This window comes from Bacillus sp. TH22 (assembly GCF_016651015.1).
Classification (GTDB): Bacteria; Bacillota; Bacilli; order Bacillales; family Bacillaceae_G; genus Bacillus_A; species Bacillus_A mycoides.
This window is the reverse complement of the sequence record NZ_JAEKER010000001.1, coordinates 1,557,132-1,787,817: the sequence shown is the minus strand read 5'-3', so window position 1 is coordinate 1,787,817 and position 230,686 is coordinate 1,557,132. Positions and strand designations below refer to the sequence as shown.

The window sequence follows — 230,686 nt, the reverse complement described above, 5'->3', positions numbered from 1 at the left end:
GAAGAAGAGATATTTCAAGCATTGAAATTAGATTTAAATAAGTCAGTTCATGAGTCGTTTACAACGGAAGTGGGGTATGTATTAAAAGAAATTTCTTTTCAATTGAAACATATGTCATCGTGGAGTAAACCGAAGCGAGTTCGAACAGCACTAACTCATTTCGGATCGAAGGGGAAGGTAGTACCAGAACCGTATGGTGTGACGCTTATTATTGCACCGTGGAACTATCCGTTTCAGTTAGCAATTGCACCTCTAGTAGGAGCGCTGGCAGCTGGGAATACAGTTGTTTTAAAGCCGTCAGAGTTAACGCCAAACGTTTCAAAAGTGCTTACGAGAATGTTAGGTGAATTATTCCCAGAAGAGCTTGTATCGGTAGTAGAAGGTGGTGCTCAGGAAAGCACTGCACTTTTAAAGGAACCGTTTGACTATATTTTCTTTACAGGTAGTGTTGGTGTCGGAAAAATTGTTATGGAAGCAGCGGCGAAAAAATTAACGCCTCTTACGTTAGAGCTTGGCGGGAAAAGCCCATGTATTGTACATAAAGATGCAAAGCTAGATGTAACCGCAAGACGGATTGTTTGGGGGAAGTTTTTGAATGCTGGGCAGACGTGTGTAGCGCCTGATTATATGTACGTTCATTCTTCAGTGAAAGAGCAGTTAATCGAGGCATTACGACATGAAATCGCAGAGCAATATGGAAAAGATGCTTTGCAAAATGACAATTATGTGCGAATTGTGAGTGAGCGTCATTTTGAACGTCTATGTACATTTTTACAAGACGGTAAACCTGTGATTGGCGGGAATTATACGAAAGAAACATTACACATCGAGCCGACAGTGTTAACGAATGTTACATGGCAAAGTGCTGTTATGGAAGATGAAATTTTTGGGCCGATTTTACCAATTATAGAATATGACAAAATAGAAGAGGTAATTGAAACGATTCAGCACCATCCAAAGCCGTTAGCACTATATGTATTTTCTGAAGATAGAAAAGTGCAAAAGAAAGTGACGAGTAATATTTCATATGGCGGAGGATGTATAAATGATGTCGTATATCATCTTGCAACGCCATATTTACCTTTTGGGGGCGTTGGAAGCAGTGGATTAGGCAGCTATCATGGTGAACAAAGTTTTCGGACTTTTTCCCATTATAAAAGCATTTTGTCCCAATCTACAGCATTCGACATGAAAATTCGTTACTCTTCTACAAAAAGTGCTTTAAAATTCATACGAAAGTTGTTAAAATGATGATGGTGTTTATCAGTAGGCTTAGCCGTATGATAAAAACCCCTTCGCAACTGAAGGGGTTTTTCTGTTCGACATATGTATCATGCGAAAATGAATCAAACATACTACATAAAGAATAGAAGAGAACGCTGCTAAACAACCATTTTTGTTTGGATCGAAACAAAAAAATAGTCTATAGAACATAAATATTTATTCATGAATATAAAAATTAAAATTTAAGGTAGATAGGACGGGAAAATGAAAAAGATTATTAAAGTTGAAGCAGTAGAAAAACATTTTGGAAATCAAGTGATTATCCCCCCTCTTTCTTTAGATATTAAAGAAGGAGAATTTTTAACAATTTTAGGACCGAGTGGTTGCGGGAAAACGACTTTACTTCGTATGATCGCAGGATTTGAAACGCCAACTAAAGGAAATCTTTTATTAGATGATGAAAAGATTAACGATTTGCCGCCATACAAGCGTCATATGAATTTAGTGTTCCAACATTACGCACTATTCCCACATATGAATGTTGAAAAAAATATTTGTTTCGGTATGAAAATGCAAAAAGTATCAGCAGCAAAGCAGAAAGAACGTGCGGAAGAGGCAATGCGTTTAACGCAGTTACTTGAGTTCCGTAATCGTAAACCTTCGAAGCTTTCTGGTGGACAGCAGCAGCGTGTAGCAATTGCAAGAGCAATTGTAAACAACCCACGTGTATTACTATTAGATGAGCCACTTGGAGCGCTTGACTTTAAGTTAAGAAAAGATTTGCAACGTGAATTGAAAAACTTACAACGTAATTTAGGAATTACGTTCATATATGTAACGCACGATCAAGAAGAAGCGATGAGTATGAGTGATCGTATTGTCGTTATGAATAAAGGGCATATCGAACAAGTCGGCACGCCTAAGGAAATTTACAATAAGCCGAAAACATTGTTTGTTGCGACGTTCATCGGTGAAAATAATATCGTGAAAAATGGGGAAAACTACGTAGCAGTTCGCCCTGAAAATGTAAAAGTTCGCTCGGTTGAAGAGCCAATTTTAAAAGAATACCATCTTGGACATATTGAAGATATTGAATTTGTTGGAAATATGGAAAAGCTATATGTACGTGAGGAGAAAACAGCGGAATTACTAATGGCATACCAAACTGCTGAAGAAGCAACGCAGTGGAGCATTGGAGATAATGTATATGTAGGCTGGGAGCAAGAGGACGAGGTGACCTTAAATTGAAGAAAGGGAAATTACTCGCATTACCTACAGTCGTATGGCTGTTACTCTTCTTCCTAATTCCACTTCTGTTCGTATTAGCATTTGCCTTCATGCAGCGCGGAGCATACGGGACAGTGGAAATGAAATTTACATTAGATAACATAGCACGTGTGTTTGACCCATTATATATGGGGACGTTATGGGAAACAGTGAAGATAGCTGTTATTACGACAGTACTATGTTTATTAATCGGTTATCCATTCGCCTATACAATTACAATTGTTGATCGTAAATATCGTTCTATCCTTCTATTATTGGCAACAATTCCGTTCTGGATTAACTTTCTTGTGCGTTCATACGCATGGATTGTTATTTTACGTTCACAAGGACTTGTAAACACATTGCTATTGAAACTAGGTATTATTAGTGAACCTTTAAATCTGCTATATAATACGCCTTCTGTAATACTCGGAATGGTATATTCTTTATTACCATTTATGATTTTACCAGTGTATGCAGCAATTGAGCAGCTTGATAAGCGTAAGCTAGAGGCGGCTTATGATTTAGGAGCAACACCAGTAAAGGCATTTTGGAATGTAACAGTACCGATGACGATGTCAGGGATTACAACTGGTTCTATTTTAGTATTCGTTTCTTCTATCGGAATGTTTGTTGTATCAGACGTTATGGGTGGATCGAAAGTAGCATTAATCGGAAACGTAATTCAAAACCAATTCTTAGGTTCACGTGACTGGCCGTTTGGTTCCGCGTTATCTATGATTGTTGTTCTATTCTCTGTTCTGTTAATTTACTTATATTATCGTGCAACGAAAGTATATAAATATGATGGAAACGGAGGGGAATAGGCAAAAATGAAGAAGTTTTTAGTTTCTTATTCTTGGTTAATCTTATTGTTTTTGTATTTTCCAATGATGGTTTTAATGGTATATTCCTTCAACGATTCTCGCATTAATGCGGAATGGGAGGGCTTTACACTCCATTGGTATACAGATTTATTTCAAAAACAAGATGTTATTGATGCGTTTGTAAATAGTATGACGATTGCTGTTATAACGACAATTGTGACGACAGTTCTTGGTGTGATTTTTGCTATTGCATTACACCGTTACAAATATCGTTTTGAAGGGGCCATTAACGGTCTTGTATATTTACCAATTTTAATTCCTGATATTTTAATGGGATTATCTTTACTTATCCTATTTAGTCAATTAGGTATGGAACTTGGAAAAACAACAATTATTATTGCACACATTACATTCAGTATTTCATTTGTTGTTGTTATTTTAGCGGCACGTCTTTCTGGTATGGGACGTGATTTAGAAGAGGCTGCAAACGATTTAGGAGCAACGCCGTGGCAAACGTTTCGTTATGTAACGTTTCCGGCAATTGCACCAGGAGTTATTTCAGCCGCATTATTAACATTCACATTATCGATTGATGATTTTGTAATTAGTTTCTTCGTATCAGGACCAGGATCAACAACATTGCCATTATACATTTATAGTATGGTTAAGCGTGGAGTATCGCCTGAAATTAATGCTCTTTCTACAATATTAATTGTTGTAATTGTAGGATTAATGGTGCTATCGGAAATCTTCCGTAATAAAGGTGCAGACGGTGAAGAAAACTCTGGAGGACACCTTCCTTTATAATACGAATGATATAGAAAGAACGAGGAGGTAATAAACCGATGAAATTAGTGAAGAGATTAGCTGGTATAGCAATTAGCTTCAGTCTTGCTGCAGGTGTACTTGCTGGTTGTGGTGAGAAAAAAGAAGAATTAAACATTTATAGCTGGGCTGACAATTTTGATGAGCAAGTTTTAAAAGATTTTGAAAAGAAATATAACGTGAAAATTAACTACGATAAATATGCAAGTAATGAAGAAATGCTTGCGAAATTACAAGCTGGTGGCGCGACATATGATTTAATTCAGCCATCTGATTACATGGTGAAAACGATGGCGAAGATGGACTTATTAGCGCCTTTAGATAAGAAGAATATCCCGAACATCGAGAACCTTGTTTCTAACTTTAAAACACCTGCGTTTGATCCAGAGAATAAGTATTCTCTAGTATATACTTGGGGTGTAACAGGAATTGCATACAATAAAAAGTATGTGAAAGAAACACCTACAAGCTGGAATGATTTATGGAACGAGAAATATAAAGGGCATGTTACTTTATTAAACGATTCTCGTGAAGTATTAGGAATGGGACTTAAGAAAAACGGTTTCTCTAATAGCACGAAAGAGGATGCACAGTTAAAGACAGCGTCTGCTGATTTACAGAAGCTACTTCCAAACTTATTAGCATTCGATACAGATAACATTAAACAAAAATTCATTACAGAAGATGCTTGGATCGGGACAGTTTGGTCTGGAGACGCAGCATTCATTGCGAAAGACAATAAAGATGTAGGATACGTTGTACCAAAAGAAGGTGGCACAATTTGGGCTGATACGTTAGCAATTCCAAAAGGTGCGAAAAATAAAGAACTTGCAGAGAAGTTTATGAACTACTTATTAGATGAAAAAGTAAGTGTGAAAAACTACGAGTCAATTGGTTACAGTAATCCAAATGAAAAAGCTCATCCTCTTCATAGTAAAGAATATCGTGATAATCACATGATCTTCTTAACAAAAGAAGAATTAGATCGTACAGAGTGGCTTGTTGATGTAGACGATAAGTTAAAAGACTACGATCGCTACTGGACAGAGCTGAAAACAAAAGGTAAATAAGTAAGAAAATGCGGTTTCTAAAGTAGAAATCGCATTTTTTCATAGTAGGAGGAAATCGATTGAAGAAAAAGTTACATCAGTATGAATTAATGTGTATCATTTTGTTATTTGTTCTATTTAGTATCATCGCTTGGAGGGTATATGTAGGTGGTGTTACAATGATGGATACATACGTACGTGATATGGTAAAAGGATTGCAAACGGAAAGCTCACTTACATTCTTCTCATACTTTACAAAGCTAGGATCTGCAATTGGAGTTATAACGACACTAATTATAAGCTTGCTCGTTTTTTGGAAAAAGCGTTATTATGCTGCTATGATTGTGTATCCAATGGCTATATTAACGACACACCTTGTTAATAAGGGAATAAAAGAAATTGCAAAAAGAGACCGCCCATCATTAAATGAGGCACTTGACGCACTTGGGTATAGCTTCCCAAGCGGACATGCAATGCTATCTATTATAACATTCGGTTTTCTTGCCTATATCATTGCTGCCAATTTGAAAAGCATAGCTGGAAAATGTGGTATTACGATTTCGATGGGCATATTAATTATATTGATTGGATTAAGTAGAGTTATTTTAAATGTTCATTACCCGACTGATATTTTAGCTGGTTACTGCGCAGGTGGCATTTTGTTAATCATCGCAATTTATTGTCATCGTTTACTTACCGAGAGATTGGGACTTAATAACGAGAGATAAAAAAACGTCTAGAAAAACTAGTATTATAGTTTTTCTAGACGTTTTTTGTTTATGGGGAGATGTGATAAAGTATAAATGACAAGTGAATTATATAAAGTAGGTGAAACTGTGTGAAGACAAATGTACATAAAATTGATAAGTGGGGGAAGTTAGGAACTTTTTTGTATCAATTTCGTTATACAGTAATTGTAGCATTACTACTACTTGCGATAGTGCTCGGAATTTTTGCTCCAAAACTTCCAGGAGTATTGGGCGGTGATGGTTTCCAAACAGAAGGGGATTATCAAAAGACGAAAGAAATTTTAGATAAAGATTTTAAGCAGTCTCAAGATACACTTTTACTCGTTTTTGAGAAGGAAAAGGATACTTCGCATGAGGATTTTCAAAAGCGTATAGAGGGGATAATAAATCAAATTGAAGAGAAAGAAAAATACGAATCTTTCCATCATCCAATGCAAAATAAAGAGATGCTACAAGATGATATCGGTTATGCGACGATTTTATTTTCCGGGAAAACAAATAAAGAACGAATGGAAAAGACATTACAATTTGCCGGAAAAATCGAGAAGGAAAGTAATAGCGTATTAAAAGTAACACCGACAGGATATCCGAAAATTAATCAAGAGATTAATGAAAGAACGCAAAATGATTTAAAAGTAGCAGAGATGATTGGATTACCTATTGCTTTTCTCGTACTATTATTCTCATTTGGTAGTCTGATTGCGTCTATTTTACCGATTGTAAATGGTGCGCTTAGTGTCATTAGTACGATGGGGATTTTATATTTTATAGGTAGTGATAAAGAGCTATCTATTTTCGTGTTAAATGTTGCACCGATGATTGGGCTCGCATTATCAATTGATTTCGCACTGTTATTTGTAAATCGTTTCCGAGAGGAAGTTGCGAAGAGAACAGTGAAAGAAGCGATAGCGATTACGTATCAAACGGCAGGGCGTGCGATCGTATTTTCAGGGTTATGTGTATTCGTCGGTTTATCAGGCTTATTTTTCTTTAAGATAGATTATATTCAGTCTGTTGCTATTAGCGGGATGATTGTCGTTATTATGAGCATTTTGTTTTCGCTAACACTTCTTCCGGCGCTATTATCTTTAATTGGTAAAAGGATATTAAAAAAGAATCAGGCGGCGCCTACGCCATCAAATGTATGGCGTAAATTTGCACAGTTTGTAATGAAACATCCAATCGTCATGATTATTGTTGTTACAACATTTATTGTTATTTGTTTATTACCGCTACGTACAGCTAACTTGCAGTTTCCTGGTGTTGAAGCGTTACCTGAAAAGAGTGATACGAGAGTTGCATTTGAGAAGTATGAAGAAGCCTTTAATAAAACTGTCCAAACACACGCTGATGTTACATTAGTAGTAGAGACGAAGAAAAATATAACAGAAAAAGAAAGTTTACAAAAGATAGAAGCTGTTGTTCAAAAGTTAAAAGGCGATAAGCAAGTATATAAGGTGAAAAGTGTATATGACGGGCTAAATGGAATGAAAGCAGATCAAGTTGCTGGAATGTTACAGTCGCCAGAGGCTGCGAAAATAGCTCCTGTATTTGAAGCGTATACGAAAGGGAATAAAACAACAATGGAAGTCTTTTTGGATACGAAGCCAAGTACAGAAACCGCAAAACAATGGGTTCGTGATTTCAAAAAGAATTATAAAGAAAATGATGTTACTTATTATTTGGGCGGTATGACGACGTTCCAGCAAGAGTTAGAAGATGAAATTAAAGATAAAGTTGCAATTGGTATGTCTGTTATATTTGGATCAACCTTTGTCATTTTATTATTCGCATTCCGCTCTATACTCATTCCAATTAAAGCTATTATTATGAACGTACTTAGTTTAAGTGCAACAATTGGAATTGTAATTTGGTTATTTGAAGGTGGTCATTTCGGATTAGAAGAGAGTTCAGTTTTATTTGTATTACCAATCTTTATTTTCGGCCTCGTATTTGGGCTTAGCATGGATTATGAAGTATTTCTTATTTCACGTATTCATGAGCTTTATGAAGAAACAGGAGATAACGATCAAGCAACGTTAGAAGGGCTTGTTTCGACAAGTAGGATTATTACGTCCGCCGCTTTAATTATGATTGTTGTTACCGGTGCGTTCGCCTTTACTGATATTTTACCAGTAAAGCAGATGGGGCTTGGGGTTGCATTAGCAATATTTCTTGATGCAACAATTATCCGTCTCATGCTCGTACCAAGTTTAATGAAATTGTTTGGGGATTGGAACTGGTGGCTACCATTTCGAAAGAAAAGAGGAAAATCATCATAAAAAAACTCATCTTATAGATGAGTTTTTTTTATGAATAGCAGGGCCTATATTTTGCGCATAGTATGTGATAAGAAGATTACATACAAGTAGGTGAAGGCAATGTTTCGTTATTTTAAGTTTAAGCTAAATGATACAGTACAGTTTGCTGAAAACGATGGGCATATGTATCGCATTGTCGGTTATCGGTTAGAAAAAGGGTTTTACCCAAAAGATGAATGGACTCATATTATTTATGAACTACTTAGAGAATTTGACGGGTATACGATGGATGCGGAAGAAGAGGAAATTGTAAAAGTTATTCAAGTAGAGGATGAGTATTACAAAATACAAGAAGTATCGGGGTATCGTTATCCAGTAAAAATGAAGCAAAAGCAGCAAGTTATGAAAGGAGAGAAAATAGACGACTTATTAGATACGTACAACGACTATAAACGATTGGCGGATTTCTTTAAAGATTTGTTGTATGAACAAAAAGCTGAAGAAGTGTTGCAGGAGATGAAAAGGCTTAGAGCGTGAGGGGACAGTCGATTATAAGACTGTCCTCTATTTTTGACGGTGCATCAAAGTATGTTTTCCGTTACAATGAGAGAATCAATAGAAATAAGGTGATTATAGTATGGAAACAAAGAAAAAGGGCGAATGGTGCGAAATTACAGTTCCAGCGACGTGGAATGGTATAAGTATTGAGTCGTTGTTAAAAATGGAATGGGAAGTACCAAAAAAGTTATTACATCAGCTTCGTATGGAAAAAGGTGTTACGGTTAACGGAGAACAAAGGAGATGGAATGAACTTTTAAAAGAAGGAGATAAGTTACAAGTTCATATGTTTATGGAGGAGGAGTACGGCGTAGAGCCGGAATATGGTGAATTAAATGTAGTGTTTGAAGACGATCACGTACTCATTGTAAATAAGCAGGGGCAAATGGATACACATCCTTCTGAAAAAAATGGGACGGGAACACTTGCCAATCTTGTTGCTTTTCATTTTCAAATGCAAGGTTTAGAGACGAAGGTTCGGCATATCCATAGATTAGATAAAGATACGACAGGTGGTGTTGTATTCGCAAAACATAGAATTGCGGGTGCAATTATGGATCGTTTATTAATGGAACGGGAAATCAAAAGAACGTATATGGCACTTGTTGAAGGAAAAGTAAAAAAGAAGCAGGGGACAATTGATGCAGCTATCGGAAGAGATCGACATCATGCTACAAGGCGTCGTGTTTCTCCAAAGGGAGACCAAGCTATAACGTATTATAAAGTAGAGAAATATTTTAAAAAACAAAATGCGACGCTCGTAACGTTACAGTTAGAAACCGGTAGAACGCATCAAATTCGCGTTCATATGAGCTATAATGGAAATCCATTAGTTGGGGATGTATTATATGGTGGGCAAACAACATATATGTCCGGGCAAGCGTTACATGCGATGAAGATTAATTTTTTGCATCCGATTACGAAAGAAGAGATCGTTGTTGACGTACCTTTCCCTACAAATTTAAACGATACAATGAAAAAATTTGAAAGAGAAAATAGGTAAAGTGTAAGTTTAAAGTTGAAAAAGGTAGATTTTTGCAGGGATTTCTCTGAAAGAGGCGAAGCCGTTAAGAGAAAAGAGAGGTGAGAATTACTTGATCAAATATAAATATATGCTAGGGATATTTTTCGCTTGTCTTTTACTTACTCTATGTATTTATCCATATTTACCAACTCGTATGGCAGTGCATTGGAACGAGAATGGTGGAGCGAACGAGTTTATGAGTAAACAAGTTGTCGTATTATTTATCCCTGTCCTTATTATTATTTTACATGGATTAGTATATGTTATTTTACATAATATATATAAGTTTAATGAAGGGGATTATTTCATTATAAATGGATTTATAAAGAGTATTACTTTATTTATGATGTTTGTCCATATACTAATTCTCTTTATTAATTTGGGAAGTATTATATCTTTTCAGACAGGACTAACGATTGGAATTAGTATGTTTCTTTTTATGTTTAGTAAAGTGTTTAAAAAGGTGAAGGATAGAGAGAAAGAACCGATCAAATTACAAAAAATCCGTTTAGTTAGTAGGCGAATCTTTCAAGTGATGGCATGCAGCATATTATTTTCGTTGCTTTTGAGCCTGAAGTGGGGATTTTACTTGTTAATTAGTGTAATAAGCTGCGGGTCTATTTTGTTTATGTTCTACATTTTATACGCATACATATTAGAAAGCTATGAAACATAAAAAAAGAGTCTTCTCCTAGAAGACTCTCTTTTTATTTACTTCGTAATAAATTGTTGTGTCCAGTAGTTGCCGCTTTCTACATAGCCAACACCGATATGAGTGAAGCCACTATTTAAGATGTTTGCACGGTGTCCAGCACTGTTCATCCAAGCTTGTACAACTTCTTCTGGAGTACGTTGTCCTTGGGCGATGTTTTCACCTGCAGATTTATAAGAAATACCAAATTTCTTCATCATGTCAAACGGAGACCCGTATGTAGGGCTGTTATGATCAAAGTAGTTGTTTTTTTGCATATCTTCAGACTTAATGCGTGCTACTTTGCTTAATTCAGTATCGATTTGTAATGCTGATAAGCCTTGTTTTGTACGCTCTGCGTTTGTTAATTCAACAACGCGTTGTTCGAATTCGCTTAAAGATTTTGCTTCTTCAGCAGGCTTTTGCTCAGCAGGTTTTTGTGTTTCGTTTTGAGTATTGTTGTTTTCAGCTGGTTTTTGAGCTTCTGGTTTAGCAACTTCTTCAGCAGGCTTTTGTTCAGCTGGTTTTTGAGTTTCCTCAGCAGGCTTTTGAGCTTCTGGCTTAGCTGTTGGTTGTTCAGTAACAACATTTTCAGTAGGCTGTTGACCAGGAATGAAGCAATCTTGTTGGAATTGACCTTGATTCCATTGTGCTAATGATTCAACTCCCATAGATTGTAAGAATGCTTGTAATTCTTGTTGGCTCATTTGCTTCATCATTATTTTTGAATGCTGAATATTTTGAACCTTTATGTTAGATGGTTGTACTGTTGCAGCTTGTGCATCTAAAGAAGATACTCCTAAAGTAAGAGCTGTTGCAGCAGCTACAGATAATAAAACACGCTTTTTCATGATGTGTGTCCCCCTATATAAAGTTTTAATTTGTTTTCACACGATTTGTTTTTGACAGCCTGTCTGACTGACCAATTCATCGTAGCATACAATTTGCGAGAAAAAAGATGGAAAAAAATTCATAGACTTAAAATTTTCCTAATTTATCCTAAGAGGAGGAAAGGGATGAAATAAGAGAAACATAGAGTATAAAAGGAATTTTTAGCATTTTTATACTTGGTTTTAAGAGGGGTTTTTTGGATAAATGTACCTATATTAAAAATGAAGAATCCTATTGTATCAATGATTTTAGCATTTTTTTGAGGAATATACTGGATGTATTTTTACAAAACTGTAATGTTTCTGTTGTTCTTTTTTATAATAAAGTAACATATTTTTAATGTTGTAGCAGACAAAAAAGCGGCTATCTCTTTACATAGACGAAGGAGATAGCCGTTTTCCTATTATTACGTATGTTACGAGTTATTACGAGTTGGTTTCAATTGCTTCTAATAATAGATCAACAATGTGAATTCCTCTCATTTTATGAGAAAGACCTTCACGTTCAATACCTAGTTTCATTTGTAATAGACATCCAGGGTTTGCAGTAACAATTGTCGCTGCATCTGTTTCATGTACACGGTCCATTTTGTAATCTAGAAATTCCATTGATAACTCCGAATGGACAATATTATAAATACCAGCAGAACCACAGCAACGGTCCGCATCTTTCATTTCGCGGTATGTTGCGCCTTGAATGGCCTCTAGTAACATACGAGGTTCCGAAGATGTTCGCATAACATTGCGTAAATGACAAGAGTCTTGATACGTAATGATTTGCGGCGTGAGTCGTAAGTCATTACGTTTATGGAAATCTAGTTCTACTAGTATAGCAGTAATATCTTTAATTTTAGAAACAAATTGCTTTGCGCGTTCAGCCCATTTGGGATCATCTTTTAACAGATAATCATAGTCTACGAGGTAAGCTCCGCAACCACCTGCATTCGTAATGATATAGTCGATTTGTAAATCTTCGAATGCTTCTATATTTCGTTTTGCTAATTCTTTTGCTCCACTCTTTTCACCAGCATGCCCATGTAATGCCCCGCAGCAACTTTGTGTTTTCGGAATAACGATATCACAACCAGCTAACTGAAGAAGTTTCATCGTTGCGTTATTTGTTTCTAAAAACATCGTATCCATTAAACAACCTGTGAAGAATGCAACTTGTTTCTTCTTTGCCACCTCAGCAGGTAAAAATTCAGGACGATCTTTCATTGCTTTCATTTTAGGGACTTTTGGCAAAACGAGGTCCATCGTTGCAAGTGTTTCAGGGAATAACTTCATAATACCTGTTTTATGTGTTAGCGTTTGTAAACCAGAACGCTGGTAAAATCCGATTAGTCCTGTTAATGTTCGCATTCGGTTTTGATGCGGGAATAGTCCTTCAAAAACAACTTTACGAACAGCTCTCACGGGCATGGAGAACTTTTTATTTTGATTAATAATATCACGAGCTTCTTCTAATAAATGTCCATAATTCACACCAGATGGACAAACAGGTTCACAAGCGCGGCAGCCAAGGCAAACATTTAATGTATCTTCAACATCTTCATCCGGCTCAATTAAACCATCAACGACGGCTTTCATTAAGGCGATACGTCCGCGTGGGGAATGTGATTCTTTATACCCAGATTGAATGTAAGTAGGGCAAGTTGGTAAACAAAAGCCGCATCGCATACAGTTTAGTAGTTCATCTTCACTTAATCGTTCTTTAAATTCCTTTTGAATGTTTTCTTTATTTAATGTGGTCATCGCTCAACCACCACTCTTTTACGAGAGTCTTTCGCGAACATCTTTCCAGGATTCATAATGTTGTTTGGGTCGAAGGCTTGTTTAATCCCTTGCATAGCAGCAATACCTTCTTTACCTAATTTCATTTCTAAATACGGAGCTTTCATTGCGCCAACACCATGTTCACCAGTAATCGTACCACCAAGCTCAATCGCTTTCGCAAATATTTCAGCAAAAGCTTGTTCGGTACGATGCATTTCTTCTTCATTACGGGCATCTGTCATACAAGTCGGATGCAAATTACCATCACCAGCATGACCAAAAGTACAAATAGGAATATTATATTTCTTTGCAATTGCATTAATTGCTTCAACCATTGGAGCGATTTGTGAACGTGGTACAGTTGCATCTTCTAATATTGTTGTCGGTTTTAGTCTTGCAAGTGCTGATAGTGCACTACGGCGTGCTGTACGAAGCGCATCTGCTTCGGCTTCATCTTTTGCAACGCGAACATCGACCGCATTCATAGCACGGCAAACGTTAGCCATTTTTTCGATATCTCGATTGACAACCTCGGGCGGGCCATCTTGTTCAATTAATAAAATTGCTTTAACGTCAGTTGGTAAACCGATTTGTGCAAACTCTTCTACAACTTCAATTGTTGGTTGGTCTAAAAACTCAAGTGTCGCCGGAATAATTTTATTTGCAATAATAGCAGAAACAGCTCGAGCAGCTTCGTTAATATCTTCATATAGCGCAAGCATCGTTTTCTTCGTTTCAGGCATAGGGACAAGTTTTAATATAGCTTCCGTAACAACACCAAGTGTTCCTTCAGAACCAATAAATAAACGAGTTAAATCATAACCAGCTACATCTTTTGCTAATTTACCACCAGTGCGAATGATATCGCCGTTCGGTAAGACAAGTTCAAGCCCCATTACATAATCACGTGTTACGCCATATTTTAAACCACGTAATCCGCCGGAGTTTTCATTAATGTTACCGCCGATTGTAGAAATTTTCATAGAGCTTGGATCTGGTGGATAAAATAAACCTTTTTCTTCTACTGCTTTAATAATATCAAGTGTAATAACACCAGCTTGTACAGTAATTGTTAAATTCTCTTCGTCAATTTCTAAAATATTGTTCATATGGCGGAAAATAAGGACGATACCACCTTCAAGTGGACACGTTCCAGCGCAAAGATTTGTTCCAGACCCGCGAACGTATACGGGGATTTTATGAGTGTTACACACTTTTAACACGTCAGCTATTTCATTTGTATTACGAGGAGCAATGACTGCATCAGGCATCGCTTGGAAGTTTGGAGTGGCATCATAACTATAAGTTAAACGCCCCATATTGGATGTATCTACATTATCTTCGCCAACAATAGATACGAATGAATCAATAATTTGCTTTTCTAACATTGGAAATCCCCCTCAAACTGTTAACGTATTTCGTCATAATAAAAAACGTTGTAACAGTGCTTTCATTATAATGATAAAAAAGTTGGAGGATTCTTTCTATGTACAATCATCTAAAGATTAATCAATTTTATCGTTATTTTTTGTATGATTATCTAATAAGAGGAGTGCGAAGTATAAAACATTTAAATCTTTGAATTGTTTCGGGTCAAGTCCTGTATGTTCTTCAATCTTTTTTAGCCTGTAATGCAATGTGTTAATGTGTATATGTAATTGCTCAGCTGTCTGCTTATAAGATTGGTTATAATCGATAAATAAACGTAAAGTGTGCATAAGCTCAGGAGATGATACTAAGTTTTCAATGGTACGCTCTAGAAACTGTTCTCGAGTTTCAGTAGAAATATCTTGTAAGCACATTTCTAAACGTAAATCTTCATTAAATACAATTTTTTTCGTTTCAAGTGATACTGAAAGGGCGCGTAATGCTTGTTCGTACGATAAGTTCATATTGCTTGGCGTAACTGCTTGTCCAATCCCGATATATAAAGTAATAGAAAATAAAGTTTCACAGTCTTGTTTTAACCGTTTTAAAAATTGAAAGGTTTGCTCTTTGGATTGGATTGTTGTAAACAAAATAAACCGATCATTTCCCCAGCGAACAAATAAATTTTCTTTTGCTAAAATGTTGCGCATATGTTGCCAAATTTTACGCTGGAGCATCGTATTATCTTGGGCGATTGATAATAAAATAAGTTGTTTCTTCTTATATAAATCAATGCCAAGCGTTTTTGCACGATCGAGAAAACTTGGAGACCAGTCTGTATTTTGAAGCCAATCAAAGACAAATGCTTCATAAGACCGGTGCTCAAGTTCTAATTGTTCTAAAAAGTAGTTTTCATGAATTAATAATTCGGTCATCTTACGTAATATTTCTCCGTATTGTGAAATGTTTTCAGGTTCTCCTGTAATTCCAATCACGCCGATTACTTCGTCATGGAATAGTAAAGGAAGGTTCATCCCAGCTTTTACACCTTGCAGTCGTCGTTCATCGTCTTTTGTAATAATGACAGTTTTCTTTTGTTTCGCACAGCGGAGTGCACCTTCATGAAATTGACCGATTCTTTCCGCATCTGTACTTGCGATAATAACGCCTTGTATATTAATAATAATAATGTTTTCAGTAATTAATCTGCGTACTTCACGTACAATTTTATTCGCTAAATCAGGAAAAAGCATAATTTACACACCTCAAATTCTATTTGTTGTACATTATAGATGTAAGTTTATCCCGCATTAATGGGCAGTAAGACCCCCACCTCAAAATTCAGCGAAAGCAAAGAAGTTAGATGGGGGATCAACTGCCCATAAAAGCCCGATTGGTTCAACTAATAATCAGTGGGGGATGAAGAAAACCCCCACTGATTAAAGTTTCACTTTATTAATAAAGGAAGATTTCACATTTTCCACACATTTATTTGTTATTTTACAATTATAACGAAATCATCCGAAGATGGAGGGAATCTTTTGAGAAAGTATGTTTTTCTTCTCTGTTTTTTATTTCTATTAGTAGGGTGTCAAGGAAGTTCGTATACACCGATTGCTAAAGATAAAAGTGTTATTATAACAACGAATATAAAGGAAGGTAGTATTAGTTTTATTGATAAAAAAACAAAGAAGCTATTAACAACATGGGAATTAAATGAGCCGATTGCGGGGGTTACGCTACTTCCAAATGGCGAGGAAATACTTGTTTATGGTAAGCAATTAGAATATATGTATGTATATTCACTAGCAGAAGGAAGACAAGTGGACAAATATAAGATTGGAAAAGGAATTGCTAATGTTATCGCATCAGATGATGGAACACAATTATTTGCTGCCGATCAAAATGAACAAAAGGTAAGGTTCTTTACGATAAAAGGAAAAGAGACAGGGAGTGTTTCAACAGGAAAAGGGCCGATAACGATGGTAGAGCATCATAACCAGTTATCTGTACTCAACTTTTATGATACGAAACTAACGACCATTGATACAAAGAAAAAAGAAGTGATACAGTCCTTTATGATTCCACCAGCATCAACAGGAGCAACGGTTAGCGCTGATGGGAAAGAAATATGGATTGGTGGACATGGTGATGGAAGTCAAGTGAATGAGAAAGTATTAGTGTATTCTTTACAGAGTGGAGAGATGATGCGTTCTTTACATGCTCCGTTTATGCCTGTGAATATAACAAAGGATGATAAGTATGTATATGCGCTAAGTCACGGTTCAAATACGCTTAGAAAGTTTGATGCAAGTACGTATCAAGAGGTAGGATTTGCAGAAGTAGGATCTAATCCATTTGCATTTTTGAAAAGCGGTACAGAAGGATATGTAGCTAGTTATGATAGCGATGAAGTATGCGTAATGGATATGAAGAATATGAAAATAAAACAAACAATTAAAGTCGGAAAAGGACCGTTTCAACTCATAGAGAGAGAAGGGGAAGGACAATGAGTAAATATAACGTGCTAGTCGTAGATGACGAAAATGATATGAGGCAACTTGTCGGAATGTACTTAGATAACTTCGGATACGAGTGGGGAGAAGCTGAAAATGGAAAAGAGGCACTTCGAAAATTAGAGACGGATCATTACGATTTCGTTGTACTAGATATTATGATGCCTGAGATGGATGGGCTTTCAGTTTGTAAAGAGATTCGAAAAACGTCGGATGTACCTATTATATTTTTAACAGCAAAAGGTGAAGAGTGGAATAGGGTGAACGGCTTACGTATGGGAGCAGATGATTATATTGTAAAGCCATTTAGTCCCGGGGAACTAATTGCTCGTATGGAAGCTGTTTTAAGACGATATACAAAGCAAGAACAGCAAGAAGAGATTCAATTTGGACCGATTCTTATTAATGAAAAAAGTAGGAGGGTCGAGACGAATGGTGAGACGATTCCTCTTACGGTAAAAGAGTTCGATTTACTATATTTTCTTTGCCAACATAATGGACAAGTATTTAGCCGGGAACAATTGCTTGAAAAGGTGTGGGGATATGATTATGCAGGAAGTACAAGAACGGTAGATACGCATGTGAAAACGATGCGTCTAAAGCTAGGAGAAAGTGGAAACTACATTCAAACCGTTTGGGGTGTAGGTTATAAATTTGAGGTGTAACGTATGTTTACGATGGTACAAAAGCTTTGGCTTACAGTAGTATGTGCAGTATGTGTAACAGTTTCCTTTCTTTATTTTGTATCTTTATACTCATATGAAAAGTTATACGTTGATAATTTAAAAGATTCATTAGTAATGGAAGGGAAACGCCTTGCCACGCAATATGATAAACGTGAAGGAGTATCCACTTTTGAAGAGAAAGTAAGGGCATATGATCAAATATCTAGTTCAGATGTCCTTTTCGTATACAATCCGCGTGATTTAAGCGCATGTTTGCCTTTTGATGTTCACCATCATTCTCTTATAAGTGAAGGGGATAGACAGGCGCTATTAGATGGGAAAACTGTGACAAAGATAGGGTATGAAGAACATTTTGATCGTAATATTATGGGTGTTGTCATCCCTGTTTTAGATAATAAAAAATTAGTTGGTATTGTATACTCTTATATTCCTTTAAAAAGTATAAAAGACTTAATATTTGATATGGGTCTTATTTTAGCGCCGTTAGCACTTGCAATGATTTTAATTACAATATGGATTGGTAGAAAAATTATTATCGCCATTACGAGACCGCTTTCGCAAATGGAACGAGTTGCAAATCATTTGGCTACTGGAGATTTCTCAGAGCGGATTACAATTTCTTCAGAAGATGAAATTGGACGATTGGGAAAAGCCTTTAATAAAATGGCAAATTCCTTAGAAACAGAAGATGTAAAGCGTAAGGAATTTTTAGCTAATGTTTCGCATGAACTTAGAACACCGCTTAGTTATATTAAAGGATATAGTGAAGCTATTTTAGACGGTGTAGCGAAGGGGCCGCAGCAGGAAAAAGTAACGCAACTTATTCATAAAGAAGCAGGTCGCATGCAGCGCCTCGTTCATGATTTATTAGATCTAGCGCAGCTAGAAGGTGAACACTTTCCCTTAAAGAAACAACCTATCGTTTTTTCACAGCTTATTGAAGATGTACTAAATACGTACGAGTTACAGTTTGTAGAAAAAAACCTTCGTATTTCAACGAATTTAAATCCTGAAATTATCGTAATGATTGATGAGGATCGTATGCAACAAGTACTTCATAATGTATTAGATAATGCGATACGTTATACAAATCAAAACGGGGATATCATAATAACATTAAAGCAAATCGATGATTATTGTGAATTGCACATAAAAGATACAGGAATAGGTATTGATAGAGAGCATTTAGAAAATCTGGGGGAACGCTTTTACCGAGTAGATAAAGCGAGAAGTCGTCAACACGGTGGAACAGGTTTAGGTCTTGCAATTGTAAGGCAAATTGTTCATATACATGACGGTGAGTGGAGAATAGAAAGTGAAAAAGGTAAGGGCACGACAGTTAGTATTAAATTAAAAGCACAAGATGAGGAGAGCATATTCTAACTTTTGGAATATGCTCTTCATATTGAAGGTAAATAGTTACGCGTAAATGTATTAATTAATATCAAACGAATATCAAAAATTTGACTATTTTATGAACAAAACATTTGTACTTCTTACTAATTCGTTCTAAAATAGTTATGGATGCTAAGTTCTTATAAAACGTTACAATTGTTGTTTGGAAGATACTGAGGTGATTTAACTGGAGTACAAATCTATTAAACCGAAAAAAATTTACGAAGAAGTATCTGAAGCTATTTTAACAATGATTAAAAATGGTACGTTAAAACCTGGTGACAAACTACTTCCTGTTCATCAATTAGCTGAGCAGTTTCAAGTTGGCAGATCTGCTGTTCGTGAAGCGCTAAGTGCGCTAAGAGCAATGGGCTTAATTGAAATGAAACAAGGAGAAGGTACATATGTAAGGAATTTCGATCCTTCTTCATTAACAAAATCACTAAATAACAAGTTATTAATGAAGAAAGAGGATATTTTGAATTTATTAGAAGTACGGAAGGTGCTCGAAGTGGGGGCAGTTCGAGCGGCAGCGGCAAAACGTACGGAAGCTAATTTGCAAAATATGAAGCAGTGGTTAGATGAAATGGCAAAGAGCATTGGAGATGAGAAGGCTGGCGAAAAAGCAGACTTTCAATTTCACATGGGAATTGCAGAATCTTCGCATAATAACATCTTGCTTGAGCTCATGAATCATGTTTCAGAGATGATTGCTGAAACGATTGGTGAATCAAGACGCATTATTTTATATGGTGAACAAACAACATCAGAACGACTTTTAGAAGAGCATCAATCTATATATGATGCGGTGTTAAAGCAAGATGTGGAATTAGCGCAACAAGCGATGCTAGATCATTTAACAAATGTAGAACATATTGTCACAGGTACGATATAAATGCGTAATTTAATCTTTTAAAAAATCTAATTTTCTGATAAAATAGAGAGATTAAGTAAGCGTTTTCTTTAGAAGGGGGAGAGGATAGGCCATGGTTGAGCCTACTTCTTCTAATCTTAGTCATCTGATGACCATATGATTTTTGGCGGAGTTGTAATGAGGGGGAATTATAGTTATGAAAGTTACTTTATTTGTTACTTGTTTAGTCGATATGTTTGAAACAAACGTCGGTAAAGCAACAGTTGAAGTATTGGAGCGTTTAGGTTGTGAAATTGAATTTCCAGAAGCACAAGTTTGTTGTGGTCAGCCTGCTTATAATAGCGGCCATGTAGAAGCAGCAAAAGAAGCGATGAAACATATGATTGAAACTTTCGAAGATGCAGAATATATCGTTACGCCATCTGGATCTTGTGCGACAATGTTTCATGAGTATCCGCATGTTTTTAAAGATGATCCGAAGTGGGCTAAACGTGCACAAAAGGTTGCTGATAAAACATATGAATTTACACAATTTATTGTAGATGTTTTAAAAGTTACAGATGTTGGTGCAAGTTTACCAGGGATAGCTACTATTCATAAATCTTGTCATATGACACGCCTGCTTGGAGTAAAAGAGGCACCAGGAATTTTATTATCAAGCGTAAAAGGATTAATTGTGAGAGAACTGCCGAACGTGCAAAATTGTTGTGGGTTTGGGGGAACGTTTTCAGTTAAGATGACTCCAATTTCTGAGCAAATGGTAGATGAAAAAGTAGATAGTGTAATGGAAACAGGTGCTGATTATTTAATCGGTGCAGATTGTGGGTGTTTGTTAAACATTGGCGGACGTATTGAGCGTTTAGGAAAAGAAGTAAAAGTAATGCATATTGCTGAGGTCTTGAATAGTCGCTCATGAAGGGGGAACATAAGCTATGTCTATGAAAATCAGTGAGAAAAAATTTAATGATCGCGTTGGCGATGGAATTCAAGATTCGTTTATGCGCGGAGCGGTATCTTCTGCACAAACGCGTTTATATACAAATCGATTAAAAGCAGCTGACGAGTTGGGAAACTGGGAAGAGTGGCGTGAACTAGGTGAACAAATTCGTCAACATACGTTAGAAAATCTTGATTATTATTTAATGCAGTTAAGTGAAAATGTATCAAAAAGAGGCGGTCACGTTTACTTTGCGAAAACGAAAGAGGATGCAGCAAAGTATATTCAAGACGTTGCAAAAAAGAAACAAGCGAAGAAAGTTGTAAAATCAAAATCAATGGTAACTGAAGAAATTAGTATGAATCATGTCCTTGAAGAGATTGGTTGTGAAGTGTTAGAGAGTGACTTAGGAGAGTATATCTTGCAAGTAGATAACGATCCACCATCACATATTATTGCGCCTGCACTTCATAAAAACAGAACGCAAATTCGTGATGTATTTAAAGAAAAACTTGGATATGAAAATTCTGATGATCCATACGAAATGACAAAGTTTGTTCGTAAACAACTTCGTGAGAAATTTATGGATGCAGAAATTGGTGTGACAGGTTGTAACTTCGCTGTTGCAAATACTGGCTCTCTTTGTTTAGTGACGAACGAAGGTAATGCCGATCTTGTCATGTCGATTCCGAAAACACAAATTGCAGTAATGGGTATGGAACGTATGGTTCCGACAATGGAAGAATTAGATGTTTTAGTTGGTTTACTATGTCGTAGTGCGGTAGGTCAAAAATTAACAAGTTATGTAACAGTAGCAGGACCAATTCAAGAGGAAGAGGTAGATGGACCAGAAGAGTTTCATTTAGTCGTTGTTGATAATGGCCGCTCTCAAATTCTTGGATCGGAATTCCGTTCAATATTGCAATGTATTCGTTGTGCCGCTTGTGTTAACGTATGTCCCGTATATCGTCACGTTGGTGGACATTCGTATGGATCTATTTATTCAGGACCAATCGGTGCGGTATTAACACCACTTTTAGGTGGGTATGACGATTACAAAGAGCTTCCTTATGCATCTAGTTTATGCGGAGCATGTACAGAAGCTTGTCCAGTAAAAATTCCATTACATGATTTATTATTAAAACATCGTCAAGTCATCGTTGAGCAAGAAGGTCGTGCCCCACTTGCAGAAAAATTAGCAATGAAAATGTTTAGTATGGGTGCTTCTTCAGCAGCTTTATATAAAATGGGATCGAAAATGGCACCGGCAGCAATGAGCCCATTTACATCTGGTAACCGTGTATCAAAAGGTGTTGGACCACTTAAAAACTGGACGGATATTCGTGAATTCCCGGCTCCAAGTAAAGAACGATTCCGTGATTGGTATAAAGATCATAAGAAAGGCGGGGACAAATAATGACAGGATTAATTCAAAACCGTGAGTCCTTTCTAGATAATATCGCAAAAGAACTTGGGCGCGCGCGTAAAACAGAAGGTGTAGAACGACCAGCATGGAAAAGTAATGTGAATGTAGAAACGTTAAAAGATTATTCACAAGAAGAATTGTTAGAAGTATTTAAAAAGCAATGTACAAACATTCATACAACTGTTGTGGAAACGACAAACGACCGCTTACGTGAAGATATTCAAAAAGTAATCGTTGAAAACGGCGGAGGACCTATTATATTATCAGCAGATGAACGTTTTGATTCCTATGGATTGACTTCTTTATTTAAAGAAGAGCTTCCAAAGCAAAATGTTGAGGTAAATGTATGGGATCCTCAGAAAAAAGAAGAGAATATGCGTATAGCGGAAAAAGCGAATATCGGTATTGCATTTAGTGATTATACTTTAGCTGAATCTGGTACGATTGTTGTACAAAGTCATAAAGGACAAGGGCGTTCTTTACACTTTTTACCGACTGTATACTTTGCTATTATTCCACGTGAAACACTTGTACCGCGTATTACACAAGCAGTTCAACATATGAACTCTCGTGTGGAAAAAGGTGAAGCAGTTGCATCTTGTATTAACTTTATTACAGGACCAAGTAACTCTGCGGATATTGAAATGAATCTTGTTGTCGGAGTACACGGGCCGTTAAAAGCAGTATATTTCATCGTATAAAATAGGGGAAAGCAGGCCGGAAAACGGCCTGCTTTTTTAATAGAATAAAGATAATATGAAGTAGAAGTTCTCTCCTTTTTTTGTTATGTTTTTTTGGAAAGGAGAGGAAGGGATGTTCACTTATTTATATGCATTGTTAATAGGTATGGTGTTTGGTTCTTTTTTTATGGTGATTGCGATGAGAGTTCCAGTAGGGGAATCTATTATTACACCGCGTTCGTACTGTCATTACTGCAAGTATACGTTACAGCCGAAAGAACTTATTCCAATCATTTCATTTTGTATACAAAAAGGGCGTTGTACGAATTGTAAGAGCAAAATCTCAAGTTTGTACATAGTATTTGAATTTGTTACAGGCAGTTTATTTTTTCTTACTGTATATGTAATTGGAATGGAAAGAGAGCTCATCATCATTTTATCGCTTTTTTCGTTACTTCTAATTATTTCAGTTACAGATTTAGTATATATGCTAATACCTAATCGTATTTTAATTTGGTTTGTGCTTTTGCTTATTTTAGAATGTATTTTTGTACCGTTAGTTACTTGGATAGATAGTTTAGCTGGTAGTGGAACTATATTCATTTTGTTATATTGCATGCAAAAGATTTATCCAGATGGTCTTGGCGGAGGTGATGTAAAATTACTTTCGTTACTCGGATGTATAGTCGGAGTGAAAGGGGTTTTTATAACTTTATTTTTAGCATCTTGCTTTAGTCTTTGTTTTTTCGGGATAGGTATAGCGCTAAAACGTATAAACATAAGAACTCCAATTCCGTTCGGACCTTTTATTAGCCTAGGAGCAATATGTTATGTGTTGGTCACATATGCAAAATAGAGAGGAGATAGAAAATGAATGTATATATGGATGATCAAAGAAGTTGCCCATACGGATATGTTTTGGCAACTACAGTAGAATCTGCCTTGCAAATTGTTAGGGATAATGAGGTGAATATTATTTCCCTCGATTATAATATGGGATGGCGACAAAAAAGTGGGTTAGATTTCGTAGAAGCTTTCTGCAACGAAGGTTTATATGTTAATGAAATTCACCTTCATACAAATGATGTCATCGGTATGCATCAGATGAAAAAGAGCATAGAGAGAGGGAAGGAAAACGGGGAAATTAATCCTTATATTGCCTTGAAATATGTAGGGAGCTAAAAACTCCAAAGTAAAACTTTGGAGTTTTTAATGTTTCATATGTGCTTGTAAAGGAATAATTTCCTCCGTTTGAGCTCCAACTAATTGAGTTTTCTCTTGTTCAACAACAGGTGTTTTCTTTGTTAAGTAATGATATACCATACCGACAAATACGGATCCGCCAATAATGTTACCGATTGTAACTGGAATTAAGTTATGAATAGCGCCCGCAAAAGAAATTGTCTCAGGATGTGGTGATACTAAAGATAAAGCAAACAGTGATAAGTTTGCAATGCTATGCTCATAACCAGATAAAAAGAAAGTGAAAACGAGCATCATCATCATTAATATTTTTGCTGTGTCACCTTTCACTTGAGAAGGTAAGAAGCAGGCAAGACATACGAGCCAGTTACATAAAATCGCTTTAAAGAATAATTGCATTGTAGGTGTATTCATCTTTCCTTCAACAACTTTATTCATTAAATGACTGTGATCAATTGCTTCGAAAATTCCAGTTGCGTAAAATAGTAAGGCAAAGAATAAAGCGCCAGCTAAGTTACCTGCATAACAAGCAACCCAGTTGCGAAGTGTATCAGAAATCGTTGTTTCTTTTCTTAAAGTTGCCACTGTGAAGTACATTGTATTGCCAGTAAATAATTCAGCGCCGCCATATATAATAAGTACGAGAGCAATTCCGAAAAACATGGAGGAAGCTAAATATGTTGCTGGTGAATCTGCAATATGAAAAAAGTTACCTAATTTAAAACATAGTACAATAATAAAACCGATATAAATGCCCGCAAGTGCAGCACGAATGAAATATTGCATTGGATTTATATCTAGCATTTGTTTTTTGCTCTTAGCCAGTTTTACAACGTAATCTAATCCTTGTTCTAGCATGAGTAATACGCTCCTTTAATACATCGTCTATAAATACTCCTTATATGAATAAGGTACATGGATTTGTTCATAGTTTCAATAAGTTTGTGCAATATTTCACAAAAAGGACATACATCTAGAAAGGAAGCGTTTACAAAAGGTAGTATAATGGAATTTTTTCTGAAAATAGAGAGGGGAATTGAAACGAGAAAAAAGAAAAAGCGCTGTAATTACAGCGCTTTTTCGTCTAAATTCTTTTCTACTTTTACTTCTACTTCTTTCGAGAAGAACCAACCGCAAACTGCGATTCCAACTAATACAATCCAGAATGTAAGCTTCCACGGAGTGGATTCTGGGAATGAATGCGGAAGGACATTTAAAGCAGGGTGTGCTAGCGTATAAACTGTTAATTTCACACCAACCCAACCTACAATTAAAAATGCTGCAGTTTCAAGTCCTGGTTTACGTTTTAATATTTGTACGAAAGCAGTTGCTGCAAATCGCATTATCACTAATCCGATAAGTCCACCTGTAAAGATAACGATAAATTGACCTGTATCAAGACTACCAACCGTACCTAATCCTGTTTTCGGTAAAGTCACTGCTAATGCAACAGCAGCTAAAATTGAATCAACTGCGAAGGCGATATCAGCAACTTCGACTTTAAATACAGTCCACCAAAAGTTCTCTTGTTTTTTCTTTGCTTCTTTTTCTTCTGTTTCTTCATGTGTATTCTTTTTAACATACGTTTTAAATAAGTGATTCCCCGCGATAAACATAAGATAAATCGCACCAATTGCTTGCACTTGCCATACATCTACTAGGAACGAAATCATAAATAGTGATCCGAAGCGGAAAACGAACGCTCCTGCTAATCCATAAAATAGTGCTTTCTTTCGTTTTTCTTCTGGTAAATGTTTTACCATAATTGCGAGAACGAGAGCGTTATCAGCCGCTAAAATCCCCTCTAGTGCAATTAGGATGAGTAATACCCAACCATACTCCAATAATAATGATACATCCATGTACATTCTCCTCTCATTTCTATAAAGACTAAACAAGTGAAGAAGTTCCCCACTGTTTAGTTTCCCCATACTCCTGCGTATCAACGGTGGAAGGAATTTGAAAACAAAAAAGACCTCTGCCGTTGATAGGCAAAGGTCTTGCTAGACATATGTAATGAAAATGCCAACAAAGCCGGAAGAACTAAGTTCTACGTAATGACGACTTTGTTTCCAAGAAATAGTTCTTGGACGCTACTCCCCTTTGGAGATATGCTATTGTACTCTCATTATATGGATAATTTATACGGTTGTCAACCTGTTAAAATATCTTCGTTTGGATATTTTATTTTTCTTTGTTTTTTACGTGCAAATGAAAAGGCTAATGTTAAAGGCTCCATCTTTCCAAAAAACATCATAAAGATAATAATTGTTTTGCCGATGATTGTTAAGTGTGGCGTCAAATTCATGCTAAGGCCGACAGTTCCAAATGCTGAAAATACTTCAAAAGCACTCATTAATAAAGGAACCTTCTCAGTGATGCTTAAAATTAAAATGGAAAGAAAAATAAAAGAAATTGAAATAATAGTAATCGTTAATGATTTGACAATGAGCGTATCTTTAATGGATTTTTTAAACACGACAATATCATCTTGTTCTTGCAAAAATTTAAATACGCCGAAAAACATAATCAAAAAAGTCGTTAACTTAATCCCACCACCAGTTGAAGCACTGCCAGCACCAATAAACATAAGAAGCATCATTAATAAAAGTGAAGGTTTTGATAATGCAGAGATATCAACAGTATTAAACCCGGCAGTACGTGTTGAAACCGCTTGAAAATAAGCAGCCATACCTTCTTCAAATGGTGTAAAACCTCTCATGGAAATTGAATTATGGAACTCAAATATAAAGATAAAAGCTGTAGCAATAATATTGACGATTAGAGTAGAAGAGAGCATAAGCTTTGAGTGCAAAGTAAGGTTTTTAAAGTTTTTCTTTCTTTTTATATCTACGATAACCGTAAAACCAATCCCACCTAAAATAATGAGGGAAGAAATAACGAGATTGACGAGAATGCTATGGGAGTGCGACATTAAATTATCGCTCCACACAGAAAACCCAGCATTGTTAAAGGCTGAGATAGAATGAAAAAAGCTATAATATATACCTTTGGCAACCCCGTATTTTGGTACCCATTCAAAAGAGAGAAGTAAAGTAGCGATACATTCTACAGTAAAAGAAAATAAAAATAATGCTTTTGCAAGACGAATGATTCCGCCGACATTTGTTTGGTTTAATGCTTGTTGTAATAAAATCCGGTTTTGAAGGCCGATTTTTCTGCCGAGCATAATTGCGATTAAAACAGCAAAGCTCATAATGCCAAGCCCGCCAACTTGTATAAGTGTTAAAATGACACATTGGCCAAATAAGGTAAATACTTTACCAGTGTCCACAACACCAAGCCCTGTAACCGTACAAGCAGAAACCGTTGTAAATAAAGCATCGAGCCATGAAATAGACGTTGTTGTAGCAATTGGCAATTTCAATAGGCATGTACCGATAATTGATAGCATAATAAAAGATACAGTAAGAACACGGGGAGGACTCATGCTAATGTTAATCCGTTTCATTTCACATATCGTTCCTTTCGATTTGCTCTTACTAGTATGTGAAGAATCACTATTATGTATGTTAAAAAGAAAGAGGCAGAGAATATCTGCCTCTAAGCCATAGGTTATATAGTTATCCGCGTAATTGTTGTTGAGCTAAAGCAACAAGACGTTTCGTTACTTCACCGCCAACTGATCCGTTAGAACGAGATGCTGTATTAGATCCTAAGCTTACACCGAATTCTTGTGCGATTTCATATTTGAATTGTTCAAGTGCTTGCTCTGCACCCGGAACTAGTAATTTGTTTGTTTTCACCATGTTGATACACATCCTTAAAGAGTAATCCAGTTTAGCTAAGTGCTATCTGGTAATGTTATTTTATGTGTAAACGACGTACTCATACACGGAAGTAAACGGTGTGATTAGAAGTTCTTGGATAGAAAAAAGAGTAGCAAATTTGCTACTCTTTTTTCAGTATTGTCGCTGTACCTTCTACGACAATATCATCAGATTGATTATATATGTTTGTTTGCAATGTGATAATTTTTTTATCGTCCCGTTTTTTAATAACTTCTGCCACAACGCGAAGTGTATCACCGATTTTGACAGGAGCACGGAATGAAACGTTTTGTGATAAATAAATCGTATTTTTGCCAGGAAGTTTCGTTCCAAGAATGGTAGAAATAAAACTTGAAACGAGCATGCCATGGGCAATACGTTCTTTGAACATTGTCGTTTTTGCAAAAGAGTCTAGAATGTGAATAGGATTTACATCTCCAGTCAATTTTGCAAAATTGATAACGTCCTCATCCGTAATTTTTTTTGTAAGTGATGCTTGATCACCGACTTGAATCTCATCGTAACGAAGCTCCGGAACAGTTTGTGCTTCTTGAAATGGATTCATTTTGTCCTCCTTCTTTTCCATATCGAAAAATGTAAGCCATCTTGATGTAGTAGGAGGAAGAAAGAGTTTTGTTTGTGCTGCAGTTAGTTGCCACATTTTTCTTACTTGATGGAAGTAAATAGATTTTTTGAGTTTTCCTCGAACTGCTTTGCGAGTTCTAGTTGTTTGGACTTGAACTCTCCCAAAAAAACTTCTAACTGTTTTTGAACCTCTTCACGTTGCGACTGTTGTTGTTCGATAAAGTGTTTTGTTGTTTCTTCAAATTGGCCGCTAGTTTGAGTAAGAATAGACAAAGATGTTTTCGTAGGCGAAACAGTAAGTTGGTGCATTTGATTAGAAAGCTCATTCCACTTTTCTTGCCACTCGTTAATTTGATCATTTAAGGAGTTTCCAGTTAATTGCTTCACATAGTCTGTATATTGGTTATTGAACTGAGCAGTGAATTGGTGTAGTTCTTTTTCTAGTTCATCTACTCCTGATGTTAATTTATGCAAAGCGTCTTGTTGTTGTTTTAACGTTTCTAAAGTAAGTTGCTCTAATTGTTTCCCAGCTGAAGAGAAGAGGGAAAGAGATTGAGACCAGTTTTTCCAAAATGCATCGACTAATTCGTATGGCTTAGTTTCCATTGTTTGACCTCCAAATGTTTTTTTGCATATTGTGAACGCAGATTACTCTGCTGTACCACCAGGTGAAGATGAAGAATCCTTTTCATCCTTTTCTGGAGAAGTAGAAAATGGAAAGAATGCATTGGTGTATAACGTGAAAAACGTCCGCAACATATTTTGATAATGTTCAAAAGAAGTCGCACATGTTGTTAAATATTGCTCTCCATATTCTGTTAAAGAATAAATTCGTTTCGCTGGCCCGCCTTCGCTTGTATCCCAAGTAGAAGAAATAAGATTTTCTTTTTCTAATTTGCGTAGTGTCCTATACACATTACCTTGGTCAACAGAAGAAAAGCCGATGTCCATTAGCATTTGAATAAGTTTGTAACCATGAAGACTCCAGTCTTTTAGACAGAGAAGTAAGAAAGGAACTAAGAAGTTTTTTGGCATGGAGTTTGGTTGTTTCGCTTGGTTTTTTTCCAAACTTTCTGGGTGTTCTGGTTCATTATGTAGCATGATTGTGCATCACCTCATGAATCAGTTAGATGGAATTTTTTGCTTATAAGTGCAATTTACACCTATCTGTTTTTAATGTCAATACATTTGTTAGAAAATAAAGAAAAATAAAATATATACTTGAAGTTTTATTCGGAATATTAGAAAATAGTGAATAGGTTGAATTGTTTCAAAAACGAAAAAGGGAGTGTAGTCGAAGTGATTGATCAAAAATTCGATCCATTGCAAGCATGGAAAAATGCTTATGAACAAACCGAAACATTTTGGGGAAAAGCGCTCAATGAAACAATTAAAACAGAAGAATATTCTGCTTGGATGGGCAGCGTTCTAGATTTGAATTTGTTTTATCAAAAAGCATTAAATGATACGACAAAAAATTATTTAGAACAGGTGAATGTGCCGACGAGAGAGGATATCGCTAGAGTAGCTACGCTTGTTATTAACTTAGAAAATAAAGTTGATAACATCGAGGAAATTCTAGAAGAGAAAGTGGATTCATTAGGACAAGCTCCTACATTAAAGCGTGATGTTACGAAAGTAAAACAAGATATGCGCACGTTAGAAACGAAAGTTGATCAAATTTTAGAATTGCTAGAAAAGCAAAATGCAGTACTAGCTAAACTACAAGTACCTGTAAAAGAAGAAGTAAAGCCTGTAAATAAGCCAGAAAATAAAAAATGATAATGGCGTTTGTTTATAACGTGTAAAAGAGAGAGGGAGAATCTCTTTTCATGTATAAACAACGAAACATAATTAATATATGGACTCAATAGTATGAGTACCAAAATGATTCATAACAATCGTTCACAAATTCATTTAAGGGGGAAAAGAAATGGTTCAATTAAATGGCAAAGTAGCAATCGTAACAGGTGGGGCAAAAGGAATTGGAAAAGCAATTACAGTAGCATTAGCAGAAGAGGGAGCAAAAGTAGTTATTAACTATAACAGCAGTAAAGAAGCAGCTGAAAACTTAGTAAGTGAATTAGGAAAAGAAGGACATGACGTTTATGCAGTTCAAGCGGATGTTTCTAAAGTAGAAGATGCAAACAGACTTGTAGAAGAAGCTGTGAATCATTTTGGTCAAGTTGATATTCTTGTTAATAATGCTGGTATTACAAGAGATCGTACATTCAAAAAATTAAATCGTGAAGATTGGGAGCGCGTAATTGACGTGAACTTAAGCAGTGTATTTAATACGACAAGCGCGGTACTTCCATACATATCGGAAGCAGAAGAAGGAAGAATCATTAGTATTTCTTCTATTATTGGCCAAGCTGGTGGATTTGGACAAACAAACTACTCAGCAGCAAAAGCAGGTATGCTAGGATTTACAAAATCATTAGCGTTAGAACTTGCAAGAACAAATGTAACTGTAAACGCAATTTGCCCAGGATTTATTGATACTGAAATGGTAGCAGAAGTACCAGAAGAAGTGCGTCAAAAAATCGTTGCGAAAATCCCGAAAAAACGTTTTGGTCAAGCTGATGAAATTGCAAAAGGTGTAGTATATCTATGCCGTGACGGTGCGTATATCACAGGTCAGCAATTAAACATTAACGGCGGATTATACATGTAATGAAGTAGGAAAAAAGTGCATATCCATAGCAGGAATGCACTTCTTTTTTTAGAAAGAAATTGACCAAAAAGGAGATAGGAAAAATGACTACATTCGTAACGGAATGGGAAAAGCAATTGGAGTTGTACCCAGAAGAATATCGTAAAGCATATCGCCGTGTGAAAAGAGCGAGCGAAGTTTTATTACGCGAACCAGAACCACAAGTTGGTTTAACACCGAAAGAGGTTATTTGGACGAAGAATAAAACGAAGCTGTATCGTTACATTCCAAAACAAGAAAAAACACAGAGAGTTCCAATCTTATTAATATACGCTCTTATTAATAAACCGTATATTATGGATTTAACTCCAGGAAATAGTTTAGTGGAATATTTAGTAGATCGTGGTTTTGATGTGTATATGCTTGATTGGGGCACATTCGGTTTAGAAGATAGTCATTTGAAGTTTGATGATTTCGTGTTCGATTATATTGCAAAAGCAGTGAAAAAAGTAATGAGAACTGCAAAATCGGACGAGATTTCTTTACTTGGTTATTGCATGGGTGGAACGTTAACATCTATTTATGCAGCGCTTCATCCGGACATGCCAATTCGAAACTTGATTTTTATGACAAGTCCTTTTGATTTCTCTGAAACAGGATTATACGGTCCTTTATTAGATGAGAAATATTTCAATTTAGATAAAGCGGTTGATACATTCGGAAATATTCCGCCAGAAATGATTGATTTCGGAAATAAGATGTTAAAACCAATTACAAACTTTGTCGGTCCATATGTTGCTTTAGTCGATCGTTCAGAAAATGAGCGCTTCGTCGAAAGTTGGAAATTAGTTCAAAAGTGGGTAGGCGATGGTATTCCGTTCCCAGGTGAATCGTATAGACAATGGATTCGTGATTTTTATCAAAATAATAAATTAGTGAAGGGTGAACTCGTTATTCGCGGACAAAAGGTAGACCTTGCAAATATTAAGGCGAATGTCTTAAATATTTCTGCGAAACGTGATCATATCGCTCTGCCATGTCAAGTAGAAGCTTTACTTGATCATATTTCTAGCACAGATAAACAGTATGTATGTTTACCGACAGGACATATGTCTATCGTGTATGGTGGAACAGCTGTAAAGCAAACATATCCGACGGTTGGAAATTGGCTTGAAGAGCGTTCTAATTAAAGAGAAGAAATCCAACTAGCTTATGTTAGTTGGATTTTTTTATGGAAAATGACGAAACATAGGAAGGAGAAAAATACATTGTAGGAGTATAATTATGAAGCTTATGACTGGTAAGTTGTTTTGGAATTCTGGAGTTTCTGTACCTTGTTATCCAACGTTAGAAAATGATATGATATGTGATGTACTAGTAATTGGAAGTGGAGAAGCGGGTGCTCATATAGCGTATTCGTTAGCTAAAATTGGAATGCGTGTTATGCTCATTGAAAAAAGAGCAATTGCATGTGGTAGCACAGCTGCAAATACAGGATTATTACAATTTGTTCATGATAAATCGTTAACCTCTCTTATTCATACATTTGGTGAAGAGAAAGGGGTACGAGCATATAGACTTTGTTATGAAGCGCTGCAAACAATGGAGAAGGTTGTGCCAACTCTCGATATTGATCCCCATTTTATTCCGCGAAATAGTTTGTATTATGCAAGTAGAGATGAGGATGTTTCATTTTTACAAGAAGAATATAATACGTTACGCCATTATGGATTTCCGGTTGAATATTTTACAGAGTCTGATATTAAGAAACGTTATTCATTTGCAAAACAAGCAGCGTTATATACAAGCGGTGATGCAGAAGTGAATCCGTATTTATTAGCGCATAGTCTTTTGCATAAAGCGAAACAAATGGACGCTACTATATACGAACATACAGAGGCATTACATATTAAACAAATCCAAAATGATTTAATTTGTTACACGAATACAGGAAATAAAATAGTAGCAAAGAATATTATTATGGCGACAGGTTATGAAGCAATTTTTGGAAAGAAAGAAAAAAATACAACAGTAGAAACGTCTTATGCCGTTGTGACAAATAAGATAGATTATTTTGAAGGCTGGCATGAGCAATCGTTAATTTGGGAAACAGCACGTCCGTATTTGTATAGTCGAACGTATCAAAACCGCATTGTTATAGGCGGATTAGATGAGGCGCTGAAAATTCAAAAAATCGGCGATACGAAATTACTGCATAAGCGTGATCTTCTTATTAACATTGTAAAAGAAATGTTCCCGCAGTATAAAAATATACGGGCAGAGTACTATTGGGCAGCAGCATTTGGTGGCAGTCATGACGGTCTTCCTATTTTAAAAGAAGATAAAAAAATACATAATTTATATTACGCACTGCCGTATGGGGGAAATGGAACTGTATACGGAATGGTATTTGCGAAACTATTTCAGCAGTTATTTACAAATGAAGAAAGTGATGATTTTTCTTTATTTAATCGATAGAAAAAAGGTAGCGAAGTGATGGAATGAGAGATATAAAAAAGTTTTTACAAAAGTTACGTCCCGTACAACTTATCGTTGTATTTTATTTACTAGCAGTAGTCGTGTCGGTAATTTTGCTTAGTTTACCATTTGTTACGAAGCCTGAAGTGAAATGGACATTTATCGATGCACTATTTACATCTGTTAGTGCGGTAAGTGTTACGGGACTGTCTGTTGTTACAATTTCAGATACGTTTACAACGGCAGGAATTATTGTTTTAGCCCTTATTTTACAATTAGGCGGATTAGGAATTATGGCGCTTGGTACATTCGTCTGGATTATAACGGGGAAAAAGATTGGTTTGCAAAGAAGAAGATTAATTATGGCAGACCATAACCAAGGGAATTTATCGGGCCTTGTAGAATTGATGCGTTCTATTTTAATTGTAATTATTTCGATAGAACTCATTGGAGCAATACTGTTAGGTACAAGGTTCTTACTATATTTCCCGACTTGGCAAGAAGCTTATTTTCACGGTTTCTTTGCCGCTGTGAGCGCAACAACGAACGGAGGATTTGATTTAACAGGACAATCACTTATTCCGTACAAAAAAGATTATATTGTTCAAATGATTCATATGTTGCTTATTATTTTAGGAGCTATTGGTTTCCCAGTGTTAATGGAAGTAAAACAATTCCTTAGTAAAAGGCGACAACAACTATTTCGCTTTTCGTTATTTACAAAATTGACGACAACGACATTTTTTGTACTCGTTATTGTTGGAACAATTATGATTTTTCTATTAGAACGAAATCATTTTTTAGTAGGAAAGTCATGGCATGAAACTGTATTTTATACATTATTCCAATCTGTGACGACGCGAAGTGGAGGACTCGCTACAATGGACATACGTGAATTATCACAACCAACGCTTTTATTTATGAGTATATTAATGTTCATTGGGGCATCTCCAAGTTCAGTTGGGGGCGGAATACGTACAACAACATTTGCAGTTAGTATATTATCGTTATATACATTTGCAAGAGGCGGGAGAACAGTCCGAGTTTTCAAACGTCAGCTACATGAAGAGGACGTGTTGAAAGCATCTGTCGTTATGACGATGGGGATTTTATTATGTGCCTCAGCGCTATTCATTTTATCTATTACGGAAAATGTACCGCTTATGAGCTTAATCGTTGAAGTTTGTTCTGCTTTCGGAACGACGGGACTATCAACAGGTGTTACTCCTGATTTAACAACTGTTGGTAAACTTGTACTTATTGTACTTATGTTTATCGGACGCGTCGGTATTTTGACATTTATTTTAGCTAGTGGTGGAAGAGAGCAACCAGCTCGCTATAAGTACCCGAAAGAGCGAATTATTATTGGATAGTATGAAACCATTCTACCTGCGTTAGGTAGAATGGTTTTTTTAGTCGTTAATTCCGAATTGGGGATGCATAAAAGCATCATTTTTATTATCAACTTCGTTTTTAAGTAATTCTTGATTCTCTTCTGCAATCCATCCGATATCATTTGTAGGATGGATCCATTCTTCCCCAGCCATAATGGCAGGATCTACCTCATCACTCCAATTATTAAGAGGACTGTTAGTGGAATCGTATTTACTATCTCCAATTACAACATCATATTGATTTATAAAAGGTTGTTGCATCTTTTTGCCTGTGCCTTTAAAAGAAGGAAAGTTCATTTGATGAGGGAGCGTCTCGTCTAAAATTGGCGATTGTATCGTTTCTTTTTCTTTCAAAGTAATCGCTCCTTTTTGTAATGGCTTGTTCGTATGTAGTATTTCCATCTATAAGCACTTATGTACTTGTTAACACTTCCCAGTAATAATTACTGTAAGTTGTTTCAAACTAGAATAGAAAGTTATTTCGTGAGAGCAGGTGAATATGTTGGTAAAAAGAAAAGTAAAACAAAATGCAGCAATTAATAATAATAAAACTCCGAAAGAAAGCTTACCAGATGCAGAATTTGCATTAGAGTATGAAGGAGAAAATAGTGCGAAGTATGCAAATCGTAATTCAAAAAAAGGTAAACAAAAATGAGGCGTTTTTTACAAACGCCTCATTTTTTTGTGGGATTATAAAGGTTTTTTAAATTATTTGTAAATTTCACGTTTGATATTAGCAGAAAAATGCGAAAAAACATAGAAGTAGCAACGTATTACACAAAAACAAACAACAAACAAAAGATTAATGTTGGTTTAATACTGCTTTTACACTAGTTGTTTATATTAGAGTTGTACATAAGATTTGTAAAAGGAGAGATAGACAGTGAAAAAAACAATCTTTAAAGCTGTAGCAACTGGAATGGTATTTTCGTTATTAATGGGGTGTGGTGCAAAGAAAGAAGAAAGTGCTGGAGCAAAAGTAAAAGATGATAAATTATCTGGATCATTAACTGTTTACACAGCGATTGAAGAAGAGCTTGTACCGATTTATCTTGATTCTTTTAAACAGAAGTACCCAGACGTGAAGTTGAACATTGTTCGTGATTCAACAGGAGTTATTACAGCGAAATTGCTAGCTGAAGGAAAAAATACACAAGCAGATGTTGTATGGGGAACTGCAGCGTCTAGTCTATTAGCTTTAGATAAAAAAGATATGTTAAAAGGATACTCTCCAAAAGGAGCAGATCGTGTCCTTCCGCAATTTAAAGACGATAAGAAACCAGAAAAATGGGTAGGAAATACTGCATTTATGACGGGGATTGCTGTAAATAAAGAAGAATTGAAGAAGAAAAATTTACCGATGCCAGAATCATATGAAGATTTAACGAAACCAGAATATAAAGGAACGCTAGTTATGCCGCATCCGGCTTCTTCTGGAACAGGATTTTTAACAGTTTCTGCATGGCTACAAATTATGGGAGAAGATAAGGGCTGGGATTACATGAAGAAACTTCATGATAATATGGCAACTTATACTCATTCAGGTTCAAAACCAGCGAAATTAGCAGGCGCAGGTGAATATCCAGTTGGTGTATCAATGGTTTATAGTGCTTTGAAAGAGAAACAAAAAGGTGCACCAGTTGAAGTTGTACTGCCGAAAGAAGGATTAGGCTGGGAAGTAGAAGCGAACGCACTTATTAAGAAAGATAATGCTAAAAATGATAAATTAGCGCAAGCATTTTTAGATTGGGCAATTACAGATGATGTAATGAAGTTATACTTCGAGAAAAATGGATTTGCGACAATTAAAAATGATTATAAACTTCCAGATGGATTCCCTAAAGATGTGACAGAAAAGTTATATAAAAAGAATGACTTTAAATGGGCAGCAGAAAATCGTGACAAAATTTTAGAAAAATGGGAAAAAGAGTTTGGCCAAAAAGCAGAACCGAAAAAGTAAGTGAGTGGGAGAGAGAAAAATGAGCGAATATTTATCAATTCAACACATTCAAAAACAGTTTGATGCATTTACAGCGTTAAAGGATATTTCTTTTACTGTGAAAAAAAATGAGTTTGTTTGTTTATTGGGCCCAAGTGGTTGTGGGAAAACGACATTGCTCCGGATTTTAGCGGGGCTAGAAGAGGCAACAACAGGTAGTATTGCTGTGAATGGAAAAGATATTACAGCATTACCACCTGGAAAGAGGAACTTCGGAATGGTTTTTCAATCGTATGCATTATTTCCGAATTTAACTGCACTTGAAAACATTGAATACGGCTTAAAAACAAAAAAATATGGAAAAGCAGAAGTAAAAGAAAAAGCGCTATCGGCGTTAGAACTTGTTGATTTGCTGAATGTAAAAGATAAATATCCTGCTCAAATGTCTGGTGGACAACAGCAGCGAGTAGCACTTGCACGTGCGCTCGCTCTGTCTCCCGATATTTTGTTACTTGATGAGCCGTTATCTGCTTTAGATGCAAAAGTGCGTGAAAAGTTGCGCAGAGAAATGCGTGATTTGCAAGAAAAAGTGGGAGTAACAACTATTATGGTAACGCATGATCAAGAAGAGGCATTAACGATGGCTGATAAAATTGTTGTAATGAATCATGCGGAAATTATGCAGATTGGAACACCAGAGGAGATTTATCAAAGACCAGCCAATCCGTTTGTGGCAGATTTTATTGGTTCTATTAATTTCTTTTCGAAAAATAACGAAGAACATGCGATTCGTCCTGAACATGTAACAGTTGTACAAAATAATGGTATTAAAACAGTTGTAGAAAGCATGGAATTTCGCGGTTCTGTATACCGGACGGAAGTGCGGGTCATAGAAGAGAAAACACACCTTTATAATGAGAAAATTGTAGTGGATATATTGGCATCAGAAGTAGAGGAAACTGCTATTAGAAAAGGAAAGCCAATTCAAATCTCTTTCTCAGAAAATCATATGTTGTCATATGGAAAGAAGGTCATTGTATAGATGGAGATGTTAGAAAACTTTAAGGCAGAAAGTACAAAAAAAAAGATTAAGAGACGTATCGGTAAAGAAGAGTGGATACAAAGACTATTAATTATTGGTATGCTTCTTTCATTTTTTATCATGCTTGTATTGCCTTTATTACAACTGTTTACACAAGCCTTTTATGATAAAGATGGAGCTTTTGTTGGTGTTGCGAATTTCAGTAAATATTTCACAACACCAACGCTAGTTCAATCACTACAAAATACGATATGGATTTCGAGCGCTACAACAATTATTTCGGTTACACTCGCTTTCGCTTACGCATATGCGATCGCTCGTACAAATGTTTTTGGAAAGCGCGTATTTCAATACATAGCATTATTACCATTATTTGCACCAACGATGATGCACGGTATTGCGCTTACATATTTATTTGGTAATCAAGGGTTAATAACAAAAGGGATGTTTGGTTTATTTGAAGGAATACAAATACCGTTATACGGACCAGTAGGAATTGTAATGGCTGAAGTTATGTATACATTTCCGCAAGCATTCCTTATTTTATTAATTGCTCTCCAAGGTTCTGATTATCGTTTATATGAAGCTTCTAATATGTTGGGTGCAAGTAAAATGAAACAGTTTCTTACGGTTACTTTACCTAGTGTGAAATACGGATTAATTAGTGCGATGTTCGTTGTATTTACACTTAGTTTCACTGATTTTGGGGCACCTAAAATTGTTGGAGGACAATATAACGTACTTGCTACTGACATATATAAGCAAGTAATTGGACAGCAAAATATGTCCATGGGCGCAACTGTCGGAATGATTTTATTGATCCCAGCTATTTTCGCATTTGCAGTTGATCGTATTACGCAAAGAAAACAGGCGAATCTCTTATCTTCAAAAGCAGTACCTTACAGAATAATAAATAATAAGAAAAGAGATGTTATTTCATTCGTATATTGTAGCGTAGTCACGTTTATGATCATTCTTTTATTTGTGGCAGTTGGTATTGCTGCAAGTGTGAAAGTATGGCCATATAATATGAGTTTTACACTTGAGCATTTTAATTTTTCAAGTTTGACAGGAGACGGAATTGAAGCATTTAAAAATAGTGTAATTGTCTCAGCTATTACGGCAGTTATCGGGGCGATTTTAACATTTGTGTTCGCTTATGCGATTGAAAAAATAGAACAGCTACGGTTTTTCAGAAAAGTAGGCTACTTTTTCTCTATTGTACCGTTAGCGATTCCTGGATTAGTACTTGGATTAGGATATGTCTTTTTCTTCAGTCAACCAACAATTCAAATTCTAGGACTTTCAGTAACAAATCCGTTTCATTCCTTATATGGCACAATTGCTGTTTTAGTATTAGTAAATATCATTCATTTTTACTCTGTAACGTTTGTTACCGCAACGACTGCTTTAAAGAAACTGGACCGAGAGTTTGAACTTGTTTCACAGTCGATGAGCGTACCGTTTTATAAAACTTTCTTTCGAGTAACAGTACCGATGTGTTTACCAGCTATTTTAGAAATGGTTATGTACTATTTCGTAAATTCAATGGTGACTGTATCGGCAGTAGTGTTCTTATATGCGGCTGATTTTAAACTAGCTGCTGTATCAATTGTAAATATGGATGATGCAGGAAATGTAGCACCAGCAGCTGCGATGAGTGTACTTATTGTTGTTACCAATATTGTAGTAAGAGTTTTATACGAATGGGGAACGAAAGCACTTCGTAACCGAACTTCACAATGGCAAAAAAGATAAGTAAGAAGGGTGATGGATAGAATGAAAATTGAAGCAGTTATTTTTGATTGGGCAGGTACGACAGTTGATTACGGATGTTTTGCACCATTAGAAGTATTCATGAAGATTTTTCATAAACGTGGTGTTGAAATTACAGTAGAAGAAGCACGTAAGCCAATGGGATTATTAAAAATAGATCATGTAAGGGCACTAACAGAAATGCCTCGTATTGCGAATGAGTGGAAGCATGTCTTCGGACAATTACCAACAGAAGCAGACATTCATGAGATGTATGAAGAATTTGAAGAAATTCTCTTTGCTATTTTACCGTACTATGCCACGCCAATTGATGGGGTAAAAGAAGTGGTTTCTTCACTACGTGAAAGAGGTATTAAAATTGGATCAACAACTGGTTATACGAGAGAAATGATGGACATTGTTGTAAAAGAAGCAGAAATACAAGGGTATAAACCTGATTTTCTTGTGACGCCAAATGATGTTCCAGCAGGTCGTCCATATCCGTGGATGTGTTATAAAAATGCGATGGAACTCTGTGTATACCCAATGAATCATATGATAAAAGTTGGAGACACCGTGTCAGATATGAAAGAGGGCAGAAATGCTGGAATGTGGACAGTTGGTGTAATCCTCGGTAGTAGTGAGCTCGGTTTAACGGAAGAGGAAGTTGAGAATATGGATCCGTTAGAGCTTCGTGAAAAAATAGAAGTAGTTCGTAATCGTTTTATTGAAAATGGGGCTCATTTTACAATTGAAACGATGCAGGAGCTCGAAAACGTAATTGAACATATCGAGAAATAAGAACTTATTATTTCATAAAGGGGGGCACACGATCATGAATGAAAATCACTATTTATTATTAACACCAGGACCATTAACGACAACAAAAACTGTAAAAGAAGTTATGTTATACGATTGGTGTACGTGGGATGTTGAATATAACACGATGGTGCAAGATGTAAGAAATAGGCTTGTATCGTTAGCGACAAAGGAAGAAGAAAAGTACACAACAGTTTTAATGCAAGGAAGCGGTACGTTTGCGGTTGAAGCAGTAATTGGTTCTGTTATTCCTAGAAACGGAAAGCTGCTAGTTTGTACAAATGGTGCGTACGGTAAGCGGATTGTACAAATGGCAGAGATGTTACATATAGATGTGATGGTCAGTCAAACAGAAGAGTGGGAGCCTACTAATATTGCAGAAGTAGAAAAGTTATTGCAACAAGATAAAGAGATTACGCATATTGTAGTTGTTCATTGTGAAACAACTACAGGTATTATTAATCCAATTGTAGACGTATGTAAATTGGGAAAACAATATGGAAAAGTTACACTGGTTGACGCAATGAGTAGTTTCGGTGGTATTGAAATAGATATCGCTGAGTTGCAAATTGACTTTCTAATTAGTAGTGTGAATAAATGTATTCAAGGTGTTCCCGGATTCGGTTTTGTCATCGCAAATCGTGATGAACTATTGAAATGTAAAGGGCAAGCTCGTTCTTTATCATTAGATTTGTATGATCAGTGGGAAACGATGGAAGAGCAAAATGGGAAATGGCGCTTTACTTCACCAACCCATATTGTACGCGCCTTCTATCAAGCATTGCTTGAATTAGAAGAAGAAGGCGGGGTAAGAGCCCGTTATAATAGATATTATAATAATCAAAAATTATTAGTGAACAAAATGAAAGAAATAGGCTTTAAGCCATTAGTAGATGAAAAATATCAATCTCCTATTATTACATCTTTCATTTATCCAGAAGCAGGATTTGAATTTTTGCAGCTGTATAACGAATTGAGGCGATATGGATTTGTTATTTATCCAGGCAAAATTTCGAAAGTAGATACGTTCCGCATTGGAAATATCGGTGATGTACATGAAGAAGATATAAAACGTTTAGTTGATAGTATTGCTAAAGGAGTTGTTATAGGATGAAAGTATTTTGTTTAGGTGGAGCAGGTAAAATTTGTCGTGAAGCAATTTTAGATTTAGTTCAATTTTCATCTTTTGAGACGATTACGGTAGCCGATTTTAACGAAGAAGAGGGCCGTAAAGTAGTAGAGTGGTTAAATGATCCTCGTGTTGATTTTGTGAAAGTCGATGTGACGAATCATGAGGATACGGTCGCAAAAATGAAAGGCTATGACATTGTAATGGATGGTACGACGATAAAGTTAAATGGATTGTCTACTCGCTGTATCGCAGATGCCGGCTGTCACGGTGTGAACTTAAATGGATTCGGTGAAGAAAATGAATCCCACTCTAAATTTGTTCAACATGGAACAACATGTTTACCTGGGTTTGGTATGACACCAGGTGTAACGCAAATGATGGCCATGCATGCAGCAAATCAGCTAGATACTGTAGAGTCAGTTCGAGTAAGTCATGGCTCGTATCGTCCAATTGCTTTTTCTGCATCAATTACAGAGACAACGACATATGAATATGATCCACATTTGCCAACGCGTACAGTGTATGAGGAAAGTGAATTTAAGCAAGTACCTCCGTTTGCGCGCCCGAGAGAAATTGAATTACCAGCGCCTTACGGAAAAACAATGCAGTATATAATCCCGCATTCAGAAACGATTACGTTAGCAAAGGCACTGGAAGATAAAGGTGTACAGCTTATTGAAACAAGAGGAACTTGGCCAGAGCAAAATATGCAGCTCGTTCGTGCTTTATATGATTATGGTATATTGCGTAATGATCAAATTGAAATAAACGGTAAAGAAATTGGTATTATGGATTGTATTTCGAAGTATCTATTAAAATCGAAAGAAGGACAAGCAACAGAGCTTTATGGTTATGCACTTCATGTAGAAGTAGTAGGTATGAAAAATAATCAAAAACAAAGGCATGTGTTATACCATACACATCCGCTATCTGACGGTTCTGTAGTAGGTTGGGAGAAATTAAGGGCCTATACAAGAAATGTTGGTATCCCATTTGGAATCGCTACAGAGTTAATTGCAAAAGGAGTAGTTAATAAGGCCGGTGTTATTACTCCTGAAGAAGCTTTCGAAAATCCACAAATTATTTTTGACGAACTAGAAAAGCGCGGTATTTATATTCATGAAGAGATTTCTACTTACAAAGAAAATTATAACTTTGTATAAGTAAGACAGTTTATGAGGTAGATATAAATGGGGTGAGGCTATGTCTGTAGTAGGTGAAGAGAGAAAGAGGACAATTCTTGAGAAGGTAGAGTTTAAAGGAAAAGTAAAAGTTTCAGAATTAGCGAGAGAGTTCGCAGTATCAACAGAGACGATTCGTCGGTATTTAGAAGAATTAGATCGTGAAAAAAAATTGAAGAAAGTTTACGGTGGAGCCGTTCAACTTCCGGGAGCTGGGATAGAGGCACCGATGTTAGAACGAGAGATGCTGCATATAGAAGAGAAGAAAAGAATTGGGTATAAAGCAGCAACGTTTGTGGAAGATGGAGATGTTATTGCGATTGATGATGGAAGTACACCACTTCAAATGGTGCCATATCTTGTTCATCGTAAAAATTTAACGATTGTAACAAGTTCATTTCCAGTAGCAACACAATTAATTTCTTCTATTAATAAAAAGATGTTTCACGGTGAAGTTTTATTTATAGGCGGGAAAGTATCTCCAAAACATTCACGTGTGTCGGGGTCTATTTCACAGCAAGTAATTCATCAATTTCATTTTCATAAAGCATTCGTTTCGATTGATGGGTTGTTGCAAGGTTTTGGGGTTTCTAGCTTTGAATTAGAAAAGGCGAAACTGTCAGAAGCGATGATGAAATTAGCTGAGAAAACGTATATTTTATGCGATCATACAAAGGTAGGCGTCAAAGGGAACTACCGAATAGCAGGATTTTCTCGTATTCAACATATTATTTGTGATAAGAAAATGCCCTATAGTTTTGAAGAAGAAGTCAAAAAGCATAATATTCAATGGACAGTTTGCTAAATGAATTGAATACGTTAAAACTCCCACCTAATTTTTAGATGGGAGTTTTACTATCAGCAAGTAAAAAAATAAAAGCTTTGTATTTATGCAAAAAGTGGACACATTTTCTCATCTCGTTCATATAATTTACCAATACAAAAAAAGTTGGTCGAAGGAAAGAAGGGAAAGTATGTCGGAACGGATATATAATAAACTTGTATTGTATGCAAACATTTTGCAAAAAATTGGTGTTATTAATGAAAAAGAAAAAAGTGAAATCCTTCATACGATAGGCAAAAAAGCCCTTTGAGTAAAGGGCTTTTTATTTTTTATCTATGGAAATATAAACTTAATGTAATATTCTTGTTGACAATGATAATGAGATTCATTATCATTTATTATGTTAGCAATTGATAGTAATTATCAATTGAAATATATATAAGATAAGGGGATATTATTTTGAAAAAAAGTTATATTAAAGCTCTAGTAGTAGCAACAACATTAGCTATTCCATTTGCTGCGTATTCTACTCCAGCGTTAGCAGCAATAAAAATTGAAGCAAACCAGTCGGTAGCAGCAGCCAGTGATCGCACGTATGATACTGAGATTAAAATATATAAGGATCAAAAAGATGAGCCATCTATGGTTTCTCAGTACATAAAAAATCCTAAAGTAGCAATTGAAGATGGGAAAAAAATCGTTACTGTAACAATACAAGATAGCGATTATTTTCAATATCTTAGAATAGAAGATAGAAATCAACCTGGTGTATTTCATGATGTGAAAGTTCTGTCAGAAGATAAAAGAAAAAATGGAACGAAAGTAGTCCAATTTGAAATTGGCGAATTTGAGCAGAAGCACAATATGCAAATGCATATACTTATTCCGGCTATTGGATATGATCACAAATATCAAGTTCAATTTGAAATTAAAGATCCAACTGTAGGTGAAAAAGAAACAGAGAAACCAGATGATAACTCTAATTCAGGCAATACGGAAACAGATAATCCAGTTGATAATCAAAATATGATAACAGATAACAAATTAAGAGAACTTGTTAATAAAAAAGTATTTAATAGAAAAGATTTAAATACACCAATTACGAAAGAAGAGTTATTACAAGTAAAGGACTTGTTTTTAAACACGAATGAGATTCTGGATTATAGTGCATTAAAATATATGCCAAATTTAAAATCTTTAACAGTTGCGAATGCGAAGATAACAGATCCGTCGTTCTTTGCGAATTTAAAGCAATTAAATCATTTAGCTTTGCGTGGTAATGAATTTTCAGATGTAACAACACTTGTTAAGATGGAAAATTTAGAATCTCTTGATTTGAGTAATAATAAAATTACAAACGTTGCACCACTAATTGAAATGAAAAATGTAAAAAGTTTATATCTATCAGGCAACCAAATAGAAGATGTAACAGCATTAGCGAAAATGGAACAACTAGATTACTTGAATTTAGCAAATAATAAAATTACGGATGTTGCTCCATTAAGCGCATTGAAAAATGTAACATACTTAACTTTAGCAGGTAATCAAATTGAAGATATTAAACCGTTATATTCATTACCTTTAAAGGACTTAGTATTAACGCGTAATAAGGTTAAAGATTTATCGGGTATTGATCAAATGAATCAATTAAATAAATTATTTATCGGGAAAAATCAAATTGAAGATGTGACACCACTTGCTAAAATGACTCAGCTTACAGAATTAGATTTACCTAATAATGAGTTAAAGGATATTACTCCATTATCAAATCTAGTAAACTTACAAAAACTTGATTTAGAAGCAAATTATATTTCAGACTTATCGCCAGTTAGTAAGTTGAATAAGTTAGTATATTTAAGTTTTGTTGCAAATGAAATCCGCGATGTTACACCAGTAATAGAACTAAGTAAGAAAGCTTATATTAATGTCCAAAACCAAAAAGTCTTTTTAGAGGATACAGAAGTAAATAAAGAAGTAAAAGTACCTATATACGAAAAAGACGGCGAGGTATCTACAAAAATCCGTCTGAAGAGTGATGGTGGTACGTATAGTAATGGTGTAGTGAAATGGAGTACACCAGGTGAGAAAGTATATGAATTTGGAGTGAAAGATCCATTTGCGGATACAGGAATCTTCTTTACAGGATCTGTAATTCAAAATGTAGTAGAAAGTAAAGGGGACAACAATTCTAAAGAAGACAATACTTCTAAAGAAGATGAGAAAGTAGAGGTAGTAGAATTTAAAGATGTACCAAAAGGACATTGGTCAGAAGAAGCAATTCATTATTTAGCGAAAGAAAATATTTTCAAGGGATATGGAAATGGCCAATTTGGATTTGGGGATAGTATTACTCGTGGACAAGTTGCGTCTTTAGTACAAAGGTACTTGAAATTAGAAAATAAAGCAGAGCAGAAAGAGATGTTTACTGATACGAAAGGGCATATGTTTGAGCAAGATATTGCTACAGTTGCACAAGCTGGAATTATGCAAGGAGATGGTACAGGTAAGTTTCGTCCAGAAGGAGTATTAACTAGGTACGAGATGTCAGTAGTATTACAAAAAGTATTTCAGTTAAATGAAACTGAAAATAATTTGGAGAACTTTACAGACGTACCAACAGGTCATTGGGCAGAAGGATATGTGAAAGCATTAGTGGATAATAATATATCAAAAGGTGACGGGAATGGGAACTTTTTAGGGGATGATTTCGTAACACGTGAGCAATATGCGCAATTTCTGTATAGGGCAATAAAAAAATAATAAATGAGAAAAATACGTTATTCTTTAATAAGAAGAATAACGTATTTTTTATATGTACAAAATCAAATGCTAAATAGACAGGAGTGTTTACATGTGATAGGCCTATTTTTCCGATAGGTGCTGAAACCATATTGACAAAAAGGCATTCTCGTGTGATAATTCAATTAAATTTTTAGAATAATCAAAAAACATTCCTTTTATATAGAAAGGATTTGAATATTATATTAATATTACGCCGGGGGTGACGAAATGTTATTTTTTCTGAAAAAATGGAACGAATTAAAAGATGTGAAAGCAGAATTGGCACTTCGCGATTGGTTTTATGGTACGAAAATTAGTTTATCTATGTGTACGTCAAAAGAGCCATTAACATTTTTAGTGAATGTAGAGGGAAGAGATAAAGGGGTATTTTCTGAAGAAGATTTTATTGTCGTAAATTGCATGTGTGAGCCAGTATTTGAAAACGAAGAAAAACCAGCTATAGAGTCATTTATGCATGCGGATATTTATAAAAAAAGTAGTGCAGAATGCATTTTACAAGTACAGACTGTAGATAGTCATTTAATGTCAGAGCTATATGGGAAAGAAGGAGAAGTAACATTCGAAAAACGTAGTGTGGAACGTGTTTTTGGAAAAGACGGTATTATAGAAATGACAATTCCAATTGTAGAAGATGAAAAGAAATTCGCTAATTTATTAGAAAATAATGTTCCGAATTTTATTGAAGGTGGAGGAGTAGTCCTTGTTCATAATTACGGAATGATCGTGTGGGGGAAAACTCCAGAAGAAGCGAAAAAATGGTTGGAAGGTATAGAGTATTTAATGAACTATCACGTAAAGCTTTTAATGATAAAAGGGGCAAAAAGTTCTGTTATATAAAGATGTATTCACAAAGATTATCATCCCTTAAAAATGAAAGCGTTTTAAAAAAGAAATTTTACTCATAAAATATAGGTCTCCTTATTATATATAGATTACATGTTGACATGTAAGGAGGAACATATTTTGCGAGTTAAATATCATTTTCTGCCAAAACAGCAGGTGACATTTTGCAAAACGAATGATTCTGGTGAAAAGGCGTTACAAATTATGAATGAAACGGGATTTCGCGCAATTCCTGTATTAGCAGAAAATGAGAAGGAATTCACGGGGATTATTTATAAAGTAGATCTTTTAGAAAAGAAGTGTAATAGCAGATTAGAGGATGTAAGTACAGAAGATGTACTGGAAAGTCCAAATTCGTTTATTTTTGAAAAGGATTCTTTTTTTAGAGCTTTTTACGTTATTCGTCGTCTCCCGTTTTTAGCGGTTTTAAATGAGTATAATGAATTTGTCGGCATTTTAACACATTCTAATGTATTTGATGTCATTGAGGATTCGTTCGGTATGCGGACGGGTGGTTATATATTAACAATTGCAACACAAGATTGTAAGGGAACAATTAAAGAGCTTGGGACATTATTAAAAGCATATAATATCGGTGGACTGTTTACGCTTGATAACGGTGATCAATATATTCGCCGTGTTATCGTAAATATATCGGATGAGTTAAATGAAAAAAAATTAAAGCAATTAATTGACAAGATAGAGAAAAAGGGATTTAGGGTGAGTCATGTAGATTATATTTAAGTTGAAAAGGAAAGGTACCTATCTGCTATGTGTAGATAGGTATCTTTTTTAGTGCGAGAAATGAATTTTATTTTGAAACAGAAGGTGGAGATAATGCTAAATCAGATAAAAAAATAAAGTCTGCATGCTCACGAATTTTAGGAATAGAAGTTTCGATAATACGTGATGTAATTTCACCTGGAGCCCCAACGTGTCCGATAGCTACCATAATGGGTTTGTCTTGGATTTTTTTTATGAGTAATTGTGCTTGTTTTGAAATGTGACTTACCGTATATACATCATCAAAAAATAATTGGTTTTCAATAATAGGAACGCCTAATTCTTTACCGATTTTTGGGACAACACTATTAGGGTTTGTTTTACTATCTAAATAAAATAAACCGTGCTTTTTACAGGCAGAAAGTATAAGACGTACAATCCTTTCATCAGCGGTTACTTTTGATCCCATATGATTGTTCATTCCTATTGCATGAGGTATTTCTTGAATTGCTTGTTCGAGTCGGTTGTTTATTTCTTCATCGCTTAAATCTGTTGTAATCGCTTTTGGTCCAAGCCACTCTTTTTTTCCTCTAATTGGTTCCATTGGCATATGTATAATAACTTCATGCCCTTTTTTATGGGCAGCTATTGCATCTTGTTTAGTAGAAGGAAGAAATGGCATAACAGCAACAGTGAGTGGAATAGGAAGTGATAACATCTTATCTGTGCCTTTCATATTATTGCCGAAATCATCGATGACAATAGCAACTTTATTCGTATGAGCGTTAGCTTGAATAGGAAAGAGGAAGAATGGTATGAACAGGGTGAAGATGAGAACTGTAATAGTATATTTGCGCATATAAATATTTCCTTTCTATTTTATCCCGCTATTTGCGGGCAGTAAGACTCCCACCTCAAAATTTGGCTGGAGTAAAGAAGTTAGGTGGAAAATCCACTGCCCGTAAACGCCCGATTGGTGAAGGCTAATAATTAGTGGGGGATGGACAAAACCCCCACTAATTAAAGTTCACTTTATCAATCATCATTATGTTTTGCGTTTTTACATAAATTAAACAAAAAATGTCGAAGAAAAGTACATTGAAAATAGAGAATCCACTGTTTACTGAGTATTTACAAAAAAGAAGATGAAAAAAATGTCTATTATTGCGAATGTATTTACAAAGATAGAATAATTTGTAATAATTCTCAAAGTGAGGGTAAAGATTTGTAATTTACAGGGGAAAAATGTTAAATTTTCTGATTCTTCAATTTTAAATAGAATTAAGTGTTTAAAGGGCTAAAGTAGAAGAGGCGTTGAGAGTATGGAAGAAAAATAAGGGGGATATGGATGTTTACTGTAAAAAGGAAGTACACATTAGAAAAGCTTTCGCATGATATTCATATGAAACGTGAAGAAATGATTCATTTAGGATTAACAAGTGGGTTAAATAGTATGGAGACAATTCAAGTTAGTCAAGAATTGGACAAGCTTATCGTACAGTATCAGCGTTACAAAGAAAAACAAACACCGAAATGGTTTTCAATTATAAAGGTTCCTATTTTTCAAATTGGGTATGAAGGGAAATCAAACAATTTTTGGAGAATGTTTGTAGCTGGTTTTATGAAATAAGTATAATTACCCTTTTAGGATAAGGATAATTATACTATGTGTAATGGAATCTCTATATGAACTGTCGTTCCTTTGTTTTCTTTACTATCAATAAATATATGCCCATTGTACATCTCTACAATTCGTTTACATATAACAAGCCCAAGACCTGTTCCAGTATCTTTATTAGTAAAGAACGGATGAAAGAGGTGTTTTTGAATATGTTTAGGAATCCCTTTTCCAGTATCAATAATTTGCAAGTGTGCGTGTTTTTCGTTGTTTGTTACTACAATGGTTAATGTATCACTAGAAGCCATAGCTTCAATTGCATTTTTTGTAATGTTTAAAACCACTTGTTTCATATGGTCTTTTGAGCAACGTATATGAACAGGATGGTCTGGCAAATGTAAATGAAATACAATGTTATGTAGATTCGCTTCAGATTGGATAATTAATGCTACCTCATTAAGAATCGTTCTTACATCATATGTTTGTTCAATGATGGCAGTTGGTTTTCCAAGAATAAGAAATTCACTTACAATTTCATTAATCCGTTCTATTTCTTGTTCGATTACGGAAAAGTAGAACTGATCCTGTTCATCTTTATATTTCTCTTTTAACAGAGCAACGAGTCCTTTAATTCCAGTAAGAGGGTTACGGATTTCATGAGCTGTACTAGCTGCAAAAGTTCCAACCAATTCAATTTTTTGTAGTTCATTTTGTTGTCTTTCTAGTTTTGTTTGACGTTTTAATAACATATATTGAGCAAGTAAAAATAAAATAGACATTAAAAATAAAGTAGCTATACACTCTATTGAAACTAACTGGTATAAAGTTTGTTGATGAATAGGTAACGGAGAAACAGAGACTTTCCAATTTAATCTTTGGAGTGGGGTAGTAAGCATGTTAGAATGCCCATCGCTTGTTTCGTTATTATCATCGGTTAGAAAAACTACATCATGTTTATCAGTCACTTCGAAATGATATTGTGGTTTAATAGCATTTAAAGAGGCTGAAATGTAGTCAAAGCGTAAACTTGCTAATAATAAGCCTGAGAGTTCCTTTTGTCTATTAAATATTGGAGACGCAATCATAATAGCTTGATGTCCAAGAACGCGATCTGTAATAACTGATGATACAGTTGTTTTCTTAGATTGCAATGCATCTTGGATGTATTGGCGGTCAGAAACGTCAATAGGCGGCGAATCGCCTTGGGATGCGAGTGTAATCATCCCATCTGTCGTAGCGTAATATAGACCGGAAAAACGTTCATCATTTCCATCGGTATCATGTACAATCTGTTTAATCCCATTGATGTTTCCAGTTTCGGTCCCTACGACTTTTGCGAGCATTTCTAAGGCAGATATAGCTTCACCAAGGTGATGGTCTAAATAGTCTCTATATAAAAAGAGAACAGTGTGAGCAGATAGTTTGTTTGCCTGTTTCATTTGATAAGTGTGATATGAAAAAAATGTGGCACCAATCCCTATCGTTGGCAGTATAACAAGCAGTATGTAAAAAACTATGCTTTGTAATTTGACTTTCAAATTTGGTACTCCTTCTTTTTTTATTATCATTATATATAAACTATGTTAAAATTGTCATGTTTTTATTCAAGAATCATTTGCATTACATTAGGGAAAGGAAAAGGAATGAGTGAATATTCATTCGGAAGTTGTAATGAAGTGCTACGTTGCTTTTCTTTTTGTTGCGGAGAATTTAAGTGAAGGGTTGAAATAGTATGACATCAAATAATGAGCGAGAAGACATTTCTCAATCTTTAAAAGTATTTATTGCATTATCCCGTGTACATCGTTCTGTTATGGATACTACAAATAAATCCATACAAAGTAACGGATTAAATCCAACTGAGTTTGCTGTATTAGAATTACTATATCATAAAGGAGGCCAACCACTTCAGCAAATCGGTGAGCGTATTTTAATAGCTAGTGGCAGCATTACATACGTTGTAGATAAGCTAGAGAAAAAAGGGCTTGTAAAACGAATTCCATGTCCAAATGATAGGCGTGTTATTTATGCACAATTAACGGAGTCTGGAGAGAGCTTTATTGCTTCTATTTTTCCAGGTCATGAGCAAGTTATATATCAGTCTTTTGAAATGTTAACGAAGGATGAGAAGGATGAATTACTCGAGCTATTGAAAAAAATTGGAAAGTATGAAAAATGATGATATGTTCCAAAGGAGCTTTGGATAAAGAAATCCAAGGCTTTTTTGTGTGCATGTATTTATGACATCATCTACCGCATTTTGCTGAAGAATAAGAGGAGATTTGTAAGTAAGAATTGAATTATAATAATGATGCATATAATGGAGAGGGGGCTCGTTCATGTCATTTAAAGACTATGAATATAAACGGCCAAATATTGAAGAATTAAAAGGAAAATTTACTGTTGCTTTAGAGAAGTTTGATAACGCAAAAACTGTAGAAGAACAAAAACAAGTTATCAATTCAATTAACGAAATTCGTAATGACTTTGGTACAATGGGTAACCTTTGTTACATTCGTCATTCTGTTGATACGACAGATGCCTTTTATAAGGATGAGCAGGATTTCTTTGATGAATTCTCTCCAGTTGTACAAGGGTATGGTACAAAGTATTATAATGCGTTAATTCATTCTCCATTCCGCGAAGAATTAGAGGCGTATTATGGAAAGCAATTATTTGCTCTAGCTGAATGTGATTTAAAAACATATTCAGATGAAGTAGTGAAAGATTTACAATTAGAGAATAAATTGTCTTCACAATATACACAGTTATTAGCATCTGCAAAAATTGACTTTGCAGGAGAAGAAAGAACGTTATCGCAACTTATTCCGTTTATGCAAGGAAAAGAAAGAAGTGAACGTAAAGCAGCAAGTGAAGCATACTACGGATTTTTAGCTGAGAACGAGGAAGAGTTAGATCGTATTTATGATGAGCTTGTTAAAGTGAGAACGAAAATCGCAAAAACACTTGGTTTTAAAAACTTTGTTGATTTAGGATATGCAAGAATGTATCGTACAGATTATAATGCTGAAATGGTAGCGAACTATCGTCAGCAAGTATTAGATTATATCGTTCCAGTTGCAACCGAGTTAAGAAATAGACAAAAAGCACGCATTGGTGTAGAAAAACTCGCTTATTATGATGAAAACTTTGAGTTTGCTACAGGTAATCCAACTCCAAAAGGCGATGCCGATTGGATTATTAATCACGGGAAAAAGATGTATAAAGAATTATCAGCTGAAACAGATGAGTTTTTTAATTTCATGCTCGATAATGATTTATTAGATTTAGTTGCGAAAAAAGGAAAAGCTGGTGGTGGATATTGTACATATATCGAGAATTATAAAGCGCCATTCATCTTCTCAAACTTTAATGGAACGTCTGGGGACATTGATGTATTAACACATGAAGCTGGTCATGCTTTCCAAGTATATGAAAGTCGTAAGTATGAAATTCCAGAATATAATTGGCCAACATATGAAGCATGTGAAATCCATTCAATGAGTATGGAATTCTTTACATGGCCATGGATGAAGTTATTCTTTGAAGAAGATGCGGATAAATATTATTTCTCACACTTAAGTTCAGCACTTCTATTTTTACCGTACGGTGTATCTGTAGATGAATATCAACATTATGTATATGAAAATCCAGAAGCATCGCCAGCAGAACGTAAGTCAGCATGGCGTAACATAGAGAAGAAGTATTTACCACATCGTGATTATGAAGATAATGATTATTTAGAGCGTGGTGGTTTCTGGCAACGTCAAGGTCATATTTATAGCTCACCTTTCTATTATATTGACTACACGTTAGCTCAAATTTGTGCACTGCAATTTTGGAAACGTGCAAGAGATAATAGACAAGAGGCTTGGGAAGATTATGTGAATCTTTGTCAACAAGGTGGAAGTAAATCATTCTTAGAATTAGTAGAAGTTGCAAATTTAACATCACCATTCGCTGAAGGGTGTGTAAAAAGTGTAATTACAGAAATTGAATCGTGGTTACGTGCTGTTGACGACACAAAATTGTAAAAAAACATGCACTTTTTTCCTATGTTTAACATCGACATAATAGAAAAATGATGAGATAATAAAAGAAAATTCAGAATTATTTTAGGGGTGTTTCTAATGGGGAGCGCCCCTTTTCACCAACAAAAGGGGGGAAAGCACTATGCTTCAATCTAATATGGATGTTAGTTTAGAAACTTTAGTCCACTCATTACAGTCTACACGAAGCACGCTGTTATCAGAAATTGAAATGTTAAATGATACGGAGGTGAATGTAAAGCCACGCCGTGATAAATGGAGTATTATTCAAATTTTGCATCATTTGCATTTAGTTGAACAGTCTGTCACATCTGCCCTTGTATACGCTTTGCAAAAAAAAGAAAGAAAACTTGCTCCATTTAAAGACCTCCAACTTACGCTTGATCGCACACATAAAAGGGAAGCTCCTCAACAAATGAAACCAACAGAAACATTAATGAAAAAACTGCAAGGAATTCAATTACTAGAACATTCACGACAAGAATTATTACATGCCCTTCATAGTGTAATAGATGAAAAAGAATTATTTGAAAATGGATTAAAACATCCTATTTTTAATGATTTGAATTTATATCAATGGGTTCAATTTCTAGATTTACACGAACAAAGACATCTTACACAGCTAAAAGAAGCGAAACATGCAATTTTACAGCGTTAAAATGAAAGAAGTGGGGAACCGCTTCTTTTCTTTTTTACTCATGCATAGTTTTCTTTCTCATTTTGGAATACTACATGGAGAAAAGAAAAGAAAAGAAAAGAAAAGAAGGAGTTGAAAAGCATGTCAAAGAAAAAGAGAGAAGAAGAGCGCGCCTGGAAAGCTCGGAAAGAAAATCAAAAGCCACATGAGAAAGTGAAAGCTTTTGCAGAATTAGTTGAAGGAACAGAAAAAACGTGATGAAGTTCATCACGTTTTTTGTATGAGTGGGAAAGTTAATAAGAAAGTTGTACCTGTACCTTTTTCGCTTATAATATCAATCTTTCCATCCATTGCTTGAATGACGCTGAAGACGACCATCATTCCGAGTCCGGTCCCTTTTTCTTTCGTTGAGTAGAAAGGTGATCCAAGGCGTTTTATTTGTTCTTGATCCATACCAACTCCTGTATCTTTTATATATAGTTGTATATGTTTATGGTCTGGAACTAATGTAAGAATAAGGTCGCCACCTGTAGGCATAGCCTCAATACAATTTTTAAAAATATTTAATAAACATTGGTTCAGTTTTTGCTTTTCGCCAGCGATAAAGAAAGATGTACTTTGTTTTATATAATTTATACGAACATTTGCTAAATTGGCGAGAGGTGTGATCAAAGACAACGCATGAAGTAATTCTTCCTCTACTTGTAATTGTTGTTCTTTTTCAATACTCGGTTTTGCAAAAGTTAAGTAGTCTGTAAGAACGTGATTTGCTTGTTCGATACCATTAATGGCTATGTCGATATATAATTTTCGTTCTTTCTCAGAACATGTATCTGACTGTAAAAGTTGTAAAAAACCTTTCGTTGCAGTTAAAGGATTACGAATTTCATGAGAGATAGAAGCTGCCATTTCACCGATTAAATGAAATTTTTCAGCATTCATAAGTTCATTTTGGAGACGAACTTGCGTTTGTAATATGTGTAGCAAATATAAAATAAGGATTGTACCAAGTATCGTACATAGTTCGTACACGATGATATGTGGTATATAATCTGCCGTATTTGTAACCTCTGAAAGGAAAAATGGTATCCAGCCAAATCCGAATATGAGACTGTAAAAGATAGCGAGTGCTATTTTTATACGATTAGAACTTCGGTTAAACAGTTTGTATGTTAATAGTAGAACAATGAATAGTAGAACCGAAGCGATAAAGGATGGGAAAACACCTATTCCTCCTAATAAGAAGCGGTATATGTTTAATACAGCTAAGATGGAAGCACCGGCAATAGGACCTCCTGTTAATGTACCGACAATTAATACGATATGACGCATATCAAATTGAAATCCATAGTTTGTTTTTGCTGCGAAAGTGATACATAGTATGGTAGCGAGGCAACATAATGCAATAAACATAGCTGAATTTAATTTAGGAGAGCGTTTCCCTTTTTGATTCCAAAATAAATGATACACAAGCATTGTAACAAGGATGGATAATATATTTAAAAAGAGATAAATAATAAAGAGTTTCAGTGGGATGCCTCCTCTCTTCTCACATTAAATTAATCATACTATAAAATGAAAGAAATGAAATATGAAATAGCGGAAAAAATCAGAAATTTTTTCTGGTAGTATACAATATGTTACAATAATCTTTGTCAATGAAAGAAGAAATTCCGTGCACTGCATGGGAGAGGTTCGCGAACTCCCTCTATAAAAAACTATGGAAACAACAATATCCTAAGGTATTGTTTTGTTTTTTTATTGTGACAGTTCAAGAACGTTCTTTCTTCTTATTCGTAGTAGAGAAGGAGAATGAGTGAAATGAAAAAAGAAAAAGCAGTTGTCGTTTTTAGTGGTGGACAAGATAGTACAACATGTTTATTTTGGGCGATACAGCAGTTTGAAGAAGTGGAAGCTGTAACATTTAACTACAATCAACGTCATAAATTAGAAATTGATTGTGCAGTGGAAATTGCGAAAGAGCTAGGAATTAAACATACGATACTAGATATGAGCCTATTAAATCAACTTGCTCCAAATGCGTTAACGAGAACGGATATGGAGATTACACATGAAGAAGGTGAATTGCCATCAACATTTGTAGATGGACGAAATTTACTATTTTTATCATTTGCGGCTGTATTAGCAAAACAAGTTGGAGCACGTCATATTGTAACGGGTGTATGTGAAACTGATTTCAGTGGTTATCCAGATTGTCGTGACGTGTTTGTGAAATCATTAAACGTTACATTAAATTTATCTATGGATTATCCGTTTGTTATTCATACACCACTTATGTGGATTGATAAAGCAGAGACATGGAAATTATCGGATGAACTTGGAGCATTTGAGTTTGTTAGAGAAAAAACATTAACATGTTATAACGGAATCATTGGTGATGGTTGCGGTGAATGTCCAGCATGTCAACTTCGTAAAGCGGGATTAGATACGTATCTACAAGAACGCGAAGGAGCGAGCAACTAATGGATAACTTTTTTGGATTTCGCATCGTAGAAAATTTGCAAAAAATGGACAAGGATATTCAGCGTGAACAACTCAAATATCATAATAAAAGAGTAATGGTCAGCAAGGAATTTACATTTGACGCAGCGCACCATTTACACTGCTATGAAGGTAAATGTAAAAATTTACATGGTCACACATATAAAGTCGTATTTGGAATTAGCGGATATGTAAATGAAATAGGCCTTGCAATTGACTTTGGAGATATAAAAGAGATTTGGAAAAATGAAATAGAAATTTATTTAGATCATCGTTATTTAAACGAAACATTGCCAGAAATGAATACGACTGCTGAAAATATGGTCGTTTGGATTTATGAAAAGATGGCAGAAGCATTAACGAAAGATAATCGTGCGAACGAATATAAGGGAGCTCGTGTTGAATTTGTTCGTCTTTTTGAGACGCCGACTAGTTATGCGGAAGTAAGACGGGAGTGGATGCTCGATGAGTAAAATCCCCGTCTTAGAAATATTTGGTCCAACCATTCAAGGAGAAGGGATGGTTGTAGGACAAAAGACAATGTTTATTCGTACAGCGGGCTGTGATTATAGCTGTGCTTGGTGTGATTCTGCTTTTACATGGGATGGATCGGCCAAAGATCAAATTAAACAAATGACACCGGAAGACATTTGGAATGAGCTTGTAGAAATTGGTGGAGAAAATTTTTCTCATGTTACGATTTCGGGTGGAAATCCTGTTTTGCTGAAAAATATGCAATTTCTTCTTTCTATATTAAAGGAGAATGGAATGCGAACAGCGGTAGAAACGCAAGGGAGTAAATGGCAAGATTGGTTGCTTCAAATTGATGAGGTAACGATTTCTCCAAAACCACCAAGTTCAACTATGAAAACAGATTTTCAGATGTTAGATTCTGTTATTCATAAACTAGCAGGGAAAGATTTTAGTTTAAAAGTAGTAGTATTCGATGATCAAGATTTCGAATATGCAGTTAAGATGCACGAGCGTTATCCGAATGTACCATTTTTCTTACAAGTAGGGAATGATGATACGAAAACAGTGGATGATGCGGTGCTTATAAAAAAACTATTAGAAAAATATGAGTGGCTTATTGAAAAAGCTGTGAATTGTAAAGAAATGAATGATGCGAAAGTACTGCCTCAGCTTCATGCGTTAGTATGGGGAAATAAACGAGGGGTATAATGAGAAGGGATGTTTAAAATGGCAGGAAGATTAGATGAAGATTTAAAAGATGTAACATTATTAGGAAATCAAAATACAAAATATTTATTGGAATATAGCCCAGAAATTTTAGAGGTATTTGATAATAACCATCCAAACCGTGATTACTTTGTAAAATTCAATTGTCCTGAATTTACAAGTTTATGTCCGAAAACAGGACAACCAGATTTTGCAACAATTTATATTAGCTACATTCCAGAACAAAGAATGGTAGAGAGTAAATCTTTAAAGCTATATTTATTTAGCTTTCGAAATCATGGTGACTTCCACGAAGATTGCATGAACGTTATTATGAATGATTTAATTAAATTAATGGATCCACGCTATATTGAGGTATGGGGGAAATTTACACCACGTGGTGGTATTTCAATCGATCCTTACTGTAACTACGGCCGCCCAGGAACTAAGTATGAGAAAATGGCAGACTACCGCATGATGAATCACGATTTATATCCAGAAAAGATCGATAATCGTTAATATAGAAAGAAAGGATCTGTATGATATACAGATCCTTTTTTTCTATTATATTATGCATGTTGATTAATGACAGTATAGTTTTTATGGCTTACAACTGTAAGAGGTTCCATATCTAGTTCTCTAAAATTCTCCATAATTGTTATATCAACAATAACGGAGTTTTGATTTACCTTTTGAACACGGCCTTGCATTCCACCTTTAAATTCAATGATATCTCCAGTTTCTGCGATCTGCATAAGCAACTCTCCTTGTTCCAGTTTTCCCAAAAAAAGAATAATTTGGGCTTTTTTATTTCTTCTTATTTTGAACTATATTTACTACTTTGTAAATGTTTCCAAAGTAAAAATTCGAAAAATATTCACTTTTTGTAAGGGAATATGTAAAAAATATTGTTTAGGAGAGGAATGATGAAAATGCATACATCTTTATACGGGAGTATAATAAAAGATACAATACCCTACTAAAGTGGGAGAAATTAGGGGCGGTAAAATGATGTTTGAAATTGTGGGGAGCTTTATAGCGATTTTATTATTTTTATTTTCATATATACAGTTGAAGAAAGTGCGTCATCATGAAACAACTACATATTTTGATGGACTGGATGGTGTGCACACTTCGATAACACATGATAGTGGTGGGGATATATAACTTTCTTTTTATGCATGGTATGATGGCAATAAGAAATAGTACGTAATATAGTTCGTAAGTGATGAATGGGGAGTGGAAAGAATGCGAATTTCTTTTATTCGTCATGGTCGTTTGGACAGTACTATAGAGCCAATGACAATTATTTCATTTCGTGAATGGATGAAGCAATATGATTTAGGGACTACAGTAAAAGAAACTCCTATACCAATTGAAACAATTGAGGCGATTGAATCAGCGAAACTGGTTGTAACGAGTGATCAAAGGCGCGCTGTACAGTCAGCGGCTGAGTTATTGGATTCCCTATCTTTTATGCAAAATCCTCTTTTTAGGGAAGCTGAAGTTCCAACGAGTTTTTATGCTCCGAAATGTTTGAAATGTAAACCGAATGTATGGATGTTTATTGGACGTACACGATGGATAGTTGGTTATAGTAAAGAGGTTGAGTCTTATAAGGAAGTACGAGAAAGAGCAAGGCAAGCCGCTAATATGTTGCACCGCTATGCGCTCGTACATGGACATATTGCCCTTGTAGGTCATAGTTATTTTAATGCGATGATTGGGACTGAACTGAGGGCAATGGGGTGGTCTGGTTCGCCTATTTTCCATAGGAAGCCATGGGGATGTACAACGTATACATTTCATGAGGCGATGGATGGAAATGTATTAAATACAAAATTAATTTAAAAGAGGCTGTCCCTTTGGCAGCCTCTTTCTCTACATAACAAGTAAAAAAGAATTGTCCTTTTAAGATATAAAAACCAATGACCGTAATGGTTTTATTAGATGGGCATACGGTTCACCGACGAGCATAACGGTTTTATCTTCTTTGTAACCAAGTTTTTCATATAGTGAAAAAGCGCGTTTGTTTTCTAAATTAACAAGTAAGGCGATTTTTTCATGCCCTTTTTCAGTTGCATGAAGTTCAGCTGCATCGATTAATTTAGAGCCAATGCCACGTCCACTGTACATATTTGAAACTGACAACGTGTCAATATAATACTCATCAAGCTCAGCTTCTTTTTCTAACGTAATGGATTCGTCTTCATGTAGTTCTCTTAAGTAGTGTATGATTGGTGCATCAAGTTGTTCAGCGTCACTACCGTGATAAACGACAATAACCCCAACTACTTTTCCATCTTGTTCAGCCACTAAACAGTTTTCATAGCTCAATCGATTATTTTCTTTTATGAACCATGTTTCAAGTCCTAGTATTACTTTTGCTTCAATTGTGCTACCTGTGATTTTTTCAGCAATTTCGTGCAGAGCGTTATACAATAAAGGTGCTACTTCTACCGCATCTGTCTTTTTTGCTTTCCGAATCATAGTATCCCTCCTAGTTCTAAATATATATTGTAGCATAAAATAAAATATCAAACAGTGATTTGGAACTTTGTTATACAGGGCATCAAAAAGTTTGATATAGAGAAGTAGCTATGTTAGTATATGATATTTAGTGCGAATATAATAAAGTGATATAGATATAAAAATAATGAAAGTGAATTACATAATAGTAACGGGATAATTTTACCGTTGTGGACCTATAGAAGATGCGATAGAATAAAATATTGCAGAGAGGTGAAATACATGGATAAACAATTAGCAAATACAATTTTGGATCAGCTGAAAAATGATGAAATAAAGGAGTATGTTGCGACGAAAGATGTATTTTATACGTTCAGAGAAGTTGTTGTAAATCGAGAAGATTTTAAACATATTATCGGGAACGCACAGCGCGGTGGACAGGTAATTTATACATATTCAGAAACACCACGTTCATAAATAGAAGATAAAGGAGAGGAGAATTATGGGAGATTTTAAACAAGGCATATTGCCACATTGGGATTATATGTGGAAAGATAGAGCTGGGAATAGGTTTATGGGAATGGTTATGTATCCAGAGAAACGAAAATGTTCAGCAAAAATGCTTCGGAAAATAAAAAGGGCGTATGAACAAGCAGTAGAAATTAAAGTAACGGTACAAGTTCAACATACATATCAGTACGTAGAAGGAATGATTGTATACTTTGATGAAGAAGCTCCTATATGTACAATGCTCGATAAAGATGAGAATCCACATCATATATTTGTAAGAGATATTTTGCGTATTGAGCACCCTGAATAATTTTTTTCATAAATAAATTGAAGTTCCATAATAATAATCTTTTTCTATAATAGTTATCTTTTAGTATGTAACGAGGAACGAAAGAATATGTATAATATTTAATAAAGTAAAATTGATAAATGTAATCGTTTGTTAGAACAGATTATCGTTTAATATCTGTTCTTTTTTGCGTGATGCTTGGAGAAATATATTACTCCAAGCATTTACTGTTTTATGACAAAAAATATTGGTAACTTTTTTAAAAATAAGGTTAAATTCGTTGACAACTTTTTTGAAAAGCACTTTATTGACATGAGTTTTAGAATGTTGTTTCATAGTCTTTGTATTGAAAAAAATCGACGGTCATGTCGAAAAGTGAAATTTAAAAAAAGAAAGAATTTATACATATATCTTGTGTCTTATTTTGAAACGTAATACAATATATAGAGAAATCAAGAAACGACATACAGAGAATATAGATTGGAGAGGGAGGGTCGGAAATGTTAGTTGCATATGATTCTATGACAGGAAACGTGAAGCGTTTCATTCACAAATTAAATATGCCGGCCGTTCAAATTGATGAAGCTCTAGTATTAGATGAAGACTTTATTCTTATTACGTATACAACAGGTTTTGGAAATGTACCGGAACGTGTTTTAGACTTTTTAGAACGCAATAATGAAAAATTAAAAGGCGTATCTGCAAGTGGCAATCGTAATTGGGGAGACATGTTTGGTGCAAGTGCTGACAAAATCTCTACTAAATATGAAGTGCCTATTGTATCAAAATTTGAGTTATCTGGAACAAATAATGATGTAGAATATTTTAAAGAAAGGGTGCGGGAGATTGCGACACATTGAACTGAATAATGAAATCACGCAAATGCAGGACGGTTTTTATCAGCTTCATAAAGATAAAGAGGCATTAGAAGTCTTTATGGAAGAAGCTAGAGAGAATACCGTTCATTTTAATAGCGTGGCAGAGCGAATGGAATATATGAAAGAACATGATTACTATTACAATGTTCTGGACGAGTATAGCTTGGAGGAAGTAGAAGGAGTTTATAACATCGCTTATGGTGAAAACTTCGAGTTCCAATCTTATATGGCAGCATCTAAGTTCTATAAAGATTATGCGTTAAAAACGAATGATCAAAAACAATACTTAGAAAGCTATGAAGATCGTGTAGCAATTGTGTCATTATACTTAGGACGCGGTGATGTTGCGAAGGCAAAACACTTCGCAAGCATGATTGTAAAACAAAACTACCAACCAGCGACACCAACCTTTTTAAATGCGGGACGAAGCAGAAGAGGAGAAATGGTGTCTTGTTTCTTGTTAGAAATGGATGATAGCTTAAATTCAATCGGCTTTAACATTAATACTGCAATGCAATTATCGAAAATCGGTGGTGGAGTAGCTTTAAACTTATCTAAGCTACGTGCACGTGGTGAGCAAATTAAAGGTATTGATAACGCCGCAAGTGGTGTAGTACCTGTTATGAAATTACTTGAAGATTCGTTTTCGTATGCGAATCAGTTGGGTTAACTTTATGGCTCAACTATAAAACCAGGTCAATTGCTGGAACGCCTGAGTATATCAAGGTAGGATACTACGAAGAAATTACGTAGCGAACCCTGAAAATCCAAGATTGCAGGAAATCAGCAGCCGAGCTCCTAAATTTATTAGATAAGGAGAAGGTTCAACGACCAAGTGGCTATGTAGGTGACTAAGTAGCTCGAACCTGGCTTCTCAAAACAACCAAATTCAAAGGGTGTATACATTTATTATAGTTTATGCCATATTCATGTGCATCAAACATATGATAAATGGTTAAATGAAGAATTTGGCGAGAAGAAGATATGGTCTGAACTCTATAGCGATATAGAGAGGATAGCAGAAATGACTATCCCCCATACGTTTTGACGATATGGAGTAACAATATGCAACGAAAAGGTGCAGGTGCAGTATACTTAAACATTTTCCATTGGGATATTATTGAATTCCTTGATACCAAAAAAATAAATGCCGATGAGAAGAGCCGTATTCAGTCTCTATCAATCGGAATTATCGTTCCAAGTAAGTTCTTTGAGCTTGCTGAGAAAAACGAACCTTTCCATGTTTTCGCGCCTTATACAGTATTTAAAGAGTACGGAAAACATTTAGATGATATAGATATCGACGAAATGTACGATGAATTAATGAGCAATCCGAAAGTGAAGAAGAAGCCACTAGATATTAGTGCGCGTGATATGCTTATTAAAATTGCTATGATTCAGCTTGAGTCTGGTTACCCATACTTAATGTTTAAATCAAATGCAAATAACCAGCATCCACTGAAGGATATTGGAACTGTGAAGATGTCGAACTTATGTACAGAAATCTTCCAGCTACAAGAAACTTCTGAAATAAATGATTACGGTACAGAAGACATTATCCGCCGTGATATTAACTGTAACTTAGGATCGTTAAATATCGTAAACGTAATGGAAAATAAAGAAATTCGTGAAGCAGTTCATGCGGGAATGGAAGCTTTAACAGCTGTTTCTGATATGACGATCATTCCGAATGCCCCAACTGTGAAAAAAGCAAATGATGAGCTTCATTCAGTTGGACTTGGAGCAATGAACTTACATGGATATTTAGCAAAAAATAAAATCGCTTATGAAAGTGCTGAAGCGAAAGAATTCGCTCGTACATTCTTTATGATGTTAAATTACTACTCGATTGAGAAAAGTATGGAGATCGCTAAAGAAAAAGGCGAAACATTTAAAGACTTCGATAAGTCTGATTATGCAAACGGCACATACTTTGAAAAGTATGAAACGACAGATTACAGTCCAGTAACTGAAAAAATTCAGCAATTATTTGAAGGAATTCATATTCCAACAAAAGAAGATTGGACAAGTTTAAAAGAGCAAGTACAGAAGAATGGTTTATACAACTCATATCGTCTTGCAATCGCTCCGACACAATCGATCAGTTACGTTCAAAATGCAACTTCAAGCGTAATGCCAATCGTAAGTCAAATTGAATCAAGAACGTATGCGAATGCGACAACATATTATCCAATGCCGTATTTATCAAAAGATACGTTCTGGTACTATAAATCTTCTTATGATATGAATCAGTTTAAATTAATTGATTTAATCGCAGAAGTTCAAGAACATATTGACCAAGGAATTAGTACAATTCTTTATGTTAATAGTGATATTTCAACACGTGAGTTAGCACGTTACTACATTTATGCACATAAAAAAGGCTTGAAGAGTCTTTATTATACGAGAACACGTAAATTAAGCGTGGAAGAGTGCGTGGCTTGTACCGTTTAATATAAAAAGTGAGACATTATGAGCAGGGTTTTTCTGAACCCTGCTCATGCTTAGTTATCAATTTTTTATGTTTATTTAGAGAAGGGGCGATTTAATGCGTGCGGTAAACTGGAACAAAAAAGAAGATGATTTTAGTTTAATGTTTTGGAAGCAAAACATCGCTCAGTTTTGGACAGAAGAAGAAATCGCAGTGTCTTCTGACAAAAATACTTGGGCACAATTATCAAAAGAAGAGCAAATTGCTTATAAGCGTGTATTAGGTGGTTTAACACTTTTAGATACGAAACAAGGTGGCGAAGGGATGCCTCTTGTACTTGTTCATCTTGAAAATTTACAAGCGAAAAGTGTATTAGCTTTCATGGGCGCTATGGAAGAAGTACATGCGAAGAGTTACAGCCATATTTTCACAACGTTAGCTACTGAAGAAGAAATTGATGATATTTTTGAATGGGTAGATAACCATCCATTACTTGAGAAAAAAGCTGGTATTGTTACTAGTTACTATCGTCGCTTATTAAAGCCTGAAGTAACGAAAAAAGAGTTATACATGGCAATGGTAGCAAGTGTGTTCTTAGAAAGTTACTTATTCTATAGTGGATTCTTCTATCCACTTTACTTAGCGGGTCAAGGTAAATTGACGGCAAGTGGTGAGATTATTAACTTAATAATTCGTGACGAGTCAATTCACGGCGTATTCGTTGGTATTTTAGCACAACAAATCTTCACAGAACTTTCTGCAGAAGAGCAACAAGAAGTACAAACGGAAACGCAAGAGTTATTAATGGAACTGTATGAAATTGAATTGGCATATACAGAAGAAATTTATACTTCTATCGGTCTTGTAGAGGATGTAAATCGTTTCGTTCGTTACAATGCGAATAAAGGACTTATGAACTTAGGACTTGAGCCGAAGTTTGAGGAAGAAGAAATTAACCCAATCGTTTTAAATGGTTTACGTACAGATACGAAAAACCATGACTTCTTCTCTGTAAAAGGAAATGGTTACGTAAAAGCAACGAATGTTGAAAAGTTAGCAGACGATGACTTCGTATTCAATTTTTAATATAGTGTTATAGAAAAAGCTGTCTTTATAGAAAAGACAGCTTTTTTGCTATGAATAGTTTACATAATGTTATTATTTCATGGAAATATTTTAATCTTGTAAAAGCCCAATTTTTGAGGAAGTGGGAATGAAAAAACAGGGATTAAAGTTTTATTTTTCATATTTAGTCGTATGAGAGATTGAATAACTTATGTCAAAATGAATAAAAAATGAGAAGAAATGAGGTCTAATTCCACCTATACGTTCTTTTTACTATTGAATTTTTAAATGCTAGAAATTTTGGCTTAAAAATTGCATGAATATTTAAAAAGTAAAGGAAAGGGAGGTAATATGCGGTGTGAAATATAGTCATTTGAAAACGCTTCCTTTTGATTGTCGATTTTTAAATGGAAATTAGATAGAGAAAGTAGGAGGAATGATAGGTGGGGAAAGTAGTTGGTTTAAAACGTTCATTAGGGCTTTGGTCAATTGTTATGCTAGGGGTCGGGTATATGACACCGATGGTTGGGTTTGACACATTTGGAATCGTTTCTGAAAAAACGGGTGGTCATGTTCCAGGAGCTTATCTTATTGCATTAGCGGGGATGTTGTTTACCGCTGCAAGCTACGGAAAAATGGTAAAGGCTTTTCCTACCGCAGGATCTGCTTATACGTATACACAGAAGACAATTAGTGCAAGGCTTGGGTTTCTTGTTGGATGGTCCGCGTTATTGGATTATTTGTTTCTACCAATGGTGAACGCACTATTAACGAGAATTTATATGTCAGCATTTTTCCCAAGTGTTCCTAGTTGGGTATGGGTCATTGGCTTTGTTCTCCTGGTTACATTAATAAATATGATTAGCGTAAATGTTACTGCTAATTTCAATACGTTCTTAGTAATATTTCAAGTGTTAGTAATGGCCGTATTTGTTTTTCTAGTTATAAAAGGCTTATTAGCGGGAGAGGGAACAGGAGAAGTTTTTTCCATTCAGCCGTTTTTTCAATCAGATATACAAATATCACCGTTAGTTGCAGGTGCAACAATTCTTTGTTTCTCATTTTTAGGTTTTGATGCAGTAACTACATTTTCAGAAGAGACACCAAACGCCAAAAAAACAATTCCTCGAGCTATTTTTCTTACTGCTTTAATCGGCGGAGTTTTATTCATTACTACAACGTATTTTACACAATCTATTTTTCCAGATACATCTGTATTTAAAAATCAAGAATCAGCATCCCCAGAAATTGCGCTATATGTTGGCGGGAAATTATTTCAAGCTTTCTTTTTAGTAGGAACCCTTATGGGGACACTTGCGTCTGGTTTAGCTTCTCATACAAGTGTATCCAGGTTATTATACGTAATGGGGCGAGATAATGTAATTCCGAAGAAAATATTCGGATACATTCATCCTCGCTGGAGAACCCCAGTATATAATATTATTTTTGTAGGAATTATTTCGCTCTTCGCTATATTCATTGATTTAGAAACAGCAGCATCTCTTATTAACTTCGGAGCGCTTATTGCATTTACATTTGTTAATTTGTCTGTAATTTCTTACTATATAATCAAGCAAAAAAGATATAAGACGATAAAAGATTTCTTAAATTACTTAGTTATGCCTATTTTGGGCGCTGCTACTGTAGCCGTACTATGGTTTAATCTCAATATCCATTCACTTATTTTGGGACTTTGCTGGGCTGCTATTGGAATTGGGTACCTTCTATATGTTACAAATATGTTCCGTTCAGCTCCTCCGCAAATGCATTTTGAAGAAGCACAGGAAATATAAAGTGAAACTATAATCAGTGGGGGGGGTTCATCCCCCTCCGATTATTAGCCCTCACCAATCGGGCGTTTACGGGCAGCGGGGCTCCCACCTAACTTCTTTGCTCCAGCCGAATTTTGAGGTGGGAGTTTTACTGCCCACAAATAGCGGGATAAAAAAGAAAAAGACATCGGGAATGGATCCGATGTTTTTTTCTTTGAAGATTGGGTAACCATGCAGTATTGCATAATTCATTCAACGGTTCATAAGGAAGAGAGGCAAGTCTAGGGAGTATGGCTGATAAATGATGATCAATACAGTATTTTCATTTGGCACAATTATTGCTTTGTACAATTAGTAAAAATATAAAAGCGGGGTGTTTTCAGTCACAAAGGTTAGAAGAACAATATTAATAGAATAAAAGAAAGGGATGATTGATTATGTATTATGATATTATTACGAGTCCGTGTTATGGAATAATTGAAAAAGTGTCTATCGATAAGGATTCTCGAATTTATGAATGGGAGCCATTATTCGCTATTAAAGATATGAATGGTAAACTGGAAGTAATTAAGATGGGATGTAGTGGAGAAGTTCAATCTTTAGAAGTAGAAGCGGGAGATAAAGTAATTCCAGGTATGGTATTAGCTTATATTCAAGAAGATCTTTTCGTTAGTGGTAGTGATTAATGATAGAACTATGAGGAAGATGGAGGCACTCATCTTCCTTTTTTTATTAAATAAAGAAAGAAATGTTTTATTTTCAGATTAATTAAAAAAATCTGTATTTAATGATACAATACAAATTAAATAGTTCAAAGGAGGAATAGCAGCATGTTTTCCATCGCTCATACAAAAATTAGACCCATAGTTTCTCTACCTATCGATCAATCTGAAAAGGAATGGAATATAGATGTTAAAAATATAAAAGAATCGTTTCTATTTTTAAAAAGAGGAGAGAGATTATTTGCATACGTTCATGTGAAGGATCTGCTATCAAATAGTAAGGAATTAACTTCTAAGCTATTACTTTCAAATGCTGTTTCACTAGATACAATATGTCATCTTAGTAAAGATATTTCTTTAACAGCTCTTTTTCAAATTATTGGAGCGCCGATTGCCATAGTAAAAAATGAAGTGGATGAGCTAACAGGATATATAAGAAGAGAGGATGTTTTTGCAGAACTATTTAAACAAGAAAATCAGAGTGTTGATATATTGAAAATTATTTTAACGTCTATTCCAATGGGGATTTTTGTAGTAGATCGAGAAAAGAAAATTGTAAATTGTAATGAATCTGGTTTGAAGATGATTAAATCGACTCCTGAAAAAGTTATGAATGTACCAGCAGAACTGATTTTTAATGGAGAACACATTAATAACGTATTTACAAAGGGAAAAACGATCTTGAATCAATTACAAATCACAAATGAGATGGGTGTATTAGTTGACTATAGTCCGATTCCAAACTTTGATCAAAGTATTGAAGGAATGGTTATTATTGTGCAAGATTTGCCGATGGTCGAGGACATGGCGATGGAAATTGAATATATAAAGGATTTAAATAAAGATTTACATGCAATTTTGTCTAGCATTTATGATGAAATATTAGTTGTTAATCATAAAGGGGAATTAATTCGTTATAGTGAAACTGTTATCAATGATTTTTGGGGGAGTAATTTGAAGGACTTGTTAGGAAAAAATCTTTTAGACCTAGAAAAGAAAGGATTATTTAGTCCATCGGTTACGCGATTAGTGTTGGAAAAACAAAAAAAGGTATCAGTTGTACAAGAAACAAAAAGCGGAAGAAAAATATTAGCAGTTGGAAACCCTGTATTTAATGAAAACGGAGAGCTTCATCGTATTATTATTGCCTCCAGGGATATTACCGAAGCAACGAGATTGAAGACGGAATTACATGAAATAAAGAAGATATCAGAGCAATATAAGAAGGAGTTAGATGACTTTAAAAATAAAGATCGTTTTCTTAAGAAGCTTATTTACTGTAGTCCGAAAATGGAGCAAATTATTAACCAAGCTAAAAAAATAGCAGATTTTTCTTCCAATGTTCTTATTTCTGGAGAATCTGGCGTCGGAAAAGAAGTAATTGCTCAGGCAATTCATCAACTTGGAAACCGATCTTCAAAGCCATTTTTAAAATTAAATTGTGGTGCAATTCCAGAAACTTTGCTAGAAAGTGAACTATTTGGTTATACGAAAGGTGCTTTTACAGGAGCCGATAAAAATGGAAAAGAAGGATATTTTAAGCGAGCTGATCAAGGTATTTTATTTTTAGATGAAATTGGAGAAATGCCTTTACATTTGCAAGTAAAATTGCTTAGAGTCCTGCAGGAACAAGAAGTAATTCCTATTGGAAGTACAACACCTATGAAAATAAATGTACAAATTATTGCTGCTACAAATAAGAGCCTTGAAAAGATGGTCGAATCTGGAACATTCCGTGAAGATTTATTTTATCGCCTCAATGTAATTCCGTTGCGAGTTCCTTCTTTACGAGAGCGAATGGAAGATGTTCCGGTACTTGCCTTTCATTTCTTACAACAGTTAAATGAAAAATATAATAAAAATTATCATTTAACTCCAGATGCGCTTAGCTTACTAGAGTTTTACTCATGGCCAGGAAATGTACGTGAATTACAAAATATGATTGAACGTTTAGTAGTATCAGCAGACGATCCAGTAATTGAAGCGGAGTTTGTTAGTAAGTTTTTAACAACTGGTTATGACTTTAAAAAATCAAAACCAGCTATTACAAGAGTATTACCATTACAAGAAGCACTACATTCTGTAGAAGAACAATTGATTTTACTTGCAATGAAGCAGTACAAAACAACGACTAAGGCTGCAAAAGCTCTTGGAATCAGCCAATCTTCAGTGAGTCGTAAATATCAAAAAATTGTTAGTGAAAAAGGGATAGCGGCTGATATCATCTCTTATTCCTAAAAAAGGAGAAGGTCACATAGACTTCTCCTTTTTGTGTGCGCTCAGCATGTATATATTCTCTAGGAGTCAAGTCCCGAGTGGTGAAGGCGGTAGCGGAAATGATTAACATTCCGTTTTATGCAAAATGGAATAGTGTATGCGAGAGTGCATAAATTGTTTATTGTTTTTAAGAAAATAGTCAGTTTATGTATGATTCCTTTGGATTTTAAAGATTGGCATGGAAATTGCTTATAAATATATAAACGATCGATAAAGGAGGATTCAATATAGTGCTAGATTTAAAAATGTATGTAAACGGTGAATGGAGAGACTCTAGTGATCAAGAAAAAAGAACGATTATTAACCCTGCGAATGGCAAGGGTATAGCATATGCACCTGAGGGAACGATTGAGGATGCAAAATACGCGATAGAAGTGGCAAGAATGGCTTTCGATAGCGGAATTTGGTCAGCGACATCCACTGCTGAAAGGGCATCATATTTATTTAAAATAGCAGATGAAATTGATAAAAATATGGAAGAATTAGTGTACCTTGAAACAATGGATAATGGAAAAACATACCGTGAGGCAGAAGGAGATATTGGAGATGCAGCGGCTTGTTTTCGCTATTATGCCGGATTGATTACAAAGCCAGATGGTCAAACATATCATGTAGCCGATCCGATGCAAGCGATGGTTGTAAGAGAGCCAGTTGGTGTTTGTGGATTAATTGTTCCATGGAATTATCCGCTATTGATGAGTGTATGGAAAATTGCACCTGCTTTAGCAGCTGGAAATACAATTGTGTTTAAACCTTCTGAAGTGACACCAATCACTGCAACAAAGCTATTCGAAATCCTTGAAAAAGTAGGGCTACCAAAAGGTGTTGCCAATATGGTAATGGGGGCTGGTCCAATAGTAGGAAATGAAATTGCAGCAAGTAATAAAGTGGATATGATTTCCTTTACAGGTGGAACAAAAACAGGTAAGCACATTATGAGAACAGCGGCTGATAATATGAAAAAGATTTCGTTAGAACTTGGAGGGAAATCTCCAAATATTATTTTTGCAGATGCAGATTTTGAGACCGCTATTGATTATGCTCTATTCGGTATTTATGCAGGTAGCGGACAAGTATGTTCAGCAGGATCAAGAATCCTTGTAGAAGAAAAGATTTATGATAAATTTGTTAATAGTTTTGTAGAGCGAGCACATCAAATTAACGTTGGACCTGGTGATAATCCAGAATCAGAAATGGGGCCACTTGTAAGTCAAGAACATATGGAAAAAGTATTACGCTATATTGAAATTGGGAAAGACGAAGGTGCAAACGTTGCTTGCGGAGGTAGACGAATAATGGAGGATGGAAAAGGTGATGGTTTCTTTATTGAACCAACAGTCTTTGTCAATGTAAAACCTGATATGCGCATTGTCCAGGAAGAAATCTTCGGTCCTGTTGTAGTAATTCAAAAGTTTAAAGACGAACAGGAAGCAATTGAGTTGGCAAACGGTACAGACTATGGTTTGGCTGGAGGAGTATTTACAGTCGATGGTGCAAAAGCAATGCGCGTAATTCGCAAACTTCGCGCAGGAATTACGTGGATTAATAGCTATCACCCAACATACAATGAGGCGCCTTGGGGCGGATATAAGCAAAGTGGTATAGGTCGTAGTCTAGGAACGTTTGGTTTAGAAGAATTTCAAGAAATTAAGCAGATTAATATAAATCTAGAAGTAGAACCTATTGGTTGGTTTGCAAATAAAAAAAATGTAGAGGTGAATTAGATGGAAACGAACGTGAAAAATAAATTGAATGAGAAAGAATCAAATGTAAATGAGTATATTACGAAAGTACTACAGTTAATTGAAAAAGAAAAGGTTACTGAAGAAGAGGCAAACTGGATTCAAAAAGAAACAGTAGATGGATTTAGAGAGCATGTAAACCCTGGTTTTCTTGCTTATAGAAAAACAGTAACAAAAGATGGACAATTTGCAGCAGTAGAATGGTCAGATGAAGGATCTTGCTTCATGGATATTAATGGAAAAAAGTATATTGACTGTTTAGGTGGATTTGGAATTTATAATGTTGGTCACCGTAATCCGAAAGTGGTAAAAGCTGTAACGGATCAATTAAAGCGTCAAGCATTGCACAGTCAGGATTTACTAGATCCACTTCGAGCAATGCTTGCAAAGATTTTAGCGGATATTACACCTGGTGATTTGAAATACGCCTTCTTCACAAATAGTGGAACAGAAAGCGTAGAGGCAGCATTAAAACTAGCAAAAATGTATAGTGAACGAACAACTTTCATTGCTACAACGCGTGCTTTCCATGGTAAGAGCCTTGGTGCTTTATCTGGGACGGCAAAAGGAATGTTCCGTAAGCCATTTTTACCATTAATTCCGGGTTTCCGTCATGTTCCGTTTGGCGATATTGATATGATGAGAAAAACATTTGAGACATGTGCATTAGTGGGAGAAGATGTTGCAGCAGTTATTTTAGAACCAATTCAAGGAGAGGGCGGTATTATTTTACCTCCAGAAAATTATTTGAAACAAGTACGAGAGCTTTGTGATGAGTTTGGATCACTCCTTATTTTTGATGAAGTACAAACTGGAATGGGACGTACAGGAAAAATGTTTGCTGCAGAATTATATGATATCGTGCCGGATATTATTTGTCTTGCGAAGGCGTTTGGTGGAGGTGTAATGCCAGCGGGAGCTATTGTTGCGAAAGAAACAGTATTCAAAAGTTGGTTTGAAAATCCATTTATGCATACAACGACATTTGGAGGAAATCCTCTTGCATGTGCTGCTGCAATTGCAACAATCCATGTATTATTGGAAGAGAAATTACCGGAACGAGCTATGGAAGTTGGGGAGTATTTCTTAAATGGATTGAAACAAGCTGCAGAAGGGCACGAAGATAAAATCTTTGAAATTCGTGGTCAAGGTTTAATGATTGGGATTGAATTCCATAAAGACGAGATTGGTTATGAAGTGTCAAAGGCGATGTTTGATCAAGGAATTCTTGTTGCGGGAACATTAATTAACTCAAAAACAATTCGTATTGAACCATCCCTTACAATTAGTTATGAAGAAGTAGATACAGTTATTAATACGTTTAAATCTGTGCTAACTCAAGTAAAAGTAAAATAAATTTTGTATAAGGTTATATGTGAATTCAAACGATTGAAACTATAATTAGAATAGATTTACCTGTATGTTATTACAGGAAGGCAGTGTAACGAAAAGTTACACTGCCTTTTTATTACATTTTTCATTGTAAGTATTTACATATAATTTGTCTTAGTGTACTATTTAACTAACACACTAAGACAGGAGGGGAGAAATGAAAATCGAGTTTTCTCCAAATACACCAATTTACATTCAGGTAATGGAATACATAAAGAAAGAAATTGTAACGGGTCATTTATTGCCTGGCGATAAAATTCCCTCCGTACGTGAATTAGCGAGTGAATTACAAGTAAATCCAAATACGATTCAACGTACATTTCAAGAGCTAGAGAGGGATGGAGTTGTTGTAACACGTAGAGGAATGGGGCGATATGTAACGAATGAAGGGGAGAAAATTATGGAGCTGCGAAAAGATATGGCGAAAGAATTACTTCATTCTTTTATAGATGGAATGGACAATTTAGGTTTTTCAGAAGAAGAAATTCTTACAATCCTTCGTTCTTCATTACATGAGAAAAGGGAGGAGAGCGAATGACAGAGTTATTAAAAATAGAAAATCTATGGAAGCGGTACGGATTAAAAGCAGTGATCCGTGAGTTAAACATAGAGATTACAGAAGGAAAAATCGTTGGGCTTGTTGGAGATAACGGAAGCGGGAAAACGACGTTATTAAAAATGATTGCAGGATTGCAGCATCCTTCTGAAGGCAGCGTAGTAATTAACGGTAAAAAAGTAGGGTTAGAGACGAAAGAAATTGTTTCATTTATGTCTGATAAGCCAGTCTTTGATGATTGGATGACGGTAAAAGATTCTTTATTTTTCTATCGAGATTTTTATAAAGACTTCGACATTCAAAAAGCGGTAGATACGATTACGGAATTTAAAATACCGTTAGAAGAAAAAATTAAAGCATTGTCAAAAGGGATGATTGAGAAGCTGCAAATCATTTTAACATTTTCTCGAAAAGCGAAGTTATACGTACTGGATGAACCGCTTGGCGGGATTGATCTCGTTTCTAGGGAGCATGTACTTGAGCTAATCCTTAAATTTTATCGTGAAGATTGTACGCTGCTTATATCAACTCATTTAATAAGAGAAATCGAAAATATATTTGATGAAGTAATCTTTTTGAAAGATGGAGAAATAATATTGCATGAAAATGTGGAAGAACTACGATTTCAAAAGGGGAAAGCAGTACATGAGCTGTTTAAGGAGGCCTATGAGAAATGAGTCAGCTTTTTCTTTATCTGTATAATTGTAATAAGAGAAAAATAGCCATTATTTACTTCGGATTTATTACAGTTTCATTAATTCTTTTATTTAATATGAAAGGAGTTTCAGGAGCTAGAATTTCAGGTAGGCAAGATATAATCATTATTATATTTTTTATCGTACTAGGTATAAATGGATTCGCAATTCTTCTAACAGGTATATCGTCTTTTCGAAAAATGCTAAAAAACTCTATGTTACGTTGTACTTCTATTTCAGCACAAAAGTATATATGTGCAAATGTTTTATTTTGTGTACTACTCTTTATGATTTTGCTAGGAATAGGAATCATTTTTCTATACTATTTTTCTTTAAATGTTTACAATGGAAAAACAGATTTAGGTGTTCAGCAAGCAATCCACAGTTTATATGATTATGGAATATTACATCATATGTTATCTATTTTCTTATGGGGACTAGATTTTGTTAATATGATAGTTTCTATTTATTTAATTATAGTAATTACGAAGCTATTCAATGTGAAATCATCGATGAGTAAGATTGTTTGCGTAATCTTATTCGTTGTTTTTATCGCATTTAATGGGGGAATAACATATATCTTTCAGCAAATAGAAAAGTATGTGTTTGCCATAAATAATATTGGATTTATAGATCAAAACGGCTTTTTAAATACATCATTTTATTCTGGTACAGATATTACAGTTTTAAATCTATGTTTTAACTGTTTATTAACAATTATATTATTAGTAGTTACAGGGCGCATCATCGACAAAAAACTAGAAGTTTAAAGGAGGAATCATCATTGGGAAATGTAGTAGTGAAATTAGAAAATATCCGAAAAAAAATCGGTAGAACAGAAATTATTCGGGGCTTATCATTTGAGGTTCGTGAAGGAGAGGTATACGGATTCCTTGGACCGAACGGTAGCGGTAAGACGACGACAATTCGTATGATGACAGGTCTTATTTCTATGACAGAAGGTGATATTACAATTTGTGGTCATAGTATTCGCACAGAGCGAGAAAAGGCGCTAGAGCAAATTGGAGCGATTGTAGAAAATCCCGAGCTATATGATTATATGACTGGAATGCAAAATTTAAAGCATTTTGCGAACATGGCGATTACCCCAATTAGTAAAGAGCGCATCGCTGAAATTGTAAAGCTTGTTGAATTAGAGCATGCGATTCATAAAAAGGTGAAAACATACTCACTTGGTATGAAACAGCGTTTGGGAATTGCGCAGGCGTTACTTCATCAGCCGAAAATCTTAATTTTAGATGAACCGACAAATGGATTAGATCCAGCTGGTATTCGCCAAATTCGTGATTATTTACAACGATTAGCGAAAGAAGAAAATATTGCAGTCATTGTATCAAGTCATTTATTAAGTGAAATTGAATTAATGTGTGATCGGGTAGTTATTATAAAGCAAGGTGAGTTTGTACAAGAGTATAACTTACATGAACAAGCGAAGCATGATGAAACAGTTGTAGTTGCATTTGAAGTAGATCAAGTTCAAAAAGCGAACGAAATTATTAAAGGTAAAGTACAAGGAAATGTAGCTGTGGCATCTGTAATGAAAGAAGAGATTGCGCAAATTGTAAAACAGTTAGTGAATGCTGATGTACTCGTATACGGTGTTACTGTTCAAAATAAAACGTTAGAGGATGAGTTCTTAGCGATTACAGGGGGAGTGAAAGCGTAATGTTTAAATTAATTCAAAATGAATTTTTAAAGTTACATGCGAAAAAAGGTATGTACATTTTAATAGGTGTAATTGCAGCATTGGAGATTTTGGGAGTTTTAGCGATGCTGAAATGGGGAGGAGGAAATGAGTTTAAAGGATCATATTTAGATTTTGTAAGTTCAGAGATTGGTTTAATTACCTTATTTGCAACAATTTTTGGAATTACGATTGCGTCTCGTACAATTACTGATGAGTTCCAAAAAGGTACAATTAAGCAGTTATTAATCCGTCCGAGAAAACGAATTACAGTTTTGTTCTCTAAATATATTACAGTGTTACTTACTATATTATTTATCATATTTGCTAGCACGTTAATCTCAATGATTATTGGCGGGATTGTAATGGATGGTAGTAAAACAGGAGTAACGTTAGGAATCGTAATGAAGTCCATTTTATATCAAGTACTTTCACCGTTCTTCTTTGCAACTCTTTCATTTTGCTTAGCTAATGTATTTAGAAATTCTGTATTACCATTAATTATTTCGTTGTTCTTATTCTTCTTACAAAGTACAATTACAATGGTGCTTATGATGTTTGCTAAAGGTGTTGCAAAGTTTGTTGTATTCTCGCATTTAAATTTAAGTGTGTACGACAGCAATAAATTAGTAAGTGGCGGAGTAGAACCACCATTTACAGAATTTACGTTTACAACTTCATTATTACTTGTAGTTGCATACTTTGCTGTATTACTTGTAGCATCAAGTGTATTATTCCAAAAACGTGACGTATTATAGTAGAAAAATCCCCGTGTTAACGGGGATTTTTATTAACCAGCTTTTTTGATTTATGTAGCTTTTAAGTGTGGCAGATACATATTTACTTAGGAACATAATTGTAACTAAGTTGAAGAACATTGATATGGTATATCAAATAGGATCGTTATTATATAATTTAATACGTATATTATTCGGAATAAAGTGAGAAAAATAGGAAGATTTTCAACTATATTCATATTATAATTTAGTTATCCGGCCATTTGTGGAGAAGGGCTACCCATAAAATACTGATTAAAGTTTCACTTTATCCCGCATTAACGGGCAGTAAAACTCCCACCCAAAAATTCGGCTGGAGCAAAGAAGTTAGGTGGGAGATCAACTGCCCGTAAAAGCCCGATTGGTTCAACTAATAATCAGTGGGGGATGAACAAAACCCCCACTGATTAAAGTTTCACTTTATATCATCTCTGGAGGTGTTCCATATGCAACATGCATTTTCACGTATAAGGCTACGTAGTTTTTTTGGATGGATGATTATAGGGATGTTCCTGACGATGATTCCATTAAGGTTATCAGGTGCTTCTGACAATACGATAGAGTTGCTGTCACAAATATCAATATTTTTTGCATTTCCACTATTGTGGCTATATTTAAAAACAAGTAAAAATAATGTTGTTTTTAAAAGTTTTTTTGATAAGTCCGGACGTTTACATTGGGGGTTAATTGTATTAGCAACGATCATGGGAATGATTTTTGCAGTCGGTATATCCCAAATTCAATTTTATATTTTAGCACATACTTTACCTAATTTCTTAGTTACCATGTTAAAAGATGGAAATGTAATTAATACGAGTAACATATACATGACGATATTTACTTTCATTTCAGCATGTGTATTAGCCCCAATAATGGAAGAGGTTATTTTTAGAGGTTTTTTCTTGCAGCGAATGGCTTACAAATGGGGGATTAAACGAGCGGTTATTATATCCTCTCTTATTTTTGGACTAGGACATTTTGATGTTATCGGTGCTTTCATGTTCGGTGTTATTATGTGTCTTCTATACATAAAGACAAAAAATATATGGACGAATATTGCTGTGCATGCTCTAAATAATTTGATTGCAACGAGTATGCAATTTGTAGGTGGAGATGGAAGTGACGCAATCTCGATTACTGAATTACAAGCACAAAGTAATTTATGGATCGGCATTGGTCTTGTGATTATCGGTTTATTATGGTTCATTCCTTTTACTTGGAATCAATGGCGTACAGTAAAAGAAGTTGGTGTGCCACCGCTTCGTTTCATAAATGAAGAGAAAGTAGTGAATACATCAGAAGAAAATGAAATATATAGCCAAGTGATAGTAACAGATAGATTGATGGCTGTAGAACTACCTGATGACGCTGTAAATAAGCTTCGGTTAGAAGAAAATGATTATGTAACAGTTTCTGTAGAAGAAGATAAAATTGTTATAAAGAAAGCGCATAATAGATAATTAAAAAGTAGCTCCTAAAGAGCTACTTTTTAATTTGTAATAATCTCTACACGAAAATTATTACCGTTCTTTACATATTTAATATCTGTAACGATCCGAACGGTTTTTAGAAGTTCAACTTTTTCACCAATTCGAGGGATGGTCGGAACATTGTCCCAAATACCAAGCAAGTCATCTAATTGTGCCGTTTTTTCATAAAACCAGATTTTCAATGTAAAGCCCCTTTCTCGAACTTTATGTATTTTAATACATAATATATTATTTTTATTCTTATTGTAAGGGGTTTTTCAATAATTTATGAATAAAAATAAATTAATTTTCTGGGAAGATATGTTCAATGTCCGGAGTAAGAGCTACTTCTGATAATACGATATGAGAAACTGTCGTTGCATATGAAGAAACATCATTGATAAATTCTTCAAGTTCAACGAGTGAGGGAACAGAGATTTTTACAATGTAGCATAAGCTTCCTGTTACTCGGTAACAAAAACTTGCAGATGGATAAGACTGAATAAACTGTTGCATACGTGTTGTATCACCATTTTTTAAAGTGATTTCTAAAATACAATCTAAAACAAGTCCTGCTTTTTTATAATTGATATCGATTGTGTATTTTTGAATAATCCCTTCACTTTCAAGTTTACGTACACGTTCTGTAGTAGACGGAGCCGATAAGTTTACTCGTTTTGCTAATTCACGCATCGAAAGGCGGCTATCATTATATAATTCATTTAAAATTTTTCGATCAACACGGTCTAATTGCATTTGTAAATATACCTCCAGTAAAATGAAAATTTTTGTAAAGAAAAATTTAAAATTAAGATTCATATGAAATGTAAAGTGAACTTTATTTATTTTACAATAAAAAAGAAGGAAATAGGAGGGGAAATGATGGAGAGAATTACATTATCAAATGTAGGAGATACAAAGTTTCAAAAATTATTAGGTCATAATCCAGATATATTAAATTCGTGGAGTACGTTAGAGAATACACTGTATAGTACAGGGGCCCTTTCCATAGAGTTAAAGGAGCAAGTAAGAAGAACATTAGCGTTTGGGAATGAATGTCCGTACTGTATGGCAAAGGGAAAGCCGGATGATATACAAAAAATAGAAGAAATTAGCGTAGCCGTTACTTTTGCACATGCATTTGTTCATGACCAAAAGGCGATAGATGATAATATATTTCATATATTAAAACAATATTGGACTGAAAAAGAAATTGTAGAGCTTTGTGCCTATATTTGTTTTATTACTGCTTCGCAGCAACTTGGTTTTCTGTTTCAATTACAGCCCAATTAATTAGGAGGATATTATGCTTAATCAAGCAGCACTTATAATCATTGATGTACAGGAAGCATTCAACTTACCATACTGGGGCGTGAGGAATAACCTTTTGGCGGAAGAAAATATGAAAAGTTTGTTAGAAGAATGGAGAAAAAGAAAACTACCAGTTTTTCATATTCAACATGTAAATAAAGAAAATGTTCAATCGATGTTTTATCAACATGCGGAAACGGTAAACTTTAAAGAAGAAGTGCAACCAATGCCAGATGAAATAATTATCCAGAAATCCGTTAATAGCGCGTTCATTGGGACAAATTTGGAAGAACAATTAAGAGAACAAAAATGTAATACGGTAGTGATTGTAGGATTAACAACAAATCATTGTGTGGAGACTACAACACGGATGGCAGGTAATTTAGGGCTTACAACGTATTTAGTGAGCGATGCGACGGCTACATTCAATCGTAAAGGTCTGGACGGGACAGAGTATAGTGCAGAGGACATTCACAATATGACACTTGTAAACTTACATGATGAATTTGCCAAAATCGTTACGACTGAAGGTGTTTTAAAATTATTTTAAGAAAATAATTGTGGAATTATGTAGAAAAAAATAAGAATATTTCGTATAATCTAAGTATAATCATTTTGAAAATAGGGGTGTCATCATATGGAGCAAATTCCAGTAAAGAAAATAGAAGAAGTACTCGTTTTAGCAGGAGATGATAAACAAAAGCAAAAGGAATTTTATGAATTGCTCTTAACAACGGAGTTTTATGTTGCTGGTTCACTTGAAGCAGAAGACGGGGCAACGGAAGGAACACTTCGTTTGCGTCATTTCCAAGGAGAGGGTAGATGGATCGTTCCGTTCTTTACACAATTGAAATTTGTAAAAGATGTGTTGCCAGAAGGTACACCCCTTATTACGATACGTGGAAAAGAATTATTGGGTAGCATCGAGAAAGATGCGACAGCTGTATTAAATGTTGGAACAGATATGAGTAAAACATTTATTCCAGAAGAAATTGCAGAGATAGCATCAGGACGAATCTTTAATTATTATAAGTAAAAGGAAAAGCTTAGCAGCTTTTCCTTTTTAATTTGAACATGGAGTGGCTATACCAGAAGAAATAGAAACAGTTTTGTTAGTTGTATTTATTGTTGCTGTAGCTCCGAGGGGAATACCGATATTTGGACTTATATGTCCAATCGGTAAACCGAATAACACAGGTATATTATATGGCGTGAAATATTCATATAATATTGTTTGCAATGATTGAGATGGCTTAGAAGGGTTGCAGTCGTGACAACTTGTAAAAATAACGCCGCTGCATTCATTAAACTGTCCAGATAAAAGTAGTTGATTTAACATCCGGTCAATGCGGTACGGTTCTTCACCAATATCTTCAAGCAATAAAAGTTTATTTGACGTATTTATCTCATAGGGCGAGCCAATTATACTTGTTAACACAGTTAAATTCCCTCCCGTCAATGTGCCTGTAACTGTACATGGAGAGGTAGGTACGATACATTCTGATGCATATAAGATAGATGAATACGGATGGAATAGTTGATTGAAAGAAGATAAGGAGAGAGAATCTATACCTTTTCCTAATTCTTCAATCATTGGACCATGAAAAGTAACCAGCTCCGCATAACGTGAAAAGGCAGTATGTAAAGCCGTAATATCGCTATATCCCCAAAAAATCTTTGGATTCCGTTGAATGATTTCATATTGAATGTAAGGGAGGAGACGAGCGCTGCCGTAACCACCTCGTGCACAAAAGACTGCTTTGACCTCAGTATTTGTAAATGCTTCATGTATATCATCAAGACGAACTTGATCACTTCCAGCTAAATATCCATATTTTTCATAAACACTCTTTCCAATTATTACGGATAATCCCATCTCTTGTAATACTTTCACACCTTTTAATATATTCTCAAGTGTTGGTGGGCCAGACGGTGCAATAACCATTACTGTATCACCTTTTTGCAAAGCATTTGGATAAATCATTGTTCTCAGCCTCCTTCTCTTTCAATATATTCGCTTGAGCGAAAGTTCAATCCTTGTAAAAGAAGGGGAAAGCATGTCATATAAAGAAGGTATAGGGAAAGTAGGAGGGAAAATGATGTTTACAAGTCGAGTAATAGATATATTACAAATTAAGTATCCGATCATTCAAGCAGGTATGGCAGGAGCGATTACAACGTCAAAACTTGTTGCAGCTGTGAGTAATAGCGGAGGATTAGGTACGCTTGGAGCAGGGTATATGAGCCCAGAACAAATCCGTGAAGCGATTTATAAAATAAGGGAACTAACAAATAAGCCTTTCGGTGTTAATTTACTTTTAACGAAAGAGATACAGATAGAAGAAGAGAAGGTAAACGAGGCGAAAGTATTACTTAGTGGAGTGAATAGAGAATTAGGTATAGAGGAAGAAAAGACTTTAAAACTTCCAAAAAGCTATAAAGAACAATTACAAGTATTATTAGAGGAAAAGGTACCAGTCGTTAGTTTTGCATTTCAAACGTTAGAAAAAGAAGAAATAGATGATTTGAAAAAGGAAGGGATAAAAGTTATCGGAACAGCTACCCATGTAGCGGAAGCGAAAGCACTTGCTAAGTTAGGGGTAGATATTATTGTCGGGCAAGGTAGCGAGGCAGGAGGGCATAGAGGAACGTTTATTGGGAAAGAACAAGATGCGATGATTGGTACATTTGCATTAATCCCGCAATTAGTAGCGGAAGTACCTCATATCCCGATTGTTGCAGCAGGTGGTGTAATGAATGGGCAAGGGCTTGTTGCGGCATTTGCGTTAGGGGCAGAGGCTGTTCAAATGGGATCAGCCTTTTTAACGAGTGAAGAAAGTATTACGCATGACGTGTATAAAGAGGCGATTTTACATAGTACAGATACGAGTACAACGGTAACCCGTGCGTTTTCCGGGAAATATGCACGGGGTATTCGTAATGAATTTATAGAGAAACATGAAGGAAGAGAAGAGAATTTACCGATGTATCCAGTGCAAAACGTATTAACTTCAAAAATACGTCAAGAAGCAGCGAAGCAAAATAAGGAAGAGTATATGTCGCTTTGGGCGGGACAAGCATCATCATTAGCACGAACGGAATCAGCTCAGCACGTAGTGAAACGTGTCATGAAAGAAGCAGAGAACGTAATTGAACAATTACAAGATGTATATAAAAAAAGACCACTTGAATAATTCAAGCGGTCTTTTCGTTAGTTTGCTTTATAAAATTGTTGGATAGCTTCGTCGATGTAAACCCAGCCTTTCCAACCTAAGTGCATATGATCTTTTAAGAAGTACTTATCATATTCATGATTTGAGAAATCAGCAATTGGATAGCCAGCTTGCTTAATTTGCTCATGAACTTTATTGTAGTATAATTCGCGTTTTTCTTTCGGGAAGCCAGCGTAATCATACCAAGGACCTTTTACAGGAACAGAAATGAAGAGCGGTTTTGCGCCAGATTGTTTTAATAAATCAAGTACAATTTGTAAATCTTCATATTCTGGTGATTGGTCATAAGCATCATTTTTTAAGTAACCTTCACGTTGTTTTAATTTCTTCTTAATTTTGCTATTGAAGTAATCATCTTCGATACCATATTCGTTGGAGCTTGATTCTACTGCACCTGTTTGATCAGCATGCTTACGAGCTTCTTCCCAGTTCATTTGTTTCAATGATGGATCAAGCTGTTCTTTATGCGGCTTAATATTAAACATAACTGTAAATAAATCTTTACGATCTAGAATGTTACGATAAATATAAGCGAAAGGTTTAGCAGCAAGTGCTTTTACTTTATACTTTGTATCATCGTAGGCGATACCTTCAAGCGAAATTTTTAATAAAGTTTCTTTTTTAACAATCTCAAAGTTTAATAAGCGTTTTGCAATTTGTTTTTTCATTTCAGGTTTTAAATCATCGTTGAAAATGAAGTGGTAACCTTGTTGTTTTGAAAAGTTAGGTGCAAAGTGTGTCTCATCAATACCTTGTGGTACAAACCATTGCGGAGAAAGAACGAATATCATTTTCTTATCTTTCAATTGATCCATTGTAGATGTGAAGTTTAATACGTGTACAAGGTCTTGTGTTCCACCGCGCCCAAGTAGGAATGGTGTGAATCCTTCAGGCTTTACTTTGAAATAATTCGATGGATGGAAAGCATCCATACGTGCGAATTCCGATGAACCGTACATCGGAAGATATTTCGGGTCTGCTAACATCTTTTGCTGTAAAATCATACTTTGAATCTTTTCTTCTTTTAAAGAAGTCGCAGCTTGTTCTACTTTCTCATCACTTAAAAGTGGGAGTAGGAAGCGCGTAGGAATAAGTAAGAATACAGCAAAAAGGGCCAATGCTAAAAGCATCGGACCAAATTTCACTTTGTTCATCGGATTTCTTCTAACTTTTTAATAACCATATTTGGTGTAGCCCACTCATCGCGGTCAAAATCAGAAATAGAAACTTCAATCTCTAAACGCTCTTGGAATTCTACTAATAAAGATACTACAGCGAAAGAATCAAGAATACCTTCTTCAAATAATTGAACATCTAAGTTTTCTTTCACAATATCGTTTTCACATACTTCTTCTAAAATATCTAATACTTGCTCTTTGAATTCTGCCATTTTTAAAATCTCCTTTATATCCGAAATATATTATATGTGCAACTTCTTAATAGTATAAGAAGGGTGCATTAAAAGTATCTGTTAAGGTGTCCAGAGAAGATCAGGAAACCGAAACATACAACGTGGAACGTAATTACAATCGCAAGGACGTGTGTAAATTTATTGTTTGGCCAAAACTTATGCTTCTTGTTTTTTCGTTCGAAAATATCGAATAAGATAAACAAGGCAGCGTGATAAAGACCATAAATAATGTATTGATACACATGCTCACCAGTAATATGCCATATTCCCATGATGAAAAAGTTTAAAAATGCACCGATATACGAAATTGTGTAACGGTTTTTAATTAACTTTTTCTTCGTTGCGAAAAAGACGAAACGCATGTAAATAAAGTCACGGAACCAGAATGATAAACTCATATGCCAGCGGTTCCAGAAGTCTTTAATGTTACGACTAATGAATGGTTTATTAAAGTTTTCTGGAGTTTTAATTCCCATCATATAACTTACACCAATTACAAATGAGCTATAACCAGCAAAGTCAAAGAATAAATATAAGCTATAGCTATACATGTAAATCATATTTGATAGGATTGTATCTTGCTGAGCGAATGCCGGATCCATAAAATATTGCTTTATTAAGTAAGCAATAATAAATTTATACAAGAAACCTTGGAAAATACGGTTTAGCCCTGTATATAGTAAATTTTGATATTCTTCTACACTAGGTGGCTTTTGAATATCTTTTTGGAATCTGCGGTAACGATCGATAGGTCCCGTTGAGATAGCTGGGAAGAATAAAACGAATTCCCAGAAATTAAAGAAGGAAAGTTCTTTAATTAAGTTATCACGAACTTCAAATACCATTTGTACTGCTCTAAATGTTACATAGGACATTCCTAAAAATACAACAAACTTTAGCTCAGGTACAAACGGTGCAATTTTTGCTAAAACAAGCGGTAAAATCGACAAAATAACAGCCATATAAAACCTAAATGTACTATTATTTTGTTTTCTTAAAATTAAATAGCCTTTAATAAGGGCATATTGCCAAATAATAAATGCGGCTAACATGATTGCTTGCTTCGGTTTATCAGAGAAGATAATAACGAGCATTACTAATGTTAAAACGGCATTATATTTACGCAACATTTTACCTTTTAATCCAGCTATGATAGTAGGTATTAATAAAATGCCTACTATAGCGAAAAAATAAAATGATCCATATGCGGTCATGCTGTAACCTCACTCAATAATTTTTTGCGATCTACCTTTCCATTTGGTGTCATTGGAATAGAAGAGTGATACATGAATTTACGTGGAATCATGTAATTTGGTAATCGCTCATTGAGTTCTTTTTTGATTGCAGATGTTAATTTGAATTCTTTTTCAAACGAATGCTCTCCAGGAACAACAACCGCTAATAAGTAATCATATTTTTCACCTTTTTTAATTGGAACAACAACTGCACCTTCTACGTAAGAACACGCGCGAAGATGATGTTCGATTTCTTCTAATTCCATTCGATAACCATGAAGCTTAATTTGGAAATCAAGACGACCATTATAGAATAGAAGACCATTTTCTACATAGCCAGCATCACCTGTTTTATAGGCACGCTCACCATCAATCATGGTAAATACTTTTTCTGTTAATTCAGGGCTTCCTAAATAGCCAACGCTTACGCTTGGACCGACAATTACGATTTCACCTTTTTCACCGTCAGGTGCAATTGTACCATCTTCTTTCATAATAAGAAGGCGACAGTCTGATTTACAGTAGCCAACTGGAAGTGATTTGTATTGATCAAGCACTTCTTCTGTAACGTGAATGCCTGTTACAGCAACAGTAGCTTCTGTTGGACCGTACGTATTCATAATTGCTGCTTTCGGGAAACGCTCAATTAATTTTCTAGCTACTTCATTTGGTAACACTTCACCGCAGAATAAGAATGTTTTCATGTTTGGTAGCATACTTTCAGAGAAAGAGGCTTCCATTAAACACATTTCTGCGAAAGATGGTGTCGAAGTCCATACTTGTATATCCGATTGCTCTAAAGAAGCAAACAAGTCTTTTGGACGTGCAATCATATCTTTATCGATTGCCCAAAGTGTACCACCTGTTACTAATGATGGGTAAATATCCATTACAGATAAATCGAATGAGAAAGGTGCTTGGTTTAAGAATACTTGCCCTGTTTGTAAGTTGAAATCTTCTACAGCCCATTTTGTAAAGCTAACAAGACAGTTATAAGTAATCTGAACCCCTTTCGGATTACCTGTACTTCCTGATGTGTAAATAATGTAGAAGTTCTCATCACCTTTTACCGCATGTTCAGGATTTGGAGTATTCCCTTTATGAGTAAAGAAAATATCTTTTAAGTTATCTTCACTTGTAATGCGAACTGGTAAGTCCGTTACCGTTACTTCTGCCCCTGATAACAGTAATTTCGCACCAGAACTTTCAGCAATACGTTGTACACGATCAGCTGGAATAGATAAATCTACAGGAATGTAAGCATGTCCAGCTTTTACACAACCTAAAAAGTTAATAATCATTTCAGGTTGCATATGGCCATAAACCATAATTGGTGAACGATCATCTGGATACTCAGAAGAAATCCAATGTGCTAACGCATCAGAATCTTCCTTTAATTGTTTGTACGTAATTTTCGCATCTCGCCAAACAAAAGCGGTTTGATCAGGCGTTTCTACAGCCCACTTTTCAATTTGTTCTAATAACTTCATAACGTTCCCACCCTAGAATTCATTGTAAATAAATGTACTTGTGTTTGTATCATGGAATCCATACAACCAAAGTAATGCAAATAAAATTGCAAGGTAATAAACCGTCTTTGCAACCCATTGTGTGAGTGGTTGAGACCATATCTCTTTTAATCTTTCCATGTCTTTCCCTCGCTTAATGAAATAATAGCTCTTTGTAGGTATCATGTCCTACATTATTGTGAAAAAAACAAAATCCCACATTTTAGGTAAAAATAAGTCAAAAGGCTCTTTTCTGATATTAGCACTAAATACTAAAAAAGAAAATCCCTAACTTAGCAATTATATTACATTCAGCATGAATTTGTAATGGGTTTGACATGTAAATAGGAAGTGGATTGTGTGAATGTATAAAAGTGGATTGTGAGAAGGCGGGAAAATATAATATTTGTTTTGTTATTCCTGAATTGGAGTGGGTTAATAATCACTGGGTACTTAGTACATTTTCAAGGTATAGAGCCTTTTAAAAGGAGGTAATTATTATGAAAAGAGAGTGGAGGAGTTTTATTTCAGAGGAAAATATCATTAAATGGAGACGGCATTTCCATAAGTATCCGGAATTATCGTTTCATGAAAAAGAAACTTCGCAATTTATATATGAAACATTATGCTCATTTTCTTCTTTTGAAGTAACGAGACCAACGCAGTACAGTGTGCTAGCAATTAAAAGAGGAAGGCAACAAGGAAAAGTAGTTGCGATTCGAGCTGATATAGATGCTTTACCAATCCAAGAGGAGACAAGGAAACCTTATACGTCTGTGCATAAAGGAATAATGCATGCATGCGGGCATGATGCTCACGCAGCTATTTTATTAAGTACAGCAGAGACGATAGCAAATATGAAGGAAGATTTTGCAGGCGAAATCCGTCTGTTCTTTCAACACGCAGAGGAAGTGTATCCCGGTGGTGGACAAGAAATGGTGGAGGCCGGTGTTATGGACGGCGTCGATTATGTAGTAGGTCTGCACGTTATGTCTGGATTAGAAAGTGGAAAGATAGGAATTGTATATGGCCCTATGATGGCAGCACCAGACGTATTTACAATTGAAATTTTAGGAAAGGGTGGTCACGCGGCACGACCAGAAGAAACGATAGATCCTATTGCTATCGGAGCACAAATTATTACAAATTTACAACATATCGTATCAAGAAATACAAGTGCTTTTATGCATAGAGTAGTGTCAGTTACACAATTTCATGGGGGGATGGCCGATAATATCATTCCTAGTGCAGCAGCTTTAATGGGAACTGTTCGATCTTTTAATCAAACATTAAGAGAGGAAGCAAAAGAGAAAATTGAGCAAATTGTAAAAGGAATTACAGAAGCACATGGGGGAGATTATACATATACGTATCGTTACGGATATGATCCAGTTGTTAATAATGAGTACATTACGAAAATAGTAGAAAAAAGTGCGATAAAATTGTTCGGAAATCAGCGTATTGTGCATCTTGAACCTTCTATGGGAGGAGAAGATTTTTCAGCGTATTTAAGAAAAGCACCTGGTTGTTTCATTAAATTAGGAACAGGGAATAAAAATATTGATACTTGTTATCCACATCATCATCCGAAATTTGATGTGGATGAATCGGCTTTAATTAATGGAGTGGAACTATTTTTAGAGACAACTATAAGACTACTAGAAACTGATAAAACATAAAAAAAGGCAACTGCACTCTATTGCAGTTGCTTTTATTTCTTCCGTCAGAGAGGGCTGAGAAAGAACTATGCTCATTTATAGTATATGAATAGCTAACGGACAAGCTTGTACATTTTAACTATTTTTAAAAAAATAGTTATTGACTTTGATAATCAATTTCAATTAATCTAATGGTATAATTGAAATTGATAATTATTATCAATGAAACAGATGAGGAACCTTAATGAGAAAAACATTTCACCTTTTACGAAGGGAATTAAAAAATAAAGATGTTGATAAGCATATTGAATGGCAACGAAATGTAATTCGTTCTGAATATGTAGGTGAGAAGAGTACACTTCAAGCAGAAAAAGAGATACAAGGTAAAAGGAGAGGTTCAGTTGAGTAAGTTAGTAATGATTTTTGCAAGTATGAGTGGAAATACAGAGGAAATGGCTGACCATATTGCGGGTGCGATTCGTGAAACAGAAAATGAGATTGAAGTAATTGATATTATGGATACACCAGAAGCTTCTATATTAGAGCAATATGACGGGATTATTTTAGGTGCTTATACTTGGGGAGACGGTGATCTTCCTGATGATTTTTTAGATTTTTATGATGCAATGGATTCTATTAACTTAACTGGTAAAAAAGCAGCTGCATTCGGTTCTTGTGATTCGGCTTATCCGAAATATGGGGTAGCGGTTGATATTTTAATAGAAAAGCTGCAGGAGCGCGGGGCAGCAGTTGTGTTAGAAGGATTGAAAGTAGAATTAACGCCAGAAGATGAAGATGTAGAAAAATGTTTACAGTTTGGAGCTGAATTCGTAAAACACCTTTCTTAATGGCAGAAGGGAGATGAAGAGCAATTGCATGAGAAAATCTCAATCAAAACGATGACAGATTACCATTTGTATGATTTTATGCGTTGTCCGCATAAATTTTATTTCCGTCATATAAAAAGAAGAGAACCTTCTTCATTTGAATGGCAACAAATAGCACAAATGATTGTGAATCAAATTATTAATGAATATTACACGCTACCTGCGGGCCAACAAACGAAAATTGTACTTTTAATATTAATAGAAAAGTATTGGAAAAAAGTAAGGATTAATATGTTTGCTTCAAAGGCGGAGTACTATATTGTTTTAGCAAAGCTAACTGATCACTTATTACAGTTTGTTGAAAGGGATGATAGTCAGGCACCGCCGTTATTTTTATATGAGAAGGTTCAAACATATATGGAAGAGTTAGGTGTCCACATGTCATTGACATTTGAAGTTGGTGAGTGGAGTACTGAATCGTTTGTAATTAAAAAGTATGTTATCGATGCGGATGAGGAAATGCTTGCTCTTTGTCAGAAGCTAATGACAGTATTCAGTTATAAAGCTTTCGGTATTCTTCCAGGGAAAATTGAAGTTATTAATTTAATAGAAGGAACTAAGTATGAGTACATTCCAAAGCAGGAAGATATTATAACTGGAATGGATGATTTATTTAGAATGAAAGAAATGTTGCAGCAACCTGAGCACTATACAGAGCGTCATTTTCGTTCTGAGTGTATGAGTTGTGCGTTTCGTAGTGAATGCCAAAGGGAAGAAGTAAAGAAAGAAGCGAAGCAGAAGAAAAATATAGTACATTAAAGGATGCAAATTTGCATCCTTTTTTGTTATTGACATGAAAAGCTTTTCATCATTTACGGTATATAAGTAGCAGATTTTAATAAGAGGAGGAATAATCAATGAAAGATGAAACGGCAGTATTTCAATGGTTAAAAGAACAGAATGCTCCTTTTGGAATTCAACTGCAAATTTTACAGGCATTTCAATTGTATAAAGTTATTGTTGAAATGGATAAAAAGTTAATGATGTATGAGGAGAGAGAGTATAGGGAGAGAATTTAATCTCGTCCCTGTAGTATTGCTTTAAGCTGTTCTTCATTCTTCTTTAATGTTATTTCGTTGTTTGTTTCAATGTTATAAATAAGGTTATGTAGTAAAGGGCTGTATTGATAAAAGGTAGTGATGCGGTGAATGAGTAATGGATCGCGGTGAGAAATACGTGCACTGTATTGTTCATATACAGATGTAGTAAACTCACGACCGAAATCATAATATAGCCCAGCAAAATCAAAAGCGGGATCGCCAATTTGAGCATCTCCAAAATCGATAACACCTGAAATGTTTTTGTGCAGGTTGTTAAATAAAATGTGATGATGTGTAAAGTCAGCATGAATGATTGCATTTTGAAAGGTAGATTTAGTTATACAGGTAAAGAAATTTTCGAATAAACGATTTAAGGCTGATTTCTGTAATGAAGTAAGACTGTTAGTAAAATATTGATTTAATTTTGTTTGTAGTTCTTTCCAGTAGGTAAGTGTTTTTTCGATAGGGAACCCTAGCGTTTCAGTACGTTTTAAAGGAATACTATGTAAAGCCGCAAGGAAAGTGGCTAATTGTGTAATGATTGCTTTCAATTCTTTTTTCTCTAGCTTGGTAACTATTTCGGTTGTTAACGGTTCACCGTGAATGAGAGGATAATAGCTACAAAATGGAACGGTATTACAATTATTCTTATACAATAGTTTATACTTAGGGACTGCAATTTCTTGTAATGAATGAGAAAGAATTGTGCACAGTTCTTTTTCTAACGGAATTCGGTTTGCATATTCAAGTTTTCGAGGGAAACGAAAGAGTAGGTCGTCATTTATAATAACCGCTATATTATCCCAACCTTCTTCATTTTGTTTATATGAATGTATAGAAAGACCGGGCAGAGCTTCTTTTATATATTGTTTGTAAGAGTCCATAATTGTTCCTCGTTTCTAAGTTAAAGGTAGGTTATTCCACTTTATGATATCAGAATTTTCTTTCTATATGTTAAAATATAACTATCATTATGGAGGAGGGTGGGGTGCATTACGAAGAAAAGAATATTAATCATTTCTCTATGTATCGCTTTTGGATTGTTTTGGCCATATAAAGAGGAGGTTTTTGCCACCTTTAAACCGATAGATCGCTACGAGTTAAATAAGGAATTAAAGAACAAAAGTATAGAAAGTTTAACTGATAAAGAAATGAAAATGATAGGAGAACACTTTGTGACAGCGCAACTATCAGTGTTTGAGTTTAATAATAAAGAAGATGTGAAACGAAAAGGTGAAGAAATATTTGTAAATAGAGGGTATGAACAGTTAATAGAAAATTATTACCCAAACCGTTTTCGGGATTTAGAGTATAAATTTACAAACGAAGAGATACGTGAAGAGACAGATGAGAGTTTTTGCTATCATACTGTAGCGTACGTTGCTGGTATTGAAAATGATAAGAGAAGTGAAATGAAATTAAATTATGACATGAAAATTGTAAAGGTTAATAATATATTTATGGTGTTAGATCAAAAACAGTACGTACAATGAAAAATCCCTCAAGGAGAAGAGGGACTTTAAAGATTTTCATTTTGTTGACCAAGTTCTTTTTGAGCAATGTATAAATTTCCTTGCTCAACTTGTTTCAGTGTATGAACAGAATCTCCTGCATATCCTTTTTCTGTTTTAACAGTTCTTTTTGAACGATTTGAATCTTGTTTCTTCATATAATAGACCACCCTTCCTTAAAAATAGACGAAAATGATGAGCACGAGTAATACAGCTGCGAAAATGGTAATGCCCATTAAAAAAGAAGTATTTTTATATTTAGGTGGCTTATGTACATCTTGCCGATATCCAGGTGAAATTTCAGGGGCGAATTCTTCATCGAATGATTGTTTCTTTTGTTTTTCGTCCATATTTATCCACCTTTCTTTTTCATTATGTTACACGTTACAAGAAAAAATATGCATGAAGAAAACAGCCGCTATATCATTAGCGGCTGCTTTGCATTGTATATTTTCTTTGTACTTGAAAGAGGCGGATAAGCAGGAAGATTGCTCCAAATGCTAGACCGATAATAAGACCGATCCAATAACCTTTTGCTGCCCAGTCAGTATAAGTTGCTAACATGTAGCCAAGAGGTAGACCTATTACCCAATAAGCTATTAATGTCATAATTAAGGCAACATTTACGTCTTTATAACCACGAAGTGCTCCTTGTACTGGAGTTGCAATCGCATCTGAAATTTGAAATAAAATCGCGAATATAAGAAATTCTTTAGCTAAATGATGGACATTTGCATTTGTCGTATAAATAGAAGCAATTTCATCATCAAAGAAATAAAGAAGGATTGAATATAAAAGAGCGAAAGCAAGGGCTAACCCAATTCCGATAAATCCATATTGTTTCGCATTATTGTATCGTTTTGCTCCAACTTCAAATCCAACGGCTATCGTCATTGCCATTGCTAAACTTAAAGGAGTCATATATAACAAGGAAGCAAAGTTCATAGCTGCTTGATGTGCTGCTATTGTTGTCGTACTAAAATTACTCATCATAAGTGTTACCGCAGCGAAAATACTCGTCTCAAAAAAGATAGCAAATCCTATAGGGACGCCAAGTTTCAGGAATTCCTTCCAGATTGTAAAGGAAGGGCGGTATAACTGTTTAAAGATATTGAAAGAAGCGAAAGGCTCTTTCGTACGAATAATAATAACCGTAATAATTAAAATACACCAATAGGTTGCTGCAGAAGCGATTGCCGCACCAACACCACCGAGTTTTGGAAAGCCAAAGTGACCAAAAATTAATAAGTAATTTAATACTACATTAATTGGTAATGATAGTAATGTAATAATCATCGTTGTTCGAGTTTTTCCTAATGCATCAATAAATCCACGTAAGACGGTGTAAGTAAATAAAGGGATAATTCCAATCGCGATAATAATTAAAAATTGTGCTGCAATACGTTCCACGGGTTCTTCTAATTGCATGCCATTTAAAATAGGTGAAACAGCGAAGAATCCGATAAGGATAACAACGAAACTAGCACAAATTGCTAAATATACTGCTTGTATGACAATGTGGGGAACGTCCTCCTTTTTCTTTGATCCAACGAGCTGTGCAACAATAGGAGTAGTAGCCATTAAAATTCCTGTTAAGCCGGTACTAACGGGAAGCCATATACTTGTTCCGATAGCAACACCCGCTAAATCAATAGGACTCGCATGTCCTGACATTGTCGTATCAAAAAAGCTCATCGCAAATAATGACATTTGCGTTACAAAAATCGGGAAAAAGAGTAATGAAAATTGCTTTAACTTTTGTGAGAATGAATTAGTTTCTTTCATAAAATCCCCTTTCAACGTAAAAAACAAACTCTTATTATCATACAATTTAATCAAAAAATAGAAAAGAAATAAGCGTATACAACAAATGAAATCAATAAAAAAAGGATGCACTTTGAAAAGGGATAAGGTATTATGATAAGGTGTGAAAAAATTACATATGCGTTATTAAGGAGGCACTAATTGTGGCTGATTGGTTAATTGGATTAATCATGGGTGCTGTTGAAGGTTTAACAGAGTTTCTACCAGTATCATCAACAGGACATATGATTTTAACAGGACACTTAATTGGATTTGAAGACGATAGAGCGAAAGTTTTCGAAGTTGTTATTCAGTTGGGATCGATTTTAGCAGTTGTTGTTATATTTTGGAAGCGTTTATGGTCATTGGTTGGAATAGGGAAAGTAACAGATGGGCCATCGTTAAATTTATTACATATTATTATCGGGATGATCCCTGCCGGAATTCTTGGTGTATTATTCCATAGTACAATTAAAGAAGTTTTATTCGGTCCAGGACCGGTTGTTATTAGCTTAGTAGTTGGTGGTATTTTAATGATTGTTGCTGAGAAGTTTTCAAAACCAAGTACAGCAAGAACGTTAGATGAAATTACATATAAGCAAGCATTTACAATTGGAATGTTCCAATGTTTAGCACTTTGGCCAGGATTTTCTCGTTCTGGATCAACAATAAGTGGTGGTTTATTAGCTCGCGTTTCGCATACAGCGGCAGCTGAATATACGTTCATTTTAGCGGTACCAATGATGGTAGCTGCAAGTGGCTTAGATTTAATTAAAAGCTGGGATATATTAAGCTCGGCTGATATAACGTTATTTGCAACTGGATTTATTACAGCATTCGTTGTTGCTTTGCTTGCAATCGTTTCATTCTTAAAATTATTAGCTCGTGTAAAACTAACACCGTTCGCTTACTATCGTTTCATTTTAGCTGCGGTATTCTATTTCTTCATTATGTAAGTATAAAATATCAGCAATACCCTATAGAATAGACACTTGAAAAAAAGTCTACACTGTAGGGTATTTTTTTATAGAGAGAGAAAAATGAAACTTTTACCTTCAATTACTTGTATTTCACCATGTGAAATATGCCATAATGATTTCGTTATAATAATTTTAAGGAAATCGATAGGGTATTTGAGAGGAGCAATTTAGTGAGTTTTGCAATAGAAATAGTAATTCCAGCACCAATTGATGTTGTATTTGATTATGTACACAATGACGAGAAAATACTAGAATGGAGTACCTTTATGGTAGAAAATAGGTATCCTTCAAATATAGATGTTGAAAACCCTCGTGAAGGTGACAAATATATATCTGTGCAAAAGATGGGGAAGAAAATATATGAATTTGAGGCGGAAATTTTAGAGTATGATGAACCGTATATCGTTTCAGTTGGATGTGAGATGAAGCAAGGTTATACAGCTGCAACTTATATGTTAGAAGAGGATGAAGAAGGTACATCGCTTACTTTAATCGTAGAATTTGAACCGAAGAATTTTTTATATAAGATTATGTACAAGTTGACTGGGTGGATGACACGTGGAATATACATGGGTGAAATGGAACGTTTAGCAGCGTGCGTAGATGCTGTATATTCTCAGAAAAAAGGATTATAATTTAGTAAAATAAAAAAACCTGCCGAAATCGGCAGGTTTTTTTATTTTACTACTTTCTCAATCATGCTTTCCATTACATGTTCCCAAAGAGAAGTATCATCAGCTAATGTAGCACGGAAATTAGCATACATTTCTTTTTGTTTCTCTTCGAATGTTGGATCTTCTTTTTCAGGTAATGTAGCGCGCATTGAAGTTACTAATTCTTGTACTTTTGGAGCGCGTGGTCCAAAGACGGCTTGTTCATTTCCGTCTTTATCAATGAAAATAAAGATTGGAATCGCACGTGCTGTTCCGTTTGTTAAGTATTGATCCATTAACTCTAAGTTTTCATCGCGAATTAATAAACGCATATCAATATTTGCAACTTCAGAAATTCGTTTCATAACAGGTACACATAAAAGAGCGTCGCCGCACCAGTCAGCTGTTAATACGATAACGCGCCAGCCATCATTTTGACGTTCTTCTAAAACTGGAAGTAATTCATTTGGAATTAAAAAGTTATTGTAAATGTGTAGTAGCTCGTATTGGTTTACTTTCATTTCATTCACATATGTATCAAAGGACATACCTTTATCAGCCCATTGTAGTAAGTTCATAAGTAACACCTCTTTAGTATGATTTATTTTTATTGTACCAATTTTTATATAGAAAAGCTTGTATTCTTACTCTTTCTTATCACTAAATAATTTATTTAGTGTGTAAAGGAATAGTGCGACACATAATTCAGCTATGTTGGGCATTTGTACACTCTCTATCCAGTCATCGGCGGTATGTATGACAAACCAATCTAACGTAATTTCAATTATAGAGAGCAGAGCAATTGAGAGCCAATTGGGCATACTTGTCATCATTGGATGTAGGAGCACTTTAAAGAAAATGAATATAAAATATGTAATACCGTCTAATAAAAGAATGAGTAAAAAAAAGAGTAGTAGAGCTGTTCTTGATGAATATTCTATACCTGTAATATGAAAGATTCCCACATATACAAAAAATATAAATGCAAAGAATATAATGAGAATAAGAATAACAACACTAATAATAATAGTCTTATCTTTTAGACTGAGATTAGAAAGTTTGTCTTCTTCACTCATTGCCCCAACTCCTTTTTCGGGAAAATCAATTTCATTGTACCATGAAATATCTATTAAAAAACTACGAATTATGGGGAAATAAGGTGACAAAAAGTAAGATTTCGTGTAAAATTATTAATAAGGTTTTTATTTAACTAAATTAAATAAAAGGGGCTGTCAAAGTTGTCTCAAAATCGAGAACAATTAATGGAAGAACTATCGACAAATGTTTTTGCAATGTTTCGCACGTTGCGTAATGATATTGGAAAAATATTTGGTGGTTACATACCGTGGAATGAGTTCATTGTCCTTAGAATATTGAACCGTACGAATAAAGAAATGGTCTCACGTGTAGCTAATGAGTTAAATGTGTCGAATAGTCATATTACAGCTGTTACAGAAAAATTAATTAATAAAGGCTTTGTAACTCGTTCACGTTCTACATCAGATCGCCGAGTTGTATATTTAGAGATTACAGAACAAGGGAAAGAGTTAGTTGCGAAAATGGAAGGTGAGAAAAAGAAATATTTACAAGAAAGATTTTCCGCACTTTCAGAAGATGAAATGGATATAATGATATCTATTTCTAAAAAACTTATTTAAATAATTACAAATAAGAAAACGCTTACTTAATGAAAAAGAAGACCTTCCTCATATGTGGAAGGTCTTCTTCTGTGTGTAATAGATGATAAAAAATAAAATGTGTATGAAAAAAGATAGAGCGCCATACTACTAATAAAGGAAGGAGGCGGAAATATGACGAATCGTAATGGTAGTCAAGGAAGTGGAAATCAAGGTTCACCAAAATCAGGGCAATTTCAGCAGGAGTTTAGTACTGAATTTGAAACGGGAAATGATAATAAAGGAAAAGAATATCGTTCGAAAAAAGGAAGTAAATCAAAAAAGGAGTGAAATGATTCACTCCTTTTTTGATTTAAGATGCTGCAGATTGATCCGTATTATATTTTTCTTCTGAGTTTGCAACAATCATTGCACAAATTGCATCACCGGAAATATTTACAGCAGTTCTAGACATATCTAGAATGCGGTCAATGCCGATAATTAAAGCAATGCCTTCTACTGGTAGATTTACTTGATTTAAAACCATCGTAAGCATTACTAGTCTAACACCTGGTACACCTGCAGTACCGATACTAGCTAGTACAGCAGTTAATACGACCATAGCTAATTGTGGTAATGTAAGTTCAACGCCGTATACTTGAGCGATAAATACAGTTGCTACCCCTTGCATAATAGCAGTACCATCCATATTAATCGTTGCACCTAGTGGTTGTACAAAAGAGCTTATCGCTTTTGGAACTCCAAGTTTTTCTTGGGCGGTTTTCATGGCAAATGGAAGGGACGCATTAGAGCTAGATGTACTAAACCCAATTGCCATTACCGGACCGAAATGTTTAAAGAAACGAATAATACTTTCTTTGGCTAGTACCTTTAATAAACCGCCGTATACGAAGACACCGTGAATAATGAGTACCAACATAACGACAATCATATACTTGAACATCGCAGCGACGCCTGCAAGACCCATTTTACCAACGGACGAAGCGAGCAACCCGAATGTTCCGATTGGAGCTAATTTCATGACGAGATTAACAAGATACATCATTAATTCGTTGCCCTGTTCAAGTAATGAATGGACACCTTGAACTCGTTTTCCTAAAACAGCTAAACCGAGTCCGATCAATGCGGCAAAGGCAATAATTTGTAGCATGTTCCCATCAGCCATCGCTTTTGCTGGATTATCTGGCACAATATTCAGCAATGTATCAACGAAAGATGTTTCAGTTTTTGCACCTTCATACTTAAGTCCGTCTGTTTTAAAGTTACCGCCAGCTCCTGGTTTTATGATAAGTGCAAATGTAACTGCAATAGAGATAGCGACAGCTGTTGTTACGAGAAAGAATGAAATTGATTTTAAACCAATTCTTCCAAGTTGTTTCGGATCTCCAAGACCAGCAGCCCCAAGTACGATAGAAATGAACACAACAGGAACAACTAGCATTTTAATAAGGCGAATAAACAGTTGACCAAGTGGATTGAACGCATATTGATTCAATGGCTCAAAAATAGATGGAGCAGCTAAATTTAAAGTGAGTCCGACAACTAGACCGAGAAATAATGCAATTAAGATTGCCTTTGTTTGTTTCAATCCCCCCCCCTTTTTGTTTTTGTAAAATTGCTTTCTAAATTAATTATACCGAAAAAATACCTATTTTGACAATATTTTCTTGATATTTAGTATAAAGCTGTCTGTTTCAATGTATATAGTCCAGTTTTGCTGAAATATGTGGAAAGAATACATTTATGTATTTGGAAAAAAAATAGACCATCACATGATGGCCTAGGGAAGGGGACAATTTATATCAATTTAATTAGGGATGGAAGCTATTCAAAGACACTGGGGAATGTCTTATAAATTAGGGAGGAACAGCTTCGATACATATACTATAAAAGATAGATGTGAACATAGAGTGAAATAGAGAGGGAGTTTTAAGTAAGAAGAAAGAGAGAATAAAAAAATAAGACCATCACATATAGGATGGCCTAGGGAAGGGGACAATTTATGTCAATTTAATTAGGGATGGAAAGCTGTTCAAGACACTGGGGAATGTCTTATAAATTAGGGAGGAACAGCTTCGATACGTATACTATAAAAGGTAGATGTGATCCTCGTGTGAACATGGAGTGAAAGAGAGAGGGAGTTTCAAATAAAAGATAGAAAGAATAAAAAATAAGACCATCACATATAGGATGGTCAAGGGAAGGGGACAATTTATGTCAATTTAATTAGGGATGGAAGCTATTCAAAGACACTGGGGAATGTCTTATAAATTAGGGAGGAACAGCTTCGATACATATATTATAAAAGGTGGATGTGATCCTCGTGTGAACATGGAGTGAAAGAGAGAGGGAGTTTCAAATAAAAGATAGAAAGAATAAAAAAATAAGACCATCACATATAGGATGGCCAAGGGAAGGGGACAATTTATGTCAATTTAATTAGGGATGGAAGCTATTCAAAGACACTGGGGAATGTCTTATAAATTAGGGAGGAACAGCTTCGATACATATACTATAAAAGGTAGATGTGACCCTCGTGTGAACTTGGAGTGAAAGATATGGGAATTTGAAAAGGGATAAAATAGTTGTTGTAAGAGTTATAGTATAAGTGGAGATATAATAGAAAATATTCTTTTGTAAAACGATAGGAGTCTGAATATAAATAAAAGTTGAAATCTATGAAAAAAAGGATTATGCTCAACTATATTATAAGAATATAAGGTTTATCCCGCTACTTGTAGGCTCTTAAAGATTCTTTATTTATGAGGGGATAAAAGCTTCACTTGATAAAGGGAGTTAGTGATATGGAAGTAGCAAAAAAACAAGGGTTGTATAATCGTTTTATACGATTGAATCCACCACAAATTTTAGCATTAGGCTTTTTTTGTTTAATTGTGGTCGGAGGATTGTTATTAAAGTTACCGTTTGCAACGAAAGTACATATTAGTTGGGTAGATGCTTTCTTTACAGCTACGTCGGCAGCGACTGTAACCGGTTTAGGTGTTGTAGATACTGCGAGTACGTTTACGATGTTTGGTGAAATTGTTATTATGTTTTTAATTCAAACGGGTGGTCTCGGTCTTATGACGATAGCCATTTTAATTGTTTGGGTATTAGGGAAAAAAATTGGTTTACGCCACCGATTATTAATTGGAGAAGCATTTAATCAAACAAATATTGGTGGTCTTGTGAAATTAGTAAAACGTGTTTTTATTTTTTCTATTTGTATTGAGCTAATTGGAGTTATCTTTTTATCGATTCGTTTTATTCCAGAGTTTGGTTTTGGAAAAGGTTTATACTATAGTATTTTTCACGTTATTGCGTCATATAATAATGCCGGCTTTGCGCTTTGGCCAGATAATTTAACAAGATATGTAGGAGATCCTATTATTAATATTGGGATTTGTTCTTTAATTGTAATAGGAGGGTTAGGGTTTACGGTATTAATTGATATATGGTATAGCCGTAGTTTTCGAAAATTATCACTGCACTCCAAAATCATGATTGTTGGAACGATAGCACTTAATGTTATTGCGATGATTGTGATTTTTGTATTGGAATATAATAATGTGAAGACTTTGGGGCACTTACCTTTAAATGAAAAATTATGGGCTTCGTTCTTCCAAGGAATTACACCTCGTACAGCTGGTTTTAACACGGTAGATTATGGGGGGATGGAAGAGTCATCGATACTATTTACAATGGTATTAATGTTTATTGGTGCGGGAAGTGTATCGACAGGCGGTGGAATTAAGTTAACGACATTCGTTATTTTAATTACATCAGTTCTTTCTTTCTTTAGAAAGAAAGAGGATTTTGTTTTGTTTCAGCGTACGATTAAAATGTCGACAGTAACGAGAGCGTTAGCAATTGTCGTTGCTAGTCAAATACTTATTTTTACAGCGGTATTTGTATTAATGCTTACAGAAGACTTCAGTTTTATTCAGTTATTATTTGAGACAATTTCAGCGTTTGGTACAGTAGGGTTAACAATGGGGATTACTGCGAAGCTATCGGCGTTTGGAAAATGTATTATTATGTTTGTTATGTTTTGTGGATTAATCGGACCGTTAACACTTGTGTTCTCTTTGGCACGACCAGCAAAACAAAAAATTAAATATCCATCAGAAGATGTATTTACAGGATAAGGTATCCCGCATAAAGCGAGATACCTTTTTCTTTTTAAAAAAGAGAGAACAATAAACCAATAAGCGCCACTCGGAATAAAATCGCAATGAGTGCAGCGATACCACCCACAATGGCAGCGGTACCGCCAGTTACAGTAGCCCCGCGATTATAAGCGTAAATACCAAGTAGAACAGACACAAGACCAAATAGTGTTGGGAATGTGAATAATGATAATATTGCTAAGGCAAGAGCAATAAAACCAGCAGTCGATCCAGCTGCAGACGATCTTACATCATCGTTATCTTTATCATCATAATCGATACGATGTGGTGCAACTTCAGCTGCGTATTCTTCTTTATAATCACTATCTATTCGATCTCTTTTTTTATATTCATCAAATTTCTCAGTCAAAGTAAGGACTCCTTTCATAACAAGGCTCAATAGTAGTATGTATCTCTTTACTGTTTTTATCCCGCTATTTGCGAGCAGTAAGACTCCCACCTCAAAATTTGGCTGGAGCCCTGCGGCTCGTGAACGCCCGATTGGTGTGGGCTAATAATCAGTGGGGGATGAACAAAACCTCCACTGATTAAAGTTTCACTTTATCCGAGCATGTACAGGGAGTAATATCCAATTGGAAAGTGGAAAATGTTTTTTCGAAATAGGAAAACTTAGTATGACTTCCTCTATTTTGGAAAGTATAAAAAAGAATAATGAGGAAAGGGTGTAGTACATAATGGAACATCCAATTGAAAATTTAATGAAAACAGCAATGACAAATTTAAAAGAGATGGTAGATGTAAATACGATTGTTGGAAGTCCGGTTTCAACAGCTGACGGAAATGTAGTATTAACAGTATCTCAAGTGGCTTTTGGTTTTGGAGCTGGTGGAAGTGACTTTAAAGGTAATTTTATTTCCGAAAAACATAACAGCGGACAAGGGCAGCATAAAGAGAACAAGCAAAGTCATCCATTCGGAGGCGGAAGCGGGGCTGGGGTTTCTATTAGCCCAGTTGCTTTTTTAGTAGTTGGTTCTAACGGTGTGCAAGTGTTGCATCTCAATAGTAGTACACATTTAATTGAAAAAGCGTTAAATACTGTGCCAAGCACTGTGGATAAATTTGTGAATGGTCGCCAAAAGTGAACTTGCATTTTTTAGGAATTATGATATATTAGAAAAAGTGCGCTTTATGACGATCGGAATAATTGAACTGTAAATATATATGATGTGTGGAATAAGGGAGAGGAATTTATGATTAATATCAAAAACTTAGTAGTTGGCTTATGTATGTTAGTAAGCGGTTTTGTTGTATATGTAATAAAAGAAAAAGCTCCATTCTAAAACAGACAAACCGTTAATGTCTGTTTTTAATTTGTAAAAAATGTTGACAAGTTATTGTATTGGTGTTAAAATTTTAATTCGTGTCTCGGTTAAAGCTAGTGTAAAGTAAATAAATCTTATGAATATAATACGAAAAGTTTGCGAAAGATCGGGTAGTCTTACCAACAACTTTTGTGAACAAACCCTATAAATTGTATATGTAAGCTTTATATGTATACTAGTGAATCAAGGAGCGGTCAGTGGAACCGTAATGATGAGAGAGAGGTAGGGCTTTCATCCAGTATATGTTACTTTCCCGTTAGGTGAATATAAAAAAGAGGGCTCCTTTTGAAAAGGAGCCCTCTTTCTATAAATAAATTGAAACTATAATCAGTGGGACCATTCCATTCCCTTTACATGTTAGCTCACAAATAATGTGATAAAAATGATTAAGTGCGGTTTTCAACTTGCTGACAAATTTCATCTGTTGTTAAACCATGTGCTTTAATTACAGATCCTTTTATCGATGTATCTGCAATGCCCATCATATTAGAATCTTGCCTGGTTACAACGCAACAATCACACCCATGTGCATCATTTTCAGAGTTAAGTGAAACGACTTCATGTCCTTGTTGCTGAAGAGCTTGTTGAACATCTGTTAAAGAGTTCTCAACACCAATTCTAGCCATAATTTTCACCTCCTACCATCTAGTTGCTAGTATGCTCAAGTCCATAGCATATATTTATGAAAAGATGGTAGGAAGAGAATATTTGTTTAGTCGTTATATACACCAGTAAGCATTTGACTAACGAATTGATCATTTAATGTATCTTGTGCTGAACTGTTATTAGACTGAATATCGATTGAAGCTGTGTAGTTGTTATGTTTCCTACTATTTGGTTCTACTTCAACGTAATTATCGAATTTACAAAATCCTTTCGTATCCATTAGATCAAATAGTTGTAGCATTTCTACTACCTCTTGTCTCGTTCCTTTAATTTGTACACACGCCATTGTTATTTCCTCCTTCAATTTGACAAATTGTTTTTTAAAAATAGGATTATGATTACTAAATGAAAAATATGAATGTTATTTTTAGACAGCGTTATTTTTGTTATTTTCCCCCTTTTTCACCAAAAGTCGTTGTATATTCCCGGATTTATAAAATCGGACGTCCGTTTATTGAATACAATAGATTCGTATCAATTGGCGAAAACCCTTCTTTTAAACAAATATTTTTTTAGTAGAATTTGACGAAAAAATTTTTTGACTTTTTTGTAAACGTTAACAATGTTATTAAATCAATATAAACAAAGATGTACGTACGATTAAAAATTAAAAATTTTCTAAAAATTAACTTGATTTATTTGAAAAGGAGAGTAGACTAGGAAACAATAAAAAACTCATAGAACATAGGGGGCGCTTTCAAGTGAACGAGCAGTGGATTTTCTTAAATGGAGAATTTGTTCCAAAAGACGAAGCAAAGGTTTCAGTATATGATCATGGCTATTTATATGGCGATGGAGTGTTCGAAGGAATTAGGGTATATAGCGGTAATGTTTTCCGTTTGAGAGAGCATCTTGTCCGGTTATATGAATCAGCGAAATCCATCATGTTAGAAATTCCATATACGTTAGAAGAAGCAACGAAAATCGTTGTTGAAACGATTCGACAAAACAAACTATCTAATGGATATATCCGCCTCGTTGTATCAAGAGGACCTGGGGACTTGGGATTAGATCCCGATTCTTGTACGAAACCAAATGTAGTAGTAATTGCAGAGCAATTATCTTTATTTCCACAAGAATATTATGAAAAAGGGATTCCGATTATAACAGTTGCAACGCGTCGCAATCGCCCGGATGTTTTATCGCCTCAAGTAAAATCTTTAAATTACTTAAATAATATTTTAGTTCGCATTGAGGCGAAATTAGCTGGAGTACAAGAAGCACTTATGTTAAATGACCAAGGATATGTAGCTGAAGGCTCTGGAGATAATGTATTTATTGTGAAGGGAAATAAATTAATTACACCACCAAGTTCTGCTGGAGCGTTAGAAGGTATTACACGAAACGCGATTTTAGAAATCGGCGAAAAACTTGGATATGACGTAAGAGAAGAATTATTTACAAGGCATGATGTATATGTAGCTGATGAAGTGTTTTTAACAGGAACAGCTGCTGAAGTAATTGCTGTTACGACAGTAGATGGAAGAACGATTGGTTTAGGTAGAACAGGGCCACATACGAATCGTTTATTAGAAGAATTCCGTAAATTAGTTGTAGAAGATGGAGAGAAAATTTACGAAGAAAATAAAGTTGGATAATAGCTCTTATGACATGATAAAGCGTTGATAGGGAGGAGTAGTTGACTGTGAAGCCTCACAGAGAGTCGGTGGTTGCTGGAAACCGATGGTTCACGTCGACGAACATCACCCTTGAGTGCTAAGCTGAAACGTTTGTTTAGGCTTAGACGGTAGCTCCGTTATTAGCTAGACTCATATCCCGAGTCACTGAGGCAAGAGTAATCTTGCAAAGAAGGGTGGTACCGCGAAATCTTTCGTCCCTTCAGCACATAGCTGGAGTGTGGACGTAGGATTTTTTTATTTTATAAATGTTTTAAAAAAGGGGGCTTATAAGAAAAATGTCTTCAAAAACGGAAGAGAAACTGGCAACTGGTGCACAGCTATTGTTAGAAGCGCTAGAAAAGGAAGGAGTAGAGGTGATTTTTGGTTATCCAGGTGGTGCGGTTTTACCTCTATATGATGCGCTTTATGATTGTGAAATTCCGCATATTTTAACGAGGCATGAGCAAGGTGCAATTCATGCTGCTGAAGGATATGCAAGAATTACAGGAAATCCAGGAGTGGTAATTGCAACAAGTGGACCGGGTGCTACAAATGTTATTACTGGTCTAGCTGACGCGATGATTGATTCATTGCCACTTGTTGTATTTACAGGGCAAGTAGCAACAACGTTAATCGGGAGTGATGCTTTCCAAGAAGCTGATATTATGGGGCTTACGATGCCGGTGACAAAACATAATTATCAAGTACGAAAAGCATCGGATTTACCCCGAATTATTAAAGAAGCATTTCATATCGCTAGAACAGGAAGACCAGGCCCAGTCGTAATTGACCTTCCGAAAGATATGGTAGTAGAGAAAGGTGAGCGATGTAGTGATGTACAAATGGATTTACCAGGATACCAGCCTAATTACGAACCGAATCTACTACAAATAAACAAATTATTACAAGCGATTGCGACTTCAAAAAAACCGTTAATTTTAGCTGGAGCAGGTGTATTGCATGCGAAAGCATCGAAAGAATTAACAAGTTTTGCTCGCAAATATCATATTCCAGTTGTTCATACATTACTTGGTCTTGGTGGGTTTCCGCCAGATGATGAACTATTTCTAGGGATGGGAGGAATGCACGGTTCATACACCGCAAATATGGCATTATACGAATGTGACTTACTTATTAATATAGGAGCAAGGTTTGATGATCGTCTTACTGGAAATTTAGCTTATTTTGCTAAAGAGGCAATTGTCGCACATATAGATATTGATCCAGCGGAAATTGGGAAAAATGTGCCGACTGAAATCCCTATTGTTGCGAGTGCGAAGCAAGCATTAGAAGCTCTACTCAACTTTAAGGAAGGGGAAGTAAATCACAATGATTGGCTCTCATTATTGAATAGTAGAAAAGAAAAATACCCTCTTTCTTACAAAGAACATGCAGAGCGTATTAAACCTCAATATGCAATTGATATGCTATACGAAATTACGAAAGGAGAAGCGATTGTAACAACAGATGTTGGGCAACATCAAATGTGGGCAGCTCAATATTATCCGCTGAAAAACCCAGATAGATGGGTAACCTCTGGGGGGTTGGGAACAATGGGCTTCGGGTTTCCAGCAGCAATAGGTGCACAAATCGCAAAGCCTGAAGAACTAGTTATTGCAATTGTCGGTGATGCTGGATTTCAAATGACCTTGCAAGAACTAAGTGTATTAAAAGAGCATTCTTTACCAGTTAAAGTTTTTATTTTAAATAATGAAGCTTTAGGGATGGTAAGACAATGGCAAGAGGAATTTTATAATGGGCGATATTCGCACTCCATACTTTCATGCCAACCAGATTTTGTTGCGCTTGCCAATGCTTATGGTATAAAAGGTGTTCGTATTGAAGACCCACTTCTTGCAAAGCAACAATTACAGTATGCAATTAAGTTAAGAGAGCCTGTTTTAATTGATTGCCGCGTACTTCAATCCGAAAAGGTAATGCCGATGGTTGCCCCAGGAAAAGGCGTTCATCAAATGGAGGGAGTGGAGAAAAGGTGAAGAGAATTGTAACAGCGACAGTTCGAAATCAAAGCGGTGTGTTAAATCGAATTACAGGTGTTATGACACGTAGACATTTTAATATTGAAAGTATTTCAGTAGGTCATACGGAATCATCGGATATTTCGAGAATGACGATTGTTGTACACGTTGAAAATGAACAGCAAGTTGAGCAGTTAATTAAACAACTGCATAAGCAAATCGATGTACTGAAAGTATCAGATATTACAGAAGAAGCGATGATCGCTAGAGAACTTGCACTTATTAAAGTAGCAACGTCTGTAGCAAGAGCAGAATTATATAGTTTAATTGAACCGTTCCGAGCCGCTGTAATAGACGTTGGGAAGGATTCCATAGTGGTGCAAGTAACAGGTACCCAGGAGAAAGTAGAAGCGTTAATTGAATTACTTCGTCCATATGGTTTGAAAGAAATTGCTAGAACAGGTGTAACAGCATTTACACGTAGTATGAAAAAACAAGATAAACAAGTTATGTTAATTCAATAATTATTTAAAAAATAGGGGGAAATGAAAATGGCGAAAGTTTATTATGAAAAAGACGTAACGGTAAATGTATTAAAGGAAAAGAAAGTAGCAATCATCGGATATGGATCGCAAGGCCATGCGCATGCGCAAAACTTACGTGATAACGGATTTGATGTGGTAGTAGGACTGAGGAAAGGGAAGTCATGGGATAAGGCGAAAGAAGACGGTTTTTCTGTATATAAAGTAGCGGAAGCAGCAGAAAAAGCAGATGTAGTAATGATTCTACTACCTGATGAATTACAGCCGGAAGTATATGAAGCTGAAATTGCACCAAACTTACAAGGTGGCAATTCTCTCGTTTTCGCGCATGGATTTAATGTTCACTTTGATCAAGTAAAACCGCCAGCTAATGTAGATGTATTTCTAGTAGCACCGAAAGGTCCAGGACATCTAGTACGTCGTACGTTTGCGGAAGGGGGAGCTGTTCCTGCATTATTTGCAGTATATCAAGATGCAACAGGAGTTGCGACTGAAAAGGCACTTTCATATGCAGATGGAATTGGGGCGACGAGAGCAGGTGTATTAGAAACAACGTTTAAAGAAGAAACAGAAACAGATTTATTTGGAGAGCAAGCTGTACTTTGCGGCGGAGTGACTGCACTAGTAAAAGCTGGGTTTGAAACGTTAGTTGATGCTGGTTATCAACCGGAAGTTGCATATTTTGAATGTTTACATGAACTAAAACTAATCGTTGACCTTATGTATGAAGGCGGACTTGAAAATATGAGATATTCAGTTTCAGATACAGCGCAGTGGGGCGACTTCGTATCAGGACCACGCGTTGTAACGGAAGATACGAAGAAAGCGATGGGTGCAGTGCTAGCAGAAATTCAAGATGGTACATTTGCAAGAGGCTGGATTGCAGAGCATAAAGCAGGAAAACCAAATTTCCATGCGACAAATGAGAAAGAGAATGAACACGAAATTGAAGTAGTTGGACGTAAATTACGTGAAATGATGCCGTTTGTACAGCCGCGAGTAAAGGCAGGGATTAAATAATATGAAGCAAATTTTGTTCATGGATACGACGCTTCGTGATGGCGAACAATCACCAGGAGTTAATTTAAATGAACAAGAGAAATTACAGATTGCGAGGCAACTAGAGAGACTTGGTATTAATGTAATGGAAGCTGGATTCGCAGCAGCTTCTGAAGGTGATTTTCAATCGGTAAAACGTATCGCAAATACCATTCAAAATGCTACGGTTATGAGTTTAGCTAGAGCGAAAGAAAGTGATATTCGAAGAGCCTATGAAGCTGTGAAAGGCGCTGTCTCTCCTCGTTTACACGTATTTTTAGCTACGAGTGACATTCATATGAAATATAAGCTTTGTATGTCAAAAGAAGATGTATTAGATAGCATACATCGCTCGGTTACGCTCGGGAAATCACTATTTCCAACAGTTCAATTTTCAGCAGAAGATGCAACAAGAACATCGAGAGCATTTTTAGCTGAAGCAGTAGAAGTCGCGATTCGCGCAGGAGCGAATGTAATCAATATTCCTGATACAGTTGGATATACGAATCCAGAAGAATATTATTCTCTTTTTAAATACTTACAAGAATCCGTTCCGTCGTATGAAAAAGCAATTTTCTCTTGTCATTGTCACGATGATCTTGGGATGGCAGTAGCGAATTCGTTAGCTGCGGTTGAAGGCGGAGCGTTACAAGTAGAAGGAACGATTAATGGAATTGGAGAAAGAGCGGGGAATGCGGCGCTAGAAGAAGTCGCGGTTGCTCTCCATATTAGAAAAGATTTCTATGAAGCAGAATCCTCTATGACATTAAAAGAAATTAAAGCGACGAGTACGTTAGTAAGTCGGTTAACGGGTATGGTTGTACCGAAAAATAAGGCGATTGTTGGAGCAAATGCTTTTGCTCACGAATCAGGTATTCATCAAGACGGTGTATTAAAAGAAGTAACGACGTATGAAATTATTGAACCATCACTGATTGGAGAGTCACAAAATTTATTTGTATTAGGAAAGCATTCCGGGCGCCATGCGTTTACTGAAAAAATGAAAGAACTTGGTTATGAGTTTACAAAAGAAGAACGAGATGTGGTGTTTGAAGCATTTAAAAACTTGGCTGACCGTAAAAAAGAAATTACAGAAGAAGATTTACGTGCGCTTATGCTTGGTGAAGCAGCATTTGCGGCCCAGCAATATAGCATTACTCAATTGCAAGTACATTTCGTATCAAATAGTACACAGTGTGCAACGGTTGTACTAAAAGATGAGGAAGGAAATATGTACGAAGATGCAGCAACTGGTTCTGGAAGTATTGAAGCGATCTATAATGCAATTCAAAGAATTTTAGGATTAGAATGTGACTTAGCGGATTATCGCATACAATCTATAACGCAAGGTCAAGATGCACTTGCACATGTTCATGTTGAATTAAAAGAAGGAACTCATCAAGTATCAGGTTTTGGTGTTGCGCAAGACGTATTAGAAGCATCGGCGAGAGCGTATGTTCATGCGGCCGGAAAATTAAAATCTTTTATTACTCTTGTGAAGTAACTGTTTGATAAGTGAGGGGATCGTCCCTTACTTATCAAAATATATTTCTGAAAATTCAGATAAAAAGGAGTGTTTTAATTGGAAAAACGTATCGTTTGTTTAGCGGGTGATGGTGTTGGTCCGGAAATTATGGAAAGCGCGAAGGAAGTATTGCGTATGGTAGAGAGGCTATATGGACATCACTTTCATTTACAAGATGAGTACTTTGGCGGAGCGGCTATCGATTTAAATGGGCAACCATTACCACAGCGAACACTTGCCGCTTGTTTAGCGAGTGATGCGGTTTTACTTGGAGCGGTTGGTGGACCGCGGTGGGATGATGCGAAAGAAAGGCCAGAGAAAGGATTATTAGCTTTAAGAAAAGGACTTGGTGTATTTGCGAATGTTCGTCCTGTAACAGTAGAAAGCGCAACTGCACATTTATCGCCATTAAAAAACGCAGATGAAATTGACTTCGTTGTCGTTCGTGAACTAACAGGCGGTATTTATTTCTCTTATCCGAAAGAAAGAACGGAAGAATCGGCAACTGATACACTTACGTACCATCGTCATGAAATTGAACGTATCGTGTCGTATGCTTTTCAATTAGCGAGTAAGAGAGAGAAAAAAGTAACCTCTATTGATAAAGCGAATGTTTTAGAATCTAGTAAATTGTGGAGAGCTGTTACGGAAGAAGTAGCTCTTCGTTATCCTAATGTTGAATTAGAGCACATTTTAGTAGATGCAGCTGCTATGGAGTTAATTCGAAACCCAAGGAGATTTGACGTTATCGTAACAGAAAATTTATTTGGTGATATTTTGAGCGACGAGGCTTCTGTATTAGCAGGGTCATTAGGAATGCTTCCATCAGCGAGCCATGCGGAAAACGGGCCGTCTTTATATGAGCCTATTCACGGATCAGCGCCAGATATTGCAGGTAAAAATAAAGCGAATCCAATTGCGATGATGCGTTCAGTAGCGATGATGCTTGGGCAATCATTTGGATTAACGAGAGAAGGGTATGCGATTGAAGAGGCAATTTCTGCAGTTCTTCAATCTGGGAAATGTACAGCTGATATTGGGGGGAATGAGACGACAACTTCATTTACGAGGGCAGTTATTCAAGAAATGGAAGAGCAGGCACTAGTAGGGAGAGGAAGATAATGGGGAAAAGGTTACTAGATAAGCTTTGGGAAAGACATGTAGTTGTAACGAATGAAAATGGATTGGATTTATTATATATCGATCTTCATCTCGTTCATGAAGTAACGTCACCGCAAGCCTTTGAAGGCTTGCGGCTTGCAAATCGAACTGTTCGGAGACCGGAATTAACGTTTGCAACGATGGATCATAATATTCCAACGAAAGATGTTTGGAATATTACCGATCGCATTGCGAAGCAGCAATTGGATACACTTCGTGACAATTGTAAACAATTTAAGGTGCGATTAGCCGATATTGGTGATGAAGAGCAAGGAATCGTTCACGTTATAGGACCAGAACTTGGGCTCACACAACCGGGGAAAACGATTGTATGCGGTGATAGCCATACAGCAACCCACGGTGCTTTCGGTGCTTTAGCGTTTGGTATTGGTACGAGTGAAGTAGAACATGTATTAGCAACTCAAACGCTGTGGCAACGAAAACCGAAAGCGATGGGGATTGAATTAAAAGGAAAGTTACCGAAAGGCGTTTATGCAAAGGATATTATTTTGCATCTTCTCTCAAAGTACGGTGTAGCGGTTGGAACGGGGCATGTAATGGAATTCTACGGAGAGACGATTCGTGATATGGGTATGGAAGAGAGAATGACACTTTGCAATATGGCAATTGAAGGGGGAGCGAAAGCTGGCATCATTGCACCAGATGAGAAAACATTTTCTTATGTAAAAGGGCGTGAATATGCACCGAAAGACTATGAAACGTTTACGGGAAAATGGTCGGAGCTTTATACAGATTCAGATGCAATTTATGATTTACATATTTCAGTAGATGTTACGGATTTAGCACCGTATGTCACTTGGGGAACAAATCCTAGTATGGGTGTTCCTATTGATGAAAAATTACCAGAGAAGCATAACGAAAATGATGAAAGAGCATTTTCATATATGGGATTGAGCCCTGGGCAAAGTACGTTTGAAATTCCTGTTAAGCATGTCTTCATTGGTTCTTGTACAAATTCACGTTTATCTGACTTAGAAATTGCTGCATCTGTTGTAAAAGGGAAAAAGGTAAAAGAAGGTGTGCGAGCACTCGTTGTACCAGGATCAAAAAGTGTGAGAGAGCGGGCGATGCAAAAAGGCTTACATCGCATATTTGAAGAAGCGGGATTTGAATGGAGAGAGCCTGGATGTTCAATGTGTCTTGGGATGAATCCAGATCAAGTACCTGAAGGAGAACATTGTGCTTCTACTTCAAATCGTAATTTTGAAGGAAGGCAAGGGAAAGGAGCACGAACACATTTAGTAAGTCCAGCTATGGCTGCAGCAGCTGCGTTATATGGTCATTTTGTTGATATTAGAAAGGAGAGTTACGATGGAACCATTTCATATTCATAAAGGTACTGCCGCAGTACTTATGAATGATAACATTGATACAGATCAAATTATTCCGAAGCAATATTTGAAGAGAATTGAAAGGACGGGATTTGGAAAATATTTATTTGATGAGTGGCGTTACGATAATGAGCGCCATGAAAATCCTAATTTCTCCCTTAATGCACAAGAACGAAAAGGAGCAAGTATATTAATTACAGGTGATAATTTTGGATGTGGTTCTTCAAGAGAACATGCTCCGTGGGCGCTTGCGGATTATGGTTTCCGCGTTATTATCGCCGGAGGATTTGCAGATATTTTTTATATGAATTGTATGAAGAATGGTATGTTACCGATTGTAATGGATAAAGAGATGCGTGAACAACTTGCCCAAACGAATGCAAGAGATCAAATGGAAGTTGATTTAGAGAATGAAGTAATTATTACGAATACGCACAGGTTTCATTTTACAATCGAGAAAATGTGGAAAGAAAAATTATTAAATGGTCTAGATGAAATCAGCATTACAATGCAATATGAACAAGAAATTGAAGAGTATGAAAGAAAAGTAGCTTCACATTAACTAAAAATAGAATATTCGAAATGTATTTACATTCAGAATTAACTGTTATATAATATGTAAAAAATCAGAGGAGAAAGGGAGTAAGTATTATGAATATCGTACAATCTATTAAAATGCTTACAAAACTACATCATCATACATGAAACCCTTGAACCTAACGTGAAAACGTGTAGGCACAAGGGTTATTCCCGTTGTACCTACACTCTACTAAAGAGCCTTGTAGGTATTTTGTCTACAAGGCTCTTTTTATTTTCGGTTTGGGTGGATGGAATGGGCATAAATTAAAGAGGGAAGGGTGTGTGAATTCAGATGACAAAGTGGAAACGGGCAAATCCGAATGGAACGAGAGATTACTTATTCGAAGAATGTACGTTAATTGAAGAAGTGGAACAAAAATTAAGACGGACCTTTTTAGAGAGAGGTTATGAAGAAATAAGGACACCTACAATTGAATTTTATGATGTTTTTGCATTTCAAAACAGGCCGATAGATGAAGAAAAGATGTATAAATTTTTCGATGAAAAAGGACGGATTATCGTTTTACGCCCAGATATGACAATTCCTTTAGCAAGAGTAATTGGAACACAGAGAGGAGATATTCCTCTTAAAGTAACTTATAGCGGGAATGTATTTCGGGCGAATGAGTCCCTTACTGGGAAATATAATGAAATAGTGCAAAGTGGTATTGAAATTATCGGGATTGAAAATGTAAGGGCTGAAATTGAATGTGTGATAAGCGTAATTCAAGCACTTCAAAAATTAAAGGTGCAATCTTTCACAATTGAGATTGGGCAAGTGCAGTTATATAAATGTATCGTAAAAAAGCTCCCCATTAATGATGAAGAAGAGAAGTTACTTAGAACGTATATTGAAAGTAAAAATTATGCCGCACTCTCACACTTTATAGAAGAAAAGAAATTAAATCGGTGTGATGAAACAGTAAGGTTACTTGAGAAACTACCAAGGTTATTCGGGAGTTTAGATGTTGTTGAGGAAGCAGAAAAACTCGCCTCAAGTAATGAAATGAAAATGGCCATTGCGAGAGTGAAAGAAATATATGAAACAATTGAACAGTTAGGATATGGCTCTTACATATCAATTGATTTAGGTATGGTTCAACATTTGGATTATTATACGGGTGTTATTTTCAAAGGGTATATATATGAAATTGGAGAAGAGATTGTTAGTGGCGGAAGATATGATGAGTTAATTGGAAATTTTGGAGAGATGATGCCAGCGGTTGGGCTCGCGGTGCAAGTAAATCAAATAGTTAAGGCACTTCAAGAGCAGCAAGAACCATATAAACGAAAGAGAATAGATATTATGATTCATTATGAGTTAAATAGATTAGCAGAAGCGGAAAGGTTACGAAATTTACTTCAAAAGGACGGGAAGAATGCCCAGTTATCTTTATTCTCTAATTTAAACGATACTTTTCAATTTGCAAACAAGAATAAAATAATGACAGTCGTTGAGGCGAAGAGTGAGTCACTAGTGGAATATGTATGGAGAGAGAAATGGATCATCCAGAAAGAAGGGGAGGCTTCATGCGTAACATTCAAATTGCGTTAACGAAAGGAAGATTAGAAAAGCATGTTATTCCACTGTTTGAAAAAATTGGAATTGATTGTTCAGAGCTCAAAGATAAAGGAAGAAAACTTGTGTTTAAAAGTAAAAACACAAACATTTCATTTATTTTAGTGAAAGCGGTAGATGTTGCTACTTATGTAGAACATGGCGTAGCTGATATTGGAGTCGTTGGAAAAGATATATTAATGGAATTTGAGAAAGATATATATGAGATGGTCGATTTAGGAGTGGGCGTGTGTAAATTTTGTGTCGCTTCTATTCCTACGTATAATCCGAAGAGTTATCGAAAAAAACGAATTGCTACGAAATATCCGCACATTACTTCTACATATTTTCATGATAAAGGGGAGGATGTAGAAATTATTAAAATAGAAGGATCTGTAGAGATTGCTCCACTTCTAGGTTTGGCAGATGCCATTGTTGATATTGTTGAAACAGGAAAAACATTACAAGAAAACGGGTTAATTGTATTTGAGGAAATGTGCTCTATATCAGCTCGAATGATTGTGAATAAGGCTGCATTGAAAACTAAAAAAGACGAAATATTCTGTATTATAAATATGATGGAACAAGAAATTTTGTCAGGGAAATAGGGGGACTTTAAATGGAGATAGTTTTTGAAGATTTCCAAGAGGCTTTATCGAAAATAAAATCGCTACGAGAAAGCGCTAATATAATAGAAGAAACTGTTCAAAGAAGTGTAAGTGAAATTGTTCAAAACGTAAGGAAGAGTAAAGATGAGGCTTTATCGTTCTATACAAAAAAGTTTGATGGTGTAGAGACAAAAGATTTTCGTGTAAGTGAGGAAGAAATAAAACAAGCAAGTAAGTTTGTAGAACAAGCTTTTTTAGAAGCGTTAAAAGAGGCGAAGAAAAATATTATCTCGTATCACGAAAAGCAAAAAAGACAATCTATGTTTGATTGCGTGAGTGAAGGGGTAATTAGAGGGCAGCTTATTCGTCCGTTAGAAAATGTAGGTGTATATGTGCCGGGCGGGACTGCTTCGTATCCTTCATCAGTATTAATGAATGTATTGCCAGCAAAACTCGCAGGAGTGAAAAAAATTGTAATGGTAACACCGCCGAAGCAAGGAGGAATTGATCCGCATATTTTAGCTGCTGCAAGTCTTGCAGGTGTAGATGAAATATATATGGCCGGTGGTGCTCAAGTAATTGCTGCTCTAGCATATGGAACGGAATCGATTCCTAAAGTAGATAAAATAGTTGGGCCAGGGAATTTATATGTCGCGCTAGCGAAGAGAGAAGTATATGGGATAGTCAATATCGATATGATTGCTGGACCATCAGAAATTGTAGTTATCGCAGATGAAACAGGAAATGCCGAATATATTGCTGCTGATTTATTATCACAGGCAGAACATGACGAGAGGGCAACAGCTATTTGTATTACAACAAATATAAAGCTTGCTAAAGAAGTAGAAAGAGAAATAGAAAGACAGCTAGAGACGTTGCCTAGAAGTGAAATCGCTCGTGAATCCATAAAAAGAAATGGAGCAATTTTTATTGTCCCTTCTTTAGAAGAGGCGTTTCATTTATCAAATGAAATCGCTCCAGAACATTTAGAGTTACACATAAAAGAGCCAATGAATGCTCTAGCTTATGTAAAGCATGCTGGATCAATTTTTCTTGGTCCATATGCACCTGAACCGCTCGGAGATTATTTGGCGGGGCCGAATCACGTATTACCGACAAGTGGAACGGCAAGATTTTTTTCTCCGTTATCCGTCGATGATTTCGTAAAAAAATCAAGCTTCGTTTCGTATACGGAAGAAGCGTTAAGAAGTGTACAGCATCATATTGTAGAACTTGCAAATAAAGAAGGTTTACATGCACACGCAAGAGCAATCCAAATTAGGTTTAAGGAGGAAGAATAATGCGCGAGTCTAGTCAAGTACGTGAGACGACGGAAACAAAAATTAAATTAAGTTTGCAACTTGATGAAAGTACGAATGTTTCTGTGCAAACAGGAGTTGGATTTTTTGATCATATGCTAACTTTATTTGCTAGACACGGAAGATTTGGTTTGCAAATTGAAGCTGAAGGTGATGTATTCGTTGATGCTCATCATACGGTTGAAGATGTTGGAATTGTACTCGGAACTTGCTTGAAAGAATCATTGCAAAATAAAGAAGGGATTAACCGTTACGGCTCAGCGTATGTACCGATGGATGAATCTTTAGGATTTGTCGCGATTGATATAAGCGGGCGCTCATATATTGTATTTCAAGGTGAATTAACAAATCCGAAGCTAGGGGATTTTGACACAGAATTAACGGAAGAATTTTTTAGAGCAGTGGCTCATGCTGCAAATATTACGTTACATGCTCGCATTTTATACGGAAGCAATACACATCACAAAATTGAAGCTTTATTTAAAGCGTTCGGTCGAGCGCTTAGAGAGGCAGTCGATAAAAATGCCAATATTAATGGTGTAAATTCAACGAAAGGGATGTTGTAATTGATTGCAATTATAGATTATGGAATGGGAAATATTCGTAGTGTGGAACAAGCATTAAAATATATTGGAACAGAGTACATCATAACGGATGATAAAAAAGAAATATTGAGAAGTGATGGAGTTATTTTACCAGGAGTAGGCACATTTCCGAAAGCGATGGGCGTTTTAGAAGAAAAAGATTTAGTATGTGTGCTAAAAGAAGTTGGGAGCTTAGGAAAACCGCTTCTGGGTATTTGCTTAGGAATGCAGCTTTTATTTGAAAAAAGTGAGGAACTACAAAATTGTAACGGATTAAATTTATTGCCAGGTGTTATTCGAAAGTTAAAAGTTCCTTATAAAATTCCACATATGGGGTGGAATGAATTAAAAAAAGAAGGAGAAATATCGCTTTGGAATGGAGTAGAGGACGGTTCTTTCGTATATTATGTCCACTCTTATTATGCAGATTGTCCGAATGAAATTGTGTATGGGGCAAGTGAATATGGAGTGAAAGTACCTGGTTTTGTAGCAAAAGGAAATATATTTGGCGCACAGTTTCATCCTGAAAAAAGTGGGGAAATTGGGATGCGAATGTTAAAAAATTTCAAAGGGGTGGTAGAAGCATGGAAATCTTCCCAGCTATCGATTTAAAAGAAGGACGATGCGTCAGGCTTTATCAAGGAGAGTTTAGTAAAGAAACGGTGATGAATGAAGATCCAGTCGCACAAGCAATCATATTTGAAAAACTTGGAGCGAAAATACTACACGTTGTTGATTTAGATGGAGCAATTGTTGGGGAGTCAGTAAATTTACCTGTCATTGAAAAAATTTGCAAGGCGGTACGTATTCCGGTGCAAATTGGAGGAGGAGTTCGGTCACTCGCGGCAGTGGAGAAGTTGTTGTCAGTAGGTGTAGAAAAAGTGATATTAGGAACGGCTGCTCTTTACGATAAATCATTTTTAGAAGAAGCGGTTCGTCTATATAAGGAGCAAATCATAGTTGGAATTGATGCGAAAAATGGTTTCGTAGCAACGAGGGGCTGGTTAGATGTGTCTGAAATTTCGTACATCGATTTAGCGAAGCAAATGGAAAGTGTAGGTGTTCAAACGATTGTGTTTACGGACATTTCAAAAGATGGGACACTTGCAGGACCAAATTTTGAGCAATTAGAGTTACTGCAAAAAAGCGTGGGTATTCGTGTGATTGCATCTGGAGGTGTCGCATCTATTCAAGATGTGAAAAGATTAAATGATATGAACATATATGGCGTCATTATTGGGAAGGCACTTTACGAGAAAACGATTGATTTAGAAAAAGTGTTACAGGTAACAAAACTATGTTAGCAAAACGAATTATTCCATGTCTAGATGTGAAAGAAGGGCGGGTAGTAAAGGGTGTGAATTTTATAGGGTTACAAGACGTCGGTAATCCTGTTGAAATAGCCGCATTATATAATGATGCGGGAGCAGATGAAATCGTATTTTTAGACATCACTGCGACGCATGAAGGGCGAAAAACGATTATAGATGTTGTAGAACAAACAGCCTCAAAGGTGTTTATTCCTCTTACAGTTGGCGGGGGGATTTCAAGTGTTAAAGATATGTACAATTTACTAAGAGCTGGAGCAGATAAAGTTTCAATAAACTCAGCGGCAGTGAGAAATCCGAAGTTAATCCAGGAAGGTGCGGAACATTTTGGCTCACAATGTATTGTCGTAGCAATTGATGCTAGAAAAGTAGAGGAAGATAAATGGAATGTATACGTGAACGGCGGAAGAGTCGATACAGGGATGGATGCAATCGAATGGGCGAAGCGCGTTGTTAAGCTCGGGGCAGGAGAAATTTTGTTGACGAGTATGGATGCAGATGGAACGAAAAACGGATATGATCTTCGTTTAACAGGAGCAATTTCAAACAGCGTTTCTGTTCCAGTAATCGCATCAGGTGGATGTGGTCATGTAGATCACATTATAGAAGTATTTCAAAAGACAACAGTTGATGCAGCATTAGCGGCATCAATCTTTCATTATGGTGAAGCGACTGTACAAGATGTAAAGAGAAAATTAAGAGAAGCAAACGTTGAGGTGCGGTTATGAAACCTAATTTTGCAAAAGGATTGATACCAGCTGTTGTTATCGAGGAAGATACGAAAGAAGTTTTAATGTTAGCTTATATGAATGAAGAAGCGTATGACAAGACGCTGGAAACGAAAAGAACATGGTTTTATTCCCGTTCGAGACAATCGTTATGGAATAAAGGAGGTACATCGGGAAATGTCCAATATGTGCAATCACTTTATTTAGACTGTGATCAAGATGCAATCGTTGTTGTCGTAAAGCAAGTAGGGCCTGCTTGCCATACGGGAGAAAAAACGTGTTTTCACTACAAAATTATATAGGGGGATACATATGGAAGATATCCTTAAGTTATTATTTGAAACAATTGAAGAACGAAAGAAAAATCCACTCTCTGAATCATATACGAATTATTTATTTTCAAAAGGTGAAGATAAAATTTTAAAGAAAATTGGTGAGGAGTGCACCGAAGTAATTATTGCGTCTAAAAATAATGATAAAGAAGAAATAGTAAAAGAAATGGTTGATGTGTTCTATCACTGTTTTGTTCTATTAGCCGAAAAAAATATTCCATTAGAAGATGTCATGCAAGAAGTGAAAGAAAGAAATGGAAAGCTTTCGCGAGTAGGGGACAGAAGAGAAATAGATACATTATAAGGGGGAATATGGATGAAAGTGGACTATCACATTCATTTAGAAGAAGGACCATATTCAATAGGGTGGCTAGCTAAAATAAATGATGCGCTACAATATTTTGAACCGCTTAAAGAAGAAAAACATTCTATGGAATGGCTTATGAAAACACAAGAACGCCTGCAAAGACGTGTGAAGGAAGGTCCATTTACAGCGAAATGGATTGATTTATATTTAGAAGAAGCTGTGCGAAAAGGTATAAAAGAAGTTGGTATTGTCGATCATTTATATCGTTTTCATGAAGCGAAAGGATATTATGAAAAGTATGTAGATATTAGTGATTCTAGGCTTGGTCGCCTGCAAAAAGAATGGTTAGATCAAGTAAGAGTAACGTCTATTTATGATTTTACAAAGGCGATTGAAGAGGCAAAAGAGCGATGGAGTAAACGAGGGATAACGCTCAAACTTGGAATTGAAGCGGATTATTTTATCGGGGGTGAACAAGAGTTAAAAGGTTTACTAGCATTAGGAGACTTTGATTATGTAATCGGTTCGGTCCATTTTATAGATGGATGGGGATTTGATAATCCAGATACGAAAGAGTATTTTGGTACGCATGAGTTACATACTTTATATCACACGTTTTTCGCTACAGTTGAAAGTGCTGTTCGTTCCGAGCTTTTTGATATTATAGCTCACCTCGATAACATAAAAGTATTTAATTACCGGTTAGATGAGAATGAACAGCTTTCTTATTATAAGGAAATTGCTCGTGCGTTAGTGGAAACAAATACAGCAACAGAAATAAATGCGGGATTGTACTATCGATATCCTGTGCGCGAAATGTGCCCAAGTCCGCTTTATTTACAAGTATTAGCTAAGCATGGAGTTCCGATTACTCTATCCTCAGATGCCCATTATCCGAATGATTTAGGAAAGTATGTGGAAGAGAATATAAAGACATTACGCAATCATGATATTTCTCACATAGCTACATTTACGAAACGAGTAAGAACGATGAGATTGCTTGAAGAAGAAGTAATAATTTCAAAATGAAACACGATTTTTTGATGAAAATCACCCTTTTTGTTCAAAATAAGAAAGAATGAAAAGGAGGATGAAAAATGGTGAAACAACAAAATAAACAAAACGTACAAGCGGCAGATCAAGCCTATACTTCTGAAACAAATAATACTGCTAACTCAGTTATTGAGGAACAAATTAGCGATACAGTTGCAGAAGGAACAATCGATGCGAAGCTTGGGAAAGAATCGCAAGAAAAAGCGTAAAAAGAGGGGAGAGTTGCATCTCCTCTTTTTTTATGGAAAAGTGTCGATTTTCAAAACTATAATCAAATTCCTTGGTTTTTATATGTAGATTTCTTACAATGAAATATAAGAGATATCATATTTTGTATAGAAGAGGTGTTAGTAGTGGCGAAAATATTAGTAGCAGGGAAAATTCCAGAAATCGGATTAAAATTATTGAAAAATCATGATGTAGAAATGTACAATAAAGAAGAATTAATTAGTGTAGAAGAGTTAGCAGAACGTGTAAAAGATAAAGATGCACTTTTAAGCTTACTTTCTACGAAGGTATCGAAAGAGGTTATTGACGCAGCACCAAACTTGAAAATTATCGCAAATTATGGTGCTGGTTACGATAATATTGATTACACATATGCAGGAGAAAAGGGTATTGCTGTTACAAATACACCGAAAGTATCAACTGAAGCGACAGCAGAATTAACATTTGCACTTCTTTTAGCAGCTGCACGTAGAATTCCTGAAGGTGATACGTTATGTCGTACAACTGGATTTAACGGATGGGCACCGTTATTCTTCTTGGGCCGCGAAGTACACGGTAAGACAATCGGAATTATTGGCCTTGGAGAAATCGGGAAGGCAGTTGCAAAGCGTGCGAGAGCATTTGGAATGAATGTTTTATATACAGGACCAAATCGAAAGCCTGAAGCTGAAAGTGAACTGGAAGCGACATACGTAACGTTGGAAGAATTATTACAAACAGCGGACTTTATTACAATTAACTGTGCTTATAATCCGAAATTACATCATATGATTGATGAAGAACAGTTTAAAATGATGAAGAAAACAGCATATATTATAAATGCTTCACGTGGACCAATTATGAATGAATCAGCACTTGCTCATGCACTAAAAACGAATGAAATTGAAGGTGCAGCTCTTGACGTATTTGAATTTGAACCGAAAATTACAGAAGAGCTAAAAGGATTAAAGAATGTAGTACTTGCTCCTCACGTAGGAAATGCAACATTCGAAACACGTGATGCAATGGCTGAAATGGCAGTAAGAAATATTTTAGCTGTATTAAATGGTGAAGAACCTGTAACACCTGTAAATCAAAAGGTATTAGTTACAAAATAAAAAAGAAACCTTCCGAAATACGGAAGGTTTTTTTATTTTTCTTTATTCGCTTTTTTAGAAGGTCTTTGTCTAATAAATTGAGATAACATATACAAAATGTATAGTGGAATGGCAATGAATAAGAAAACAGAAATGTTGCCAAAACTTGTTTGGTACATTGTGATAATAATTCCAACTAAAAATAGTGTAATAATTATGCTATATCGTGGAATTGGTACATCTTTTAAACTTGGGATACGAACACGGCTCACCATTAAAAATGCGAACGTTACAAATACGGTAATGAGAACAATTTTTGGAATGGTATGTGAAAATAATGTTAAGAAAGCAACAAGCCCTCCTGCTGCAGTAATCGGAACTCCAGTGAAATATTTCATAGAAGTAGAAGATGGTGTTACATTAAATCGTGCTAAGCGATATGCTCCGAACAGAGGGAATAATCCCGCTATGTATAGTCCAATGATTCCATAGTTGGAAAAAGATGTGTAATACATTAAAACAGCAGGTGCTGCGCCAAATGTTACAACATCCGCGAGTGAATCAAGCTCTTTTCCCATTTGTGAATCAACGCGTAATAAACGAGCGACACGACCATCAAGACTATCTAACATCATCCCGATCAGTACTAAAATAGCAGCTGATTTATAATATCCTAAAGATGCATAGCCGATTGACAAAAATCCGCTATATAAATTCCCGAGCGTAAATAAGTTTGGAATAGCTGCTCTATACAAAATCTGATCCCTTGCTTTCTGTTATAAATTCTTAATTAGTGTATGAAAGTTTACTTATTTTATCATACCATAAATTTCTTTCTCATACGAAAAAAATTCCCAATTTGTGAAAGATTGTATAGAAGAGAAATTTGAAAAATAAGTAAAAAAAGGAAGCAACTTTTGTAAAGTTGCTTCCTACACTATTCAAATTTCGTTGTCATCGTTCCGGTTTTATATCGATTGTTAGGATCAAATCTTAATAAATCTCCATAAATGAGTTTGTCGGATAATTTTAATTCTGTTTTTGCTTTTTCAATATAAGGCTGACATAGTGTTAAATCAGCTTCTTCACCTGTGCTTCTTTTATAGCACATATTTTTTGTATAAACATAATCTTCCGAAACAAAACTGCCGTCCCGCATTACCATAAGAGGGTCTTTTTCTTTCGTAAATAAGTCTGTTCCAAATTCTACGGATTGATTTGTTTTAATACCAAGTAAATGAAGTAACGTTGGTTTAATATCAATTTGACCAGATACTTTAGAGATGACTTTTCCTTCTTGGCCAGGCACATGAATAATGAGAGGGACGCGTTGTAATTGCATAGAATCAAACGGTGTAATAGCGTCTTTCCCAAGGAACTGAGCCATAGCTGCATTATGGTTTTCAGAAATGCCGTAATGATCACCATAAATGACAATAACGGAATTATCATATAGTCCTTCGTCTTTCAATTGTTTAATAAATAATTTAAGAGCTTCATCCGTGTAACGAACGGTTGGGAAGTAGCGATTTAAAACACCACTTTCGGAATTAAATTCATCAACATATTGATCTTCTGGATTTAGAAGAAATGGAAAATGGTTTGTTAACGTAATAAATTTTGTATAGAACGGTTGTGGTAAAGATTTTAACTTTGGAATAGATTGCTCAAAGAACTCTTTATCTTTTAATCCCCAACCGACAGACATTTGTTCCGTTCCTACGTAATCATTTAAATTAAAGTAACGATCATATCCAAGCGCAGGATACATTACGTCACGATTCCAAAACGTTTTATCGTTTGAATGGAAGACAGCAGAAGAATATCCGTATTTCTTTAATTGTTCTGGTGTGGCAGTGTATTCATTTGTTGCATGAGTAAAGAATACAGAACCACGGTCTAACGGATAAAGGGAATTTTCAACGATAAATTCAGCATCAGAAGTTTTACCTTGTCCCGTTTGATGATAGAAGTTATCGAAATAAAAACTATCTTTAATAAACTCATTTAAAAATGGAGTAATCTCTTTTCCATTTATTTTTTTATTAATAACAAAACTTTGTGTAGATTCCATTGAAATTAAAATTACATTTTTACCCTTTGCAGCTCCAAATAGGTTTTTATCAACTTGTTTATCTTTTGAGTCTGTATAGTTTTTAATTTCAGAGAACCCGTCTCCACTTGCAAATACACGCTCAGCTGAAGACTTAGATTGAAGTGTAATATCAAATAGATGATATGTGTATAACCCTAAATTTTTCACGACAGTTTGACGATCAAATGAGCGTGAGAACATTTGTGGTTTATATATAACTGAAACAACAATTTGTAGTGCTAATAATACTGTTACACCGCTAAAGAAAGTTCGCTTCTCAGAGCGAGAAAGGGGTGTTTTATCACCAAATGATGGGAATTTACGCGAAATAAACATTAAAATAATTGCGTCTGCAAATAAAAGTAATGTTTTATACGTAAAGAGTTCTTTTATACTCGTCCCTAAGTCAGCCATATTATTTGTTTGGAATAAAACAGGGAAAGTAACAAAATCGTTATAGAACCCGTAAAACATTGCATTTCCAAATAAAATAAATGACAGTATAAAACTAATTACAATAATAATTCGGTTTCGGTACTTAGATGCAAGTAAAGCGAAACCAAAAAATAAAAGTAACGAAGCTAGTGGGTTAATAAAAAGCATAAACTCTTCAAAGAAGTTATCAATTCTAATATCAAATGCTAGCTTGTACACAATATATGTTTTTATCCATAATAAAACGACTGCAACTAGTGCAAATCGCAGTTTTGGAAACAGATTTTGTAGCATAATATACTCCTCTCCTAAAAGCATGACGGTTCTTGTGAGCCGGTTTGATTAGCGCCTCATTTTATATATACGAACAGTCCTTTGTTATTATGTTTATTATACTATGAGTATCATTATACGAAAATAAAAGAGAGTTGTGGGCTTTTTTATAATAATTGAGTAGAAAAAGGGCAGTGGGAGACAATAAAACGGAGTTTCTATGTATGATAATTATCGTGCGCAAAAAGAATCGAGTAATAAAACGGAGGTTATAATGCGAAAATTATTATATTTTATAGTATGCAGTAGTGTTATACTTTTTGCTTCACCGAGTGTGTCGGTAGCACAATATGATGCACCCCTTATGGAAGATGCCCTTTATTCTGTTTTATTTCCAAAAATAAATAAGGCAATTGAAAAACAATATGGGAGCTTGAAGCCTTATCAATGTCCTAAAATTATTAGTTTAAAAAAAGTGTATAGTGGTACATATTTATTTCAAGCGAGTATTGAAGTAACGAAGTATGAACAGGTTGGTGGGAAAATTGTTCCACCATTTGAGAAGGTAACGATTACATTTAATAACGAAGAGGGCGAATGGGAAGTGACAAAGGTTTCAGTAAAGCGCTTACCAAATGATACAAAATTAAACTGTAAAAAAACAATATAAAAAATTGTTTGACAAATAAAATGGTCCTTTGGTATTGTTAATAGCAACAATTAGATGTTTGAAAATTAAATAGACTTACCTCATCTACTCTCAAAGGTAGAGGCCGCGATAGGAAAGAGTAAGCTATGGGAGATTTAATGGAATCTGTGATCATAGGTTGAAAGGGACTATTGCCGAAATATAAGAATAACCATCTTATTCATATATTGGGACTGCATTGAATAAATGTAGTACTGTCATAAGATTTATTTTATGAAGAGCTATTTGGAGATGTTGATGCGGTTTCTTATTTTGAGGAGATAACAACTCGTTTATTTTTTCAATATATATTTTTCCTAATAAGAAACGCGTGTGAACATTGTTCCGCGCGTTTTTTGTCTATCTAAAAGCGTGCTGCAATGAATAGAAGATTGGGGTTATGAGTTTTAGAGGAAATAAGGGAGGAATTCAAATGTATTTACACGGCACAAGCCGAATCAATGGGCAAGGACACTTAGAAATTGGTGGGTGCGATACGACGCAGCTAGCAAAACAATACGGAACACCACTTTATGTATACGATGAAGAGTCTATTCGAGGAAAGTGCCGCGCGTTTCATCGTGCTTTTAAAGAAAGTGGCTTCTCTTATCAAGTAGCATATGCAAGCAAGGCGTTCTTGTGCATGGAGATGTGCCGAGTAGCTCGTGAAGAGAATATGTCTTTAGATGTTGTTTCTGGAGGAGAATTATATACTGCGCTCCAAGCTGGTTTTCCGGCATCGCGTATTCATTTTCACGGAAATAATAAAACAGAAGAAGAAATGATTATGGCTCTTCAGGCGAATATCGGTTGTTTTGTAGTAGATAATTTCTTAGAATTAGAAATTTTACATGATTTAGCAATGCAACATGGGAAATTTGTGAACATATTAATCCGTGTAACGCCTGGAGTAGAGGCACATACACACGAATATATAACAACAGGTCAAGAGGATTCGAAATTTGGATTTGGTGTTTCAAATGGTCAAGCGATGCAAGCAATTGAGCTTGCCTTGCAAAAATCAAATTATAATGTGCTAGGAATTCACTCGCACATCGGATCACAAATATTTGAAACGGCTGGATTTGTTCGAGCAATTGAAGTACTCCGCCAATTTTTAGAAGAAGTGAGAGAGCGAACACATTATGTGATGAAAGTATTAAATGTGGGCGGAGGTTTCGGTATACGTTATACGGATTCAGATACACCGTTAACACTTGAAACGTATGTGCACGCTGTAACACGTACGATAAGAGAACAATTTACATTATGTGAATATCCGCTTCCAGAAATATGGATTGAACCAGGTCGTAGTATTGTAGGTGATGCTGGAACAACACTTTATACAGTCGGAGCGGTGAAAGAGATTCCTGGCATTCGGAAATATGTTTCAGTCGATGGTGGAATGACAGATAATTTAAGACCAGCTCTATACGGAGCCCGTTATGAGGCGATGTTGGCGAATCGAGGGAATGATGAGAATGAGGAACTCGTTTCGATTGCTGGGAAATGCTGTGAAAGTGGAGATATGCTGATTTGGGATATTAACTTACCGCAAGTTGCTTCTTCTGATTTACTAGCAATTTCTTGTACGGGGGCATATGGGTACTCGATGGCGAATAATTATAATCGTATTCGTAGACCAGCTGTCGTCTTTGCAAAAAGCGGGACGTCACAAATTGTCGTAGAACGTGAAACATATGAAAATATCATTGGGAACGATCGCATACGTATTAAAGAGCTGGTGTGAATGAGAAAGAAGGAGTTGTCTAGTAAAGGCAACTCCTTTTAAAAAAAGAAAAATAATTAAATGTATCGGAAAACTAGGATTGAAAAAAATCAGAATTGTGATAAAATACAAATACAAAGCTTATCAAGAGAAGCTGAGGGAACTGGCCCTACGAAGCTCTGCAACCTGCTTATAGAAAGCAAGGTGCTAAATCCAGCAAAATGGAATCCATTTTGAAAGATAAGGTAAAATATATTACCGAACAGTCTTTTCGAAATGGGAAAGATTTTTTTTATGAATAAAAAGGGGGGCTGTTTGCGTGAGCGTACGGGAGCATTTTGATGAAGTATCTGAGAAAATTCAAGCGATGCTTGCTGATATGAAATATGGTTCCATTACAATTGTTGTGCAAGATGGAAAAGTGATTCAATTAGAAAAAAGTGAAAAGGTTCGTTTAAAGTAAAAAGCGCTGACTAGAAAAACTAGAGGCGGTTTTAATCTATTTTTAATAGGTTAAAGCCGTCTTTTTGCTTTTACAGGGGGAAAAAACATGTTGACGTACGAAACGTGGAAAGAAAATAGTGTTTCATTTTCTGAAGAAGATGAAACGAAAGGCGCGCTATCAGTATTAAGTTGGGCTTATAACGAATATAAAGATGAAATTGTATATGCATGTAGCTTTGGGGTGGAGGGAATGGTTTTATTGCATCTTATAAACCAAGTAAATCCATCTGCTAAAGTTGTATTTTTGGATACAAATGTTCATTTTCAAGAAACGTACGAATTAATTAAGAAGGTACGCGAGAGATTTCCTTCATTAAATATTATAGAAAAACAGCCAGAACTTACACTCGATGAACAAGCGAAGCTTCATGGAGAGAAGTTATGGGAAAGTAATCCGAATCTTTGCTGTAGTATTAGAAAAATTTTACCGTTAGAAAAATCATTAGCAGCGGAAAAAGCGTGGATATCAGGCTTAAGAAGGGAACAATCAGAAACGCGTAAGCATACACAGTTTATAAATCAAGATCGTCGTTTTCAATCTATTAAAGTTTGTCCGCTCATTTATTGGACTTGGAAAGAAGTTTGGCGATATGTATATAAACATAGTTTGCCGTATAACCCATTGCATGATGTTGGCTATCCGAGTATTGGGTGTGAGAAATGTACATTACCTGTAGGTGATGGTGGCAACTCAAGAGATGGAAGATGGGCTGGGAAAATGAAGACGGAATGTGGCCTTCACTTTCAATGAGATAGATTTTGAAATAAAGCTAAGAAGGGATATAAGAAGATGAGTACAACAAATGAATTAGTAAACCGCATTGATGAAAAATATGAAATATCGAACATTGTAAAGGAAATCGAGATAGACAAAATTGCACTTAGTGATTTAGAACTTTTGGCGACAGGAGGATATAGCCCTCTTACAGGATTTTTAGGGAAGAGAGATTATGATTCAGTAGTAGAAACGCTTCGTTTAGCAAATGGTAGCGTATGGAGTATACCGATTACACTACCGGTAACAGAAGAAGTAGCCGAGAAACTGCAGGCTGGAGAGGAAGTAAAACTTGTCAACGCCGGAAATGTATATGGTGTTATTCAAATAGAAGATATTTTTGTACCAGATAAAGAAAAAGAAGCGTTACTTGTATATAAAACGACGGATGAAGCGCATCCAGGGGTGAAAAAATTATATGAACGACCAAACGTTTACATTGGAGGAGCTATTATTCTTACAAAACGCTTTGGAAATAATCCGTTTCCTTCTTATCATTTAGATCCAATTGAAACGAGAGAAGAATTTAAAAAACGCGGTTGGAAAACAGTAGTTGGATTTCAAACGAGAAACCCAGTACATCGTGCCCATGAGTATATTCAAAAATCTGCCCTTGAAATTGTAGATGGTCTCTTTTTAAATCCGCTCGTTGGGGAAACGAAGTCAGATGATATTCCTGCTGATGTAAGGATGGAAAGCTATGAAGTATTACTTCAAAACTATTATCCGAAAGACCGTGTCTTTTTAGGCGTATTTCCTGCAGCAATGCGTTACGCAGGACCAAGGGAAGCGATATTTCATGCACTAGTAAGAAAGAACTTTGGTTGTACCCACTTTATTGTAGGGCGTGATCATGCTGGGGTAGGGGATTATTACGGAACATATGAAGCGCAGGAAATCTTTACGAATTTTACAGTAGAAGAGTTAGGGATTACGCCGTTATTTTTTGAACATAGTTTTTACTGCACGAAATGTGAAGCAATGGCTTCAACGAAAACATGTCCGCATGGAAAAGAAGACCGTGTCATTTTATCGGGTACGAAAGTACGAGAAATGTTAAGGAATGGTGAGATTCCGCCAAGTACATTTAGTCGTAAAGAAGTAGTGGAAGTGCTAATTAAAGGTTTGAAAAAAGAAGTAGTAACAGAATAGGGAGAGAATGAGATGGATACGAATATTACTTGGCATACAGCTTCTGTTTCAAAAAATGAGAGAAGAGTGAAGAATGGGCATCACAGTTTTGTAGTTTGGTTTACTGGTTTATCAGCTTCGGGTAAATCTACAGTAGCGAATGCGGTTGCTCGCAAACTGTTTGAAAAGAATATCGGAAATTATGTGCTAGATGGGGATAATATTCGCCAAGGTTTAAATAAAGATTTAGGTTTTTCTGAAAGTGATCGCACGGAAAATATAAGACGTATTGGCGAAGTGGCGAAGCTATTTGTAGATCAAGGAACTGTTGTCCTTACAGCGTTTATTTCACCATTTCGAGTAGACCGAAAACAAGTTAGGGAACTATTAGCTGCAGATGAGTTTATAGAAGTGTTTGTAAAATGTCCAATTGAAGAGTGTGAGAAACGTGATCCGAAAGGACTTTATAAAAAAGCGAGACAAGGTGATATTAAAGAGTTTACTGGTGTTGATTCACCGTATGAGGAACCAAAACAAGCAGAATTAATTGTAGAAACGCACAAGTATTCTATTGAAGAATGTGCAGAGCAAATTGTGAAGTACTTGCAAGAGCGTAGTTTCATATAGGGGGATAAAAGATGAGTTATGAAAAAGTGTGGGCTAATAATGAAAAATTAAATCAAACAGAGAAAAAGAAATTAGAGAAAGACGGATTAGAAATCTTTAATGATATTCCTTACTATGCGGAGAATGGATTTGAATCTATTCCGAAAGAAGAGTGGGACTCCTTTAAATGGGCAGGATTGTATTTACAACGTCCGAAAGAAGCAGGATATTTTATGATGCGTGTTAATATTCCTTCTGGGATTATTACAAATGCACAGGCAGAAGCACTTGCTTCTATCGCTGAAGATTATGGGCGTGATGTGTTAGATATTACGACAAGACAGGCGATTCAGTTTCATTGGTTAGAAATTGGGCAAATTCCGGATATTTTTAAGAGGTTAGCTAGAGTTGGTTTATCTTCAGCGGGGGCATGCGGTGATATTACGCGTAATATTACAGGTAATCCACTTGCTGGAATTGATGCGAATGAACTATTTGATACAACATCGATTGTTAAAGAAATATACGATTACTTCCAACATAATGAAGAGTTTTCTAATCTACCACGTAAATTCAAAATGTCTATTAGTTCTAACATTTATAATTCAGCAAATGCAGAGATTAACTGTGTGGCGTTTACACCTGCTACGAAAGAAATAAATGGTGAGGAAAAGGTTGGGTTTCATATAAAAATAGGTGGAGGATTATCAGCTCGTCCATACTTAGCGGAAGAATTAGATGTATTCGTTTTACCAGAAGAAGTGAAGGCAGTGTCGATTGCAATTGCTACTATATTCCGTGATTTTGGATATCGTGAAAAACGCCACTTAGCACGTTTGAAATTTCTTGTCGCTGACTGGGGCGCTGAGAAATTTAAAGAGAAACTAGTAGAATACACAGGCCCATTGCAAAGTAAAGGGGAAAGTGCTCTCAAAGGCTGGAATGCAGGATACTTTTATGGCGTTCAAGATCAAAAACAAGCAGGATTAAAGTATGTCGGCTTTAATGTACCAGTAGGGCGTTTACACGCAGAGGAAATGTTTGAGATTGCAAGAATTGCAAAGAAATATGGAAACGGGCAAATTCGAACTTGTAACTCTCAAAACTTCATTATTCCGAATGTTCCGCCAGAAAATGTTGCAGGATTATTAAGTGAACCGTTGTTTGAAGCAATTTCAGCAAATCCGAAATCGTTTATCGGTCATGCGGTTTCATGTACTGGCATTGAGTATTGCAATCTTGCGTTAGTAGAAACGAAAGAAAGATTACGCAAAATCGCAGAGTACTTAGATACACAAATTGCACTCGATGTTCCAGTTCGAATTCATATGGTAGGATGCCCGAACTCATGTGGTCAACGTCAAATTGCTGATATTGGTTTGCAAGGGATAAAACTGAAAACGAAGGAAAAGGGAATCGTTGAGGCGTTTGAAATATATGTGGGCGGAACACTATTAGACGGAGGAGCATATAACGAAAAGTTAAAAGGGAAAATAGATGGAGAAGATTTGCCGGATGTTCTCGTGTCCTTTTTAAGTTATTTCCAAAAGAATAAATTACTAGCCGAAACGTTTTATGATTTCGTAGGACGTGTTGGAGTGGAAGAATTACAAATTGTACTAAATCGTGTATTAGAAGAAGTAATAGCATCTTAGGAGGGGGCAATATGGACTTATATCGATTTGAAGCTGTATTAGTAAATAGTATTGTTCCAATTGTTGTCGTTGCTCAGAGTGAAGAACAGGCATTTAAGCTTGCGGAAATTGAGCTTGAAAAACATTTTTTACCGTTACCAGAAGTGAAAGAGATTTCTTTGTTTGAAAAAAAGAAGATTCGAAAAGGGGCGGCATTTGTTATTCATGAGTAGAGAACATGTAATACGAAATAATAGTAACTTCCATTCGTGATTAAGAGTGGAAGTTTCATTTTATAGTAGAAATGAGGAGAGATTATGGGGAAGGTTTATATCGTCGGGGCGGGTCCTGGTGATCCGGATTTAATTACTGTTAAAGGGTTGAGATGCATCGAGAAGGCTGATGTTATATTGTACGACCGTCTCGTAAATAAAGAATTGCTTTCTCATGCAAAGCCTGAAGCGGATTTAATTTATTGCGGGAAACTCCCAAATTATCACACGATGAAGCAAGAGACAATTAACACATTTCTTATTAAATATGCGAAAAAAGGAAAAGTTGTAACGAGACTTAAGGGCGGAGATCCATTTGTATTTGGAAGAGGTGGAGAAGAAGCTGAAGCGTTAGCGAAGCAAAGTATCCCATTTGAAATTATTCCTGGTATTTCAGCTGGTATAGCTGCTCCTGCTTATGCTGGAATTCCAGTAACGCATCGCGATGCAAGTGCAAGTTTTGCTGTTGTGACAGGGCACCGGAAAGAAGGGGCTGAAGAGGAAGTGAAGTGGGAAAGTTTAGCGAAAGGTGTAGATACATTAGCGGTCTATATGGGGGTTAGTAATTTACCTTACATATGTGAACAACTAATAAAACATGGAAAAGATCAAAGTACACCTGCCGCTATCATTGAGTGGGGAACGACATCTATGCAGCGTACTGTTACAGCGACGTTAGGAACAATTGTAGATGTTGCCAAAAAAGAACGAATTCAAAATCCGAGTATGATTGTTATTGGAGAAGTTGTCCGTTTTAGAGAAAAGATACATTGGTTTGAGAAACAAACGGAAAATGCATATCAAGTAAGCGGAGTATTGTAAAATGAAGGCTGTTATATATATATGTCATGGAAGCCGTTTGAAAGCAGCAAAAGAAGAAGCGGTTGCATTTATTACGTCATGTATGAACCGTGTAGAGGCAAATATTCAAGAAATTTGTTTTTTAGAGCTAGCGAATCCTTCTATTGAAGAAGGATTTCGTACATGTGTGAAGCGTGGTGCTACAGAGATTGTCGCTATTCCTGTTTTTTTATTAGCGGCAGGACATGTAAAGAAAGATATTCCGTTTGAATTACGAAAGTTAAACGAGGAATATCCGGATATCAAAATAGTGTATGGTAATCCATTTGGTGTATCAGAAGTGCTTGTAAAAGCGGTATATAACGGAAGTGGTATTAAAGACTATAAAGAAGAAGTAACACTTTTGCTCGTTGCAAGAGGGAGTAGTGATCCGGAAACTTTACAAGACATAAAGTGGATTTCTTCTTTATTTCAAAAAGAAGAGAACATTAAAGAGGTGGAAGTTTGTTATTTAGCAGCCGCGGAGCCGAAGTTTGATGAGAGGTTGAAAGAAATTGTAGAACAAAAAGAACGGAACATTGTTGTGTTACCTTACTTATTATTTACAGGCTTACTCATGAAACATGTTGAGAAAGAAGTGCGTCAATATGAGTCGGAAGAGATAAAAATAAGTCCCTATTTAGGAAAGAATGTAGCGTTTCGAGAGATGTTAATTCAGAAAACAGAGGAAATATTGAAGGGAGATCAATATGTATCCACTTACAGTGCGAGTTGATAAGAAACGTGTTGTTGTCATTGGTGGAGGGAAAGTAGCGGGGTTTAAAATTATTCCTTTACTAAAACAAGGTGCGGATATAGTTGTGGTAAGTACAGAATTAGATGCGAATTTAGTGAAACTTGTAGAAGAAAAGCAAATTCGTTGGTATCAAAGAGAGTATGAGAAAAGTGATATTAAAGATGCTTTTTTAGTAGTTGCAGCGACTAGCGATTCGATACTAAATGAACGAATTGCTGAAGATGTCTCGGTAAATCAATTGGTAAATGTTATTACGAATCCGGAAAGTGGAAATGTTCATTTTCCGGCGGCGTTTCATCGTGGTTTGCTTAATGTAGCTGTTTCTACAGGAGGAGCAAGCCCGAAATTGGCGAAAAAAATTCGTGACGATATCGCAAATAAATATGATGAGACATATGAAGCGTATCTTAATTTTTTATATGAAGTAAGAATAAAAGTGAAAGAATTACAAGTAGATAAGCGGCAGAGAAATATACTATTACAAGAAGTATTAAAGTCAGTATATGTTCTAAATGGAGAAAAAAGAGAATTGTTTTTACAAGAATTAGAGAGAAAGGTTCATATAGGATAATGAATAAATTGTGCTTTACAACTATAAGAATATAATTTATAATCACAAGTAACTTCAATAGATGAAATCGATGAGCAAGAAGAGTACGTATATTTGATGCGTTCAGAGAGCTGGGGTAAGGTGTGAGCCCGGTACGATAAAATATACAGAATGGGCTTGCGAGAGGTATGCTGAACATTGCAGTAGGCAACCCGGGTTCCGCCGTTAAAAGGATAGAGTATCGGAATTTTCCTGTACTTGAACAAGTGGGATTTATCAATCCAATTGAGGTGGTACCACGGTATTTATATTACATATATCGTCCTCTACATGCATATTTGCGTGTAGGGGACTTTTTTATTTTCTAAAGGAGGTGTGCGAGTATGAAATGAAAGTGTATAATTGGTAAAAGTTTAAATATTCAGAAAAGGAGAAATTATAATGAAAGAAACACAGCAATGGACGTCGAAAATAGGCTTTGTACTCGCAGCAGCGGGAGCCGCAGTAGGTCTTGGGGCAATATGGAAGTTTCCATATGTTGCAGGTAATGGAGGGGGAGGCGCGTTCTTCCTTGTATTCTTACTATTAACTTTATTTATTGGTATGCCTCTTCTTGTAGCTGAATTTGTTATTGGCCGTAGTACTCAAAAAGAGGCAGTTACAGCTTATAAAGTATTAGTACCAAATAGCAAGCTATATCCTTGGATTGGTCGTATGGGGGTTGTTACTTGTTTTAGCGTACTATCTTTTTATAGTGTTGTAGGTGGATGGATTTTACTTTATTTATACTATAGTGTCACAGGTAGTTTCTGGAACGGAGTAGTCGATTATGGGCAATTGTTTGCTGAAACAATTGCAAATCCAGTAAGTGCGATTGGGGCGCAATTCATTTTTATGCTTTGTACCATTTTTGTTGTTAGTAAAGGTGTGGAAAAAGGCATAGAAAAGGCAAGTAAGTACATGATGCCGCTATTATTCATTTTATTTATTGCTATCATTATTCGTGCGTTAACACTTGATGGTGCTATGGCTGGGGTAGAGTTCTTCTTAAAACCAGATTTTTCAAAGCTTACAGCAGATACGATTTTATATGCGATGGGACAATCTTTCTTCTCACTAACGGTAGGTGCCTCGGTAATGGTAACGTATAGTTCGTATTTAAAGAAAGAAGAGCATTTAGCTAAATCAGCAACATCTATTGTAAGTTTAACTGTATTTGTTACAGTACTTGCAGGATTAGCGATTTTTCCGGCGATTTTCGCATTAGGAGTTAAACCGACAGAAGGACCAGGGCTACTGTTTATCGTTCTTCCTGCTGTCTTTGCAAAAATTCCATTTGGACAATTTTTCTTCATTATGTTTTTAGTTTTATTCTTCTTTGCGACTTTAACATCTGCGATTTCAATGCTTGAAATTGTAGTAGCATCTGTTGCGAAAGATAATGAGAAGAAGCGTCCGTCAGCTTCTTTATTAATTGGTATTCTTATTTTTGCAGTTGGTATTCCATCAGCGTTATCGTTTGGAATTATGAGTGATGTAAAAATATTTGGTAAGACATTCTTTGATTTCGTCGATTTTTCGGTAAGTAATGTATTACTGCCACTCGGAGTGCTAGCCATTTCGCTATTCGTACCAAATAAAATGAGTAAAGAGTTATTAATGAAAGAATTAGAAGTTACGGAAACGAAAGGGAAAACATTATTTAACATTTGGTTCTTCTTACTTCGTTATGTTATTCCGGTAACTGTAATTATCGTATTTTTAAATGCGATAGGCGTATTTAAAATGTTTGCATAATAAAAAGACGGAGATGTGGATTCTCCGTCTTTTTATTGTGTTGTAGCAGTATTTAATAAGCGATTATATGCTTTATAAGCTGTGACAACTGCGATAAATGATCCAATTAAAAATAACGCTGAGCCGCCGAATGTAAATAGCCGGCCAATGTATGTTTCTCTAGCTTCTTCTATTTCTTCTTGTAATTGTGTATTCATATTTATCACCCCGCAAAATATAGGCATTTAGTTGTAGTTTATGTAAAACGCCTAAAAAGTGTGAAGTAGTAAAAAAAACTCGGTATGCACCGAGTTTTTTATAATCCGATATAAGGAGACGGATCTACTGCGTTTGTCTTACCAACATTCCATTCCCCAAGGTGAAGTTCGAAGTGTAAATGTTGTCCGTATGATTGGCCAGTGTTCCCCATAAAGCCAAGTTGAGTGCCTTGTTTTACAGTTTGTCCATTAGATACAGAACGGCTACTCATATGTGCATATACAGTTGTATATGTTTTTCCGTTTATACGGTGAGATAAGTATACAACATTTCCGTAACTAGATGATAATTCTGAACGGATAACGACGCCATCTGCAGCGGCAATAATTGGCACTGTTCCTGAAGCTGCGATATCGATTCCTTTATGGTTATCTAAAGAACGTGTACCAAATCCTGAAGTTTTCGATCCCGCGGCAGGTTTAATAAATCCACCTTTGTTCGTATCTTGCGGTGTTGGTGCGGATTGTGTGCTTTCTTTAGCATTTGCGGCGGCTTGTTTTTTTGCTTCCTCAGCCTTACGTGCCTCTTCAGCTTTACGCGCTTCTTCTGCACGTTTTTCTTCTTCAATTGCTTTTTGAACAGCTTGACGCTGGTTTTCTAAAATGCCTTTTGATTCTTCTAACCCTTCAATCTCTGAATCTACTTTTGCTACTTTCGTATGTAGATCGTTAATAAAAGTTTGTTGCTGTTGTTGGTTACTTTGTAATTCTTGCTGTTTTTGTTCTAATTTTTGCTCAGATGCTTTCAGTTGTTGCTCTTTTTTCTCAACAGCCTCTTTTTCTGTCGTCACAGCATTTTGATCGCTTGTTTGTTTTTTCACAATATCTGTATCGTTATTTAAAATTAAACTTACAGAATACATATTATCAACAAGATCGGCAATATTTGCAGAACTTGTTATTACTTCTGTAATGATACTCGTACGAGGCTTTTCTTGCATAGATTGTAGTCGTTGTTTAATAACTTCCTGCCGTGTATCTATGTTCGTTTGTAATTGCTCTATATGTTTCTTTTTTTCAGTAATAACTTGCTGTGTGTTGCTAATTTCTTTTTTTGTATCGTTTAATTCAGCTTCGTTTTTATTAATAGAAGTAGTTAATTCGTCGATTTTCTTTTGTAATTCCTGGATTTCTTTTTCTATTTGTTCTTTCTCAGCTGATTTATTTTGTAAGTCATTTTGTTTGCCTTCTAATTCGGATTGAATATTAGATAATTTATTCTCATTCGTTTCAGCGTATACGGGTGAAAGTAACGGGGAAACGAAAATCGTTCCAGCTGCTAAAACACTAAATGCTGCAAATTTCTTTTTCATGGTTGTCTTGCTCCTTTCCCTATGAATGTTATATATCATAAGAAGAAGAGTGTCTATCGTTGTAATCATAATGTAAAGAAAATTTTATAATTTTGCTAAGTTTTGTCGGAATTTAGTATCTTTTCGTAGTGTTTGTCATAAAGTTAAAATTCTTGAATGTATAGAAAAAGATATCAATTTCTATATTTTTAAAAAAAACATGGGAAATGATGGAGTTTTCCATAATGAAACAGTATTTTAAAAACCTATCAATCACTAGTAAGGAATCGATTTCATGTGAGGTTTTCTGACATGGAGTTTGTTTTTGTCAAGAAAATTATTTGCATTCGTGCAAACTTATTTTGTTGTCAGATTTTAAATTTTGATTTATGATTTTCAACAGGGACAAAATGTAGTGAATTGTCGAATAATATGTAATACTCTTAATTTCAAGTTTTATAGAGATAGAATGAGAGATAGAGTGACACATCGAAGAGGGGGTTACCACAAGTATGAAAAGAATAGGACTTGCATGGCAAATTTTAATAGGACTTGCGCTTGGTATTACAGTTGGGGCGATTTTCTTTGGCAATCAGGAAGTGGTGAAGTACTTACAACCAATTGGTGATATTTTCATCCGATTAATTAAGATGATTGTTGTACCGATTGTTGTAGCGAGTATTGTTGTTGGGGTTGCTGGTGTTGGCGATATTAAAAAGTTAGGTCGACTAGGCGGAAAAACAATTATTTACTTTGAAATTATTACAACACTTGCAATTGTTGTTGGTTTATTAATAGCAAACATTTTCCAACCTGGAAAAGGCGTTGATATGGATAAGTTAACAAAAACAGATATTTCTAAATATACACATACGACAGAGCAAGTACAAAGTCATTCGTTCGCGGATACGTTTGTAAATATTGTTCCGACGAACATTATGAAATCATTAGCTGAAGGTGATATGCTTGCTATTATCTTCTTCTCAGTATTATTTGGTTTAGGTGTAGCAGCAATTGGTGAGCGTGGTAAACCAGTTCTACAATTTTTCCAAGGTGTAGCAGATGCAATGTTTTATGTAACGAACCAAGTTATGAAGTTTGCACCATTTGGTGTATTCGCATTAATTGGTGTTACAGTTTCTACATTCGGATTAGCTTCATTAATTCCATTAGGGAAATTACTCATTGTAGTATACGGAGCAATGATCTTCTTCGTTGTAGTTGTATTAGGACTTACAGCGAAAATATTTGGAATAAACATTTTCCAATTCTTTAAGATTTTAAAAGACGAGCTGATCTTAGCGTATTCTACAGCAAGTTCAGAAACGGTTTTACCGAAAATTATGGAGAAAATGGAGAAATTCGGTTGTCCGAAAGCAATTACATCTTTCGTTATTCCAACAGGTTATTCATTTAACTTAGATGGATCAACTTTATATCAAGCAATTGCGGCAATTTTCTTAGCGCAAATGTACGGTATTGAATTATCCATTACACAACAAATTACGTTATTACTTGTATTAATGGTTACATCAAAAGGTATCGCGGGTGTACCGGGCGTATCATTCGTTGTATTATTAGCAACACTTGGTACAGTAGGTATTCCAGCTGAAGGTTTAGCGTTTATTGCAGGTATTGACCGTATTCTTGATATGGCTCGTACAGCAGTTAACGTTGTAGGTAACTCTTTAGCGGCTGTAGTTATGTCTAAGTGGGAAGGTCAATATGACGCTGAAAAAGGACAAGCCTATTTAAAAGAGATATCTGAAAAGGGTCAAGCAGCTTAATTATAATATGAACAAGCTCTCACATAATATGTGGGGGCTTTTCTATATATAGAAGAGGAGCGGACGTAATGAAACGTAAATATGGTGACGGTTCTTCGTGGAAGCGACTAATAGAGAAGGATTATAGGGTTAAGCAAGTAGAGGATGGAATGTTAGGAATACTGGACATAAAAAAAGTGAGAGAACCTAGTTATAAAGAATACAATGGTAAACAGCTTTGCATTGCAGGTGATGGGTATACATGGATGCAATATTTTATAAATGGGGAAAACTTTGCAATTACAGCTATGTTAGACAATCAAAAACAATTAGTACAATATTATATCGACGTGACGAAAGAATATAAAATAGACGAGCGTGGTTTACCTTATTTTGATGATTTATATTTAGATGTAGTATTGTTACCGAACGGTGAGATCTATGTACTGGATGAAGACGAGTTAGAGGATGCCTATAAAATTGGTGATGTTACAAAAGAAGAATATGAGTTAGCATGGAATACAACAAAATGGATTATCGCGACGATAAAAAATAGAAAATTTTATTGGATCTCAATATTGGATAAAGAAATCGAAAAGTTAAAATGATTGGTTTATTCATATTTTTGTATAATTACCAAAAAAATCTATACAAAAAATAATTGACTTTTGTTTTGTAAGCGAGTAAAGTTAGGAAAGAAATTATTATTAAAAAATAAATATGAAACCTTCTTATAAAGAGAGGCGGAGGGACTGGCCCTACGATGCCTCGGCAGCGGACTCGATTTCAGAGTGCTGTGCCAAATCCAGCAAGCATGTGCTTGAAAGATGAGAAGAGTGTTTCTTATAGATGTATAAGACCTCTTCTCATCGGAAGAGGTCTTTTGTTGTTCATTAGAAAAGGTTGAAAACTAGGGAGAGATGATACTTTGAAAGAAACGAGAGGAAATGGTTTAGCGTTATTACCACTTGGAATATTTTTGGCGCTATTTATTGGTTCTGGAATTATTACAGGTGATTTCTATAAATTGCCGATACTTGTAGCAATTTCAATTGCCGTAGGAATTGCTTTAGTGATGAATCGTAAGGAAAGCTTTAATGTGAAAGTAGAACGATTTGCTAAAGGTGCAGGAAACCCTGATATTATGATTATGGTATTAATTTTTGTACTTGCAGGGGCGTTTTCTGAAACAGCAAAAGGAATGGGCGGAGTTGATTCCACTGTTAACTTAGCTTTATCTATTTTGCCACCAGGATTTATCGTTGCTGGAATTTTTGTTATAGGGGCATTTATTTCATTAGCGATGGGAACTTCAATGGGAACAATTGCAGCACTAGCACCGATTGCTGTAGGTATTAGTGGGCAAACTGATATCTCAATAGCACTTGCGATGGCTACTGTTGTGGGCGGAGCGATGTTTGGTGATAATTTATCATTTATTTCAGATACGACAATTGCTGCTGTTCGTTCACAAGGAACAGAAATGAAAGATAAGTTTAAAACGAACTTTTTAATTGTATTACCAGCCGCTATTATTACAATTGTACTATTAGTAATAATTACTTTAGGAAGTGATACACAAGTTAAAGCCCATAGTTTTGACTGGATAAAGATTTTACCGTATGCAGGAGTACTTATTACAGCACTACTTGGCTGGAATGTACTTATTGTGTTAACTGGTGGAACAATATTATCAGGTGCTATCGGCCTTATAGATGGAAGTTACACGTTAGAGAGTTTCTTTAAAAGTGTAACGACTGGAATGGGCGGTATGATGGAGCTAGTACTACTTGCTATATTAATCGGTGGTATGGTTGAACTTATCCAATATAATGGTGGCATTCAATATTTAATGAATCTTTTAACACGTAATATTCGTTCGAAAAAAGGAGCAGAGTTTGGTATTGCTGGCTTAGTGAGTATGACGAATATGTGTACAGCAAATAATACAATTTCTATCATTTTTACAGGTCCGCTTGCGAAAAATATTGCGGATCAGTATGAAATTGATCCCCGTAAATCAGCGAGTGTACTGGATCTTTTCTCTTGCTGTGTACAGGGGTTAATCCCATATGGTGCTCAAATGTTAACAGCGGCAGGATTTGCTGCGTTATCTCCGGTCGAATTGTTACCATATGCATTTTATCCAATTTTAGTTGGAGTATGTGGAATCATTTCTATATTAATTGGTTTCCCAAGATTTTCTAAAGTGGCGGAAAAAAAAGAGTATCATAAAACTGCATAACATAAAGAGACATTTATTATTAGCAGTTGAAAACGCTCGGAGAACATTCTCTGAGCGTTTTTTATTATTTATAAATCCTTTTTCAAATAGTAGTGTTTATAATCTCTTCCTACATTATCGAGGATACCATACTCTTTATAACCATATTTTTTATAGAAATCTAATGCTTGAAAGCTTAAAGTGTCAACTTTTATAAAATCACAATTTCTTTCTAAAGCGATTTTTTCTACTTCTAATAACAGTTTAGTTCCATACCCTAATGCACGTATATCTTCATCGATGATAAAAGAGTGAATCTCTAACCAATTCCAACAGACTTCACCTAATATTCCCCCGCATATTTTACCATTTTCATCTTTAAGAAATAAATGAATCTCTAAGTATCTGTCTCTTAAATCAGATGGAAAGTGCTTTAAATTATATTCATAAAGCTGATTGTTTATATAGTTTTTAGCGGCGGTATTGATTTCTTTCGTAATGTGTAAATTCATGATATATCCCCTTTAATTTAAATGTAGCCTTCTGATTTATTTTAACATAATTTTCTTAATAATATATTTAATGTAATTTAATAAACGTTTGTATGTATTGCTAATTTTTTGGACGCGCAAGTTGAGATTTTCATCCGTTATTGAATAAGAATTTTTCTGTATCTATACGCATCGCATACATGTTCGTTTTGCAAAAGGCTGAATTTAACTCAGTCTTAAGTCTGAGTTAAAAACGGTTCTTAAGCTCGTTATGAAAAAATGAAAAAATAGTTAAGATAAGAGTATCAAATCGAAGGGAGGCAAGCACAAGATGAAACAATTTCTAGCGTTTATCGCAGCCGGTATTTTGGCTTTAATTGCTCTTGGTAGTCTTGCTGGTATTGTAGGATTCGCCATTGGAGCAGGAGTTGTGTACTGGAGCTATAAATCATTTGTGCGAGCTAAATCATTCTTTGGAAAGTTAGCTTGGGGTATTGTTGGTTTAATCGGTTTGTCCATTGCACTTTCTCATTCCCCAGCATTAATCGGTATCGCAGCATTAGTAGTTTTATACTACGGATACCGTGAGTGGAAAAAAGGGAAAAATGTAGTTGTTGATTCTGCTCCAGAAAGTGCTAAACCATATAGCAACTTTGAAGATGAGTGGAACAAGTTAATGAAAAACTAATGTAAAATAAATCAAATTATAAAGTAGAAGAGAGGAAGATTATAATGAAACAATCTTTATTCGGACGTGTACGCGATGCAATTTTAGCTGATTTTCATAATGTGTTAGATGAGAAAGAAAGAAAAAATCCAATTGCTATGTTAAACCAATATTTACGCGATAGTGAGCGTGAAATAACAAAAATTGAGAAGTTAATTCAGCGTCATAAAACATTAAAATCTAACTTCGCTCGTGAGCTTGAGCAAGCACGTTATTTCGTTAATAAAAGATCAAAGCAAGCTATCATCGCACAAGAAGCAGGCGAATTGCAATTGCATGAACGTGCATTAGAAGAAGTAGCGTATTATGAAGGGCAAGTAACTCGCTTAGAAGAAATGTATGCTGGTGTTGTAGAGCAAATTGATGAGTTAGAGCGTCGTCTTTCAGAAATGAAAAATAAATTAAAAGAAATGAACGCAAAGCGTATGGAATTAATGGCACGTGAAAATATGGCGCATGCAAACCGCCGTATGAATACTGCTATGCATAAAATGGATGAAAATAATCCGTTCTTACGATTCGAAGAAATTGAAGATCACATTCGTGACATAGAGCTTCGTATAAATGAAGAGCATGAGCGTGATACATTTGATATGAAAATTGCAAAACTAGAGAGTGAAATGAAAGAGAAAAATGAAGTATCGTTAACGAAAGAAGTAACAAAATAATTGTAGTATATAATAAAACAGGCTTATGATATAGTGATAGGAGAAAAGGTGTTGGAAAGCAATGCCTTTTCTTCTATGTATATGTGACAAGGAGGGGGGAGCTGAAATGAAGAAGCAATTTTCAAAAACACAATTTATGGGGATGCTCCTCATCATATTTGGATTCGGTCTTTTTCTTGATATGATACTTGGACATTTTGAACCAGGTGGTCTAATATTTGCATTTATTATGATTATGTTTGGAAGACATTATCGAAAGAAGAACCGTTATGTAAGAGGGAATGTATTTTTATTTGTCGGTGGTATTGTCTTCTTATTCTTCTTATTTTCATCAGCGGCATTCGTACTTGTTGTGTTTGCTTGTTTAGCTTTAATTGGTTATCAACTTATTCAACAAGGACATCGGCAAAAAGCAATGAAAGTTGAAATTAAAGAAAAGGGATATATAAATGAAGAAAAACAAATATATCGTACAGAACCGTATATAAAAAATATGTTTGTAGGTAATGTACGAATGATGGATCATATTTATGAAATAGAGGATATTAACGTCCAATATGGTGCTTGTGACGTCGAGATTGATTTAACAACTGCTATGATTCCAGAGGGAGAAACGGTTATTGTGATTAGGGGCGTTATTGGTAATATTCGCTTATATGTACCATATGATATTGAATTGTCTTTAAATCATTCTGTTATTGTTGGGCGAGTGCTCCTGCCAGGACACGAAGAAACTGGATTTAACCGTAATGTTACGTTTAGAACAGAACAGTATAAAGAAGCCCCTCGTCGTATTAAAATTATTTCTTCGCTTGTCGTAGGCGATACGGAAGTGAGGAAAGTATAATGAAAAAACAAAGGAATATTTCGTGGATGTATATTCGTTATTCTATGTTGTCCTCTGTTAGTATCGCACTTATTTGTACAATTGTATATGTATGGAAAAGCGAGCAACAAGTTTATGATTTACTCTGGAAAGAATCCATTGCTTCTGTTCCAATTGGCTTGTTTATTATGAGTACGAGTCTTCTTATCGGAGGAATTGTAGGATATGCAATCGGTTATTATATAGAACAGCGTATACAAGGATTAAATACTTTTCTATTTGAAGTAGAGCGAGGGAATTTTCCGAGTGATGTTTCATTTACTGCGGACGATGAATTTCATGAAGTGGAACGAAAAGTAATTGGTCTTGCTCGTCGCTTAGAGGAGCAAGCTGGGCTATTTCAAAAAGTAACGAATGAACGAGCCCATTGGAATGAAGAGATGAGACAAGAAGCGATTTCTCAAGAAAGGCATCGATTAGCGAGAGAGCTACATGATTCTGTAAGTCAGCAGCTTTTTGCAATGTCGATGATGATGTCAGCCATTAATGAGCAAGCAGCTGAAATTCCAGACACGACGAAAAAACAGTTGCAGCTTGTTGAGAATATGGTTGTAAATGCACAATCAGAAATGAGAGCATTGCTCCTTCATTTACGCCCAGTGCAGTTAGAAGGTAAGAAACTAACAGAGGGTATAGAAGAATTATTAACAGAACTGTCTAGAAAGCAACATATGAAAATTGAATGGTTAATTGAACCGATTCAATTAAAAAAAGGTGTAGAGGATCATTTATTCCGTATTGTACAAGAGGCGCTGTCTAATACTTTACGGCATGCGAAGGCAAAGAAAACCGAAGTACGCCTTCGGAAAATTGATCAATATGCGATTTTGAAAATTATTGATGACGGTGTTGGGTTTAAAGTCGGTGTTAATAAGGCTGGTTCATACGGTTTAAGGTCAATGCAAGAGCGAGTTCATGAAATTGGTGGTACATTAAAAGTTCTTAGTTTTCCGAATAAAGGTACGCAAATAGAAGTGAAAGTACCTATTATGATTGAGAGAGGGGGAGAATCATGATAAAAGTATTACTAGTTGATGATCATGAAATGGTTCGAATGGGTGTATCAGCATATTTATCAACGCAGCCAGATATTGAAGTAGTTGGAGAAGCTGAAAATGGAAGAAAAGGTTCAGAGTTAGCTTTGCAATTAAGACCGGATATTATTTTAATGGACCTTGTTATGGATGAGATGGATGGGGTTGAAGCGACACGTGCTATTATTCAAGAATGGCCAGAAGCGAAAATTGTAGTTGTCACGAGCTTTTTAGATGATGAAAAGTTATATCCTGTTATTGAGGCGGGGGCGACAAGTTATTTATTAAAAACATCAAGAGCGAGTGATATTGCAGATGCTGTAAGAGCTACTTATGATGGGGAAACGGTATTAGAGCCGAAAGTTACTGGCAAAATGATGTCTCGTATGCGTCAGAAGAAAGAACAACCTTTGCATGAGGAGTTAACAGAAAGAGAGTCTGAAATTTTGTTATTAATTGCAGAGGGGAAAAGTAATCAAGAGATTGCAGATGAGTTGTTTATTGCCCTTAAAACAGTAAAGACACATGTGAGTAATATATTAAATAAGCTAAATGTAAGTGACCGGACACAGGCGGTTATTTATGCGTTTAGACACCAATTGACGAAATAAGAAGGAAGCTTTGACTATATATGGTCAAAGCTTTTTATTGACGGTTATTTATGTAAGCGTTATCATTAAGGTGTTAACAGTACATACAAAGGGGAGAGAGTGTATGTTAGTTCAAACGATATTTGGAATGGATGAAACGAAAAAATTAGGTAACTATGTGAATGCGTTGCAAGCACTTTGTGAACAATATGATATTGAAACAGATCGTATTGCAATTATTGAGGCGACAGAAGAATATTATTTATTTCTAGTGAAGCAAGAAGATTGCTATGATGTTGTAAAAGTAGAAACAGTGGATACGAATATTGATTACTATACGAAAGCTTATAAAGTAAGTAGCTTTAATCATACTTCTTATCAAATGTAAAAAACTCCCGAAATGGGAGTTTTTTTATGATACTTTCGATTCAGGTGAATGATCCGTTAATGGTACTGCTTTGGCGCCACTTAATTTTGCGATAGCAAAACCGATAATAGCCCCAACTAACGCTGGTACTAACCAGCCAATTCCTTCATTATATAATGGAATAAACTCAAAATAAGATGTGATAAATGAAACAGGAATATTCCCTTGTTTTAATCCGTCAAAAACGCTAACAATTGCTGTTCCGATTAAAGCACATACATAAACAGATCGATAGCCACCGAAATATTTATGAAGTAATGATAATAACACGAGTACAATTGCAACTGGATATACAACAAGTAAAATAGGAACAGAGATTGCGATAATTTTTGTTAAACCTAAGTTGGCAACTAATAATCCTAATGTGCAAATGACACTTGCTAACATTTTGTATGAAAATTTTGTCAATAATGTTGAGAAGTATTGACTGCACGCAGATACAAGTCCAACGCATGTTGTTAAGCAAGCAAGTGTAACGATAAGAGATAATAGAATTAGACCATATGGACCGAATAATTGTTGTACGATAACGGTAAGTAGCTGTCCTCCATTTTTTGCGTATCCGAGAGAGACACTAGTTGTACCGAGCCAGCCAAGTGCACCATATACAAGTACGAGACCAGTAGCGGCAATAAGTCCTGCTTTTGTTGTAGCGATGGCAATGGATTTACGATCACTCACACCTTTTGAGCGAATTGCATTTACAACGATAATCCCAAATGCAAGTGCTGAAATGGTATCCATCGTTAAGTATCCTTCCATAAAACCTTTGAAAATTGGAGAAGTTTGATACTCTTGCATGGCTGGTCCAGATTGCCCGAGGGGTGTAAATACACTCTTAACGAATAATAAAAAAATAGAGAGTAATAAAATAGGTGTTAATACACTTCCGATACGATCGACGAGCTTAGAAGGGTTTAAACTAAGCCAAAATACGATAGAAAAGAAGATGACTGTATATAAAAATAGCACTAGGCTGTTAGCGCGAATAGTTTCTGGTAAGAAAGAACTAACCCCCATTTCATAAGCGACATTAGCAACACGTGGGATGCCCATAGATGGACCGATTGCAATGTATACAACTACCGTAAAGAATATTCCGAATAATGGGTGAACATGACTTGCAAGTTGTTGCATTCCATTTCCTGATAGAGAAATAGCGATAACAGTAAGTAGTGGTAAGCCGACTCCTGTTAGTAAAAAGCCAATCATTGCTGGCCAAAAGTTTTCACCAGCATTTTGTCCAAGCATTGGAGGGAAAATTAAATTTCCTGCCCCAAAAAATAAAGAAAATAGCATAAGGCCTGTGAAAAAAACATGTTTTTTTGATACAGTGTTCATTGTTTTTCCTCCTTTTTTGTAAATTCATTGTAAGAACACAAAAAACTCGTCCCTAAAGAAAGGGACGAGTTATATTTACCCGCGATACCACCCTAATTTATACATGTAGAAATAAATCTATATGTATACGGCTTTGCAACGTACAACATGATACGTGTTCCTTGTAACGGGGGACATCCGGTAAGAACTTACTTTAGCATTCGGTTCTACTTCTCGGAGATGATTTTCGGTTAAGCACTGAACGTTGGCTTTCAGCAAATCGCCAACTCTCTGGGGAACAGTCCTATAACGTACTCGTTCTCGTCAATGAATTTTAATTCAAGTATTCTGACAGTATTTTCACATGTTTTTTTTAGAAAGTCAACATATTTTTTGGGAAATACACTTTCCTGTAGAAATATAGCTGAGAATATAAGGGTTAATACTATTTGTAAAAATGCTGTAAAACATTATAGAGAATTGTAAAGTTTATGGAGAAAATCGATATTTATAGGAGTAAGGAAGGAATTGTTTGAATTTGCAGAGAATAATACAACAATCCACTTGCTGGAAAGAACAAACCAAAAGAGGTGACTGAAATGCTTGCGATGGGAGTATTATTTGGCATTATTGCTATAATTGGTTTTATGTGGTTATATTATTCGCGTTCGTTTAAACAAGCAGAAGTTTTACTCTTTCAAAAAGGTAGTTTGTTGACAAATCAGTCTAGATATTTAGTATGTCCGAAGTGTGGAAGTGCACAGGCCAGGAGTGGAGGATATCAAGAGTGTTGCAAAATTAGATTATGAAAGAAGGAAGCCTCACATTATTTTGTGAGGCTTCCTTCCTTACAATTTTTTCGCGCTCCAAATTGTCCAACGATCTCTTTCGATGATAGGAGAGACGTTTTGTAATGCCGTTTGGATATGATGTAGAAGCTGAGAAAGTTCATTATCTGTTAGTTCATATAGAATGGATCGGCCTGTTCGAGGAGATAAATCTTGTAGCAAAGCTTCTACAGAATCATGTACTTTTCGTACTTCCCATTGTGTTTGAATGGGGAGCGCTTGAAGAGGATATGTTTGTAATAATTGCTGTATAGTAGTGGTTTTTGGTCTTCTTTGCGCTTCTGTTTCAATGAGTTTTGGAAAGACCGAGAAAAAATATCCACGAAGGTGTTCAGGACTTCCTGGGATTATACAATCTTCAATGGTCCGGTCTTGTAAAATAAGTAGACCGTCTTTTTTTAATATACGAGAAGCCTCTCGTATAAATGTGGGAATATCATGCAAATGATGAATGACTGCACGAGAAATGACAAGGTCGAATGTTTCATTAGGGAATGAGATATTATGTGCATCACCGTGAATGAATGAAATGTTTGGGAAGGCATTACAATTTTCTTTTGCAGCTTGTAATATTTCTTTTGAAAAATCAAGCCCAACAATACTTTTGGCTCCCATAAGAGCGAGTTCTTTCGTGTAAATGCCGCCACCACAACCTATATCAATTACTTGTTTATTTTGCACATCTACAATATTGTTTATTGTTTCCTGCCATGAAATATGTGCGTTACGATTTGCATACGTATACTTATTATTTGCATCATGAAAATTAATGGACATTGTAAAATCCTCCCTTCAGTTTATAGTATAGCTCATTCTATATAATGTAACGTTTTTGTTTTATGCATGAGGATTATAAGAATTTCTTATTGGAAAAGGAGAATCGATTTGAAAGGGAAATATTTAATGTTTTTATGTGTTATTTTACTCGCGTCGTGTGGTCAATCCGAGCAAAAGAAAGAACCGAAACAAGTAGAGGAGACAGTGAATGAAATGAGAGAACCATTACAAGTAACTGTTATGCAAAAAGGTAAAGAAGAAAAAAATTTAAAGAAAATGGATGCGGAGTTGGTGGTGGATATTATAAACAAAGCGGAAAAACAAGAAGTAACGGGTAGTTTTGGTGAACCGGAATATGAAATACAAATTAGTAGTGATGGAAAAAAAGAAACATATTATGCATGGTTAAGAGGAGAAGATCGCCGAGGATGGATTCAATATAAGAAAGATATGTATATGCTTAACGAAAAAGATACGGAAAAGCTTTTGGCTATCTTTCCAAAGATTCCAGAACAAAAAGAAGATGAGATGCAGGTAGGCACTTTAACGGAAGTAACAAAAAAAGACATGCAGATTACTGCGTTTCATATTAAAGCTGGTGATCAAAAAATGAATTATACAGTACGTTATACGATTTCGCAATCACTATATAATAAGTTAGCAAAGGAACAAGAATATTATTTGCAATTAATTTTCCCGGAAAAGGTTCAAAAATTAATTGGCGCAAAAGAGAGTGAAATAATTTCAGCTGAAAAAGTAAAGGAAGGGTATAAACAGTATGAGTTGAATGTTACTGTTCCGATAAAAGATGCTTCAGAATCACAATTAAAATCACTAGAAACCTATTATGATAATCACGATTTACAAATATTAAATAGTAAGAAAGAAAAAGTAGGAGCATTTCAAAACATTATTCAAATTGTTAAAGAGTATGGTGAAAAAATGAATTTACAAAGATAAAGTGAAATTTTAATCAGTGGGGGCATCCCCCGCTGATTATTAGCACGACTCCTACCTAAATTCTTTGCTCCAGCCGAATTTTGAGGTGGGATTCTTACTGCCCGTAAATAGCGGGCAGTAAGAATCATAAAGTCTATATGGCCTTTCCTAGGAAATGATAATAGAGGGGAAAGATCCCCTCTATTATTTTGCTTTTGCAGATGGCTCATTCATTGATTTTCGTGTAATTAGAAAGGAAATCATAAGAGCAGAAAGAATAATAAGGGCTATAAATAAGTGATTTGGCAACCAATCTAATAATAATACGTAGCTGACGGTATAAAAAATAAGAGTTGAAGCTAAAAACGATAGAGCGCCTATCATAAGAGATTGTAATTTCATTTGTATTTACCTCCTTTTATTTTTATTTTTGGCTAAAAATGGATGGAATAAACATTATTTCTAACAATAGAAAAAAATATGTCATAATAGAGAAAAAGAATAAGTTTTGATGAGTGTATATGGCTCAATAAAGCGAGATAAAGGAGAGGAATATGAAAAATAATAAAAAAGGATTATGGGGAGTTATCGTTGCAATAGGGTTATTTTTACTATCTAAGTTAAAATGGGTATTTGCAATTTTTAAGTTAGCAAAATTTTCAACAGTATTTAGTATGTTTTTATCGCTTGGTGCATACGCAGTCATATATGGTTGGAAGTTTGGGGTAGCACTCGTATATTTATTGTTTGTACATGAGATGGGGCATTTATGGGCAGCGAGAAAGAAAGGGATACCAACATCGCCAGCAATCTTCATACCATTTATGGGAGCTCTTATTGGGATGAAAGAGATGCCGAAAAATGCAAAAGATGAAGCTTACATTGCATATATGGGACCTCTTTTCGGATTGCTTTCATTTTTACCCGCGATCCCACTGTATATAATCACGAAAGAGCCGTTTTGGGCGCTTATTATTTTACTTGGAAGTATGATTAATTTCTTTAACTTAATTCCAGTTTCTCCAGTAGATGGTGGACGAATAATTTCAGTTGTAAGCACGAAAATTTGGGGAGCAGGGCTAGTTTTACTACTCGGCTATTCTATTTACTTCAAGAGTATTTTAGGAGGATTTATTTTTATTATCGGCTGTATGGAACTATATAGAGTAATAAAGAGAGATGAGCCGATTAAGGAATTAGGATATAAAATCGATGGAATGAAAGAATATGTTGCTAGGCTTGAAGAGGAATTAAAAGAAACTGGTGCGGTGCATCGAACGATTTATATGATTCACCATGAAATGAATGTATTAAGACAAAGAGAACGTGAAAAAGAATTAAAAACAGGAGAACTTCAAAAGATTGAAGTGCTAGAGTACCTTTTACCAAAATTTGAGCCACTTGATTATGTCCCATATGAAGATGAAAAAGAAATGCATACAATTCATATAAGAGAAGCATTTGAAATGTCAGAAAGAAAATTAAATGAATGGGAAACAGAAAAGGAACAACAAGAAAATTATTATAAAGTCGATACGAAAACGAAATGGACAGTATTTGCTTGTTATATCGGATTAATGGCTATACTCGGTTATACAGCTTATGAAGGTTATGTTGTTTTACAAGAGCATTTACCAAGGAGAAGTTTGTAGAAAAATAGTGTCGAAATGAAAAGGAGGATTTAAACAGGAATTACATTTCTACGAGAGAATGTTACAAGTGTAACAGTACATTGTAATATTCATAGTAGAAAAGGGGTTCTGTATATGAAGAAATTGTTAAGTGTATTGGTAACTATTACTGTGATGGCAATAGCGAGCTATAGTCTTATGAAAGTACTATTATATTATGCGAATAAGTCTGCTGGAGTAAATACAGTAGCACAAATAGAAGAGGTGCAAGAGAAGAAGAAGACACTCGATTTTGTTCGTACGACACATGAAAGTTATAATAATTTCTTGAATTATGGCAAGGCAGAGAAATATACAGATGGGGATTGGAAACATTTTAAACAATGGTTTCAAGAGCAAGAAGCCTCTTTAAAAAATATACATAAAGAAGTAAAAAATGAAAAAATAAAACGCGATGTGAATAGAAGTTATGAAATTGTAAAAAAAGGTGTGGAGCTTCAGAATATGGAGTATGTAATCTATGCTCATCGCGTATATCATGACTTGGATATACTTGTAAATAAATATAAAGGTGAGACGAATGTATGGGGGTATACCGAGTTTGGAGATGGGCAGAATATACAAGTAATTGAACAAGCAATACAAACGAAGTAGTAGGCTAGCTAGAATTCTAGTTAGCTTTTTTTTGAGCACTATTAATGATGGCTAATTAAAATTTACTTAATATGTGCATTGTTCATATATTTTTCACAAAAACACCATGTTAATAGTGATTAAAATCACAATATGAATTATACAATTCAGTTAAACTAAAAACAGTTAAGGAAATAGAGGAGTGGGATACAATGTTAAGTGCAAAAACAATTGAAATCGTAAAGTCAACAGTACCGTTATTACAAGAAAAAGGCGTTGAGATTACAACGAGATTTTATCAAATTTTATTTTCGGAACATCCGGAGTTATTGAATATTTTCAACCATACGAACCAGAAAAAAGGAAGACAACAACAAGCATTAGCAAATGCTGTTTATGCAGCTGCAATGTACATTGATAATTTAGAAGCTATTATTCCAGTTGTAAAACAAATTGGTCATAAGCATAGAAGTTTAGGTATTAAAGCAGAGCATTATCCAATAGTAGGTACATGCTTACTACGAGCGATTAAAGAGGTCGCAGGCGCGCCTGATGAAGTTTTAAATGCATGGGGAGAAGCGTATGGCGTCATTGCTGATGCATTCATTAGCATTGAAGCGGGTATGTATGAAGAAGCTGCACATAAAGAAGGTGGGTGGAAAGATTTCCGCAACTTTGTGATTGTTAAAAAAGTGAAGGAAAGCGACGTTATTACATCATTTTATTTAAAACCTGAAGATGGCGGGAAAGTTTCTTCATTCATCCCAGGACAATATGTAACGATTCAAATAAATATTAAAGGTGAGACATATACACATAATCGTCAATATAGCTTGTCTGATGCTCCAGGAAAAGAATATTATCGTATTAGTGTAAAGAAAGAAAAAGGTGTAGATACACCAGATGGTAAAGTATCTAATTACTTACATGATCATGTAGGGGAAGGGGATGTCTTACCAGTAAGTGCACCAGCGGGAGATTTCGTATTAAATATGGAGTCAACATTACCTGTTGTACTAATTAGTGGTGGAGTAGGTATTACACCGATGATGAGTATGTTAAATACGTTAATTGAACAAGAATCAAAGCGTAATGTATGCTTTGTTCATGCGGCGATAAATAGTAATACACATGCGATGAAAGAGCATGTTGAGACAGTAGAAAAAGAGTATGAACAAGTTAAAGCATATACTTGCTATTCTTCACCGACAGAGCAAGATGTGGAAATGAAGAATTTTGATCAAGAAGGATTCATTGAACGTGAATGGTTACAAACTATTATTCCAACAACTGAAGCAGAATTTTATTTTTGCGGTCCAGTACCATTTATGAAGCATATAAATGCTGCATTAATTGATTTGGGTGTTAAACAAGAGAACATTCATTATGAATTTTTCGGTCCCGCAGCAAGCTTACAATAGATTAATGTTGCCAAGCAAAAAACGAGGTATTATTTTACCTCGTTTTTTGCTTGTTCTCTAAGTAAACGATTTACTGTTTCGCGGCGTACACCTATGAGCTGACCAATTTCAGTTTGTGTTAATATTTCATAAATAGGGATGTCACCTAAATAAAAGGTGAACCACTCTTGTAAACGATGAAGGCGCTCTTTAGGAGAGACAGTTGTCAATTGATCGATACGCTGTTGCATCATTCTTAACTTCGATTGTAATTGTATAGCGATATTTTCATATGATGCAGGATTTGCCTGAAGTTTGTCGTACCATTCATTGCTAATTATAGGCTCCACTTCTGTTTTCATTAAAGCGATAGCTGTACCGTGATATTCCTTCGGTGAAATTAAAGAATGGTGAGGTATCGTTTCACCAGGAACGATAATATTAAATAAAAAAGGTGTTCCGTCTTCTTCTAACCGAATAACTTTTAATAAACCTGTTTTTATAAAATATAATGGACCGTCCTCACCTTGACGGAATAATACATCTCCCTTATGTAGAATCAATGTTAGCCCCCCATTAAAACATTTCTATTTCTTATATTTTAGCGTATATGTATAAAGACAATATGTTTTTTAAACAGCAATTTCATTGACGAAATGTATGCTATTACAGTAGTATACTATTTAGTGTGTAATAGTACTAGCAATGAATACGCTGTAGGGGGTTTAGTATATTGTTAGATGCGATGAAGATGACGGATATGAGAATTCCGGCGAATGCTATCATTCATGTGGAAGAGATGAAAGGTGGAGTCGTTTTATCCGTTGAAATAGACGGCCAAATTATTTATACGATGGCTTATGATGAAGAAACAGATAGTTATGCTGAATTATATGATCGAAACGATAAGAGGGCGTGCCAAGTACATGAAGACTTTATGGGATGGTCACTTCTTCACTAAAAAGATGTCAATATGACATCTTTTTTTATTGAATCGATAGATTATACAAAGAAATGAAATATAAGGATAAAATTTGTAATAAATGATTTTGCATTGTTAGCGCTTTGTAACTGTAAGATAAGTGTTTTTTCGCTATCATAAAGATAACAGTCATAGCTATAGGAGTGATCAACTTGAAGAAATTACATATTTCAAATTTTATGCTATTAAGTGTTTGTTTAGTTTTATTTGTTCTCCTAGGAGCCTTTTTATATTCATGTGTATAAGAAAAAACGCATTCTAGAAAGAACGCGTTATAAAAATGAAGTAATGATTAATCTAGTTCCAAGAATAATTAATGTGATACGTAATAAATTAATTACTGCATTACCGCTTAATTTTGTGTTAATATAAGCCCCGATTTTTCCGCCAATCCATGCACCAGGAATAAGAATTAATGCATAAGCCCAGCTGACATTTCCTAGAGAGATGTGAGTTAAAGAACTTACAATTGCTGAGAGAAATACGATAAACATTGAAGTTGCTACAGCAATGTGTGCTGGGAACGCAAAAAGGAGCATCATCGCTGGCACAAGTAAGGCACCACCACCGATTCCAAATAATCCGGATATAAATCCAACTATAAAGGCAATAAAGATAGCGAGAAATGGTGGAAATTGATAGTCTACAGTATTTCCTTCGTTATCTGTAAAAGATCGCTTAATTACAGTCATATTTGATAGGGAAAGAGGTTTCAATTTGTCTCGTAGTATAAGAAGAATGGAGACGAATATAAGAAAAATCCCAAAGTATAAAGAAAATGTATCTTGGTTTAAAAATTTGTTTGCCCATGATCCGATAATACCACCAGGGCCACTCCCGATAAATAAAATAAGTCCACTTTTATAATCTACCCGTTTATGTTTCATATAAGTAAGGGTAGAAGCCAGCCCTGTAAAAACGACTGTTACCATAGAAGTTCCTACTGCGAGTTGTGGTGATAAACTGTGTAATCCAATTAATAACGGAACGATAATAATTCCGCCTCCAAGTCCGACTAGGCTCCCGACTGTCCCGGCGATTAATCCGATGAAAAGTAACATGATGTATTCCAAAATTGCCAACTCCTCTATATAACTTATCCATCAATCATTATACACGCTTTTTAATAAGAAATAGGCTTGTTCACAAAAAAGTCGTCTTCCTAGAAAAATAAGGAAGACGACTTTTGATTAAAAGATTAAGTGTAATAAGTAGTAAAATAATGCAGCTAAAGAAGCTGAAATAGGAAGTGTAATAACCCATGTAATTAACATGCGTTTTGCAGTTCCCCATTTTACACCTTTCACGCGATGTGAAGCACCAACTCCTAAAATAGAAGAAGAGATAACGTGCGTCGTACTAACCGGTAAGTGAATAAATGTTGCGCCGAAAATAACAAGTGATGATGATAAATCGGCAGCTACACCATTTACAGGACGAATTTTCATAATTTGTCCACCGACAGTTTTAATAATTTTCCAACCACCGACAGAAGTACCAAGACCCATTGCGATTGCACAAGATAATTGTACCCAGAAAGGGATATCGCCAGAAGTATGATAGTTATTGGCCATAAGAGCCATCGTAATGATTCCCATTGCTTTTTGTGCATCATTCGTACCGTGCGTATAAGCTTGTAATGCAGCGGTGAAAATCTGGAATATACGGAAGTTCTTGTTCGTTTTCGTTAAGTTAAAGTTTTTAAATACCACTTTAAAAATACTATATACGATGTAACCAATAACAAAAGCGATGATCGGTGAAATGATTAAAGCTTCAAGAATTTTTATAAACCCTTTATAGTTTAATGCGCTAATACCAGCAGCAGCAATTGCTGCACCAGCGATTGCGCCAATTATTGCATGCGAAGAACTACTTGGAATGCCATAGTACCAAGTGATCAAATTCCAGACTATTGCCGCAAGCAAAGCAGCTAAAATTACAAGAGAACCATTTTGCAAAGCAAACGGGTCAACAATATCTTTTGTAATCGTTTTTGCTACACCTGTAAATGTCATCGCACCTAAAAAGTTCATAATAGCTGCCATAACAATTGCATGTCTAGGCTTTAGAGCTTTCGTTGAAACAGCCGTTGCAATAGCGTTTGCTGTATCGTGAAATCCATTGATAAAGTCAAAAGCTAAAGCGCAAATGACTACTAAAACGGTCAGTATCAAGAGTGTATCCATGATCAAACTCCTTACGCGTTCTTCATAATGATTGTTTCTAATACGTTTGCAACGCTTTGACAGCTATCAGCTACTTCTTCAAGCTCTTCGTAAATCTCTTTAAATTGAATAATCTTAATCGGATCTTTCTCACGAGAGAATAAGTGCTTAATCGCATGACGGCGAATATCATCACATTGTGACTCGTAATCCTTAATCTTGATCGCATTTGTACGAATATCGACTAATTTCTTTTTAGAAAGTAGTTCAACAGAATTTGCAATCTCAATCGCACATTGATTAATTGCTTCAACGAATTTAATCATGTATTCATCAGCTTCTGTAATAGAATACATTTCGAATAGACCAGCACTGTGATCTAATCCGTCTAATACATCATCCATACTCATTGCAAGTTGTAGGATGTCTTCACGTTCAATAGGAGTAATAAACGCTTTGTTTAGCTCCATAATGATTTCGTGAATGAATGAGTCACCTTTTGACTCATACTCTTTCATGCGCATAGAAAACTCTTTTAAATCGCTAGCATTTTTAATTTTATACTCCACGAAAAACTGCGCGCCTTCTTTTAAATTTTCGGAAACGTTCATAAGCATTTCAGAAAATTTATCTTTTTTTGATTTAAAGACCATTATTGTTACCCCCACAAAAGTAATATATGTAAAATATATTGGCTAATCAATTCTAACAAAAAACTGTCGTTTTTTAAAACATTTTATCGAAAAGTTTACAAAAACTTAACAAAACTCTCATTGTTGTATTAATAATATTAATACTCAACAATGAATATCTTACTTGTAGAATGTCCTTTTCTTGCAAAAAGTATGAATGTGAAAGAAAAGCTTTACACTATAGGAACGACTACGTTATTATAATAAATTTAAAAGGAGGTATATTCTTCCTTTTAAAAAAAAGAGTGTAAACAAATGAAGGAAGTGAACCAATGAAATTGAAGAACACTCACTTTAAAAGAACGCTTGAGTGGTTCAATAAGAGGAAGAAACTACGCAATTCATTAATTGTATTGGGAAGTTTACTTGCTACTCTATTTATTGTTGTAAATATAATAATTTCCATTCAAGATATATCTGAATTAAAACAAGCTGTTCCACAACCGACTTTAATTTATGATGCAAATAATGAAGTTGCGACTAAATTAGCTTCTTCTAAAACAGAAGGGGTCAAAAGGAAAGATATTCCTGATATTATGGTTCAAGCAATTGTTGCAGTAGAAGATAAGGAATTTTTTAGTCATCATGGTATTTACTATAGTGGAATTATAAGTGCTGTATTTAAGAACATTACAGCCGGTGAAGTTGTGGCAGGTGGTAGTACAATTACACAACAACTTGCGAAAAATGTATTTTTAACGCAAGACCGTACATTCTCGCGTAAAATAAAGGAATATTTTCTAACGAAAAAAATAGAACGTACTTATACGAAAGATGAAATTGTTGAAATGTATATGAATCAAATTTATTTTGGTGAAGGTGCTTGGGGGATAAAAAGAGCAGCTAAATCTTATTTTGATAAAGAAGTAAAAGACTTAACGATTTCAGAAGCTGCAACGATTGCAGGATTAATTAAAGCGCCATCTGCGTATTCGCCGTATAAAAACTTTAATAAATCAATTGAAAGACGTAATGTCGTATTAGGTTTAATGAAGGAGCAAGGATATATTTCTGAAGAACAATATAATCAGGAGAAAGAATCAGGTCTTGTATTACGACGTGGTGTTGACGATAAATATAAGGGAAAATATTCTCAATACGTAGATTATATTGTTAGAGAAGCGATGGACAAGTATGAATTAACACAAAATGAAATTTTAGCAGGTGGCTATCGTATTTATACGGAACTTGACTCGAAAAAACAACAAGCGGTTGAAGATGTTGTGAATAATGATAGTTATTTTAAAGATAGTGGCTCAGATCAGCTTATGCAAACTGGAGTGGTCCTTATGAATCCAAAAACTGGCGGTGTTCCGGCTTTAGTTGGAGGCAGAGGTCCTTATCAATTTTTACAGTTTAATCATGCAACACAATTAAAAAGACAGCCAGGTTCAACGTTAAAGCCTCTTGCAGTGTATGTACCAGCGTTAGAACAAGGATATGAAGTATACGATGTCTTAAAAGATGAACCGTTTAATATTAAAGAATATGCACCACAAAATAGTGATCATACGTTCCATGGTAATGTGACGATGTATGAAGCGGTGGCAAAGTCATATAATGTTTCAGCAGTTTGGCTATTAGAGAAAATTGGATTAGATAAAGGATTGAAATCTTTAGAGCGGTTTGGTATTCCATTAGAGCCTGAAGACCATACGTATCCGATTGCTTTAGGAGGTATGCATGTAGGGACTTCACCATTTGTAATGGCTCAAGCGTATAGCGCACTTGCAAATGATGGTGTCCAAGTAGAAGCTCATGCCATTAGAGAAATCCAAAATGCTGAAGGGAAAACAATTGGAAAATGGTATAAGAAAGAAACTCGTGTGACGAACGAGAAAGTTGCCCAAAAGATGACATACTTATTAAAAGGTGTTATTGAAAGGGGAACAGGTGAAAAAGCGAAAGTTAATAATATCGATACCGCAGGCAAGACAGGGACTACCCAGCTTGTAAATGGACCAAGCACTGGTGCGAAGGATTCGTGGTTTGTTGGATACACACCGGATTTAGTAGGTGCGATTTGGGTAGGGTATGATAAAACGGATAGTGAGCATTATGTGCCAGGAGGCAGCCAAATTACAACGACAATGTTCCGGGATATTATGAAGAAAGCGAATGGAAATCCAACTCAAAAGGCATTTCAGTTATCACTAATACCTGAGGCGGATTATACAAAACAATTAAAAACGATTGAGGAAGAAAAACGAAGGAAAGAAGAAGAGAAAAAACGAAAAGAAGAGGAACAACAAAGAAAAGAACAGCAAAATGAATGGATAGATAAAGTGAAAGAGTGGATTCCATTTTGGTAAAAAAAGAGGCGAATAACGAGTTCGCCTCTTTTTTATGAGAAATGAGCGGTTTTATCTCGGTTCAAAATGTGGCAACAGAAAAGAAGTTAGGTGAGAATCGAGCTGCCTATAAAAATTTGATGGGTTTAACTTAATAATCCGTGGGGATGGGAAAAGCGCCACGGATTAAAGCTTCAGTTTATTTATTTAGCGTAACATTGGTCCTACCGAAGGATTGAGAATCATACGTGACGGTTATTATTCCTTTACTAATAGGTTCATATGGCAATTCCTCTTCGAAATTTCCAGTATTTTCATTATGGATAGAGAGTGTTATTTCATCAACGTCTTTATTTTTATATTGATCTTTAATCGTTTCAGCGATTTGAAGTAGGTTTTCATAACTAGAAGCTTCTGTAATAAGCATTCCTTTTATAACTTTTTTTTCATTTTGTGTGGAAGAGGAATACGGGATGTTGTTTTGTTTTGTATACAGAAGTTCGTATGGAATTGTTTTTCTTTCTGCTTTTGAAACATTTGAATAGTTTAGAGTTAAAAGAAACCCTATACATAAAATTATGCATACCATAAGAACAAACCAAAAACGTGTCAGTGATATAATTCGCATTGTCATCCCTCTTTCATGTCTTTGTCTTCACTATTCATCATACAAAAAGAGGATTAAGCTAGAGTAAATTTGAAGTAAAGAAACGTAAAGAAGGAGCACTTATCCTCCAAAATAAGTGCTCCTTTTTATTAAAAGAAAGATTTAACATACAATCAAAATAATACAAATTACTATAAATCAAACATTCTTGGTCGTTCAAAAATAAAATGAAAACTAAAATTAGTAAATTCGGAAGACTGATAGTGTAGCTGTTGTGTCACCAGTGTTAGGGATGGAAATAGTATTTACTGTAGGTTGTACAGAGATTGTTGTACCAACTGTTAAAGTAACAATTGTGGAGAAAGAAACCGCACTACCGATAACGTTAGTTGAAAAATTACGAGTAGGTGGTTGACCGTTGAATGAAATACCGAATTCAAATGGTGAAGAACCCGGGAAGGTTGTAGATGCTGAGAAACTAATATCGTATACTCCTGTTTCTAAAATAGTTAAAGTATCTGAAGTGTCATTAAAAATGAGATTATTTAGTTCGAAAACTTGATTAAATTGGATATTCGTTCCAGGTGATATAGTTTGTGGATTAGAATTTCCTATTGCTGCTATAGTTACAGGGAGTGGTGTGCCCGACGGTCCAGTAGCGCCAGTAGCACCAGCCGGACCTAATGATTAATTCGTTCATAGTTCGCTTTAGGTAAAATTGGAATAGAAATAGTGAAAGTTGTACCGTTTTGATTACTAGACATTTTTAATGTACCGTTATGATTTTGAATAATTTTCTTCGTTACTGACAAGCCCAGTCCAGTTCCTGAATCTTTTGTTGAGAAGAATGGATCAAAGATATATTCTTGAATAGCTGGAGGAACCCCAGTGCCGTTATCTGTGAAAGTAATCCGAACAAAGTTATCTAGGCGATAACTAGAAATTTGAATGGAAAGAGGTCTTTCGCCTCGAGCATCGATAGCATTTTGAAATAAATTTAAAAAAACTTGCACAAGTTCATGACGATCGATATTGACAAGTACACCATCTAATTCCGTAGAAAATTCATAGTCAATAGAAATGTTGTGTAAAAAAACTTCACTAGCAAGTAGTTGTTGAATATATTCGCGTAAAAACGTATTGATGGGAAAAGGTTCTCTAGTAAATTCACGTGTTTTTGAAATGGCTAAAAATTTTGTGATAATACTATTTGCACGATCTAGTTCAGGAATGAGTAGACTTTTAAACAATTCTTTATTGGATGGAGAAACGTTATCTTGTAGAAATTGCAAGTATCCACGTACCGTTGTAAGGGGATTTCGTACTTCATGAGCAATCCCAGCTGCGATTCGTCCTGCTAATGAAAATTTTTCTGCATCACGTTCTGTGTTTAAATAATGGAAGACACTAATAACTCTAAAAATCTCTCCGTTATAATCCCGAATAATTCGATTGTTTAAAATACCATAGTTTTTGTCTAACACTTCTTCATTATATATTTCTGTTCCTGTTCTTAATGTTTCAATCGCTTTAATTTGTTCTTCTGGCAAGTTTAGTAATTGTTGAATTGGCTTTCCAATTATATCATTTCGTACTACACCAAAATCATCTGCTGCAGCTTGATTACATAAAGTTATATTTCCTTTACTATCAACAAAGGTGACATGATGTGAAAAAGCATCAAAAATATGAACAAAGTATGTTTCAAGTTGTTCAAATAAAAATAATGAATCGCAAGTAAGTTGAAAATCAGCCTTTTTATTCTCTTTTTGTATGTTTTGAATGGAATGAGTCGTTCTCGTTTTCTTTATTTGTAAACCAATATGTGGATTTTTGTATGTGAAATGATGTGGTAATTGATTCACAAGCTCTTCATATAACCGCACTTTATTTTCTAGTTCTTCTATTCGTTTTTCATGAGATACAATATCATCGTTTGGAAGCATAAATAAATAACCCCTCAATTTAAAAATTCTTCCATTTAGTATATCATATTTTTATACGGATACTCTTAAAGAAGGGGCTACTTAATGAAATTGATTAGCTGAAATGTCCGGGAAGTGAGTAGAATGGATAGAAGGTGAAGTTAAAAAGGGAGGGATATATTTGCTTTTCATTGGAGTGACAGGGTGGGGAGATCATGATTCTTTATATATAAATCCCTATGAAAATAGAAATAAATTGCGAACTTATAGTGAACATTTTCCCATTGTGGAAGTAGATAGTTCATTTTATGCGATACAACCTACGCGGAATTATACAAAATGGGCGATGGAAACGCCGAAAGATTTTTCTTTTATAGTAAAAGCCTATCAAGGAATGACAGGACATATGAAAGGGGAAATCCCTTTTTCTACGTTCGATGAGATGTTTGATGTGTATAAACAATCCATTCTTCCTTTAATAGAAACAAATAAATTAAAAATGATTTTATTTCAATATCCACCATGGTTTGATTGTAAAGTGAAAAATGTAGATTTACTTCGATACACGAAAGAAAAAATGGAAGATTTACCATGTGCAATAGAATTTCGAAATCAAACATGGTTTTATCCAGAAATGAGAGATAAGACGTTACAGTTTTTAGAAAAAGAAAACTGGATTCATACAATTTGCGATGAGCCTCAGGCTGGAATAGGATCAGTACCGCTTGTATTAGATGCAACAAACTCGGACATGGCGTTAATACGTTTTCATGGCCGAAATGTTCATGGTTGGCTGGATAAAGGAGAAAATTGGAGAGCGGTTCGCTGTTTATATCGTTATAATAGTAAAGAATTGGCGGAATGGGTAGAACGATTAGAGCGATTGAAAAAGAAGACGAAGGATATATTTGTATTGTTTAATAATAATTCGGGTGGAGATGCAGCGGATAATGCGAAACAGCTTATGAAAATGATGAACATTACATATGGTGAGCCGAAGCCTGAGCAATTAAATTTGTTTGAATGATGATAAACAAGAAAGGCACTGTACAAACAGGGGGAATGTACAGTGCCTTTCTATATGAAAAAGAGGGGTAACAATGTTACTGAGCGTTTGGTTGATTCATCAATTGTTGGCTTCATAATAAATGATAATGGTTATCATTATCATTGTCAATGGTTTTTCGGAAAATAAGTAAAAAACTTTTTATCCCGCTATTTGCGGCAGTAAAACTCCTACCTCAAAATTCGGCTGGAGCAAAGAAGTTAGGTGGGAGCCCTGCTGCCCGTAAACCCCCACTGATTATTAGCCTTCACTTTATATTTTAAATAGTAATAAAAAAAGAACAGCAATTACTGCTGTTCTTTTCCATTGATGATTTGTTGTAAATCAAAAGGAGTTATCGCTTGGATAAATTCCTTTGAGATAAGTGTTTGAACGAGAGTGCTTTCAGAAATTGTAGCACCTGTTTTCTTTTCATAAGATTTCTTTAATAAATCAAGTTTTTCAGCCGTTTCTTTCGGTAATTCAATTGTTAATGTGTTCATAATTTCTCCCCCTTACTATTAGAGTACCACTACAGTATAGGAGAGACAAGACAAGAAAAGAGAATATGAAACATAAAAAAGGTTACCAAATTTACAAATGGTAACCTTTTTATGTATAAGAGTTATTAAGCAATACCGATATACTTTAAAGTTTTGGATGGAGTACTGTGATCAAAGAAGTGTTGTAAAAATGCAATATCAACACCTGATTTGTATGCACAATAGCCCCAAGTTTTTCGAAGTGTATGTGAGCTAATCCCTTCTAATCCAACTTCTTTTGCAGCTTTGTTTAAAATGTACCATGCATGTTGTCTCGTAATAGACTTTGTTCCTTTTTGAGACTTTAATAATGGTTCATTACGTTTCCAAGTTTTACGTTCTTTCATGTAGTCTTCGATTGCGTGCTGTAAGTCTTCATTTACAGCAAACCATTTATGTTTCTTTACTTTTTCATTGTAAAATAAAATGGAATGGCGAACATTTTCGTCTTCATCGATTACATCACTAACTTTTAATTGTAAGATTTCACTTACTTTTAAGCCAGAATTTACAGCTAATACGAATAATAAGCCATCACGTTTCGAAGATTGTAAAAGTATATTTTTGATAGTTTCTAATTGTTTTTCATTTTGAATAGGTTGTCCTGCTTGTTTCATTTCACGCACTCTCCTCTTTTATATGTGTAAAGGAAAGGATTAACTTGTTTCTTACTATAAAGGGAGAGTGTGAATTTCATGTGAACTCCTAGTGAAATTAAGACAAATTATTTGACTTCTTTTACTTTTTGTAAATTAAAATAAAATACAACGCTATTAGTGGTATTATACACGCCGTATTCAGCGTGATGGAGATCTAAAATGTTTTTCACAATGGATAACCCAAGGCCAGTACCTCCAGTATGACGGCTACGAGAAGCGTCTAAACGGTAGAAGCGATCCCAAATTTTTTCAAGGCTTTCTTCTGGAATAGGATTACCTGTGTTTTCAATTTTGATTTTCACTGTATCTTCCGTTTCTATAATAGAGACGTGTATTTTTTCACCATCTGGAGTATATCGAATTGCATTGCTAAGTAAGTTTACAACGACTTGCTCAATACGGCTACGATTTGCTTTAACAAATAGAGAAGAGTCAGCATGGATGTCCACTTGTAAATGTTTTTCCTCCATGCTAAATAATAATTTTGTATAGACTTGTTGAATTAATTCACCGATCGAGAATGTCGACATTTCTAGTTTGTACGTACCTGATTCTAGTTTTGCTAATTCTAACATTTCAACAATGAGCCTGTTCATATTATCTGTCTCTTCCAAAATAACATTTGTATAATATGTCGTATCTTTACTTACGCCATCTTGAATACCTTCAGCGAAGCTACGAATAACACTAAGTGGTGTTTTTAATTCATGAGATACACCAGAAATGAATTCTTTTCTCGTTTTTTCCAATTGACGTTCGCGTTCAATATCTTGTTGTAATTTTGTATTGGCAACATTTAATCGGTCGATTCGATCTTTTAAATTTACAGAGAGTGTATTAATACCACTTGATAACCCGCCAATTTCATCGTCTGCCGTAACAGGTAACTTCTCGCTAAAATCAAAGTTGGCCATTTTTTTTGTAACACGATTTATCTTAATTAATGGTTTAACAATGATTTTTGAGTAGTAGAAGGATAACAAAATAATAACGAGAAACACGATAATTAAGGCATAGACATAATAATCTTTTAAAACGAGCATCGCTTCATTAACAGGTTGTAAAGATGCTATCACAAAAGCGTAATCCTTAATTTTTCCGTTTTCCATAATAGGCTTTACAAAGACACTGTTTTTTATATTTTCCCCACTATCTAAAATATACGTGTTTAATTGATTTGAATTAGAAGTACCTTGTCTAATAGTACTTGCAAAATATTCAACAGCTTGTAATGTTTCAAAATCATTTGCAAGGCGAACCTCAGATTTGGAAGGGATATGTAATTTAGATATCACACCGGTAAAACTGATCTGAGACGTAGTTTTATATCGATTTGTGAGTCTATTTTTAGAGGGGTTACCACTAATTGATTGAAAATCCGAATTGCCATTTTCATTTCGCCATCGATTATAATTAGTCGTCAGTTCTAGTGGCGTTATTATATTATCTTGTAAAAATCCCTCTACGTGAATCATGCCCTCTTTTTTTAAGCCTAAATTTTCGAATTTATTATATTCTTCGGGTGTTAAAAGATTATTAAGTGGGATGGAATAGGTTTTATTGTTATTAGGGTTAATTACCTCAATGTAGTAATTGATTTCACTTTTAATAATGCCGTTAGAATCTAAAAATTGCATTTCAGCATTCGTTTTATCGTGAAATTCTTGTTTTAGCTTTCTGATTTCCTCAAAACTTTTGTCGCTTTTTTCATAATTATCTACGAATTTTTCAAAAGCCGTTTGAACGGTTTTTATTTTTTTATTAATATAAAACTTCTCTAAAAATAGAGATTGTCCAAGGAAAAAAAGGAGAAATATGATTGTAAATAAAGTTGATGTTAATAAAAATAGTTTAAAGACGATGCTTCTGTTCTTCACTGTTTCACCTCGTATGAAAAATACTGTAATACAAATGATTTCTTAATTATAACAAAGGTTACAAAAAAGTAGAGGAGATAAATCTGTCTCTCTCTAAAGTAGTTTTTTATAGAAAGTCACATAAAGAGAAGGTGCAGTGACTATAGAAGTATTTTAGCATAAAAAAGAACTCGCCAGACGTATGACGAGTTCTTTAGTGTACTATTGCTGAATTGCTGCATCTAAAGCGATTTCAATCATTTCGTTAAATGTAGTTTGACGCTCTTCAGATGTAGTTTCTTCACCAGTGAAGATATGGTCGCTTACTGTTAATACAGATAATGCATTTACACCATATTTAGCTGCTAATGTGTAAAGAGCAGTCGTCTCCATCTCTACTGCTAATACACCGTAATCTGCAAGTTTTTTAACCATGTCCATGCTCTCACGATAAAACACATCTGCTGTTAATACGTTACCAACACGAACGTGTAATCCTTTTTCTGTTCCAGCATCGTAGGCTTTCTTTAAAAGATCAAAGTTTGCAGCAGGAGCAAAATCAAAACCCGGGAATGTTAAGCGATTCATATTAGAATCTGTACAAGCCGTCATCGCAATAATAACGTCACGTACCTTAACATCTTTTTGAATTGCACCACATGTCCCAACACGAATTAAATTTTTCACTCCGTAGCTTTGAATTAATTCGTTTACATAAATAGAAATAGAAGGAACACCCATGCCTGTACCTTGAACAGATACACGCTTTCCTTTGTAAGTTCCAGTGAAACCTAACATGCCACGCACGTTATTATAACAAGTAACATCCTCTAAAAATGTTTCAGCAATATATTTTGCACGTAATGGATCACCAGGTAATAGAATAGATTCAGCAATTTCACCTTGTTTTGCTTCAATATGTACACTCATGAAAAATCCTCCTTATAATGTATTGATAGAAATCAATATCATTTGCATTATACACTACGACTCCTTTCAATTAAAATCTTTTTTATTTGTAATATGTGCAAAAGAGGAGGATTTCATAAATCATAATCTAGAATATATATTTAAGAGGTTTTGCATGGATAAAGAAAATAAAAATGGTAGGTGATATTTTGAAAAATCTTGTCATTGGGCTTATTGCACTAGTACTTATTGTGGCAGGAGGATTTTACATAAAAAAATATCAAGAAACTGTAGAAACGACCGGAGATGTTCAAGAAGTGAAATGGGATGTGAAGAATAAAGAAGGAAATGAAAAAGTCGATATTTCGTTTCAATTGCTAAATAAAATGAATAATGAAGTTCGTGGTGTGAACGATCAAATTCGAGCAGTGATAGTGGATGGGAATTTGAAAAACATACAACAAACGAAGCCTATATTTGCTGGAAATGGATCGTATAAGCTATCTTCAGATGTAGCAAAAGGTGAAGAGCACACGATATTTTTGTATGAAGATGAAAACAAGTCCGTGGAATCATTTTCTAAGCAAGATTTTGGTGAAGAAAAAAAGGAGAAAAACAAGGACAAGAATAAAAAGAAACTACCTGTCGATACTGTACTTACAAAAAATATAGGAGAGCATCAAGTGTCTCTTTTATTCGGTGCATTACATCCGAATGAGGCAACGACATTAACATTTCAGTTTCAAGCGAAAAAGGGAGAAAAACTGAAATTAAATTCAGGGAGAGGTGAAGTCAACGCGCTGTATATCGTTGATGAAACGAGGGGACATTTTTTATATGCCATTCCTGTTGATACGGATGAGCAATTACAATATCGTATTACATTTCCAGAAGAAGGAACATATAAAATATGGGGGGATTTCTATATAAATGGTAAGAAGTATGAAAAGGAGTTTAGTATACAAGTGCAAAAACGAAAAAACAGCTAAGTACTTAGCTGTTTTTTCGTTTTCCTATTAATTTTGTTACAGAGAGCATTGTAATTGGTAAAGAATGATTCTTTCGAAATGCTAAATACTTTCCACTCCATGCAGGTTTGTATTTTTCTTTAAAATGTCGTAAACCGCTGAAGCTATATGTGTAACGAACGTTATTAAATATTGCAGCAGCAACTCGTTCAGACCAGAACGATTGCGTTGATAAACCGACATTTGAGAGTGGTGCCATACCAATATTAAAGGAATGGTATTCATTTTCTTTTGCCCAGTGGAATAAGTGGATAAAAATTGCATCCATAATTCCGCTAGGGGCATCTGGATAATAACGCATTAAATCAACAGATAATATGCCACTTTGATATACTGGCATAAAGGTTGTGAATGCAATGATTTTTCCTTCTGCATCAGATAATGTAGCGATAGGGGCACGACTAATATACTCACGATCGAAGTACCCAAGTGAAAATCCTTTCTCTTTTTTTCCGCCGAGCCAAGCATCAGACACTTTCTTTAATTCCTCGTATAATTCGTCTGAGAATGGTGGCTCATGAATAGAGAATGTATAACCTTCTCGTTCAAAACGGTTGAAAGTGGCTCGCATACCAGCACGTTTCTTTCCTGTTATTGTAAACGTATTTAAATCAACGACAGCCTCTTCACCAAGTTTAAAGAAGTTGTAGCCAAAATCGTGGTATAAGCTCATCCATTTGCTTTCAATTTGATAGAATACGCAAATATACCCAAATCGATCAGCTTCAGTCAAAAATTCTTGCAATACAGTGCGGTAGGAGGATGGATCACCAATTGGATCACCTAGTACAACAAGACGTTTTCCAGTAATTGAAAAGAGAAGAAGTGCTTTTCCGTCACTACTGAAGAAGAACTGTTTATCCCCTAAAAAACCTAAATGACTAAGTACATTCCCGCCATGTTCATCTAAGAAGTTTTCTAACCTTTTATCATTAGCTGGTTGCCCGGGAAATTCACTACGGTAACGATTGGCAATTAGTGAGCCGATAAGTAAAAAAGTAGGAACGAAAAAGGCTGCTGCTAATGCACTTCGTTTAACTTGTGTAATATTTCGAACGACAAAATCAGGTTGGAACGCTTCTTTTGCACCCGCAAATAAAATACCTAAGTTTTTATATAAATATAGCGTAAGTAATAAGAAGATAAATACTTTTACGATATCAGAAAGTGAGACTTCCATTTTCTCGCGTATAAATCTTTTACGAAGCATATACAACACAGCAAGTACGATTAATAAAATAAAGGTTTCTTCAATGTCAATTCCTTTTAAGGTATTAAAGATTGCTGCTCCAATTAAAGAAACAATCGTCATATAGTAAGAACGCTTTGTTCCATAATATATGCCTCGCGAAAGAATCAGGAGGAGAATACCGAATGTTAATGATAAGCTAAAAGAAAATTGAATAAGGTGCTTTGGAGCTAAAATATGTAAGGCGTGAGCTCGATTTATACTAGTCGGTAAAATTGTTGATAGAATAACCATTAAGCCAGCGAATACTGTTAAAGCGGCGGATGCCCATGAACCTAATTTCCCTAAAAAATCACGTTGTAAAGTCCAAATTACACCAGTTGTTTCTAACGCAGGTGCAATAAATGGTTTATCTTCAATTTTTTTTATGGCAGCTCCTGTCATTTCAAAGGCTGCAAAAATGAGACCTAGGCAGAATGGTAAGATGTAATAGACAAGTCGGTATAATAACATAGCAGGTAGTAATACGCCTGTATCAACGCCGTATTGTCCTAGTCCAGTTAAGAAAACAAGGTCAAATGAACCAAGGCCACCAGGAACAAGACTTACGACACCAGCTAAAGCAGCAATTACGTAAACACCTAAAAACTTTTGAAATTCGATATCAATTCCAAACAATATTAAAATGACGTACATAACGATACCGGCAGATACCCACTCGACTAATGAAACTAATGAATATAAAACAGTTGGATTTTTCTCTTCTTCTTCCTCTTGTCCGTCTAGCTGTTTTGTTTTTCTATTTTTAATTTTAGAAAACCCAATATATATAGGAACGAAAAGAGCAAAGAAGATAAGAACAGGCCATAACCACGGTTTTTCGTGCAGAATAAAACTAGTGTCTAATATTCCAATAAGGCCGAGGAATGACAGAATGGCTAATCCGTTAATAAAAGCGGTTGTCATCCAAGCAATACTTTTAATAAGTTTTCCATTATCTTTTATATGCGGACGATATAGCATTGTACGTACACCGGCACCAACAAGACCACCAAAACCGATAAATCCATTTAAAGTGTTGGCAATCCATGAGATGCGGAAGATCTTTTGTACAGGTATATCTGCTTTTAAGTAACGAAGCATAACAAAGTCATAAAAGAACATTGTTGAAACGGCAAATGCACCGAGTGTAATCGCTAAAAATACCCCACCAGTTGGAATGTTTTTAATTGTTTCAATTGCTTCTAAAAAAGAAATGCCTGCTAATTCTTTTTTAGCTTGAAAGAAAACAATTGTTAAGACAACAAATGGGAAGATTATTTTCCCGATTTGTAAGAAACGTTTCCATGAAAACGACATAAATACAACTCTCCTTGTGTAAGAAAACTGAGACAATAATATTATTATGACAAACTTCAAGAAAAATAAAAAGGTAAATTCCTGTATAGGGAAGCTATTTTTTATATAGGTTATATTTAAAAGAATATTTCGTTTATTAGAAAATTGAGTTAAGATAAGGTGAAAGAAGGAAGAGAGGGGAAGTAGATGATTATAATAGGTTATGCAGGATATGAGTTAGAAAAAGCAAAACCGAATACATCAGAAGATTTTTTTAATAGATCTGAAGTAACATATATATTAAATAATCAAGAGAAAACCTTTTCTGTTTTATATGTTCGATATTTTGAAGAAATTTTACAAGAAATTACCCCTTTTGAAGGAAATCCAGTTTATAAAGTAGAAGAACAAGACGTATATTTACGAGATATTGTAGCGATCGCTTGTTTAGTGAAAGATAAAGAGCTACGCGCGCAGAAGCGATTGTATCTCAATGAAGTAACAGACTTTCAACGATACTTTGATGAGGGAACAGTGGTGAAAGTACAAGAAATATTAGCTGAATTACATAAAAATAAAAGAGTAGAAATAGCGTAAAACGGCAAAGGAGAGAGAAGCCATGTCTAATTTGATGGTTGAAAATCAAACAGAACAAGTTTCTATATTTTTAGAAGATGTAATTTCCTTGATAACTAATTATGTAAATTATCATACGTTACCTTCTTTATTGGAGGAGACACCAACAGGAAATGAGCAATACTATAAAGGGATATTAGCATCAATAAGAAGACTTCTTGTTTTTTGTGAAGAGGGACTTGATGCATGTTTTGTTTTGCTGAATAGCCAACCATTTCGAAAGACCGCAGCTGAAACAGTTTTATATAAGATTTACCATCAAGTAATTGCAGAGTTTTTTTCGCCAAAGAATGATCATTGGTATGAAAATAGTCGTTCTGCTTATACAGGGAAAAATTCTATTGTTTTTCAGCAAATCCCCCCTGGATCTATAGAACGAATGATGAAGGATTTAGAAGGGAAATTTCAATTGATGCGTGAAGAACTAGAATATTATGAGACAGATTACCAAACAAAAATGTTGCACAAATATTAATAAAGGAAAAGAAGCTAAGGATACTTAGCTTCTTTTCCTTTTGTCCAGTTATATAAGGGATTTTAATTGAATATAGTTAAAGTGGATAGCATCAAGGAGGTGTGACATGAGTCAGCAAGGTGTATTTACAGATTACTTTCATGAAGTAGAAAGCTGGTGTGAAAGTGTTCTTCAAGTATTAGATAGCCGTGCAATGGAAGTGTATGATGTCCATATGCTTGCTTATAAAATTCAAACGTTATTAGAGCGTATGAAAGAGCATGAATACGACACAGATGCCGAGTTTATGTATGAAATAAGTGATGATGTAGAACATATTCAACACCATTTACAGGAAGTATTTATGCAAGAAGGAGAGGAATATGAACTATGTGAAAGAGGGGATAGCGAACGAGCTGTTCCGATTGGGGGGCATACCCTTCCGCCATTACCTTATCCATATAATGCGCTAGAACCGTACATTTCACGAGAAATTATGATGTTACACCATGATAAACACCATCGTAGTTACGTGGAAGGATTAAATAAAGCAGAGAAGATGATGGAAGAAGCGAGAAAAACAAATCAATTTGATTTAATTAAGCATTGGGAAAGAGAAGCGGCTTTTCATGGATCAGGTCATTACTTACACACGATATTTTGGAATAACATGAAAAAAGATGGTGGTGGAAGTCCGAGAGGGGCTTTTTCACAACAAATTGAGCAAGATTTCGGAAGTTTTTTACGTTTTCAAAAGCATTTCACGGAAGCCGCTTCTAAAGTGGAAGGTTCAGGATGGGCAATTCTTGTATGGGTACCCCGTTCAGGAAGGTTAGAAATTTTGCAAAGCACGCTTCATCAATTGTTTACACAGTGGGATACGATACCACTCCTTGTACTGGATGTATGGGAACATGCGTATTATTTACAATATCAAAATCGAAAAGATGAATATATTAAAAATTGGTGGAATGTTGTAAATTGGCCAGATGTAGAAAAGAGATTTGAAAGTGCGAAGCAAATTGAATGGACACCGTATTAGACGCATATCTCATGCGTCTTTTTTAGTGGAGGTGGAAGGAAGATTTCGTTCATATTTTAAAAGGCCAAGCATACACTTGTACAAAAAGTGCCAAAAGGACGTGGGGGGGAAATATGAGACGAATTTGTATAATAATTACGCTAATTATAATGTACGCAAGCGTTATGCCAATTCCTGCATATGCAAAAATGAACGGTGGTGTCAGTGCTCGTAACGCAGTCTTAATGGAACAACAATCCGGTCGTGTGCTATATGGGAAATTAGAACATGAGCCACAAAAAATTGCTAGTATAACAAAAATTATGACAGCATTGTTAGCTGCTGAATCAGGAAAAATGAAAGAATTAGTAGCGGTTAGTAATGAAGCGGTACGAGTAGAAGGATCGGCAATTTATTTAAAACCTGGACAAAAAGTTAAGTTAGAAGATTTAGTTTACGGATTAATGCTTAGATCTGGTAATGATGCAGCACAAGTAATTGCTGAAAATGTGGGAGGGAGTATAGAAGGATTTGTATATTTAATGAATGAAAAGGCGAAAGAAATCGGAATGAAAGATACGCATTTCTCAAACCCGCATGGCTTGGATGGGGATGGATCGCATTATTCGTCGGCTTATGACATGGCATTATTAACGAAATATGCAATGGGGAACGAGACCTTTAAGAAAATTTTTGGAACAAAAACGTATAAATCAGATTCTTGGGATTATCCGTGGAAAAATAAACATAAGCTTGTGACATCTTATTATGAATTTGCAACAGGGGGAAAGACAGGTTTTACGAAGAAAGCAGGACGGACGCTTGTCACAACAGCTTCAAAAGATGGACTAGATTTAATTGTCGTAACTTTGAGTGCTTCTAGTGACTGGGATGATCATATGAATTTGTTTGATAAAGGCTTTGAACGTTATAAGCAAGCGAAAGTTTTAGGACAAGGCGCACTCGCTGAAATAAATGAAAAGAAATATGCCAATCATGTTTATACGAAAAATAGTTTTTCTGTACCTTTAACTGAAGAGGAAAGAAAGAGCGTGTTATTGAAAGTTGAGCTCGATAAAAGTGCAAAACTTACGGATGGAGTAAAGATTGGGAAGACAGAAATTTATGTAGGGAACGAGAAAGTTGGAGAAAGAAATTTGTTTTACAGTAAACGAAAGTTAGTAGCTACAACGGGAATGTATTGGAATAACGTGAAAGAAATCTTCTCTTACATGATAGGTGTTGGGATAGATGGTTAATCTCGTATGGGCAGCGATGGCAGTTATAGGGATTGTGTATGCCATGATAAATGGAACGATGGAAGAAGTGACCAAAGCAGTGTTTGAAGGGTCAAAAGATGCTGTAACGATTTGTATTGGACTTATTAGTGTTTTAGTATTTTGGCTCGGTTTAATGAAAATTGCTGAGGAAGCTGGATTGTTAAAGAAGTTAGTATCACTTTTTATGCCGATAGTAAAAAGATTATTTCCAGAAATACCGAAGGATCACCCGTCAATGGGATTCATTTTATCAAATATGATGGCGAACTTTTTTGGGTTAGGTAATGCAGCAACACCTTTAGGTATTAAAGCAATGGAACAACTGAAAGAGTTAAATGGTGGAAAGGATTCAGCAAGTCGTTCTATGGTGACGTTTCTAGCATTAAATACTTCAGCGATTACATTAATTCCGACTACTGTCATTTCGATTCGAATGACTTATGAATCAGCAAACCCTACTGAAATCGTTGGCGTAACATTTATAGCACAAGTGTTATCGATGATTGGAGCGATTTGGATTGACCGCTATTTTTACCGGAGAAGGAGTAGAAAGGGGCGGAAAAAATGAGTATTGTAAATACAATTTCATTATGGGTAATTCCTTGTGTAATTGGTTTTATCCTTTTGTATGGCACGATAAAGAAAGTTCCAACGTACGAATCGTTCGTTGAGGGCGGAAAAGAAGGGATTCAAATTGCGGTTTCCATTTTGCCGTTTATGGTTGGAATGCTTGTATCTATTTCTATTTTCCGGGCATCAGGTGCTTTAGATGCGATGATATCGGTAATGAAGCCGATGTTAGACTTTATTCATGTACCAGCCGAAATCGTTCCACTTGCACTTATACGTCCGATTTCGGGATCTGCTGGTTTAAGTATTACGACCGACTTAATCGCTACATATGGGCCAGACTCGTTTATTGGTAGGTTAGCTTCAACGATGCAAGGTAGCACAGATACGACTTTTTATATATTAACAGTATACTTTGGGGCTGTCGGTATTAGAAAAATGGGAGATGCATTAAAGGTAGGACTTTTTGCAGATTTAATCGGAATTATTTGTTCAATTGTGTTTGTTTCCCTATTGTTTCGGTAATGCTATTCATTTTTTGCGCTATTTAGCTTATAATACGTATACGACCACTATTAACGTGTAGTTTAATAGTGGTTTTTTTATGCGGTGTTTTTGACAAAATGATGAACTTTTAGCGTGGACAACATGAAAAAGTGTAAACAATAATAAAGGGTGAAAACGTGATATGCCTTTAGACGTTTATCATCATTGCTATGTTGTTAAAGATAGGCGAAGTAAATGGCATAAAGCTTAGGCGGTTGCCAAGTCTTTCTAATGTAAGGTAAGATAAATTTGAGGTGAAAAAAAGAAATGGAACGATTACAAAAAGTGATTGCGCAAGCAGGTATTGCATCGAGAAGAAAGGCTGAGGAATTAATTCAGCAAGGGAAAGTGAAAGTTAATGGGAAAATAGTGAAGGAGTTAGGAACAAAAGTAACTCCTCAAGATAAAGTGGAAGTAAATAACATCCCTCTTGAAAAAGAAGAACCTGTTTATTTTTTACTATATAAACCAACTGGTGTAATTTCAAGTGTATCAGATGATAAAGGAAGAAATGTTGTAACAGACTTTTTCCCTGAAATTAGACAACGTTTATTCCCAATCGGACGCTTAGATTATGATACGTCTGGCGTATTATTGATGACAAATGATGGTGAATTTGCAAATGTATTAATGCATCCGAGATATAAAGTTGAAAAAACGTATGTTGCAAAAATTAAAGGGCCATTAACAGGTGAGAAAATTCGCATGTTAGAACGAGGTGTTGCATTAGAAGATGGGAAAACAGCACCAGCACAAGTGAAAATTATTTCTTGGGACAAGCGTAAAGAGACTGCAATTGTACAATTAACGATTCATGAAGGACGTAATCGTCAAGTACGCCGCATGTTTGAAGCGTTAGATTGTAAAGTAGTGAAACTAAAGCGTGAACGCTACGCCTTTTTAGAAGTAGGTAGCTTGCGACCTGGTGATGCGAGAGAATTGTCACCACATGAGGTGAAACAATTACGTGCATTGGCTTCTACAAAGCCGCGCTAATCGATAGTGTGAAACTTTCACCAGTGGAATGCTCCGCTGGTGATTTATTAAAAAATACATATATTCATCACTCGTCGAAGAGAGGGGAGACAATATGAAAAAAAATCGCTTATTATTTCGTGTTATTATTCTACTCATTTTATGCGGTGCTGTAGGATTTACACTTTATCAAGGATTTTTTGCTGATAAAGAGAAAATGCAAATTGGAAAAGAAGCACCTAACTTTGTTGTGACAGATTTAGAAGGAAAGAAAATTGAACTGAAAGATTTAAAGGGAAAAGGTGTATTTTTAAACTTTTGGGGCACTTGGTGTAAACCGTGTGAAAAAGAAATGCCTTATATGAACGAATTATATCCAAAGTATAAAGAAAAAGGCGTTGAAATTATTGCGTTAGATGCAGATGAAACAGATATTGCTGTTAAGAACTTTGTGAAACAATATGATTTGAAATTCCCAGTTGCTATTGATAAAGGAACAAAAATCATAAGCACATATGGGGTAGGACCATTACCGACAAGCTTTTTGATTGATAAAGATGGAATAGTAGTCGAACAAATTATAGGTGAACAAACGAAAGAACAGTTAGAAGGATATTTAAAGAAAATTACTCCGTAATAAAGAAAGCCTTTACATATGAGGTGCATCCTTATAGTGCCTCTGATTTAAAAATTCTGAGTATTGCGGTAACTTGAGGTTAGAATATACAATAGTACATATAGATATAGGGGCGGTGAGAGTGTTGAAAGAAATTAAGTGTGAATGTGGACATGTTAATCCGATAGGAACCATTTTTTGTGAAGCATGTGGGAAACCATTTGAAAGTAATGAAAATATAAAATTATTGGATATGAGATATGAGGGGAGTGCTCGGAGATCTCTCACACATACAAAAACGATAGTCGATAAAATTTGGAGTTTTTTCTCTTCTGTAAAAGTAGGTGTATGGTTAATCGTAATAACTTTAGCTGCATCGGCAATAGGAACTATCTTTCCCCAAGAAATGTACATAACTCCAGGAATCGAACCAGCTGAATATTATAAGACCGAGTATGGATTTTTAGGACAATTATACTATCAATTAGGATTTAATAATTTATATGGATCATGGTGGTACATGATTTTAATTGCTTCCATTGGTATTTCACTTGTTATATGTAGTTTAGACCGTGTCATTCCTCTTTATAAAGCTTTAAAAAAACAAGGGGTGAAAAGACACCCAAGTTTTTTGAAAAGACAGAGAGTGCACGGGACTGGTACGCCGCATGAAGGTGACTTAGAACGAGTTCAAATTAATTTAAAGAAACGTAATTATAATGTGAAAGTGGAAAACGGTAACATTTTAGCTGAAAAGGGACGGTTTTCACGCTGGGGTCCATATGTGAATCATATTGGTCTCATTATCTTTTTATTCGGTGCAATGCTCCGTTTTTTACCGAGTATGTACGTAGACGAAGCCCTTTGGTTACGTGACGGTGAAACGAATGAAATACCAGGAACGGATGGTCAATACTATTTAAAAAACGAGAAATTTATTAAGGAAGTTTATGATAAAAGTAAGGACAAGGAAGTTTTTGATGAAGCGATTGATCGTGTAGGCGATAAAATGATTGCGAAAAACTTCCAAACGAATGCTGTATTATATAAAGCGGTCGGCGAAAATATAGCAGGACAAAAACCGAAATTAGAAAAAGTAAAAGAAGCGGAAATTCGAGTGAATGAACCGCTGAAATTTGATCAATTTGCTGTATATCAAGTGGATTACAAAGAAAGTGAATTTAAAAGCATGTCATTCCATTTGCAAAACAAAGAAAATAATCAAAAGTGGGGACCGATTAAAGTAGATTTAACGAATCCTACAGAAAAATTTGATTTAGGAAATGGTTATTCTTTAGAACTATTAAGCTATTTTCCAGATTTTTATTTTGACGAGAATGGAAGACCAAATACGAAAACGAAATTACCAAACAACCCTGCATTTGTGTTTAAAATGTTTACGCCTGAAACACCAGATGGTGAAGTGAGTTTTGTCGGTATTCAGCAAAATATAGAACCAGATGGGAATAACAAATATAAAATGTCCTTTGCAGGTGTGGAAATGCAAAATGCAACAGCACTTACTGTAAGGAAAGATTTAACGCTTTGGATTCTCGGTATTGGAGGATTTATATTTATGGTTGGTGTGATTCAAGGGATGTATTGGAATCATCGCCGTATTTGGATACAACGCGTTAATGATGAATGGTGGATTGCAGGACATACGAATAAAAATTGGTTCGGTTTAAAGAAAGATATTGAAAGAGTACTAGAAGGTACAGCAATTCCGCAGCCAAGCGATAAAGTAGTGGATAAAAAAATTAGTTAAGGTGGGGAAACGATATGGTGCAAATAAGTAGTAACTTTCTCTTTACCGCATTTATTTTATATTTAATTGCAACTCTATTTTTCGGGGGAGCAATTAAAGAAAAAGGTCATAAATGGGCAAATATAGGAATAACGATTACAATTTTAGGGTTTATTGCACAAACAGTATATTTTGTTACAAGATGGATTGCATCAGGACATGCACCAGTTAGTAACTTTTTTGAATTCGGTACGTTTTTCGGCATGATGCTTGTTGGAGCATTTATTGTCATGTATTTTATGTACCGCGTAAGTATAATTGGACTCTTTGCATTACCAGTTGCGCTTTTATTAATTGCATATGCGAGTATGTTTCCGAGGGAAATATCTCCGCTTATTCCATCTTTAAAAAGTAATTGGTTACATATTCACGTGACGACTGCAGCAGCAGGACAAGCAATTCTAGCAATTAGTTTTATTACGGGCGTTATGTATTTATTGAAGAATGTAGATCAATCAACGAGAAGCAAACGTACATTTTGGTTAGAAACGGTAGTGTTCACACTTGTTTGTACAGTTGGTTTTATTGGAGTGACAACGGTATTTTCTAGTATGAAATATGAAGCGAAGTTTCAATGGGTTGATAAAAATGAACAACAAGTGGAAATGAAGTACAATCTTCCGGCTTTAGTGGGACCGCACGAAGGAAAGTTATTGTCAGAAAATAAATTAGAGCCGACAGTTGAAGTTCCGGCGATTGTAAATGCGAAAAAATTAAATACAGTAATTTGGTCTGTGTTAGTCGGAACATTGCTATATGTCGTATTAAGGCTTACATTACGTAAACGAGTATCAGCGGCGCTTCAGCCGTTAGTGAAAAATACGAATAGTGATTTGTTAGATGAAATTGGATATCGCTCTATTGCAATTGGATTCCCAGTTTTCACATTAGGTGCATTAATTTTCGCCATGATTTGGGCTCAAATCGCTTGGACGCGCTTTTGGGGTTGGGATCCAAAAGAAGTTTGGGCGCTTATTACTTGGCTCTTTTATGCTGCGGTATTACATTTACGTTTATCTAAAGGATGGCATGGAGAAAAATCCGCCTGGCTTGCAGTGATTGGTTTTGCAATCATTATGTTTAACTTTATTGTAGTAAACTTAATTATTGCGGGTTTACATTCATATGCATAGAGAAATAAAATAGGAGAGTGTATGTCACTTTCCTATTTTATTTTTGTCAAATTTTCTTCTTTTTTGAGAAAAACATGACAAAGTAGCGGTTGATTCTGTAAAATGATGTCGAGGACCAAATATACTGTTCAAAAAAAATACATAGTTTTGGAAAAAAAATGAACAAACTTTATTATTCTTGTGAAGCATAATATGGGAAGTGGAACGTTAAAAAATGCTTAATTAAACGAGGATAGGTGCAACATTATATTGTAGAAGGGTAGGTGTAAACCGTTGTGGTAAAAGTACGCAGCGGGTAGAAATGGAAAATGAATCAAGAATTTTAATTGTAGACGATGAGGATCGTATTCGTCGTTTATTAAAGATGTATTTAGAAAGAGAGCAATACACAATTGAAGAAGCGGATAATGGTGATACAGCTTTAGAAATGGCGTTACAAAATGATTATGATTTAATCCTACTGGATATTATGATGCCTGGTAAAGATGGTATCGAAGTGTGTAAAGGGATTCGTGAGAAGAAAGCGACGCCAATTATTATGCTGACAGCAAAAGGTGAAGAAGTAAATAGGGTACAAGGGTTTGAAGTTGGAACTGATGATTATATTGTGAAGCCGTTTAGCCCGCGTGAAGTAGTACTTCGTGTGAAAGCGGTATTACGCCGCGCTGTACCAACGACATTCTTTACACAAGATACAACGACGAAAGATGTTACTGTTTTCCCTCATTTAACAATTGATAATGATGCGCACCGCGTTACAGCGGATGGTAATGAAGTAAACTTAACACCGAAAGAATATGAATTACTATTATTCTTAGCGAAATCCCCGGATAAAGTTTTTGATCGTGAGCAATTGTTAAAAGAAGTATGGCAATATGAGTTCTTCGGAGATTTACGTACAGTTGATACGCATGTAAAGCGTTTACGTGAAAAGTTAAGTAAACAATCACCAGATGCAGCGAAAATGATTGTTACCGTTTGGGGCGTAGGTTACAAGTTTGAGGTTGTGAACGACTGATGCTTTGGAGAAGTGTAGTAGGGAAGTTATGGATGACCATATTACTTCTCGTTTCGTTTGTTCTTGGATTTGTTGCTATTTTACTTTCACAGTTTTTTAGAACGTATTATGTTGATATGAGTGAAGCTAGGCTTCAGAAAGTTGCAACAAGTGTCACGGAATTAATTGAAGAAGGTGCCGATGTAAAAACAATTGAGGATATTGCTTACAAATTTTCTGATCCACTTTCAAGGATTATCATTGTAGAAGACGGTAAGGAAATTTCTTCTTCGCCGAAACAAGAAGGATTAGTTACTCTTACAATAGATGATTTGAAAAATGATAAAGAATTAGCAGCTGTTTTTACAGATAAAAAGGATATTAAGAATAATATTAGAAAAGCTTCTAATAGTAGGAAGAATAAAAATACTGAAAATGATATTATGATCGTCGGGAAACCAGTACAGTCAAAAAATCAAAGTGCAGTGTTTGTATATGAATCATTGCAAGTTCCAATACAAGGTATGGAGAGAACGACTGATTTTATTTTCTTATCAGCCGGGATTGCGATTATTTTAACGACTTTCTTTGCATTTTTCTTATCTACTCGAATTACGGCACCACTTCGTAAAATGCGTGAGGTTGCATTTGAGGTAGCGCGCGGGAAATTTGATACGAAAGCCCCTATGGTGTCGCAGGACGAAATTGGTGAGCTTGCAACTGCTTTAAATCAAATGGGAAAACAGTTGAAGTTTAATATGAATGCCCTGCAGCAAGAAAAAGAGCAGTTAGCTAGCATTTTGAGTAGTATGGCAGATGGTGTTGTTACGTTAAATCAAGAAGGTGAAGTCGTTGTTATCAACCCACCGGCAGAACACTTCTTACAAGTTTGGCAAGAAGAAAAAGAAGTAGAGTTAATTAAAAAACTGCCTTCTGAACTTGTTGAACTATTCCATCTCGTTGTAGAAAGTGAGCAACAACAAGTTGTTGAAATTAATTTGCAAAAAGGTAACTACGTAGTTCTTATGACACCGCTTTACAATCAAACAAAAATTCGTGGAGCTGTAGCAGTATTGCGAGATATGACGGAGGAGCGTCGTCTTGAGAAAATGCGTCAAGACTTTATTGCGAATGTATCACATGAACTTCGTACACCGATGGTAATGCTTCAAGGATATAGTGAAGCAATTTTAGATGATATTGTGCAAACGAAAGAAGAAATTAATGAGTTTGTTCAAATTATTTATGATGAATCTGTTCGTTTAGGTAAACTTGTAAATGAGTTATTAGATTTAGCCCGTATGGAAAGTGGACATGTAGAGTTACATATAGGTGAAGTAGATATTCATCCATTTGTCGAAAAAATTGGCCGTAAATTCCAGGGGATTGCAAAGGATAAAGAAGTCCAATTAACAGTGGATTTCCAAAGTCCAATTGAACAATATCCGTTTGATGCAGACCGTATGGAACAGGTACTGACGAATTTAATTGATAATGCAATCCGTCATACAAATGCAGGTGGACATGTTACACTTGTAATTAATACGAAAAATAGTGGCCTTACTTTCGAAGTGCAAGATTCAGGTGCTGGTATTCCAGAAGAAGATATTCCGTTCTTGTTCGATCGATTCTATAAAGCTGATAAAGCAAGAACGCGAGAGAAAAAAGTTGGAACAGGACTCGGGCTTGCGATTGCTAAAAATATTGTTCAAGGTCATGACGGGAAAATTTCTGTATCAAGTGTCGTTGGAGAAGGAACTACATTCTCTGTATATTTACCAAATCGTATAATTTAGATATATATGTTTTTTAAAAGTTGATCATGAATAAAAGCTTTACTGTTTTTTTATTTTTTTGTAAGTGCAATTAAATAAAGAATGGTAGAGTTTTTTTTCTTTAATAATCAGAATGAAAATAAAAAGAGAGGTGTCATAATGAAATGAAACTTTATACAAAAACAGGTGATAAAGGGGAAACGAGTGTCATAGGTGGCCGAGTGGATAAAGATCATATACGTGTAGAAGCTTATGGAACAATTGATGAGGCGAATTCTCATATCGGATATGCCATGTCTAAATTACAAGAGGAATGTTTTCGTAACATTTATAACGAACTTGAAAATATTCAACATGAACTATTTGATTGTGGAGGGGATTTAGCAATAGTAGAGAAGAAAATCCCTTATAAAGTAACGATAGAGATGGTCGAGTATTTAGAGAGACGAATTGATTCGTATACAGAAGAAGCGCCACCTTTAGAGCGTTTTATTTTACCAGGCGGTAGCGAGATATCGGCTGCACTACACATTGCACGTACAGTTATAAGAAGAGCAGAACGTTGTATAGTGTCATTGCAAAAAGAAGGAGAAACCAATGAAATTGTTCTAAAGTATATAAATAGGTTATCTGATTATTTATTTGCGCTTGCTAGAGTAATAAATGCGCGTTTACAAGTGAAAGATGTGGAGTATAACCGCAGTGCACTTGTTTTTCGTAATAAAGAAGAGAAGGAAGTGGAGTAATACACTTTCTTTTTTTTGTATACTTTTTTCTGTAATATCCCACAATAGAGAAGGTATGACGGCTATTAGAAAACGGAGGATGTATATGAAAGCGTTAAAATGTGGCGTGGTGATATTGAGTGTATTATTTTTATCTCAATTACATGTTTACGCTGAAGGGAATCAGTGGATATGGCCTGTTGATGGGCAGATAAGTGATTATTTTGGGACAAGACATGGGAAACACTATGGTATTGATATAGCTGCGCCTATTGGAACGCCTGTTGCAGCTATTCAAAATGGTAAGGTGACAAAGTCTTATTTTTCAAGTAGTTATGGAAATGTTGTGTTTATTAAACATGGAGAATATGAGGCTGTTTATGCGCATTTAAATAAGAGATATGTAGTTCAAGGTGATAACATTTCAAAAGGAGAGCTAATTGGAGAGGTAGGGAATACAGGAGAATCGCGAGGAGCGCATTTACATTTAGAAGTGCATCAAGGGAGATGGACGATGGAGAAAAGGAATGCGATGAATCCGTTGCTTGTTTTAAATGAACAAAAAAATCAAGTTGTGTCATCATCACTATATATTGTACAAAAAGGTGATACTTTAGTTGGTATTGCCCGGAAATTTAGTATGACAGTTGAGGAAATTAAAGTGAGGAATGGATTGCGACAAGAGCAAATCTATCCGAACCAACAACTATACGTCAAGTAAAGGCAACGTCCCAAAAGCATAACTTTTGAATAAATTTATTTTTTTCTTATTTAAGATTGCGATAGTAAATGAAATTATATCGACGCAAATTTATATCGAACATAGCTATTATTATATCGACATTTCGACAAGAAATGTCGACTGACAATAAAATGCGACAGTAAGAGCAACCTATTCCTAACGAAAAACCGTCCCAAAAGATCTTTTGGGACGGCTTCTTTTACCAAAAAATAAAGACACATATAAATCCAGTAATAGCTAAGTAGCTATATAAGTAAAAGACTTTTGTTCTTGTTTTTTCTTTTGTCCGAAATAGTACGATAGTTGGTTCGATTAGACCAATTGTAAGACAAAGTAAACCAAGAAGCATAAAGCCAATTGAAAGAGAATACAGGGCGATTTGTGGTGCTTGAAATGGAATCATCCATTTTAATAAAAATGCAATAAGTGCAGTGTAACAAATGCAACCGATGTATTTATTCAATGGTGTATCAGAACGGAAACCAGGAAGTTTCTTGGAAAACGGACGGGAAACAACTTCCGTTTGTAAAGATGTATGTTCTTCAATTATTTTTTGAGCTTCTTTTCCTTTTTGGAAAAGGGATAAAATCCAGTTTCGCTCACCTTGGAAAATAAATTGAGAAGTTGTTAAATAGTGATCAACTTTTACCTTATTCCAACTCTTCCATGGATGACGCTCACACAATTTTAATTTACTTTCTGTTTTTTTATCATACTGATAAATACTTATGCCATCTTGGTCAAAAGTAGCGTAGTATGTCTCTCTTGAGAATGTGCCTAGATCAATTGGACAGTAGAAAAGTAATTCTTTTTTCAAATAAAAGTATTCTTTTCTTAAGTTCTTTTTCATTGCTTCTCGAATAGAGTGTCTTTTATCTTTCTTCATGACATTTCCTCCATAACTCAGAAAATGTTCTTATCTTAACAATTCAACATCTTATCACTTTTGACGACATATGACTAGGGGGATTCATAAGAGAAATACCGAATTATAAAAAATATGGGTTGTATTGTAAAATATAGTGATCGTTTCTTTAATTATATAAAATCAATAACTTATTTTTAGTAAGTTACACTTTTTTTGTTCACAATACGATCATGTTGTTGTATAATGAAGTGGAAAATAGAATATCGGTCTATCTTCGGGGCAGGGTGAAAATCCCGACCGGCGGTGATGAACATTTTATAATTTCGTTCTAAGCCCGCGAGCCGTTAAGGCAGGATTTGGTGTGATTCCAAAGCCGACAGTACAGTCTGGATGGGAGAAGATGGAGGTTCAAGCGTTCAAAAAAGATAAGTATTTGAACGTCTGTTTGATGTGCCTTAAAATTCTCCCTTTGTGTAAATCACAAAGGGTTTTTTCGTTCTATGAAAAAATAGGCATAGCAGAACCTTTCCACTTTCCATGAGAAGATCGATGGAAAAGGAGAGAGAAAGATGAAACAAAAAAACAGTGTAGTGCAGATGGTGAGTGTAGCGATGCTAAGTAGTATTGCGTATTTACTAATGATGTTGGATTTTCCATTCCCAGGGCTTCCGCCATTTTTAAAAATTGATTTTAGTGATGTGCCAGCTTTAATTGCGGCGATAATTTTTAGTCCAATTGCAGGTGTAATTGTAGAAGCGATAAAAAATATTTTGCATTACGGAATTCAAGGAAGTTTAACGGGAGTACCAGTAGGAGAAGTAGCAAACTTTATAGCGGGATGTTTATTTATTGGTCCAGCAGCATTCTTATTCCGAAAGTATCGCACAGTAAAAAGTTTAACGACAGGATTAATGCTAGGTACAATTACTATGACAGTTATTATGAGTGTGTTAAACTACTTTATTATTTTACCAGCGTACACTTGGTTTTTAAATTCACCAGCTATGTCTAGTGATATTATGCGACAAACTATTGTAACGGCAATATTACCGTTTAATGTAATTAAAGGAATTGTTGTAACAATTGTATTTGTAGCATTATTTTCACGCTTGAAAGTATGGGTATTTGCAAAAATGAAAAATGCTTAAAAATATTAAACCATTGGCAGCGTAACTGCTAATGGTTTTTTTGTTAGTGAGAATGAAAAAGAGTGCAAAAAATCCCCCTCATAAGTATGAGGGGGATTTTTTGAAGTTAATAAAAGACTATTCGAATTTTAAAGAGTCGCCATCAAATGATTCGTCAGCAACTTTAATTGAGTCAGTTGGACAACCTTCGAATGCATCCATCATATCTTCAATTAATACATCTGGAATTTCAACGATACCTTGGTTATCGTCTAATGTTACAAATGCAATGCCTTCATCATCATAGTCATAAATGTCTGGTGCAGCAGCACCACAAGCACCGCATGCAATACAAGTATCTTTGTCAACGATTGTATATTTTGCCATATTTTTTCCCTCCTGATAATATGTATGTGAAAAGTTCGCCAAAAAATTATAATCTTATTGTAAAACGGTTTTAAAAACTTTTCAACATAAAATTATAATGATAATGCTTATCAATTAGAGTGTCAACTTATTTTTGAATTATTTCATAAGATTTTCAAAATACTTAAATGTTATTTCGTTTGATACAATAGAATATATACAAGCATGTAGTGTGAATATGATAAGTTAAATGAATAGCAGTTAATGTGCAATCGTATTGAAAAAGGAATGAAGTTAGACTGAGAGGTGGAAGCGGTAATGCAGCTACAATATACTTTATTATATTGTTTAAAACAATTGAATGGTGAAAGAACCGTTTCTTCGATTTATTATTTATTAAAAGGAAAGAGATCGTCGCAAACATTACAAGATGGGAATATGTTTCAAATTTCTTTTTTGTTTGGGATTTATAAGTCATTAAATAGAGCTGATTATGATCAAGAAGTTGCAAAGTTGTTACAAACGGATTTAGTTCAAGGTATACATGATAATACATATGTGTTAACGACTGCTGGTAACGTGCAATTAAACAAATGGGAAGGTGACTTTGCCTTTCCGACATATTTAAATGGTTTACACTATGGTGAAATAGGTGAAACGTTTTGGAAGAGATTATCATTGATCGTTCAAACCATTTCGAATTTACAACAGGCGAATACGAAATTTATTCCAATTCAACAGGATACAGAAATAATGATGTGGGTGAAACGTTTTCTCACTGGAATACCGTATATGAGAAGTGAATTGGCTAAAAGATTATGGAAGGAAATGCATACTCTTTTACAAAAAAATAATCCAGTAGAGGCGACAATCGTAATATATCGGTTAACTGGGTATAAACGTATTGGGTGTACTTTACAACAATTAGCGGAAATTACGAAACAAGATATATTTCGAGTGTATTTTTTATTTTGGGGTACAATTCATTTCCTTATTCAAGAAGTTCGCAATAAAGAAAATGAGTTTCCATTATTAGCTGAAATTATATCTTATCCAAATGAGAAAGCTGATTTATTTAGTTTATCAACGAAAAAAACATATAATCTTTGGAGAAAAGGACGCTCTTTAGAAGAAATAGCAACAATTCGGAATTTGAAGGTTGCCACGATAGAAGACCATTTTGTAGAAATTGCTTTACGAGAAAAAGAATTTTCTATTGAAATGTTTATGGAAAAAGAAAAAATGGAAAAAGTAACAAAAGTAATTGAAGCATTACAAACACGTAAATTGCGTGTGTTGAAGCAAGCGGTTGGAGAGGAAATCTCTTATTTTGAAGTACGTCTTGTATTGGCACGGATGGAGGGTATAAATGAAGCTTGAGGAATATTTATATAAGTGGTTTGGATATTCTGAATTTCGTCCGGGGCAAAAAGGAGTTATTACGGACTTATTGGAAGGAAAAGATGTTGTAGCAATGCTTCCGACTGGAAGGGGAAAGTCAATGTGTTATCAACTTCCGGGGCTTCTGCAAGAGGGTACGGTGCTTGTTGTATCACCATTATTATCTTTAATGGAAGACCAAGTTACGCAATTAAAGTATGTCGTGAAAAATCGAGTTATTGCATTGAATAGTTTTCGGACGTTAATTGAAAAAAGAGAAGCAATGAAAAAGCTATCTTTTTATAAATTTGTTTTCGTATCACCAGAGATGTTGCAGTCGGAACTTCTAATAAGAGAATTGAAAAAAATTCATATTTCATTATTTGTCGTAGATGAAGCGCATTGTATTTCACAATGGGGCTATGATTTTCGGCCAGATTATAAAAAATTAGATAAAGTAATTGAGAGTATCGGATCTCCGACAGTACTAGCATTAACAGCAACTGCGACAAAGGATGTACTGCGAGATATAGCGGAAAGTTTAAATCTAAAAAATATTGCTGAGCATGTGTACTCAATTGATCGTCCAAATATTGCGATGGAAGTGCAATTTGTGGAAACAATAGAAGAAAAAAAAGAGGCGCTTTTTGAGCATGTAATGTATTTGCAAGGGCCTGGTATTGTTTATTGTTCAAGTAGGGCCTGGACAGAGCGTTTAACCGAGTATTTAAGAGGAAAAGGAATTACAGGTGTAGCTTTTTATCATGGTGGTATGGAACATGAAGAGCGTATGTTAATTCAACAACAGTTTATGAATGACCAGTTGCAAATTGTAATATGTACAAGTGCTTTTGGGATGGGGGTAAATAAGGCGAATACAAGATATATTATTCATTTTCAATATCCGACAAATGTAGCTTCCTATTTACAAGAAATTGGAAGAGCGGGAAGAGATGGAGAATTGAGTATAGCCATTTTATTATGTAGTCCATTGGATCACGATTTGCCAATTTCAATCATTGAAGATGAATTACCAAGTAAATCGCAAATACAATTTTTATTTTCGTTACTACAAGAAAGAATGTTTCAAACGAAAGTATTACCATTAGAAGATGTAGAAGAAATTTGTTATAGTGCAGCAAGATTTAATGAACAGTATTGGCGCTTTACACGTTATCATCTCGAGCATCTTGGAATCATACAACAGCGAAATCTCATGCTAGAGAGCTTGTCAGATGAAATAATGCACAGATTAATAGCGGAAGTGGAAGTGAGAATGCGTAATAAATATAGTGAGCTAGAAAATATGAAGTCATGGATACAAGTTCAAGGATGTAGACGTGAATATTTATTACAACAATTCGGTTATAGAAAAGAAAAAGAGATAGAAAACTGTTGTGATTACTGTGGTATTACAAAAACGGATTATAAAAAAAGACGAGCGCAACAGTTAGTTTTCGACTATAATTGGGAAACAGAGTTACAAAAGCTTTTCGGCCTAGGAAAGATGGAGGAATGATGAACATTCAAAGGCATAATGTTGAAGATATGAGTCCGAGAGAAATAAGACTGAATCTCTACATAACACAACTAATCATTATTGGTATCGGTTGTTTACTAGCATATATATTATTTCAAGATAAAAGAGAAGTTTATAGTTTATGGAAATGGGAACCGGTTTCTATACTTTTAATAGGTAGCTTGTTAGCGATTTGTATTGTGTTATTAGATTATGTTGCAATGCGAGTGTTTCCAGAATCTTGGTTTGATGATGGTGGCATTAACGATAGAATGTTTCAAGGGATTTCTGTCATGCATTTACTCGTTATCACGTTTATTATTGGCTTTGCGGAAGAGTTTTTATTTAGAGGTGTAGTGCAGACTCATTTCGGAATTGTAATAGCGAGTTTAATTTTTGCTGTGTTACATATTCGGTATATAACGAAGCCTTTTTTGTTTTGTTTCGTCTGCTTTATTAGTTTTGTTTTTGGTTATGTATTCGAGTGGACGGGAAATTTGTTTATAACAATCTTTGCACACTTTCTTGTTGATTTTATAATGGGGCTCCAATTAAGAAAATAAATGGAAGGTGGTGGTGAACAACATGAGAAAACGAATTCCTGATTTTGAAGAGGAGTTAGAAGTTGAGCAAGTGGAAGAAGATGAAAGTTTACCGCCGCGTAGTGAAATTCATAGAAATAAAGAGAACAAACCAAAGTTTAAAATGAATCACATTTTCGTCCGAGTGTTAACATTTTTGTTCATATTGTTACCTATTAGTATCCTATGGTATACGGATAAGTATATACAGGTAAAAGGTGATAGTAATAATGCTGAGAAAAGTGCGTTTGAAGTAATTTTCTTTGATTCCGCTAAGACTGAATCAAAGAAGCAGCCTGAGAAAGTAGCAACTCATGTTGTGAAAGATGGAGAAACTTTAGAAAGTATAGCGAAGCAATATTTCTCAGATGAAGATGGGATAGAAATAATAAAAAAGTATAATGATTTACAAGAAGACGAAGTGAAGGTAGGACAAGAATTGAAAATTCCTATAAAAGATAAGTCCACGAAGTATGAGAGCTAGCTAAATGAGTGATATATAGCTCCACATAAAATTAAGGACTATACTTTACGAGGAGGGAGAGTAAAAAATATATGTCATGGATTATATTATTATGTACTCTCATATGCATTGGTTTTGTATGTCTTCTTGGAATGTATAAAGAAGCGATGCGTAATACAGTGTTGGAACATACTTTAGTATTCGAAGAATTTCCGGAAAGTTTTCAAAAAGTTAAAGTTTTTTTTATTTCGGATATTCATAGAAGGATCATTTCTAGCTCGCTAATTGAACGAGTGAAAGGAAAAGTAGATATCGTAATTATTGGCGGTGATTTAGCTGAAAAAGGAGTACCTTTATCGCAAATCTCTTTAAATATTCAAAAGTTAAGAGAAATAGCCCCTGTATATTTTGTATGGGGAAATAATGACTATGAAATTGAATATCACGAATTAGATGCTTTATTAATAGAAAATAATGTGAAGGTATTAGATAATACAAGAGTTGTATTTGAGTCTGAATTAGGAGAGAAAATTTGCTTGCTCGGTATCGATGATGTTGGATTAGAACGAGATCGTTTAGATTTAGCGTTGTCTGATTGTAAAGAAGAAGGTTTTCGCATTTTAATTAGTCACAACCCAGATATAATAAAGAAAATGTCTGGTAATGAACAAATTTCGCTCGTATTAAGTGGACATACACATGGAGGTCAGATTCGGTTGTTTCCATCTGAAAAGTATTTAAAGGGTGGCGTATATAAGCATTCTAATACGACTCTCTTTGTTAGTAATGGGTATGGAACAACATTGTTCCCTCTTCGTTTTCGGGCACCTTCCCAAACACATATCATTACGTTATGCGGAGGGAAATAATGCCGAATTCAAATGGAAAATATAATATAAAAGCTGTCTCAAATATACTCGGAATTCAACCGAGTACACTTCGCGCATGGGAAAGACGCTATCATATTATTGCCCCAAAGAGAAATCGTGCGGGGCATCGTTTATATACAGAAGAGCATATTCATATTTTGAAATGGTTAATGAACAAAGTTTCTGAGGGGATGATGATTGGACAAGCAGTTCAGTTATTAGAAGGGAATCGGTTGCAGAACAACGTTCAAAAAGAAAAAATTACTGATACAGAAGTTGTTTTAGTGGACGATATACTACAAGCTTTGTTAGAATTTGATGAAATTACAATTTCTGCATTATTAAACGAGGTTTTTAGTATATATTCAACGGAAAAGGTTGTTGCGAGCATCATTCTTCAAGTGGCAAACAAGTTGTTAACTTTAAAAAGTAATAATGAGATTACAATGTCGCAATTCAAATATGTTGTATCATTCTTACAAACACGTTTAGGAATGATCTATCATAATGCGTCGGTGTATTCTTCCGTTAACAAAGTTTTCGTTTTAGAAAATAATATATTAAAAGGATTTATTTTCGCGACGTATTTACGACTAAAAGGATATCAAACAATGTATATGGGGACAAGTTTAGATGAAGAAGGTATTTTACTAGCTATTGAACAATTACAACCTAAATATTTGTTTATATCTTTTGATGATGAACGAGAACTTGAAGAGGCAGTAGAATTTATTGACTTGTTGCAAGAAAAAAATGAAAACATCTCTGGTGGTTTTATAGGAAGAAAAGGCATTGGAGATCAATTAAATCTTCAAAATATCCTAATTGGTAACACGAAAGAAGAATGGGATGGATGGTTAAAGATGTCGGAATAGTCGTTCGAAAAGAACCATCTATTTTCTATTTCATATAATAAAAATTAGATGCAATGGTTACGTAGGGAGGGTATGAGATGAGACTGGAACGTTTAAATTATAATAAGATTAAAATTTTCCTAACATTTGATGATTTATCTGAACGAGGATTAACGAAAGAAGATTTGTGGAGAAATGCACCGAAAGTACAGCAACTATTCCGTGATATGATGCAAGAAGCAAATACAGAATTAGGGTTTGAAGCGGATGGACCGATTGCTGTTGAAGTATTTTCTCTACAAGCTCAAGGTATGGTTGTAATTGTAACAAAAGAAAATCACGAAGTGGACACAGAAGATGAGTTCCGTGACGAGTTTATTGAAATGCAAGTGACTCTTGATGAAAGTGAACATATACTTTACGAGTTTGCTACATTAGATGATGTAATCAATTTGTCAAATCGCTTATATAACCTTGGTGTAACTGATGGGAAGTTGTATACGTGGGATGATCGTTTTTATCTTTGGATAGAAGAAGAAGAGCAATTTCAATTATTGAAGGCGGATTTTATAGCTATTTTAGCGGAGTACGGTAATCCGTCAACAGCAACAATTTACCGCGTAATGGAATATGGTAAAGAATTAATGGATTCTCAAGCGATTGAACAAATATACAATTACTTTGTGAAAAAACAAAACCTCAGCTAATGTAACGTAGCTTGAGGTTTTATTTTTATTCAGCTGAAAATCTAAAATCTATAAAACGAAGTGTAGGTAACAAGACTAGCCGATCTGTATGTTAAAATGTAATCAGTATTTCTTGATGAAATAATTGTTTTATCGAATGTATTTTGATGAAAATAAAAAATATTTAAATATTTAAGTATTTTACTTTTCTAAAAGCGATAAAAGGACTATAATAATAGTGAAAACGCTTGCAATACAAAATAGTTTGTATATATTTGTTAGCGTTTTCTATTGCATTCCAAATTTAACGGTGTATACTAGGCAATGAAGGTTTACTAAACAAGTGAAATTACAGGGGGTTTACTTACTATGGTAGCCGAAAAGGGAACTCAAACGAAAACACAACAACAAGGGGAACAACATTTTGAATTGTTAAATTCAACACAAATTGTAATTAATGAAGCATTAGAAAAATTGGGTTATCCAAACGAAGTATATGAATTATTAAAAGAGCCAATTCGTATGATGACAGTGAAAATTCCAGTTCGTATGGATGACGGGACTGTTAAAATATTTACAGGATATCGTGCACAACATAATGATGCTGTTGGTCCAACGAAAGGTGGAATTCGCTTCCATCCAAACGTAACAGAAAATGAAGTGAAAGCACTTTCTATTTGGATGAGTTTAAAATGTGGTATTGTTGATTTACCATATGGTGGAGGTAAAGGTGGAATCATTTGTGACCCACGTGAGATGTCTTTCCGTGAATTAGAAAGATTAAGCCGCGGTTATGTACGAGCAATTAGCCAAATTGTTGGTCCGACAAAAGATATTCCGGCTCCAGATGTATTTACAAACTCACAAATTATGGCATGGATGATGGATGAGTATAGCCGTATCGATGAATTTAATTCACCAGGATTTATTACAGGTAAACCACTTGTATTAGGTGGATCACACGGACGTGAAACAGCGACTGCAAAAGGTGTAACAATTTGTATTCGTGAAGCTGCGAAAAAACGTGACATTGATATTAAAGGTGCACGCGTTGTTGTTCAAGGATTTGGTAATGCGGGTAGCTTCTTAGCTAAATTTATGCATGATGCAGGCGCGAAAGTAATTGCAATTTCAGATGCTTACGGTGCATTACATGATCCGAATGGATTAGATATTGACTACTTACTAGATCGTCGCGATAGCTTTGGTACTGTAACAAAACTATTTAATAATACAATTTCAAATACAGAACTGTTAGAACTTGATTGCGACATTTTAGTTCCTGCTGCAATTGAGAACCAAATTACAGAAGAAAATGCTGATAAGATTAAAGCGAAAATTGTGGTTGAAGCTGCAAATGGTCCAACTACATTAGAAGCAACAAAAATCTTAACAGATCGTGGTATCTTACTTGTTCCAGACGTATTAGCAAGTGCTGGTGGCGTTACGGTATCTTACTTTGAGTGGGTACAAAATAACCAAGGTTACTACTGGACTGAGGAAGAGGTAGAACAACGTTTAGAAAAAGTAATGGTAAAATCATTCGATTCAATTTATGAAACATCACAAGTTCGTAAAGTGAACATGCGCTTAGCTGCATACATGATTGGTGTTCGTAAAATGGCTGAGGCTAGTCGCTTCAGAGGTTGGGTATAATATATAATGTTTTGAGAAAACGTGATTTCCTTTCGAGGGAATCGCGTTTTTTTGTTGAAGTATTAAATGAGGTGTTGTATATGGGGAATGAAATAATGGAACGAGTAGACCAATTAGAAGAAAAGGTTAAGGTGTTAGAGGGTGAACTTGCAAGAGCTAAGAGAGCCCGAAAAACAAGTGTCGTTCGGCTGTTCGGCGAAGGAGTATTGTTTTTAATATTTGGTGCAGTTGTAGTTGGAACAATTATCGCGTTTATATTCACAATTATTACTTGGTTTGGTGAAAAATAGAATAAAAAATAAAAAAGAACGCTTGTTCTGTACGAACGAACGTGCTATACTTTCCTTAGATAAGCAAAACGGAAATGATTTTAAGGAGAGATAAATGATGAAAATGACAGTAGACCAAAGATTTATGATGCCAGCAGATGTTGTAGAACGAGTGGAAGTATTACGAAACAAACAAAGCAAGCGTGGCACATTATTACAATCGGTAAATAAATTTTTCGGTTTAGATACGAAAGAAGATTGTATTTGGTTTTACGGTTTTTACGGAGTGGCTGTAAGTATTGTATTATTTATGGTATTCACATCAAATATTTTCGATGTTCTCTTCGCATAAGAAATATGCCATAAGGACATTGCCACCGAATACATATATAAGGAAGTAAGGTAATTTTTTAGAGCGGGAGTTGGTAGTAATGGCGATGTTCCCTATAGAGCGTAACTATATTGGGTATGGAAATTCACGACCAGGAATTCCTCTTTCAAAAGTAAGATTTATTGTAAGTCATGACACGGGGAACCCTGGTAGCAATGCGATAGGAAATCGGGATTACTTTAATGAAATACAACCGAAAGCTTCAGCGCATACATTTATTGATGATAAAACAATATTAGAAATTGTCCCTATAAATGAAGTTGCGTACCATGTTCGATACAATGTGCCAACGGATAATGAGTTATTCGGTTATGATGCGAATAAGGCTGCAATTGGGGTTGAACTTTGCTATGGTGGCGACGTAAACTTTTGGGAGGCGTATACTCGTTTTACGTGGTATCACGCTTATTTATGTCAAAATTTCGGTTTAAATCCTAAAAAGGCTATTGTGTCACACAAAACGTTGGATCCTACTCGGAAAATCGATCCTGAGAATGTATTAGGGCAACAAGGAATTAAATTTCAGCAGTTTTTAGCAGATGTCTATCGGATGTATGTTTCGTTTAGATGACAAATATATGAAAAATGAATACAATAAAGATAGATGCCTACTGCTGTAAGTAGGTTTTTTCTTGTTTATATAAATAGAGCAGAGGTAGAAGACTAGGAGTGAACTAAGTATGCAAAAAGAAACAGTTATTATTATCGGAGGCGGTCCATGCGGATTAGCAGCGGCGATTTCGTTGCAAAAAGTGGGGTTAAATCCGTTAGTAATCGAAAAAGGAAACATTGTAAATGCAATTTATAATTATCCAACTCATCAAACATTTTTCTCCTCTAGTGAAAAATTAGAAATTGGTGAAGTTGCTTTTATTACAGAAAATCGTAAGCCATTTCGTAATCAGGCGCTTGCGTATTATCGTGAAGTAGTAAAGCGTAAATCTATACGTGTAAATGCATTTGAACGAGTGGAACAAGTTCAAAAAGATGGTGATGTTTTTAAAGTTGAAACGACGAAGCGTGACGGAAACAAAGAAATATATGTTGCGAAATACATTGTTGTCGCAACTGGATATTATGATAATCCGAATTATATGAATGTACCTGGTGAGAAACTTGAGAAAGTAGCTCATTATTTCAAAGAAGGACACCCTTATTTTGATCGAGATGTCGTTGTAATAGGTGGTAAAAATTCAAGTATAGATGCAGCATTAGAGCTTGTTAAATCGGGTGCACGTGTAACAGTTCTATACCGTGGTGGGGAATACTCGCCAAGTATTAAGCCGTGGATTTTGCCGGAATTTGAGGCGTTAGTACGAAATGGGACAATCCAAATGCATTTCCATGCGCATGTAAAAGAAATTACTGAGCATACGTTGACGTATACAGTAGATGGTGAGGCAAATACAATTCAAAACGATTTTGTATTTGCTATGACGGGTTACCATCCAGACCACAGCTTCTTAACAAAAATGGGAGTTCGGATTGATGAAGAAACAGGGCGCCCGATTTATATAGAGGGTAGTATGGAAACAAACGCTGAAAATATTTTTATTGCAGGTGTAATTGCTGCGGGGAATAACGCAAATGAAATATTTATCGAGAACGGTAGATTCCATGGAGATGCGATTGCGCAAACTATTGCATCAAGAGAAGAATAAAAAGAAGCTGTCGAAATCTTCGACAGCTTCTTTTTTAATCGTGCATAAACATATGTTGGATTGTTTCGTGAGAGTTTGTGTTTTCTAGTGCGACTAGTAATTTAATTCGCGCCTTTTGAGCGTTTAAACCGTAGGTGAAAACAATGCCCATATCTTTTAATTGTTTTCCGCCACCTTCATAAGAGTATACGTCTTGAACGATACCGTTAAAGCAGCGTGAAACTAATACAATTGGAATGCCTTTTTCTATTAATCGCCCTAGACTAGGAAGTGTTCTTGGAGGTAAATTACCTTGTCCAAGTGCTTCAATAACAATCCCGTCTACTGGTAGTGTTTCGATTGCTGATAATAATGTATCATCCATACCTGCGTATGCTTTTAGAACGACAACGTTTTTAGAAATCTGTCGTACTGTGCATGTTTCGTGATGCACTAAAGCATGATGGAAAACAACACCACGTTTTGTTACCATGCCAATTGGTCCGTACTGTGGACTTTGGAATGTCGCGACATTACTTGTGTGCGTTTTTGTTACATTTGTAGCACAATGTATTTCGTCATTTAATACGACTAGAACGCCTTTTTCAGCAGCTTCATTACTACTAGCAACTTTTACAGCTGATAAGAAATTATATAGACCATCGGCACCTAATTCATTACTAGAACGCATTGCCCCTGTCACAACGATTGGGATAGTTGCTTGAACTGTTAAATCAAGAAAATAAGCTGTCTCTTCTAATGTATCGGTACCATGCGTGATGACTACGCCGTGAATATCGTCTTGTTTTACTCTTTCGTCAATGATGACTTGCAATTGTAGCATTTCGCTAGGAGTCATGTGAGGAGATGGAAGATGGAACACATCTTCGACAATTAAATCAACATCGCCTTCTAAATCAGGAATAAATTTTAAAAGAGGATTCTTTTTACCTGGTTGTACGACCCCAGTTTCTTTATCTTCCTCCATTGCAATTGTTCCACCTGTGTGTAAAACTAGGATTCTTTTCAATGCTTATACCCCTTTCAAGTTGAAAAATACATTTAGAACATAACATGTTTTGAGTAAATTCGACAATGAAAATGTATAAAAGTAGGCTTAGAAAATGACAATAAAATAAATTACTTTAAGTGTGCTCCGGTAAGTGGTTATTAGGTTAGGTTTTATTTATGGAAATTTATGAGAGTAGATGTGTAAGTGTAGAGAGGGAAGGAGTGAGTTTTTTTGAAAAAAGTGGAGAAAATTATAATTCGTATATTACTGATTCAATTTATTTTTCTTTCTGTCGTCCAACTGCTTTTTATACATAAATCTTCAGTGAAATATTTATCGAAAATTGTTTATTACGAAGGTGTCGTCACGAAAAATAAGGCGGAAATCTTACAGGTGAATAAGTAGTTTTCATTTTCTTCTATGATGGATTATGCTACAATTATTGAGGATTTAATGATGTGGGGCAAATGAGAAGAAGCAGGGGGAAAATACCTGCTTTTCGTTTTGTTTTATAAGTGGAAAATGAGGTGTTACAATGGATAAACGAATTTCGATTGCTATAGATGGTCCAGCGGCTGCTGGGAAAAGTACAGTGGCAAAAGTTGTTGCAAAAAAACTTTCATATGTTTACATTGATACAGGCGCAATGTACCGTACTATTACATATGCAGCCCTTGAACAAAAAGTGGATATTGAAAATGAAGAAAAGTTAATGGAAGTTGTAAAAAATGTAAATATTAAATTTCAGCAAGGGGAAAATACACAACTTGTATTTTTAAATGGACAAGATGTTTCTGAAGTGATTCGTACGCCAGATGTGACGAATCGTGTATCTATTGTAGCAAAGCATCGTCTTGTTCGTGAAGAAATGGTACGTCGTCAACAAGGATTAGCTAAAAAAGGCGGCGTAGTAATGGATGGCCGTGATATTGGTACACATGTACTACCAGATGCTGAAGTGAAAATCTTTATGCTTGCTTCTGTAGAAGAAAGAGCGGAAAGAAGACATTTAGAAAATATGAATAAAGGTTTCGATTCTAATTTAGAGCAGTTAAGAGAAGAAATTGCTAGGCGTGATAAATTAGATTCAGAACGCGAAGTTTCTCCTTTGAAAAAAGCTGATGATGCATTGGAATTAGATACAACTTCTTTATCAATTGAAGAAGTTGTCCAAAAAATTATGGGTATTGTTTCAGGAGTATTTGCGAAATAAAGAAAGAGGACTATCCTCTTTCTTTTTTTTTTTTTTTTGAAATGTAAAGGATAAGTGAATTATAAGTCTCTTTTCTTGACAAATGGGCTAATTTGTAAGAAGTTAGTTACAGAGGGAAAAAACTGTCAGAATATATTCGCTATTATATTTCAAATCATACTTTCTTCAAGATGATTTTGCTGTATACTATTTATATAGATTTAATATAGTTTCTTGTGAACTGTATTGAAACAGAATATGTGATGATAAATTCTTAAACATGCAAATGAAAACATTTGTTTTCATTTCGTATATACATAAAAATGCTTTGTCAATTCTGTAGGGAGGTATTTCCATGGTAGAGAAAATGAATGAAGAAGTTATGAATTCAAAAGAATTACAAGTTGGTGACGTTGTTACAGGTTCTGTAACGAAAGTTGAAGAGAAACAAGTTCTTGTAAATGTTGGATACAAAACAGATGGCGTAATTCCGATTAGTGAATTAGCTAACGTTCATATTGAAAAAGCAAGCGATGTTGTAGAATTAGATCAAACACTTGAATTGAAAATTATTAAATTAGAAGATGATGATCTTGTTTTATCTAAGAGAGCTGTTGACGCAGAAAAAGCGTGGGTAGAATTACAAGGGAAATTTAATTCTGGTCATGTATTTGATGTTACTGTAAAAGATATCGTGAATGGTGGGTTAGTTGTGGACCTTGGTGTTCGTGGTTTTATCCCAGCTTCACTTGTAGAAGTACATTATGTAGAAGACTTTGCTGACTATAAAGGAAAAACATTAGCGGTGAAAATTGTTGAATTAGACCGTGAAAAAAATCGTGTTATTCTTTCACATAAAGCGGTAGTAGAACTAGAACTGGATTCTAAGAAAAAAGAAGCAATCTCTTCGTTAAAAGAAGGGGATATTGTTGAAGGAACAGTACAACGATTAACGGATTTTGGTGCTTTCGTTAACGTTGGTGGTGTGGACGGTTTAGTTCACATTTCACAAATTTCACACGAACGTGTAGAGCAACCTTCTGAGGTATTAGAGCAAGGTCAAAAGGTAAAGGTAAAAGTGTTATCTGTTGATGCTGATACGCAACGTATTTCTTTATCAATTAAAGCAGCTCAGCCAGGACCTTGGGAAAATGTTGCTGGCGAAATAAAAGCTGGAGATATTCGTGAGGGAGTAGTAAAACGCCTTGTTACATTCGGTGCGTTTGTTGAAATTTTACCTGGTGTTGAAGGGCTTGTACATGTATCTCAAATTGCAAATCGTCACGTGAAAAATCCAAATGAAGTATTGGAAATGGGACAAGAAGTAAAAGTGAAAGTACTTGAAGTCCATGTAGCAGAAAAACGTATTTCTTTAAGCATAAAAGAAACGCTTGAAGAAAATAATGTAACAGAAGATTATAGCCAATATGAGCCAAATGCTGATTCGGCTACTTTCCAGTTAAGTGATATTATTGGTGAACAACTGAAAAAATTAAAGAAATAAAGAGGGGTACAAGTGGTAAGGGCAAAACGTAAATTAGATCATATTGAATATGCTCTTTCTACTGGTCAGTCTCGTACGCATGGCTTTCATGATATTGATTTTGTGCATCAAAGCTTGCCAAATTCAAGTTATGACACTATAACATGTGAAACAAAAATCGGCGAACTTTCACTAAGTTCGCCGATTTTTATCAATGCGATGACTGGTGGTGGAGGAGAGCAAACATTACATATTAATGAGCAATTAGCATATGTAGCGAAACATCATAACCTTGCTATGGCTGTAGGTTCGCAAATGGCAGCTTTAAAAGATGAAAGTGAAGCGGCTTCGTATAAAGTTGTTAGGAAAGTAAATCCGAATGGGATTTTTTTCGCAAACTTAGGAAGTGAGGCAACTGTCGAACAGGCAGAGCGTGCCGTTGATATGATTGAGGCGAATGCACTGCAAATTCATTTAAATGTCATACAGGAGTTAACGATGCCAGAAGGAGACCGTGATTTTACTGGTGTACTTCAGCGGATTGAGAAAATAGTTTCAAAAAGTAAAGTACCTGTCATCGTAAAAGAAGTCGGTTTTGGAATGAGTAAGGAAACAGTACAACAGTTAGCGAATATAGGTATAACAGCAATTGATATTGGCGGACAAGGTGGTACGAATTTTGCTGCTGTTGAAAATGAAAGAAGACAGCGAATGCTTTCTTATTTTAATAACTGGGGCATACAAACAGCTACCTCGATTATTGAAGCAACCTCTACAAATAATAACCTCTCTTTTATTGCATCTGGGGGTATACAAACAGCACTTGACGTGGCGAAGGCAATCGCATTAGGGGCTAATACAACTGCGTTTGCTGGATACTTTTTATGTATTTTAATGCAAGATGGTGTTGAGAATTTAGTGGATGAAATTGATCTTTTACATACAGATTTAAAATTTATTATGACAGCTCTTGGCGTGAAGACGATAGAAGAGTTACAATCTGTACCTCTTGTTGTAAAAGGTGAAACGTACCATTGGTTAGCGCAGCGAGGGATTGACACTGCACATTATAGTAGGCGATGAAAAATCAACCATCCGGTTGATTTTTTTGCGTTTTATTTTCGTAAAATGAAGAGGGAGGGCGAGAAGTTATCGTTCTATATAATTCTATAAATGGAAAAAAAGAGAATTTACATTATAATAAAAGTATATATAAATATCGTGCGGAAAAACATGGTAAAAGTAAGAAAGTATTCTTCTCTATATAGTCAGGTTAGCGATAAAACAAGATAAGAGATTGCTATTTAAGAGTCAAAAGAAACAAGGAAAAATTTACGATAATTTAGGGGATGAGGATGTTAATAAAAAAGGAGATAATGTATCTTCAAATAGTAAAAATACAATAGGACGCATTACATATAATAGTGAAGATGTTAACATCCATACACGAAATATAAGAGAAGGTACAGCGGTTTCTGGATATAATAAAAAGGTTGAAATTTCATTAACTTCAAATGTAAGAGAAGGAGATTCTAGTTCAACAACAGCACAATCAGCAATTAAAACGGCGAATATTGCAATCGCAGTCGGGAATAAATTGTATAGGAATCCAACGGTGAATGCAGGAAGTGGAATAGAAGCACTAATTTTGCCAAGGGAATTAGGAGAAGACAAAAATCCATCGGAAGATTCGTATGCAATTTATTATTTTAATATACCAAATGAAGTGAGTTTAAGTAATGCTGAAGTAGTATTACTTTCTGATCAAGGATATACCATTGTGAGTAGGGAAATTAAAGGAGAAAAAGAAGGTATTGTAGGTGCGAAAAAAGAGGTTGAGCGAAAGTTAAATGAGATAGGAGAGACAGATTATGTACGTGTAGAGGTAAAGAGTAAAAATCCTTCTCTACATACGTATTATGTTATTACATATTCTAAAAACCAACAGGTGTAGTTACGATTGATGCCTCGTTGAGTGATAGGGTTTATAATGCGAAAACAAAAGAATTATATTACGAGTAGAAATAAATAAAATAATTGTGTAAAAAGACGGTTTCGTACAATATCGAAACCGTCTTTTTGTATTGCCTATTTGAGGGCAACTTGATTGGTGTGAGCTAATAATCAGTGGGGATGGATACCCCCCCACTGAGGTTTCACTTTATTTAATGCTGATTCTGCTTTCGAGCTTGCTCCGGTGTATCAAGACTTGTTGCACCGGGATATTGAAGTGATTGGTCGCGATCAGATTCAACGCGGCGTGATTCTCTTAGCTTTCGTTCTTGGCGATCTTTACCCATTGTGAGTTACACCTCCTTATTAAAAGTTTTGCTGTTATGAGAAAAACTATGCACAAAGAAAAGGAGGATTAACTTTCATAAAAAGTTCCCATAATGGAAATCATAGGAGGTGAAATGATGGATGGGAGTACTTTTTATTTTGTTGCTTGGATAGGGTGGATTGTCGTGACCTTTTTTATGAAAAAGGAATCTATTCGTTGGAAGATAAGTGCTTGTATATTAATTTTTATTATTTGTTCTCCGTTAAATGTGACGATTGCTTCTTTCACGATATCGGTAAATGCCCTTTTGCTTTGTATTATTTCTTTTGTAGGTATCGCGTTATATTCTATTTGGAAAAAATTATATACCTTACTTTCGGCACTTATTATTGCAATGTTATATACAAGCTTTCATTTGTTAGAAGTATATGATCCAATTTGGATTGTGGTTGATAGGTTGTTGCTGTTAAGTGGTGCACTTGTGTATGCATCGGTTTTATTGCACGGGGATCGCATATTACGATTATGCTCCTTATATATAGGGATGTTACAAGGAGAATTATTGGTGACGCTGATTTTTCGTAAATTACATTTTCCTTATGAATACGGCAGTTTAGCTTTTTTAGATGTTGCTGCTGTTTCCACTTTATTTATGGCGATTTTACTTTGGATTACAAAGGCATCGGTATATATGGAACAATTTAAGAGGAAAACACGTAAAAGAAAGGCGAGGGTAATACATGACTGAATATACACCAGCTATTTTATGTGGCGTAATTGCAGGTACAATAACTAGGTTGTTAATGCTTCGTACCGATACGAGGCAATATCCGACGAGGCTTCACGGGAAAATTATTCATATCGCGATGGGATTAATTGCGGCTGCCTTAGGAGCAATTGCGATTCCGTCTGTTTTGAAAAAAGATTTCTCTGCAATTACATTTCTTACGTTAGCAGCGACGCAATTTCGTGATGTGCGCAATATGGAAAGAAATACGCTTCAACAATTAGATGGATATGAGCTCGTACCACGTGGTAATACATACATTGAAGGAATTGCATTAGTATTTGAAAGTCGTAACTACTTGGCGATGTTAACGTCGTTTGTAACAACGTTTGCGTATATAGGATTCGATTCATGGATTGCCGGGGTAATTACTGGTATAGTAAGTTTTTTCATTGCGAAAAAATTAATGTCAGGTAAAAGACTTCATGACCTTGTAGAAATAGAGCACGTTCCACTTCGTTTTGAAGGAGCGGGACTTTATATTGATAATATTTACATTATGAATATTGGATTGCCAGCAAGGCAAGAAGAAATTATGAAATATGGAATGGGATTTATTTTAAAACCGAAATCGATAGATGCGATGGTTACAATCTCAAACTTAGGACAACGGCAAGCTATTTTACATGATGTTTCGGTTGCTTTAGGAATATATAGAGATTCTGGAACGCCGGCACTTGTACCGTTAGCGAAGCGTGATTTAGAGGATGGGAGAGTTGGGATTTTTGTTCTGCCGCAAGATCAAGATGCAGAAAAAGCGATAGGGGTAATCGGAAATGTACCAACATTAGAGAGTGCTGTTCATATGTCATCAGAAGCTCCGAAAGGAAGGGGAGATAAGAGATGATGTTAGAAAGTGTTATTCTCGCAGTCATTACAACAACGCCAGAGAAATTTGCAGGTGGTGCCCCTTTATTTATTTGCGAGTCGACAGAGGAACTGGAATTTGTTGCAAATAATTTAGAGGCTATTTTAGATGGTATTGCACATCGCTTACAAGATAATGTATATATTATTGTGAAACATTAGTAACGTGTGGTATAATGTGAGGTGTTTTGATACGTTGAGAAATATTCTGGAATGCAAATCCCTTCTTGCACAAAGAAGGGTTTTTTACATAATAAACAGAAGCAAGTTGAAAGGATGAAAGTATATGCCGAAACCAGTAATAGCGATAGTAGGCCGCCCGAACGTAGGGAAATCTACTATTTTCAATAGAATTGTTGGAGAAAGAGTTTCAATCGTAGAAGATATACCAGGTATAACGCGAGACCGTATTTATAGTGCGGGAGAATGGTTAAATCATGAGTTTAACATTATTGATACAGGTGGAATTGATATTGGAGACGAGCCGTTCTTGACACAAATTCGTCAACAGGCGGAAGTAGCGATTGATGAAGCAGATGTTATCATTTTTATGACGAATGGTCGCGATGGTGTAACTGCAGCAGATGAAGAAGTTGCTAAAATTTTATACCGTTCTAAAAAACCAATTGTACTTGCGGTAAATAAGGTTGATAATCCAGACATGCGTAGTGATATTTATGATTTTTATGCATTAGGATTTGGCGAGCCATTCCCGATTTCAGGTACACACGGTTTAGGACTTGGTGATTTGTTAGATGAAGCTGCAAATCATTTTCCAAAGATTGAAGAAGAAGCGTATGACGATGAAACAATCCGTTTCTCTTTAATTGGACGTCCAAACGTAGGGAAATCATCACTTGTAAATGCACTTCTTGGTCAAGAACGTGTAATTGTAAGTAATATAGCGGGAACGACACGTGATGCTGTTGATACACCATATAGTAAAGATGATCAAGATTATGTAATCATCGATACAGCTGGTATGCGTAAAAAAGGGAAAGTATACGAAAGTACAGAAAAGTATAGTGTACTTCGTGCACTTAGAGCGATTGAACGTTCTGACGTTGTTTTAGTCGTTTTAGACGGAGAAGAAGGAATTATTGAGCAAGATAAAAAAATCGCTGGATATGCTCATGATTCAGGACGAGCTGTTATTATCGTTGTAAACAAATGGGATGCAGTGAAAAAAGATGAAAAAACAATGAAAGCATTTGAAGAAAACATCCGTGCTCATTTCCAATTTTTAGAGTATGCACCGATTGTATTCTTATCTGCGAAAACGAAAAAGCGTACACAAACGTTATTACCGGTTATCAATGAGGTAAATGAAAGCCATAGCATCCGTGTACAAACGAATGTATTAAATGATGTAATTATGGATGCGGTAGCGATGAATCCAACGCCGACACATAATGGTAGCCGTCTGAAAATCTTCTATGCGACACAAGTTGCGGTAAAACCACCAACATTTGTTATATTTGTAAACGATACAGAATTAATGCACTTTTCATATGAGCGCTTCTTAAAGAACCGTTTACGTGAAGCGTTCGGTTTTGTAGGAACGCCGATTCACATTATCGCTAGAGCAAGAGACTAATGGAGAGGATGTGATTTTATGACAAAAATCACAGTAATAGGAGCAGGTAGCTGGGGAACAGCGTTAGCGATGGTATTAGCTGACAATGGGCATGATGTACGTATTTGGGGAAACCGTCCTGAACTCATGAATGAAATTAATACGAAGCGTGAGAACAGTAGATATCTTCCAGGGATTACATTGCCAAGCACAATCGTAGCCTACTCTTCTTTAGAAGAAGCATTAGTAGATGTAAATACAGTACTGCTAGTAGTACCGACGAAAGCGTACCGAGACGTATTGCAAGAGATGAAAGAAATTGTTACAGAGCCAATTACTTGGATTCATGCAAGTAAAGGAATCGAACCAGGTACGTCAAAACGTATTTCGGAAGTGATTGAGGAAGAAATTCCAGAGAGCTTGATTAAGGATGTTGTTGTACTATCTGGGCCGAGTCACGCTGAAGAAGTTGGATTGCGTCAAGCGACAACTGTTACGTCTGCAGCAAAGCGTATGGAAGCGGCTGAGGGAGTACAAGATTTGTTTATGAATAGCTATTTCCGTGTATATACAAACCCAGATATTGTTGGAGTTGAACTTGGTGGTGCTTTAAAAAATATTATTGCACTAGCTGCGGGGATATCTGACGGGCTTGGATTAGGTGATAATGCGAAAGCGGCATTAATGACACGTGGTTTAACAGAGATTGCTCGTTTAGGAAGAAAAATGGGCGGAAATCCGTTAACATTTGCTGGTCTAACTGGTATGGGAGACTTAATTGTAACTTGTACAAGTGTGCATAGCCGAAATTGGCGCGCTGGAAATATGCTTGGAAAAGGGCACTCTTTAGAAGAAGTGCTAGAAAGTATGGGTATGGTTGTAGAAGGTGTAAGAACAACGAAAGCTGCTCATGAATTGGCAGAGAAAATGGAAGTTGAAATGCCGATTACAGCTGCTTTATATGACGTGCTGTTCAATGGGAATAATGTGAAAGACGCAGTAGGCTCATTGATGGGACGTGTTCGAAAACATGAAGTTGAAGCGATACCTGATTTGTTATAAAGAAAACGGTAGAAGTACATTTCGTACTTCTACCGTTTTTTATTTTTTATGGGTCTTTTCACCAATTTTTCATCTCTGCATAGGATGAAGAGTAACTTGAGGAGAGGGTGAAAAGAATGGATAACAACATTTTTAATAACATTGAAAAAGAAGCGAAAGTGAACAAAGAAGATATTTTTAAATTAGCGTCGTCTGTTCAAAATGCGAACTTACGTGATGAGACAGTGCTTCGCCAATTGATTCATCAAGTTGCTCTAATGGCAGGACGCGAAGTGCCGAAAGAGCAAGAGGATCAAATTGTAAAAGCGATTATTAACAATAATATGCCGGCGGATTTTGGTTCGTTAAGTAAAATGTTTAAAAAATAAATTATGAGAAACAAAGAGTTTAGAGAATGCATATGATAGTTATGAAAGAATGGGAATAGAGCTGTTAAGGGCATATTTGGTCAACCGAAGCGCATCATTTCGTGCTTCGGTTTTATTATTTTAAATAAAAATCATCAATTCACGGAAAAATGATGATTTTTATTTGTTTAAAGATTTTAATTTGTTAAAATAGTATAAAAATAGATTGAAAGTAAAGGGGTGTATATATGTCGGAAGGACTTATGAAAATGTGGTTTGCTTTAGGGGCAATTGGATTTATGTTTCTTGCAGTAAGTTTTATTTTATTGAGTAGGCATAAAATGAAGAATAAATTTTTGAAAGGGATTACAGCTTTAGTAGCGTACACCCTCATGATTGTATCGGGAATTGTTATTTTTCTTGTTGTATTTAGTGGCCCTATTGAGCAATAAAGGATGTGTAGTCGGTAAATGTTACAAAAGCAACAGTCCATACTAGCATGAAAAGGTGATTGTCAGTGAAAAAAATCCATATTATTTTAATGTTTTGTTGCATGAGCATTTTAACAGGGTGTATGTATCCAAGAGAAAATATGAAACAAAGTGCTATTCCTTATGAAGACCAGTTGCAAGTTGTACAAAAAGCCATTAATACATATAAGGAGCAAACGGATGGTTTATTACCAATTAAGACGCGTGATATGAGTACGCCGATTTATCAGAAGTATCCAATTGATTTTCAAAAAATTGCTCCAAGGTACATACAAGAGGCACCAGGGAATGCGTATGAAAGTGGTGGAGTATATCAATATGTATTAATAGATGTTGAAAAAAATCCGACAGTAAAGTTAATTGATGTGAGAATGGCGGAACAAATTCAAGAAGTGGCATTGAAACTAAGAATGTATCGTGATGAACATCAATATCCACCTTTTAAAAAAGTGATCACAGATGGTGTTTATGAATTAGACTTCAAAAAACTAGGATATAAAGATGTACCACAAGTGACAAGTCCGTACTCAGGAAAAGGTCTCCCTCTTGTAATTAATGAAAAAGGAGAATTGTTTGTTGATTATAGAATCGACTTATATGAAGCGTTGAAAAAAAATGAAGGACAATTTAAAGAAGGTGAAGATATCCGGAGTATACTATCGAAGGATTCCCCGTTTGTTCCTGCATACTCTTTGCCGTACACAGTAAAAAATGGAGAACCAATTTTTTTAAAATCATAAGTCATGAACCTTTCTTTTAGTGAATAAGTTCTAGAAGAAAGGTTTTTTATGTTATACAACTTGCGATGCAAACAAAAGGTATTTTTAAATAGTCATATGAAATTGGACAAAATTATATGATATATTGTCCGAACTTCTAGAATACCATTATATTATATCAGATATTATAGGCAACATTAGAGAAGGTATTAGTTGACTATAAACGTGGAATTATTCCCAAAAATATTGAGGGAGGGAATCACTTGGAAAAGGTAGATATTTTTAAAGATATTGCGGAACGCACAGGCGGTGATATTTATTTTGGAGTTGTAGGAGCTGTTCGAACAGGGAAATCAACATTTATTAAAAAATTTATGGAACTTGTTGTTATTCCCAATATTGAAAATGAGTCAGACCGTCAAAGAGCGCAGGATGAACTGCCTCAAAGTGCTGCTGGTCGTACAATAATGACGACGGAACCGAAGTTTGTTCCAAACCAAGCGGTTTCTATCGAAGTAGATGAAGGTCTTGAAGTAAATATTCGATTAGTAGATTGTGTTGGATATACGGTTCCAGGAGCAAAAGGCTATGAAGATGAGAATGGTCCGCGCATGATTAATACTCCTTGGTATGAAGAGCCTATTCCATTCCATGAAGCTGCAGAAATCGGAACACGTAAAGTAATTCAAGAGCATTCAACAATTGGTGTCGTTATTACAACAGATGGAACAATTGGTGAAATTCCAAGAAGAGATTATATAGAGGCAGAAGAACGCGTTGTAAATGAGTTAAAAGAAGTAGGAAAGCCTTTCATTATGATTATCAATACTGTACAGCCATACCATCCAGATACGGAGCAGTTACGTCAAAGTTTATCAGAAGAATATGATATCCCAGTAATTGCGATGAGTGTAGAGAGTTTAAGAGAAACAGATGTGTATAACGTACTGCGAGAAGCATTATTCGAGTTCCCGGTTTTAGAAGTGAATGTAAACCTTCCAAGCTGGGTAATGGTGCTAAATGAAGGGCATTGGTTACGCCAAAGTTATCAGGAAGCGGTTCAAGAGACTGTAAAGGATATAAAACGTCTTCGTGATGTGGACCGTGTCGTTTGGCAGTTTAGTCAATATGAATTTATTGATCGAGCAAGTCTAGCTGGCATCGATATGGGGCAAGGTGTGGCAGAGATTGATTTATATGCGCCAGATGAATTGTATGATCAAATTTTAAAAGAAGTAGTAGGAGTAGAGATTCGAGGGAAAGATCATTTATTAAAGCTTATGCTCGATTTATCTCATGCGAAAACAGAATATGACCAAGTGGCGGATGCCTTGCGGATGGTAAAACAAACCGGATATGGAGTAGCAGCGCCTGCATTAGCTGATATGAGCTTAGATGAACCGGAAATTATTCGTCACGGCTCAAGGTTCGGTGTTAAATTAAAAGCGGTTGCGCCGTCTATTCATATGATTAAAGTGGATGTAGAATCAACATTTGAACCAATTATCGGTACTGAAAAACAAAGTGAAGAACTAGTTCGTTACTTGATGCAAGATTTTGAAGATGACCCGCTATCAATTTGGAATTCTGATATATTTGGGCGCTCTCTTAGCTCTATTGTTAGAGAAGGAATTCAAGCGAAGTTATCTCTAATGCCAGAAAACGCTCGTTATAAATTAAAAGAAACGCTAGAAAGAATTATTAATGAAGGATCTGGCGGATTAATTGCGATTATATTATAAGAAAAAAATCCCTCTAATTGTAGAGGGATTTTTTTCTTTTTGAGTACGTAATAGAAAAATAAACAGTCATTATCTAATATTTTGTTGTAAATTGTCAAGTTTCATCAGAATTTCACATTTTTAGAGTAACAATTTCCTTAAAAATATTGAATTATAAAGGAGAATCGTATAATATAGGCGTTGATAATGATTTATCTACATCTTTGTAGTATAGAATTTGTAAAAATTGCCTACAAATGAAAGTAAGACTCATTTTATGATCATTATACAGTCTTATCTTTGGGAGGAGGTGAATGGCATGAACAAGACAGATTTAATCAATGCTGTTGCAGAAGCAAGTTCCCTTTCTAAAAAGGACGCAACAAAAGCAGTGGACGCTGTTTTTGATTCTATCTTAGAAGCTTTAAAACAAGGTGATAAAGTACAACTAATCGGATTCGGTAACTTCGAAGTTCGTGAGCGTGCGGCTCGTAAAGGTCGTAACCCACAAACAGGTGAGGAGATTGAAATCGCTGCAAGTAAAGTACCTGCATTCAAACCTGGTAAAGCGTTAAAAGATGCGGTTAAATAATCCTTACATATTAACAGGGAAGAAGAGTTTCCTTTTTGGAAACTCTTCTTTTTGCTTTTAAAAACATAAATATGCTAGAATGTGTTCGTATCACTTTTAGGTTTTTCGGGAGGGCTAGCGGATGGCAAAAGTTAATTTAGAACAAATTGAACATGCAGTACGTCTTATTTTAGAGGCAATCGGAGATGACCCAAATCGCGAGGGAGTACTTGATACACCGAAACGTGTTGCGAAAATGTACGCAGAAGTATTCTCAGGAATGCATGAGGATCCGAAAGAGCATTTACACAAAGTATTCGGAGAAGACCACGAAGAGCTTGTGCTAGTAAAAGATATACCATTCTATTCGATGTGTGAGCATCATCTTGTTCCGTTTTATGGAGTTGCTCACGTTGCATATATTCCGCAAGGTGGAAAAGTAACGGGACTAAGTAAATTAGCTCGTACTGTAGACACAATTGCGCGTCGTCCGCAACTACAAGAACGTATTACATCAACAGTAGCTAACTCTATTATGGAAGTACTAGAGCCGCATGGTGTAATGGTAGTAGTAGAAGCAGAGCATATGTGTATGACGATGCGTGGTGTGAAAAAGCCTGGTGCGAAAACAGTAACGACTGCAGTGCGCGGCGTGTTAGAAAATGATGCAGCAGCACGTAGTGAAATTTTATCGTTTATTAAGACGAATTAAAGAAGAGCGGGAAACTGCTTTTCTTTTTTTTATATACAAAAAAATGATATAGTTTTAATGTTAAAGAGCAAGAATATAAAGGTTGAAAATTACTTCTGCCTTTTGTGTAAATGAATGTTTGTAGTTGTTAGAGACGAAGATAACTTGTATGAATAAAAGTTGAGGCTTTATTCGGTGGCAGTTTGGCAGAAGTAGCCAAGTTTTGATTATAGAAAATAGAATGTATGTGTTATAATAAATTTTATGAATTAGAAAACAAGGGTGATTTTTTGTGTGTGACATCTACGGAGGGTATGCGGGTATTAAAGAGAAATTGATGGAGAAATTACGCCATCCTTATTTTATAAACTATATTGAAGAACCAATTATTGATGAAGAAAAAATAGCGCTGTTATACGGTGCATTAAAAAGTGCAAATATACATAAAGAACAAATTGATCATTATGTCGTAACGATTATGCTTGTACAAATTGCTCTTGATACACATGAAAAAGTATCAAATAAAGCAAACGAAGAGACGAGTGGATTCCATAAGCGTCGTCAATTGACAGTTCTTGCAGGGGATTATTATAGTGGTCTATACTATTACTTATTGTCAATGAATTGTGATATTATCTTAATTCGTGCACTTGCTGAAGGAATTAAGGAGATTAATGAACATAAAATTATGCTGTATCAAAAAGCACATGTGACGATTCAAGACATAATGGAAAGTGTAGTAATAATTGAATCTGCGCTTTTGCAAAAAACATGTGATCATTTTCAGTTATCTAATTGGAAACCATATATAACTTATGTGTTAGGAAAAAATCGTCTTCAAAAAGAGTGTCAATTGTATGCTGATAAACAAAATTCACCTGTTTTTCAAGCAGTCCAAAAAATCTCATTGGATGATGATAAAAATTTGGAGACAGTTATTAATGAATGGCTTATGGAAATGAGAAAGCAAGAAGAAAATTTTTTAGAGAATCATACAGAAGTTAATGAGATAATTTCTATGTTAAGAGATAAATCAAGGACATAAGCAACTTTACATTGGAAGAAGGTACGAGCATGCAACAATCAAAAGAAGAAAGAGTACATGACGTATTTGAGAAAATTTCTGATAAATACGATGTGATGAATTCTGTAATTAGTTTTCAAAGGCATAAGGCATGGCGCAAAGAAACGATGCGAATTATGGATGTGAAACCCGGGAGTAAGGCACTTGACGTATGCTGCGGGACGGCAGATTGGACAATTGCACTAGCGGGAGCTGTAGGTGAAGATGGGAAGGTTTACGGTTTAGACTTTAGCGAAAATATGCTAGCTGTCGGTAAACAAAAGGTAGAAGCTTTAGAATTAAAGCAAGTAGAACTTATGCATGGAAATGCAATGGAACTTCCTTATGAAGATAATACGTTTGATTATGTAACGATTGGTTTTGGGTTACGTAACGTTCCGGATTACATGCAAGTATTAAAAGAAATGACGCGTGTAGTAAAGCCTGGTGGAAAAGTAATTTGCCTGGAAACATCTCAACCAACGATGATAGGTTTTCGTCAAGGATATGTCTTATACTTTAAATATATCATGCCGTTATTTGGAAAGATGTTTGCGAAAAGTTATAAAGAATATTCATGGCTTCAGGAATCTGCTAGTACATTCCCTGGGATGAAAGAGTTAGCACGTATGTTTGAAGAAGCTGGGCTTAAGAATGTGCAAGTGAAACCATTTACTTTTGGTGTAGCAGCTATGCATTTAGGTATTAAACCAGAATCAAAATAGAAAATAGAAAAAAGACGTTTTAGGTTAAGGTGAACAATATGAAGTTACAACTTATGTACTCTTTTTTACGATCGGATATTAATGTTATAGAAAAAGAATTGAAGAAGACAGTTGCTTCTGAGCAGCCGTTAGTAGAAGAAGCGGCATTACAGCTTATTGAAGCAGGTGGGAAGCGGATTCGCCCTGTTTTTGTTTTGCTTGCAGGGAAATTTGGGGATTATAAGTTAGATGCAATTAAGCATGTTGCGGTTGCATTAGAACTAATTCATATGGCCTCGCTTGTTCACGATGATGTCATTGATGCTGCGTTTTTACGACGCGGTAGCGCAACAGTGAATGCGAAATGGGGAGATCGTATTGCAATGTATACAGGAGACTACTTGTTTGCGAAGTCTCTTGAATGTATAACAAATATAGAAATTCCAGATGCACATCAAGCGTTGTCTCATACAATTTTAGAAGTTTGTAAAGGTGAAATCGAACAAATTAAAGATAAGTATAACTATGATCAAAATTTAAGAACGTATTTAAGAAGGATAAAACGAAAAACAGCATTGTTAATCGCCGCAAGTTGTCAGTTGGGAGCGATTGCTGCTGGTGCTAATCGTGATACTGTAAATCGTCTATTTTGGTACGGATATTTTGTTGGTATGTCTTATCAAATTATTGATGATATTTTAGATTTCGTATCGACAGAAGAGAAGCTTGGAAAGCCTGCTGGTGGTGATTTATTACAAGGTAACATTACATTACCTGTTTTGTATGCCATGGAAGATCCAGTTCTTCGTCAAAAAATTACATCTGTGCATGAAAATACAACAGCAAGTGAAATGAAAGAAATTATTGATGATATTAAAGCGAGCGAAGCTATTGATAAAGCATTTTCGTTTAGTGAACGTTATTTACATAAAGCATTAGAAATAATAAAACCACTCCCTCGTGGACAGGCGAAGTATGCGTTGCAAAATGTCGCAAAGTATATTGGAAAACGAAAATTTTAGTGTTTTGTCTAAAAAATAAAATAATCTCTCTATTTCAAAACTATTGCGCAATTGTGATAAGGGTGTTAATATGTGTGTGGGGATATACAATTACATACATAATTCAGAAGTGGAGAGATTTTTTATGGAAAAAACATTTCTAATGGTAAAACCAGACGGTGTACAACGTGCCTTCATTGGGGAAATTGTAGCTCGTTTTGAGAAAAAGGGCTTTCAATTAGTTGGTGCAAAATTAATGCAAGTTACTCCGGAAATTGCTGAACAACACTACGGTGAGCATAAAGAAAGACCTTTCTTTGGTGAATTAGTAGACTTTATTACATCTGGTCCTGTATTCGCAATGGTATGGCAAGGTGAAGGTGTAGTAGATACAGCACGCAATATGATGGGTAAAACACGACCACATGAAGCTGCTCCTGGAACAATTCGTGGAGATTTCGGTGTAACTGTTGCGAAAAACATTATCCACGGTTCGGATTCTTTAGAAAGTGCAGAACGCGAGATTGCTATTTTCTTTAAGGAAGAAGAATTAGTAGACTACTCAAAATTAATGAATCAATGGATTTACTAATTATTTTGAAATAATTTGTAAACGCTTTAATAACTGTGATAATAGTAAAAAGTGTGAGAAGAATAGGGGTATTCTTCTTGCACTTTTTTTATTTCGATCAGTTACGAAGTTAGGGCTGTTATGATATATTGGTATGTAAAGTAAAAGGTCTACTATTATGAAAATAATCGAACAATTACAAGTAGGGAAAGCAAACATTCGATTTACTATATAATTTCTTTGTATTTTAAAGAGTGATGGAAGATAATATAGCTGCTTTATGTAGCGGGATAAATACATATGCGAAAAGAGGAATAACGTATGCGATATATTACAGCTGGTGAATCCCACGGTCCGCAACTTACGACAATTTTAGAAGGTGTTCCGGCAGGGTTATCTTTAGTAGCGAATGATATAAATGAAGAATTAGCTAGAAGACAAAAAGGATATGGACGCGGTAGACGCATGCAAATTGAGAAAGACCAAGTGCAAATTGTAAGTGGTGTTAGGCATGGGGAGACGATGGGGTCACCGATTGCACTTGTTGTTGAAAATCGTGATTTTACACATTGGACAAAGGTTATGGGTGCAGAGCCGTTAACTGAGCAGGAAGAGAAAGAAATGAAAAGGCAAGTTACGAAACCTAGACCTGGACACGCAGATTTAAATGGTGCGATTAAATATGGTCATAGAGATATGAGGAATGTATTAGAGCGTTCTTCAGCACGTGAAACGACAGTTCGTGTTGCAGCTGGTGCAGTTGCAAAAAAAATATTAGCGGAATTAGGTATACAAGTAGCGGGACATGTTATCGAGATTGGTGGTGTACAGGCAGCAAATATTAAATATAACTCTATTGTGGAATTACAAAGTACTACAGAAGCATCTCCTGTACGTTGTTTAGATGAAGAGGCCGGTAAAAAGATGATGCAAGCAATTGATGATGCGAAGGCAAATGGTGATTCTATCGGTGGTATTGTTGAAGTAGTTGTAGAAGGAATGCCAATTGGAGTAGGTAGCTATGTACATTATGATAGAAAATTAGATGCAAAATTAGCAGCGGCAATTATGAGTATTAACGCTTTTAAAGGTGTTGAAATTGGAATTGGTTTTGAAGCAGCGCATAGACCTGGAAGTGAAGTGCATGATGAAATCCTATGGGATGAAGTGCAAGGGTACAGAAGAAAAACGAACAATGCAGGTGGATTAGAAGGTGGCATGACAACTGGTATGCCGGTTGTTGTGCGCGGTGTTATGAAACCGATACCGACATTATATAAACCGCTTCAAAGTGTTGATATTGATACGAAAGAACCTTTTACAGCGAGTATTGAACGTTCAGATAGTTGTGCAGTGCCAGCAGCTAGCGTTGTGGCTGAAGCAGTTGTGGCTTGGGAGCTCGCAACAGCTTTAATTGAACAATTTGGATTAGATCGTATCGATCTTATACGTGAAAATATTGAGAAACATAATGAATATGCGAGGGGATTTTAATGGAGAACATACATATTCAAACGAAATCAAAAGAATATGATGTACATGTTGGAAGGGAGGCGTTGTCACACTTAACAACGCTTATTCAAAAAATGAATCCTGCAGTATCTAACATAATGATCATTTCTGATGAAGCTGTTGCATCACTGCATTTACAGACAGTTGTTGATGCATTGCAAGTAGAGCAAAAAGTATTTTCGTTTGTTGTACCGAGTGGCGAAAAAGAGAAGTCTTTTGAAAATTTCTATGAGGCTCACACTTCGGCTCTTGAAAATAAATTAGATAGAAATTCTTTAATCATCGCACTTGGAGGCGGAATGATTGGAGATTTGGCTGGATTTGTTGCCGCGTCGTTTATGCGTGGTATTCGCTTTGTCCAAGTTCCAACGACTTTATTAGCTCACGATAGCGCAGTAGGCGGGAAAGTAGCAATTAACCATCCACTAGGAAAAAATATGATTGGAGCGTTTCATCAGCCAGAAGCTGTTGTATATCATACGCCATTTTTACATTCACTTCCTGAAAAAGAGTGGCGATCAGGTTATGCAGAAGTGATAAAGCATGCTCTTATTGGTGATGTAGAGCTATATCATTGGTTAAAAGAAGAAGTGCAAACGTTAACGGATCTTCGTGATGAAAAGTTAATTCATATATTAACGAAGGCGATTCCTGTGAAAGCGAATATTGTGTCGCAAGACGAAACAGAAAAAGGTGTACGTGCCCATTTGAATTTTGGGCATACGTTAGGACATGCTCTTGAAAAAGAGTTAGGATATGGGAATATTACTCACGGTGATGGAGTAGCGGTTGGCATGCTATTTGCCATGTTTTTAAGTGAGAAAGTGTACAAAGTTGATCTTTCTTATGAAGAAATGAAGCAGTGGTTCTTGAAATACGGTTATCCAAAAATGCCAAGTGACTTGAATATAGAACGTCTCGTTCAGTTGATGAAACAAGATAAAAAAGCAAATGCTGGAACAATTCATATGGTGCTTATGCAGGAATATGGGGTAGTGAATGTCGTATCTATTTCAGATGAGACTGTTCATATTGCGTTAGAAGCATTTCAAAAGGATATGGTGTGAAAAAGTTGTAGAATAGGTATGAAATGCATATTTAAAGGTATTCTCGTAATGGTGACGGTTATGATTAAAGATGACAGTAAGACATTATAAATCATATCAATGACTGGGGGAAGAAAAGTGAGAGTAAAAGAGCAATTGTTAACTTTGAGAGCATATGTACCTGGGAAAAATATTGAGGAAGTAAAAAGAGAATACGGATTGTCGAAAATTGTAAAATTAGCATCGAATGAAAATCCGTTTGGCTGCTCTGCGCGTGTGACAGAAGCATTAACTTCGTTAGCTAATCAATATGCACTTTATCCGGACGGGGCGGCATTTGAGCTTCGTGAGAAAGTAGCAGAGCATTTAGGTGTAAAAGCGGAACAACTTTTATTTGGTAGTGGGCTAGATGAAGTCATTCAAATGATTAGTCGTGCTTTGCTACATAATGGAACAAATGTTGTAATGGCGAATCCTACGTTCTCGCAATACCATCACCATGCTGTTATTGAAGGAGCAGAAGTTCGTGAAGTACCACTTAAAGATGGCATTCACGATTTAGATGCAATGTTACAACAAGTAGATGAGAAAACGAAGATTGTATGGATTTGTAATCCGAATAATCCGACAGGTACATATGTAGAAAAACAAAAATTACTTTCATTTTTAGAATCAGTTCCAAAGTCAGCGCTCGTTATTATGGACGAAGCATATTATGAATATGCTGGGGCAGAAGATTATCCGCAAACATTACCTCTTCTTGAAAAGTACGAAAATCTTATGGTGCTACGCACATTCTCAAAAGCATATGGATTAGCTGCTTTTCGTATTGGATATGCGATTGGTGATGCAAAGCTTATTGGGCAGCTAGAGGTAGCAAGACTACCATTTAACACATCAACTATCGCCCAAGCGGTAGCATTAGCGGCAATAGAGGATCAACAGTTTTTACAAGAGTGTGTGAAGAAAAATGCCGGAGGATTAAATCAATATTATGCATTTTGTAAGAAATATAACGTATTCTACTATCCATCTCAAACGAATTTCATTTTCTTGAAACTTGGTATACCTGGTAATGAAGCTTTCGAACGATTAATGAAAAAAGGATATATCGTTCGTTCTGGTGCAGCATTTGGTATGCATGATGGTATTCGTATTACTGTTGGATTAAAAGAAGAAAATGATGAGATTATTGAATTACTTACGGAATTTGTAAAAGAACAAGTGAAGAAAGAAGAAACGTATTCTTAAGAAATGGTGGAGGCTCCTGTTACAGGAGCCTTTTTCATTTGAACTGCAATAAGGGGAGTTGTTTGCACGTTCAAGAAAGAAAACGTTACAATAGAAGTAGACGTATAAGAAGAACTATTGTACATATAACTTATTTAAAATGTGAGGAGGATACAGTTTGAAACTAGTAGGACGAAAAAATAGTTTGAATGGGAAAATTGTTGTTCCAGGAGATAAATCTATTTCGCATCGCTCTGTTATGTTTGGAGCGATAGCGGAAGGGACGACGAAAGTATCAAATTTTTTATTAGGAGAAGATTGTTTAAGTACAATTGCATGTTTTCAAAAACTAGGTGTCCAGATTGAACAGTTTGGTAACGATGTCACGATTTACGGTAAAGGATTACATAATTTACAAGAACCGAAAGAAGTATTAGATGTGGGGAATTCAGGGACGACTATTCGTCTTATGCTTGGGATTTTAGCAAATACGCCGTTCCATAGTACGATAATTGGTGATGCATCAATTGGAAAACGTCCTATGAAACGTGTTACAGACCCGCTTAGTAAGATGAATGCTCAAATTGATGGTAGAGAAAACGGACAATATACACCTTTATCTATTCGCGGTGGTAAGGTAAAAGGTATGCATTACCATTCACCAGTAGCAAGCGCACAAGTGAAGTCAGCAGTTTTACTTGCGGGTTTGCAAGGGGAAGGGATTACTACGGTAACAGAGCCCATGCAATCTCGTGATCATACGGAAAGAATGTTGCGTGCATTCGGTTGTACCGTAGATGTTAATGGACGGACTGTTTCATTACAAGGTGGACAACAACTTAAAGGTGCAGACATAGAAGTTCCAGGAGATATTTCTTCGGCGGCATTTTTCTTAGTAGCTGGTGCAATTGTCCAAAATAGTAAGCTTGTATTGGAAAACGTTGGTTTAAATCCGACGAGAACAGGGGTTTTAGATGTATTAACAAAGATGGGTGCACTTATTTCTATCGATCATATTAGAAATGAAGAGTTTGAACCGTGCGGGGATATTACGATTGAAACATCTAAACTAAAAGGAATAGAAATTGGTGGACCCCTTATTCCAAGATTAATTGATGAAATTCCTGTAATTGCTTTATTGGCAACGCAGGCAGAAGGAATTACTGTTATTAAAAACGCTGAGGAGTTAAAAGTAAAAGAAACAAATCGTATCGATACGGTTGTAGATGAATTAGGCAAATTAGGTGCGAAGATTGAAGCTACACCAGATGGTATGATTATATATGGTAAACAAAGTTTAAAAGGAAATACTGTTAATAGTCACGGCGATCATCGTATTGGGATGATGCTTGCAATCGCATCGTGTATTATAGATGGAGAAGTGAAAATAGAGAATAGTGATGCGGTCGCTGTATCGTATCCGGAATTTTTCGAACAATTAGCTGCGCTATGAGAGAAAGTATAGGAAGAGGTAGTTCACTCAAAAGGTTGCGTTCTTACACCTAGTTGCTTATGATAAATGAACAGAAGAGAATATTTTTTGAATTAAAGGAGACGTTTATGCAAAAGTTTGAACAGGCTGTTTCTTATATTGAAAACGGTGAAGCAGAAAAAGGATTACAATTATTAAAAGAACAAATACGAGTTGCTAATGATGAAGAGAAGTATGATATCGCTCGTTACTATCATACACTTGGGTTTATGGATGAGGCGTTAGCAATTACTGAAGACTTACGCTTGCTATATCCGGAAGAAAGTGAATTTACGGTATTTTTAGCAGAATTATATATTGATTTAGATAAAGAAGATGAAGCGATTGAAGTGCTTCATGATATTCCAGAAAACGATGATTTATATGTTCAATCGTTATTACTTGTAGCGGATTTATTCCAAATGCAAGGTTTTGATGATGTAGCAGAACAAAAACTATTAAAGGCGAAAGAAATGATGCCAGACGAACCTGTTATTACGTTTGGGTTAGCAGAATTATATAGTAGTAAAGGTGAAGAGCAAAAGGCGATCACTTATTATGAATCGTTACTAGCAGAACATAAAGTTATGGGTGGTGTTGTCATTGCGCTTCGTCTAGCAGAAACTTTAAGTGCTATTGGAAACTGGGAAGAGGCAATCTCTTACTATGAAGCCGGGTTAGAAGAGCAAAAAGATATTCACTCATTATTTGGATATGCCTTCACATTATACCAAGGAGAAGAATATCAAAGAGCAATTGGTGCTTGGCAAGAATTAAAAGAATTAGATCCTGAATACGCATCGTTATACATGTATTTAGCGAAAAGCTATGAAAAAGAAGGTATGCTTCAAGAAAGCTATGAAACACTTCAAGAAGGAATTAAAGTAGATGAGCTGTCTGTTCCTTTCTATGTAGAATTAGCGAATATTGCGGCGAAATTAGGTAAAATAGCGGAGGCAGAAGAAGTGCTTCAAAAAGCGCTGGAGCTAGATCCGGGACATTTAGGTGCGATATTAAAATATGCGTATATTTTAAAAGAACAAGAGAAATACGAAGAGCTAATTGCAGTTGTAGAGCGTGCAATTGACAGTGGAGAACCAGATACACAACTACTTTGGGATCTTGCATTTGCAAAAAAACAATTAGAAATGTATTCGGATGCATTAAAACACTATGAAAGTGCATATACTTCTTTTAAGAATCATCCAGATTTCTTGGAAGAGTACGGTTATTTCTTATTAGAAGAAGGAATGCGAAAAGAGGCGAAAGAAGTATTTACGCAGTTAATACAACTAGACCCGACACAAATTCATATTGAAGAATTGTTATATAATTTAGAGGATTTTTCATAAGTTGGAAGGAAACTGAATGCCGCTTCTTGAATCTAAAAAGAAAAGAGAAAGACAGAGGAGGGACTTAATCGCTATGAATACCCCTGTTTCTGTAAACGAGAAGAAGGATTTTGTAAAATGGTTTTTGAATAATTACCAACTGAAACAGCGTGAATGTGTATGGATTTTGAATTATTTAATGAGTCACGATCAATTAATGCATAAAGTCCACTTCGTAGAACATGCAAAATATTGTCCGCGTGGCTTAGTAATGTCAGCAAATTGTGTGAAAGACACACCGTTTCACTTTTTTAAACAAAATGTAATGACAACAGATGCAGAAAAATCGTTTCATGATATTCGTTTGAATCGAGATGAGGATATTTATATTCAGCTTAATTTTAAATCATCGTTCCAAAATGCAAACTATGTAGCTGTATTAGAAGAAAACCCATATTTGCCAAAGCATATTGAAGTGAATGAAAAAGATCGATTGCTTGCAGAACGATTTTTAGAAGAAAGTGTATTCTCATTTAGAAGAGAACGTCTTTTGAAACAAATTGATGAAGCTTTGGATAAGCAAGATAAGGAAGCATTTCATAGGTTAACAGCAGAGTTGAAAATTTTATAGAATTCATTTTGATTATGTAATCTTTACGAAATTCAGACTTTTTAAGAAAAACTACTTAATAATAGGTAGTTTTTCTTTTTTTACCTCTTTTAGTATGGTTTAATATATATAAAGTGAAAGTTCTGTTATTTGAAATGGAGGAGGGGAGAAAAGGTGAAATGGATTGTAAAAGATGTAGAACAGTTTGAGCAAGCGAGGGAGTATGTAGATACAGGGATTATACCCCTTTTGTCTATTTCGGCAGCAAAAGGGATGAAAATGGTTGTAGAGCAAGGTGAATTTATTGAGGCTTTGAGTATGGAGTTGGAAAGGGAGTATAAAGGAAGAGTGCTTTTACTGCCCGTATTTACGTATTTGGTAGAGAGCCAAAAGAATGAAAAAGACCGTTTGCAAGAATGGACAGATCATTTGCAAAGGCAAGGTTTTAAGCATATTGCCTATGTGACAAGTGACTTTTCATGGAAAGAAGATATGAGAGATGTGCAGGGTGATTTATTTTGGTTTCCATCGTTATCATTAGAGCAATTTAGTGACCAAGCGAAAAGGGAAGTTATTCGTGCACACATAAAAAATATTATGGAAATGTTGGAAGAAAGATGGATAAAATAATAATAAACAGAAAGTTCTTATTATTATGAGTAGTATGATATTGACCTATACAAGAGGGTATTATATCATGATAGTGTCCTAGTTTTTATTTTTTATATAATTTTTTCACGAGGGGACAATTTCTGATAGAGGGGGGAAATTTTCGTGAGCGAGAAAGAACATCGTGTGTCAAGAAGACAGTTTTTAAATTACACACTTACAGGGGTAGGAGGCTTTATGGCGGCGGGTATTTTAATGCCGATGACGAGGTTTGCGCTTGATCCGGTGTTAAGAAAAGAAGCGGGAACAGATATGGTTGCTGTTGGACAAGTAAAGGATATTACAACAGAGCCGAAGCGCTTCGATTTTAAGGTGAAGCAGGTTGACGGGTGGTACAAGTCTGAAGAGCCAAAATCTGCTTGGGTGCATAAAGATGAAAGTGGAGAAATTGTTGCGTTTTCTCCAGTATGTAAACATTTAGGTTGCACAGTGAACTGGAATTCGGACAAAGCACATCCTAATCAATTCTTTTGCCCGTGTCACGGGGGACGTTACACAAAAGATGGGATGAACATTAAAGGCACACCGCCTCTTGCTCCGCTTGATGTGTACGAGTCTAAAGTGAAAGATGGAACGCTGTATTTAGGAAAAGCGAAGCCAAGAGGGGGTGCAAAGTAGATGCTAAATAAAATTTATGATTGGGTGGACGAACGTTTAGATATTACACCGATATGGCGTGATATCGCTGATCATGAAGTACCTGAGCATGTTAACCCGGCACATCACTTTTCTGCATTCGTCTATTGCTTTGGAGGACTTACCTTTTTCGTTACAGTAATTCAAATTTTGTCCGGAATGTTTTTGACGATGTATTATGTGCCGGATATTAAAAATGCTTGGGAGTCGGTTTATTATTTACAAAATGAAGTAGCTTACGGACAAATTGTTCGTGGTATGCATCACTGGGGTGCTAGTCTCGTAATTGTAATGATGTTTTTACATACACTCAGAGTTTTCTTCCAAGGTGCGTATAAAAAGCCTCGTGAGTTAAACTGGATTGTTGGTGTTCTTATTTTCTTTGTTATGTTAGGTCTTGGTTTTACCGGATATTTATTACCGTGGGATATGAAAGCGTTATTTGCTACGAAAGTAGGGATTCAAATTGCAGAGCAAACGCCGCTCATTGGTCCTTATATTAAAACATTACTCGCTGGTCATTCCGAAATCGTTGGCGCTCAAACATTAACTCGCTTCTTTGCTATTCACGTCTTCTTCTTACCAGCAGCACTTCTAGGTTTAATGGCCTTCCACTTCATCATGATTCGCAAACAAGGTATTTCCGGTCCGCTATAAGAGATTGCTAAATTAAAGGGGAAAGAACAAAAGGAGGGAGATTATGCATCGCGGCAAAGGGATGAAGTTTGTAGGAGATTCTCGGGTACCAGTAGCCCGGAAACCAAATATTCCAAAAGATTATTCTGAATATCCAGGGAAAACAGAAGCGTTTTGGCCGAATTTCTTGTTAAAAGAATGGATGGTTGGTGCAGTTTTTTTAGTCGGTTATTTATGTTTAACAGTGGCGCATCCGTCACCGCTTGAGAGAATGGCGGATCCTACAGATGCAGGATATATACCACTTCCAGATTGGTATTTCTTATTCTTGTATCAGTTATTAAAGTATTCGTATGCTTCAGGCTCATTTACTGTAATTGGTGCGTTTATTATGCCGGGGATTGCGTTTGGAGCATTACTATTAGCTCCGTTTCTAGATCGAGGCCCAGAAAGAGCACCATTGAAGCGTCCTGTAGCAACGGGGTTTATGCTTTTAGCAATTGCATCGATTATTTTTTTAACTTGGGAATCTGTAGCACACCACGATTGGGAAGCTGCAAAAAAACAAGGAGCAATTGTAAAAACAGCACCAGTTGATAAAAATGATGACGGCTACAAGTTGATGCAAAAAAATACTTGTTTAACATGTCATGGTGACAATTTACAGGGCGGAGCGGCAGCACCGGCTTTGCAAAACTTAACTTTAAAACCAGAAGAAATCGCTAAAATTGCGAAAGATGGAAAAGGTTCAATGCCTAAAGGTGTATTTAAAGGTACAGATGAGGAACTGAAAAAACTTTCGGAATTCGTTGCAAAGTATAATAAAAAATAATAGAAAAGCTGACTACAAATCTGTGGTCAGCTTTTTATTTTGCGTGCCCAGCTAAGCTGGGCACTGCTTGCTGGTGAAAGTCCAGCCTAGGTAAGAGCCAAGTCGCCTAGTAGCTGACAGGCAGCTGGTGGAGAAATCCTAAGGTTGAAGCCCTGTGACAAAGTAACTTCTACTAGAAGTGCGAGCGAATCAACAGACCGTAACATAAAGTGAACCTTGCCGCCTCGTTAAAAGCAACCTAGCAATAGGACAAAGGGAAGTCGAGCCTGGTGAATATGGGCGAAGACCATGGAAGATGTGAAGAACTTGGAAATACGACATCGAAGAATCCCTCGGGGTACGGAGGGCGGTATGTTGAGAAAGTAGTGTCTGGAACTGGGGAGACCCTCCTTTGCCCTTTCTTTCAGAAAGGAGAGAGGAAACCTATAAGCATATACGAAATGGTGGACTGTAAAGAGGGAGTCGGAGGAGGTCATAGTACTGAATATCATAACGACAACACAACGTTATGTAGGGAAGGACCTCTACTTTGTTCATAAGTTGGAAGGAGGTAAGAGTGAGTGAATGCTTCGGAAAACTAGCTAACTACACTGATGTAAAAGCTCAAGAACTTTGGAAGACTTTATATCTTTGTGCCAAAGAAAGTTCAAGTCGTAGGTTTCACGCGTTGTATGACAAAATATATCGTCCTGACATATTGGCTGAAGCATGGAGAAGGGTAAAATGGAATCAAGGGAGCGGTGGAATTGATGGACAGACGATTGAAGAAATCGTGTATCAATATGGAGAACGAAACTTTCTCAATGAATTATATATAGAATTGAAAAGTAAATCCTACCATCCACAAGCTGTAAGAAGAATGTATATTCCAAAAGGTGATGGAAAACAAAGACCGCTTGGAATTCCCACGATCAAGGATAGGGTTGTACAAATGGCAACGAAATTGGTGATAGAACCTATCTTCGAAGCCGATTTTCAAGACTGTTCGTATGGATTTCGCCCGAAACGAAACGCACATCAAGCGATATCGAAGATACGGAAAGCGAGTAAAACATCTCATTGGATTGTAGATGTAGACATACAAGGATACTTTGACAATATTAATCATGACAAATTAATGAGGCTTGTAGAAAGAAGAATCAGTGACCGAAGAGTGTTAAAACTCATTAGAAAATGGTTGAAAGCGGGAATCATGGAACATGCGCAATTTCATGAAACGACATTAGGTACACCACAAGGTGGCGTGATATCTCCATTACTTTCTAATATATATTTAAACTATATGGATACCATTTGGGAAAAGAAGTGTAAACATTTGGGGGAACTAATTCGATATGCGGATGACTTTGTCATCGTATGTCAAACAAAACAACAAGCATTAGAGAGTATTCGGATACTACAATCCATTATGAATAAGTTAGAACTTACAATCCATACAGAAAAGTCGAAGCTAGTGAATACGTGGGATGGAAACGAGGGATTTGATTTTCTAGGATTTCACCACCGAAAATACCCTAAACATGTGAAAGGCGGGAAGAAAGTGCATGTGATGGCACATATTCCGAGCCAGAAAGCCATGAAGAAAATGCGGGAACGCATTAAAAGATACACAGAGCCGAGGAACAAACTGTATCTACAATTGGAAGAGATGGTGAAAGGTTTAAATAGAATTCTGCAAGGATTCAAGAATTATTATAGCTTATCTTCAATTGGACAGAGGTGGCTCTGTAAAATAGACTGGTACGTCCTAGAACGACTTAACCTTTTTTGGAATAAGAAAAGAAATGTTCGAAAGAAACATGGTCGTATCAAGGACTTGATGAAGAAAACAACATATACACTCGTGAAAGTAGGAGGATAGAACAAAACTGAACGCCAAAGAAGGAAGAACATCGGAAAGCCGTATGAGGGAAAACCTCACGTACGGTTTGATGAGGGGAAGCTGAAACAGAAAAGGGATGGCAAAGCCATCCCTAAAGAAAATTTAATCTGTTTCAGTTTTCTACTCTACGCGTACCCAGCTAAGCTGGGCACTGTTTGATGGTGAAAGGTTTAAATAGAATTCTACAAGGATTCAAAAATTATTATAGCCTATCTTCAATTGGACAGAAGTGGCTCGGTAAAATAGATTGGTACGTCTTAGAACGGCTTAACCTTTTTTGGAATAAGAAAAGAAATGTTCGAAAGAAACATGGTCGTATCAAGGACTTGATGAAGAAAATAACATACACACTCGTGAAAGTAGGAAGCTAGAACAAACTGAAAGCTAAAGAAGGAAGAGCATCGGAAAGCCGTATGAGGGAAAACCTCACGTACGGTTTGATGAGGGGAAGCTGAAACAGAAAAGGGGTAGCAAAGCCATCTCTAAAGAAAATTTAATCTGTTTCAGTTTTCTACTCTACGATGACGGAAAGTTTGCTATATAATAGAGTAGAGTTCGATGAAAGAATTACTTTGTTTGAAAGGTGTTGGACATACAGATTGGCTTACTTGTATGCAATGTTAAGGCAACGTTCGGTACTATTATTTTTATTGGTTGTTAACATATTAGGTACAATTTACGGATTCATATGGTATGGAAATCAATTAAAAGAAACCTCACCTATATTTTGGCCGTTTGTACCAGATAGCCCTATGGCGACTCTCTTTTTTGTCTTTGTTTTAATTGCTTTCTTGATGAAGAAGAACTGGGGGTTAATAGAAGCGCTAGCGATAGTTACTTTAATAAAATATGGTGTTTGGGCTGTTGTTGTAAATGCAATTATGATTTATGTAAAAGGCCCTATTGGCCTTATGGGATATATGTTAATGTTATCTCATTTTGCGATGGCAGTGCAGGGAATGTTATATGCTCCGTTTTATCGGATAAAAAAATGGCACTTCACTGTAGTTGGCATATGGACATTACATAATGATGCAATTGATTATTTATTTTGGCAAATGCCGAGATATGGGATTATGCATTTATTTGTAGAGAAAATTGGTTATTTTACGTTTTGGTTAAGTATTGCTGTACTGTGTATTACATATTATTATTGCTTACGTGAGAACCGAAAACAGTTTTCTTTATGATGGTGAGGACATTTAGGGGGAGAAAATGAAGAAAAATAAGAGCGGTATAAACATATTGGATCGATTGATCACTTTAGTAGTTTCCTATAGCATAGCATTTTCTGTTTTCGCTCTCGCGACAACGATAGTTGTATATGGAAAATGGTTGTATTATTTTGAAATTGATTTTTTAAATATTCCAGATTTAGCGGATATGACGAAAGATGAAATTAAGAGAAACTATGATGTGCTTATTACATATTTATCGCCGTTTTATGAAGGTGCATTACAATTGCCGACATTAGATATGTCCACAAATGGACGCATTCATTTTGTAGATGTTAAAAATATTTTAGTAAAGATTCAATATATAATGTATGGAACGATTGTAATTGCTGTATTGGGAGGAGCGTATTTATTAAAAAAGAAAAAAGAAAAGTTTTTACTTCACGGAGCGATTCTTACAATTATTTTTCCAATAGCTCTTACGTTACCAATTGCTATTAATTTTGAAAAGAGTTTCGTATTATTTCATAAGCTTTTATTTAGCAATGATTATTGGATGTTTGATATTGAAACAGATCCGGTTATTTTAATGTTACCGGAAGAATTCTTTATGCATGCTGCATGTATTATTTTATTATTGATTTTAGGTGGTAGTATGCTTTGTTACGGTGTGTATAAATATTTAGTGAAAAAGAAAAGGGTTTCAAAGAAAAAATTCTCTGTTTAAAGAGAATTTTTTTGTTTTCATAGAGATAATATATTTTTTGGTTTTGTTCTGTTCTATTCTTGTCCAATTCCACATATTTTGTACTAGTAGTTATAGGGGGGACCGGGATGAAGAGAACATTAATTGGACTGATAGCATTTCTAATTATAATGTTTCCAGTACGTATATATGCTGAAGAGTGGAGTGAACTAACTGGATTGCTAGATGACTCTTTGCAGTTAGTGAAGAAAAAAGAAGATGAAAAGGCAATACAAGTACTGTACCATTTCTCAGAGCAATTTCTATCAAAGGAGAATGAAAATAATTCAAAAGTAACTCCGGGACAAATTAGAGTCGTTTCTTTAGCATACGATAAGGCGAAACAATCTCTCGCGGAAGATTCAGATAGGCAAGTTAAAGTGGATAATATGTTAGCGTTACAACTTGCTGTTGATGCACAAGTATCTAAATATCAGCCACTTTGGATGGAAAGAGAAAGAAAGATAATGAATGCTTTTTCTCAAGTAGAAAAGGCGATGGAAAAAGACGATGATGGACAGTTCCAACAGACGCTAAATACATTTTTAAATGAATTTAATATTATTTATCCTAGTTTAATGATTGCTCTGCCAGAAAACGAAGCGCAGCGTGTAAATGCACATTTATCTTATTTGGATGAATTTCGTAACGTTATGTTAAAAACGAAAGGTGGACAAATGCAACTAGGGATTATTAAAGGTGATTTGCAAAAAATATTTCATACAGTAAAAAAAGATGAGATTGCTCCCTCTCTCA

Annotated in this window: 247 protein-coding genes, 3 pseudogenes, 6 riboswitches and 3 other annotated features (2 of these 259 only partly in view); of the genes and pseudogenes, 191 read left to right on the top strand and 59 right to left on the bottom strand. The window is 35.5% G+C overall.

Annotated elements, in window-relative coordinates:
• From JFU18_RS09040 to JFU18_RS08995, 10 genes are all read left to right on the top strand, one after another.
• Positions 1–1,251 carry the 3' portion of an aldehyde dehydrogenase gene (locus tag JFU18_RS09040; protein WP_201034883.1) on the top strand. The gene continues 117 nt to the left of window position 1, outside the view, so 1,251 of the gene's 1,368 nt are visible here — the last part of the coding sequence; the start codon falls outside the window, past its left edge; its stop codon occupies positions 1,249–1,251.
• A gap of 237 nt (positions 1,252–1,488) precedes the next feature.
• Complete coding sequence (potA, locus tag JFU18_RS09035) at positions 1,489–2,472, top strand: spermidine/putrescine ABC transporter ATP-binding protein PotA (protein ID WP_061675899.1); 984 nt, start codon at positions 1,489–1,491, stop codon at positions 2,470–2,472.
• Positions 2,469–3,317, top strand: a complete 849-nt coding sequence (gene potB, locus JFU18_RS09030) for a spermidine/putrescine ABC transporter permease PotB (protein ID WP_002126118.1) — start codon at positions 2,469–2,471, stop codon at positions 3,315–3,317. The genes potA and potB overlap by 4 nt, the downstream gene beginning before the upstream one ends.
• 6 nt (positions 3,318–3,323) lie before the next feature.
• Positions 3,324–4,124, top strand: a complete 801-nt coding sequence (gene potC, locus JFU18_RS09025; RefSeq protein ID WP_002011483.1) for a spermidine/putrescine ABC transporter permease PotC — start codon at positions 3,324–3,326, stop codon at positions 4,122–4,124.
• Between the two features lie 38 nt (positions 4,125–4,162).
• Positions 4,163–5,212 carry a spermidine/putrescine ABC transporter substrate-binding protein PotD gene (gene potD, locus JFU18_RS09020; RefSeq protein WP_002011485.1) on the top strand — a complete coding sequence of 350 codons (1,050 nt, stop codon included), beginning with the start codon at positions 4,163–4,165 and terminating at the stop codon, positions 5,210–5,212.
• A gap of 59 nt (positions 5,213–5,271) precedes the next feature.
• Positions 5,272–5,919: a phosphatase PAP2 family protein gene (locus tag JFU18_RS09015; RefSeq protein ID WP_201032718.1), complete on the top strand. Its 648-nt coding sequence runs from the start codon at positions 5,272–5,274 to the stop codon at positions 5,917–5,919.
• A 110-nt stretch (positions 5,920–6,029) separates the two neighbouring features.
• Positions 6,030–8,222, top strand: coding sequence for an MMPL family transporter (locus JFU18_RS09010; RefSeq protein ID WP_201034884.1), 2,193 nt, complete (start codon positions 6,030–6,032; stop codon positions 8,220–8,222).
• A gap of 99 nt (positions 8,223–8,321) precedes the next feature.
• Positions 8,322–8,738 (top strand): hypothetical protein, encoded by a 417-nt coding sequence (locus JFU18_RS09005; protein WP_002011605.1) that lies wholly within the window; start codon positions 8,322–8,324, stop codon positions 8,736–8,738.
• A 100-nt stretch (positions 8,739–8,838) separates the two neighbouring features.
• A complete protein-coding gene (locus JFU18_RS09000) occupies positions 8,839–9,762 on the top strand; it encodes an RluA family pseudouridine synthase (protein WP_201032720.1) in 924 nt (307 codons plus the stop codon).
• A 91-nt stretch (positions 9,763–9,853) separates the two neighbouring features.
• Positions 9,854–10,459: a DUF1648 domain-containing protein gene (locus tag JFU18_RS08995; protein ID WP_201032721.1), complete on the top strand. Its 606-nt coding sequence runs from the start codon at positions 9,854–9,856 to the stop codon at positions 10,457–10,459.
• Positions 10,460–10,494: 35 nt separating this feature from the next.
• Here the strand turns inward: JFU18_RS08995 and JFU18_RS08990 are convergent, their stop codons facing one another.
• The 4 genes from JFU18_RS08990 to JFU18_RS08975 all read right to left on the bottom strand — a co-directional run bounded on the left by JFU18_RS08990 (position 10,495) and on the right by JFU18_RS08975 (position 15,761).
• Entirely contained in the window at positions 10,495–11,325 is an 831-nt protein-coding gene (locus JFU18_RS08990) for a CAP domain-containing protein (RefSeq protein ID WP_201034885.1), read from the bottom strand.
• A 465-nt stretch (positions 11,326–11,790) separates the two neighbouring features.
• On the bottom strand, positions 11,791–13,119 hold the full coding sequence (locus JFU18_RS08985) for a (Fe-S)-binding protein (protein WP_201034886.1): 1,329 nt from the start codon (positions 13,117–13,119) through the stop codon (positions 11,791–11,793).
• A complete protein-coding gene (glcD, locus tag JFU18_RS08980) occupies positions 13,116–14,528 on the bottom strand; it encodes a glycolate oxidase subunit GlcD (protein WP_201034887.1) in 1,413 nt (470 codons plus the stop codon). Before glcD ends, JFU18_RS08985 begins: the two co-directional genes overlap by 4 nt.
• A 117-nt stretch (positions 14,529–14,645) precedes the next feature.
• Complete coding sequence (locus JFU18_RS08975; RefSeq protein WP_201034888.1) at positions 14,646–15,761, bottom strand: CdaR family transcriptional regulator; 1,116 nt, start codon at positions 15,759–15,761, stop codon at positions 14,646–14,648.
• A 288-nt stretch (positions 15,762–16,049) separates the two neighbouring features.
• On the opposite strand from JFU18_RS08975, the gene JFU18_RS08970 reads away from it, so the two are divergent.
• The 9 genes from JFU18_RS08970 to JFU18_RS08930 all read left to right on the top strand — a co-directional run bounded on the left by JFU18_RS08970 (position 16,050) and on the right by JFU18_RS08930 (position 24,204).
• Positions 16,050–17,021 (top strand): YncE family protein, encoded by a 972-nt coding sequence (locus tag JFU18_RS08970; RefSeq protein ID WP_201034889.1) that lies wholly within the window; start codon positions 16,050–16,052, stop codon positions 17,019–17,021.
• The gene (locus JFU18_RS08965) at positions 17,018–17,689 is read left to right on the top strand and encodes a response regulator transcription factor (protein WP_201032725.1); all 672 of its coding nucleotides are present in this window, start codon (positions 17,018–17,020) and stop codon (positions 17,687–17,689) included. The genes JFU18_RS08970 and JFU18_RS08965 overlap by 4 nt, the downstream gene beginning before the upstream one ends.
• A 3-nt stretch (positions 17,690–17,692) precedes the next feature.
• Positions 17,693–19,093: a sensor histidine kinase gene (locus tag JFU18_RS08960; protein ID WP_002011591.1), complete on the top strand. Its 1,401-nt coding sequence runs from the start codon at positions 17,693–17,695 to the stop codon at positions 19,091–19,093.
• Positions 19,094–19,322: 229 nt separating this feature from the next.
• On the top strand, positions 19,323–20,000 hold the full coding sequence (locus JFU18_RS08955; RefSeq protein WP_307838371.1) for a FadR/GntR family transcriptional regulator: 678 nt from the start codon (positions 19,323–19,325) through the stop codon (positions 19,998–20,000).
• Positions 20,001–20,175: 175 nt separating this feature from the next.
• Complete coding sequence (locus JFU18_RS08950) at positions 20,176–20,895, top strand: (Fe-S)-binding protein (protein ID WP_002011587.1); 720 nt, start codon at positions 20,176–20,178, stop codon at positions 20,893–20,895.
• A gap of 16 nt (positions 20,896–20,911) precedes the next feature.
• On the top strand, positions 20,912–22,333 hold the full coding sequence (locus JFU18_RS08945; protein ID WP_201034890.1) for a LutB/LldF family L-lactate oxidation iron-sulfur protein: 1,422 nt from the start codon (positions 20,912–20,914) through the stop codon (positions 22,331–22,333).
• Positions 22,333–23,043 (top strand): LutC/YkgG family protein, encoded by a 711-nt coding sequence (locus tag JFU18_RS08940; RefSeq protein ID WP_060751333.1) that lies wholly within the window; start codon positions 22,333–22,335, stop codon positions 23,041–23,043. The genes JFU18_RS08945 and JFU18_RS08940 overlap by 1 nt, the downstream gene beginning before the upstream one ends.
• Before the next feature lie 112 nt (positions 23,044–23,155).
• Positions 23,156–23,878, top strand: coding sequence for a prepilin peptidase (locus JFU18_RS08935; RefSeq protein ID WP_085309897.1), 723 nt, complete (start codon positions 23,156–23,158; stop codon positions 23,876–23,878).
• Positions 23,879–23,892: 14 nt separating this feature from the next.
• The gene (locus JFU18_RS08930; protein ID WP_002064363.1) at positions 23,893–24,204 is read left to right on the top strand and encodes a cyclic-phosphate processing receiver domain-containing protein; all 312 of its coding nucleotides are present in this window, start codon (positions 23,893–23,895) and stop codon (positions 24,202–24,204) included.
• A gap of 27 nt (positions 24,205–24,231) precedes the next feature.
• Here the strand turns inward: JFU18_RS08930 and JFU18_RS08925 are convergent, their stop codons facing one another.
• The 7 genes from JFU18_RS08925 to phaQ form a co-directional block, all read right to left on the bottom strand.
• Positions 24,232–25,083 carry a formate/nitrite transporter family protein gene (locus tag JFU18_RS08925; protein ID WP_201034891.1) on the bottom strand — a complete coding sequence of 284 codons (852 nt, stop codon included), beginning with the start codon at positions 25,081–25,083 and terminating at the stop codon, positions 24,232–24,234.
• A gap of 209 nt (positions 25,084–25,292) precedes the next feature.
• Positions 25,293–26,087, bottom strand: a complete 795-nt coding sequence (locus tag JFU18_RS08920; protein WP_085309901.1) for a TerC family protein — start codon at positions 26,085–26,087, stop codon at positions 25,293–25,295.
• Between the two features lie 79 nt (positions 26,088–26,166).
• A riboswitch (yybP-ykoY riboswitch) is annotated at positions 26,167–26,339 on the bottom strand.
• 38 nt (positions 26,340–26,377) lie between these two features.
• Entirely contained in the window at positions 26,378–27,697 is a 1,320-nt protein-coding gene (locus JFU18_RS08915) for a TrkH family potassium uptake protein (protein WP_201050298.1), read from the bottom strand.
• Positions 27,698–27,809: 112 nt separating this feature from the next.
• On the bottom strand, positions 27,810–27,995 hold the full coding sequence (locus tag JFU18_RS08910; RefSeq protein ID WP_000241212.1) for an alpha/beta-type small acid-soluble spore protein: 186 nt from the start codon (positions 27,993–27,995) through the stop codon (positions 27,810–27,812).
• Between the two features lie 142 nt (positions 27,996–28,137).
• Positions 28,138–28,581, bottom strand: coding sequence for a MaoC family dehydratase (locus JFU18_RS08905; RefSeq protein WP_001067911.1), 444 nt, complete (start codon positions 28,579–28,581; stop codon positions 28,138–28,140).
• 101 nt (positions 28,582–28,682) lie between these two features.
• Positions 28,683–29,207, bottom strand: coding sequence for a polyhydroxyalkanoic acid inclusion protein PhaP (gene phaP / locus JFU18_RS08900; protein ID WP_002011575.1), 525 nt, complete (start codon positions 29,205–29,207; stop codon positions 28,683–28,685).
• Between the two features lie 42 nt (positions 29,208–29,249).
• The gene (phaQ, locus tag JFU18_RS08895; RefSeq protein ID WP_000903018.1) at positions 29,250–29,702 is read right to left on the bottom strand and encodes a poly-beta-hydroxybutyrate-responsive repressor; all 453 of its coding nucleotides are present in this window, start codon (positions 29,700–29,702) and stop codon (positions 29,250–29,252) included.
• 198 nt (positions 29,703–29,900) lie between these two features.
• Between phaQ and phaR the strand changes: the two genes are divergently transcribed.
• From phaR to JFU18_RS08870, 5 genes are all read left to right on the top strand, one after another.
• The gene (gene phaR, locus JFU18_RS08890) at positions 29,901–30,383 is read left to right on the top strand and encodes a polyhydroxyalkanoic acid synthase subunit PhaR (protein WP_000566956.1); all 483 of its coding nucleotides are present in this window, start codon (positions 29,901–29,903) and stop codon (positions 30,381–30,383) included.
• Between the two features lie 151 nt (positions 30,384–30,534).
• Complete coding sequence (locus tag JFU18_RS08885) at positions 30,535–31,278, top strand: acetoacetyl-CoA reductase (protein ID WP_201032728.1); 744 nt, start codon at positions 30,535–30,537, stop codon at positions 31,276–31,278.
• An 83-nt stretch (positions 31,279–31,361) separates the two neighbouring features.
• Entirely contained in the window at positions 31,362–32,447 is a 1,086-nt protein-coding gene (phaC, locus tag JFU18_RS08880; RefSeq protein ID WP_000206840.1) for a class III poly(R)-hydroxyalkanoic acid synthase subunit PhaC, read from the top strand.
• A 94-nt stretch (positions 32,448–32,541) separates the two neighbouring features.
• Positions 32,542–33,735 carry an NAD(P)/FAD-dependent oxidoreductase gene (locus JFU18_RS08875; RefSeq protein ID WP_201032729.1) on the top strand — a complete coding sequence of 398 codons (1,194 nt, stop codon included), beginning with the start codon at positions 32,542–32,544 and terminating at the stop codon, positions 33,733–33,735.
• A 23-nt stretch (positions 33,736–33,758) separates the two neighbouring features.
• Positions 33,759–35,108: a TrkH family potassium uptake protein gene (locus JFU18_RS08870; RefSeq protein ID WP_002011570.1), complete on the top strand. Its 1,350-nt coding sequence runs from the start codon at positions 33,759–33,761 to the stop codon at positions 35,106–35,108.
• 39 nt (positions 35,109–35,147) lie between these two features.
• On the opposite strand, the gene JFU18_RS08865 is transcribed toward JFU18_RS08870, so the two are convergent.
• On the bottom strand, positions 35,148–35,531 hold the full coding sequence (locus JFU18_RS08865; RefSeq protein ID WP_002011568.1) for a DUF3905 domain-containing protein: 384 nt from the start codon (positions 35,529–35,531) through the stop codon (positions 35,148–35,150).
• 97 nt (positions 35,532–35,628) lie between these two features.
• Here JFU18_RS08865 and JFU18_RS08860 point away from each other — a divergent pair, with 97 nt between their 5' ends.
• The 11 genes from JFU18_RS08860 to cbpA all read left to right on the top strand — a co-directional run bounded on the left by JFU18_RS08860 (position 35,629) and on the right by cbpA (position 48,170).
• Positions 35,629–35,784, top strand: a complete 156-nt coding sequence (locus tag JFU18_RS08860; RefSeq protein ID WP_002011566.1) for a hypothetical protein — start codon at positions 35,629–35,631, stop codon at positions 35,782–35,784.
• Positions 35,785–36,012: 228 nt separating this feature from the next.
• Entirely contained in the window at positions 36,013–37,089 is a 1,077-nt protein-coding gene (locus tag JFU18_RS08855; protein ID WP_002011564.1) for a putative 2-aminoethylphosphonate ABC transporter substrate-binding protein, read from the top strand.
• Between the two features lie 19 nt (positions 37,090–37,108).
• The gene (locus JFU18_RS08850) at positions 37,109–38,110 is read left to right on the top strand and encodes a putative 2-aminoethylphosphonate ABC transporter ATP-binding protein (RefSeq protein WP_002086828.1); all 1,002 of its coding nucleotides are present in this window, start codon (positions 37,109–37,111) and stop codon (positions 38,108–38,110) included.
• Positions 38,111–39,868: a putative 2-aminoethylphosphonate ABC transporter permease subunit gene (locus JFU18_RS08845; protein WP_201034892.1), complete on the top strand. Its 1,758-nt coding sequence runs from the start codon at positions 38,111–38,113 to the stop codon at positions 39,866–39,868.
• A gap of 21 nt (positions 39,869–39,889) precedes the next feature.
• On the top strand, positions 39,890–40,666 hold the full coding sequence (gene phnX / locus JFU18_RS08840; protein ID WP_201034893.1) for a phosphonoacetaldehyde hydrolase: 777 nt from the start codon (positions 39,890–39,892) through the stop codon (positions 40,664–40,666).
• A gap of 34 nt (positions 40,667–40,700) precedes the next feature.
• The gene (phnW, locus tag JFU18_RS08835) at positions 40,701–41,798 is read left to right on the top strand and encodes a 2-aminoethylphosphonate--pyruvate transaminase (protein ID WP_201032733.1); all 1,098 of its coding nucleotides are present in this window, start codon (positions 40,701–40,703) and stop codon (positions 41,796–41,798) included.
• Positions 41,795–42,979 carry a saccharopine dehydrogenase family protein gene (locus JFU18_RS08830; protein ID WP_201032734.1) on the top strand — a complete coding sequence of 395 codons (1,185 nt, stop codon included), beginning with the start codon at positions 41,795–41,797 and terminating at the stop codon, positions 42,977–42,979. The genes phnW and JFU18_RS08830 overlap by 4 nt, the downstream gene beginning before the upstream one ends.
• 40 nt (positions 42,980–43,019) lie before the next feature.
• Entirely contained in the window at positions 43,020–43,802 is a 783-nt protein-coding gene (locus JFU18_RS08825; RefSeq protein ID WP_002030497.1) for a DeoR/GlpR family DNA-binding transcription regulator, read from the top strand.
• 438 nt (positions 43,803–44,240) lie between these two features.
• Positions 44,241–46,541, top strand: a complete 2,301-nt coding sequence (locus tag JFU18_RS08820) for an NEAT domain-containing leucine-rich repeat protein (protein WP_201050296.1) — start codon at positions 44,241–44,243, stop codon at positions 46,539–46,541.
• A 249-nt stretch (positions 46,542–46,790) separates the two neighbouring features.
• A complete protein-coding gene (locus tag JFU18_RS08815; protein ID WP_201034894.1) occupies positions 46,791–47,420 on the top strand; it encodes a class II aldolase/adducin family protein in 630 nt (209 codons plus the stop codon).
• A 126-nt stretch (positions 47,421–47,546) separates the two neighbouring features.
• Positions 47,547–48,170 carry a cyclic di-AMP binding protein CbpA gene (cbpA, locus tag JFU18_RS08810; protein ID WP_201032736.1) on the top strand — a complete coding sequence of 208 codons (624 nt, stop codon included), beginning with the start codon at positions 47,547–47,549 and terminating at the stop codon, positions 48,168–48,170.
• Between the two features lie 67 nt (positions 48,171–48,237).
• On the opposite strand, the gene JFU18_RS08805 is transcribed toward cbpA, so the two are convergent.
• Entirely contained in the window at positions 48,238–49,008 is a 771-nt protein-coding gene (locus tag JFU18_RS08805; protein WP_002011545.1) for a divergent polysaccharide deacetylase family protein, read from the bottom strand.
• Positions 49,009–49,497: 489 nt separating this feature from the next.
• Between JFU18_RS08805 and JFU18_RS08800 the strand changes: the two genes are divergently transcribed.
• Positions 49,498–49,779, top strand: a complete 282-nt coding sequence (locus JFU18_RS08800) for an aspartyl-phosphate phosphatase Spo0E family protein (RefSeq protein WP_002011543.1) — start codon at positions 49,498–49,500, stop codon at positions 49,777–49,779.
• A gap of 29 nt (positions 49,780–49,808) precedes the next feature.
• Here the strand turns inward: JFU18_RS08800 and JFU18_RS08795 are convergent, their stop codons facing one another.
• Complete coding sequence (locus tag JFU18_RS08795) at positions 49,809–51,305, bottom strand: DUF3149 domain-containing protein (protein ID WP_137057671.1); 1,497 nt, start codon at positions 51,303–51,305, stop codon at positions 49,809–49,811.
• 194 nt (positions 51,306–51,499) lie between these two features.
• Between JFU18_RS08795 and JFU18_RS08790 the strand changes: the two genes are divergently transcribed.
• The 4 genes from JFU18_RS08790 to JFU18_RS29830 all read left to right on the top strand — a co-directional run bounded on the left by JFU18_RS08790 (position 51,500) and on the right by JFU18_RS29830 (position 54,711).
• Positions 51,500–51,946, top strand: coding sequence for a MarR family winged helix-turn-helix transcriptional regulator (locus tag JFU18_RS08790; RefSeq protein WP_002011538.1), 447 nt, complete (start codon positions 51,500–51,502; stop codon positions 51,944–51,946).
• A 160-nt stretch (positions 51,947–52,106) separates the two neighbouring features.
• A complete protein-coding gene (locus JFU18_RS08785; RefSeq protein WP_201032738.1) occupies positions 52,107–53,801 on the top strand; it encodes a M3 family oligoendopeptidase in 1,695 nt (564 codons plus the stop codon).
• A 139-nt stretch (positions 53,802–53,940) separates the two neighbouring features.
• Entirely contained in the window at positions 53,941–54,474 is a 534-nt protein-coding gene (locus JFU18_RS08780; RefSeq protein WP_002030551.1) for a DinB family protein, read from the top strand.
• 120 nt (positions 54,475–54,594) lie between these two features.
• Entirely contained in the window at positions 54,595–54,711 is a 117-nt protein-coding gene (locus JFU18_RS29830) for a DUF6254 family protein (RefSeq protein WP_242483533.1), read from the top strand.
• A gap of 9 nt (positions 54,712–54,720) precedes the next feature.
• Here JFU18_RS29830 and JFU18_RS08775 read toward each other — a convergent pair whose 3' ends face one another.
• Entirely contained in the window at positions 54,721–55,929 is a 1,209-nt protein-coding gene (locus JFU18_RS08775; RefSeq protein ID WP_201032739.1) for an ATP-binding protein, read from the bottom strand.
• Between the two features lie 208 nt (positions 55,930–56,137).
• Positions 56,138–56,181: riboswitch (PreQ1 riboswitch) on the top strand.
• A gap of 93 nt (positions 56,182–56,274) precedes the next feature.
• On the opposite strand from JFU18_RS08775, the gene queC reads away from it, so the two are divergent.
• The 4 genes from queC to queF are packed head-to-tail and all read left to right on the top strand — an operon-like array spanning position 56,275 to position 58,653.
• Positions 56,275–56,937 (top strand): 7-cyano-7-deazaguanine synthase QueC, encoded by a 663-nt coding sequence (queC, locus tag JFU18_RS08770; RefSeq protein ID WP_002168840.1) that lies wholly within the window; start codon positions 56,275–56,277, stop codon positions 56,935–56,937.
• Positions 56,937–57,428, top strand: coding sequence for a 6-carboxytetrahydropterin synthase QueD (gene queD / locus JFU18_RS08765; RefSeq protein WP_002011526.1), 492 nt, complete (start codon positions 56,937–56,939; stop codon positions 57,426–57,428). The genes queC and queD overlap by 1 nt, the downstream gene beginning before the upstream one ends.
• Complete coding sequence (queE, locus tag JFU18_RS08760; RefSeq protein WP_002086811.1) at positions 57,421–58,137, top strand: 7-carboxy-7-deazaguanine synthase QueE; 717 nt, start codon at positions 57,421–57,423, stop codon at positions 58,135–58,137. Before queD ends, queE begins: the two co-directional genes overlap by 8 nt.
• A gap of 18 nt (positions 58,138–58,155) precedes the next feature.
• On the top strand, positions 58,156–58,653 hold the full coding sequence (queF, locus tag JFU18_RS08755; protein ID WP_201032741.1) for a preQ(1) synthase: 498 nt from the start codon (positions 58,156–58,158) through the stop codon (positions 58,651–58,653).
• Between the two features lie 50 nt (positions 58,654–58,703).
• Here the strand turns inward: queF and JFU18_RS08750 are convergent, their stop codons facing one another.
• Entirely contained in the window at positions 58,704–58,889 is a 186-nt protein-coding gene (locus JFU18_RS08750) for a YkvS family protein (RefSeq protein ID WP_002064385.1), read from the bottom strand.
• A gap of 253 nt (positions 58,890–59,142) precedes the next feature.
• Between JFU18_RS08750 and JFU18_RS08745 the strand changes: the two genes are divergently transcribed.
• Both JFU18_RS08745 and JFU18_RS08740 read left to right on the top strand, forming a co-directional pair.
• Positions 59,143–59,301: a hypothetical protein gene (locus tag JFU18_RS08745; protein ID WP_002086806.1), complete on the top strand. Its 159-nt coding sequence runs from the start codon at positions 59,143–59,145 to the stop codon at positions 59,299–59,301.
• Positions 59,302–59,382: 81 nt separating this feature from the next.
• Entirely contained in the window at positions 59,383–59,985 is a 603-nt protein-coding gene (locus JFU18_RS08740) for a histidine phosphatase family protein (protein ID WP_201034896.1), read from the top strand.
• Positions 59,986–60,045: 60 nt separating this feature from the next.
• On the opposite strand, the gene JFU18_RS08735 is transcribed toward JFU18_RS08740, so the two are convergent.
• Entirely contained in the window at positions 60,046–60,624 is a 579-nt protein-coding gene (locus JFU18_RS08735) for a GNAT family N-acetyltransferase (RefSeq protein ID WP_201034897.1), read from the bottom strand.
• Between the two features lie 261 nt (positions 60,625–60,885).
• Between JFU18_RS08735 and JFU18_RS08730 the strand changes: the two genes are divergently transcribed.
• The 17 genes and pseudogenes from JFU18_RS08730 to JFU18_RS08650 all read left to right on the top strand — a co-directional run bounded on the left by JFU18_RS08730 (position 60,886) and on the right by JFU18_RS08650 (position 78,873).
• The gene (locus JFU18_RS08730) at positions 60,886–61,080 is read left to right on the top strand and encodes a hypothetical protein (protein ID WP_002011514.1); all 195 of its coding nucleotides are present in this window, start codon (positions 60,886–60,888) and stop codon (positions 61,078–61,080) included.
• 25 nt (positions 61,081–61,105) lie between these two features.
• Positions 61,106–61,423, top strand: a complete 318-nt coding sequence (locus JFU18_RS08725; protein WP_201032743.1) for a hypothetical protein — start codon at positions 61,106–61,108, stop codon at positions 61,421–61,423.
• 479 nt (positions 61,424–61,902) lie between these two features.
• Complete coding sequence (gene nrdI, locus JFU18_RS08720) at positions 61,903–62,262, top strand: class Ib ribonucleoside-diphosphate reductase assembly flavoprotein NrdI (RefSeq protein WP_000959445.1); 360 nt, start codon at positions 61,903–61,905, stop codon at positions 62,260–62,262.
• Positions 62,249–62,947: pseudogene (locus tag JFU18_RS08715) on the top strand (ribonucleotide reductase N-terminal alpha domain-containing protein); the annotation flags it as partial. The gene nrdI and the pseudogene JFU18_RS08715, both read left to right, overlap by 14 nt.
• Positions 62,948–63,348: 401 nt before the next feature.
• A pseudogene (locus JFU18_RS08710) lies at positions 63,349–64,734 on the top strand (ribonucleoside-diphosphate reductase subunit alpha); the annotation flags it as partial.
• A 94-nt stretch (positions 64,735–64,828) separates the two neighbouring features.
• Positions 64,829–65,797: a class 1b ribonucleoside-diphosphate reductase subunit beta gene (gene nrdF, locus JFU18_RS08705; RefSeq protein WP_002011508.1), complete on the top strand. Its 969-nt coding sequence runs from the start codon at positions 64,829–64,831 to the stop codon at positions 65,795–65,797.
• A 422-nt stretch (positions 65,798–66,219) separates the two neighbouring features.
• Complete coding sequence (locus tag JFU18_RS08700; protein WP_063219082.1) at positions 66,220–67,569, top strand: APC family permease; 1,350 nt, start codon at positions 66,220–66,222, stop codon at positions 67,567–67,569.
• A gap of 416 nt (positions 67,570–67,985) precedes the next feature.
• On the top strand, positions 67,986–68,234 hold the full coding sequence (locus tag JFU18_RS08695; RefSeq protein WP_002011502.1) for a biotin/lipoyl attachment domain-containing protein: 249 nt from the start codon (positions 67,986–67,988) through the stop codon (positions 68,232–68,234).
• Positions 68,235–68,378: 144 nt separating this feature from the next.
• On the top strand, positions 68,379–70,508 hold the full coding sequence (locus tag JFU18_RS08690; RefSeq protein ID WP_201034898.1) for a sigma 54-interacting transcriptional regulator: 2,130 nt from the start codon (positions 68,379–68,381) through the stop codon (positions 70,506–70,508).
• A 269-nt stretch (positions 70,509–70,777) separates the two neighbouring features.
• Positions 70,778–72,271 carry an aldehyde dehydrogenase family protein gene (locus tag JFU18_RS08685; RefSeq protein WP_201034899.1) on the top strand — a complete coding sequence of 498 codons (1,494 nt, stop codon included), beginning with the start codon at positions 70,778–70,780 and terminating at the stop codon, positions 72,269–72,271.
• Positions 72,272–73,645, top strand: a complete 1,374-nt coding sequence (locus JFU18_RS08680) for a putrescine aminotransferase (protein WP_201032747.1) — start codon at positions 72,272–72,274, stop codon at positions 73,643–73,645.
• A gap of 193 nt (positions 73,646–73,838) precedes the next feature.
• A complete protein-coding gene (locus JFU18_RS08675) occupies positions 73,839–74,219 on the top strand; it encodes a GntR family transcriptional regulator (RefSeq protein ID WP_002030586.1) in 381 nt (126 codons plus the stop codon).
• The gene (locus JFU18_RS08670) at positions 74,216–74,914 is read left to right on the top strand and encodes an ABC transporter ATP-binding protein (protein ID WP_201034900.1); all 699 of its coding nucleotides are present in this window, start codon (positions 74,216–74,218) and stop codon (positions 74,912–74,914) included. The genes JFU18_RS08675 and JFU18_RS08670 overlap by 4 nt, the downstream gene beginning before the upstream one ends.
• Entirely contained in the window at positions 74,911–75,702 is a 792-nt protein-coding gene (locus JFU18_RS08665; protein WP_201032748.1) for an ABC transporter permease, read from the top strand. Before JFU18_RS08670 ends, JFU18_RS08665 begins: the two co-directional genes overlap by 4 nt.
• A gap of 14 nt (positions 75,703–75,716) precedes the next feature.
• Positions 75,717–76,619 carry an ABC transporter ATP-binding protein gene (locus JFU18_RS08660; protein ID WP_201034901.1) on the top strand — a complete coding sequence of 301 codons (903 nt, stop codon included), beginning with the start codon at positions 75,717–75,719 and terminating at the stop codon, positions 76,617–76,619.
• Positions 76,619–77,395 (top strand): ABC transporter permease, encoded by a 777-nt coding sequence (locus JFU18_RS08655; protein ID WP_201034902.1) that lies wholly within the window; start codon positions 76,619–76,621, stop codon positions 77,393–77,395. Before JFU18_RS08660 ends, JFU18_RS08655 begins: the two co-directional genes overlap by 1 nt.
• Before the next feature lie 464 nt (positions 77,396–77,859).
• A complete protein-coding gene (locus JFU18_RS08650) occupies positions 77,860–78,873 on the top strand; it encodes a CPBP family intramembrane glutamic endopeptidase (protein ID WP_201034903.1) in 1,014 nt (337 codons plus the stop codon).
• Positions 78,874–78,902: 29 nt separating this feature from the next.
• Here JFU18_RS08650 and JFU18_RS08645 read toward each other — a convergent pair whose 3' ends face one another.
• Positions 78,903–79,085: a DUF3913 family protein gene (locus JFU18_RS08645; RefSeq protein WP_000707108.1), complete on the bottom strand. Its 183-nt coding sequence runs from the start codon at positions 79,083–79,085 to the stop codon at positions 78,903–78,905.
• 100 nt (positions 79,086–79,185) lie between these two features.
• A complete protein-coding gene (locus JFU18_RS08640) occupies positions 79,186–79,638 on the bottom strand; it encodes an Lrp/AsnC family transcriptional regulator (protein WP_012260600.1) in 453 nt (150 codons plus the stop codon).
• A gap of 123 nt (positions 79,639–79,761) precedes the next feature.
• On the opposite strand from JFU18_RS08640, the gene JFU18_RS08635 reads away from it, so the two are divergent.
• The 3 genes from JFU18_RS08635 to JFU18_RS08625 all read left to right on the top strand — a co-directional run bounded on the left by JFU18_RS08635 (position 79,762) and on the right by JFU18_RS08625 (position 81,229).
• Complete coding sequence (locus tag JFU18_RS08635; protein WP_201032752.1) at positions 79,762–80,175, top strand: carboxymuconolactone decarboxylase family protein; 414 nt, start codon at positions 79,762–79,764, stop codon at positions 80,173–80,175.
• A 13-nt stretch (positions 80,176–80,188) separates the two neighbouring features.
• The gene (locus JFU18_RS08630) at positions 80,189–80,743 is read left to right on the top strand and encodes a cysteine hydrolase family protein (protein WP_016094496.1); all 555 of its coding nucleotides are present in this window, start codon (positions 80,189–80,191) and stop codon (positions 80,741–80,743) included.
• 87 nt (positions 80,744–80,830) lie between these two features.
• Complete coding sequence (locus JFU18_RS08625; RefSeq protein ID WP_002011614.1) at positions 80,831–81,229, top strand: SseB family protein; 399 nt, start codon at positions 80,831–80,833, stop codon at positions 81,227–81,229.
• 27 nt (positions 81,230–81,256) lie between these two features.
• Here the strand turns inward: JFU18_RS08625 and JFU18_RS08620 are convergent, their stop codons facing one another.
• Entirely contained in the window at positions 81,257–82,177 is a 921-nt protein-coding gene (locus tag JFU18_RS08620) for a S66 peptidase family protein (protein ID WP_061688822.1), read from the bottom strand.
• A gap of 73 nt (positions 82,178–82,250) precedes the next feature.
• Here JFU18_RS08620 and JFU18_RS08615 point away from each other — a divergent pair, with 73 nt between their 5' ends.
• Positions 82,251–83,387, top strand: a complete 1,137-nt coding sequence (locus JFU18_RS08615) for an NAD(P)H-dependent flavin oxidoreductase (RefSeq protein ID WP_012260603.1) — start codon at positions 82,251–82,253, stop codon at positions 83,385–83,387.
• A gap of 17 nt (positions 83,388–83,404) precedes the next feature.
• On the opposite strand, the gene dltD is transcribed toward JFU18_RS08615, so the two are convergent.
• The 5 genes from dltD to JFU18_RS08590 all read right to left on the bottom strand — a co-directional run bounded on the left by dltD (position 83,405) and on the right by JFU18_RS08590 (position 87,721).
• Positions 83,405–84,580, bottom strand: a complete 1,176-nt coding sequence (dltD, locus tag JFU18_RS08610; RefSeq protein WP_002126231.1) for a D-alanyl-lipoteichoic acid biosynthesis protein DltD — start codon at positions 84,578–84,580, stop codon at positions 83,405–83,407.
• Complete coding sequence (gene dltC / locus JFU18_RS08605) at positions 84,577–84,816, bottom strand: D-alanine--poly(phosphoribitol) ligase subunit DltC (RefSeq protein ID WP_002011622.1); 240 nt, start codon at positions 84,814–84,816, stop codon at positions 84,577–84,579. Before dltC ends, dltD begins: the two co-directional genes overlap by 4 nt.
• Before the next feature lie 68 nt (positions 84,817–84,884).
• Positions 84,885–86,051: a D-alanyl-lipoteichoic acid biosynthesis protein DltB gene (gene dltB, locus JFU18_RS08600; protein WP_201032754.1), complete on the bottom strand. Its 1,167-nt coding sequence runs from the start codon at positions 86,049–86,051 to the stop codon at positions 84,885–84,887.
• A complete protein-coding gene (gene dltA, locus JFU18_RS08595; RefSeq protein WP_002064418.1) occupies positions 86,048–87,562 on the bottom strand; it encodes a D-alanine--poly(phosphoribitol) ligase subunit DltA in 1,515 nt (504 codons plus the stop codon). The genes dltB and dltA overlap by 4 nt, the downstream gene beginning before the upstream one ends.
• 12 nt (positions 87,563–87,574) lie before the next feature.
• The gene (locus tag JFU18_RS08590; RefSeq protein ID WP_002011626.1) at positions 87,575–87,721 is read right to left on the bottom strand and encodes a teichoic acid D-Ala incorporation-associated protein DltX; all 147 of its coding nucleotides are present in this window, start codon (positions 87,719–87,721) and stop codon (positions 87,575–87,577) included.
• Between the two features lie 359 nt (positions 87,722–88,080).
• On the opposite strand from JFU18_RS08590, the gene JFU18_RS08585 reads away from it, so the two are divergent.
• The 5 genes from JFU18_RS08585 (at position 88,081) to JFU18_RS08565 (ending at position 91,144) form a co-directional block, all read left to right on the top strand.
• Positions 88,081–89,259: an amidohydrolase gene (locus tag JFU18_RS08585; protein ID WP_201034904.1), complete on the top strand. Its 1,179-nt coding sequence runs from the start codon at positions 88,081–88,083 to the stop codon at positions 89,257–89,259.
• A gap of 223 nt (positions 89,260–89,482) precedes the next feature.
• Positions 89,483–89,647, top strand: coding sequence for a hypothetical protein (locus JFU18_RS08580; protein ID WP_172798765.1), 165 nt, complete (start codon positions 89,483–89,485; stop codon positions 89,645–89,647).
• Positions 89,640–90,086 carry a flavodoxin gene (locus JFU18_RS08575; RefSeq protein WP_002086759.1) on the top strand — a complete coding sequence of 149 codons (447 nt, stop codon included), beginning with the start codon at positions 89,640–89,642 and terminating at the stop codon, positions 90,084–90,086. The genes JFU18_RS08580 and JFU18_RS08575 overlap by 8 nt, the downstream gene beginning before the upstream one ends.
• A gap of 24 nt (positions 90,087–90,110) precedes the next feature.
• Positions 90,111–90,884, top strand: a complete 774-nt coding sequence (locus JFU18_RS08570; RefSeq protein WP_201034905.1) for a hypothetical protein — start codon at positions 90,111–90,113, stop codon at positions 90,882–90,884.
• A gap of 98 nt (positions 90,885–90,982) precedes the next feature.
• Positions 90,983–91,144 (top strand): hypothetical protein, encoded by a 162-nt coding sequence (locus JFU18_RS08565; RefSeq protein ID WP_002126244.1) that lies wholly within the window; start codon positions 90,983–90,985, stop codon positions 91,142–91,144.
• On the opposite strand, the gene JFU18_RS08560 is transcribed toward JFU18_RS08565, so the two are convergent.
• Positions 91,141–92,049, bottom strand: coding sequence for an aminoglycoside phosphotransferase family protein (locus tag JFU18_RS08560; RefSeq protein ID WP_061675934.1), 909 nt, complete (start codon positions 92,047–92,049; stop codon positions 91,141–91,143). The two genes, JFU18_RS08565 and JFU18_RS08560, sit on opposite strands and share 4 nt — an antisense overlap.
• 99 nt (positions 92,050–92,148) lie before the next feature.
• Between JFU18_RS08560 and JFU18_RS08555 the strand changes: the two genes are divergently transcribed.
• A complete protein-coding gene (locus JFU18_RS08555) occupies positions 92,149–92,658 on the top strand; it encodes a biotin transporter BioY (RefSeq protein ID WP_201034906.1) in 510 nt (169 codons plus the stop codon).
• A gap of 26 nt (positions 92,659–92,684) precedes the next feature.
• On the opposite strand, the gene JFU18_RS08550 is transcribed toward JFU18_RS08555, so the two are convergent.
• The 3 genes from JFU18_RS08550 to JFU18_RS08540 form a co-directional block, all read right to left on the bottom strand.
• The gene (locus tag JFU18_RS08550) at positions 92,685–92,834 is read right to left on the bottom strand and encodes a hypothetical protein (RefSeq protein ID WP_000743737.1); all 150 of its coding nucleotides are present in this window, start codon (positions 92,832–92,834) and stop codon (positions 92,685–92,687) included.
• 18 nt (positions 92,835–92,852) lie between these two features.
• On the bottom strand, positions 92,853–93,026 hold the full coding sequence (locus JFU18_RS08545; RefSeq protein ID WP_000343684.1) for a hypothetical protein: 174 nt from the start codon (positions 93,024–93,026) through the stop codon (positions 92,853–92,855).
• A gap of 76 nt (positions 93,027–93,102) precedes the next feature.
• Positions 93,103–94,461: an MATE family efflux transporter gene (locus tag JFU18_RS08540; RefSeq protein ID WP_201034907.1), complete on the bottom strand. Its 1,359-nt coding sequence runs from the start codon at positions 94,459–94,461 to the stop codon at positions 93,103–93,105.
• A gap of 182 nt (positions 94,462–94,643) precedes the next feature.
• Here JFU18_RS08540 and uppP point away from each other — a divergent pair, with 182 nt between their 5' ends.
• Both uppP and JFU18_RS08530 read left to right on the top strand, forming a co-directional pair.
• Positions 94,644–95,435: a bacitracin resistance undecaprenyl-diphosphatase gene (gene uppP, locus JFU18_RS08535; protein WP_002011643.1), complete on the top strand. Its 792-nt coding sequence runs from the start codon at positions 94,644–94,646 to the stop codon at positions 95,433–95,435.
• A 194-nt stretch (positions 95,436–95,629) separates the two neighbouring features.
• Positions 95,630–96,094, top strand: coding sequence for an SRPBCC family protein (locus JFU18_RS08530; protein WP_002126258.1), 465 nt, complete (start codon positions 95,630–95,632; stop codon positions 96,092–96,094).
• A 41-nt stretch (positions 96,095–96,135) separates the two neighbouring features.
• Here the strand turns inward: JFU18_RS08530 and JFU18_RS08525 are convergent, their stop codons facing one another.
• Both JFU18_RS08525 and JFU18_RS08520 read right to left on the bottom strand, forming a co-directional pair.
• On the bottom strand, positions 96,136–96,723 hold the full coding sequence (locus JFU18_RS08525) for a thioredoxin family protein (RefSeq protein WP_078175613.1): 588 nt from the start codon (positions 96,721–96,723) through the stop codon (positions 96,136–96,138).
• Positions 96,724–96,756: 33 nt separating this feature from the next.
• Positions 96,757–97,188 (bottom strand): regulatory YrvL family protein, encoded by a 432-nt coding sequence (locus JFU18_RS08520; protein ID WP_002193242.1) that lies wholly within the window; start codon positions 97,186–97,188, stop codon positions 96,757–96,759.
• A 162-nt stretch (positions 97,189–97,350) separates the two neighbouring features.
• On the opposite strand from JFU18_RS08520, the gene JFU18_RS08515 reads away from it, so the two are divergent.
• Both JFU18_RS08515 and JFU18_RS08510 read left to right on the top strand, forming a co-directional pair.
• The gene (locus JFU18_RS08515; protein WP_002064429.1) at positions 97,351–97,770 is read left to right on the top strand and encodes a MarR family winged helix-turn-helix transcriptional regulator; all 420 of its coding nucleotides are present in this window, start codon (positions 97,351–97,353) and stop codon (positions 97,768–97,770) included.
• 153 nt (positions 97,771–97,923) lie between these two features.
• The gene (locus tag JFU18_RS08510) at positions 97,924–98,079 is read left to right on the top strand and encodes a hypothetical protein (RefSeq protein WP_002011733.1); all 156 of its coding nucleotides are present in this window, start codon (positions 97,924–97,926) and stop codon (positions 98,077–98,079) included.
• 22 nt (positions 98,080–98,101) lie between these two features.
• Here the strand turns inward: JFU18_RS08510 and JFU18_RS08505 are convergent, their stop codons facing one another.
• Positions 98,102–99,337 carry a dicarboxylate/amino acid:cation symporter gene (locus JFU18_RS08505; protein WP_201034908.1) on the bottom strand — a complete coding sequence of 412 codons (1,236 nt, stop codon included), beginning with the start codon at positions 99,335–99,337 and terminating at the stop codon, positions 98,102–98,104.
• A 1,216-nt stretch (positions 99,338–100,553) separates the two neighbouring features.
• Between JFU18_RS08505 and JFU18_RS08500 the strand changes: the two genes are divergently transcribed.
• Positions 100,554–101,897 (top strand): TrkH family potassium uptake protein, encoded by a 1,344-nt coding sequence (locus JFU18_RS08500; RefSeq protein ID WP_201032758.1) that lies wholly within the window; start codon positions 100,554–100,556, stop codon positions 101,895–101,897.
• A gap of 34 nt (positions 101,898–101,931) precedes the next feature.
• Here the strand turns inward: JFU18_RS08500 and JFU18_RS08495 are convergent, their stop codons facing one another.
• The gene (locus JFU18_RS08495) at positions 101,932–102,306 is read right to left on the bottom strand and encodes an imidazole glycerol phosphate synthase (RefSeq protein WP_201032759.1); all 375 of its coding nucleotides are present in this window, start codon (positions 102,304–102,306) and stop codon (positions 101,932–101,934) included.
• Positions 102,307–102,613: 307 nt separating this feature from the next.
• Between JFU18_RS08495 and ytfJ the strand changes: the two genes are divergently transcribed.
• Together ytfJ and JFU18_RS08485 are read left to right on the top strand one after the other, a co-directional pair.
• Positions 102,614–103,021 carry a GerW family sporulation protein gene (ytfJ, locus tag JFU18_RS08490; protein ID WP_201032760.1) on the top strand — a complete coding sequence of 136 codons (408 nt, stop codon included), beginning with the start codon at positions 102,614–102,616 and terminating at the stop codon, positions 103,019–103,021.
• 108 nt (positions 103,022–103,129) lie between these two features.
• Positions 103,130–103,219, top strand: a complete 90-nt coding sequence (locus tag JFU18_RS08485; protein ID WP_000608225.1) for a hypothetical protein — start codon at positions 103,130–103,132, stop codon at positions 103,217–103,219.
• A 428-nt stretch (positions 103,220–103,647) separates the two neighbouring features.
• Here JFU18_RS08485 and JFU18_RS08480 read toward each other — a convergent pair whose 3' ends face one another.
• Positions 103,648–103,887, bottom strand: coding sequence for a YkuS family protein (locus JFU18_RS08480; protein ID WP_201050294.1), 240 nt, complete (start codon positions 103,885–103,887; stop codon positions 103,648–103,650).
• A gap of 86 nt (positions 103,888–103,973) precedes the next feature.
• Positions 103,974–104,213, bottom strand: coding sequence for a DUF3911 family protein (locus tag JFU18_RS08475; protein WP_002011724.1), 240 nt, complete (start codon positions 104,211–104,213; stop codon positions 103,974–103,976).
• Positions 104,214–104,628: 415 nt separating this feature from the next.
• On the opposite strand from JFU18_RS08475, the gene ilvE reads away from it, so the two are divergent.
• The 20 genes from ilvE to JFU18_RS08375 all read left to right on the top strand — a co-directional run bounded on the left by ilvE (position 104,629) and on the right by JFU18_RS08375 (position 122,864).
• Positions 104,629–105,525 (top strand): branched-chain-amino-acid transaminase, encoded by an 897-nt coding sequence (ilvE, locus tag JFU18_RS08470; RefSeq protein WP_201032761.1) that lies wholly within the window; start codon positions 104,629–104,631, stop codon positions 105,523–105,525.
• Positions 105,526–105,540: 15 nt separating this feature from the next.
• Positions 105,541–105,769, top strand: a binding site (T-box leader).
• 73 nt (positions 105,770–105,842) lie between these two features.
• Complete coding sequence (gene ilvB, locus JFU18_RS08465; RefSeq protein WP_201034909.1) at positions 105,843–107,543, top strand: acetolactate synthase large subunit; 1,701 nt, start codon at positions 105,843–105,845, stop codon at positions 107,541–107,543.
• Positions 107,540–108,049, top strand: a complete 510-nt coding sequence (ilvN, locus tag JFU18_RS08460; RefSeq protein WP_000822948.1) for an acetolactate synthase small subunit — start codon at positions 107,540–107,542, stop codon at positions 108,047–108,049. Before ilvB ends, ilvN begins: the two co-directional genes overlap by 4 nt.
• Positions 108,050–108,070: 21 nt before the next feature.
• Positions 108,071–109,087 carry a ketol-acid reductoisomerase gene (gene ilvC / locus JFU18_RS08455; RefSeq protein WP_201032763.1) on the top strand — a complete coding sequence of 339 codons (1,017 nt, stop codon included), beginning with the start codon at positions 108,071–108,073 and terminating at the stop codon, positions 109,085–109,087.
• Position 109,088: 1 nt separating this feature from the next.
• Positions 109,089–110,609: a 2-isopropylmalate synthase gene (gene leuA, locus JFU18_RS08450; protein ID WP_002064438.1), complete on the top strand. Its 1,521-nt coding sequence runs from the start codon at positions 109,089–109,091 to the stop codon at positions 110,607–110,609.
• Positions 110,610–110,687: 78 nt separating this feature from the next.
• A complete protein-coding gene (gene leuB / locus JFU18_RS08445; protein WP_201032764.1) occupies positions 110,688–111,752 on the top strand; it encodes a 3-isopropylmalate dehydrogenase in 1,065 nt (354 codons plus the stop codon).
• On the top strand, positions 111,752–113,146 hold the full coding sequence (leuC, locus tag JFU18_RS08440) for a 3-isopropylmalate dehydratase large subunit (protein ID WP_002011716.1): 1,395 nt from the start codon (positions 111,752–111,754) through the stop codon (positions 113,144–113,146). The genes leuB and leuC overlap by 1 nt, the downstream gene beginning before the upstream one ends.
• Complete coding sequence (gene leuD, locus JFU18_RS08435; RefSeq protein ID WP_012260613.1) at positions 113,124–113,705, top strand: 3-isopropylmalate dehydratase small subunit; 582 nt, start codon at positions 113,124–113,126, stop codon at positions 113,703–113,705. The genes leuC and leuD overlap by 23 nt, the downstream gene beginning before the upstream one ends.
• Positions 113,706–114,014: 309 nt before the next feature.
• Positions 114,015–115,277, top strand: a complete 1,263-nt coding sequence (locus JFU18_RS08430; protein WP_002140970.1) for an ATP phosphoribosyltransferase regulatory subunit — start codon at positions 114,015–114,017, stop codon at positions 115,275–115,277.
• Entirely contained in the window at positions 115,253–115,888 is a 636-nt protein-coding gene (hisG, locus tag JFU18_RS08425; protein ID WP_033708301.1) for an ATP phosphoribosyltransferase, read from the top strand. The genes JFU18_RS08430 and hisG overlap by 25 nt, the downstream gene beginning before the upstream one ends.
• Before the next feature lie 11 nt (positions 115,889–115,899).
• Positions 115,900–117,189, top strand: a complete 1,290-nt coding sequence (hisD, locus tag JFU18_RS08420; protein ID WP_061675104.1) for a histidinol dehydrogenase — start codon at positions 115,900–115,902, stop codon at positions 117,187–117,189.
• Positions 117,189–117,773, top strand: a complete 585-nt coding sequence (hisB, locus tag JFU18_RS08415) for an imidazoleglycerol-phosphate dehydratase HisB (protein WP_002030662.1) — start codon at positions 117,189–117,191, stop codon at positions 117,771–117,773. Before hisD ends, hisB begins: the two co-directional genes overlap by 1 nt.
• Positions 117,774–118,403, top strand: coding sequence for an imidazole glycerol phosphate synthase subunit HisH (hisH, locus tag JFU18_RS08410; RefSeq protein ID WP_002011707.1), 630 nt, complete (start codon positions 117,774–117,776; stop codon positions 118,401–118,403).
• A complete protein-coding gene (gene hisA / locus JFU18_RS08405; RefSeq protein WP_002086736.1) occupies positions 118,376–119,095 on the top strand; it encodes a 1-(5-phosphoribosyl)-5-[(5-phosphoribosylamino)methylideneamino]imidazole-4-carboxamide isomerase in 720 nt (239 codons plus the stop codon). Before hisH ends, hisA begins: the two co-directional genes overlap by 28 nt.
• On the top strand, positions 119,089–119,847 hold the full coding sequence (hisF, locus tag JFU18_RS08400; RefSeq protein ID WP_088034932.1) for an imidazole glycerol phosphate synthase subunit HisF: 759 nt from the start codon (positions 119,089–119,091) through the stop codon (positions 119,845–119,847). The genes hisA and hisF overlap by 7 nt, the downstream gene beginning before the upstream one ends.
• Positions 119,844–120,149, top strand: a complete 306-nt coding sequence (gene hisI, locus JFU18_RS08395) for a phosphoribosyl-AMP cyclohydrolase (RefSeq protein ID WP_002086731.1) — start codon at positions 119,844–119,846, stop codon at positions 120,147–120,149. Before hisF ends, hisI begins: the two co-directional genes overlap by 4 nt.
• Before the next feature lie 10 nt (positions 120,150–120,159).
• Positions 120,160–120,483 carry a phosphoribosyl-ATP diphosphatase gene (gene hisE, locus JFU18_RS08390; RefSeq protein WP_002011702.1) on the top strand — a complete coding sequence of 108 codons (324 nt, stop codon included), beginning with the start codon at positions 120,160–120,162 and terminating at the stop codon, positions 120,481–120,483.
• Between the two features lie 12 nt (positions 120,484–120,495).
• Positions 120,496–121,515 carry a histidinol phosphate phosphatase domain-containing protein gene (locus JFU18_RS08385; protein WP_002011701.1) on the top strand — a complete coding sequence of 340 codons (1,020 nt, stop codon included), beginning with the start codon at positions 120,496–120,498 and terminating at the stop codon, positions 121,513–121,515.
• A gap of 68 nt (positions 121,516–121,583) precedes the next feature.
• Positions 121,584–121,748: a YozQ family protein gene (locus tag JFU18_RS08380; RefSeq protein ID WP_002011700.1), complete on the top strand. Its 165-nt coding sequence runs from the start codon at positions 121,584–121,586 to the stop codon at positions 121,746–121,748.
• 135 nt (positions 121,749–121,883) lie between these two features.
• The gene (locus tag JFU18_RS08375; RefSeq protein ID WP_080448125.1) at positions 121,884–122,864 is read left to right on the top strand and encodes a 2-hydroxyacid dehydrogenase family protein; all 981 of its coding nucleotides are present in this window, start codon (positions 121,884–121,886) and stop codon (positions 122,862–122,864) included.
• A gap of 32 nt (positions 122,865–122,896) precedes the next feature.
• Here JFU18_RS08375 and pssA read toward each other — a convergent pair whose 3' ends face one another.
• Both pssA and JFU18_RS08365 read right to left on the bottom strand, forming a co-directional pair.
• Positions 122,897–123,598, bottom strand: coding sequence for a CDP-diacylglycerol--serine O-phosphatidyltransferase (pssA, locus tag JFU18_RS08370; protein ID WP_002011698.1), 702 nt, complete (start codon positions 123,596–123,598; stop codon positions 122,897–122,899).
• A 182-nt stretch (positions 123,599–123,780) separates the two neighbouring features.
• Entirely contained in the window at positions 123,781–125,667 is a 1,887-nt protein-coding gene (locus tag JFU18_RS08365; RefSeq protein WP_002086724.1) for an LTA synthase family protein, read from the bottom strand.
• A gap of 253 nt (positions 125,668–125,920) precedes the next feature.
• Between JFU18_RS08365 and JFU18_RS08360 the strand changes: the two genes are divergently transcribed.
• From JFU18_RS08360 to JFU18_RS08305, 12 genes are all read left to right on the top strand, one after another.
• Positions 125,921–126,316, top strand: a complete 396-nt coding sequence (locus JFU18_RS08360; RefSeq protein WP_016092994.1) for a DUF3888 domain-containing protein — start codon at positions 125,921–125,923, stop codon at positions 126,314–126,316.
• Positions 126,317–126,405: 89 nt separating this feature from the next.
• Positions 126,406–126,587, top strand: a riboswitch (Lysine riboswitch).
• 180 nt (positions 126,588–126,767) lie between these two features.
• Positions 126,768–128,084, top strand: a complete 1,317-nt coding sequence (gene lysA / locus JFU18_RS08355) for a diaminopimelate decarboxylase (protein ID WP_201032767.1) — start codon at positions 126,768–126,770, stop codon at positions 128,082–128,084.
• 117 nt (positions 128,085–128,201) lie between these two features.
• Positions 128,202–128,310, top strand: a riboswitch (SAM riboswitch).
• 72 nt (positions 128,311–128,382) lie between these two features.
• Positions 128,383–128,526: a YezD family protein gene (locus JFU18_RS08350; protein ID WP_000116159.1), complete on the top strand. Its 144-nt coding sequence runs from the start codon at positions 128,383–128,385 to the stop codon at positions 128,524–128,526.
• Positions 128,527–128,613: 87 nt separating this feature from the next.
• Positions 128,614–129,318 (top strand): phosphoadenylyl-sulfate reductase, encoded by a 705-nt coding sequence (locus JFU18_RS08345; protein WP_201034910.1) that lies wholly within the window; start codon positions 128,614–128,616, stop codon positions 129,316–129,318.
• Positions 129,319–129,357: 39 nt separating this feature from the next.
• Positions 129,358–130,494 carry a sulfate adenylyltransferase gene (gene sat, locus JFU18_RS08340; RefSeq protein ID WP_201034911.1) on the top strand — a complete coding sequence of 379 codons (1,137 nt, stop codon included), beginning with the start codon at positions 129,358–129,360 and terminating at the stop codon, positions 130,492–130,494.
• A 12-nt stretch (positions 130,495–130,506) separates the two neighbouring features.
• Positions 130,507–131,100 (top strand): adenylyl-sulfate kinase, encoded by a 594-nt coding sequence (cysC, locus tag JFU18_RS08335; RefSeq protein ID WP_201034912.1) that lies wholly within the window; start codon positions 130,507–130,509, stop codon positions 131,098–131,100.
• A gap of 11 nt (positions 131,101–131,111) precedes the next feature.
• Positions 131,112–132,734, top strand: a complete 1,623-nt coding sequence (locus tag JFU18_RS08330) for a nitrite/sulfite reductase (RefSeq protein ID WP_088037966.1) — start codon at positions 131,112–131,114, stop codon at positions 132,732–132,734.
• A gap of 11 nt (positions 132,735–132,745) precedes the next feature.
• Positions 132,746–132,946 (top strand): DUF3906 family protein, encoded by a 201-nt coding sequence (locus tag JFU18_RS08325; RefSeq protein ID WP_000366913.1) that lies wholly within the window; start codon positions 132,746–132,748, stop codon positions 132,944–132,946.
• 84 nt (positions 132,947–133,030) lie between these two features.
• Positions 133,031–133,807, top strand: a complete 777-nt coding sequence (gene cobA, locus JFU18_RS08320) for a uroporphyrinogen-III C-methyltransferase (protein ID WP_002030683.1) — start codon at positions 133,031–133,033, stop codon at positions 133,805–133,807.
• Between the two features lies 1 nt (position 133,808).
• Positions 133,809–134,561, top strand: a complete 753-nt coding sequence (locus JFU18_RS08315) for a sirohydrochlorin chelatase (RefSeq protein ID WP_002030685.1) — start codon at positions 133,809–133,811, stop codon at positions 134,559–134,561.
• Positions 134,536–135,153: an NAD(P)-binding protein gene (locus tag JFU18_RS08310; protein WP_201034913.1), complete on the top strand. Its 618-nt coding sequence runs from the start codon at positions 134,536–134,538 to the stop codon at positions 135,151–135,153. The genes JFU18_RS08315 and JFU18_RS08310 overlap by 26 nt, the downstream gene beginning before the upstream one ends.
• A gap of 61 nt (positions 135,154–135,214) precedes the next feature.
• Positions 135,215–135,462, top strand: a binding site (T-box leader).
• Between the two features lie 111 nt (positions 135,463–135,573).
• Positions 135,574–136,929 (top strand): sodium-dependent transporter, encoded by a 1,356-nt coding sequence (locus tag JFU18_RS08305; RefSeq protein ID WP_002186320.1) that lies wholly within the window; start codon positions 135,574–135,576, stop codon positions 136,927–136,929.
• 32 nt (positions 136,930–136,961) lie between these two features.
• Here the strand turns inward: JFU18_RS08305 and JFU18_RS08300 are convergent, their stop codons facing one another.
• A complete protein-coding gene (locus tag JFU18_RS08300; RefSeq protein ID WP_165762392.1) occupies positions 136,962–137,126 on the bottom strand; it encodes a hypothetical protein in 165 nt (54 codons plus the stop codon).
• Between the two features lie 98 nt (positions 137,127–137,224).
• A complete protein-coding gene (locus JFU18_RS08295) occupies positions 137,225–138,499 on the bottom strand; it encodes a murein hydrolase activator EnvC family protein (protein WP_061688837.1) in 1,275 nt (424 codons plus the stop codon).
• 491 nt (positions 138,500–138,990) lie between these two features.
• Here JFU18_RS08295 and gltP point away from each other — a divergent pair, with 491 nt between their 5' ends.
• The 3 genes from gltP to JFU18_RS08280 all read left to right on the top strand — a co-directional run bounded on the left by gltP (position 138,991) and on the right by JFU18_RS08280 (position 142,489).
• The gene (gene gltP, locus JFU18_RS08290; RefSeq protein WP_002011680.1) at positions 138,991–140,265 is read left to right on the top strand and encodes a glutamate/aspartate:proton symporter GltP; all 1,275 of its coding nucleotides are present in this window, start codon (positions 138,991–138,993) and stop codon (positions 140,263–140,265) included.
• Positions 140,266–140,333: 68 nt separating this feature from the next.
• A complete protein-coding gene (locus JFU18_RS08285; protein WP_002030693.1) occupies positions 140,334–140,852 on the top strand; it encodes a ribonuclease FAU-1 family protein in 519 nt (172 codons plus the stop codon).
• Positions 140,853–140,972: 120 nt separating this feature from the next.
• Positions 140,973–141,078, top strand: a riboswitch (SAM riboswitch).
• 94 nt (positions 141,079–141,172) lie between these two features.
• Positions 141,173–142,489: a Na+/H+ antiporter NhaC family protein gene (locus JFU18_RS08280; protein ID WP_033709769.1), complete on the top strand. Its 1,317-nt coding sequence runs from the start codon at positions 141,173–141,175 to the stop codon at positions 142,487–142,489.
• A gap of 68 nt (positions 142,490–142,557) precedes the next feature.
• On the opposite strand, the gene JFU18_RS08275 is transcribed toward JFU18_RS08280, so the two are convergent.
• Complete coding sequence (locus tag JFU18_RS08275; RefSeq protein ID WP_002011677.1) at positions 142,558–142,980, bottom strand: GNAT family N-acetyltransferase; 423 nt, start codon at positions 142,978–142,980, stop codon at positions 142,558–142,560.
• Between the two features lie 310 nt (positions 142,981–143,290).
• On the opposite strand from JFU18_RS08275, the gene JFU18_RS08270 reads away from it, so the two are divergent.
• The 6 genes from JFU18_RS08270 to JFU18_RS08245 all read left to right on the top strand — a co-directional run bounded on the left by JFU18_RS08270 (position 143,291) and on the right by JFU18_RS08245 (position 147,252).
• Positions 143,291–143,647, top strand: a complete 357-nt coding sequence (locus JFU18_RS08270) for a lmo0954 family membrane protein (RefSeq protein ID WP_002011676.1) — start codon at positions 143,291–143,293, stop codon at positions 143,645–143,647.
• Positions 143,648–143,691: 44 nt separating this feature from the next.
• Positions 143,692–144,354: a PspA/IM30 family protein gene (locus JFU18_RS08265; protein WP_002011675.1), complete on the top strand. Its 663-nt coding sequence runs from the start codon at positions 143,692–143,694 to the stop codon at positions 144,352–144,354.
• A 106-nt stretch (positions 144,355–144,460) separates the two neighbouring features.
• Entirely contained in the window at positions 144,461–145,201 is a 741-nt protein-coding gene (liaF, locus tag JFU18_RS08260) for a cell wall-active antibiotics response protein LiaF (RefSeq protein ID WP_002126337.1), read from the top strand.
• Entirely contained in the window at positions 145,201–146,256 is a 1,056-nt protein-coding gene (locus JFU18_RS08255; RefSeq protein WP_002011673.1) for a sensor histidine kinase, read from the top strand. The genes liaF and JFU18_RS08255 overlap by 1 nt, the downstream gene beginning before the upstream one ends.
• Positions 146,253–146,885 carry a response regulator gene (locus JFU18_RS08250; protein ID WP_000598709.1) on the top strand — a complete coding sequence of 211 codons (633 nt, stop codon included), beginning with the start codon at positions 146,253–146,255 and terminating at the stop codon, positions 146,883–146,885. The genes JFU18_RS08255 and JFU18_RS08250 overlap by 4 nt, the downstream gene beginning before the upstream one ends.
• Positions 146,886–146,895: 10 nt before the next feature.
• Positions 146,896–147,252, top strand: coding sequence for a DUF3992 domain-containing protein (locus tag JFU18_RS08245; protein WP_002126339.1), 357 nt, complete (start codon positions 146,896–146,898; stop codon positions 147,250–147,252).
• 24 nt (positions 147,253–147,276) lie between these two features.
• Here the strand turns inward: JFU18_RS08245 and brnQ3 are convergent, their stop codons facing one another.
• The gene (gene brnQ3, locus JFU18_RS08240; RefSeq protein WP_201034914.1) at positions 147,277–148,632 is read right to left on the bottom strand and encodes a branched-chain amino acid transport system II carrier protein BrnQ3; all 1,356 of its coding nucleotides are present in this window, start codon (positions 148,630–148,632) and stop codon (positions 147,277–147,279) included.
• Between the two features lie 57 nt (positions 148,633–148,689).
• Positions 148,690–148,948, bottom strand: a binding site (T-box leader).
• A gap of 262 nt (positions 148,949–149,210) precedes the next feature.
• Between brnQ3 and JFU18_RS08235 the strand changes: the two genes are divergently transcribed.
• Positions 149,211–149,420 carry a hypothetical protein gene (locus tag JFU18_RS08235; protein WP_000880630.1) on the top strand — a complete coding sequence of 70 codons (210 nt, stop codon included), beginning with the start codon at positions 149,211–149,213 and terminating at the stop codon, positions 149,418–149,420.
• 39 nt (positions 149,421–149,459) lie between these two features.
• On the opposite strand, the gene JFU18_RS08230 is transcribed toward JFU18_RS08235, so the two are convergent.
• On the bottom strand, positions 149,460–150,236 hold the full coding sequence (locus JFU18_RS08230; RefSeq protein WP_201034915.1) for a class I SAM-dependent methyltransferase: 777 nt from the start codon (positions 150,234–150,236) through the stop codon (positions 149,460–149,462).
• A gap of 108 nt (positions 150,237–150,344) precedes the next feature.
• Here JFU18_RS08230 and JFU18_RS08225 point away from each other — a divergent pair, with 108 nt between their 5' ends.
• A complete protein-coding gene (locus tag JFU18_RS08225; protein ID WP_002011668.1) occupies positions 150,345–151,196 on the top strand; it encodes a YhfM domain-containing protein in 852 nt (283 codons plus the stop codon).
• A gap of 183 nt (positions 151,197–151,379) precedes the next feature.
• On the opposite strand, the gene JFU18_RS08220 is transcribed toward JFU18_RS08225, so the two are convergent.
• The gene (locus JFU18_RS08220; protein ID WP_000776287.1) at positions 151,380–151,577 is read right to left on the bottom strand and encodes a hypothetical protein; all 198 of its coding nucleotides are present in this window, start codon (positions 151,575–151,577) and stop codon (positions 151,380–151,382) included.
• Positions 151,578–151,729: 152 nt separating this feature from the next.
• Here JFU18_RS08220 and JFU18_RS08215 point away from each other — a divergent pair, with 152 nt between their 5' ends.
• The 3 genes from JFU18_RS08215 to hmpA all read left to right on the top strand — a co-directional run bounded on the left by JFU18_RS08215 (position 151,730) and on the right by hmpA (position 154,860).
• Entirely contained in the window at positions 151,730–152,827 is a 1,098-nt protein-coding gene (locus JFU18_RS08215; RefSeq protein WP_201034916.1) for a site-2 protease family protein, read from the top strand.
• A 114-nt stretch (positions 152,828–152,941) separates the two neighbouring features.
• Complete coding sequence (locus JFU18_RS08210; RefSeq protein ID WP_201034917.1) at positions 152,942–153,460, top strand: hypothetical protein; 519 nt, start codon at positions 152,942–152,944, stop codon at positions 153,458–153,460.
• Positions 153,461–153,651: 191 nt separating this feature from the next.
• Positions 153,652–154,860 carry an NO-inducible flavohemoprotein gene (gene hmpA, locus JFU18_RS08205; protein WP_002126349.1) on the top strand — a complete coding sequence of 403 codons (1,209 nt, stop codon included), beginning with the start codon at positions 153,652–153,654 and terminating at the stop codon, positions 154,858–154,860.
• A 29-nt stretch (positions 154,861–154,889) separates the two neighbouring features.
• Here the strand turns inward: hmpA and JFU18_RS08200 are convergent, their stop codons facing one another.
• Positions 154,890–155,402 carry a Crp/Fnr family transcriptional regulator gene (locus tag JFU18_RS08200; protein ID WP_002086692.1) on the bottom strand — a complete coding sequence of 171 codons (513 nt, stop codon included), beginning with the start codon at positions 155,400–155,402 and terminating at the stop codon, positions 154,890–154,892.
• 170 nt (positions 155,403–155,572) lie between these two features.
• On the opposite strand from JFU18_RS08200, the gene JFU18_RS08195 reads away from it, so the two are divergent.
• Positions 155,573–155,800: a hypothetical protein gene (locus JFU18_RS08195; protein WP_000883004.1), complete on the top strand. Its 228-nt coding sequence runs from the start codon at positions 155,573–155,575 to the stop codon at positions 155,798–155,800.
• Between the two features lie 293 nt (positions 155,801–156,093).
• Here the strand turns inward: JFU18_RS08195 and JFU18_RS08190 are convergent, their stop codons facing one another.
• From JFU18_RS08190 to JFU18_RS08180, 3 genes are all read right to left on the bottom strand, one after another.
• Positions 156,094–156,894, bottom strand: coding sequence for a sulfite exporter TauE/SafE family protein (locus JFU18_RS08190; protein WP_002086690.1), 801 nt, complete (start codon positions 156,892–156,894; stop codon positions 156,094–156,096).
• A 117-nt stretch (positions 156,895–157,011) separates the two neighbouring features.
• Complete coding sequence (locus tag JFU18_RS08185; protein WP_002030715.1) at positions 157,012–158,010, bottom strand: inorganic phosphate transporter; 999 nt, start codon at positions 158,008–158,010, stop codon at positions 157,012–157,014.
• 11 nt (positions 158,011–158,021) lie between these two features.
• Positions 158,022–158,642 carry a DUF47 domain-containing protein gene (locus JFU18_RS08180; RefSeq protein WP_000231445.1) on the bottom strand — a complete coding sequence of 207 codons (621 nt, stop codon included), beginning with the start codon at positions 158,640–158,642 and terminating at the stop codon, positions 158,022–158,024.
• Positions 158,643–158,953: 311 nt separating this feature from the next.
• On the opposite strand from JFU18_RS08180, the gene JFU18_RS08175 reads away from it, so the two are divergent.
• On the top strand, positions 158,954–160,993 hold the full coding sequence (locus tag JFU18_RS08175) for a transglycosylase domain-containing protein (protein ID WP_201034918.1): 2,040 nt from the start codon (positions 158,954–158,956) through the stop codon (positions 160,991–160,993).
• A gap of 178 nt (positions 160,994–161,171) precedes the next feature.
• Here the strand turns inward: JFU18_RS08175 and JFU18_RS08170 are convergent, their stop codons facing one another.
• From JFU18_RS08170 to JFU18_RS08160, 3 genes and pseudogenes are all read right to left on the bottom strand, one after another.
• Complete coding sequence (locus tag JFU18_RS08170) at positions 161,172–161,600, bottom strand: hypothetical protein (protein ID WP_002168802.1); 429 nt, start codon at positions 161,598–161,600, stop codon at positions 161,172–161,174.
• A 219-nt stretch (positions 161,601–161,819) separates the two neighbouring features.
• A pseudogene (locus JFU18_RS08165) lies at positions 161,820–162,260 on the bottom strand (Gly-Xaa-Xaa repeat protein); the annotation flags it as partial.
• Positions 162,260–163,525, bottom strand: coding sequence for an ATP-binding protein (locus JFU18_RS08160; protein ID WP_002126365.1), 1,266 nt, complete (start codon positions 163,523–163,525; stop codon positions 162,260–162,262). The gene JFU18_RS08160 and the pseudogene JFU18_RS08165, both read right to left, overlap by 1 nt.
• Positions 163,526–163,685: 160 nt before the next feature.
• Here JFU18_RS08160 and JFU18_RS08155 point away from each other — a divergent pair, with 160 nt between their 5' ends.
• A complete protein-coding gene (locus JFU18_RS08155; protein WP_061688842.1) occupies positions 163,686–164,531 on the top strand; it encodes a DUF72 domain-containing protein in 846 nt (281 codons plus the stop codon).
• A gap of 326 nt (positions 164,532–164,857) precedes the next feature.
• Here JFU18_RS08155 and JFU18_RS08150 read toward each other — a convergent pair whose 3' ends face one another.
• The 4 genes from JFU18_RS08150 to deoD all read right to left on the bottom strand — a co-directional run bounded on the left by JFU18_RS08150 (position 164,858) and on the right by deoD (position 168,536).
• Positions 164,858–165,052, bottom strand: coding sequence for a DUF3924 family protein (locus JFU18_RS08150; RefSeq protein WP_002011737.1), 195 nt, complete (start codon positions 165,050–165,052; stop codon positions 164,858–164,860).
• Between the two features lie 125 nt (positions 165,053–165,177).
• Positions 165,178–165,708: a tyrosine-type recombinase/integrase gene (locus tag JFU18_RS08145; RefSeq protein WP_000806230.1), complete on the bottom strand. Its 531-nt coding sequence runs from the start codon at positions 165,706–165,708 to the stop codon at positions 165,178–165,180.
• Positions 165,709–165,815: 107 nt separating this feature from the next.
• Positions 165,816–167,627 carry a sensor histidine kinase gene (locus JFU18_RS08140; protein WP_201034919.1) on the bottom strand — a complete coding sequence of 604 codons (1,812 nt, stop codon included), beginning with the start codon at positions 167,625–167,627 and terminating at the stop codon, positions 165,816–165,818.
• A gap of 201 nt (positions 167,628–167,828) precedes the next feature.
• Complete coding sequence (gene deoD / locus JFU18_RS08135) at positions 167,829–168,536, bottom strand: purine-nucleoside phosphorylase (RefSeq protein ID WP_000110704.1); 708 nt, start codon at positions 168,534–168,536, stop codon at positions 167,829–167,831.
• Between the two features lie 173 nt (positions 168,537–168,709).
• On the opposite strand from deoD, the gene JFU18_RS08130 reads away from it, so the two are divergent.
• Positions 168,710–169,504 carry a hypothetical protein gene (locus JFU18_RS08130; protein WP_002141012.1) on the top strand — a complete coding sequence of 265 codons (795 nt, stop codon included), beginning with the start codon at positions 168,710–168,712 and terminating at the stop codon, positions 169,502–169,504.
• Between the two features lie 4 nt (positions 169,505–169,508).
• Here the strand turns inward: JFU18_RS08130 and mprF are convergent, their stop codons facing one another.
• Positions 169,509–172,091: a bifunctional lysylphosphatidylglycerol flippase/synthetase MprF gene (gene mprF, locus JFU18_RS08125; RefSeq protein WP_201034920.1), complete on the bottom strand. Its 2,583-nt coding sequence runs from the start codon at positions 172,089–172,091 to the stop codon at positions 169,509–169,511.
• 186 nt (positions 172,092–172,277) lie between these two features.
• Here mprF and JFU18_RS08120 point away from each other — a divergent pair, with 186 nt between their 5' ends.
• From JFU18_RS08120 to JFU18_RS08055, 14 genes are all read left to right on the top strand, one after another.
• Positions 172,278–172,667: a hypothetical protein gene (locus JFU18_RS08120; RefSeq protein ID WP_002086670.1), complete on the top strand. Its 390-nt coding sequence runs from the start codon at positions 172,278–172,280 to the stop codon at positions 172,665–172,667.
• Between the two features lie 22 nt (positions 172,668–172,689).
• A complete protein-coding gene (locus JFU18_RS08115) occupies positions 172,690–173,181 on the top strand; it encodes a YpuI family protein (RefSeq protein ID WP_002086668.1) in 492 nt (163 codons plus the stop codon).
• 106 nt (positions 173,182–173,287) lie between these two features.
• Positions 173,288–174,202 (top strand): superoxide dismutase, encoded by a 915-nt coding sequence (locus JFU18_RS08110; protein ID WP_002030730.1) that lies wholly within the window; start codon positions 173,288–173,290, stop codon positions 174,200–174,202.
• Between the two features lie 113 nt (positions 174,203–174,315).
• Positions 174,316–175,440: a D-alanyl-D-alanine carboxypeptidase family protein gene (locus JFU18_RS08105; RefSeq protein WP_201032785.1), complete on the top strand. Its 1,125-nt coding sequence runs from the start codon at positions 174,316–174,318 to the stop codon at positions 175,438–175,440.
• Positions 175,433–176,029: a spore maturation protein SpmA gene (gene spmA, locus JFU18_RS08100; RefSeq protein WP_002086662.1), complete on the top strand. Its 597-nt coding sequence runs from the start codon at positions 175,433–175,435 to the stop codon at positions 176,027–176,029. Before JFU18_RS08105 ends, spmA begins: the two co-directional genes overlap by 8 nt.
• Positions 176,026–176,556 carry a spore maturation protein SpmB gene (spmB, locus tag JFU18_RS08095; protein WP_002086660.1) on the top strand — a complete coding sequence of 177 codons (531 nt, stop codon included), beginning with the start codon at positions 176,026–176,028 and terminating at the stop codon, positions 176,554–176,556. The genes spmA and spmB overlap by 4 nt, the downstream gene beginning before the upstream one ends.
• 288 nt (positions 176,557–176,844) lie before the next feature.
• Complete coding sequence (rluB, locus tag JFU18_RS08090) at positions 176,845–177,573, top strand: 23S rRNA pseudouridine(2605) synthase RluB (RefSeq protein WP_061675122.1); 729 nt, start codon at positions 176,845–176,847, stop codon at positions 177,571–177,573.
• Between the two features lie 94 nt (positions 177,574–177,667).
• Positions 177,668–178,189 carry a thiol-disulfide oxidoreductase ResA gene (gene resA / locus JFU18_RS08085; RefSeq protein WP_002141016.1) on the top strand — a complete coding sequence of 174 codons (522 nt, stop codon included), beginning with the start codon at positions 177,668–177,670 and terminating at the stop codon, positions 178,187–178,189.
• Positions 178,190–178,310: 121 nt separating this feature from the next.
• Complete coding sequence (gene resB / locus JFU18_RS08080) at positions 178,311–179,936, top strand: cytochrome c biogenesis protein ResB (protein WP_201034921.1); 1,626 nt, start codon at positions 178,311–178,313, stop codon at positions 179,934–179,936.
• A gap of 14 nt (positions 179,937–179,950) precedes the next feature.
• Entirely contained in the window at positions 179,951–181,108 is a 1,158-nt protein-coding gene (gene resC / locus JFU18_RS08075) for a cytochrome c biogenesis protein ResC (protein ID WP_088030880.1), read from the top strand.
• Positions 181,109–181,409: 301 nt separating this feature from the next.
• Positions 181,410–182,126 (top strand): DNA-binding response regulator ResD, encoded by a 717-nt coding sequence (gene resD, locus JFU18_RS08070; protein WP_002011758.1) that lies wholly within the window; start codon positions 181,410–181,412, stop codon positions 182,124–182,126.
• Complete coding sequence (resE, locus tag JFU18_RS08065) at positions 182,126–183,901, top strand: sensor histidine kinase ResE (RefSeq protein ID WP_201034922.1); 1,776 nt, start codon at positions 182,126–182,128, stop codon at positions 183,899–183,901. The genes resD and resE overlap by 1 nt, the downstream gene beginning before the upstream one ends.
• A 143-nt stretch (positions 183,902–184,044) precedes the next feature.
• Positions 184,045–184,626: a cob(I)yrinic acid a,c-diamide adenosyltransferase gene (locus JFU18_RS08060; protein ID WP_002086651.1), complete on the top strand. Its 582-nt coding sequence runs from the start codon at positions 184,045–184,047 to the stop codon at positions 184,624–184,626.
• A gap of 85 nt (positions 184,627–184,711) precedes the next feature.
• Complete coding sequence (locus JFU18_RS08055) at positions 184,712–185,326, top strand: peptidoglycan DD-metalloendopeptidase family protein (RefSeq protein WP_002141020.1); 615 nt, start codon at positions 184,712–184,714, stop codon at positions 185,324–185,326.
• A gap of 220 nt (positions 185,327–185,546) precedes the next feature.
• Here the strand turns inward: JFU18_RS08055 and JFU18_RS08050 are convergent, their stop codons facing one another.
• Complete coding sequence (locus tag JFU18_RS08050; protein WP_002030740.1) at positions 185,547–186,233, bottom strand: hypothetical protein; 687 nt, start codon at positions 186,231–186,233, stop codon at positions 185,547–185,549.
• Positions 186,234–186,481: 248 nt separating this feature from the next.
• Positions 186,482–186,621, top strand: a riboswitch (FMN riboswitch).
• A 163-nt stretch (positions 186,622–186,784) separates the two neighbouring features.
• Here JFU18_RS08050 and JFU18_RS08045 point away from each other — a divergent pair.
• Positions 186,785–187,363, top strand: a complete 579-nt coding sequence (locus JFU18_RS08045; protein WP_002011769.1) for an ECF transporter S component — start codon at positions 186,785–186,787, stop codon at positions 187,361–187,363.
• Between the two features lie 117 nt (positions 187,364–187,480).
• On the opposite strand, the gene JFU18_RS08040 is transcribed toward JFU18_RS08045, so the two are convergent.
• The gene (locus JFU18_RS08040) at positions 187,481–187,729 is read right to left on the bottom strand and encodes a ferredoxin (protein ID WP_001151994.1); all 249 of its coding nucleotides are present in this window, start codon (positions 187,727–187,729) and stop codon (positions 187,481–187,483) included.
• 297 nt (positions 187,730–188,026) lie between these two features.
• On the opposite strand from JFU18_RS08040, the gene JFU18_RS08035 reads away from it, so the two are divergent.
• The 12 genes from JFU18_RS08035 (at position 188,027) to JFU18_RS07980 (ending at position 198,037) form a co-directional block, all read left to right on the top strand.
• A complete protein-coding gene (locus JFU18_RS08035; RefSeq protein ID WP_201032788.1) occupies positions 188,027–189,088 on the top strand; it encodes a YpbB family protein in 1,062 nt (353 codons plus the stop codon).
• The gene (locus tag JFU18_RS08030; protein WP_201034923.1) at positions 189,078–190,607 is read left to right on the top strand and encodes a RecQ family ATP-dependent DNA helicase; all 1,530 of its coding nucleotides are present in this window, start codon (positions 189,078–189,080) and stop codon (positions 190,605–190,607) included. Before JFU18_RS08035 ends, JFU18_RS08030 begins: the two co-directional genes overlap by 11 nt.
• Positions 190,607–191,170 carry a CPBP family intramembrane glutamic endopeptidase gene (locus JFU18_RS08025; RefSeq protein ID WP_002064506.1) on the top strand — a complete coding sequence of 188 codons (564 nt, stop codon included), beginning with the start codon at positions 190,607–190,609 and terminating at the stop codon, positions 191,168–191,170. The genes JFU18_RS08030 and JFU18_RS08025 overlap by 1 nt, the downstream gene beginning before the upstream one ends.
• Positions 191,171–191,192: 22 nt before the next feature.
• The gene (locus tag JFU18_RS08020; RefSeq protein WP_201032789.1) at positions 191,193–191,672 is read left to right on the top strand and encodes a LysM peptidoglycan-binding domain-containing protein; all 480 of its coding nucleotides are present in this window, start codon (positions 191,193–191,195) and stop codon (positions 191,670–191,672) included.
• A 71-nt stretch (positions 191,673–191,743) separates the two neighbouring features.
• Positions 191,744–192,520, top strand: coding sequence for a metallophosphoesterase (locus tag JFU18_RS08015; RefSeq protein ID WP_201034924.1), 777 nt, complete (start codon positions 191,744–191,746; stop codon positions 192,518–192,520).
• Positions 192,520–193,395, top strand: a complete 876-nt coding sequence (locus JFU18_RS08010; protein ID WP_002166076.1) for a MerR family transcriptional regulator — start codon at positions 192,520–192,522, stop codon at positions 193,393–193,395. The genes JFU18_RS08015 and JFU18_RS08010 overlap by 1 nt, the downstream gene beginning before the upstream one ends.
• A 77-nt stretch (positions 193,396–193,472) precedes the next feature.
• Positions 193,473–194,081, top strand: a complete 609-nt coding sequence (locus tag JFU18_RS08005; RefSeq protein WP_002011786.1) for a genetic competence negative regulator — start codon at positions 193,473–193,475, stop codon at positions 194,079–194,081.
• Between the two features lie 348 nt (positions 194,082–194,429).
• Positions 194,430–195,716 carry an NAD-specific glutamate dehydrogenase gene (gene gudB, locus JFU18_RS08000; RefSeq protein WP_000225168.1) on the top strand — a complete coding sequence of 429 codons (1,287 nt, stop codon included), beginning with the start codon at positions 194,430–194,432 and terminating at the stop codon, positions 195,714–195,716.
• A gap of 80 nt (positions 195,717–195,796) precedes the next feature.
• Positions 195,797–196,006 carry a hypothetical protein gene (locus tag JFU18_RS07995; RefSeq protein WP_201032791.1) on the top strand — a complete coding sequence of 70 codons (210 nt, stop codon included), beginning with the start codon at positions 195,797–195,799 and terminating at the stop codon, positions 196,004–196,006.
• A 94-nt stretch (positions 196,007–196,100) separates the two neighbouring features.
• Positions 196,101–196,337, top strand: a complete 237-nt coding sequence (locus JFU18_RS07990; RefSeq protein ID WP_002011789.1) for a DUF3961 domain-containing protein — start codon at positions 196,101–196,103, stop codon at positions 196,335–196,337.
• A 79-nt stretch (positions 196,338–196,416) separates the two neighbouring features.
• Positions 196,417–196,947, top strand: coding sequence for a peptidoglycan recognition protein family protein (locus JFU18_RS07985; RefSeq protein WP_002011791.1), 531 nt, complete (start codon positions 196,417–196,419; stop codon positions 196,945–196,947).
• 109 nt (positions 196,948–197,056) lie between these two features.
• Positions 197,057–198,037, top strand: coding sequence for a YpdA family putative bacillithiol disulfide reductase (locus JFU18_RS07980; RefSeq protein ID WP_002030753.1), 981 nt, complete (start codon positions 197,057–197,059; stop codon positions 198,035–198,037).
• 34 nt (positions 198,038–198,071) lie between these two features.
• Here the strand turns inward: JFU18_RS07980 and ansA are convergent, their stop codons facing one another.
• Positions 198,072–199,046, bottom strand: coding sequence for an asparaginase (gene ansA / locus JFU18_RS07975; protein WP_002030754.1), 975 nt, complete (start codon positions 199,044–199,046; stop codon positions 198,072–198,074).
• Between the two features lie 213 nt (positions 199,047–199,259).
• Between ansA and JFU18_RS07970 the strand changes: the two genes are divergently transcribed.
• The 5 genes from JFU18_RS07970 (at position 199,260) to JFU18_RS29825 (ending at position 203,657) form a co-directional block, all read left to right on the top strand.
• Positions 199,260–199,433, top strand: a complete 174-nt coding sequence (locus tag JFU18_RS07970; RefSeq protein WP_002135263.1) for a DUF5359 family protein — start codon at positions 199,260–199,262, stop codon at positions 199,431–199,433.
• A gap of 130 nt (positions 199,434–199,563) precedes the next feature.
• Entirely contained in the window at positions 199,564–200,241 is a 678-nt protein-coding gene (gene cmk / locus JFU18_RS07965) for a (d)CMP kinase (protein WP_201032795.1), read from the top strand.
• A 334-nt stretch (positions 200,242–200,575) separates the two neighbouring features.
• Positions 200,576–201,724 carry a 30S ribosomal protein S1 gene (gene rpsA / locus JFU18_RS07960; protein ID WP_201032796.1) on the top strand — a complete coding sequence of 383 codons (1,149 nt, stop codon included), beginning with the start codon at positions 200,576–200,578 and terminating at the stop codon, positions 201,722–201,724.
• 12 nt (positions 201,725–201,736) lie between these two features.
• A complete protein-coding gene (fni, locus tag JFU18_RS07955) occupies positions 201,737–202,786 on the top strand; it encodes a type 2 isopentenyl-diphosphate Delta-isomerase (RefSeq protein ID WP_201034925.1) in 1,050 nt (349 codons plus the stop codon).
• A gap of 214 nt (positions 202,787–203,000) precedes the next feature.
• Positions 203,001–203,657 carry a hypothetical protein gene (locus JFU18_RS29825; RefSeq protein ID WP_242488450.1) on the top strand — a complete coding sequence of 219 codons (657 nt, stop codon included), beginning with the start codon at positions 203,001–203,003 and terminating at the stop codon, positions 203,655–203,657.
• A 211-nt stretch (positions 203,658–203,868) separates the two neighbouring features.
• Here JFU18_RS29825 and JFU18_RS07945 read toward each other — a convergent pair whose 3' ends face one another.
• Positions 203,869–204,003: a YpzI family protein gene (locus JFU18_RS07945; protein WP_000513901.1), complete on the bottom strand. Its 135-nt coding sequence runs from the start codon at positions 204,001–204,003 to the stop codon at positions 203,869–203,871.
• Positions 204,004–204,120: 117 nt separating this feature from the next.
• Between JFU18_RS07945 and JFU18_RS07940 the strand changes: the two genes are divergently transcribed.
• The 29 genes from JFU18_RS07940 to ypjB all read left to right on the top strand — a co-directional run.
• Positions 204,121–204,732, top strand: coding sequence for a YphA family membrane protein (locus JFU18_RS07940; RefSeq protein WP_002086626.1), 612 nt, complete (start codon positions 204,121–204,123; stop codon positions 204,730–204,732).
• Complete coding sequence (locus JFU18_RS07935; RefSeq protein ID WP_002086625.1) at positions 204,725–205,618, top strand: YIEGIA family protein; 894 nt, start codon at positions 204,725–204,727, stop codon at positions 205,616–205,618. The genes JFU18_RS07940 and JFU18_RS07935 overlap by 8 nt, the downstream gene beginning before the upstream one ends.
• Entirely contained in the window at positions 205,615–205,800 is a 186-nt protein-coding gene (locus JFU18_RS07930; protein WP_002086624.1) for a capping complex subunit for YIEGIA, read from the top strand. Before JFU18_RS07935 ends, JFU18_RS07930 begins: the two co-directional genes overlap by 4 nt.
• Positions 205,801–205,924: 124 nt before the next feature.
• Positions 205,925–207,235, top strand: a complete 1,311-nt coding sequence (gene der, locus JFU18_RS07925; protein WP_002011811.1) for a ribosome biogenesis GTPase Der — start codon at positions 205,925–205,927, stop codon at positions 207,233–207,235.
• 18 nt (positions 207,236–207,253) lie between these two features.
• A complete protein-coding gene (locus JFU18_RS07920; protein ID WP_002011813.1) occupies positions 207,254–208,276 on the top strand; it encodes an NAD(P)H-dependent glycerol-3-phosphate dehydrogenase in 1,023 nt (340 codons plus the stop codon).
• A 116-nt stretch (positions 208,277–208,392) separates the two neighbouring features.
• A complete protein-coding gene (locus JFU18_RS07915) occupies positions 208,393–208,644 on the top strand; it encodes a stage VI sporulation protein F (protein WP_000369753.1) in 252 nt (83 codons plus the stop codon).
• 227 nt (positions 208,645–208,871) lie between these two features.
• Positions 208,872–209,075 (top strand): DUF2768 domain-containing protein, encoded by a 204-nt coding sequence (locus JFU18_RS07910; RefSeq protein ID WP_002011815.1) that lies wholly within the window; start codon positions 208,872–208,874, stop codon positions 209,073–209,075.
• A 65-nt stretch (positions 209,076–209,140) separates the two neighbouring features.
• Complete coding sequence (locus JFU18_RS07905; protein WP_201034926.1) at positions 209,141–209,854, top strand: hypothetical protein; 714 nt, start codon at positions 209,141–209,143, stop codon at positions 209,852–209,854.
• 242 nt (positions 209,855–210,096) lie between these two features.
• Positions 210,097–211,575, top strand: coding sequence for a stage IV sporulation protein A (gene spoIVA / locus JFU18_RS07900; protein ID WP_000416521.1), 1,479 nt, complete (start codon positions 210,097–210,099; stop codon positions 211,573–211,575).
• A 298-nt stretch (positions 211,576–211,873) separates the two neighbouring features.
• Positions 211,874–212,146 carry an HU family DNA-binding protein gene (locus JFU18_RS07895; RefSeq protein ID WP_001043860.1) on the top strand — a complete coding sequence of 91 codons (273 nt, stop codon included), beginning with the start codon at positions 211,874–211,876 and terminating at the stop codon, positions 212,144–212,146.
• Between the two features lie 121 nt (positions 212,147–212,267).
• Positions 212,268–212,837, top strand: coding sequence for a GTP cyclohydrolase I FolE (gene folE / locus JFU18_RS07890; protein WP_002011819.1), 570 nt, complete (start codon positions 212,268–212,270; stop codon positions 212,835–212,837).
• A gap of 271 nt (positions 212,838–213,108) precedes the next feature.
• Positions 213,109–213,861: a heptaprenyl diphosphate synthase component 1 gene (locus tag JFU18_RS07885; protein ID WP_201034927.1), complete on the top strand. Its 753-nt coding sequence runs from the start codon at positions 213,109–213,111 to the stop codon at positions 213,859–213,861.
• A 29-nt stretch (positions 213,862–213,890) separates the two neighbouring features.
• Positions 213,891–214,604 carry a 2-heptaprenyl-1,4-naphthoquinone methyltransferase gene (gene menG, locus JFU18_RS07880; RefSeq protein ID WP_002086620.1) on the top strand — a complete coding sequence of 238 codons (714 nt, stop codon included), beginning with the start codon at positions 213,891–213,893 and terminating at the stop codon, positions 214,602–214,604.
• Positions 214,605–214,642: 38 nt separating this feature from the next.
• A complete protein-coding gene (gene hepT / locus JFU18_RS07875; protein ID WP_002011823.1) occupies positions 214,643–215,605 on the top strand; it encodes a heptaprenyl diphosphate synthase component II in 963 nt (320 codons plus the stop codon).
• A 124-nt stretch (positions 215,606–215,729) separates the two neighbouring features.
• A complete protein-coding gene (gene ndk / locus JFU18_RS07870) occupies positions 215,730–216,176 on the top strand; it encodes a nucleoside-diphosphate kinase (protein ID WP_000415879.1) in 447 nt (148 codons plus the stop codon).
• 300 nt (positions 216,177–216,476) lie between these two features.
• Positions 216,477–217,649 (top strand): chorismate synthase, encoded by a 1,173-nt coding sequence (gene aroC, locus JFU18_RS07865; RefSeq protein ID WP_085310089.1) that lies wholly within the window; start codon positions 216,477–216,479, stop codon positions 217,647–217,649.
• Positions 217,649–218,734: a 3-dehydroquinate synthase gene (gene aroB / locus JFU18_RS07860; protein WP_201032801.1), complete on the top strand. Its 1,086-nt coding sequence runs from the start codon at positions 217,649–217,651 to the stop codon at positions 218,732–218,734. Before aroC ends, aroB begins: the two co-directional genes overlap by 1 nt.
• A gap of 117 nt (positions 218,735–218,851) precedes the next feature.
• Positions 218,852–219,964, top strand: coding sequence for a histidinol-phosphate transaminase (gene hisC, locus JFU18_RS07855; protein WP_201032802.1), 1,113 nt, complete (start codon positions 218,852–218,854; stop codon positions 219,962–219,964).
• A 157-nt stretch (positions 219,965–220,121) separates the two neighbouring features.
• Positions 220,122–221,396, top strand: a complete 1,275-nt coding sequence (aroA, locus tag JFU18_RS07850; RefSeq protein WP_201032803.1) for a 3-phosphoshikimate 1-carboxyvinyltransferase — start codon at positions 220,122–220,124, stop codon at positions 221,394–221,396.
• A 107-nt stretch (positions 221,397–221,503) separates the two neighbouring features.
• Complete coding sequence (locus tag JFU18_RS07845) at positions 221,504–222,766, top strand: tetratricopeptide repeat protein (protein WP_201034928.1); 1,263 nt, start codon at positions 221,504–221,506, stop codon at positions 222,764–222,766.
• A gap of 73 nt (positions 222,767–222,839) precedes the next feature.
• Complete coding sequence (locus JFU18_RS07840) at positions 222,840–223,376, top strand: ReoY family proteolytic degradation factor (protein ID WP_002086615.1); 537 nt, start codon at positions 222,840–222,842, stop codon at positions 223,374–223,376.
• A 153-nt stretch (positions 223,377–223,529) separates the two neighbouring features.
• A complete protein-coding gene (locus JFU18_RS07835) occupies positions 223,530–223,985 on the top strand; it encodes a YpiF family protein (RefSeq protein WP_201034929.1) in 456 nt (151 codons plus the stop codon).
• A 144-nt stretch (positions 223,986–224,129) separates the two neighbouring features.
• Complete coding sequence (gene qcrA, locus JFU18_RS07830) at positions 224,130–224,642, top strand: menaquinol-cytochrome c reductase iron-sulfur subunit (RefSeq protein WP_002011835.1); 513 nt, start codon at positions 224,130–224,132, stop codon at positions 224,640–224,642.
• Positions 224,643–225,317 carry a menaquinol-cytochrome c reductase cytochrome b subunit gene (gene qcrB / locus JFU18_RS07825; protein ID WP_000932700.1) on the top strand — a complete coding sequence of 225 codons (675 nt, stop codon included), beginning with the start codon at positions 224,643–224,645 and terminating at the stop codon, positions 225,315–225,317.
• A 43-nt stretch (positions 225,318–225,360) separates the two neighbouring features.
• Entirely contained in the window at positions 225,361–226,128 is a 768-nt protein-coding gene (qcrC, locus tag JFU18_RS07820; protein ID WP_002011836.1) for a menaquinol-cytochrome c reductase cytochrome b/c subunit, read from the top strand.
• Positions 226,129–226,684: 556 nt separating this feature from the next.
• Positions 226,685–227,989, top strand: a complete 1,305-nt coding sequence (ltrA, locus tag JFU18_RS07815; RefSeq protein ID WP_201050291.1) for a group II intron reverse transcriptase/maturase — start codon at positions 226,685–226,687, stop codon at positions 227,987–227,989.
• Between the two features lie 620 nt (positions 227,990–228,609).
• Positions 228,610–229,200, top strand: coding sequence for a lipoprotein heptaprenylglyceryl N-acetyltransferase LhaT (lhaT, locus tag JFU18_RS07805; protein WP_002126441.1), 591 nt, complete (start codon positions 228,610–228,612; stop codon positions 229,198–229,200).
• A gap of 25 nt (positions 229,201–229,225) precedes the next feature.
• Positions 229,226–229,912, top strand: a complete 687-nt coding sequence (gene lit, locus JFU18_RS07800; RefSeq protein ID WP_113937057.1) for a lipoprotein intramolecular transacylase Lit — start codon at positions 229,226–229,228, stop codon at positions 229,910–229,912.
• Positions 229,913–230,019: 107 nt separating this feature from the next.
• Positions 230,020–230,686, top strand: partial view of a sporulation protein YpjB gene (ypjB, locus tag JFU18_RS07795; protein ID WP_002168786.1) — the 5' portion only. Its footprint extends 119 nt past the window's final position; the window shows 667 of its 786 coding nt (coding positions 1–667); the start codon lies at positions 230,020–230,022; its stop codon lies beyond the right edge, outside the window.

Excerpts from the sequence above, each read along its gene's own strand:
- JFU18_RS08630 (WP_016094496.1), top strand. The coding sequence starts at position 80,189 with ATGCTTAATCAAGCAGCACTTATAATCATTGATGTACAGGAAGCATTC.
- JFU18_RS08480 (WP_201050294.1), bottom strand. The coding sequence starts at position 103,887 with ATGGCTAGAATTGGTGTTGAGAACTCTTTAACAGATGTTCAACAAGCT.
- JFU18_RS29830 (WP_242483533.1), top strand. The coding sequence starts at position 54,595 with ATGTCAAAGAAAAAGAGAGAAGAAGAGCGCGCCTGGAAAGCTCGGAAA.
- leuA (WP_002064438.1), top strand. The coding sequence starts at position 109,089 with ATGAAGCAAATTTTGTTCATGGATACGACGCTTCGTGATGGCGAACAA.
- JFU18_RS08175 (WP_201034918.1), top strand. The coding sequence starts at position 158,954 with ATGAAATTGAAGAACACTCACTTTAAAAGAACGCTTGAGTGGTTCAAT.
- JFU18_RS08925 (WP_201034891.1), bottom strand. The coding sequence starts at position 25,083 with ATGCTAGAACAAGGATTAGATTACGTTGTAAAACTGGCTAAGAGCAAA.
- JFU18_RS08430 (WP_002140970.1), top strand. The coding sequence starts at position 114,015 with ATGACAAAGTGGAAACGGGCAAATCCGAATGGAACGAGAGATTACTTA.
- JFU18_RS08360 (WP_016092994.1), top strand. The coding sequence starts at position 125,921 with ATGCGAAAATTATTATATTTTATAGTATGCAGTAGTGTTATACTTTTT.
- JFU18_RS08585 (WP_201034904.1), top strand. The coding sequence starts at position 88,081 with ATGAAAAGAGAGTGGAGGAGTTTTATTTCAGAGGAAAATATCATTAAA.
- JFU18_RS08385 (WP_002011701.1), top strand. The coding sequence starts at position 120,496 with ATGAAAGTGGACTATCACATTCATTTAGAAGAAGGACCATATTCAATA.
- phaC (WP_000206840.1), top strand. The coding sequence starts at position 31,362 with ATGACTACATTCGTAACGGAATGGGAAAAGCAATTGGAGTTGTACCCA.
- JFU18_RS08865 (WP_002011568.1), bottom strand. The coding sequence starts at position 35,531 with ATGGAAATACTACATACGAACAAGCCATTACAAAAAGGAGCGATTACT.
- JFU18_RS08020 (WP_201032789.1), top strand. The coding sequence starts at position 191,193 with ATGAGAAAACGAATTCCTGATTTTGAAGAGGAGTTAGAAGTTGAGCAA.
- JFU18_RS08830 (WP_201032734.1), top strand. The coding sequence starts at position 41,795 with ATGAAAGTATTTTGTTTAGGTGGAGCAGGTAAAATTTGTCGTGAAGCA.
- nrdF (WP_002011508.1), top strand. The coding sequence starts at position 64,829 with ATGCGTGCGGTAAACTGGAACAAAAAAGAAGATGATTTTAGTTTAATG.
- JFU18_RS08150 (WP_002011737.1), bottom strand. The coding sequence starts at position 165,052 with ATGAACACATTAACAATTGAATTACCGAAAGAAACGGCTGAAAAACTT.
- resE (WP_201034922.1), top strand. The coding sequence starts at position 182,126 with ATGCTTTGGAGAAGTGTAGTAGGGAAGTTATGGATGACCATATTACTT.
- JFU18_RS08170 (WP_002168802.1), bottom strand. The coding sequence starts at position 161,600 with ATGCGAATTATATCACTGACACGTTTTTGGTTTGTTCTTATGGTATGC.
- JFU18_RS08615 (WP_012260603.1), top strand. The coding sequence starts at position 82,251 with ATGTCATATAAAGAAGGTATAGGGAAAGTAGGAGGGAAAATGATGTTT.
- JFU18_RS08230 (WP_201034915.1), bottom strand. The coding sequence starts at position 150,236 with ATGTCCATTAATTTTCATGATGCAAATAATAAGTATACGTATGCAAAT.
- deoD (WP_000110704.1), bottom strand. The coding sequence starts at position 168,536 with ATGAGTGTACATATTGAAGCAAAACAAGGTGAAATTGCTGAATCTATT.
- JFU18_RS08725 (WP_201032743.1), top strand. The coding sequence starts at position 61,106 with ATGGGAGATTTTAAACAAGGCATATTGCCACATTGGGATTATATGTGG.
- JFU18_RS08145 (WP_000806230.1), bottom strand. The coding sequence starts at position 165,708 with ATGAAACAAGCAGGACAACCTATTCAAAATGAAAAACAATTAGAAACT.
- JFU18_RS08875 (WP_201032729.1), top strand. The coding sequence starts at position 32,542 with ATGAAGCTTATGACTGGTAAGTTGTTTTGGAATTCTGGAGTTTCTGTA.
- JFU18_RS08620 (WP_061688822.1), bottom strand. The coding sequence starts at position 82,177 with ATGATTTATCCAAATGCTTTGCAAAAAGGTGATACAGTAATGGTTATT.
- rluB (WP_061675122.1), top strand. The coding sequence starts at position 176,845 with ATGGAACGATTACAAAAAGTGATTGCGCAAGCAGGTATTGCATCGAGA.
- JFU18_RS07910 (WP_002011815.1), top strand. The coding sequence starts at position 208,872 with ATGTCGGAAGGACTTATGAAAATGTGGTTTGCTTTAGGGGCAATTGGA.
- lit (WP_113937057.1), top strand. The coding sequence starts at position 229,226 with ATGAAGAAAAATAAGAGCGGTATAAACATATTGGATCGATTGATCACT.
- JFU18_RS08730 (WP_002011514.1), top strand. The coding sequence starts at position 60,886 with ATGGATAAACAATTAGCAAATACAATTTTGGATCAGCTGAAAAATGAT.
- JFU18_RS08930 (WP_002064363.1), top strand. The coding sequence starts at position 23,893 with ATGAATGTATATATGGATGATCAAAGAAGTTGCCCATACGGATATGTT.
- JFU18_RS08495 (WP_201032759.1), bottom strand. The coding sequence starts at position 102,306 with ATGAAAGGAGTCCTTACTTTGACTGAGAAATTTGATGAATATAAAAAA.
- queE (WP_002086811.1), top strand. The coding sequence starts at position 57,421 with ATGAGTAAAATCCCCGTCTTAGAAATATTTGGTCCAACCATTCAAGGA.
- JFU18_RS08640 (WP_012260600.1), bottom strand. The coding sequence starts at position 79,638 with ATGCAATTAGACCGTGTTGATCGAAAAATTTTAAATGAATTATATAAT.
- ilvB (WP_201034909.1), top strand. The coding sequence starts at position 105,843 with ATGTCTTCAAAAACGGAAGAGAAACTGGCAACTGGTGCACAGCTATTG.
- JFU18_RS08745 (WP_002086806.1), top strand. The coding sequence starts at position 59,143 with ATGATGTTTGAAATTGTGGGGAGCTTTATAGCGATTTTATTATTTTTA.
- JFU18_RS08215 (WP_201034916.1), top strand. The coding sequence starts at position 151,730 with ATGAAAAATAATAAAAAAGGATTATGGGGAGTTATCGTTGCAATAGGG.
- resD (WP_002011758.1), top strand. The coding sequence starts at position 181,410 with ATGGAAAATGAATCAAGAATTTTAATTGTAGACGATGAGGATCGTATT.
- menG (WP_002086620.1), top strand. The coding sequence starts at position 213,891 with ATGCAACAATCAAAAGAAGAAAGAGTACATGACGTATTTGAGAAAATT.
- phnW (WP_201032733.1), top strand. The coding sequence starts at position 40,701 with ATGAATGAAAATCACTATTTATTATTAACACCAGGACCATTAACGACA.
- JFU18_RS08990 (WP_201034885.1), bottom strand. The coding sequence starts at position 11,325 with ATGAAAAAGCGTGTTTTATTATCTGTAGCTGCTGCAACAGCTCTTACT.
- JFU18_RS08960 (WP_002011591.1), top strand. The coding sequence starts at position 17,693 with ATGTTTACGATGGTACAAAAGCTTTGGCTTACAGTAGTATGTGCAGTA.
- JFU18_RS08295 (WP_061688837.1), bottom strand. The coding sequence starts at position 138,499 with ATGAAAAAGAAATTTGCAGCATTTAGTGTTTTAGCAGCTGGAACGATT.
- JFU18_RS08750 (WP_002064385.1), bottom strand. The coding sequence starts at position 58,889 with ATGCAGATCGCAGAAACTGGAGATATCATTGAATTTAAAGGTGGAATG.
- spmB (WP_002086660.1), top strand. The coding sequence starts at position 176,026 with ATGAGTATTGTAAATACAATTTCATTATGGGTAATTCCTTGTGTAATT.
- JFU18_RS07985 (WP_002011791.1), top strand. The coding sequence starts at position 196,417 with ATGGCGATGTTCCCTATAGAGCGTAACTATATTGGGTATGGAAATTCA.
- JFU18_RS08905 (WP_001067911.1), bottom strand. The coding sequence starts at position 28,581 with ATGAATCCATTTCAAGAAGCACAAACTGTTCCGGAGCTTCGTTACGAT.
- hisG (WP_033708301.1), top strand. The coding sequence starts at position 115,253 with ATGCGTAACATTCAAATTGCGTTAACGAAAGGAAGATTAGAAAAGCAT.
- JFU18_RS07980 (WP_002030753.1), top strand. The coding sequence starts at position 197,057 with ATGCAAAAAGAAACAGTTATTATTATCGGAGGCGGTCCATGCGGATTA.
- rpsA (WP_201032796.1), top strand. The coding sequence starts at position 200,576 with ATGGTAGAGAAAATGAATGAAGAAGTTATGAATTCAAAAGAATTACAA.
- JFU18_RS08680 (WP_201032747.1), top strand. The coding sequence starts at position 72,272 with ATGGAAACGAACGTGAAAAATAAATTGAATGAGAAAGAATCAAATGTA.
- JFU18_RS08270 (WP_002011676.1), top strand. The coding sequence starts at position 143,291 with ATGAAACAATTTCTAGCGTTTATCGCAGCCGGTATTTTGGCTTTAATT.
- JFU18_RS08235 (WP_000880630.1), top strand. The coding sequence starts at position 149,211 with ATGCTTGCGATGGGAGTATTATTTGGCATTATTGCTATAATTGGTTTT.
- hepT (WP_002011823.1), top strand. The coding sequence starts at position 214,643 with ATGAAGTTACAACTTATGTACTCTTTTTTACGATCGGATATTAATGTT.
- potD (WP_002011485.1), top strand. The coding sequence starts at position 4,163 with ATGAAATTAGTGAAGAGATTAGCTGGTATAGCAATTAGCTTCAGTCTT.
- JFU18_RS09000 (WP_201032720.1), top strand. The coding sequence starts at position 8,839 with ATGGAAACAAAGAAAAAGGGCGAATGGTGCGAAATTACAGTTCCAGCG.
- JFU18_RS08380 (WP_002011700.1), top strand. The coding sequence starts at position 121,584 with ATGGTGAAACAACAAAATAAACAAAACGTACAAGCGGCAGATCAAGCC.
- JFU18_RS08160 (WP_002126365.1), bottom strand. The coding sequence starts at position 163,525 with ATGCTTCCAAACGATGATATTGTATCTCATGAAAAACGAATAGAAGAA.
- JFU18_RS08655 (WP_201034902.1), top strand. The coding sequence starts at position 76,619 with ATGTTTAAATTAATTCAAAATGAATTTTTAAAGTTACATGCGAAAAAA.
- JFU18_RS08825 (WP_002030497.1), top strand. The coding sequence starts at position 43,020 with ATGTCTGTAGTAGGTGAAGAGAGAAAGAGGACAATTCTTGAGAAGGTA.
- JFU18_RS08185 (WP_002030715.1), bottom strand. The coding sequence starts at position 158,010 with ATGGATACACTCTTGATACTGACCGTTTTAGTAGTCATTTGCGCTTTA.
- JFU18_RS08550 (WP_000743737.1), bottom strand. The coding sequence starts at position 92,834 with ATGAAGAAACAAGATTCAAATCGTTCAAAAAGAACTGTTAAAACAGAA.
- potC (WP_002011483.1), top strand. The coding sequence starts at position 3,324 with ATGAAGAAGTTTTTAGTTTCTTATTCTTGGTTAATCTTATTGTTTTTG.
- lysA (WP_201032767.1), top strand. The coding sequence starts at position 126,768 with ATGTATTTACACGGCACAAGCCGAATCAATGGGCAAGGACACTTAGAA.
- JFU18_RS08250 (WP_000598709.1), top strand. The coding sequence starts at position 146,253 with ATGATAAAAGTATTACTAGTTGATGATCATGAAATGGTTCGAATGGGT.
- JFU18_RS08945 (WP_201034890.1), top strand. The coding sequence starts at position 20,912 with ATGTCTATGAAAATCAGTGAGAAAAAATTTAATGATCGCGTTGGCGAT.
- JFU18_RS08500 (WP_201032758.1), top strand. The coding sequence starts at position 100,554 with ATGGAAGTAGCAAAAAAACAAGGGTTGTATAATCGTTTTATACGATTG.
- JFU18_RS07995 (WP_201032791.1), top strand. The coding sequence starts at position 195,797 with ATGGGGAATGAAATAATGGAACGAGTAGACCAATTAGAAGAAAAGGTT.
- JFU18_RS08005 (WP_002011786.1), top strand. The coding sequence starts at position 193,473 with ATGAGACTGGAACGTTTAAATTATAATAAGATTAAAATTTTCCTAACA.
- gltP (WP_002011680.1), top strand. The coding sequence starts at position 138,991 with ATGAAAAGAATAGGACTTGCATGGCAAATTTTAATAGGACTTGCGCTT.
- JFU18_RS08485 (WP_000608225.1), top strand. The coding sequence starts at position 103,130 with ATGATTAATATCAAAAACTTAGTAGTTGGCTTATGTATGTTAGTAAGC.
- JFU18_RS07920 (WP_002011813.1), top strand. The coding sequence starts at position 207,254 with ATGACAAAAATCACAGTAATAGGAGCAGGTAGCTGGGGAACAGCGTTA.
- hisE (WP_002011702.1), top strand. The coding sequence starts at position 120,160 with ATGGAAGATATCCTTAAGTTATTATTTGAAACAATTGAAGAACGAAAG.
- JFU18_RS08800 (WP_002011543.1), top strand. The coding sequence starts at position 49,498 with ATGTTTACTGTAAAAAGGAAGTACACATTAGAAAAGCTTTCGCATGAT.
- JFU18_RS08305 (WP_002186320.1), top strand. The coding sequence starts at position 135,574 with ATGAAAGAAACACAGCAATGGACGTCGAAAATAGGCTTTGTACTCGCA.
- JFU18_RS07990 (WP_002011789.1), top strand. The coding sequence starts at position 196,101 with ATGATGAAAATGACAGTAGACCAAAGATTTATGATGCCAGCAGATGTT.
- JFU18_RS07935 (WP_002086625.1), top strand. The coding sequence starts at position 204,725 with ATGACTGAATATACACCAGCTATTTTATGTGGCGTAATTGCAGGTACA.
- JFU18_RS08975 (WP_201034888.1), bottom strand. The coding sequence starts at position 15,761 with ATGCTTTTTCCTGATTTAGCGAATAAAATTGTACGTGAAGTACGCAGA.
- JFU18_RS08110 (WP_002030730.1), top strand. The coding sequence starts at position 173,288 with ATGAGTCAGCAAGGTGTATTTACAGATTACTTTCATGAAGTAGAAAGC.
- JFU18_RS08045 (WP_002011769.1), top strand. The coding sequence starts at position 186,785 with ATGAAACAAAAAAACAGTGTAGTGCAGATGGTGAGTGTAGCGATGCTA.
- resA (WP_002141016.1), top strand. The coding sequence starts at position 177,668 with ATGAAAAAAAATCGCTTATTATTTCGTGTTATTATTCTACTCATTTTA.
- JFU18_RS08815 (WP_201034894.1), top strand. The coding sequence starts at position 46,791 with ATGTTATTTTTTCTGAAAAAATGGAACGAATTAAAAGATGTGAAAGCA.
- JFU18_RS08010 (WP_002166076.1), top strand. The coding sequence starts at position 192,520 with ATGCCGAATTCAAATGGAAAATATAATATAAAAGCTGTCTCAAATATA.
- JFU18_RS08695 (WP_002011502.1), top strand. The coding sequence starts at position 67,986 with ATGTATTATGATATTATTACGAGTCCGTGTTATGGAATAATTGAAAAA.
- phaP (WP_002011575.1), bottom strand. The coding sequence starts at position 29,207 with ATGGAAACTAAGCCATACGAATTAGTCGATGCATTTTGGAAAAACTGG.
- hisD (WP_061675104.1), top strand. The coding sequence starts at position 115,900 with ATGGAGATAGTTTTTGAAGATTTCCAAGAGGCTTTATCGAAAATAAAA.
- JFU18_RS08850 (WP_002086828.1), top strand. The coding sequence starts at position 37,109 with ATGAGCGAATATTTATCAATTCAACACATTCAAAAACAGTTTGATGCA.
- aroC (WP_085310089.1), top strand. The coding sequence starts at position 216,477 with ATGCGATATATTACAGCTGGTGAATCCCACGGTCCGCAACTTACGACA.
- JFU18_RS08130 (WP_002141012.1), top strand. The coding sequence starts at position 168,710 with ATGGTAGGTGATATTTTGAAAAATCTTGTCATTGGGCTTATTGCACTA.
- gudB (WP_000225168.1), top strand. The coding sequence starts at position 194,430 with ATGGTAGCCGAAAAGGGAACTCAAACGAAAACACAACAACAAGGGGAA.
- JFU18_RS07940 (WP_002086626.1), top strand. The coding sequence starts at position 204,121 with ATGGATGGGAGTACTTTTTATTTTGTTGCTTGGATAGGGTGGATTGTC.
- JFU18_RS08025 (WP_002064506.1), top strand. The coding sequence starts at position 190,607 with ATGAACATTCAAAGGCATAATGTTGAAGATATGAGTCCGAGAGAAATA.
- cmk (WP_201032795.1), top strand. The coding sequence starts at position 199,564 with ATGGATAAACGAATTTCGATTGCTATAGATGGTCCAGCGGCTGCTGGG.
- liaF (WP_002126337.1), top strand. The coding sequence starts at position 144,461 with ATGAAGAAGCAATTTTCAAAAACACAATTTATGGGGATGCTCCTCATC.
- JFU18_RS08315 (WP_002030685.1), top strand. The coding sequence starts at position 133,809 with ATGAAGGCTGTTATATATATATGTCATGGAAGCCGTTTGAAAGCAGCA.
- JFU18_RS08985 (WP_201034886.1), bottom strand. The coding sequence starts at position 13,119 with ATGACCACATTAAATAAAGAAAACATTCAAAAGGAATTTAAAGAACGA.
- hisB (WP_002030662.1), top strand. The coding sequence starts at position 117,189 with ATGCGCGAGTCTAGTCAAGTACGTGAGACGACGGAAACAAAAATTAAA.
- JFU18_RS08055 (WP_002141020.1), top strand. The coding sequence starts at position 184,712 with ATGAAAGCGTTAAAATGTGGCGTGGTGATATTGAGTGTATTATTTTTA.
- JFU18_RS08300 (WP_165762392.1), bottom strand. The coding sequence starts at position 137,126 with ATGAATACACAATTACAAGAAGAAATAGAAGAAGCTAGAGAAACATAC.
- JFU18_RS08785 (WP_201032738.1), top strand. The coding sequence starts at position 52,107 with ATGTCATTTAAAGACTATGAATATAAACGGCCAAATATTGAAGAATTA.
- hisF (WP_088034932.1), top strand. The coding sequence starts at position 119,089 with ATGTTAGCAAAACGAATTATTCCATGTCTAGATGTGAAAGAAGGGCGG.
- JFU18_RS08285 (WP_002030693.1), top strand. The coding sequence starts at position 140,334 with ATGAAACGTAAATATGGTGACGGTTCTTCGTGGAAGCGACTAATAGAG.
- queC (WP_002168840.1), top strand. The coding sequence starts at position 56,275 with ATGAAAAAAGAAAAAGCAGTTGTCGTTTTTAGTGGTGGACAAGATAGT.
- hisI (WP_002086731.1), top strand. The coding sequence starts at position 119,844 with ATGAAACCTAATTTTGCAAAAGGATTGATACCAGCTGTTGTTATCGAG.
- JFU18_RS08885 (WP_201032728.1), top strand. The coding sequence starts at position 30,535 with ATGGTTCAATTAAATGGCAAAGTAGCAATCGTAACAGGTGGGGCAAAA.
- JFU18_RS08910 (WP_000241212.1), bottom strand. The coding sequence starts at position 27,995 with ATGGTGAAAACAAACAAATTACTAGTTCCGGGTGCAGAGCAAGCACTT.
- hmpA (WP_002126349.1), top strand. The coding sequence starts at position 153,652 with ATGTTAAGTGCAAAAACAATTGAAATCGTAAAGTCAACAGTACCGTTA.
- JFU18_RS08255 (WP_002011673.1), top strand. The coding sequence starts at position 145,201 with ATGAAAAAACAAAGGAATATTTCGTGGATGTATATTCGTTATTCTATG.
- JFU18_RS08115 (WP_002086668.1), top strand. The coding sequence starts at position 172,690 with ATGTCTAATTTGATGGTTGAAAATCAAACAGAACAAGTTTCTATATTT.
- JFU18_RS08940 (WP_060751333.1), top strand. The coding sequence starts at position 22,333 with ATGACAGGATTAATTCAAAACCGTGAGTCCTTTCTAGATAATATCGCA.
- potA (WP_061675899.1), top strand. The coding sequence starts at position 1,489 with ATGAAAAAGATTATTAAAGTTGAAGCAGTAGAAAAACATTTTGGAAAT.
- JFU18_RS08050 (WP_002030740.1), bottom strand. The coding sequence starts at position 186,233 with ATGAAGAAAGATAAAAGACACTCTATTCGAGAAGCAATGAAAAAGAAC.
- JFU18_RS08775 (WP_201032739.1), bottom strand. The coding sequence starts at position 55,929 with ATGCTTGTGTATCATTTATTTTGGAATCAAAAAGGGAAACGCTCTCCT.
- JFU18_RS08275 (WP_002011677.1), bottom strand. The coding sequence starts at position 142,980 with ATGAATTTACACATTACGAAAGAAATCAATACCGCCGCTAAAAACTAT.
- JFU18_RS08345 (WP_201034910.1), top strand. The coding sequence starts at position 128,614 with ATGTTGACGTACGAAACGTGGAAAGAAAATAGTGTTTCATTTTCTGAA.
- dltC (WP_002011622.1), bottom strand. The coding sequence starts at position 84,816 with ATGGCAGAATTCAAAGAGCAAGTATTAGATATTTTAGAAGAAGTATGT.
- JFU18_RS09005 (WP_002011605.1), top strand. The coding sequence starts at position 8,322 with ATGTTTCGTTATTTTAAGTTTAAGCTAAATGATACAGTACAGTTTGCT.
- JFU18_RS08965 (WP_201032725.1), top strand. The coding sequence starts at position 17,018 with ATGAGTAAATATAACGTGCTAGTCGTAGATGACGAAAATGATATGAGG.
- JFU18_RS08520 (WP_002193242.1), bottom strand. The coding sequence starts at position 97,188 with ATGAGTGAAGAAGACAAACTTTCTAATCTCAGTCTAAAAGATAAGACT.
- JFU18_RS08805 (WP_002011545.1), bottom strand. The coding sequence starts at position 49,008 with ATGCGCAAATATACTATTACAGTTCTCATCTTCACCCTGTTCATACCA.
- JFU18_RS08665 (WP_201032748.1), top strand. The coding sequence starts at position 74,911 with ATGAGTCAGCTTTTTCTTTATCTGTATAATTGTAATAAGAGAAAAATA.
- mprF (WP_201034920.1), bottom strand. The coding sequence starts at position 172,091 with ATGTCGTTTTCATGGAAACGTTTCTTACAAATCGGGAAAATAATCTTC.
- JFU18_RS07845 (WP_201034928.1), top strand. The coding sequence starts at position 221,504 with ATGCAAAAGTTTGAACAGGCTGTTTCTTATATTGAAAACGGTGAAGCA.
- JFU18_RS08475 (WP_002011724.1), bottom strand. The coding sequence starts at position 104,213 with ATGGCGTGTGTACAAATTAAAGGAACGAGACAAGAGGTAGTAGAAATG.
- JFU18_RS08105 (WP_201032785.1), top strand. The coding sequence starts at position 174,316 with ATGAGACGAATTTGTATAATAATTACGCTAATTATAATGTACGCAAGC.
- leuC (WP_002011716.1), top strand. The coding sequence starts at position 111,752 with ATGGGGAAAAGGTTACTAGATAAGCTTTGGGAAAGACATGTAGTTGTA.
- JFU18_RS08635 (WP_201032752.1), top strand. The coding sequence starts at position 79,762 with ATGATGGAGAGAATTACATTATCAAATGTAGGAGATACAAAGTTTCAA.
- JFU18_RS08580 (WP_172798765.1), top strand. The coding sequence starts at position 89,483 with ATGAGAAAAACATTTCACCTTTTACGAAGGGAATTAAAAAATAAAGAT.
- dltB (WP_201032754.1), bottom strand. The coding sequence starts at position 86,051 with ATGACCGCATATGGATCATTTTATTTTTTCGCTATAGTAGGCATTTTA.
- JFU18_RS08915 (WP_201050298.1), bottom strand. The coding sequence starts at position 27,697 with ATGAAACGGATTAACATTAGCATGAGTCCTCCCCGTGTTCTTACTGTA.
- JFU18_RS08790 (WP_002011538.1), top strand. The coding sequence starts at position 51,500 with ATGACATCAAATAATGAGCGAGAAGACATTTCTCAATCTTTAAAAGTA.
- JFU18_RS08590 (WP_002011626.1), bottom strand. The coding sequence starts at position 87,721 with ATGGAAAGATTAAAAGAGATATGGTCTCAACCACTCACACAATGGGTT.
- cysC (WP_201034912.1), top strand. The coding sequence starts at position 130,507 with ATGGATACGAATATTACTTGGCATACAGCTTCTGTTTCAAAAAATGAG.
- JFU18_RS08325 (WP_000366913.1), top strand. The coding sequence starts at position 132,746 with ATGGACTTATATCGATTTGAAGCTGTATTAGTAAATAGTATTGTTCCA.
- ytfJ (WP_201032760.1), top strand. The coding sequence starts at position 102,614 with ATGGAACATCCAATTGAAAATTTAATGAAAACAGCAATGACAAATTTA.
- JFU18_RS08735 (WP_201034897.1), bottom strand. The coding sequence starts at position 60,624 with ATGATTCGGAAAGCAAAAAAGACAGATGCGGTAGAAGTAGCACCTTTA.
- JFU18_RS08870 (WP_002011570.1), top strand. The coding sequence starts at position 33,759 with ATGAGAGATATAAAAAAGTTTTTACAAAAGTTACGTCCCGTACAACTT.
- JFU18_RS07895 (WP_001043860.1), top strand. The coding sequence starts at position 211,874 with ATGAACAAGACAGATTTAATCAATGCTGTTGCAGAAGCAAGTTCCCTT.
- JFU18_RS08935 (WP_085309897.1), top strand. The coding sequence starts at position 23,156 with ATGTTCACTTATTTATATGCATTGTTAATAGGTATGGTGTTTGGTTCT.
- JFU18_RS08670 (WP_201034900.1), top strand. The coding sequence starts at position 74,216 with ATGACAGAGTTATTAAAAATAGAAAATCTATGGAAGCGGTACGGATTA.
- glcD (WP_201034887.1), bottom strand. The coding sequence starts at position 14,528 with ATGTTAGAAAAGCAAATTATTGATTCATTCGTATCTATTGTTGGCGAA.
- JFU18_RS08510 (WP_002011733.1), top strand. The coding sequence starts at position 97,924 with ATGACGAATCGTAATGGTAGTCAAGGAAGTGGAAATCAAGGTTCACCA.
- JFU18_RS08120 (WP_002086670.1), top strand. The coding sequence starts at position 172,278 with ATGATTATAATAGGTTATGCAGGATATGAGTTAGAAAAAGCAAAACCG.
- resC (WP_088030880.1), top strand. The coding sequence starts at position 179,951 with ATGGTGCAAATAAGTAGTAACTTTCTCTTTACCGCATTTATTTTATAT.
- cobA (WP_002030683.1), top strand. The coding sequence starts at position 133,031 with ATGGGGAAGGTTTATATCGTCGGGGCGGGTCCTGGTGATCCGGATTTA.
- JFU18_RS08675 (WP_002030586.1), top strand. The coding sequence starts at position 73,839 with ATGAAAATCGAGTTTTCTCCAAATACACCAATTTACATTCAGGTAATG.
- JFU18_RS08365 (WP_002086724.1), bottom strand. The coding sequence starts at position 125,667 with ATGCTACAAAATCTGTTTCCAAAACTGCGATTTGCACTAGTTGCAGTC.
- sat (WP_201034911.1), top strand. The coding sequence starts at position 129,358 with ATGAGTACAACAAATGAATTAGTAAACCGCATTGATGAAAAATATGAA.
- JFU18_RS07840 (WP_002086615.1), top strand. The coding sequence starts at position 222,840 with ATGAATACCCCTGTTTCTGTAAACGAGAAGAAGGATTTTGTAAAATGG.
- JFU18_RS08040 (WP_001151994.1), bottom strand. The coding sequence starts at position 187,729 with ATGGCAAAATATACAATCGTTGACAAAGATACTTGTATTGCATGCGGT.
- spmA (WP_002086662.1), top strand. The coding sequence starts at position 175,433 with ATGGTTAATCTCGTATGGGCAGCGATGGCAGTTATAGGGATTGTGTAT.
- JFU18_RS08545 (WP_000343684.1), bottom strand. The coding sequence starts at position 93,026 with ATGGACGAAAAACAAAAGAAACAATCATTCGATGAAGAATTCGCCCCT.
- der (WP_002011811.1), top strand. The coding sequence starts at position 205,925 with ATGCCGAAACCAGTAATAGCGATAGTAGGCCGCCCGAACGTAGGGAAA.
- JFU18_RS08060 (WP_002086651.1), top strand. The coding sequence starts at position 184,045 with ATGAAACTTTATACAAAAACAGGTGATAAAGGGGAAACGAGTGTCATA.
- JFU18_RS08220 (WP_000776287.1), bottom strand. The coding sequence starts at position 151,577 with ATGAAATTACAATCTCTTATGATAGGCGCTCTATCGTTTTTAGCTTCA.
- qcrC (WP_002011836.1), top strand. The coding sequence starts at position 225,361 with ATGCATCGCGGCAAAGGGATGAAGTTTGTAGGAGATTCTCGGGTACCA.
- JFU18_RS08330 (WP_088037966.1), top strand. The coding sequence starts at position 131,112 with ATGAGTTATGAAAAAGTGTGGGCTAATAATGAAAAATTAAATCAAACA.
- dltA (WP_002064418.1), bottom strand. The coding sequence starts at position 87,562 with ATGAAGTTATTAGAACAAATTGAAAAGTGGGCTGTAGAAACGCCTGAT.
- JFU18_RS08540 (WP_201034907.1), bottom strand. The coding sequence starts at position 94,461 with ATGAAAGAAACTAATTCATTCTCACAAAAGTTAAAGCAATTTTCATTA.
- phaQ (WP_000903018.1), bottom strand. The coding sequence starts at position 29,702 with ATGCTACATAATGAACCAGAACACCCAGAAAGTTTGGAAAAAAACCAA.
- queF (WP_201032741.1), top strand. The coding sequence starts at position 58,156 with ATGGCAGGAAGATTAGATGAAGATTTAAAAGATGTAACATTATTAGGA.
- leuD (WP_012260613.1), top strand. The coding sequence starts at position 113,124 with ATGGAACCATTTCATATTCATAAAGGTACTGCCGCAGTACTTATGAAT.
- JFU18_RS08265 (WP_002011675.1), top strand. The coding sequence starts at position 143,692 with ATGAAACAATCTTTATTCGGACGTGTACGCGATGCAATTTTAGCTGAT.
- phnX (WP_201034893.1), top strand. The coding sequence starts at position 39,890 with ATGAAAATTGAAGCAGTTATTTTTGATTGGGCAGGTACGACAGTTGAT.
- JFU18_RS08690 (WP_201034898.1), top strand. The coding sequence starts at position 68,379 with ATGTTTTCCATCGCTCATACAAAAATTAGACCCATAGTTTCTCTACCT.
- hisA (WP_002086736.1), top strand. The coding sequence starts at position 118,376 with ATGGAAATCTTCCCAGCTATCGATTTAAAAGAAGGACGATGCGTCAGG.
- JFU18_RS08210 (WP_201034917.1), top strand. The coding sequence starts at position 152,942 with ATGAAGAAATTGTTAAGTGTATTGGTAACTATTACTGTGATGGCAATA.
- JFU18_RS08565 (WP_002126244.1), top strand. The coding sequence starts at position 90,983 with ATGAAAGATGAAACGGCAGTATTTCAATGGTTAAAAGAACAGAATGCT.
- JFU18_RS08860 (WP_002011566.1), top strand. The coding sequence starts at position 35,629 with ATGTTGGTAAAAAGAAAAGTAAAACAAAATGCAGCAATTAATAATAAT.
- qcrB (WP_000932700.1), top strand. The coding sequence starts at position 224,643 with ATGCTAAATAAAATTTATGATTGGGTGGACGAACGTTTAGATATTACA.
- JFU18_RS08310 (WP_201034913.1), top strand. The coding sequence starts at position 134,536 with ATGTATCCACTTACAGTGCGAGTTGATAAGAAACGTGTTGTTGTCATT.
- brnQ3 (WP_201034914.1), bottom strand. The coding sequence starts at position 148,632 with ATGAACACTGTATCAAAAAAACATGTTTTTTTCACAGGCCTTATGCTA.
- JFU18_RS08920 (WP_085309901.1), bottom strand. The coding sequence starts at position 26,087 with ATGGATGTATCATTATTATTGGAGTATGGTTGGGTATTACTCATCCTA.
- JFU18_RS08015 (WP_201034924.1), top strand. The coding sequence starts at position 191,744 with ATGTCATGGATTATATTATTATGTACTCTCATATGCATTGGTTTTGTA.
- ilvC (WP_201032763.1), top strand. The coding sequence starts at position 108,071 with ATGAAAATGGCGAAAGTTTATTATGAAAAAGACGTAACGGTAAATGTA.
- JFU18_RS08560 (WP_061675934.1), bottom strand. The coding sequence starts at position 92,049 with ATGGACTCTTACAAACAATATATAAAAGAAGCTCTGCCCGGTCTTTCT.
- JFU18_RS08780 (WP_002030551.1), top strand. The coding sequence starts at position 53,941 with ATGCTTCAATCTAATATGGATGTTAGTTTAGAAACTTTAGTCCACTCA.
- JFU18_RS08650 (WP_201034903.1), top strand. The coding sequence starts at position 77,860 with ATGCAACATGCATTTTCACGTATAAGGCTACGTAGTTTTTTTGGATGG.
- JFU18_RS08180 (WP_000231445.1), bottom strand. The coding sequence starts at position 158,642 with ATGGTCTTTAAATCAAAAAAAGATAAATTTTCTGAAATGCTTATGAAC.
- JFU18_RS08845 (WP_201034892.1), top strand. The coding sequence starts at position 38,111 with ATGGAGATGTTAGAAAACTTTAAGGCAGAAAGTACAAAAAAAAAGATT.
- aroB (WP_201032801.1), top strand. The coding sequence starts at position 217,649 with ATGGAGAACATACATATTCAAACGAAATCAAAAGAATATGATGTACAT.
- nrdI (WP_000959445.1), top strand. The coding sequence starts at position 61,903 with ATGTTAGTTGCATATGATTCTATGACAGGAAACGTGAAGCGTTTCATT.
- JFU18_RS08030 (WP_201034923.1), top strand. The coding sequence starts at position 189,078 with ATGAAGCTTGAGGAATATTTATATAAGTGGTTTGGATATTCTGAATTT.
- JFU18_RS08625 (WP_002011614.1), top strand. The coding sequence starts at position 80,831 with ATGGAGCAAATTCCAGTAAAGAAAATAGAAGAAGTACTCGTTTTAGCA.
- JFU18_RS08950 (WP_002011587.1), top strand. The coding sequence starts at position 20,176 with ATGAAAGTTACTTTATTTGTTACTTGTTTAGTCGATATGTTTGAAACA.
- JFU18_RS08035 (WP_201032788.1), top strand. The coding sequence starts at position 188,027 with ATGCAGCTACAATATACTTTATTATATTGTTTAAAACAATTGAATGGT.
- folE (WP_002011819.1), top strand. The coding sequence starts at position 212,268 with ATGGCAAAAGTTAATTTAGAACAAATTGAACATGCAGTACGTCTTATT.
- JFU18_RS07945 (WP_000513901.1), bottom strand. The coding sequence starts at position 204,003 with ATGGGTAAAGATCGCCAAGAACGAAAGCTAAGAGAATCACGCCGCGTT.
- JFU18_RS08740 (WP_201034896.1), top strand. The coding sequence starts at position 59,383 with ATGCGAATTTCTTTTATTCGTCATGGTCGTTTGGACAGTACTATAGAG.
- JFU18_RS07915 (WP_000369753.1), top strand. The coding sequence starts at position 208,393 with ATGGATAACAACATTTTTAATAACATTGAAAAAGAAGCGAAAGTGAAC.
- dltD (WP_002126231.1), bottom strand. The coding sequence starts at position 84,580 with ATGAACAAAGTGAAATTTGGTCCGATGCTTTTAGCATTGGCCCTTTTT.
- JFU18_RS07930 (WP_002086624.1), top strand. The coding sequence starts at position 205,615 with ATGATGTTAGAAAGTGTTATTCTCGCAGTCATTACAACAACGCCAGAG.
- queD (WP_002011526.1), top strand. The coding sequence starts at position 56,937 with ATGGATAACTTTTTTGGATTTCGCATCGTAGAAAATTTGCAAAAAATG.
- ndk (WP_000415879.1), top strand. The coding sequence starts at position 215,730 with ATGGAAAAAACATTTCTAATGGTAAAACCAGACGGTGTACAACGTGCC.